Origin of the sequence: Streptomyces sp. NPDC087901 (assembly GCF_044742205.1) — a bacterium.
Classification (GTDB): domain Bacteria; phylum Actinomycetota; class Actinomycetes; order Streptomycetales; family Streptomycetaceae; genus Streptomyces.
In genome coordinates, this window is sequence record NZ_JBIUUC010000006.1 from 113,509 (window position 1) to 344,194 (window position 230,686).

Annotated in this window: 194 protein-coding genes, 5 tRNA genes, 6 pseudogenes and 1 riboswitch (2 of these 206 running past the window's edge); of the genes and pseudogenes, 138 read left to right on the forward strand and 67 right to left on the reverse strand. The window is 70.3% G+C overall.

Annotation, left to right across the window (positions count from 1 at the left end; genetic code table 11):
- Positions 1–373, reverse strand: partial view of an aldo/keto reductase gene (locus ACIOEW_RS20735; RefSeq protein ID WP_362556130.1) — the beginning only. Its footprint begins 620 nt before the window's first position; only the first 373 of its 993 coding nucleotides appear in the window; its start codon is at positions 371–373; the stop codon falls past the left edge of the window.
- A gap of 77 nt (positions 374–450) precedes the next feature.
- Here ACIOEW_RS20735 and ACIOEW_RS20740 point away from each other — a divergent pair, with 77 nt between their 5' ends.
- The 8 genes from ACIOEW_RS20740 (at position 451) to ACIOEW_RS20775 (ending at position 11,501) form a co-directional block, all read left to right on the forward strand.
- On the forward strand, positions 451–1,413 hold the full coding sequence (locus tag ACIOEW_RS20740) for a 2-hydroxyacid dehydrogenase (RefSeq protein WP_401965054.1): 963 nt from the start codon (positions 451–453) through the stop codon (positions 1,411–1,413).
- Positions 1,414–1,695: 282 nt separating this feature from the next.
- Positions 1,696–4,533 (forward strand): putative bifunctional diguanylate cyclase/phosphodiesterase, encoded by a 2,838-nt coding sequence (locus tag ACIOEW_RS20745; protein ID WP_401965056.1) that lies wholly within the window; start codon positions 1,696–1,698, stop codon positions 4,531–4,533.
- A 217-nt stretch (positions 4,534–4,750) separates the two neighbouring features.
- Positions 4,751–6,607 (forward strand): acetolactate synthase large subunit, encoded by a 1,857-nt coding sequence (locus ACIOEW_RS20750; protein WP_362556126.1) that lies wholly within the window; start codon positions 4,751–4,753, stop codon positions 6,605–6,607.
- Between the two features lie 23 nt (positions 6,608–6,630).
- Positions 6,631–7,158, forward strand: coding sequence for an acetolactate synthase small subunit (ilvN, locus tag ACIOEW_RS20755; RefSeq protein WP_350991098.1), 528 nt, complete (start codon positions 6,631–6,633; stop codon positions 7,156–7,158).
- 107 nt (positions 7,159–7,265) lie between these two features.
- Positions 7,266–8,267, forward strand: coding sequence for a ketol-acid reductoisomerase (gene ilvC, locus ACIOEW_RS20760; RefSeq protein ID WP_330829645.1), 1,002 nt, complete (start codon positions 7,266–7,268; stop codon positions 8,265–8,267).
- Positions 8,268–8,540: 273 nt separating this feature from the next.
- Positions 8,541–10,133 (forward strand): phosphoglycerate dehydrogenase, encoded by a 1,593-nt coding sequence (serA, locus tag ACIOEW_RS20765; RefSeq protein ID WP_362556124.1) that lies wholly within the window; start codon positions 8,541–8,543, stop codon positions 10,131–10,133.
- Between the two features lie 93 nt (positions 10,134–10,226).
- Positions 10,227–10,832 (forward strand): TetR/AcrR family transcriptional regulator, encoded by a 606-nt coding sequence (locus tag ACIOEW_RS20770; RefSeq protein ID WP_401965057.1) that lies wholly within the window; start codon positions 10,227–10,229, stop codon positions 10,830–10,832.
- A 108-nt stretch (positions 10,833–10,940) separates the two neighbouring features.
- On the forward strand, positions 10,941–11,501 hold the full coding sequence (locus tag ACIOEW_RS20775; protein ID WP_401965209.1) for a hypothetical protein: 561 nt from the start codon (positions 10,941–10,943) through the stop codon (positions 11,499–11,501).
- 90 nt (positions 11,502–11,591) lie between these two features.
- On the opposite strand, the gene ACIOEW_RS20780 is transcribed toward ACIOEW_RS20775, so the two are convergent.
- Positions 11,592–13,010: a PLP-dependent aminotransferase family protein gene (locus ACIOEW_RS20780; RefSeq protein WP_401965059.1), complete on the reverse strand. Its 1,419-nt coding sequence runs from the start codon at positions 13,008–13,010 to the stop codon at positions 11,592–11,594.
- A 47-nt stretch (positions 13,011–13,057) separates the two neighbouring features.
- Between ACIOEW_RS20780 and ACIOEW_RS20785 the strand changes: the two genes are divergently transcribed.
- Positions 13,058–13,546 carry a carboxymuconolactone decarboxylase family protein gene (locus ACIOEW_RS20785; RefSeq protein ID WP_401965060.1) on the forward strand — a complete coding sequence of 163 codons (489 nt, stop codon included), beginning with the start codon at positions 13,058–13,060 and terminating at the stop codon, positions 13,544–13,546.
- Positions 13,547–14,052: 506 nt separating this feature from the next.
- Here the strand turns inward: ACIOEW_RS20785 and ACIOEW_RS20790 are convergent.
- The gene (locus ACIOEW_RS20790; RefSeq protein ID WP_401965061.1) at positions 14,053–14,223 is read right to left on the reverse strand and encodes a hypothetical protein; all 171 of its coding nucleotides are present in this window, start codon (positions 14,221–14,223) and stop codon (positions 14,053–14,055) included.
- A 252-nt stretch (positions 14,224–14,475) separates the two neighbouring features.
- Here ACIOEW_RS20790 and ACIOEW_RS20795 point away from each other — a divergent pair, with 252 nt between their 5' ends.
- The gene (locus ACIOEW_RS20795; RefSeq protein ID WP_401965062.1) at positions 14,476–16,071 is read left to right on the forward strand and encodes a serine/threonine-protein kinase; all 1,596 of its coding nucleotides are present in this window, start codon (positions 14,476–14,478) and stop codon (positions 16,069–16,071) included.
- 475 nt (positions 16,072–16,546) lie between these two features.
- On the opposite strand, the pseudogene ACIOEW_RS20800 reads toward ACIOEW_RS20795, so the two are convergent.
- The 4 genes and pseudogenes from ACIOEW_RS20800 to ACIOEW_RS20815 all read right to left on the reverse strand — a co-directional run.
- Positions 16,547–16,681 (reverse strand): annotated as a pseudogene (locus ACIOEW_RS20800) (transposase); the annotation flags it as partial.
- Positions 16,682–16,867: 186 nt separating this feature from the next.
- Positions 16,868–17,953, reverse strand: a complete 1,086-nt coding sequence (locus tag ACIOEW_RS20805) for a DUF4037 domain-containing protein (RefSeq protein WP_401965064.1) — start codon at positions 17,951–17,953, stop codon at positions 16,868–16,870.
- A 70-nt stretch (positions 17,954–18,023) separates the two neighbouring features.
- A complete protein-coding gene (locus ACIOEW_RS20810) occupies positions 18,024–18,383 on the reverse strand; it encodes a LysR family transcriptional regulator (protein ID WP_401965065.1) in 360 nt (119 codons plus the stop codon).
- Positions 18,384–18,874: 491 nt separating this feature from the next.
- Positions 18,875–20,017 (reverse strand): PucR family transcriptional regulator, encoded by a 1,143-nt coding sequence (locus ACIOEW_RS20815; protein WP_401965066.1) that lies wholly within the window; start codon positions 20,015–20,017, stop codon positions 18,875–18,877.
- 189 nt (positions 20,018–20,206) lie between these two features.
- Between ACIOEW_RS20815 and ACIOEW_RS20820 the strand changes: the two genes are divergently transcribed.
- The 3 genes from ACIOEW_RS20820 (at position 20,207) to ACIOEW_RS20830 (ending at position 23,525) form a co-directional block, all read left to right on the forward strand.
- On the forward strand, positions 20,207–21,187 hold the full coding sequence (locus ACIOEW_RS20820) for a proline dehydrogenase family protein (RefSeq protein WP_362556111.1): 981 nt from the start codon (positions 20,207–20,209) through the stop codon (positions 21,185–21,187).
- Between the two features lie 38 nt (positions 21,188–21,225).
- Entirely contained in the window at positions 21,226–22,857 is a 1,632-nt protein-coding gene (pruA, locus tag ACIOEW_RS20825; RefSeq protein ID WP_362556109.1) for an L-glutamate gamma-semialdehyde dehydrogenase, read from the forward strand.
- Between the two features lie 128 nt (positions 22,858–22,985).
- Positions 22,986–23,525: a hypothetical protein gene (locus ACIOEW_RS20830; protein WP_401965067.1), complete on the forward strand. Its 540-nt coding sequence runs from the start codon at positions 22,986–22,988 to the stop codon at positions 23,523–23,525.
- On the opposite strand, the gene ACIOEW_RS20835 is transcribed toward ACIOEW_RS20830, so the two are convergent.
- The 4 genes and pseudogenes from ACIOEW_RS20835 to ACIOEW_RS20850 all read right to left on the reverse strand — a co-directional run.
- Entirely contained in the window at positions 23,459–24,664 is a 1,206-nt protein-coding gene (locus ACIOEW_RS20835; RefSeq protein ID WP_401965069.1) for a lysophospholipid acyltransferase family protein, read from the reverse strand. The two genes, ACIOEW_RS20830 and ACIOEW_RS20835, sit on opposite strands and share 67 nt — an antisense overlap.
- Positions 24,664–25,524 (reverse strand): phosphatidate cytidylyltransferase, encoded by an 861-nt coding sequence (locus ACIOEW_RS20840; protein ID WP_362556103.1) that lies wholly within the window; start codon positions 25,522–25,524, stop codon positions 24,664–24,666. Before ACIOEW_RS20840 ends, ACIOEW_RS20835 begins: the two co-directional genes overlap by 1 nt.
- On the reverse strand, positions 25,521–26,093 hold the full coding sequence (locus tag ACIOEW_RS20845; protein ID WP_362556101.1) for a CDP-alcohol phosphatidyltransferase family protein: 573 nt from the start codon (positions 26,091–26,093) through the stop codon (positions 25,521–25,523). The genes ACIOEW_RS20840 and ACIOEW_RS20845 overlap by 4 nt, the downstream gene beginning before the upstream one ends.
- A 44-nt stretch (positions 26,094–26,137) precedes the next feature.
- Positions 26,138–26,332, reverse strand: a pseudogene (locus ACIOEW_RS20850) (hypothetical protein); the annotation flags it as partial.
- Positions 26,333–26,366: 34 nt separating this feature from the next.
- Between ACIOEW_RS20850 and ACIOEW_RS20855 the strand changes: the two are divergent.
- Positions 26,367–26,555: pseudogene (locus ACIOEW_RS20855) on the forward strand (LysR substrate-binding domain-containing protein); the annotation flags it as partial.
- A gap of 4 nt (positions 26,556–26,559) precedes the next feature.
- On the opposite strand, the pseudogene ACIOEW_RS20860 reads toward ACIOEW_RS20855, so the two are convergent.
- The 4 genes and pseudogenes from ACIOEW_RS20860 to ACIOEW_RS20875 all read right to left on the reverse strand — a co-directional run.
- Positions 26,560–27,201, reverse strand: a pseudogene (locus ACIOEW_RS20860) (amidohydrolase family protein); the annotation flags it as partial.
- The gene (gene ureA, locus ACIOEW_RS20865) at positions 27,198–27,878 is read right to left on the reverse strand and encodes an urease subunit gamma (RefSeq protein ID WP_401965070.1); all 681 of its coding nucleotides are present in this window, start codon (positions 27,876–27,878) and stop codon (positions 27,198–27,200) included. The gene ureA and the pseudogene ACIOEW_RS20860, both read right to left, overlap by 4 nt.
- A 150-nt stretch (positions 27,879–28,028) precedes the next feature.
- On the reverse strand, positions 28,029–29,117 hold the full coding sequence (locus tag ACIOEW_RS20870) for a branched-chain amino acid aminotransferase (RefSeq protein WP_362556095.1): 1,089 nt from the start codon (positions 29,115–29,117) through the stop codon (positions 28,029–28,031).
- Between the two features lie 242 nt (positions 29,118–29,359).
- The gene (locus tag ACIOEW_RS20875) at positions 29,360–30,400 is read right to left on the reverse strand and encodes a 3-isopropylmalate dehydrogenase (RefSeq protein ID WP_385284064.1); all 1,041 of its coding nucleotides are present in this window, start codon (positions 30,398–30,400) and stop codon (positions 29,360–29,362) included.
- A gap of 130 nt (positions 30,401–30,530) precedes the next feature.
- On the opposite strand from ACIOEW_RS20875, the gene ACIOEW_RS20880 reads away from it, so the two are divergent.
- Positions 30,531–32,105: a purple acid phosphatase family protein gene (locus ACIOEW_RS20880; protein ID WP_401965072.1), complete on the forward strand. Its 1,575-nt coding sequence runs from the start codon at positions 30,531–30,533 to the stop codon at positions 32,103–32,105.
- A 35-nt stretch (positions 32,106–32,140) separates the two neighbouring features.
- Here the strand turns inward: ACIOEW_RS20880 and ACIOEW_RS20885 are convergent, their stop codons facing one another.
- Positions 32,141–32,272, reverse strand: a complete 132-nt coding sequence (locus ACIOEW_RS20885; protein ID WP_261991728.1) for a hypothetical protein — start codon at positions 32,270–32,272, stop codon at positions 32,141–32,143.
- Positions 32,273–32,520: 248 nt separating this feature from the next.
- Here ACIOEW_RS20885 and ACIOEW_RS20890 point away from each other — a divergent pair.
- The 5 genes and pseudogenes from ACIOEW_RS20890 to cimA form a co-directional block, all read left to right on the forward strand.
- Positions 32,521–33,576: pseudogene (locus ACIOEW_RS20890) on the forward strand (urease subunit alpha); the annotation flags it as partial.
- A gap of 31 nt (positions 33,577–33,607) precedes the next feature.
- Positions 33,608–34,609 carry an agmatine deiminase family protein gene (locus ACIOEW_RS20895; protein WP_362556132.1) on the forward strand — a complete coding sequence of 334 codons (1,002 nt, stop codon included), beginning with the start codon at positions 33,608–33,610 and terminating at the stop codon, positions 34,607–34,609.
- A gap of 3 nt (positions 34,610–34,612) precedes the next feature.
- On the forward strand, positions 34,613–35,221 hold the full coding sequence (locus tag ACIOEW_RS20900) for a TetR/AcrR family transcriptional regulator (protein WP_401965074.1): 609 nt from the start codon (positions 34,613–34,615) through the stop codon (positions 35,219–35,221).
- Between the two features lie 97 nt (positions 35,222–35,318).
- Complete coding sequence (locus tag ACIOEW_RS20905) at positions 35,319–36,650, forward strand: MFS transporter (RefSeq protein ID WP_401965076.1); 1,332 nt, start codon at positions 35,319–35,321, stop codon at positions 36,648–36,650.
- Between the two features lie 278 nt (positions 36,651–36,928).
- The gene (gene cimA, locus ACIOEW_RS20910) at positions 36,929–38,536 is read left to right on the forward strand and encodes a citramalate synthase (RefSeq protein ID WP_362556086.1); all 1,608 of its coding nucleotides are present in this window, start codon (positions 36,929–36,931) and stop codon (positions 38,534–38,536) included.
- 88 nt (positions 38,537–38,624) lie between these two features.
- On the opposite strand, the gene ACIOEW_RS20915 is transcribed toward cimA, so the two are convergent.
- Positions 38,625–40,493: a lectin gene (locus ACIOEW_RS20915; protein WP_401965077.1), complete on the reverse strand. Its 1,869-nt coding sequence runs from the start codon at positions 40,491–40,493 to the stop codon at positions 38,625–38,627.
- A gap of 291 nt (positions 40,494–40,784) precedes the next feature.
- Here ACIOEW_RS20915 and ACIOEW_RS20920 point away from each other — a divergent pair, with 291 nt between their 5' ends.
- The 10 genes from ACIOEW_RS20920 to ACIOEW_RS20965 all read left to right on the forward strand — a co-directional run bounded on the left by ACIOEW_RS20920 (position 40,785) and on the right by ACIOEW_RS20965 (position 55,887).
- Positions 40,785–41,759 carry a LacI family DNA-binding transcriptional regulator gene (locus ACIOEW_RS20920; RefSeq protein WP_401965078.1) on the forward strand — a complete coding sequence of 325 codons (975 nt, stop codon included), beginning with the start codon at positions 40,785–40,787 and terminating at the stop codon, positions 41,757–41,759.
- 133 nt (positions 41,760–41,892) lie between these two features.
- Entirely contained in the window at positions 41,893–43,569 is a 1,677-nt protein-coding gene (locus ACIOEW_RS20925) for an ABC transporter substrate-binding protein (protein WP_401965079.1), read from the forward strand.
- Between the two features lie 23 nt (positions 43,570–43,592).
- On the forward strand, positions 43,593–44,657 hold the full coding sequence (locus tag ACIOEW_RS20930) for an ABC transporter ATP-binding protein (RefSeq protein WP_362556079.1): 1,065 nt from the start codon (positions 43,593–43,595) through the stop codon (positions 44,655–44,657).
- Positions 44,654–45,634: an ABC transporter permease gene (locus ACIOEW_RS20935; protein ID WP_362556078.1), complete on the forward strand. Its 981-nt coding sequence runs from the start codon at positions 44,654–44,656 to the stop codon at positions 45,632–45,634. The genes ACIOEW_RS20930 and ACIOEW_RS20935 overlap by 4 nt, the downstream gene beginning before the upstream one ends.
- A gap of 194 nt (positions 45,635–45,828) precedes the next feature.
- Positions 45,829–46,839 carry an ABC transporter permease gene (locus ACIOEW_RS20940; RefSeq protein WP_362556076.1) on the forward strand — a complete coding sequence of 337 codons (1,011 nt, stop codon included), beginning with the start codon at positions 45,829–45,831 and terminating at the stop codon, positions 46,837–46,839.
- Entirely contained in the window at positions 46,836–47,849 is a 1,014-nt protein-coding gene (locus tag ACIOEW_RS20945) for an ABC transporter ATP-binding protein (RefSeq protein ID WP_362556074.1), read from the forward strand. The genes ACIOEW_RS20940 and ACIOEW_RS20945 overlap by 4 nt, the downstream gene beginning before the upstream one ends.
- A 31-nt stretch (positions 47,850–47,880) precedes the next feature.
- The gene (locus ACIOEW_RS20950; RefSeq protein ID WP_362556072.1) at positions 47,881–49,299 is read left to right on the forward strand and encodes a GH1 family beta-glucosidase; all 1,419 of its coding nucleotides are present in this window, start codon (positions 47,881–47,883) and stop codon (positions 49,297–49,299) included.
- Between the two features lie 55 nt (positions 49,300–49,354).
- Positions 49,355–51,226, forward strand: coding sequence for a discoidin domain-containing protein (locus ACIOEW_RS20955; protein WP_401965080.1), 1,872 nt, complete (start codon positions 49,355–49,357; stop codon positions 51,224–51,226).
- Between the two features lie 122 nt (positions 51,227–51,348).
- Positions 51,349–54,429 (forward strand): glycoside hydrolase family 3 protein, encoded by a 3,081-nt coding sequence (locus tag ACIOEW_RS20960; protein ID WP_401965082.1) that lies wholly within the window; start codon positions 51,349–51,351, stop codon positions 54,427–54,429.
- A 72-nt stretch (positions 54,430–54,501) separates the two neighbouring features.
- Positions 54,502–55,887 carry a hypothetical protein gene (locus ACIOEW_RS20965; protein ID WP_401965083.1) on the forward strand — a complete coding sequence of 462 codons (1,386 nt, stop codon included), beginning with the start codon at positions 54,502–54,504 and terminating at the stop codon, positions 55,885–55,887.
- 151 nt (positions 55,888–56,038) lie between these two features.
- Here the strand turns inward: ACIOEW_RS20965 and ACIOEW_RS20970 are convergent, their stop codons facing one another.
- Positions 56,039–56,836 carry an ALF repeat-containing protein gene (locus ACIOEW_RS20970; RefSeq protein WP_401965084.1) on the reverse strand — a complete coding sequence of 266 codons (798 nt, stop codon included), beginning with the start codon at positions 56,834–56,836 and terminating at the stop codon, positions 56,039–56,041.
- 296 nt (positions 56,837–57,132) lie between these two features.
- Here ACIOEW_RS20970 and ACIOEW_RS20975 point away from each other — a divergent pair, with 296 nt between their 5' ends.
- A complete protein-coding gene (locus ACIOEW_RS20975) occupies positions 57,133–57,729 on the forward strand; it encodes a dihydrofolate reductase family protein (protein ID WP_401965086.1) in 597 nt (198 codons plus the stop codon).
- 47 nt (positions 57,730–57,776) lie between these two features.
- Here the strand turns inward: ACIOEW_RS20975 and ACIOEW_RS20980 are convergent, their stop codons facing one another.
- Positions 57,777–59,399 (reverse strand): adenosine deaminase, encoded by a 1,623-nt coding sequence (locus ACIOEW_RS20980; RefSeq protein WP_401965087.1) that lies wholly within the window; start codon positions 59,397–59,399, stop codon positions 57,777–57,779.
- A 282-nt stretch (positions 59,400–59,681) separates the two neighbouring features.
- On the opposite strand from ACIOEW_RS20980, the gene ACIOEW_RS20985 reads away from it, so the two are divergent.
- The 4 genes from ACIOEW_RS20985 (at position 59,682) to ACIOEW_RS21000 (ending at position 63,349) form a co-directional block, all read left to right on the forward strand.
- Positions 59,682–60,155, forward strand: a complete 474-nt coding sequence (locus ACIOEW_RS20985; RefSeq protein WP_362556626.1) for a carboxymuconolactone decarboxylase family protein — start codon at positions 59,682–59,684, stop codon at positions 60,153–60,155.
- A 67-nt stretch (positions 60,156–60,222) separates the two neighbouring features.
- Entirely contained in the window at positions 60,223–60,918 is a 696-nt protein-coding gene (locus tag ACIOEW_RS20990) for a class I SAM-dependent methyltransferase (RefSeq protein ID WP_401965089.1), read from the forward strand.
- Positions 60,919–61,184: 266 nt separating this feature from the next.
- Positions 61,185–62,063 carry a GH25 family lysozyme gene (locus ACIOEW_RS20995; protein ID WP_401965090.1) on the forward strand — a complete coding sequence of 293 codons (879 nt, stop codon included), beginning with the start codon at positions 61,185–61,187 and terminating at the stop codon, positions 62,061–62,063.
- Positions 62,064–62,212: 149 nt separating this feature from the next.
- Complete coding sequence (locus ACIOEW_RS21000) at positions 62,213–63,349, forward strand: glycoside hydrolase family 3 N-terminal domain-containing protein (protein WP_401965092.1); 1,137 nt, start codon at positions 62,213–62,215, stop codon at positions 63,347–63,349.
- 30 nt (positions 63,350–63,379) lie between these two features.
- On the opposite strand, the gene ACIOEW_RS21005 is transcribed toward ACIOEW_RS21000, so the two are convergent.
- A complete protein-coding gene (locus tag ACIOEW_RS21005) occupies positions 63,380–64,303 on the reverse strand; it encodes an SDR family NAD(P)-dependent oxidoreductase (protein WP_401965094.1) in 924 nt (307 codons plus the stop codon).
- A gap of 149 nt (positions 64,304–64,452) precedes the next feature.
- Here ACIOEW_RS21005 and ACIOEW_RS21010 point away from each other — a divergent pair, with 149 nt between their 5' ends.
- From ACIOEW_RS21010 to ACIOEW_RS21030, 5 genes and pseudogenes are all read left to right on the forward strand, one after another.
- Entirely contained in the window at positions 64,453–65,319 is an 867-nt protein-coding gene (locus ACIOEW_RS21010) for a helix-turn-helix domain-containing protein (RefSeq protein ID WP_401965096.1), read from the forward strand.
- A 369-nt stretch (positions 65,320–65,688) separates the two neighbouring features.
- Positions 65,689–65,865, forward strand: a complete 177-nt coding sequence (locus ACIOEW_RS21015; RefSeq protein ID WP_401965097.1) for a hypothetical protein — start codon at positions 65,689–65,691, stop codon at positions 65,863–65,865.
- Positions 65,866–65,881: 16 nt separating this feature from the next.
- Positions 65,882–66,323 (forward strand): annotated as a pseudogene (locus ACIOEW_RS21020) (ATP-binding protein).
- Positions 66,324–66,338: 15 nt separating this feature from the next.
- On the forward strand, positions 66,339–67,382 hold the full coding sequence (locus ACIOEW_RS21025; protein ID WP_401965098.1) for an NAD(P)/FAD-dependent oxidoreductase: 1,044 nt from the start codon (positions 66,339–66,341) through the stop codon (positions 67,380–67,382).
- Positions 67,379–68,029, forward strand: a complete 651-nt coding sequence (locus tag ACIOEW_RS21030) for a class I SAM-dependent methyltransferase (protein ID WP_401965099.1) — start codon at positions 67,379–67,381, stop codon at positions 68,027–68,029. The genes ACIOEW_RS21025 and ACIOEW_RS21030 overlap by 4 nt, the downstream gene beginning before the upstream one ends.
- 233 nt (positions 68,030–68,262) lie before the next feature.
- Here ACIOEW_RS21030 and ACIOEW_RS21035 read toward each other — a convergent pair whose 3' ends face one another.
- Positions 68,263–68,976 carry an N-acyl homoserine lactonase family protein gene (locus ACIOEW_RS21035; protein WP_401965100.1) on the reverse strand — a complete coding sequence of 238 codons (714 nt, stop codon included), beginning with the start codon at positions 68,974–68,976 and terminating at the stop codon, positions 68,263–68,265.
- A 297-nt stretch (positions 68,977–69,273) separates the two neighbouring features.
- On the opposite strand from ACIOEW_RS21035, the gene ACIOEW_RS21040 reads away from it, so the two are divergent.
- A complete protein-coding gene (locus ACIOEW_RS21040; protein ID WP_401965101.1) occupies positions 69,274–69,831 on the forward strand; it encodes a DinB family protein in 558 nt (185 codons plus the stop codon).
- A gap of 218 nt (positions 69,832–70,049) precedes the next feature.
- Complete coding sequence (locus ACIOEW_RS21045) at positions 70,050–71,078, forward strand: pentapeptide repeat-containing protein (protein WP_401965102.1); 1,029 nt, start codon at positions 70,050–70,052, stop codon at positions 71,076–71,078.
- Between the two features lie 56 nt (positions 71,079–71,134).
- On the opposite strand, the gene ACIOEW_RS21050 is transcribed toward ACIOEW_RS21045, so the two are convergent.
- From ACIOEW_RS21050 to ACIOEW_RS21065, 4 genes are all read right to left on the reverse strand, one after another.
- The gene (locus ACIOEW_RS21050; protein ID WP_401965104.1) at positions 71,135–72,013 is read right to left on the reverse strand and encodes a hypothetical protein; all 879 of its coding nucleotides are present in this window, start codon (positions 72,011–72,013) and stop codon (positions 71,135–71,137) included.
- A gap of 287 nt (positions 72,014–72,300) precedes the next feature.
- Complete coding sequence (locus tag ACIOEW_RS21055; RefSeq protein ID WP_362556648.1) at positions 72,301–72,606, reverse strand: hypothetical protein; 306 nt, start codon at positions 72,604–72,606, stop codon at positions 72,301–72,303.
- An 18-nt stretch (positions 72,607–72,624) separates the two neighbouring features.
- Positions 72,625–74,094, reverse strand: coding sequence for a M6 family metalloprotease domain-containing protein (locus tag ACIOEW_RS21060; protein WP_401965106.1), 1,470 nt, complete (start codon positions 74,092–74,094; stop codon positions 72,625–72,627).
- Positions 74,095–75,369: 1,275 nt separating this feature from the next.
- Entirely contained in the window at positions 75,370–75,987 is a 618-nt protein-coding gene (locus tag ACIOEW_RS21065; RefSeq protein ID WP_362556651.1) for a YceI family protein, read from the reverse strand.
- 247 nt (positions 75,988–76,234) lie between these two features.
- Between ACIOEW_RS21065 and ACIOEW_RS21070 the strand changes: the two genes are divergently transcribed.
- A complete protein-coding gene (locus ACIOEW_RS21070; RefSeq protein WP_401965108.1) occupies positions 76,235–76,756 on the forward strand; it encodes a hypothetical protein in 522 nt (173 codons plus the stop codon).
- Positions 76,757–76,835: 79 nt separating this feature from the next.
- Here the strand turns inward: ACIOEW_RS21070 and ACIOEW_RS21075 are convergent, their stop codons facing one another.
- The 3 genes from ACIOEW_RS21075 to ACIOEW_RS21085 are packed head-to-tail and all read right to left on the reverse strand — an operon-like array spanning position 76,836 to position 80,354.
- Positions 76,836–77,591, reverse strand: coding sequence for a copper homeostasis protein CutC (locus ACIOEW_RS21075; RefSeq protein ID WP_401965110.1), 756 nt, complete (start codon positions 77,589–77,591; stop codon positions 76,836–76,838).
- The gene (locus ACIOEW_RS21080; RefSeq protein ID WP_362556657.1) at positions 77,588–79,111 is read right to left on the reverse strand and encodes a M81 family metallopeptidase; all 1,524 of its coding nucleotides are present in this window, start codon (positions 79,109–79,111) and stop codon (positions 77,588–77,590) included. Before ACIOEW_RS21080 ends, ACIOEW_RS21075 begins: the two co-directional genes overlap by 4 nt.
- Before the next feature lie 22 nt (positions 79,112–79,133).
- A complete protein-coding gene (locus ACIOEW_RS21085) occupies positions 79,134–80,354 on the reverse strand; it encodes an ROK family protein (RefSeq protein ID WP_401965111.1) in 1,221 nt (406 codons plus the stop codon).
- 287 nt (positions 80,355–80,641) lie between these two features.
- Between ACIOEW_RS21085 and ACIOEW_RS21090 the strand changes: the two genes are divergently transcribed.
- The 5 genes from ACIOEW_RS21090 to ACIOEW_RS21110 are packed head-to-tail and all read left to right on the forward strand — an operon-like array spanning position 80,642 to position 86,997.
- Positions 80,642–82,456 (forward strand): peptide ABC transporter substrate-binding protein, encoded by a 1,815-nt coding sequence (locus ACIOEW_RS21090; RefSeq protein ID WP_362556661.1) that lies wholly within the window; start codon positions 80,642–80,644, stop codon positions 82,454–82,456.
- A 50-nt stretch (positions 82,457–82,506) separates the two neighbouring features.
- Positions 82,507–83,466, forward strand: a complete 960-nt coding sequence (locus tag ACIOEW_RS21095; protein WP_362556663.1) for an ABC transporter permease — start codon at positions 82,507–82,509, stop codon at positions 83,464–83,466.
- Entirely contained in the window at positions 83,463–84,359 is an 897-nt protein-coding gene (locus tag ACIOEW_RS21100) for an ABC transporter permease (RefSeq protein ID WP_401965112.1), read from the forward strand. The genes ACIOEW_RS21095 and ACIOEW_RS21100 overlap by 4 nt, the downstream gene beginning before the upstream one ends.
- Positions 84,356–86,065: an ABC transporter ATP-binding protein gene (locus ACIOEW_RS21105; protein WP_362556667.1), complete on the forward strand. Its 1,710-nt coding sequence runs from the start codon at positions 84,356–84,358 to the stop codon at positions 86,063–86,065. Before ACIOEW_RS21100 ends, ACIOEW_RS21105 begins: the two co-directional genes overlap by 4 nt.
- Positions 86,062–86,997, forward strand: a complete 936-nt coding sequence (locus ACIOEW_RS21110) for an ROK family protein (protein ID WP_401965113.1) — start codon at positions 86,062–86,064, stop codon at positions 86,995–86,997. Before ACIOEW_RS21105 ends, ACIOEW_RS21110 begins: the two co-directional genes overlap by 4 nt.
- Positions 86,998–87,136: 139 nt before the next feature.
- On the opposite strand, the gene ACIOEW_RS21115 is transcribed toward ACIOEW_RS21110, so the two are convergent.
- Positions 87,137–88,366 carry a glycoside hydrolase family 64 protein gene (locus ACIOEW_RS21115; RefSeq protein ID WP_362556671.1) on the reverse strand — a complete coding sequence of 410 codons (1,230 nt, stop codon included), beginning with the start codon at positions 88,364–88,366 and terminating at the stop codon, positions 87,137–87,139.
- Between the two features lie 348 nt (positions 88,367–88,714).
- Here ACIOEW_RS21115 and ACIOEW_RS21120 point away from each other — a divergent pair, with 348 nt between their 5' ends.
- The 9 genes from ACIOEW_RS21120 to ACIOEW_RS21160 all read left to right on the forward strand — a co-directional run bounded on the left by ACIOEW_RS21120 (position 88,715) and on the right by ACIOEW_RS21160 (position 104,673).
- On the forward strand, positions 88,715–92,587 hold the full coding sequence (locus tag ACIOEW_RS21120; protein ID WP_401965114.1) for an endo-alpha-N-acetylgalactosaminidase family protein: 3,873 nt from the start codon (positions 88,715–88,717) through the stop codon (positions 92,585–92,587).
- 154 nt (positions 92,588–92,741) lie between these two features.
- Positions 92,742–95,075 (forward strand): polysaccharide lyase 8 family protein, encoded by a 2,334-nt coding sequence (locus tag ACIOEW_RS21125; protein ID WP_401965115.1) that lies wholly within the window; start codon positions 92,742–92,744, stop codon positions 95,073–95,075.
- Between the two features lie 67 nt (positions 95,076–95,142).
- Positions 95,143–96,534, forward strand: a complete 1,392-nt coding sequence (locus ACIOEW_RS21130) for a serine protease (RefSeq protein WP_401965116.1) — start codon at positions 95,143–95,145, stop codon at positions 96,532–96,534.
- Positions 96,531–98,828 (forward strand): tetratricopeptide repeat protein, encoded by a 2,298-nt coding sequence (locus tag ACIOEW_RS21135; protein WP_401965117.1) that lies wholly within the window; start codon positions 96,531–96,533, stop codon positions 98,826–98,828. The genes ACIOEW_RS21130 and ACIOEW_RS21135 overlap by 4 nt, the downstream gene beginning before the upstream one ends.
- Before the next feature lie 150 nt (positions 98,829–98,978).
- A complete protein-coding gene (locus ACIOEW_RS21140) occupies positions 98,979–100,403 on the forward strand; it encodes a hypothetical protein (RefSeq protein WP_401965119.1) in 1,425 nt (474 codons plus the stop codon).
- Entirely contained in the window at positions 100,403–101,434 is a 1,032-nt protein-coding gene (locus ACIOEW_RS21145; protein ID WP_401965120.1) for a hypothetical protein, read from the forward strand. The genes ACIOEW_RS21140 and ACIOEW_RS21145 overlap by 1 nt, the downstream gene beginning before the upstream one ends.
- A complete protein-coding gene (locus tag ACIOEW_RS21150; RefSeq protein ID WP_401965121.1) occupies positions 101,431–102,669 on the forward strand; it encodes a carbohydrate ABC transporter substrate-binding protein in 1,239 nt (412 codons plus the stop codon). Before ACIOEW_RS21145 ends, ACIOEW_RS21150 begins: the two co-directional genes overlap by 4 nt.
- Before the next feature lie 153 nt (positions 102,670–102,822).
- A complete protein-coding gene (locus ACIOEW_RS21155) occupies positions 102,823–104,406 on the forward strand; it encodes an acyl-CoA carboxylase subunit beta (protein WP_362556683.1) in 1,584 nt (527 codons plus the stop codon).
- Between the two features lie 63 nt (positions 104,407–104,469).
- A complete protein-coding gene (locus tag ACIOEW_RS21160; RefSeq protein WP_362556685.1) occupies positions 104,470–104,673 on the forward strand; it encodes an acyl-CoA carboxylase subunit epsilon in 204 nt (67 codons plus the stop codon).
- 81 nt (positions 104,674–104,754) lie between these two features.
- Here ACIOEW_RS21160 and ACIOEW_RS21165 read toward each other — a convergent pair whose 3' ends face one another.
- The 8 genes from ACIOEW_RS21165 to ACIOEW_RS21200 all read right to left on the reverse strand — a co-directional run bounded on the left by ACIOEW_RS21165 (position 104,755) and on the right by ACIOEW_RS21200 (position 115,288).
- Entirely contained in the window at positions 104,755–105,336 is a 582-nt protein-coding gene (locus tag ACIOEW_RS21165; protein ID WP_123461870.1) for an ATP/GTP-binding protein, read from the reverse strand.
- A complete protein-coding gene (locus ACIOEW_RS21170; RefSeq protein WP_401965122.1) occupies positions 105,317–105,931 on the reverse strand; it encodes a DUF742 domain-containing protein in 615 nt (204 codons plus the stop codon). Before ACIOEW_RS21170 ends, ACIOEW_RS21165 begins: the two co-directional genes overlap by 20 nt.
- An 89-nt stretch (positions 105,932–106,020) precedes the next feature.
- Positions 106,021–106,434 (reverse strand): roadblock/LC7 domain-containing protein, encoded by a 414-nt coding sequence (locus tag ACIOEW_RS21175; protein ID WP_018551717.1) that lies wholly within the window; start codon positions 106,432–106,434, stop codon positions 106,021–106,023.
- Positions 106,435–106,444: 10 nt separating this feature from the next.
- On the reverse strand, positions 106,445–109,657 hold the full coding sequence (locus tag ACIOEW_RS21180; RefSeq protein WP_401965123.1) for a nitrate- and nitrite sensing domain-containing protein: 3,213 nt from the start codon (positions 109,655–109,657) through the stop codon (positions 106,445–106,447).
- A gap of 346 nt (positions 109,658–110,003) precedes the next feature.
- Positions 110,004–110,585 (reverse strand): ATP/GTP-binding protein, encoded by a 582-nt coding sequence (locus ACIOEW_RS21185; protein WP_073738725.1) that lies wholly within the window; start codon positions 110,583–110,585, stop codon positions 110,004–110,006.
- Positions 110,566–110,973 (reverse strand): DUF742 domain-containing protein, encoded by a 408-nt coding sequence (locus ACIOEW_RS21190; protein WP_148021032.1) that lies wholly within the window; start codon positions 110,971–110,973, stop codon positions 110,566–110,568. The genes ACIOEW_RS21185 and ACIOEW_RS21190 overlap by 20 nt, the downstream gene beginning before the upstream one ends.
- 133 nt (positions 110,974–111,106) lie before the next feature.
- The gene (locus ACIOEW_RS21195; protein ID WP_024495006.1) at positions 111,107–111,520 is read right to left on the reverse strand and encodes a roadblock/LC7 domain-containing protein; all 414 of its coding nucleotides are present in this window, start codon (positions 111,518–111,520) and stop codon (positions 111,107–111,109) included.
- A 9-nt stretch (positions 111,521–111,529) separates the two neighbouring features.
- The gene (locus ACIOEW_RS21200) at positions 111,530–115,288 is read right to left on the reverse strand and encodes a nitrate- and nitrite sensing domain-containing protein (RefSeq protein WP_401965125.1); all 3,759 of its coding nucleotides are present in this window, start codon (positions 115,286–115,288) and stop codon (positions 111,530–111,532) included.
- A gap of 579 nt (positions 115,289–115,867) precedes the next feature.
- Between ACIOEW_RS21200 and ACIOEW_RS21205 the strand changes: the two genes are divergently transcribed.
- From ACIOEW_RS21205 to ACIOEW_RS21245, 9 genes are all read left to right on the forward strand, one after another.
- Complete coding sequence (locus ACIOEW_RS21205; protein WP_362557700.1) at positions 115,868–116,056, forward strand: hypothetical protein; 189 nt, start codon at positions 115,868–115,870, stop codon at positions 116,054–116,056.
- A 104-nt stretch (positions 116,057–116,160) separates the two neighbouring features.
- Positions 116,161–116,937, forward strand: a complete 777-nt coding sequence (locus ACIOEW_RS21210; protein WP_351003476.1) for a fumarylacetoacetate hydrolase family protein — start codon at positions 116,161–116,163, stop codon at positions 116,935–116,937.
- Positions 116,930–118,402 (forward strand): glutamate--tRNA ligase, encoded by a 1,473-nt coding sequence (gltX, locus tag ACIOEW_RS21215; RefSeq protein ID WP_401965126.1) that lies wholly within the window; start codon positions 116,930–116,932, stop codon positions 118,400–118,402. The genes ACIOEW_RS21210 and gltX overlap by 8 nt, the downstream gene beginning before the upstream one ends.
- A 94-nt stretch (positions 118,403–118,496) precedes the next feature.
- The gene (locus tag ACIOEW_RS21220; RefSeq protein WP_401965127.1) at positions 118,497–119,216 is read left to right on the forward strand and encodes an HAD family hydrolase; all 720 of its coding nucleotides are present in this window, start codon (positions 118,497–118,499) and stop codon (positions 119,214–119,216) included.
- A gap of 86 nt (positions 119,217–119,302) precedes the next feature.
- Positions 119,303–119,374 (forward strand) — tRNA-Gln (locus ACIOEW_RS21225).
- A 35-nt stretch (positions 119,375–119,409) separates the two neighbouring features.
- A tRNA-Glu gene (locus tag ACIOEW_RS21230) sits at positions 119,410–119,482 on the forward strand.
- A gap of 86 nt (positions 119,483–119,568) precedes the next feature.
- Positions 119,569–119,641, forward strand: a tRNA-Glu gene (locus tag ACIOEW_RS21235).
- A gap of 12 nt (positions 119,642–119,653) precedes the next feature.
- Positions 119,654–119,725 (forward strand) — tRNA-Gln (locus ACIOEW_RS21240).
- A gap of 36 nt (positions 119,726–119,761) precedes the next feature.
- Positions 119,762–119,834 (forward strand) — tRNA-Glu (locus ACIOEW_RS21245).
- A 121-nt stretch (positions 119,835–119,955) separates the two neighbouring features.
- Here the strand turns inward: ACIOEW_RS21245 and ACIOEW_RS21250 are convergent.
- Positions 119,956–120,597, reverse strand: a complete 642-nt coding sequence (locus ACIOEW_RS21250) for a MerR family transcriptional regulator (RefSeq protein ID WP_401965128.1) — start codon at positions 120,595–120,597, stop codon at positions 119,956–119,958.
- Positions 120,598–120,685: 88 nt separating this feature from the next.
- Between ACIOEW_RS21250 and ACIOEW_RS21255 the strand changes: the two genes are divergently transcribed.
- Positions 120,686–121,183, forward strand: a complete 498-nt coding sequence (locus ACIOEW_RS21255; protein WP_362550152.1) for a DUF4188 domain-containing protein — start codon at positions 120,686–120,688, stop codon at positions 121,181–121,183.
- A 79-nt stretch (positions 121,184–121,262) separates the two neighbouring features.
- Here ACIOEW_RS21255 and ndgR read toward each other — a convergent pair whose 3' ends face one another.
- A complete protein-coding gene (ndgR, locus tag ACIOEW_RS21260) occupies positions 121,263–121,979 on the reverse strand; it encodes an IclR family transcriptional regulator NdgR (protein ID WP_003966003.1) in 717 nt (238 codons plus the stop codon).
- Positions 121,980–122,153: 174 nt separating this feature from the next.
- Here ndgR and leuC point away from each other — a divergent pair, with 174 nt between their 5' ends.
- The 4 genes from leuC (at position 122,154) to ACIOEW_RS21280 (ending at position 125,327) form a co-directional block, all read left to right on the forward strand.
- Positions 122,154–123,578 carry a 3-isopropylmalate dehydratase large subunit gene (gene leuC / locus ACIOEW_RS21265; protein WP_362550155.1) on the forward strand — a complete coding sequence of 475 codons (1,425 nt, stop codon included), beginning with the start codon at positions 122,154–122,156 and terminating at the stop codon, positions 123,576–123,578.
- A gap of 5 nt (positions 123,579–123,583) precedes the next feature.
- Entirely contained in the window at positions 123,584–124,177 is a 594-nt protein-coding gene (gene leuD / locus ACIOEW_RS21270; RefSeq protein WP_401965129.1) for a 3-isopropylmalate dehydratase small subunit, read from the forward strand.
- A gap of 104 nt (positions 124,178–124,281) precedes the next feature.
- Complete coding sequence (locus tag ACIOEW_RS21275; RefSeq protein WP_136330716.1) at positions 124,282–124,509, forward strand: hypothetical protein; 228 nt, start codon at positions 124,282–124,284, stop codon at positions 124,507–124,509.
- A 143-nt stretch (positions 124,510–124,652) separates the two neighbouring features.
- Positions 124,653–125,327 (forward strand): HU family DNA-binding protein, encoded by a 675-nt coding sequence (locus ACIOEW_RS21280; protein WP_362550160.1) that lies wholly within the window; start codon positions 124,653–124,655, stop codon positions 125,325–125,327.
- Positions 125,328–125,419: 92 nt separating this feature from the next.
- On the opposite strand, the gene ACIOEW_RS21285 is transcribed toward ACIOEW_RS21280, so the two are convergent.
- Positions 125,420–125,623, reverse strand: coding sequence for a hypothetical protein (locus ACIOEW_RS21285; protein ID WP_266802461.1), 204 nt, complete (start codon positions 125,621–125,623; stop codon positions 125,420–125,422).
- 10 nt (positions 125,624–125,633) lie between these two features.
- Entirely contained in the window at positions 125,634–126,317 is a 684-nt protein-coding gene (gene cofC / locus ACIOEW_RS21290) for a 2-phospho-L-lactate guanylyltransferase (RefSeq protein WP_362550166.1), read from the reverse strand.
- A 162-nt stretch (positions 126,318–126,479) separates the two neighbouring features.
- Between cofC and ACIOEW_RS21295 the strand changes: the two genes are divergently transcribed.
- The 3 genes from ACIOEW_RS21295 to ACIOEW_RS21305 all read left to right on the forward strand — a co-directional run bounded on the left by ACIOEW_RS21295 (position 126,480) and on the right by ACIOEW_RS21305 (position 129,467).
- On the forward strand, positions 126,480–127,232 hold the full coding sequence (locus ACIOEW_RS21295) for a lysophospholipid acyltransferase family protein (protein WP_362550168.1): 753 nt from the start codon (positions 126,480–126,482) through the stop codon (positions 127,230–127,232).
- Positions 127,229–128,239: an NAD(P)H-dependent glycerol-3-phosphate dehydrogenase gene (locus ACIOEW_RS21300; RefSeq protein WP_401965130.1), complete on the forward strand. Its 1,011-nt coding sequence runs from the start codon at positions 127,229–127,231 to the stop codon at positions 128,237–128,239. Before ACIOEW_RS21295 ends, ACIOEW_RS21300 begins: the two co-directional genes overlap by 4 nt.
- Positions 128,240–128,309: 70 nt before the next feature.
- Positions 128,310–129,467 carry a D-alanine--D-alanine ligase family protein gene (locus ACIOEW_RS21305; RefSeq protein ID WP_351003001.1) on the forward strand — a complete coding sequence of 386 codons (1,158 nt, stop codon included), beginning with the start codon at positions 128,310–128,312 and terminating at the stop codon, positions 129,465–129,467.
- Positions 129,468–129,515: 48 nt separating this feature from the next.
- On the opposite strand, the gene ACIOEW_RS21310 is transcribed toward ACIOEW_RS21305, so the two are convergent.
- Positions 129,516–130,004, reverse strand: a complete 489-nt coding sequence (locus ACIOEW_RS21310; RefSeq protein WP_401965131.1) for a DUF3515 domain-containing protein — start codon at positions 130,002–130,004, stop codon at positions 129,516–129,518.
- Between the two features lie 20 nt (positions 130,005–130,024).
- On the reverse strand, positions 130,025–130,258 hold the full coding sequence (locus ACIOEW_RS21315) for an Lrp/AsnC family transcriptional regulator (RefSeq protein WP_073726918.1): 234 nt from the start codon (positions 130,256–130,258) through the stop codon (positions 130,025–130,027).
- Positions 130,259–130,584: 326 nt separating this feature from the next.
- On the opposite strand from ACIOEW_RS21315, the gene ACIOEW_RS21320 reads away from it, so the two are divergent.
- On the forward strand, positions 130,585–131,556 hold the full coding sequence (locus tag ACIOEW_RS21320; RefSeq protein ID WP_362550174.1) for a thiamine-phosphate kinase: 972 nt from the start codon (positions 130,585–130,587) through the stop codon (positions 131,554–131,556).
- A 10-nt stretch (positions 131,557–131,566) separates the two neighbouring features.
- Positions 131,567–132,376 (forward strand): bifunctional hydroxymethylpyrimidine kinase/phosphomethylpyrimidine kinase, encoded by an 810-nt coding sequence (thiD, locus tag ACIOEW_RS21325; protein ID WP_362550177.1) that lies wholly within the window; start codon positions 131,567–131,569, stop codon positions 132,374–132,376.
- A gap of 165 nt (positions 132,377–132,541) precedes the next feature.
- Here thiD and rpmB read toward each other — a convergent pair whose 3' ends face one another.
- On the reverse strand, positions 132,542–132,727 hold the full coding sequence (gene rpmB / locus ACIOEW_RS21330; RefSeq protein ID WP_003965989.1) for a 50S ribosomal protein L28: 186 nt from the start codon (positions 132,725–132,727) through the stop codon (positions 132,542–132,544).
- 256 nt (positions 132,728–132,983) lie between these two features.
- On the opposite strand from rpmB, the gene ACIOEW_RS21335 reads away from it, so the two are divergent.
- Positions 132,984–134,624 carry a DAK2 domain-containing protein gene (locus ACIOEW_RS21335; RefSeq protein ID WP_401965134.1) on the forward strand — a complete coding sequence of 547 codons (1,641 nt, stop codon included), beginning with the start codon at positions 132,984–132,986 and terminating at the stop codon, positions 134,622–134,624.
- 78 nt (positions 134,625–134,702) lie between these two features.
- Here ACIOEW_RS21335 and ACIOEW_RS21340 read toward each other — a convergent pair whose 3' ends face one another.
- Together ACIOEW_RS21340 and ACIOEW_RS21345 are read right to left on the reverse strand one after the other, a co-directional pair.
- Positions 134,703–137,639, reverse strand: a complete 2,937-nt coding sequence (locus ACIOEW_RS21340; protein WP_401965135.1) for a tetratricopeptide repeat protein — start codon at positions 137,637–137,639, stop codon at positions 134,703–134,705.
- A complete protein-coding gene (locus tag ACIOEW_RS21345; protein WP_401965136.1) occupies positions 137,636–139,516 on the reverse strand; it encodes an HSP90 family protein in 1,881 nt (626 codons plus the stop codon). The genes ACIOEW_RS21340 and ACIOEW_RS21345 overlap by 4 nt, the downstream gene beginning before the upstream one ends.
- A 172-nt stretch (positions 139,517–139,688) precedes the next feature.
- On the opposite strand from ACIOEW_RS21345, the gene recG reads away from it, so the two are divergent.
- From recG to mutM, 8 genes are all read left to right on the forward strand, one after another.
- Complete coding sequence (recG, locus tag ACIOEW_RS21350) at positions 139,689–141,920, forward strand: ATP-dependent DNA helicase RecG (RefSeq protein WP_362550189.1); 2,232 nt, start codon at positions 139,689–139,691, stop codon at positions 141,918–141,920.
- A gap of 127 nt (positions 141,921–142,047) precedes the next feature.
- Positions 142,048–142,632, forward strand: coding sequence for a 16S rRNA (guanine(966)-N(2))-methyltransferase RsmD (gene rsmD, locus ACIOEW_RS21355; RefSeq protein ID WP_362550192.1), 585 nt, complete (start codon positions 142,048–142,050; stop codon positions 142,630–142,632).
- A 26-nt stretch (positions 142,633–142,658) separates the two neighbouring features.
- Positions 142,659–143,138, forward strand: coding sequence for a pantetheine-phosphate adenylyltransferase (gene coaD / locus ACIOEW_RS21360; protein ID WP_362550404.1), 480 nt, complete (start codon positions 142,659–142,661; stop codon positions 143,136–143,138).
- A gap of 131 nt (positions 143,139–143,269) precedes the next feature.
- Positions 143,270–144,418: a cell division initiation protein gene (locus ACIOEW_RS21365; protein WP_401965138.1), complete on the forward strand. Its 1,149-nt coding sequence runs from the start codon at positions 143,270–143,272 to the stop codon at positions 144,416–144,418.
- Between the two features lie 233 nt (positions 144,419–144,651).
- Positions 144,652–145,260, forward strand: a complete 609-nt coding sequence (locus ACIOEW_RS21370) for a DUF177 domain-containing protein (RefSeq protein ID WP_350995155.1) — start codon at positions 144,652–144,654, stop codon at positions 145,258–145,260.
- A 2-nt stretch (positions 145,261–145,262) separates the two neighbouring features.
- A complete protein-coding gene (gene rpmF / locus ACIOEW_RS21375) occupies positions 145,263–145,436 on the forward strand; it encodes a 50S ribosomal protein L32 (protein WP_003965982.1) in 174 nt (57 codons plus the stop codon).
- Between the two features lie 19 nt (positions 145,437–145,455).
- Positions 145,456–146,277 (forward strand): ribonuclease III, encoded by an 822-nt coding sequence (rnc, locus tag ACIOEW_RS21380; protein WP_350995153.1) that lies wholly within the window; start codon positions 145,456–145,458, stop codon positions 146,275–146,277.
- Between the two features lie 84 nt (positions 146,278–146,361).
- Complete coding sequence (gene mutM / locus ACIOEW_RS21385) at positions 146,362–147,216, forward strand: bifunctional DNA-formamidopyrimidine glycosylase/DNA-(apurinic or apyrimidinic site) lyase (protein ID WP_401965140.1); 855 nt, start codon at positions 146,362–146,364, stop codon at positions 147,214–147,216.
- A gap of 10 nt (positions 147,217–147,226) precedes the next feature.
- On the opposite strand, the gene ACIOEW_RS21390 is transcribed toward mutM, so the two are convergent.
- Together ACIOEW_RS21390 and ACIOEW_RS21395 are read right to left on the reverse strand one after the other, a co-directional pair.
- Positions 147,227–147,661, reverse strand: coding sequence for a helix-turn-helix domain-containing protein (locus ACIOEW_RS21390; protein ID WP_362550203.1), 435 nt, complete (start codon positions 147,659–147,661; stop codon positions 147,227–147,229).
- A gap of 307 nt (positions 147,662–147,968) precedes the next feature.
- Positions 147,969–148,952: a CAP domain-containing protein gene (locus ACIOEW_RS21395; RefSeq protein ID WP_401965142.1), complete on the reverse strand. Its 984-nt coding sequence runs from the start codon at positions 148,950–148,952 to the stop codon at positions 147,969–147,971.
- A gap of 144 nt (positions 148,953–149,096) precedes the next feature.
- On the opposite strand from ACIOEW_RS21395, the gene ACIOEW_RS21400 reads away from it, so the two are divergent.
- The 4 genes from ACIOEW_RS21400 to ACIOEW_RS21415 all read left to right on the forward strand — a co-directional run bounded on the left by ACIOEW_RS21400 (position 149,097) and on the right by ACIOEW_RS21415 (position 155,891).
- Positions 149,097–149,378 carry an acylphosphatase gene (locus ACIOEW_RS21400; protein WP_362550209.1) on the forward strand — a complete coding sequence of 94 codons (282 nt, stop codon included), beginning with the start codon at positions 149,097–149,099 and terminating at the stop codon, positions 149,376–149,378.
- A gap of 439 nt (positions 149,379–149,817) precedes the next feature.
- Positions 149,818–150,030, forward strand: coding sequence for a hypothetical protein (locus ACIOEW_RS21405; RefSeq protein WP_018551753.1), 213 nt, complete (start codon positions 149,818–149,820; stop codon positions 150,028–150,030).
- 327 nt (positions 150,031–150,357) lie between these two features.
- The gene (locus tag ACIOEW_RS21410; protein ID WP_401965143.1) at positions 150,358–154,251 is read left to right on the forward strand and encodes an AAA family ATPase; all 3,894 of its coding nucleotides are present in this window, start codon (positions 150,358–150,360) and stop codon (positions 154,249–154,251) included.
- Positions 154,252–154,472: 221 nt separating this feature from the next.
- Entirely contained in the window at positions 154,473–155,891 is a 1,419-nt protein-coding gene (locus ACIOEW_RS21415) for a sugar porter family MFS transporter (RefSeq protein WP_362550215.1), read from the forward strand.
- A gap of 79 nt (positions 155,892–155,970) precedes the next feature.
- Here the strand turns inward: ACIOEW_RS21415 and ACIOEW_RS21420 are convergent, their stop codons facing one another.
- The gene (locus ACIOEW_RS21420; RefSeq protein WP_362550218.1) at positions 155,971–156,936 is read right to left on the reverse strand and encodes an LLM class flavin-dependent oxidoreductase; all 966 of its coding nucleotides are present in this window, start codon (positions 156,934–156,936) and stop codon (positions 155,971–155,973) included.
- 63 nt (positions 156,937–156,999) lie between these two features.
- The gene (locus ACIOEW_RS21425) at positions 157,000–158,391 is read right to left on the reverse strand and encodes a cytosine permease (RefSeq protein ID WP_401965144.1); all 1,392 of its coding nucleotides are present in this window, start codon (positions 158,389–158,391) and stop codon (positions 157,000–157,002) included.
- A gap of 282 nt (positions 158,392–158,673) precedes the next feature.
- Here ACIOEW_RS21425 and ACIOEW_RS21430 point away from each other — a divergent pair, with 282 nt between their 5' ends.
- The 3 genes from ACIOEW_RS21430 to ftsY all read left to right on the forward strand — a co-directional run bounded on the left by ACIOEW_RS21430 (position 158,674) and on the right by ftsY (position 162,170).
- Positions 158,674–159,330 (forward strand): TetR/AcrR family transcriptional regulator, encoded by a 657-nt coding sequence (locus tag ACIOEW_RS21430; protein ID WP_401965145.1) that lies wholly within the window; start codon positions 158,674–158,676, stop codon positions 159,328–159,330.
- The gene (locus ACIOEW_RS21435; protein WP_401965146.1) at positions 159,327–160,796 is read left to right on the forward strand and encodes an MFS transporter; all 1,470 of its coding nucleotides are present in this window, start codon (positions 159,327–159,329) and stop codon (positions 160,794–160,796) included. The genes ACIOEW_RS21430 and ACIOEW_RS21435 overlap by 4 nt, the downstream gene beginning before the upstream one ends.
- A gap of 165 nt (positions 160,797–160,961) precedes the next feature.
- On the forward strand, positions 160,962–162,170 hold the full coding sequence (gene ftsY, locus ACIOEW_RS21440) for a signal recognition particle-docking protein FtsY (RefSeq protein ID WP_362550230.1): 1,209 nt from the start codon (positions 160,962–160,964) through the stop codon (positions 162,168–162,170).
- A gap of 85 nt (positions 162,171–162,255) precedes the next feature.
- Here ftsY and ACIOEW_RS21445 read toward each other — a convergent pair whose 3' ends face one another.
- Entirely contained in the window at positions 162,256–162,915 is a 660-nt protein-coding gene (locus ACIOEW_RS21445) for a bifunctional DNA primase/polymerase (RefSeq protein ID WP_362550233.1), read from the reverse strand.
- A 422-nt stretch (positions 162,916–163,337) separates the two neighbouring features.
- Between ACIOEW_RS21445 and ACIOEW_RS21450 the strand changes: the two genes are divergently transcribed.
- The 6 genes from ACIOEW_RS21450 (at position 163,338) to ftsH (ending at position 173,137) form a co-directional block, all read left to right on the forward strand.
- Entirely contained in the window at positions 163,338–164,813 is a 1,476-nt protein-coding gene (locus tag ACIOEW_RS21450) for a hypothetical protein (protein ID WP_362550236.1), read from the forward strand.
- Positions 164,814–165,196: 383 nt separating this feature from the next.
- Positions 165,197–166,540 carry an ammonium transporter gene (locus tag ACIOEW_RS21455; protein ID WP_362550239.1) on the forward strand — a complete coding sequence of 448 codons (1,344 nt, stop codon included), beginning with the start codon at positions 165,197–165,199 and terminating at the stop codon, positions 166,538–166,540.
- Positions 166,537–166,875, forward strand: coding sequence for a P-II family nitrogen regulator (locus tag ACIOEW_RS21460; RefSeq protein ID WP_136330688.1), 339 nt, complete (start codon positions 166,537–166,539; stop codon positions 166,873–166,875). The genes ACIOEW_RS21455 and ACIOEW_RS21460 overlap by 4 nt, the downstream gene beginning before the upstream one ends.
- Before the next feature lie 31 nt (positions 166,876–166,906).
- Complete coding sequence (locus ACIOEW_RS21465; protein ID WP_362550242.1) at positions 166,907–169,360, forward strand: [protein-PII] uridylyltransferase; 2,454 nt, start codon at positions 166,907–166,909, stop codon at positions 169,358–169,360.
- A 132-nt stretch (positions 169,361–169,492) separates the two neighbouring features.
- Positions 169,493–171,046, forward strand: coding sequence for a signal recognition particle protein (gene ffh, locus ACIOEW_RS21470; protein ID WP_362550245.1), 1,554 nt, complete (start codon positions 169,493–169,495; stop codon positions 171,044–171,046).
- Positions 171,047–171,220: 174 nt separating this feature from the next.
- Complete coding sequence (ftsH, locus tag ACIOEW_RS21475; RefSeq protein WP_362550248.1) at positions 171,221–173,137, forward strand: ATP-dependent zinc metalloprotease FtsH; 1,917 nt, start codon at positions 171,221–171,223, stop codon at positions 173,135–173,137.
- A 166-nt stretch (positions 173,138–173,303) separates the two neighbouring features.
- Here the strand turns inward: ftsH and ACIOEW_RS21480 are convergent, their stop codons facing one another.
- Positions 173,304–174,155, reverse strand: a complete 852-nt coding sequence (locus ACIOEW_RS21480; RefSeq protein WP_362550251.1) for an SAM-dependent methyltransferase — start codon at positions 174,153–174,155, stop codon at positions 173,304–173,306.
- A 578-nt stretch (positions 174,156–174,733) separates the two neighbouring features.
- Between ACIOEW_RS21480 and ACIOEW_RS21485 the strand changes: the two genes are divergently transcribed.
- The 18 genes from ACIOEW_RS21485 to ACIOEW_RS21570 all read left to right on the forward strand — a co-directional run bounded on the left by ACIOEW_RS21485 (position 174,734) and on the right by ACIOEW_RS21570 (position 188,647).
- On the forward strand, positions 174,734–175,327 hold the full coding sequence (locus ACIOEW_RS21485; RefSeq protein ID WP_350995114.1) for a hypothetical protein: 594 nt from the start codon (positions 174,734–174,736) through the stop codon (positions 175,325–175,327).
- A gap of 157 nt (positions 175,328–175,484) precedes the next feature.
- Positions 175,485–175,928 carry a 30S ribosomal protein S16 gene (gene rpsP, locus ACIOEW_RS21490; protein WP_136329608.1) on the forward strand — a complete coding sequence of 148 codons (444 nt, stop codon included), beginning with the start codon at positions 175,485–175,487 and terminating at the stop codon, positions 175,926–175,928.
- 2 nt (positions 175,929–175,930) lie between these two features.
- Positions 175,931–176,170 carry an RNA-binding protein gene (locus tag ACIOEW_RS21495; RefSeq protein WP_014153811.1) on the forward strand — a complete coding sequence of 80 codons (240 nt, stop codon included), beginning with the start codon at positions 175,931–175,933 and terminating at the stop codon, positions 176,168–176,170.
- Positions 176,171–176,249: 79 nt separating this feature from the next.
- A complete protein-coding gene (rimM, locus tag ACIOEW_RS21500) occupies positions 176,250–176,858 on the forward strand; it encodes a ribosome maturation factor RimM (protein WP_362550255.1) in 609 nt (202 codons plus the stop codon).
- Complete coding sequence (trmD, locus tag ACIOEW_RS21505) at positions 176,858–177,679, forward strand: tRNA (guanosine(37)-N1)-methyltransferase TrmD (RefSeq protein ID WP_362550258.1); 822 nt, start codon at positions 176,858–176,860, stop codon at positions 177,677–177,679. Before rimM ends, trmD begins: the two co-directional genes overlap by 1 nt.
- A gap of 126 nt (positions 177,680–177,805) precedes the next feature.
- Positions 177,806–178,156: a 50S ribosomal protein L19 gene (rplS, locus tag ACIOEW_RS21510; protein ID WP_362550261.1), complete on the forward strand. Its 351-nt coding sequence runs from the start codon at positions 177,806–177,808 to the stop codon at positions 178,154–178,156.
- Between the two features lie 45 nt (positions 178,157–178,201).
- A complete protein-coding gene (lepB, locus tag ACIOEW_RS21515; RefSeq protein ID WP_401965148.1) occupies positions 178,202–178,972 on the forward strand; it encodes a signal peptidase I in 771 nt (256 codons plus the stop codon).
- On the forward strand, positions 178,965–180,044 hold the full coding sequence (gene lepB / locus ACIOEW_RS21520) for a signal peptidase I (protein WP_401965149.1): 1,080 nt from the start codon (positions 178,965–178,967) through the stop codon (positions 180,042–180,044). Before lepB (ACIOEW_RS21515) ends, lepB (ACIOEW_RS21520) begins: the two co-directional genes overlap by 8 nt.
- Positions 179,941–180,840: a signal peptidase I gene (gene lepB, locus ACIOEW_RS21525; protein ID WP_401965211.1), complete on the forward strand. Its 900-nt coding sequence runs from the start codon at positions 179,941–179,943 to the stop codon at positions 180,838–180,840. The genes lepB (ACIOEW_RS21520) and lepB (ACIOEW_RS21525) overlap by 104 nt, the downstream gene beginning before the upstream one ends.
- 51 nt (positions 180,841–180,891) lie before the next feature.
- Complete coding sequence (lepB, locus tag ACIOEW_RS21530) at positions 180,892–181,788, forward strand: signal peptidase I (protein WP_401965150.1); 897 nt, start codon at positions 180,892–180,894, stop codon at positions 181,786–181,788.
- Positions 181,789–181,837: 49 nt separating this feature from the next.
- On the forward strand, positions 181,838–182,587 hold the full coding sequence (gene lepB, locus ACIOEW_RS21535; protein WP_401965152.1) for a signal peptidase I: 750 nt from the start codon (positions 181,838–181,840) through the stop codon (positions 182,585–182,587).
- Positions 182,577–183,065 (forward strand): NUDIX hydrolase, encoded by a 489-nt coding sequence (locus ACIOEW_RS21540; RefSeq protein WP_401965153.1) that lies wholly within the window; start codon positions 182,577–182,579, stop codon positions 183,063–183,065. The genes lepB (ACIOEW_RS21535) and ACIOEW_RS21540 overlap by 11 nt, the downstream gene beginning before the upstream one ends.
- Positions 183,066–183,129: 64 nt before the next feature.
- Entirely contained in the window at positions 183,130–183,438 is a 309-nt protein-coding gene (locus ACIOEW_RS21545) for a DUF2469 domain-containing protein (protein WP_003965949.1), read from the forward strand.
- Positions 183,439–183,522: 84 nt separating this feature from the next.
- Positions 183,523–183,882 carry a YraN family protein gene (locus ACIOEW_RS21550; RefSeq protein ID WP_362550278.1) on the forward strand — a complete coding sequence of 120 codons (360 nt, stop codon included), beginning with the start codon at positions 183,523–183,525 and terminating at the stop codon, positions 183,880–183,882.
- Positions 183,882–185,510 carry a YifB family Mg chelatase-like AAA ATPase gene (locus ACIOEW_RS21555; protein ID WP_362550281.1) on the forward strand — a complete coding sequence of 543 codons (1,629 nt, stop codon included), beginning with the start codon at positions 183,882–183,884 and terminating at the stop codon, positions 185,508–185,510. The genes ACIOEW_RS21550 and ACIOEW_RS21555 overlap by 1 nt, the downstream gene beginning before the upstream one ends.
- A complete protein-coding gene (dprA, locus tag ACIOEW_RS21560) occupies positions 185,507–186,784 on the forward strand; it encodes a DNA-processing protein DprA (protein ID WP_401965155.1) in 1,278 nt (425 codons plus the stop codon). Before ACIOEW_RS21555 ends, dprA begins: the two co-directional genes overlap by 4 nt.
- Positions 186,785–187,074: 290 nt before the next feature.
- Positions 187,075–187,911, forward strand: coding sequence for an RNA polymerase sigma factor WhiG (gene whiG / locus ACIOEW_RS21565; protein WP_362550284.1), 837 nt, complete (start codon positions 187,075–187,077; stop codon positions 187,909–187,911).
- Between the two features lie 160 nt (positions 187,912–188,071).
- Entirely contained in the window at positions 188,072–188,647 is a 576-nt protein-coding gene (locus ACIOEW_RS21570; protein WP_362550413.1) for a helix-turn-helix domain-containing protein, read from the forward strand.
- A gap of 194 nt (positions 188,648–188,841) precedes the next feature.
- Here ACIOEW_RS21570 and ACIOEW_RS21575 read toward each other — a convergent pair whose 3' ends face one another.
- Complete coding sequence (locus tag ACIOEW_RS21575) at positions 188,842–189,612, reverse strand: murein hydrolase activator EnvC family protein (RefSeq protein ID WP_401965156.1); 771 nt, start codon at positions 189,610–189,612, stop codon at positions 188,842–188,844.
- Positions 189,613–189,889: 277 nt separating this feature from the next.
- On the opposite strand from ACIOEW_RS21575, the gene rpsB reads away from it, so the two are divergent.
- From rpsB to ACIOEW_RS21620, 9 genes are all read left to right on the forward strand, one after another.
- Positions 189,890–190,828: a 30S ribosomal protein S2 gene (gene rpsB / locus ACIOEW_RS21580; protein ID WP_401965157.1), complete on the forward strand. Its 939-nt coding sequence runs from the start codon at positions 189,890–189,892 to the stop codon at positions 190,826–190,828.
- 99 nt (positions 190,829–190,927) lie between these two features.
- A complete protein-coding gene (gene tsf, locus ACIOEW_RS21585; protein WP_401965158.1) occupies positions 190,928–191,764 on the forward strand; it encodes a translation elongation factor Ts in 837 nt (278 codons plus the stop codon).
- Between the two features lie 158 nt (positions 191,765–191,922).
- Positions 191,923–192,699, forward strand: coding sequence for a UMP kinase (gene pyrH / locus ACIOEW_RS21590; protein WP_350995085.1), 777 nt, complete (start codon positions 191,923–191,925; stop codon positions 192,697–192,699).
- 169 nt (positions 192,700–192,868) lie between these two features.
- The gene (frr, locus tag ACIOEW_RS21595; protein ID WP_024488459.1) at positions 192,869–193,426 is read left to right on the forward strand and encodes a ribosome recycling factor; all 558 of its coding nucleotides are present in this window, start codon (positions 192,869–192,871) and stop codon (positions 193,424–193,426) included.
- Positions 193,426–194,511 (forward strand): phosphatidate cytidylyltransferase, encoded by a 1,086-nt coding sequence (locus ACIOEW_RS21600; protein ID WP_362550293.1) that lies wholly within the window; start codon positions 193,426–193,428, stop codon positions 194,509–194,511. The genes frr and ACIOEW_RS21600 overlap by 1 nt, the downstream gene beginning before the upstream one ends.
- 104 nt (positions 194,512–194,615) lie before the next feature.
- Complete coding sequence (gene rlmN / locus ACIOEW_RS21605; protein WP_148021189.1) at positions 194,616–195,722, forward strand: 23S rRNA (adenine(2503)-C(2))-methyltransferase RlmN; 1,107 nt, start codon at positions 194,616–194,618, stop codon at positions 195,720–195,722.
- A 41-nt stretch (positions 195,723–195,763) separates the two neighbouring features.
- Positions 195,764–195,880: riboswitch (TPP riboswitch) on the forward strand.
- 80 nt (positions 195,881–195,960) lie between these two features.
- On the forward strand, positions 195,961–197,064 hold the full coding sequence (locus ACIOEW_RS21610) for a thiamine ABC transporter substrate binding subunit (protein ID WP_401965159.1): 1,104 nt from the start codon (positions 195,961–195,963) through the stop codon (positions 197,062–197,064).
- 86 nt (positions 197,065–197,150) lie between these two features.
- Complete coding sequence (locus tag ACIOEW_RS21615; protein ID WP_401965213.1) at positions 197,151–198,764, forward strand: ABC transporter permease; 1,614 nt, start codon at positions 197,151–197,153, stop codon at positions 198,762–198,764.
- 2 nt (positions 198,765–198,766) lie between these two features.
- Complete coding sequence (locus ACIOEW_RS21620) at positions 198,767–199,792, forward strand: ABC transporter ATP-binding protein (RefSeq protein WP_362550299.1); 1,026 nt, start codon at positions 198,767–198,769, stop codon at positions 199,790–199,792.
- A gap of 11 nt (positions 199,793–199,803) precedes the next feature.
- On the opposite strand, the gene ACIOEW_RS21625 is transcribed toward ACIOEW_RS21620, so the two are convergent.
- The 5 genes from ACIOEW_RS21625 to ACIOEW_RS21645 all read right to left on the reverse strand — a co-directional run bounded on the left by ACIOEW_RS21625 (position 199,804) and on the right by ACIOEW_RS21645 (position 205,145).
- On the reverse strand, positions 199,804–200,925 hold the full coding sequence (locus ACIOEW_RS21625; protein WP_362550301.1) for a Rossmann fold nucleotide-binding protein: 1,122 nt from the start codon (positions 200,923–200,925) through the stop codon (positions 199,804–199,806).
- A gap of 213 nt (positions 200,926–201,138) precedes the next feature.
- Positions 201,139–202,323, reverse strand: a complete 1,185-nt coding sequence (locus ACIOEW_RS21630; protein WP_401965160.1) for a hypothetical protein — start codon at positions 202,321–202,323, stop codon at positions 201,139–201,141.
- A complete protein-coding gene (locus ACIOEW_RS21635) occupies positions 202,305–203,042 on the reverse strand; it encodes an ATP-binding cassette domain-containing protein (protein ID WP_362550307.1) in 738 nt (245 codons plus the stop codon). Before ACIOEW_RS21635 ends, ACIOEW_RS21630 begins: the two co-directional genes overlap by 19 nt.
- 247 nt (positions 203,043–203,289) lie before the next feature.
- Complete coding sequence (locus ACIOEW_RS21640; RefSeq protein WP_362550310.1) at positions 203,290–204,669, reverse strand: aspartate aminotransferase family protein; 1,380 nt, start codon at positions 204,667–204,669, stop codon at positions 203,290–203,292.
- Positions 204,654–205,145 carry an Lrp/AsnC family transcriptional regulator gene (locus ACIOEW_RS21645; RefSeq protein WP_326739069.1) on the reverse strand — a complete coding sequence of 164 codons (492 nt, stop codon included), beginning with the start codon at positions 205,143–205,145 and terminating at the stop codon, positions 204,654–204,656. The genes ACIOEW_RS21640 and ACIOEW_RS21645 overlap by 16 nt, the downstream gene beginning before the upstream one ends.
- A gap of 178 nt (positions 205,146–205,323) precedes the next feature.
- Here ACIOEW_RS21645 and ACIOEW_RS21650 point away from each other — a divergent pair, with 178 nt between their 5' ends.
- The 3 genes from ACIOEW_RS21650 (at position 205,324) to ACIOEW_RS21660 (ending at position 208,827) form a co-directional block, all read left to right on the forward strand.
- The gene (locus ACIOEW_RS21650) at positions 205,324–206,763 is read left to right on the forward strand and encodes a gamma-aminobutyraldehyde dehydrogenase (RefSeq protein ID WP_401965161.1); all 1,440 of its coding nucleotides are present in this window, start codon (positions 205,324–205,326) and stop codon (positions 206,761–206,763) included.
- 300 nt (positions 206,764–207,063) lie between these two features.
- Positions 207,064–208,227, forward strand: coding sequence for a PotD/PotF family extracellular solute-binding protein (locus ACIOEW_RS21655; protein ID WP_401965214.1), 1,164 nt, complete (start codon positions 207,064–207,066; stop codon positions 208,225–208,227).
- 54 nt (positions 208,228–208,281) lie between these two features.
- The gene (locus ACIOEW_RS21660; RefSeq protein ID WP_362550317.1) at positions 208,282–208,827 is read left to right on the forward strand and encodes a hypothetical protein; all 546 of its coding nucleotides are present in this window, start codon (positions 208,282–208,284) and stop codon (positions 208,825–208,827) included.
- Position 208,828: 1 nt separating this feature from the next.
- On the opposite strand, the gene ACIOEW_RS21665 is transcribed toward ACIOEW_RS21660, so the two are convergent.
- The 6 genes from ACIOEW_RS21665 to ACIOEW_RS21690 all read right to left on the reverse strand — a co-directional run bounded on the left by ACIOEW_RS21665 (position 208,829) and on the right by ACIOEW_RS21690 (position 214,711).
- Positions 208,829–210,031: a serine hydrolase domain-containing protein gene (locus ACIOEW_RS21665; protein ID WP_401965162.1), complete on the reverse strand. Its 1,203-nt coding sequence runs from the start codon at positions 210,029–210,031 to the stop codon at positions 208,829–208,831.
- Between the two features lie 76 nt (positions 210,032–210,107).
- Positions 210,108–210,836: a response regulator gene (locus ACIOEW_RS21670; RefSeq protein WP_401965163.1), complete on the reverse strand. Its 729-nt coding sequence runs from the start codon at positions 210,834–210,836 to the stop codon at positions 210,108–210,110.
- Positions 210,833–212,038: a sensor histidine kinase gene (locus ACIOEW_RS21675; protein WP_401965164.1), complete on the reverse strand. Its 1,206-nt coding sequence runs from the start codon at positions 212,036–212,038 to the stop codon at positions 210,833–210,835. The genes ACIOEW_RS21670 and ACIOEW_RS21675 overlap by 4 nt, the downstream gene beginning before the upstream one ends.
- A gap of 13 nt (positions 212,039–212,051) precedes the next feature.
- Positions 212,052–212,858 carry an SAM-dependent methyltransferase gene (locus ACIOEW_RS21680; protein ID WP_401965165.1) on the reverse strand — a complete coding sequence of 269 codons (807 nt, stop codon included), beginning with the start codon at positions 212,856–212,858 and terminating at the stop codon, positions 212,052–212,054.
- Between the two features lie 65 nt (positions 212,859–212,923).
- Positions 212,924–213,652 carry a glycerophosphodiester phosphodiesterase gene (locus ACIOEW_RS21685; protein ID WP_401965166.1) on the reverse strand — a complete coding sequence of 243 codons (729 nt, stop codon included), beginning with the start codon at positions 213,650–213,652 and terminating at the stop codon, positions 212,924–212,926.
- A 24-nt stretch (positions 213,653–213,676) separates the two neighbouring features.
- A complete protein-coding gene (locus ACIOEW_RS21690; protein ID WP_362550335.1) occupies positions 213,677–214,711 on the reverse strand; it encodes an adenosine deaminase in 1,035 nt (344 codons plus the stop codon).
- Between the two features lie 123 nt (positions 214,712–214,834).
- Between ACIOEW_RS21690 and ACIOEW_RS21695 the strand changes: the two genes are divergently transcribed.
- Positions 214,835–215,614 (forward strand): DUF4190 domain-containing protein, encoded by a 780-nt coding sequence (locus ACIOEW_RS21695; RefSeq protein ID WP_362550338.1) that lies wholly within the window; start codon positions 214,835–214,837, stop codon positions 215,612–215,614.
- A gap of 107 nt (positions 215,615–215,721) precedes the next feature.
- On the opposite strand, the gene ACIOEW_RS21700 is transcribed toward ACIOEW_RS21695, so the two are convergent.
- The gene (locus tag ACIOEW_RS21700; protein ID WP_401965167.1) at positions 215,722–216,300 is read right to left on the reverse strand and encodes an NADAR family protein; all 579 of its coding nucleotides are present in this window, start codon (positions 216,298–216,300) and stop codon (positions 215,722–215,724) included.
- 205 nt (positions 216,301–216,505) lie between these two features.
- On the opposite strand from ACIOEW_RS21700, the gene ACIOEW_RS21705 reads away from it, so the two are divergent.
- From ACIOEW_RS21705 to ACIOEW_RS21740, 8 genes are all read left to right on the forward strand, one after another.
- Positions 216,506–218,020, forward strand: coding sequence for a gamma-aminobutyraldehyde dehydrogenase (locus tag ACIOEW_RS21705; RefSeq protein ID WP_401965168.1), 1,515 nt, complete (start codon positions 216,506–216,508; stop codon positions 218,018–218,020).
- Positions 218,021–218,063: 43 nt separating this feature from the next.
- The gene (locus ACIOEW_RS21710; RefSeq protein WP_362550347.1) at positions 218,064–219,314 is read left to right on the forward strand and encodes a spermidine/putrescine ABC transporter substrate-binding protein; all 1,251 of its coding nucleotides are present in this window, start codon (positions 218,064–218,066) and stop codon (positions 219,312–219,314) included.
- Positions 219,315–219,368: 54 nt separating this feature from the next.
- Positions 219,369–220,517 carry an ABC transporter ATP-binding protein gene (locus tag ACIOEW_RS21715; RefSeq protein WP_401965170.1) on the forward strand — a complete coding sequence of 383 codons (1,149 nt, stop codon included), beginning with the start codon at positions 219,369–219,371 and terminating at the stop codon, positions 220,515–220,517.
- A complete protein-coding gene (locus tag ACIOEW_RS21720) occupies positions 220,514–221,440 on the forward strand; it encodes an ABC transporter permease (protein WP_362550353.1) in 927 nt (308 codons plus the stop codon). The genes ACIOEW_RS21715 and ACIOEW_RS21720 overlap by 4 nt, the downstream gene beginning before the upstream one ends.
- Positions 221,440–222,240, forward strand: a complete 801-nt coding sequence (locus ACIOEW_RS21725) for an ABC transporter permease (RefSeq protein WP_350995044.1) — start codon at positions 221,440–221,442, stop codon at positions 222,238–222,240. Before ACIOEW_RS21720 ends, ACIOEW_RS21725 begins: the two co-directional genes overlap by 1 nt.
- A gap of 23 nt (positions 222,241–222,263) precedes the next feature.
- Complete coding sequence (locus ACIOEW_RS21730) at positions 222,264–223,679, forward strand: FAD-dependent oxidoreductase (RefSeq protein ID WP_362550355.1); 1,416 nt, start codon at positions 222,264–222,266, stop codon at positions 223,677–223,679.
- A gap of 136 nt (positions 223,680–223,815) precedes the next feature.
- Positions 223,816–224,265 carry a hypothetical protein gene (locus tag ACIOEW_RS21735; RefSeq protein ID WP_401965171.1) on the forward strand — a complete coding sequence of 150 codons (450 nt, stop codon included), beginning with the start codon at positions 223,816–223,818 and terminating at the stop codon, positions 224,263–224,265.
- Positions 224,266–224,379: 114 nt separating this feature from the next.
- Positions 224,380–226,209 (forward strand): chitinase, encoded by a 1,830-nt coding sequence (locus tag ACIOEW_RS21740; protein ID WP_401965172.1) that lies wholly within the window; start codon positions 224,380–224,382, stop codon positions 226,207–226,209.
- On the opposite strand, the gene ACIOEW_RS21745 is transcribed toward ACIOEW_RS21740, so the two are convergent.
- Both ACIOEW_RS21745 and gabT read right to left on the reverse strand, forming a co-directional pair.
- Positions 226,160–226,978: a phosphatase PAP2 family protein gene (locus tag ACIOEW_RS21745; RefSeq protein ID WP_401965173.1), complete on the reverse strand. Its 819-nt coding sequence runs from the start codon at positions 226,976–226,978 to the stop codon at positions 226,160–226,162. The two genes, ACIOEW_RS21740 and ACIOEW_RS21745, sit on opposite strands and share 50 nt — an antisense overlap.
- 148 nt (positions 226,979–227,126) lie before the next feature.
- Positions 227,127–228,467: a 4-aminobutyrate--2-oxoglutarate transaminase gene (gene gabT, locus ACIOEW_RS21750; RefSeq protein ID WP_362550367.1), complete on the reverse strand. Its 1,341-nt coding sequence runs from the start codon at positions 228,465–228,467 to the stop codon at positions 227,127–227,129.
- A gap of 245 nt (positions 228,468–228,712) precedes the next feature.
- On the opposite strand from gabT, the gene ACIOEW_RS21755 reads away from it, so the two are divergent.
- Positions 228,713–230,686: the 5' portion of an ATP/GTP-binding protein gene (locus ACIOEW_RS21755; RefSeq protein WP_401965174.1), read on the forward strand. It continues 498 nt past the right edge of the window; the window shows 1,974 of its 2,472 coding nt (coding positions 1–1,974); the start codon lies at positions 228,713–228,715; its stop codon lies off the right edge, out of view.

The window sequence follows — 230,686 nt, forward strand, 5'->3', positions numbered from 1 at the left end:
GGTGGAGCTGGTACAGATCGATCACATCGGTCTGCAGCCGCCGCAACGAGGCGTCGCAGGCCCGCCGTACGTAGCCGGGCCGGCCGTTGGCCACGATGTGCTGATCGCCCACCAGCAGCCCGCACTTGGTGGAGAGGAAAGCCTGCTCACGGCGCCCCTTCAACGCCCGCCCCACCAGCAGCTCATTGGTGAACGGCCCGTACATGTCGGCGGTGTCGAGCAGTTCGACGCCCGCGTCGAGCGCCGCGTGCACCGCACGCAACGCCTCGTCACCCCGCTGCCGTGAGGCGCTGTACGCCCAGCTCATCGGCATGCAGCCGAGGCCGACCGCGCCCACGGCGAGCGCCGCCGCACCGAGACTTCTGCGCTCCAACTCCCCGAACCCTCCCTCGTACCGCACCCCCCAAGCTAACCTCTGCGTCCTCCGGTGCTTCGCATAGCCTCCTGACCATGACTTCCACCACTTATTCCGCCACCGCCCCCGACGTATGGCTGCCCTTCCCGGCCGACGAGATCGAGGGGCTCCCCGAGGGTCTCAACTACCGCTTCTGGGACGGCGGCCAGGACTTCCCCGCCGACCCCGCGCACTGCGCCTTCTACGTCGTGCCCTACATGAAGGGACCGGTGGTGGCGGTCCGTCCGCTCGGCGGCATGGGCGGGGTCCAGGTCGTGCAGACCCTCTCCGCGGGCATCGACCATGTGGAGCCGGGCCTCGGGCTGTTGCCCGCGGGCGTACGGCTGTGCAACGCCAAGGGGGTCCACGAGGCCTCCACCGCCGAGCTCACCCTCGCCCTGATCCTCGCCTCGCTGCGCGGGTTTCCCGGCTTCGTGCACGGCCAGGACAAGGAGGAGTGGCGGTCCGGCTTCTACCCGGCCCTCGCCGACAAGTCCGTGCTGATCGTGGGGTACGGATCGATCGGCTCCGCCATCGAGGACCGGCTCGCGCCCTTCGAGTGCGCGCGGGTGGCGCGCGTCGCGCGCTCCGCACGGACAACCGCACGCGGGCCCGTACACACACTCGACGATCTGCCCGCACTGTTGCCCGAGGCCGACATCGTCATTCTCTCCACCCCGCTGAACCCGTCCACGCAGGGGCTGGTCGGCGCGGACTTCCTCGCCGCGATGCCGGACGGGGCGCTGCTGGTGAACGTGGCCCGCGGCGGTGTCGTCGACACCTCGGCCCTGTTGTCCGAACTCGAGTCCGGCCGGCTGCACGCCGCCCTCGATGTCACCGACCCGGAACCGCTCCCTTCCGGCCATGCCCTCTGGCATGCTCCGAACGTCCTCATCACTCCGCATGTCGGCGGCAGCACTTCGGCGTTCCTGCCGCGTGCCAAGCGTCTGCTCGCCGGCCAGCTCAGCCGTTTCGCCGCGGGGGAGCCGGTGCACAACGTCGTACGCACCACCGGCTGAACACGCTGCGAGCACGAGCCGTACCACTCCGTGCCGACAACACCGCAGGTCGTCACGGAGAGTAGAGGAACTATGTCCCTCTGTGACGGGTCTGGTGTATCGTCCCGAAAGGGGGGCTGCGCCGTGGAGGGCGGCGCCGGGGAGGAAGCCACACGCGAGGGGGCGACGGGCGATGTACGGCCGAGGGGCGAACGATCCGACACGGCAGGGCGGCCGACGGCTCCCGGCGCTGCGTCCGGTGCGCCGGCGCCGCAGCCGTCCGGCGGCATCGGGGGCACCCCGGTGAGCGCCCCGGCGAGCACCCGTGGGGCATTCCTGGCCAGTCGGCCGGTCGCGGACCGGGCGCCCGCACTGGTCCCGCGGCTCCTCCTCGGCCTCGTCTGCGCGGGATACGCGGTGGGTGGGGCCGTGGGGTGGGGCACGGATCGACTCGCGGTGTTCATGGGGGACTTCGGTCTGAGCGCGGCCGCCCTGGTCGCCGCCGTCTCGTGCTTCCTGTTCGCGCGCGCCGCGGACAACAGATTCCGGCCCGCCTGGCTGCTGTTCTCGCTCTCCTCCCTGATGGCCGCGGCGGGCAACGGGGTGTGGGGCTGGTACGAGTTCGTGCGTGAGGTCCAGGTCCCCAGCCCCTCCCTCGCCGACGTCTTCTTCCTCTGCTTCGCGCCGCCCGCCATCGTCGGACTGCTCGTCCTGGCCAAGCGCCCCGTCACCCGGGCCGGCTGGGTCTGTCTGGTTCTCGACTCCTGGCTGATCGGCGGATCGCTCCTCACGCTCTCCTGGAGCCTCGCTCTCGCCCACACCGCACACGTGGCGGACGTCGAGGGTGCCAGCGTGGCCCGCGCCGCTCTCTCGCTGGCCTATCCGCTGCTCGACATCGTGCTGGTCTCCATGGTGCTCGCGCTGCACTTCCGACGCTCCAGCGTCAACCGCGCCGCGGTGAACACCGCCATCGCCGCGCTGGCCCTCACCGTCCTGTGCGACGCCCTGTTCACCTCGCCGCTGCTGCGCCAGACCTACCGGTCCGGCCAGTTGCTCGACGCCGGCTGGTTCGCCGGATCGCTGCTCCTCGCGTACGCACCCTGGGGCGTCGCCCGGGACGACGACGATGCCGACCGGCAGCGGGCCGCTCCCCGCACCACCAGCCGCCCCATCTCCGGCTCGCTGGCCGCGCTGACGCCGTATCTCGCCGCGGCGGTCTGCACCCTGGGCATCCTCTACAACGTCATCGAGGGCCGCCGCGTGGACCGCGTCGTGGTCTTCACCGGGTGCACGGTGGTGCTCGCGCTGGTCGTCCGGCAGGGCATCATGCTCGTCGACAACATCGCCCTCACCCAGGAACTGGCCCAGAAGGAGAACCACTTCCGCTCCCTGGTGCAGGGCTCCAGTGATGTCATCATGATCGCCGCACCGACCGGCATACTCCGCTATGTCAGCCCCGCCGCCGCCGGAGTCTACGGACGCGAGGCGGACGACCTCATCGGTGCCGAGCTCTCCTCGATCATCCATCCCGAGGACCTCGGCGGGGTGGTCCACGAGGTGCGGCGGTTCCTCGCAGCCCCGCCCGGTGAGGAGCCCGCCACCCGCATCGAGTGCCGCTTCCGCTCCGGCACCGGTGAATGGCTGAACGTCGAGTCCACCGTCAACCGTCACCAGGGCGGCCTGATCCTCAACAGCCGCGATGTGACCGAGCGGGTGCGCCTGCAGGCTCAGTTACAGCACAACGCGGAGCACGACCCGCTCACCGACCTGCCCAACCGGGCACTCTTCACCGACCGGGTCCGCCGGGCCCTCGGCGGCCGCCGGGCGGGCGACGCGGGCACCGCCGTGCTCTTCATCGACCTGGACGGCTTCAAGGCGGCCAACGACCGGCTGGGCCACCAGGCCGGCGACGAGCTGCTCATCCAGGCCGCCCGCCGACTCCAGGAGGCCGTCCGGGCAGGGGACACCGCGGCCCGCCTCGGCGGGGACGAGTTCGCCGCCCTCATCGTCGGCGACGGCGGAAGCGACCAGGCCGCCCGTGAGTACCAGGTCCACGAGATCGCCGACCGGCTGCGCCTCACGCTCTCCCAGCCCTACCGCATCGGCGCCGGCGAGGTCCGGGTCACCGCCTCCATCGGGGTCGCCTTCGCCGAGCCCGGCATCACCCCCAACGACCTCATGCGCAACGCCGACCTGGCCATGTACCGCGCCAAGGCCGGCGGCAAGGACCGCGTCGAGCTGTACGCCCCGCAGATGCAGGCCGAGGTGGTGCGCCGCTCCGAGCTGGCGGCCCGGCTGCGCACCGCGCTGCGCGACGGCGAGTTCGCGCTGCTCCATCAGCCCGTCGTCCATCTGGCCAGCGGCACGGTCGCGGCCGTAGCCGCGCAGGCCCGCTGGCGCTCCGCCCAGGGCATCCTCTTCACGCCCGCCGAGTTCCTCCGCGTGGCCGAGGACAGCGACCGCACCGCGGAGCTGGGCCGCTGGCTCCTCGAAGAGGCCGTCGAGCAGGCCGCCGACCGGGCCAGGGCCGGCCACCAGGTCTCCGTCGCCGTCCGGCTCTCCGCCCGCAGACTCCTCGACAAGGGGACGCCGTTCGGCTCCGTCGAGGCGCTGCTGACGCGGCACGGGCTGCCGTCCGGGGCCCTGATGATCGAGGTCGCCGACAGTGACCCCCGGGTCTCCTTCGACGAGCTCGAACAGCGACTGGTCGCCCTGCGGCGCCTCGGCGTACGGATCGCGCTGGACGGCTTCGGCAGCGGCTACGCGGCGATCAACGCCCTGCGCCGGCTTCCCATCGACGTGCTGAAGCTGGACCGCGGCCTGGTCGAGGGCGTCGTCGAGTCCGCCCGGCTGCACAAGATCACCAGCGGGCTGCTGCGGATCGCGTGTGACCTCGGCATGCAGTCCGTGGCCGACGGCGTCGACGTACCGGAGCAGGTTCTCGCCCTGCGCGCGATGGGGTGTACGCACGGCCAGGGCATGGCCTTCTCCGGCCCGCTGGACGAGTACCGGCTGCGCCGCGCCCTGGTCCGCGGTGAGTTCCCGGTGCCCGGCAATCCGCCCGTCCAGCCGGTCCTCGCGGGCGGCTCCGTCCCCCTCCTCACCGGCTCACATGGTGAGACGCCCGTCCCACCCACTTGACACGTCGAGTGCGTCGGAGAGAGGGTCAGTGCCATGCGCACCCGAATTCTCGTACTTGGAAAGCGCGTCGGCTGAAGCAGAGTTCCTCGGTGACACTCTGCAGACCGCACCGACGCGCTCCCCTCGCTTGCCTCACGGCACGAGGGGTTTTTTGTTGCACCGGCACCACGCAAACCATCGCAAAACACTCGCAAAAACCCTCAGCTTCGAGAAGAGAATGCCGATGACCGAGCAGGCCACCGGGGCCCACCATCCCCAGCCGCGGGCCCGTAACGGCGGATCGTCGTCCGCCACCGTTGAGCACCTCACGGGCGCGCAGTCCCTCATCCGTTCTCTTGAGGAAGTCGGGGCCGACACCGTATTCGGCCTCCCTGGCGGCTGCATCCTGCCGGCGTACGACCCGCTGATGGACTCCACCCGGGTCCGCCACATCCTGGTCCGCCACGAGCAGGGCGCGGGTCACGCGGCCACTGGTTACGCGCAGGCCACCGGCAAGGTCGGCGTCTGCATGGTCACCTCGGGTCCCGGCGCCACCAACCTGGTCACCCCGATCGCCGACGCGGCCATGGACTCCGTGCCCATGGTCGCGATCACCGGCCAGGTGGCCTCGGCCGCCATCGGTACGGATGCCTTCCAGGAAGCCGACATCTGCGGCATCACCATGCCGATCACCAAGCACAACTTCCTGGTCACCCGCGCCGAGGACATCGCGCACACGATCGCGGAGGCCTTCCACATCGCCTCCACCGGCCGTCCGGGCCCCGTCCTCGTCGACATCGCCAAGGACGCCCTCCAGTCAAAGACCACCTTCAGCTGGCCCCCGGCCATGGACCTGCCCGGCTACCGCCCGGTCACCAAGCCGCATGCCAAGCAGATCCGCGAGGCCGCCAAGCTCATCACCCAGGCCAAGCGCCCGGTGCTGTATGTCGGCGGCGGCGTCATGAAGGCCGGGGCCACCGCCGAACTCAAGGTGCTGGCCGAGCTCACCGGAGCGCCCGTCACCACCACCCTGATGGCGCTCGGCTCCTTCCCGGACAGCCACCCGCTGCACGTGGGGATGCCCGGCATGCACGGTTCGGTCACCGCCGTCACCGCGCTGCAGAAGGCCGACCTGATCGTCGCGCTCGGCGCCCGGTTCGACGACCGGGTCACCGGCAAGCTGGACAGCTTCGCCCCGTACGCCAAGATCGTGCACGCGGACATCGACCCGGCGGAGATCGGCAAGAACCGTGCCGCCGACGTGCCGATCGTCGGGGATGCCCGCGAGGTCATCGCCGACCTCGTCCAGGCGGTCCAGGCGGAGCACACCGACGGCCACACCGGCGACTACGCCGCCTGGTGGAAGGACCTCAACCGGTGGCGCGACACCTACCCGGTCGGCTACGACCTGCCGGAGGACGGCAGCCTCTCGCCGCAGCAGGTCATCCAGCGGATCGGTGAACTCGCCCCCGAGGGCACGATCTTCGCGGCGGGCGTCGGCCAGCACCAGATGTGGGCCTCGCACTTCATCAACTACGAGCAGCCCTCCACCTGGCTGAACTCCGGCGGTGCCGGGACGATGGGGTACGCGGTCCCGGCCGCGATGGGCGCCAAGGCCGGCATGCCGGACCGCACGGTCTGGGCGGTCGACGGTGACGGCTGCTTCCAGATGACCAATCAGGAGCTCACCACCTGCGCGCTCAACAACATCCCGATCAAGGTCGCCATCATCAACAACGGCGCACTCGGGATGGTCCGCCAGTGGCAGACCCTGTTCTACAACCAGCGCTACTCCAACACCGTGCTGCACTCCGGCGCCGACACCGACGGCAACGCGGCGAAGGGCACCCGGGTGCCCGACTTCGTCAAGCTGTCCGAGGCCATGGGCTGCTACGCGATCCGCTGCGAGGACCCGGCCGACCTGGACAAGGTCATCGCCGAGGCCAATTCGATCAACGACCGCCCGGTCGTCATCGACTTCATCGTCCACGAGGACGCCATGGTGTGGCCGATGGTCGCCGCCGGCACCTCGAACGACGAGGTCATGGCAGCCCGTGGTGTCCGCCCCGACTTCGGCGACAACGAAGACGACTGAGAGACAGAGAGAGACCGACTTCCATGTCCACCAAGCACACACTCTCCGTCCTGGTCGAGAACAAGCCCGGTGTCCTCGCCCGGATCACCGCCCTGTTCTCCCGCCGCGGCTTCAACATCGACTCGCTCGCGGTCGGTACCACCGAACACCCCGACATCTCCCGCATCACCATCGTCGTGAGTGTCGAGGACCTGCCCCTGGAGCAGGTGACCAAGCAGCTCAACAAGCTGGTCAACGTCCTGAAGATCGTCGAACTCGAGCCGTCCGCTGCGATCCAGCGAGAGCTCGTCCTGGTGAAGGTCCGCGCCGACAACGAGACCCGCTCCCAGATCGTCGAGATCGTCCAGCTGTTCCGCGCCAAGACCGTGGACGTCTCCCCGGAGGCCGTCACGATCGAGGCGACCGGAGGCGCCGACAAGCTGGAGGCGATGCTCAAGATGCTGGAGCAGTTCGGCATCAAGGAGCTCGTCCAGTCCGGCACCATCGCCATAGGACGTGGCGCGCGCTCGATCACCGACCGGTCGCTGCGCGCCCTCGACCGCACGGCATAAATCATTCCGGGTCCGCCACGCCGCTCGTATGGCGAGACCCGAAAACGTAACTGACGCACCCCGCCGTACGGTGGGACGCAACACCTGCACACCAAGGAGAAGACCCAGTGGCCGAGCTGTTCTACGACGACGATGCCGACCTGTCCATCATCCAGGGCCGCAAGGTCGCGGTCCTTGGTTACGGCAGCCAGGGCCACGCCCACGCGCTGTCGCTGCGCGACTCGGGTGTCGACGTCCGTGTCGGTCTGCACGAGGGCTCCAAGTCCAAGGCCAAGGCCGAGGAGCAGGGCCTGCGTGTGGTGACCCCGGCCGAGGCGTCCGCCGAGGCCGACGTCATCATGATCCTCGTTCCGGACCCGATCCAGGCCCAGGTCTACGAGGAGTCCGTCAAGGACAACCTCAAGGACGGCGACGCGCTGTTCTTCGGCCACGGCCTGAACATCCGCTTCGGCTTCATCAAGCCGCCGGCCGGCGTGGACGTCTGCATGGTCGCCCCCAAGGGCCCGGGCCACCTGGTCCGCCGCCAGTACGAGGAGGGCCGCGGCGTTCCCTGCATCGTGGCCGTCGAGCAGGACGCCACGGGCAAGGGCCTCGAGCTCGCCCTCTCGTACGCCAAGGGCATCGGCGGCACCCGCGCCGGCGTCATCAAGACGACCTTCACCGAGGAGACCGAGACCGACCTGTTCGGTGAGCAGGCCGTCCTCTGTGGTGGCACCGCCGCTCTGGTGAAGGCCGGTTTCGAGACGCTGACCGAGGCCGGCTACCAGCCGGAGATCGCGTACTTCGAGTGCCTGCACGAGCTGAAGCTCATCGTCGACCTCATGTACGAGGGCGGCCTGGAGAAGATGCGCTGGTCGATCTCGGAGACCGCCGAGTGGGGCGACTACGTCACCGGCCCGCGGATCATCACGGACGCCACCAAGGCCGAGATGAAGAAGGTCCTCACCGAGATCCAGGACGGCACCTTCGCCAACGCCTGGATGGCCGAGTACCACAACGGTCTGCCCAAGTACAACGAGTACAAGAAGGCCGACAGCGACCACCTGCTGGAGACCACCGGCCGTGAGCTGCGCAAGCTCATGAGCTGGGTCAACGACGACGACGCGTAACACCGATGCCTGAGGGGCGGGTCCCGGACCCGCCCCTCAGGCGTCATCCCCGCTTCACCGCTGGAAGAGGCGGCGCCGTACGTGTGTACAAGTCGTCCAGCCTCATGTGGGTGATCCTTCCAACGGGGCGCAGATTGCGTCCTCGCGCATGACTACACTTCTCCACACATACACGCGTCAGGCCCACAGTGTCGTGCGTCTTCCACGCGGCAAGCCCCTCCACCGCCTGCGGCCGTCGGGACGGCCGTCCGCACTGGATCTGTGAGGACTCACGTGAGCTCGAAACCTGTCGTACTCATCGCTGAAGAGCTGTCGCCTGCCACGGTGGACGCCCTGGGCCCGGACTTCGAGATCCGGCACTGCAACGGCGCGGACCGCGCCGCGCTCCTTCCCGCGATCGTCGATGTCGACGCCATCCTGGTGCGCTCCGCCACCAAGGTCGACGCCGAGGCCATCGCTGCCGCGAAGAAGCTGCGGGTCGTCGCCCGCGCGGGCGTCGGCCTGGACAACGTCGACGTCTCCTCGGCCACCAAGGCCGGCGTGATGGTCGTGAACGCACCGACCTCCAACATCGTCACCGCCGCCGAGCTCGCCTGCGGTCTGCTCGTCGCCACGGCGCGCAACATCCCCCAGGCCAACACCGCCCTCAAGAACGGCGAGTGGAAGCGCTCCAAGTACACCGGCGTCGAGCTGAGCGAGAAGACCCTCGGTGTCGTCGGCCTCGGCCGCATCGGCGTCCTGGTCGCCCAGCGCATGTCGGCCTTCGGCATGAAGATCGTCGCGTACGACCCCTACGTCCAGCCGGCGCGCGCCGCGCAGATGGGCGTCAAGCTCCTCTCGCTGGACGAGCTGCTGGAGGTCTCCGACTTCATCACCGTGCACCTCCCGAAGACCCCGGAGACGCTCGGCCTGATCGGTGACGAGGCGCTGCACAAGGTGAAGCCCTCGGTGCGCATCGTCAATGCCGCGCGCGGCGGCATCGTCGACGAGGAGGCGCTCGCCTCCGCCCTCAAGGAGGGCCGCGTCGCCGGCGCCGGTCTCGACGTGTACACGAAGGAGCCCTGCACGGACTCCCCGCTGTTCCAGTTCGACCAGGTCGTCTGCACTCCGCACCTCGGCGCTTCCACCGACGAGGCCCAGGAGAAGGCGGGCATCGCGGTCGCCAAGTCCGTCCGTCTCGCGCTGGCCGGTGAACTCGTGCCGGACGCGGTCAACGTCCAGGGCGGCGTCATCGCCGAGGACGTCCGTCCCGGACTGCCGCTCGCCGAGAAGCTCGGCCGGATCTTCACCGCGCTCGCGGGCGAGGTCGCGGCCCGCCTCGACGTCGAGGTGTACGGCGAGATCACCCAGCACGACGTGAAGGTGCTCGAACTCTCCGCGCTCAAGGGCGTCTTCGAGGACGTCGTCGACGAGACCGTGTCGTACGTCAACGCCCCGCTGTTCGCGCAGGAGCGCGGTGTCGAGGTCCGCCTCACCACCAGCTCCGAGTCGCCCGACCACCGCAACGTGGTCACCGTCCGCGGCACGCTGTCCAGCGGCGAGGAGATCGCGGTCTCCGGCACGCTGGCCGGGCCCAAGCACCTCCAGAAGATCGTCGCGATCGGCGAGCACGATGTGGACCTGGCGCTCGCCGACCACATGGTCGTGCTGCGCTACGACGACCGCCCCGGCGTCGTCGGCGCGGTCGGCAAGATCCTCGGCGAGGCCGGTCTGAACATCGCGGGCATGCAGGTCTCCCGGGCCGCCGCGGGCGGCGAGGCGCTGGTCGTCCTCACCGTGGACGACGACGTCCCGGCGTCGGTGCTGACCGAGATCTCCTCCGAGATCGGCGCGGCCTCGGCCCGCTCGGTGAACCTCACCGGCTGATTCCTCACCGGCGGGATCGCTCCCGGATCTGCCGTACCCGGCATGTAGACGTGTGTCTTACACGAACGTCCACATGCCGGGTACGCTGCTGTCATGGGACATCGTGAGGATCTGCTCGAAGGCGCCAAGCGCTGCCTGCTGGAGAAGGGGTACGCCCGGACGACGGCACGCGACATCGTGGCCGCCTCCGGTACGAACCTGGCGTCCATCGGCTACCACTACGGATCCAAGGAGGCCCTGCTCAACCTCGCCTTCATCAAGGTGACGGAGGAGTGGGGCGACATGCTGACCAACGAATCCGAGGGGGCCGCCGACGGTGAGGACGGGTCCCGGGTGCCCCTCGACCAGTTCCGCGAGACCTGGGACCGCGTGATCGGCAGCTACGAGCAGACCCGGTCGGTCTGGCAGCTCCAGATGGAGGTCATCTCCAGGATCGACACCGATCCCGAACTGCAGAAGGCCCTGGCCGGCCCGCAGCGCGAGGGCCGGAACGGGCTCGCGGAGAACATGCTGGGCATCGACCCGGAGACCGATCCCGAGAAGGCGCGGGTGGCCGGACTGTTCTGCCAGGCGCTGCTCGCCGGGGTCATGGTCCAGTGGATGATGGACCGTGACTCGGCGCCGTCGGCGCAGGATCTGACGGACGGGCTGAAGGTGGTCCTGGAGGGACGGAACCCGCCCGGTCAAAATGCCGGGTGAAGGCGATCGGCAACTGCGCTGACGGAGGCGGAAGTTGAACTACCCCATGGTGCGACTTCAGGGGCCGTGCGGGAACACCGTCCCGCTGCCGACGGGCCGGGCCGCGCGGTGAGCGCCCGGGCCGGAGAGACGTTCGACATCGCGCGGGCCGTCGCCGACATCGAGGCCCTGCTTGCCGCGCCGCTGCCGGCCGCCGGGCCGACGGTGGCCGAGGGGGAGCCGGGCACGGGGGAGTGGACGGTGACCGTGGGTGAGGGCTTCCGGATCGCCCCGCTCTGGGAGAGCGGCCTCCTCGACGAGGCGGACGGCACCGGGTGGGACGAAGCGGAGGAGGCGGCCGAGGCGCAGCTGGCCTCGCTCGTCAAGGAATTGGAGGGCCGCTGGGGTGCCCACCACCAGGTGGCCGTCCATGTCCTGCTTCTCCGGCAGGAGGACGGCAGTGAGATGTCCTCCCTCCTGCGGCAGCAGGGAGAAGCGGCGCCGCCGCTCTTCGAGGCCCTGCTCGACGAGGACTGCTACGGCGACCTCGCGGTATGGGGACCGGTGTCCGCGCAGGGGCGCTGGGTGGGGGTGAGCGTCGGCCGGAGTGACGGGGACGCACCTCTGGTCATGGCCGCCGTCGTCAGCGACCGGCCGATCGTCGCGCCCGCCCCGCCCTCCTGGATGTAGGCCCTGTCCGACCGGCTGACCGGTTGACCGGCTGCCCCGCTGACCTGCCGGCCCACCGACCCACCGGGCCACCGACCCACCGGCCGGGCGTCAGGCCGGCGGCAGGGCTCGGCAGAGCGCTTCCAGCGCCGCGGCGAACGCGTGGTCCGGAGGGGAGGCGTACCCCACGACCAGGCCGTCCGGGGCCGGCATCGTCGCAGCCGGATGACGGAAGGCGTCGAGCCCGTCGAGGCCGAGCCCCTGCCAGACGGCGGCCTTGACCGTGGACTGCTCGCTGCCGGGCGGCAGTCGCAGGACGGCGTGCAGTCCGGCGGCGATGCCGGTGGGCGTGATGTGCGGCGCATGGGCGTCGAGGGCCGCGACGAGCTGGTCGCGACGGCCGCGGTAGCGCTGGCGCATGCGGCGGACATGGCGGTCGTAGTGGCCCGATTCGATGAGTTCGGCGAGGGCCAGCTGATCCGGCACGCTCGCCCATGCCTCACGTTCGCCCTTCGCCGCCAGTACCCGGTCGACGAGGTGTTCCGGCAGCACCATCCAGCCCAGCCGGACCGCCGGTGACAGGCTCTTGCTGACCGAACCGGCATAGAGGACGCGCTCCGGGTCCAGCCCCTGCACGGCACCCACCGGCTCCCGGTCGTACCGGAACTCCCCGTCGTAGTCGTCCTCCAGGACCAGTCCGCCCCGGCCGCGGGCCCAGTCGATGACGGCCGAACGCCGCTCCGGATGCAGCGGCCCACCGGTGGGGAACTGGTGGGCCGGGGTGAGCAGGACGCCCCGCACACCGGGCAGTCCGGTCAGTTCGTCGACGCACGCGCCGTCCTCGTCGAGCGTCAGCGGGACCGTGCGCACGGAGGCGGCTTCCAGGATCGACCGGTGGAAGGCGAGCCCGTAGGACTCCACGGCCAGCGGGCCGCGCAGGACACCGCCCCCGAACAGCAGCCGCAGCGCATGGGCGAACCCGGAGCAGACCACGATCCGTTCGGGGGCGGTACGGACCCCGCGCGAGCGCCCCAGGTAGTCCGCCAGGGCCCGCCGGAGCTCGATGCGGCCCTGCGGGTCGCCCGGCCCGAAGGCATCGTTCGGTGCGGCGTTCAGGGCACGCCGGGCGGCGCCGAGCCAGGCGGTGCGGGGGAACGAACCGGGGTCCGGCTTGCCCTGGTGCAGGTCGTGGACGGGGCCGGCCGGGCGGTGCGGCGCCTTCTTCGGGACCCGGGCGGGCGCCACGGGTGCGGTGCGCCGGGCGACCCGGGTGCCGGAACCCTGCCGGGCGGTCAGCCAGCCCTCCGCGACCAGCTCGGCGTAGGCGTCGGCGACGGTGTTGCGGGCCAGGCCCAGGTCGGCGGCGAGCGACCGATAGGGCGGCAGCCGGGTGCCGGGGGCCAGCCTCCCCTCCCGTACGGCGTCGCGGAGCGCGCGGATGAGGACGGCCCGGCGACTGCCCGGCCCCGCCAGGTCGAGGAGCAGGTCGCTGCCGATCCGCTCCGCGGAATTGACCCATGAATCCGACATGAAAATGCACCCTACGCGAGGTCTTTGCCGCTCCTAACGTAGAGGACATGACGAACCACGAAGCAGCAGCAGACGCCATCGACGCTCCCCGCATCAACTTCGCCAAGGCCGCCCCGAAGGCGTTCAAGGCCCTCATCGGCTTCGATGCCGCCGCACGTCAGGGCCTGGATCCCGCACTGGTGGAACTGGTGCAGATCCGCTCCTCGCAGCTCAACGGCTGCGCGTACTGCCTGCACATGCACACCACCGACGCCCGCAAGGCGGGGGAGAGCGAGGAGCGGCTGCACATGGTGGCGGTCTGGAGGGAGGCCGCGCACTTCTTCACCACCGAGGAACGGGCCGCGCTGGCGCTCACGGAGGCCGTCACCCTGGTCTCCCACGGCGGCGTGCCGGCCGACGTCTACGCCCGTGCGGCCGCGGTGTTCGAGGAGGCCGAACTCGCCGGACTGCTGGCCCTGATCTTCGCCATCAACACCTGGAACCGCATCGCTCTGTCCACCGCCAAGGTGCCCGGCACGGACGAGCGGGCGGCCTGATCGAGTGAGAATTCCGCTCCCCTGGCCGGCCCTGCGGATTCCGCTCCCTGACTGACCCGAGGAGCCTGTACCGCTCCGGGTTGCTTCGCCGCTGAGTCTGTCTCCCGGGCCCTGGAGACACTGTAGGGAGCGCGACTTCGTGAGCACTGGTTCCTGCGGAAACGACTCAATCCGCGTGATGAGCAACGATCTTGTCGGCGGATCATGAGCAGAATGTTCCGTCGCGCTGTCAATCGACAGTCACCGCTGGCAGCGGGATCCGGATCGGTAGGCCGACGTTCTTCGATCGGCAGTTTGAGTAACCGCCCTTCCCTCTGCTCAAACCCCGCGTCCTCCCCTGGCTGCCCTGTGGGACGGCCGGTCGGTGGGCGGCGCCGAGTTCGATGAACAGGACGCCGACGATGATGAGGCCGATGCCCACCACCATCATCGCGGTCAGCGGGTCAGCGGGTCAGCGGGTCAGCGGGTCAGCGGGTCGCCGGAGATGACGGTTGCCACGATGGCAGTCAGGGTGGCACCACAAGCGCCCCGGATGCCGTAGGCGAGGCGAGGGCCATGCCCGCGCGGAGCACGAAGGACAGGGCGGTGAAGGAGCCGATGTGGCCGACCGCGACGACGACGTACAACGCGGGGTGGTCCAGGGCATACGAGGAAGGCCCCTGTGCCTGAACTCGCACCTTCGCCTATCGTTCCCGTTGACGTAGCCCGCGTGATCTCAGTCACGCAGCCGTGCAGGGGGGTAACTCCTTTGAAGGGACGGGCTGAGCCAGTGCTTTGCCACTTGCGAATCCGCAGGTCTGTGCCGGGCGCGTCCCTTCAGAGGAGCTGCAGCCATCCAGGGCAGCCCCGAGGCCAGTTGACGCGACATCACGACGACTTGTGGAGGAGGTCAGGTGCACGGGGGCTTGGCTATCGGGGATAGGTATCGCGTGCAGCACGTCCTGGGAAGAGGCGGATTGGGGGAAGTCTGGAACGCGCTGGACCTCACGCTCAACCGACGGGTCGCCATCAAGTTCGTGACCGGCGTCATGCAGTACCCGGAAGCAGCCAGACGCTTCGCGCGCGAAGCCCAGACCCTCGCCTCGCTCCACCACGGCAGCATCGTCACCGTTCACGATGCGGGAACGATTGACCATGATGGCCACCCGTTGCCGTACCTGGTGATGGAAGAGCTCAGCGGTGCTACCTGGGAGACGGCACAGGTGGACTCGGTCATCGAGACCGGCGCGTGCCTGGCGGACGCGCTCGCGCACGTTCACGAGGCGAGGGTCGTGCACCGGGACGTCAAGCCCGCCAACATCATGATCTGCGCGGACGGGCGCGTCGTGCTGATGGACTTCGGCATCGCCCGTGACGACGCCTCCCTCACCCGTACCGTCACCGCTACGGGACGGTTCTTCGGCACCCCCGCGTACATGGCTCCCGAACAGATGCAGGGTTACGCTGCCACGCCGGCCTCGGACGTGTACGCCCTCGGCCTGGTCCTGGTCGAGAAGCTCACCGGCCATCGTCTGGCCGCCGCGCAACTCACGGTGCAGGCCCAAGCCGGTGTCCCCGGGCACCTGCTGTCCCTGCTCACCCGCATGACCTCCCCCGGACACGAACAACGGCCCACCGCGGCCGAGTGCGCCGAACTGCTGCGCACGCCGGCAGAGCCGGTGAGACCACCCCAGCCCGTCGGACCGCCCGAGCCGGTCCGGCACGACACCCTGGAACGGTTTCTTCCGCCGGCGACAGCGCTCGCGCTGTGCGGCACCTCCCTGTTCCGGCCCGCCTACGAGTACAGGTCGGACACGTGGACGGTCCTGGAGGCCCTCAGTAACGGTGGCCCCGTGGGTGTCGGTGCGTTTGCCGGGCTGGCGACGACCCTGGTGTTGGCGGCGGTGCTCGTCCCGGCCTCCGGAGTGCGCGCGCGAGTGGCGGGGTACGCGGGCGCGGCGCTCGCCGTGGGCTGCCTCCTGTGGCTGGGCTCGTCCAACCCTCCTTACTACGATCGCGACGACGAACACCAAGATCCAATCCCTGACGGCATGTGGCACCTCTACCTGGCGACGGCACTGACCGTCGCCATGTACGTCTACCGCGACCGCCACACCCGCAGCAGAGCCGCACCGCAGCAGGAGCGCCTCGTCGTCCCGGGGATGCTGCTGACGCTGTTCGCGGTCACGCTGTTCCAGCCCGCCTACCTGGACTCGCAGAAGTCCGGCGGGTTCTGGAGCGTCCTGGAGGCTGTCGGCAACAGCGGCCTCGCGGGCGTCGGTGTCCTCGTCGGGTTGGCGACGACCCTGGCGGCGATGGTGGTGCTCGTCCCGGCCTCCGAAGTTCGCCTGCGGGCGGCGGGGTACGCGGGCGCGGCACTCACCGTGGGCTGCCTCCTTTGGCTGGAGTCATCCGGCGCCCCCTACGGCGTCGGCGACCATCACGTCGACGAGACCCACCTGCCGGTGTGGCTCTTCTACCTGACGACAGCCCTGACCATCGCCACCTACATCTACCGTGACAGCCGTAGGGTGCAGCTCCTCTGAAGGGACGGCCCCCGGCACAGACCTGCGGGTTCACAGGTGGCAAGGCACTGGCTCCGCCCTTCCCTCCGAAGGAGCTGCGCCCAAGCGGCAACATGCCTCGCCGCAACGCGGCACAACGGGGACTCTCGACCCTCGCGTAACGTGACATGACCTGCGTGGGACACGGCGTCTGCCGGCACCGAGGCAGGAGGCCGCCGCTGGCGTCCCGGTCGTACAGGATGCCGAGTTTTCGGTACGTCTCGAGCTCGCCGTCGTCGAAGGCGTAGTGGGCGGCCGGGTCGTCGTAGTAGTTCGCGGGTACGGCCGGCGCTTCCCTCCCACGTCGCGGAACCGGCGGGCTGCGGTGACGACATCGGTGGTGGCGAGCGCGATGTGCTGTGCTCCGCCGTTCTCGTGGTCGCGGGGCGGGCCCTACGCCGAGTGCGAGGCGCACGCTGCCGCCGGTGTTCGTGATGGCACGGCTGCGCAGCAGCCCTCACGGGTCGGCGTGATTCACCACCTGAGCGGCGTCGGCCGCACGTACCCATTTCCGCAGGGACCCGGTGTTGACACCGGGGTCCTTGGCCACTGAGTTGATCGACCGGCCGGTGGAGGCCACCAGCCTGATCGCGTCCTGCTTGAACTACCTCCAGGCACTGTAGGTTCCACCTTCTCGTGCGCACTGACTCCAGCTGAAATACCGGATTCCGCGTGAAGTGAGCACTGCGGGTGTCGGCCCTCCGTGCGCAATCGGCGCCCTGCCGGACGGAGCATGTGTCACAGCCAGTGACGGAGTCCTGTCGGCCGACGCGCTTGCCTACTTGTCGAGTTGTGGCGTGGCCGGTGCCGGGCCAGTGGTGTACTGCCTGCGCCGATTGGCGAAATTGCGGTCGGTCACATCAGTGCTGTCGATGTACTGGTCGATCGCCCCGACGGGAGGCAGCGCCCTGATCTGAGGGTCGTTGATCGTGGTCATCAGGGTGTCGGTGAAGCGGTAGCCGTCGATGACCAAGAACGGCCGGGTGTGGAAGTAGCGGGCCTTTGCTTCCAGCGGTTCGGTCAGTCCCAGGTCATTGTGCATGCCTGCGACGATCTCGTAGGCCGGGGCCAGATGCCGCTCGCGTTCCTCCCAGCTTTGCGCCGCCAGCGCCGCGGAGAGGAGTGGTTTGAGCGCCGCGGCGCACGAGAGCCCTCCGAACGCGGTGCCCAGCCATTTGCTGTAGGGCGGATAAACCCGGTTCATCAGCAGACACAGTTTCATCAGGTCGCGCACCTGTCGGGCGGCCACTACTGCGGAACCCAGGTCGTCACCGACTTCTCCGCAGCGCCCGACGAACGGTTCCTCCTGGGACAGACGCATCCACTGGCAGGCCAGGATGTAGCGCCAGACGTCGTCCGGATACCAGGTCAGTTCCTTGCGGTAAGCATCCAGCAGGCCGAGCCCGTCGTGGAATACGGTGCCTCCGGTCAGCTCGCGCAGCACCTGCGTCGGCGTCGTCAGCCAGCCGGTCACCGACAGGCCGGCGGCTGGGTCCTCGCCGAGGTGCTCGGTGAAGAAGCCCTGGAGGTCACTCACGTGAACCCAGTGCCGGGCCGGTGCGTTGTCGGGAAAGGGGAAGCGGACCGGGTAGCCGTGGAACGTCTGCGGCAGTTCGCGGTCGAGCAGGGCATCCAGTTCGTCCGCGTGGGCGCGGAAGTCGCCACTGCTGAGGAACACCTGCATCCTGGGGCCCCAGGCATGGTCGGTTGAGCGTGTGGTGTCGAAACCCTGTACTTCAGAGCCCCAGCCGATCAGTGCTGCCGAATACGGGACCCTGTCCAACGCCGTGTTCAGGATGGGGGCGACGACCTCTGTGTGAAACAGCCGCGCCAGTTCAAGACCGGGCAGGAAGGCACGTGTCATGGCCGCCACCCTGACAGAGCAGTGCGGCCGGTAGCCAACCAATATCGTGCGACGTGGGCCGCCTTATCGGTCACTTAGAGTGGCTGTCGAGCATGTTCAGCAGTGTCCGGGCCTCCGTGAGGAGGGTTCTGCCGTCAGCGGTGGTGGCGAGGGGCCGGGATCGTTCGATGACGGTGAAGCCAGCTAAGTCTTTGATGTGCTTGAGCTGGTAGTTGAGGGTGCTCCACTTGGTTCCGAGAGCGACGGCGGCGGCGTTGATGTTGTGATGCCCGGGAAGCTGGATCAGGTGGCGGAGTCTCTGGACGCAGTTCTTCGTCCGACTGATGGCGTGCATGGTTGGGGACAGGGTGACGTCGATCGAGGCAAAAGGGTTACTGAAGTCGTTGGCCGGGTGGCGAGGGATGCCCCACTTGGTCATCAGCCGCAGCACGTCTCCTTGTTTGATGTCTAGCTCGCGGGCGATGTCCTGAACTGAACGTCCCCTTTGTTGGTATTGCTCCTCCAGTCAGGCGCGCGAGACGGTCCGTTCGAAATGTCCGGCTGGTAGACGATGGCGGAGCGGGATGCCGGCCTCAAGAAGTGCGTGGCGGACGGTGCTGGTGCTGCTGCCCGCCATCTCGGCGATCTTCCCCTGCCGCAACCGCAGACCCGTGGACGGAGCGAAACCTCCGCCACGGCGCCGGCCATGTGAAATCCGCCAACCGCAGATCCCTGAACGGGATCTCCCGCACCGACGCGTCGTCGTAGCGGACTGAAGCTATCGACTGCTCGTACTTCCTGCGTGCCGAGGCTGGACTCTGAACGGCCATGCGATGGAAGCTAGTTACGGCGCGGAGTCAGTGCGCACAGATCCTTGGAATTGCGCATCGGGTGCGCATCTCATGAGTACAGTGCGCACCGAATCGCGGAACCTACAGGCACTCAGAGCCGGGACGCCTTCAGCGCCATGTGCAGCAGCAGCCGGTCCTCGCCGTCGTTCAGGTCCAGGCCGGTGAGCTGCTGGACCCGGGAGAGGCGGTAGTAGAGCGTCTGGCGGTGGATGCCCAGCTCTGCGGCGGTCCGGGACGCCTGGCCCGCGCAGTCGAGGAACATCTCGGCGGTGCGGGCGAGGTCCCGATGCGACGGGGTGAGCAGCGGGCGGACCGCGTGGTCCGGCAAGGTGTCCGGGGTGAGCGCGGTCAGTAGCCGGTACGGGCCGATGGCCGACCACTCGGTGACCGGGCCGAACCGCGTCTCCGCCGCCGCCGCCCGGGCCGCGGCGGAGGCCTCGCGCCAGGCGTCGGCCAGATCCGCCAGACCGCGGCGGGGCACCGCGATTCCCGCGGTGGCGGCCGTTCCCGCAGTGGTGCGCAGCCGGTCGGCGGCCGTGAGCGCCGGGTCCAGGACGTCGTGCGACCGCAGCCGGACCAGCGCGGCCAGCGCCGGGGTCCCCGTGCCGCCCGGGGAGGGGGCGCCGGAGAGTGCTGCCGCCGACGGCACCGTGCGCACCGACGGCGGGTCGTCCGGCCACGGCGTCACGCACACCACGGTGTGCAGCCCCTCGGCGTCCGGGCCGAGGGCCTCGCTGAACGCGGCCACCGCCATGTCGCGCTGCCAGCCGCGCCCCGCCGTGAGGACCGCGCTGAACTCCCGGGACAGATCGGTGCCCGCCCGTGCCTCGTCGGAGAGCAGCGCCCCGATCCTGGCCGCCACGTCCATCGCCGCGTCGAGCTGCTGGTCGGTCGGCCCCGGGTCGGCGTCCAGCAGCCATACGTAACCGAGCACGACACCCCGATGGCGTACCGGCAGGCAGATCCGGTCCCGGTAGACACCGGCTTCCGGGGCGGCCGGGATGCGGACGGGGCCGGTGGCGCGGGTGATGCCGAAGTTCTCGAACCAGGCCCGGACGGCCGGGGTCGATCGGCGGGTCAGGATCGAACGGGTACGGACCGGGTCCATCGCCGTGTCGTCGTCGCTGTCGTGTGCCCCGAAGGCGACCAGGCCGAAGTCCCGGTTCTCCAGCGTCGCGGGGACGCCGAGCAGCGCGGAGATCTCGTCGACCAGCTCCTGGTAATCGCCCTTCACCCGGCCATTCTCGCACCCCTTCAGACATATGTCTGAGATCCAGGGCACGGATGCGTGACAGCTGTCGATGGCACAGGATCGGAGGGATCCTTAGATTTCACGGTGGTTCTCCGTGCTGTACCGCTTCTGTTCCCTATCAGGCACTTGTGGCGGTTCGGCCTTCGTTCGTACTTTCCGTGGAGGTGCCCCGTGCTGGGTCCCGTGATTCTCGCCGCGTCACGCAGCGACAAGATGCGCCGTTTCATCTCGGCAGCGCCGGGCACGAAGCAGGTCGTCGACCGGTTCATCGCCGGTGAGTCGGTCGAGCAGGTCGTCCCGATCATCGAGGACGCCGCCGGCAAGGGGCTCGAAGTCACGCTCGACGTGGTCGGCGAGGACATCACCACCCCCGAGCAGGCCGCCGCCGCGCGCGACGCCTACCTGGAGCTCGTCGGCCGCCTCAAGGACCTCGGCCTGGGCACGAAGGCGGAGATGTCCGTCAAGCTCTCCATGTTCGGCCAGTCCCTCCCGTCGCCCGCCACCACCCTCAACGGAGAGCCCTCCGGGCTCGCCCCCACATTCCCGGGCGGCCACGAGCTGGCCCTCGCCAACGTCCGCCCGGTCGTCGAGGCCGCCGCCGCGATCGGCACCACGGTCACCCTGGACGCCGAGGACCACACCACCCTCGACTCGATGTTCGCCATCCACGAGGAGCTGCGGAAGGACCACCCGCAGACCGGATGCGTCATCCAGGCCTACCTGTTCCGCACTGAGGACGACGCCCGCCGGCTGGCCGACGCCGGCAGCCGCGTGCGCATCGTGAAGGGCGCCTACAAGGAGCCCGCCTCCGTCGCGTACCAGGACAAGGCCGAGATCGACAAGGCGTACGTCCGCATCCTGAAGACCCTGATGGAGGGCGAGGGCTACCCGATGATCGGGTCCCACGACCCGCGGCTGATCGCCATCGCCCAGGAGCTGGGCCGCAAGGCCGGCCGCAAGCTCGACGAGTACGAGTTCCAGATGCTCTACGGCATCCGCAGCGACGAGCACATCCGGCTCGCGGCCGAGGGCCACCGCATGCGTGTCTACACCGCGTACGGCACCGACTGGTACGGCTACTTCATGCGCCGCCTCGCGGAGAAGCCCGCCAACCTGCTGTTCTTCGGCCGCTCCATCCTCACCAAGGGCTGAGCCCCCTCCAACCCTCTACTGAAGGAGCAACGGAAACCATGGACGCTGTCACCCAGGTCCCCGCGCCGGTCAACGAGCCGGTCCACTCCTACGCCCCGGGCTCCCCGGAGCGCGCCCGCCTGGAGGCCAAGCTCAAGGAGCTCAGCCAGAACCCCATCGACCTGCCGATGACCATCGGCGGGGAGAAGCGGATGGGTGGCGGCGAGCGCTTCGACGTCGTCCAGCCGCACAACCACAAGGCCGTCATCGGCACGTTCGCCGGCGCCACCGAGCAGGACGCGCAGGACGCGATCGACGCCGCCCTCGCCGCCGCCCCGGCCTGGCGCGCGATGGCCTTCGACGACCGCGCCGCCATCATCCTGCGCGCCGCCGAGCTGCTCTCCGGTCCCTGGCGCGAGACGCTGGCCGCCTCCACGATGCTCGGCCAGGGCAAGACCGCCCAGCAGGCCGAGATCGACACCCCCTGCGAGCTCGTCGACTTCTGGCGCTTCAACGTGCACTACGCGCGCCAGATCCTGGCCGAGCAGCCCCCGGCCAACTCCCCGGGCGTGTGGAACCGCATGGACCACCGCCCGCTGGAGGGCTTCGTCTACGCGATCACGCCGTTCAACTTCACGGCCATCGCGGGCAACCTGCCCACCGCCCCCGCCCTCATGGGCAACGTGGTGGTCTGGAAGCCGTCCCCCACGCAGACCCACGCCGCCGTGCTGCTGATGCAGCTCCTGGAGGAGGCCGGTCTGCCCAAGGGCGTCATCAACCTGGTGACGGGCGACGGCATCGCCGTCTCCGAGGTGGCCCTGAACCACCGCGACCTGGCCGGTATCCACTTCACCGGCTCGACCCCCACCTTCCAGCACCTGTGGAAGACGGTCGGCAACAACATCGCGAAGTACCGCACCTACCCGCGCCTCGTCGGTGAGACCGGCGGCAAGGACTTCGTCGTCGCCCACCCCTCGGCCGACCACGCGATCCTGAAGACCGCGCTGACCCGCGGCTCCTTCGAGTTCCAGGGCCAGAAGTGCTCCGCGTCCTCGCGCGCCTACGTCCCGGCCTCCATCTGGAACGCCGGCTTCAAGGAGAAGTTCGCGGCCGAGGTCGACTCCATCACGATGGGCGACGTCACCGACCTGTCGCACTTCATGGGTGCCGTCATCGACGACCGCGCCTTCGCGAAGAACAAGGCCGCCATCGACCGCGCCGCGGCCGACCCGGCGTGCACGATCGTGGCCGGCGGCACGTACGACGACTCGGTGGGCTACTTCGTCCGCCCGACCGTCATCGCGTGCAGCGACCCGGAGAACGAGGTCTTCACGACCGAGTACTTCGGTCCGATCCTCGCGATCCACGTCTACGAGGACGACAAGTTCGACGAGATGCTGGAGCAGATGGAGTCGGTCTCCGACTACGCCCTGACCGGTGCCGTCATCGCGAACGACCGCGCCGCGGCCGCGTACACGATGGAGAAGCTGCGGTACGCCGCGGGCAACTTCTACATCAACGACAAGTCGACCGGTGCTGTCGTCGGCCAGCAGCCCTTCGGTGGCGGCCGCGCCTCGGGTACGAACGACAAGGCGGGCGCCCCGCAGAACCTCCAGCGTTGGACCCTGACCCGGGCCATCAAGGAGACGCTGGTGCCGCCGACCGAGTACACCTACCCCCACCAGGGCTGACAGCCCTCGGGGTGCCGCCCTCCCGGCACCCCGCCACGAACTCCGCCTCCCGACCGGTTCCCCTGCCGGCCGGGAGGCGGTTTCCATTTCGGGTGCGGTGCGCGGAGGGCGCTGCCAGAGTGGGCGCCATGTGTCCGTACCCGCTCCACCCGTACGTCGGTCCTGCGGACATCCTCGCCGCCGTGCGACGGGACAGCCGGGGACGGCCCTTCGAGCCGTCGGCGGTCCGGGAAGGCGAGGTGTACACCTTCGTCGTCACGGTGGAGGGCGTTCTGCGGCTGGCCCCGCGGCGCAGCGAGCACGTGGCATGCGCCGGGGGAGCGCCGGTCCTGGGTGCGGGAGAAATCACGCTGGTGCGCGCGGGCGGCCACTGGGTGGCGGAGGAGATCACCAACCAGTCGACCGGGTACTGCCCGGACGCCGAGATGTCCTGGCCCGCGGTCGCCGCCGCCCTCGAAGCAGCCGCTGTCGTCCACAGCGGCGGTTTCACGTCCGCGTTCACGTTCCGCTGGTGCGACGGGTGCGGTGCGCTCAATGTCGTACGGGAGCAGTACTACGTCTGCGCGATGTGCGACCTGGATCTGCCGAGGCGGCCGGTCGCTCAGCCCCACCCGTGCACGATCAGCGACAGCCCCGCCGCGAACCCGCCGCCCAGCAGCACCAGGTAGCGGCCGTACTGGCGGCGGTGGCGGCGCATCAGGAGGCCGAAGCCGGCGAAAGCGAGGCCCACCGTCAGGGTGCGTGAGCCGCGGGCCGCCGCCGAAGCGGTGAGCCAGTCGAGCGCGGGGACGCCGGCGCGGCCCGCCTCGGCGCCGTACACCTTGAACGGGATGCCGTTCCACGGCTGGTGGCGCACCGCGGACGCACCCTCCAGGGCCAGCTCGTGCCGGACCTCCGCCCGCATCCGGTCCGTCGTCAGCGGCGCGGGCAGGTGAACGCCGGCCGAGGCCAGGTGCAGCGCCAGCAGACCGCCCGCCAGGCTGCCGGCCAGCGCGCCCAGGGACATCCTCAGCGCCGCGCGCGGCACCGCCACGCACACCACGCCCAGCAGCAGCTCCGGCATCAGCGGCCAGCTCAGCGCCTCCGCGAACGCCCAGCAGAACGCCAGCGGCACACTCCAGCGCGAGGTGACGACCGCCGCCACCCGGCGCCGCGTCGCGGAGTCCCTCAGCGGCTCGGCGACCGCACGCGTATGCAGCGCCACCACCGCGTCGCGGGCCTCCTCCGGGGAGACGGCCGACGGCAGCGGCTCACCGATCGTCACCCGGACCAGCGCCGAACGCAGCCGCCCGTGCTTGGGCAGCAGCCGGTCCGTGCCCGCGATCCCCACCGGCACGACCGGCACCCCCGCCTCCTCGGCCAGGACCAGCGCGCCCCGGTGGAAGGTGCCCAGCGAGCCGTCCTCCGCACGGGTTCCCTCGGGGAACAGCACGACCGCCCGGCCCGCCCGCAGTTCACCCGCCATCGTGAGCAGGTCCTCCATCCCGCCGCCGCCCCGCCGCACCGGGAACCCGGCCGCCAGCCTGCGGCAGATCCGCCGCCGCCACGGGGAGGCGAACCAGTAGTCGGCCGCAGCCCCGATCGCCGGGCTGTGCCGGGCGTCCAGCGCCGCGAGGAGCGCCGCGGTGTCCGCGTGCGAGGAGTGGTTGGCGACCACCACACAGCCGCCGCGCGGCAGCCGGCCGCGCCGCTCCACCCCACCGGTGAGGCTCAGCACGCCCCACCACAGTCCGCGCCGCAGTGCGGCGGCGACACGGGAGCGGCGCGGGAGGACGGCTCGGACAGGCGTGCTCAGGAGCGTACTCATCACGTCATCACCGTCGCCAGGAGAAGGGCCACCAACAGGGAGTCGATCCGGTCGAGCAGGCCGCCGAAGCCGGGCAGCCAGCTGCCCGCGTCCTTGACCCCGGACTCGCGCTTGACCATGGACTCGATCAGGTCGCCGAGGACACAGCCGCCGATCACCGCCGCCCACAGGGGGAGGCTGAACTCGCCGAGCACCAGCAGGAGTACGGCGGTTGCGACGGCCGCGCCCAGCACGCCCGCCCAGGTCTTGTTGGGGGAGAGCGGCGACAGCGGCCGGGCGAGCGGGCCGCGCCGGCCCAGCGCCGTGCCGCCGCACCAGGCGCCCACATCGCCGAGCGCCACCGCAAGGCCCACCGCGACACCCGTCTCGCCGAGCGTCACCAGGCCCGTCAGCGCGACGGGGATCCACAGCAGCCCGAACGCGGTCCGGGCGGTCCGGGTGAAGCCCGTCCGGTCGTCCCCGGCCAGCACCGACGGGAGCGCGGCCGCCACCAGCAGCAGCGCCGCCGCCCGCAGGTCCAGGAGGTGCGGGGCCAGCCAGGCCAGTGCCGGGAGGACGACAGCGGCGGCCGCCAGGACCACATGGTCGCCGCGCCGCAGCTCCGCCATCCGGACGAACTCGCTCGCAGCGATCACCCCGAGCCCCGCGGCCAGTGCGTACGTACCGCCGCCGCCCAGGAGGTACGCCCCCAGGAAGACCGGCGCGACCAGCGCCCAGGTCCGCCACCGCCTTCGCAGTTCGGCCCGCATCCGCACCTTCGAGGGGAGGACCGCGACCGCGACCCCGCCCGCCCCCAGCACACCCGCGACCAGCGGCACCGCCCGCGCGGCCGCCTCCTCGGCGATCAGTACGGCGCTCATGCCAGCTCCCTCCACAGCCCGGCCAGCCGGAGCACCGCAGTGAGCAGCGAACCGGCGGCGATCACGATCAGTACCGGGACAGCCCAGCCGCTCGCCGCTGCGACCACGACCAGCAGGCAGCGCTCGGTCTTGCCGACCGGGCCGCCGTTGCGCCGCGGCGCACCGGCCGCGGCGCCGGCCAGCGACACCCAGGACGGCAGCGTCGCCGCGAGTGCGGCGACCGCCACCAGCCAGAGCGGGGCGAGCGCCAGGAAGCCGGCCAGCACGACCAGGTCCGCGACCCGGTCACCGAGCTCGTTGAGCACCGCACCGCGCCGGGTCGTGCGGCCCGTGTCGCGGGCCAGCGCCCCGTCCAGGTTGGCGAAGGCGAGCCGGGCCGCGAGCAGCACGCCGACCGGCAGGGCGGCGAGTCCGGTGGGCAGCCAGGCCAGCGCGGCTGCGCCGCCCGCCGCGGCGACGACGCCGGCGGCGGTGAGGGTGTCGGGCGACACCTCACGGCGGACCAGCGAGGCGCGGACACCGGAGAGCCGGTTCGCGTACCAGGGCTTGAGAGCGTAGAGGCCGTTCATGGGGCCAACTCTCGTGCGACGCACGATTCTTCGACACGGGACAGCTACTCAAATGGCGGCTGAGTACCGGGGAGGTGCGGGGGAGGAGTCTCGCTCGCCCGGGCGCCCGTGCGGATCAGCATCTTGCCGGTGTTCTCGCCGCGCAGCATTCCCAGGAAGCCGTCCACGGTCCGCTCGAAGCCGTCGAGGGCGGTGACGTCCGGAGTGATCCGGCCGCTCTGCGGATGCGGTACGAGGAGACCCGCACGGGGGAGCCGACGTACCGGCCGGCGCGTGTCCCGTGGTCTCGGCATGGCGATCATGCCGGAACTGTCACTCGAACGAGCACCGGACACGGTCGCGATCACCGCTCTCGGGCCGGAGCGCCCGACGCGGTCCGTGGGCTACGTCACCACCCCTGAGCTGGCACGATCACTCGCCGTCCGGGCGCTCATCCGGGAGCTGAGAGTGAGTGGGGCGTGAGCGCGCGTAAACCTCCGGCCCCGCCCTCGGCGAGCGCCTCGACGAGCGGTGCCTCGTGGGAGGAGGAACCGCGGCCCAGGAAGCCGATGTTGACCGGCCAGGCGTCGAAGGCGTTGAAGGCGTGGCGCAGGGCCCACGGCGAGTTCACGCCGACGCCCCAGACCGGGCCGAACTCCTGGCCGATGACCGTGGTGACGCCGGAGGCGAGCGAGGCCTCCATGATCCGCGGCGAGAGCAGATGGACATGGGTGTCGACGGCTCCGGCGGTCGCGATCATGCCCTCGCCGGACACGATGGAGGTCCCCGTGCCGACGACGACGTCAACCCCGTCGAGAGTGTCCGGGTTCCCGGCCCGGCCGATCGCGGAGATCCGTCCCTCGCGGATGCCGATCGACACCTTCCGGATCCCCTGCACGGCGTCGATGACCAGCACGTTGCTGATCACCACGTCGCAGGTCTCCCGGACGGCGGCGGCCTTGAGGTGGAGGCCGTCGCGGGCGGTCTTGCCGAATCCTGCGAGGAACTCGTCGCCGGACTTCTGGGCGTCGGACTCGACCCTGACGGTCAGCCCGGAGTCGCCGAGCCTGACCCGGTCACCGGCGCGCGGGCCGTGCACGGAGGCGTACTCGTACGGGTCGATGCTCATCGCGCGGCCCCCAGGTAGCCGCAGGCGGCTGCCCGCCGCAGCGCTTCCTCGCGGGCTCCGGGTGCGTCGAGGGGCCCGTCGACCAGCCCGGCGAACCCGATCGCGACGCGGTCGCCGCCGATGGGCACCAGGCCCACCTCGACGCGCTCCCCCGGCCCGAAACGGACCGAGGACCCCGCGGGCACGCAGAGCCGCATCCCGTACGCCGTCGCCCGGTCGAAGTCGAGCCGCGGGTTGGCCTCGAAGAAGTGGAAGTGCGAGGTCACGGAGACCGGGACGGTCGCCGTGTTGCGGACGCCCATCCGTACCGCGGGCTCGGGCTCCGGCGTCGCGGGTCCGGGGACGACGGCACCGGGCGCCTCGTCGCCGAGGCCGACACCCAGCGGCCGGGAGACCACGGCGAGCCGTGATCCGTCGTCGAAGACGGCCTCCACATGGACCTCGGTGACGACATCGGCGACCCCGGGCAGCACGTCGTCCGGACCCAGCACCCGGCGGGCGGCCTCGATCGCCTCGGCGAGCCGGCGTCCGTCGCGGGCGGCCTCGCAGACGGTGTCCGCGATCAGGGCGGTGGCCTCGGGGACGTTCAGCCTCAGGCCGCGGGACCGGCGGGCGCGGGCCAGCTCGGCGGCGCCGAAGAGCAGCAGCCGGTCCCGCTCGGTCGGGGTCAGTCGCACGTCGTCGTACCTCCTGTTTAGAGCAGCACTCTAACCATGAGGTGCGGGGAAATGGAACCTCGAGACGTATCGTTTCGAGCAACGCTCCAAGTCTTCCCACACAAAAAGGCCGCGCCCTGCGGACGCGGCCTTCTGCGGGTAAGGGGTCGGCTAGCCGATGGGGTGCATCCAGCCGTGGGTGTCCTCCGCGACACCGCGCTGGATGTCCAGCAGGCGCTCACGCAGCCGCAGGGTGACCGGGCCCGGCGTGCCGTCGCCCTGGACCCACTCGCCGCCCGTGCTCTTCACGGTGCCCACGGGGGTGATGACGGCGGCGGTGCCGCAGGCGAAGACCTCGGTGAGGGTGCCGTTCGCGGTGTCGTCGCGCCACTGGTCGATGGAGACGCGCTTCTCCTCGGGCTCGTAGCCGAGGTCCGCGGCGAGCCTGAGGAGCGAGTCACGGGTGATGCCCGCGAGCAGGGAACCGGTCAGGGCGGGGGTGACGATCTTGTTCCCGTACACGAAGTACAGGTTCATCCCGCCGAGCTCCTCGACCCACTTGTGCTCGACGGCGTCGAGGTAGGCGACCTGGTCACAGCCCTTGGCGGCGGCCTCGGCCTGAGCGAGGAGGGACGCGGCGTAGTTGCCGCCGGTCTTGGCGTCGCCCATGCCGCCGGGGACGGCGCGGACGCGGTCCTCGGAGAGCCAGATGGAGACGGGCTTCACACCGCCGGGGAAGTAGGCGCCGGCCGGCGAGGCGATGATCAGGAAGAGGTACTCGTTGGCGGGCCGGACACCGAGCCCGACCTCGGTCGCGATCATGAACGGGCGCAGGTACAGCGACTCCTCGCCACCGTGGGCCGGCACCCAGGCCGCGTCCTGCTGGACGAGCGCGTCGCAGGCCGCGACGAACGTCTCGACGGGCAGCTCCGGCATGGCGAGGCGGCGGGCGGACGACTGGAAGCGCTCGGCGTTCGCCTCGGGACGGAAGGTGGCGACCGTGCCGTCGGGCTGGCGGTAGGCCTTGAGCCCCTCGAAGATCTCCTGCCCGTAGTGCAGCGTCATGTTGGCGGGGTCGATCGACAGCGGCGCGTACGGGACGAGCTGGGCGTCGTGCCAGCCGCGGCCGTCGGTCCACTTGATCGTCACCATGTGGTCGGTGAAGTAGCGGCCGAATCCGGGCTTGACCAGGATCGCCTCGCGCTCCGCGTCGGACAGCGGGTTCGAGGAGGGCTTGAGCTCGATCGTGGGCGTCGTCATGAGTGCGTGTCCTTCACCGGTTTTGTGTGTGTAGGACCACGCCCACGCCAGCTCCTGTCGGACAGGTGCTAGGACGTCCGAGCTTCGTGGCAGACCACGGTCCCGTTCGATTATCTCTCGTGGGGAGCCGTGCACGAAATGACGTGAATGCGGTCCAGGGTTCGATGGTGACACCCGGGGCCGCACAGGAGAAGCCGCCGGGTGCGTGTGCGACCCGGCGGCTTCGTAAAGGAGTCGTCGGATCAGCCCGCTACGCGTACCGCGAGTGCGTCGCCGATCTCGTCGGTGCTGCGGGCAGTCCCGTCGCGCTCCGCGAGGTCGGCGGAGACGGCGTCCTCGATGCGCACGGCCTCGGCCTCGTAGCCGAGGTGGCGCAGCAGGAGGGCGACGGAGAGGATCGTGGCGGTCGGGTCGGCCTTGCCCTGGCCCGCGATGTCGGGGGCAGAGCCGTGGACCGGCTCGAACATCGACGGGAAGGCACCCGTCGGGTTGATGTTGCCGGAGGCGGCCAGGCCGATGCCGCCGGAGACGGCCGCGGCGAGGTCGGTGAGGATGTCGCCGAAGAGGTTGTCGGTGACGATGACGTCGAAGCGCTCCGGCTGGGTGACGAAGAAGATCGTCGCGGCGTCGACGTGCAGGTAGTCGGTGGTGACCTGGGGGTACTCGGCCGCGACCTTGTCGAAGGTGTTCTTCCACAGGTGGCCGGCGTAGACGAGGACGTTGTTCTTGTGGACCAGCGTCAGCTTCTTGCGCGGGCGGGCGGCGGCGCGCTCGAAGGCGTCCCGGACGACGCGCTCGACACCGAAGGCCGTGTTGAGGCTGACCTCGGTGGCGACCTCGTGCTCCGTGCCGGTCCGCAGCGAACCGCCGTTGCCGGTGTACGGGCCCTCGGTGCCCTCACGGACGACGACGAAGTCGATGTCCGGACGGCCGGCCAGCGGGGTCGCCGTGTTCGGGAACAGCTTCGACGGCCGCAGGTTGATGAAGTGGTCGAAGGCGAACCGCAGCTTCAGCAGCAGCCCGCGCTCCAGCACCCCGGAGGGCACGGACGGGTCACCGATCGCACCGAGCAGGATGGCGTCGTGGCCCTTGAGGGCCTCCAGCTCCGCGTCCGGGAGGGTTTCACCGGTGCGGTGCCAGCGCTGGGCACCAAGGTCGTACTCCTTGGTCTCCAGCTTCACGTCCTGCGGGAGAACAGCGTTGAGGACCTTGAGGCCCTGGGCGACGACCTCCTGGCCGATACCGTCACCGGGGATCACTGCGAGATTGATGCTGGAAGCCATGTCCGGCACGATACTGGGCGTCCCACCCCATGACATTTCACGTCCACTATACGGACACATGGGCAGCTGTACGTGTACCGTTCACCTACCCGACGGAGTGTCGTCAGGAAGCGGGTGGAGGTTGTCGCCCATGGACATCCCCCGTTTCGGCATCCCCGAGAAGCTCGCCGACCGCATGAGCATGGCCGAGCAGCACGACTACCTGCGCACCCGGCTGACGCGACGCGGAGTGCTGCGTACGAGCGTGGCGACCGCGGCCGTCGCCGCCGGTGCCGGGCTCGGCACCTCGCTGACCGCCCCGCCCGCGTACGCCGCACCGACGGTACTCACCTCGCACAGCACCACCCGGGTGGACGGCTCGCTGGTCGCGCCGTTCGGCCGGCACCTGGCCTACGGCGGCGACCCGAAGACGCAGATGGCGGTCTCCTGGCAGGTCCCGTTCGCCGTGCGCCGCCCGTACATCCGGATCGGCCTCAAGCCGTGGGCGCTCAGCCGGAAGATCGACGCCGAGGTGCGCCACCTCACCACGCCGCTGCTGAACGACGGCAAGATCGCCGCCGCCGAGCAGTACTACGTGCACGCGGCCCTGGAGCACCTCAAGCCCGGCACGACGTACTACTACGGCGTCGGCCACGACGGCTTCGACCCGGCCGACACCCGCAACCTGGGCACGCTCGGCACCTTCACCACGGCGCCCTCGCGCGCCGGGACCTTCACCTTCACCGCCTTCGGCGACCAGGGCGTCAGCTACCACGCGCTCGGCAACGACCAGCTGATCCTCGGCCAGAACCCCGCCTTCCACCTGCACGCGGGCGACATCTGCTACGCCGACCCGTCCGGCTCCGGCCAGACCGGCGACACCTATGACGCGCGCACCTGGGATCAGTTCCTGGCGCAGACCGAGACGGTCTCCAAGACCGTGCCGTGGATGGTGACGACCGGCAACCACGACATGGAGGCCTGGTACTCGCCCGACGGCTACGGCGGGCAGAACGCCCGCTGGACACTGCCGGACAACGGCCCGGACCCGGTGAACCAGCCCGGGGCGTACTCCTTCGTGCACGGCAACGTCGGCGTGATCGCGCTCGACGCCAATGACGTGTCGTACGAGATCCCCGCCAACTTCGGCATCAGCGGCGGCAAGCAGACGCGCTGGCTGGACCGGCGCCTGGGCGAGCTGCGGGCCCGTCACGACATCGACTTCCTGGTGGTCTTCTTCCACCACTGCGCCTTCTCCACGACCAACGCGCACGCCTCGGACGGCGGGGTGCGGGACGCCTGGGTGCCGCTCTTCGAGAAGCACCAGGTGGACCTGGTCATCAACGGGCACAACCACGTCTACGAGCGCACCGACGCGATCCTCAAGAACGCGGTCCAGCGCAAGGTGCCGATCGGTGAGCGCACCGACCCGACGCGGGACGGCCTCGTGTACGTCACCGCGGGCGGCGCGGGCAAGGCGCTGTACAACTTCCCGGCGCCCGACAGCTACGAGGGTCACGTCACGGACCTGGAGAGCGTGGACACGTACCACGTGGTCAAGGGCGGCGGTAAGGCCGTCGAGACCGTGGAGTGGTCGCGGGTGCGCTACACGGGCTTCTCGTTCCTCGCGGTGGAGGTGGAGCCCGGGAAGCACGCGCGTATGAAGGTCACCGCACTCGCCGAGTCCGGCGAGCGCATCGACCACTTCGAGATCAGCCGGGGCTGAGCGCGGCCGGGGCCGGCCGGACGGACGGCCCCGGTTCAGTGACCGGTGGAGCCGCCGTTGTCCCTGCGGTCGAGGGCACGCTGCAGGGCGGCGGCGGCATTCTGCCGCTCCGACTCGGTCGGGCGGTGGGTGTGGCGGACGCGGCGGCGGACAGTGGTCTCGGCCATGGTGGATCGACTCCTTGAGATCGCGAGGATTCCGAGATCGAAAATCTTGAACGTGATGTCGAGATCAGGGATTTCGAGGTGCCGGAAGGGGCGGGGAGCAGGCGCCGCAGGGGTTGCCTGCTTCGGGGCGCGCGCTCACGACCGCCAGTCGCTTGATCTAGCGAGACGTTCGGCTTCTACAAAGCTAGGGCAGCCACGCCGGTCTGTCTCCACGATTACTCGGACTTCCTACTATCTGAGACCCCTGCGGCTTCAAGGTCCACGAGGACATGGGGGCACACACCCGCGCCCTGGACACCGCGCTGCGCGTCGCCGAGGAGCACGACGTCCAGGTGGCCCTGCACAGCGACGGGCTGAACGAGTGCCTGTCGGTCGAGGACACCCTGCGCGTCCTGGAGGGGCGCACCATCCACGCCTTCCACATCGAGGGCTGCGGCGGCGGGCACGTCCCCAACGTCCTGAAGATGGCCGGCGTGCCGAACGTCATCGGCTCCTCCACCAACCCCACGCTCCCCTTCGGGCGGGACGCGGTCGCCGAGCACTACGGGATGATCGTCTCCGTTCACGACCTGAAGACGGACCTGCCCGGTGACGCCGCCATGGCCCGCGACCGGATCAGGGCCGGCACGATGGGCGCCGAGGACGTGCTGCACGACCTGGGAGCCATCGGGATCACCTCGTCCGACGCCCAGGGCATGGGCCGGGCCGGCGAGACCGTTCGCCGCACCTTCGCCATGGCCGGGAAGATGAGGGCCGAGCTCGGCCCGATGGAGGGCGACGGACCGGGCGACGACAACGCCCGGGTGCTGCGCTACATGGCCAAGCTCACCATCAACCCGGCCATCGCCCACGGCCTCGCGCACGAGATCGGCTCCATCGAGACGGGAAAGCTCGCCGACATCGTGCTGTGGCGGCCCGAGTTCTTCGGCGCGAAGCCGCAACTGGTACTGAAGTCCGGCTTTCCCGCCTATGGCGTCACCGGCGACCCCAACGCCGCCACCGACACCTGCGAACCCCTCGTCCTCGGGCCGCAGTTCGGCGCGTACGGGGCCACCGCCGCCGATCTCTCCGTCGCCTTCGTCTCGCAGGCCGCCACGCAGCTGGGGGCCGACGCCATGCCGACCCGCAGACGCCGCGTCGGTGTCCGGGGCACCCGGGGCATCGGCCCCGCCGACCTCCGCCTCAACTCCCGTACCGGAACCGTCGACGTGGACGCGCGCAGCGGCCTCGTCACCCTGGACGGTGACCCGCTCAGTTCCGAACCCGCCGAATCGGTCTCCCTCAACCGGCTCTACTTCCTCTGAACGAGTCCAAGGACCCACAGTGACCTTCCGCATGCCGCCCGAATGGGCCCCGCACGAACGCACCTGGATGGCCTGGCCCGGCCCCAACCCCACGTTCGGCACCGCGGCCGAACTCGACGAGGCCCGCCGCGCCTGGGCCGCGGTCGCCCACGCCGTCCGCCGCTTCGAACCCGTCACGATGGTCGTCGGCCCCGGCCAGGAGGACGGCGCCCGCGCACTGCTCGGCCCGGACGTCGAGCTCGCGGTGCGCCCGCTCGACGACGCGTGGATGCGTGACATCGGCCCCACGTTCGTCACCGACGGAAGCGAACTGGCCGCCGTCGACTGGACGTTCAACGGCTGGGGCGCCCAGGGGTGGGCCCGCTGGGAGCGCGACCGCCACATCGCCCGCTCCGTCGCCGAGCTCGCCGGTGTCCCCGTGCACAGCTCGCCGCTGGTCAACGAGGGCGGCGCGATCCATGTCGACGGCGAGGGCACCGTACTGCTCACGGAGACCGTCCAGCTCGGCAAGGAACGCAACCCCGCCTGGACCCGTGAGGAGGTCGAGGCCGAGGTCCACGCGCGCCTGGGCACCGAGAAGGCGATCTGGCTGCCCCGTGGCCTGTCCGGCGACTACGGCACGTACGGCACGCTCGGCCATGTCGACATCGTCGCCGCCTTCGTCCGCCCCGGCACCGTCGTCGCCCACGTCCAGCCGGACCCGGTCCATCCGGACCACGAGATCACCCGGGAGACCGTCCGCATCCTGCGCGCCGCCACCGACGCGAAGGGGCGGCCGCTGGAGGTCGTGGAGGTCCTCGCGCCCACCGTGCTGCGAGCCGGCGACGAGTGGGTCGACTACTCCTACATCAACCACTACCTCTGCAACGGCGGTGTCGTCCTGTGCGCGTTCGGCGACCCGCGCGACGAACTCGCCGCCGGGATTTTCCGCCGGCTCTTCCCCGGCCGTACGGTGACACTCGTCGACGCCCGCGCGATCTTCGCCGGGGGCGGCGGCATCCACTGCATCACCCAGCAGCAGCCGAAGGTCTGAACCGTGCCCACCGCCCCGCGCCGCCGCAACACCGCCCCGCCCCGCGAGGACGTGCTCGCCGCCGTCATGGCCACCGTCGCCGAACGCGGCCTCGACGGCCTCACGATGGCCGGGCTCGGCCGCGAGGTCGGCATGAGCAGCGGCCACCTCCTCTACTACTTCCGTACCAAGGACGAACTGCTGCTCCAGACCCTGGAGTGGAGCGAGAACCGGCTCGGGGCCGAGCGGCGCCGGCTGCTGTCCTGGCCCGGGACGGCCCGCGAACGGCTCGACGCGTACATCGCCCTCTACCTCCCCGCCGGCCACCGCGACCCGCACTGGACGCTCTGGCTGGAGGTCTGGAACCGCTCGCGCGACGCCGACGAGGACGCGCGCGCCCGGCAGGCCGCGATCGAGGGCGCCTGGCACCGCGACCTGGTGGCGCTGCTCGCCGAGGGCGGCTCGCGCGGGGAGTTCCGCCGGGTCGACGCCGAGCACGTCGCCACCCGGCTGCGCGCCCTGCTCGACGGTTTCAGTGTCCATGTGGCGGTCGGTGTCCCCGGCACCGGCCGGGACCAGGCCCTGGCCCGCGTGGCGGAGTTCGTCGACGAATCGCTGACCGCCACCGGCTGACGTCACCCGCCCGTGAACGAAACGCACGTAAGTACGCGCGATCGTTGCGCCCTGCACCCTTGTTGGACTTCCGGCGGTTCGGGCACGGTGGCCAACCATGGGACGAGAGCAGTGGAAGAAAATCTGGGTCGGTTCGGCCGGCAACATGGTCGAGTGGTTCGACTGGTTCGTGTACGCGACCTTCGCGGTCTACTTCGCGGATTCGTTCTTCCCCGAAGGCAACGAGACCGCCAACCTCATGAACACCATGGGCATTTTCGCCGTCGGCTTCTTCATGCGGCCGGTCGGCGGCTGGCTGCTCGGCCGGATCGGTGACCGCAAGGGCCGTAAGGCCGCGCTCACCCTGACCGTCACCCTCATGTCGGCCTCCGCGGTCCTCATCGCGATCGCGCCGACCTACGACGTCGCCGGGTACGGAGGCGTCGCCGTACTGATGGTGGCCCGGCTGCTCCAGGGGCTGTCCGTCGGCGGTGAGTACGCGGCCAGTGCCACCTACCTCACCGAGGCCTCCGCACCCGAGAAGCGCGGCTTCGCCTCCAGCTTCCAGTACGTGTCCATGACCGCCGGACAGCTCGTGGGCCTCGGCCTCCAGATCGTCCTGCAGCGCAACATGTCCGAGGCGGCGCTGCACAGCTGGGGCTGGCGCATCCCGTTCGTCGTCGGCGCACTCGGCGCGGGCATCGTCTTCTACCTGCGCCGCTCCATGCTGGAGACGGAGGTGTACGCCGACTCCGGAGCGGCCGAGCAGCAGGACCGCGGCACGCTGAAGGTGCTGTGGCAGCACCGGCGCGAGGCGTTCCTCGTGATGGCCCTGACCATGGGCGGCACCGTCGCCTACTACACGTACACGACCTACCTCACGAAGTTCCTCTCCAAGAGCGCCGGCATGGAGAAGTCCACCGCCTCGCTCGTCAGCTTCTGCGCGCTGTTCGTCTTCATGTGCATCCAGCCGCTGGCCGGAATGCTGTCCGACCGGATCGGCCGCCGCCCGCTGCTGATCACCTTCGCCGTCGGTTCGACCTTCCTGACCGTGCCGATCATGACGATGCTCAAGCACGCCGACACGTTCTGGCCGGCGCTCGGCCTCGCCCTGCTCGCGCTGCTCGTGATCACCGGCTACACCTCGATCAACGCCTGTGTGAAGGCCGAGCTCTTCCCGACGGGCATCCGGGCCCTGGGCGTCGGTCTCTCGTACGCCGTCGCCAACGCGCTCTTCGGCGGCACCGCGGAGTACGTGGCGCTGTGGTTCAAGAACGCCGGCGCCGAGTCCGGCTTCTACTGGTACGTGGCCGGTTGCGCCGCGGTCTCCCTCGTCGTCTACCTGACCATGCGTGAGACCCGCGACATCGACCTGAACCGGGTCGTCGCCGGGCAGGCGGGGGAGAAGGCGCAGCCCGCCGGAGCGACGAGCGTCACGCCCGCATCCTGAGACAGCGCGGGGTACGGAGGCGGTCCTGTGCCAGACTGCTTCCGTGTCCTCGTTCGTCATGATTATTGGCAACAGGCGCGCCGGTCCGCAGTGATCGTCCCGTACCACCATGTACGGCACGGCCACCGTGCCCCAGACCCGCGCGCAGACCTCTCGCACCCGCGAGGGGTTTTTTGTTTTCCGGCCCTCACCACCGGCCGGGACGAGGCACGCGGGATGATGGGGGCAAGTGGAGTCAGATCGTCCGGATCCACTCATCCGACAGGAGTCAGATCAGCATGACCACCAAGGCCAAGCCCACCGACGACAGTTTCCATGTCTTCGACACCACGCTGCGCGACGGTGCCCAGCGTGAAGGCATCAACCTGACGGTCGCGGACAAGCTGACCATCGCCCGGCACCTGGACGATTTCGGCGTCGGTTTCATCGAGGGCGGCTGGCCGGGAGCCAATCCCCGCGACACCGAGTTCTTCGCCCGCGCGCGCCAGGAGATCGAGTTCAAGAACGCCGAACTGGTCGCCTTCGGCGCGACCCGCAGGGCCGGCGGCAAGGCGGCGGAGGACCCGCAGGTCAAGGCGCTGCTGGAGTCGGGCGCCTCGGTGATCACCCTGGTCGCCAAGGCGCACGACCGCCATGTGGAACTCGCCCTGCGCACCACGCTGGAGGAGAACCTGGAGATGGTGCGTGACACCGTCTCCTATCTGACCGGCCAGGGCCGCCGGGTGTTCCTCGACTGTGAGCACTTCTTCGACGGCTACCGCGCCAACGCCGAGTACGCCAAGGACGTCGTCCGGACCGCGTCCGAGGCAGGGGCCGACGTCGTCATCCTCTGCGACACCAACGGCGGGATGCTCCCGGCTCAGATCCAGGCCGTCGTCGCCACCGTCCTGGCCGACACCGGCGCCCGCCTCGGCATCCACACCCAGGACGACACCGGCTGCGCCGTCGCCAACACCCTGGCCGCCGTCGACGCGGGCGCCACCCACGTCCAGTGCACCGCCAACGGTTACGGCGAGCGGGTCGGCAACGCCAACCTCTTCCCCGTCGTCGCCGCGCTGGAGCTCAAGTACGGCATGTCCGTCCTCCCCGAGGGCGCGCTCGCCGACATGACCCGCGTCTCGCACGCCATCGCCGAGGTCGTCAACCTCACGCCCTCCACCCACCAGCCCTACGTCGGCGTCTCGGCCTTCGCGCACAAGGCCGGGCTGCACGCCTCCGCGATCAAGGTCGACCCGGACCTGTACCAGCACATCGACCCCGCGCTGGTCGGCAACACCATGCGGATGCTCGTCTCCGACATGGCGGGCCGCGCCTCCATCGAGCTCAAGAGCCAGGAACTCGGCATCGACCTCGGCGGCGACCGCGAGCTCATCGGCCGGGTCGTCGAGCGGGTCAAGGAGCGCGAACTCCAGGGCTACACCTACGAGGCGGCCGACGCCTCCTTCGAGCTGCTGCTGCGGGCCGAGGCCGAGGGCCGGCCCCGCCGCTACTTCCGCGTGGAGTCCTGGCGGGCGATCGTCGAGGACCGTCCCGACGGCACCCACGCCAACGAGGCGACCGTGAAGCTCTGGGCCAAGGGCGAGCGCATCGTCGCCACCGCCGAGGGCAACGGCCCCGTCAACGCGCTCGACCGGGCGCTGCGGGTCGCCCTGGAGCGGATCTACCCGCAGCTGGCCAAGCTGGAGCTGGTGGACTACAAGGTCCGCATCCTGGAGGGTCGCACCGGCACCGAGTCCACCACCCGCGTCCTGATCACCACGGGCGACGGCCAGGGCGACTGGGCGACCGTGGGGGTCGCAGAGAACGTCATCGCGGCGTCCTGGCAGGCCCTGGAGGACGCGTACACCTTCGGGCTGCTGCGCGCGGGGATCGAACCGACGGAGTAAGAGGGTCCGGCGCGGACGCGCCCGGACCACGGGCCGGCTGTCCGGCCCGCGGTCCGGGCGTGTGGCCCGTGGTCCGGGCGGGTGGCTTCTACTGGAGATGCCACTTCTGGTTGGCCGTCCCCGTGCACGTCCAGATCTGGGTGCGGGCCCCGTTCGCCGTGGACTGATCGGTCACGTCGAGGCACTTGTCCGCGGCCGTGTTGACGATGTCGCCCGTCGAAGCGTTGTACGTCCAGCGCTGCGCCGAGGTGCCGTTGCAGGTGTACAGCTGGACCTTCGCGCCGTTCGCCGTCGAGCCCGCGGTCACGTCCAGGCAGGCGCCGAGCGCACGGATCGAGCCGTCGCCCTGCACTGTCCAGCGCTGGTTGGTGCCGCCCGTGCAGTCCCAGAGCTGGACGGGCGTGCCGTCCGCGCCGGTGTTGCCCGTCGCGTCGAGGCACTTGCCGCCGGGGCCGGACAGGGTCCCCGAGGCGGCCTCCGCCCCGGACTGTGTCCCCGACCAGGTGAACGTCGCCGATGTGCGGGCGGGGAGCGAGTAGGAGAACTTCTGGCCGCCCCAGTTGACCGTCACCTGCTGGGCCGAGCCGCCGCCGTTGTACGCGATCAGCGCCTTCGAGCCGTCCGGGTTGCGCCAGGCGACGTTGGGCACGGTGGAACTGGCGGTGGAGGAGATCCGGGAGGCGCCCGGGCGGACGAACTTGGTCAGGTGGCCCATCGTGTAGTACTCGATGTTGTAGTCGACCTGTCCGCTCCTGCTGTCCCCGTTGTGCACGGTGATCAGCCCGTCGCAGGTACCGCAACCACCGTTGTGCGGGCCGCGGTTCTGGTCCACCGCCAGGGACCACTTGGTCACCGACTTCGCCCAGTTGCGGGTGTAATCGATGATGTTCAGCATGTCCTCGCGCTGCTGGTCGGCGATCCAGGTTCCGCCCGAGTGCTCGGTCTGGAACGCGTCCATCGACGGGTACTGGTTGTGCACCGCCGTCTGCTTGGCGATGTCACCGCCGTACCCGTGCCAGGCCACCCCGCCGAAGTTGGGGTGGTTGCGCACGGCCGCGTCGTCCACGGTGGCAGCGGCGTACGCGTCGTAGGTGTCCCAGTTCCAGTCGTGGGCGAGCACCTTGGTGGCCAGACCCGCGGAGGCCAGCTTCGGCAGCAGCTCGCTCTTGGTGAAGTAGGCCAGTCCGGAGCCGTTCCAGCTCATCGAGGGATAGCCCCCGCAGCACGTCGGCTCGTTCTGCGCGGTGACGTAGTCGACCGGAACGCCCTGGTCCCGGTAGGCCTGGAGGTACTTCACGAAGTAGTCGGCGTAGGCGCCGTAGTTCTCCGCCTTCAGCCAGCCTCCGTTGAGCTGCCCGTTGTCCTTCATCCAGGCCGGGGCGGTCCAGGGCGATGCCACCGTCGTCAGCGCCGGGTTGAGCTGCCTGGCCTGTTTCGTCAGCGGCAGCACATCCTCCAGATCGTGTGCGATCGAGAAGTTCGACAGCGACGGGTCGCTCTGCCCGGCGGGCATGTCGTCGTACGTGTAGCCGTACCGCGCCAGGTCCGAACCGCCCATCGGATTGCGTACGAACGACAGCCCGATGCCCTCCGTGGGGGAGAAGAGCTTCTTCATCGTGGCGTCGCGAGTCGCCTGGCTCAGCGCCCCGCTGCTCTTCATCAGATACGCGGCGGTGTCGGTGAACGAGGCGCCGCCGCCGGTGAAGGTCTGGTACCGGGTGTTCTCGTCGACCGCGATGTTCGTACCGCCGCCCCCGTTCCCGGCTCCGAACGCGACCGGGGTCTGCGCCTCCAGGCCCCGGGTCACATGACGGCCGCCGGAGTCGTCGGTGGTGGTCAGGGCGATGTTCACCGTCTCGCCCGCGGCCTGCGCGGTGCCGGACGAGAGTCCGGTGAGGCCGGCGGTCGCGAGCACTGCTGCGAGCAGCGCCCTGGCCGCCCTTCCTGAACGGATCATGGCTGATGCCTTCCTCGGCGGGAGCGTGGGGGACGTGCCGTCGGACGAGACGGGAGTGAACTGCTCTTGCGTGCCCACGTCAAGAGCCTGTGCGTTCAGGACTTGAAGGCAACCGCCTTTTTCCGCTGCTCGGAAGATGGGTACGGACCAATCTCGACGTGAAGTATTGACGGCCCTGTTCCAGCGGGGTTAACTCACGCCACCAACGCCGGTACCGGTTCCGGAACCGGTTGCGGTACCGGTTCCACGGCCGGCCGTTCGCTCTGTCCCGTTGTGTCCTGGAGGCCCCCGATGCGTGTCACCATCGCTGATGTCGCCCGTGAGGCCGGCGTCAGCAAGACGACCGTGTCCCGGGTCATCAACACCAAGGGCGAAGTGGACGGTTCGACGGCCGCCCGTGTTCGTGAAGTGATCGCACAGCTCGGCTATGTACCCAGTTCGGGCGCCGTCGGTCTGGCCCGCGGCAGCAGCCGTACGGTCGGCATGCTGGTGCCCTCGCTGACCTGGCCGTGGATGGGCGAGGTGCTCCAGGGCGTCGTCGACACCGTCGAGGCCGCCGACTACGGGCTGCTGCTCTTCACCTGCAACCGCGGGGCCGAGTCCGTGGAGCGCTTCACCAGCCAGGTGTCGGCGCGCGCTTTCGACGGACTGGTCGTCGTCGAACCCGAGAACACCATGGACCACCTCACCGCACTGCACCGCGGCGGCCTGCCGATCGTGCTGATCGACGATCGCGGCCACCACCCCGAGTTCCCCTCCGTCGTGACCACCAACCACGAAGGAGGCGCGTCGGCCGCCCGCCATCTGCGGGCTGCCGGCCGCACCAGGCCCCTGGTCATCACAGGCCCCCAGGACTTCGGCTGCGTACGCGACCGGCTGGAGGGATTCGTCTCGGTCCTGCCCACCGACCTCGTCGTCCGCGGAGACTTCACCGAGATCTGCGGCCGGCAGGCCGTGGAGCAACTCCTCGCCTCCGGCGTCGAGTTCGACTCGGTCTTCGCGCACAACGACATCACCGCAGCAGGCGTGCTGCGGGCGCTGCGCGCCGCGGGACGCTCCGTGCCCGGTGACATCGCAGTGGTCGGTTTCGACGACATCCCGATGGCCGAGCACACCGAACCGCCCCTGACCACCGTGCGCCAGCCCACCCGGCAGATGGGTGAGACGGCCGCACGGATGCTGCTCTCCCACCTCGGCGGCACGCCCGTACCCGACGCACCGGTCGTGCTGCCCACCGAACTGGTCGTGCGCCACTCGGCGCCCTAGCGCTGCGGGCCCGGCCCCGCACGCACCCGTACCGCCCGTACCGCCTGTACGCACCCGCACCTCCCGTACCCGGCGCGCCGAGCTCTGCCCGTTTCCGGATCTCCCAGACCCGCCAGTCCCTCCTGGAGTCGTTATGTCCGCACGCCGTCACACGCTCAGAGCCGCCGCGCTCGCCACCGCGGTGGTCGCGCTCGCCGCCGGCTGTTCGTCCGCCAACTCGAACCACAACAAGGGCGGCGGCTCGGCCGCCTCGGGCGTGCTGAACCTGGGCAAGCCCGACGGGCCGCAGACGAACAACAGCAACCCGTTCCTGAACACCTCGGCGGGCGCCACCCTCGGCTATCGCTGGATGATCTACGAGCCGCTGGCGATGACGAGCCAGATCCGGCCCTCGGTGAAGGCCGACCCGTGGCTGGCGACGGACTGGAAGTGGGACCTCAACTTCACCAAGGTCACCTTCACCCTCGACCCCCGGGCCAAGTGGGCCGACGGCAAGCCGCTGACCGCCGACGACGTCGCGTTCACCTTCAACCTGCTGAAGAAGCACCCGGCGCTCAACGCCGACGGCATCGCGTGGGGCGGGGTCGAGGTACAGGGCAAGAAGGTCGTCCTGACCTTCGACGACTCGCAGTACGTCAACCAGAACAAGATCATCCAGCAGTACATCGTGCCCAAGCACATCTGGGAAGGCGTCAAGAACCCGGAGACCTGGCCCAACCGCACACCGGTCGGCTCGGGCCCGTACAAGCTGAAGACGTTCACCCCGCAGACCACCACGCTGACCGCCACGCCCACCTACTGGAAGGGCGCGACGAAGGTCAAGGAGCTGCGCTACAGCACCTACAACGACAACAGTGCCGCCACCACCGCACTGGCCAGCGGCAAGCTGGAGTGGTCGTTCGTCTTCATGCCGAACTACAAGCAGCTGTTCATCTCCAAGGACCCGGAGAACCACAAGCTGTGGTTCCCCTCCGGGCTCGGCATCCACGGCCTGTGGTTCAACACCGCCCGCGCGCCGTTCGACAACCCGGCGCTGCGCAAGGCCATGGCGATGGTCGTCGACCGCAACGCGATCTACACCCAGGCCGAGGCGACCCTCTACCCCGAGATCACCAACCCGACCGGCATCCCGCTGCCCGCCGGCAAGTCCTTCCTCGCCCCCGAGTACCGGAACGCCACCACCAAGCCGGACGTCGAGGGCGCCAAGAAGGTCCTGGAGAAGGCCGGCTTCACCCTCAGCGGCGGTGTCCTCAAGGACCCGAGCGGCAAGCCGGTGAAGCTGACCTTCACCGACCCGGCCGGCTGGAACGACTACATCACCGGTCTCGCGATCATCAAGGACAACATCAAGAAGATCGGCATCGAGGCCAAGGTCAAGACGCAGACCGCCGAGGCGTGGGGCGCGGACGTCGCCAACGGCAACTTCGACGCCACCCTGCACTGGACCAACAGCGGCGCCACCCCGTACGACATGTACCAGAACATCATGGACGGCGCGCTGCTCCAGCCCATCGGCAAGCCCTCCCAGCAGGGCAACTTCGGCCGCTTCAAGAGCACCGAAGCGACCGAGGCGCTGAAGGACTTCGCCAGTGCCACGACCGACACCGCCCGTACCGCGGCGATGAACTCCCTGCAGAAGATCATGGTCGAGCAGGCGCCGATGATCCCGACGGCTGCCGCGCCCATCGGGGCCGAGTACTCCACCAAGAACTGGGTGGGCTGGCCCACCGAGGCCGACCCGTACGCCGACCCGCAGCACACCCAGCGCTCGTCGCTGGAGATCGTGCTGAAGCTCAAGCCGTCCAAGTAGGACCAGGGATCCAGGTACCGGCCATGTCTGAAAAGCTCGAAAAGAACCACGTCGTGCTCGAAGCACGCGGAGTCACGAAACACTTCGCCGTGCGGCGCACCGGCCGCGATCTCCTCGCGGGCAAGCGCCGTACCGTCCACGCCGTCGATGACGTCTCGCTGCAGCTGCGGCGCGGCACCGTCACGGCGCTGGTGGGGGAGTCAGGCTCCGGGAAGTCGACCGTCGCCAGACTGCTCGCCCAGCTGTATCCGCTCACCGAGGGCGAGATCCACCTGGGCGGCCAGAAGGTGAAGGCCGGACGTGGCCGGTCCTTCCGCAGCTACGTACGCCGGGTCCAGCTCATCTTCCAGGACCCGTTCGCCTCGCTGAACCCCGTGCACACCGTGCGCTACCACCTCACCCGCGCCCTGAAGATCCACGGCAGGGCGGGCAGCGGCGACGCGGAACTGGAACAGAACCTGACCGCTCTGCTGAACCGTGTCCAGCTGACTCCTCCTCATCAGTATCTGGACAAGTTCCCGCACGAGCTGTCGGGAGGTCAGCGCCAGCGCGTGGCCATCGCCCGCGCGCTCGGCGCCGACCCCCAGGTCCTCCTCGCCGACGAGCCCGTCTCGATGCTGGACGTTTCCATCCGGCTCGGGGTGCTCAACCTGCTCAAGGACCTCAAGGACCGCATGCACCTCGCGATCCTCTACATCACCCACGACATCGCGTCCGCCCGCTACTTCGCGGACTCCACGCTCGTGATGTACGCGGGCCGGATCGTCGAGGGCGGTGACAGCGAGACCGTCACCCAGCGCCCCGCCCACCCCTACACCCAGCTGCTGATCGCCTCGGCGCCCGACCCGGACCGGGTCGTCGACGAGGAGGAGCAGGAGGAGACCGGCAGCGGCGAGCCCCCCTCGCTCATCGACCCCCCTGCCGGCTGCCGTTTCCACCCCCGCTGCCCCAAGGCGATGGAGCGCTGCCGCACCGAACTGCCGCCCCGCTTCGACCTGGCCGACGGCCAGTGGGCCGCCTGCTGGCTGTACGACGGCTCCGCCGTCGCGGCCCCCACCGACGGCCACGAGAAGGAGGCTGCGAAGTGAAGTACCTGCTCCAACGGCTCGCCTTCTACCTGGTTACCGCCTGGGCCGCCATCACCATCAACTTCCTCATCCCGCGCCTGATGCCCGGCGACCCGGTGCAGGCACTCATAGCCCGCTTCCAGGGCCAGCTGGACACCAGCGCCATCGCCTCGCTCAAGGCCCTGTTCGGCCTCGACAAGAAGCAGTCGATCTGGCAGCAGTACACCGACTACTGGTCACACCTGTTCCACGGTGACCTCGGGCTCTCCTTCACCTTCTTCCCCACCCCGGTGAGCGAGGTCATCGCCCAGTCGCTGCCGTGGACGCTCGCGCTCGTCGGCATCACCACGCTGATCAGCTTCGTGCTCGGCACCGGCATCGGCGTCTTCACCGGCTGGCGGCGCGGCTCCTGGATGGACAGCCTGCTGCCCGTCACCACGTTCATCTCGGCGATCCCGTACTTCTGGCTCGGCCTCATCGCCATCTCGCTGTTCGCCGTGAAGTGGCCGCTCTTCCCGGCCGCCGGCGGCTACGACAACTCGCTGGTGCCCGCCTTCGACTGGCCGTTCATCTCCAGCGCGCTCTACCACGGGGTGCTGCCCGGCCTCACGATCGTGCTCAGCGCGGTGGCCGGCTGGATCCTCGGCATGCGCAACATGATGGTGACGGTGTCGAGCGAGGACTACGTCATGGTCGCCCAGGCCAAGGGGCTCTCGGAGCGCCGGGTGATGTTCGGATACGCCGCCCGCAACGCGATCCTCCCCAACATCTCCGGCTTCGCCCTCTCGCTCGGCTTCATCGTCGGCGGCACGCTCCTGGTGGAGATGGTCTTCTCCTACCCGGGCATCGGCTACCAGCTCTTCCAGGGCGTGGGAGCCAAGGACTACCCCCTCATGCAGGGCGTCTTCCTGATCATCACGCTCTCCGTCCTCGCGGCGAACCTCCTCGCCGACGTGCTCTACATGCTCCTCGACCCCCGTACCCGAAGGGAGGCCTAGTGCCTCTCGTCCAGAGCATGCCGGGCTCGCGGGGTCTGGCACGCACACCTGCGGTGTTGTCGTCAGTCACCAACTCCCCCATGGCCGAGGCCATGGGGGGACCCCCTTCGCGTTGGCTCGATCCTCCGCCTTGCGGCTGCACGCACCAGACCTCGCTCCCTGTCCGGCCTGCTCCGAACGAGAGGCACTAGCTCATGGCCGTCACCGCCACCGAGGTCGCCGTACTCGACGCGACCGAGACCCCCGCAGCGAGCAAGCGCAAATTCCGCTTCCTGCGCGGCCGCAAGACCGTCGTCGGACTCTGCATCCTGCTCTTCTTCGTACTGATCGCCGTCATCGGCCCGTGGATCGCTCCGTACGACCCCGACACGATGAGCAACGCCCTGCTCCAGCCGCCGTCCGGGTCCCACTGGTTCGGCACCACGCAGACCGGTCAGGACGTCCTCTCGCAGATCCTCGTCGGCACCCGCGGCGTCCTCGTCGTCGGATTCATCGCCGGGATCATCGCCACGATCCTGTCCGTGCTGATCGGCGTCAGCGCCGGCTTCCTCGGCGGCACCGCCGACGAGGTGCTCTCGCTGCTGTCCAACGTCTTCCTGGTCATCCCCGGACTGCCGCTGATCATCATCATCGCGAGCTTCGTCTCCGACACCGGCGACCTGCTGATCGCCTTCGTCATCGCCCTGACCTCCTGGGCCTGGGGCGCCAGGGTGCTGCGCGCCCAGACACTGTCGCTGCGCCGCCGCGACTACGTCGAGGCGGCCCGCGCCACTGGTGAGTCGACGTGGCGGATCATCTTCTTCGAGGTGCTCCCCAACCTGACGGCCGTCATCGCCTCCGGCTTCGTCGGCACGGTCATCTTCGCGATCCTCTCCGAGATCACCCTCGCGTTCATCGGCGTCGCCGACATCTCCAACTGGAACTGGGGGACCGTCCTGTTCTGGGCGCAGTCCAACCAGGCCCTCGCCCAGGGCGCGTGGTGGTGGTTCGTCCCGGCCGGGCTCTGCATCGCCCTGCTCGGCATGTCGCTCGCCCTCATCAACTTCGGCATCGACGAATTCGTCAATCCGCGCCTGCGCACCGAGACCGGCGGCTCCCGGAAGGTCCGGATGCGCGTCGGCTTCACCCCCGTGGCCCGTACCGCCGCGGCCCCGCCCGAGCGCGGCCGGCGCCACCGCACGCACGACAAGGAGTCCCGCTCATGAGCGAGCCCGTCCTCACCATCAGCGGCCTCAACGTGGACTACGGGACCGGCGCGGACGCCGTACACGCGCTGCGCGACATCGACCTCACCCTGCACCGCGGCGAAGTCCTCGGCCTCGCGGGGGAGTCGGGCTCCGGCAAGTCCACCCTGGCCTACGCCGTCACCCGGCTGCTCTCCCCGCCCGGCGTCATCACCGGCGGCGAGGTCCACTACCACCAGCGCGACGGCGAAGCGCTCGACCTGCTGACACTGTCGGCACCCGAACTGCGCGCCTTCCGCTGGCAGGAGCTGTCGATCGTCTTCCAGGGCGCGATGAACTCCCTGAACCCGGTCCACACGGTCCACAGCCAGCTCACCGACGTACTCCAGGCGCACCGCCCGGACATGAAGAAGAGCGAACGGACCGCGCGGGCCAAGGAACTGCTGAACCTCGTCGGCATCTCCGCCGACCGGCTCGGCGCCTACCCGCACCAGCTCTCCGGCGGCATGCGCCAACGCGTGATGATCGCGATGGCCCTCGCCCTGGAGCCCGAGATCGTCATCATGGACGAGCCCACGACGGCGCTCGACGTCGTCATGCAGCGCCAGATCCTGCGCCAGCTCGTCAGACTCCGTGAGGAACTCGGCTTCTCCGTCGTCTTCATCACGCACGACATCTCCCTCCTCATCGAGTTCTCCGACCGGATCGCGATCATGTACGGCGGCCGGATTGTCGAGGAGGCCGGCGCGTCCGACATCTACCGCGACCCCCGCCACCCGTACAGCGACGGGCTGCTGCACTCCTTCCCCGCGCTGCACGGCCCCCGCCGCGAGCTCAGCGGCATCCCCGGCTCGCCCCCGCACCTGTCCGCGATGCCGGCCGGCTGCGCCTTCCATCCCCGCTGCGCCAAGAAGGTCGACGGCTGCGACACCCACGTCCCGGTACTCGCCGCACCGGACGGGGACGGCTCCCGCTCGGTGGCCTGCTGGCTCCACAAGGAAGCCCCGGCCCCCGCAGTCGCCCGCCCGTAGCGACGTACGCACCGCACACCACAGGAGAACCATGAACCTCGTCACCCCCCAGGCCTACGCCCGCGAGATCGCAGCCCGGGCCGTACCCGGTCTGCCCGCCGACTTCCGCTGGGGCGTCGCCACAGCCGCCTACCAGATCGAGGGTGCGGCGGCCGAGGACGGCAGAACGCCGTCCATCTGGGACACGTACTGCAGGGTGCCGGGCATGGTCGTCCGCGGCGAGAACGGCGACGTGGCCTGCGACCACTACCACCGGATGCCCGACGACGTGCAGCTGATCGCGGACCTGGGCGTCGACACGTACCGCTTCTCGCTGGCCTGGCCCCGCATCCAGCCCGGCGGCCGCGGACCCGTCAACGCCAAGGGCCTGGACTTCTACAAGCGCCTGGTCGACGAGCTGGACTCCAAGGGCGTCACCCCGTGGATCACCCTCTACCACTGGGACCTGCCGCAGGAGCTGGAGGACGAGGGCGGCTGGCCGGCCCGCGACACCGCCTACCGCTTCGCCGAGTACGCCGCCCTCGCCTACGACGCCCTGGGTGACCGGGTGAAGCACTGGACCACGCTGAACGAGCCGTGGTGCTCGGCGATGCTCGGTTACGCGTACGGAAACCAGGCCCCCGGCCGGAAGGACTTCGGCGAGGCGATCCACGCCGTCCACCACCTGCTGCTGGGCCACGGCCTCGCCTCGCAGTACATGCGGGAGCAGGCCGCCGCCCGCGGCAACGAGCTCGAGCTCGGCATCACCCTCAACCTCGGTACCGCGACGCCCGCGACCGACAGCCACGAGGACGCCGAGGCAGCCCGCCGCGCCGACGGGCTCGGCGCCCGCCTCTACCTGGACCCGGTCGTCAAGGGCGCCTACCCCGCGGACATCGTCGCCGACCTCGCCGCCCAGGGCGTCGAACTCCCGGTCCAGGACGGTGACCTGGAGATCATCTCCACCCCGCTGGACGTCCTCGGCGTCAACTTCTACCGCGGCTCCCTCTTCTCCGGCGTGACCGAGGACGGCGCGACGACCGACGCCGACGGCCTGCCCGTCACCCGCGTCGTCGAGCGCGACCTGCCCCGTACCGCCATGGACTGGGAGATCACCCCCACCGCCCTCACCGACCTGCTCGTCCGTCTGGAGAAGGACTACGGCCTCCCGACGGTCATCACCGAGAACGGTGCCGCCTTCGACGACACCGTCTCCGCGGACGGCGCGATCCACGACGCCGACCGCACCACCTATCTCGCCGACCACATCGCCGCCGTCGCCGACGCCCGTGCTCAAGGGGCAGACGTCCGGGGGTACTTCGCCTGGTCGCTGATGGACAACTTCGAGTGGTCCTACGGCTACGACAAGCGATTCGGCATCGTCCGCGTCGACTACGACACGCAGGTGCGGACGCTCAAGGACAGCGCCAAGTGGTACCGCGACACCATCCACCTCACCCGCAACGCGTAGCCGCGCCCGCGCGCGTGGTCGCGCAGCCCCCATGCATACGAACGGGAGCCCCACCGTGCCCTCTCGTACGACTCTGGCAGCCGCCACCGCCGCTCTGATCGCCCTCGCCGCCCCCATGGCCTTCGCCGCCCCGGCCCCCCGGCCGGCGGCGCAGGCCGCGGCATGGGACACCGACCGGGCGGCCGCCGCCCACGCGGCCGACCCCGGCGCCGTCACCGCGTCCGGCAGTGAGAACGACGCCACCGGACCGGGGGCCGCCGCGGACGGCGACGGAGCCACCCGCTGGTCCAGCAACGCAGCCGACGACGCCTGGATCCGGGTGGATCTCGGCTCCACCCTCCGCATCAGCCAGGTCACCCTGGACTGGGAGGCCGCCTACGGCAAGAAGTACGTCCTGGAGGTGTCGAGGAACGGCACCGACTGGACCACCTTCTACACCGAGGACGACGGCACCGGCGGCACCGTCACCGCGCACACCTACCCGCAGGAGGTCACCGGCCGCTACGTCCGGATGCGCGGCATCCAGCGCGCCACCGCCTGGGGCTACTCCCTCTACTCCTTCAAGGTGTACGGAGGGGAGAAGGCCCCCGCCTCCACGACCCGTACCAACCTCGCCCTGAACCACCCCGCGTACGGCAACCTCTACCAGCACGCGGGCAATTCACCGGCCTTCGTCACCGACGGCGGGTGGCCGTCCGACCTCAGGGCGGACCAGTCGCGCTGGTCCAGCGACTGGAACGCGGACCGCTGGGTCGGCGTCGACCTGGGAGCCACCTCCACGATCGACACCGTCGACCTGTACTGGGAGGCGGCGTACGCCGTCGACTACCGGATCCAGGTCTCCGACGACAACCGCACCTGGCGCACCGTCTTCCAGCCGTCCGCCGCCGACGTCGCCGCCCGCCGCGCCGATGTGAAAGCGCCGGGGGAGGCCGCCGGACGCCACGACACCGTCACCCTGCCCACCCCGGCGACCGGCCGCTACGTCCGGATGCTCGGCACCGAACGCCGCTCCTTCTACAACCCCGCGCCCGCCACCGCCCAGTTCGGCTACTCCCTCTACGAGTTCCAGGTCTGGGGCACCGGAGGCAGCGCGGACGCCGCCTACCCGGCCCTGCCCAAGAACCCCGGCGGCGCGTACAGCACCACGTTCTTCGACGACTTCACCGGCTCGGGCCTGGACCGCTCCAAGTGGCGGGTGGTGCGCACCGGTACGGAGATGGGCCCCGTCAACGGCGAATCGCAGGCGTACGTCGACTCGACGGACAACATCCGCACCGAGAACGGCGCCCTCGTCCTGGAGTCGAAGTACTGCAAGGGCTGCACCCCGACGCCCAACGGCACCTTCGACTTCACCTCCGGCCGGGTCGACACCAACACCAGGTTCGACTTCACCTACGGCAAGGTCAGCGCCCGTATGAAGCTGCCGGTCGGCGACGGCTTCTGGCCCGCCTTCTGGATGCTCGGCAGCAATGTCGACGACCCGTCCGTCTCCTGGCCCGGCTCGGGCGAGACGGACATCATGGAGAACATCGGCTACGGCGACTGGACCAGCTCCGCGCTGCACGGCCCCGGCTACTCGGCCGACGGCAACATCGGCAAGCAGCAGACCTACCCGAACGGCGGCCGCGCCGACGAATGGCACACCTACGGAGTCGAGTGGACGCCCGAAGGCATGACGTTCACCGTGGACGACCGCGTCGTCCAGACGACCTCCCGCCAGAAGCTGGAGTCCACCCGCGGCCAGTGGGTCTACGACCACAACCAGTACGTGATCCTCAACCTGGCCCTCGGCGGCGCGTATCCCGCCGGCTGGAACAAGGTCACCACGCCCTACTGGGGCCTTCCGCAGTCCAGCGTCGACCGCATCGCCCAGGGCGGCGTCAGGGCCGAGATCGACTGGGTCCGCGTCGAGCAGAAGAAGTAACCGGCCCCCCCCCGCACCCCCGCACCACCCCCCGCACCTCCACGTCACACCCGCACCCCGCGCGCGGCACAGCATCCGCACCCCGCTGTGCCGCGCGCGGTCACCGCACCGAGGAGCCGCACATGCCACCACGCACCCGTCACCGGGCGAGACCCGCGACAGCCGCACTGGCCGCCGCCACCGTCCTCGCCGGCCTGCTCGCCGGGGCCGTTCCCAGCGCGGCGGCGCCCGCCGCTGCCGACGAGCCGGCACCCGTCGCCATCGACCGCTTCGAGGGCGAGGTCCCCTTCGCGAACCAGCCCGCCGAGGGCATCTTCACCTGGGGCGGCGACGCCGACGACCCGCCCACCCTGTCCCTCAAGGAGCGCGCGGACGCCCCCGAGGGCACCAAGGTCCTCGAAGGCACCTTCGACATCAGTGGCTACGGCGGCCTCAGCCACGACTACGCCGCGGACCAGCCCGCCCACGACTGGTCCGCCCACAAGGGCATCCGCTTCTGGTGGTACGGCCAGAACACCGCGCCCCTGCCGCCCGGTTCGGGCAAGAAGATCAGCTTCGAGATCAAGGACGGCGGCGCCCACGGCGAGGCCTCCGAGCTCTGGACCACCTCCTTCACCGACGACTGGGAGGGCTGGCACCAGGTCGAGATCCCGTTCGCCGACTTCACCTACCGCGGCGACTACCAGCCCGTCGGCGGCATCGACCAGGTGCTCGGCCTCGACGAGATGTGGGGCTACGCCCTCACCCTGCCGCCCGGCGCCCCCGGCAAGTTCGCCATCGACGGCATGGAGCTGTACGGGAAGGCGGACGCCGCACTGAAGGCGAGCGTCGTCACCGACGCGGCCGTGCACCCCGTCAAGCAGGGCGCCACCGCCGACATCGGCCTCTCCGTCGCCACCACCGGCTCCCTCCCGCTGGACGAGCCCGTCACCGTCGCGTACGAGACCAAGGGCGGCACCGGGGAATCCGGCACCGACTACGCCCCGGTCAGCGGCACGTACACCTTCCCTGCGGGCACCGCGTCCGGCACCACGCACCGCGTCTCCGTCACCACGCGGAAGATCTCGGGTGCCGCGTCCGCGAAGACGGTCCCGCTCGAACTCACCGTCACCGGCGCCAAGCCGCCGAAGGAGACCCCGCAGGTCGTCATCGACGCCCACGGGCTGCCCTACCAGAACTCGAAGCTGCCGGTGAAGCAGCGGGTCGCCGACCTGCTCGCCCGGATGTCGCCCGCCGAGAAGGCCGGCCAGATGACGCAGGCGGAGCGCAACGCGCTCGCCTCGCAGGGCGACATCGCCACGTACGACCTCGGCTCGCTGCTCTCCGGCGGCGGCTCCGTACCCACGCCCAACACGGCCGCGGCCTGGGCGAAGATGGTCGACGGCTACCAGCTGCGCGCCCAGGCGACCCGCTTCCAGATCCCGCTGATCTACGGCGTGGACGCGGTGCACGGCCACAACAACGTGATCGGCTCGACGATCATGCCGCACAACGTCGGCCTCGGCGCGACCCGCGACCCGAAGACCGTCGAGAAGACCGGCGCCGTCACCGCGAACGAGGTGCGCGCCACCGGCATCCCGTGGGACTTCGCCCCCTGCCTCTGCGTCTCGCGCGACGACCGCTGGGGCCGCGCCTACGAGGCGTACGGGGAGGACCCGGCACTCGTCGAGTCCCTGGAGACCGTGATCCAGGGCATGCAGGGCGCCGCGTCCGGCAAGGACCTGGACCGCAACGACAAGGTGCTGGCCACCGCCAAGCACTACGTCGGCGACGGCGGTACGGAGTACGGCTCCTCGACCACCGGTTCCTACCCCATCGACCAGGGCGTCACCAAGGTCACCCGGCAGGAGCTCGAAGCCGTCCACCTCGCCCCGTTCGACGACGCCGTCAAGCGCGGGGTCGGCACGGTCATGCCGTCGTACTCCTCGCTCGACATCCTCGGGGACGACGAGGGCCCGGTGAAGATGCACGCCAACGCCGAGATGATCAACGGTGTGCTGAAGGACCGGATGGGCTTCGAGGGCTTCGTCATCAGCGACTGGCAGGCGATCGACCAGATCCCCGGCGACTACGCGAGCGACGTCCGCACCTCCGTCAACGCCGGACTCGACATGATCATGGTGCCGACGGCGTACAAGGACTTCACGAAGACGCTTCAGGACGAGGTCACCGCGGGCCGCATCACCCAGGCCCGGATCGATGACGCGGTGTCCCGCATCCTGACGCAGAAGTTCAAGCTGGGCCTCTTCGAGAAGCCGTACGCCGACACGTCCAACCTCGACAAGGTCGGCTCGGCCGAGCACCGCGCCGTGGCCCGCGAGGCCGCCGCGAAGTCCCAGGTGCTGCTGAAGAACGACGGCGGCGTGCTGCCGCTGAAGTCCACGCAGAAGGTGTACGTCGCCGGCTCCAACGCCGACGACATCGGCAACCAGGCCGGCGGCTGGACCGTCAGTTGGCAGGGCTCGTCCGGCAACATCACCCCGGGCACCACGATCCTGTCGGCCATGAAGAAGGACGCGGCCTCGGTCACGTACTCCAAGGACGCATCGGCCGCCACGGACGGTTACGACGTCGGCGTCGTGGTCGTCGGAGAGACCCCGTACGCGGAGGGCATAGGCGACGTCGGCAACGGCCACGACCTGGAGCTGTCCGCCGCCGACAAGGCAGCGGTCGACAAGGTCTGCGCCGCGATGAAGTGCGCCGTCCTGATCGTCTCGGGCCGCCCGCAGCTCATCGGCGACCGGCTCGACGGCATCGACGCCCTGGTGGCCTCCTGGCTGCCTGGCACCGAGGGCGACGGCGTGGCCGACGTGCTCTTCGGCAAGCGCGCCTTCACCGGTCAGCTGCCGGTGACCTGGCCGAAGGCCGAGTCGCAGCTGCCGATCAACGTGGGCGACGCGGCGTACGACCCGCAGTTCCCGTACGGCTGGGGCCTCACCACGCTGAAGAAGCCCCCGGCCGGCGGCGAGCTCACGCTCGGCGCACTCGCGCTGGCCGCCCAGGTCGCGGAGAAGACCGGCCTCGGCCGGACGGACGTGGGCCGCACCATCGTCGGCCAGGCCCGGCTACTGGTCCAGCAGAAGATCAACGGAAAGCTGACGGAAGCGGTGTCCAAGCCGTTCGCCGACGCCGACCACCTGCTGCTCACCGGTGACCTGACCGGCGCGGTGGCGAAGCTGAGGGCGGCATACCGGGCCGCCTGAGACGTCGCGGGCGGGCGGCGGCGGCCGCCCGCCCGCAACGCATTTCTCACCCATGTGGGTTAGCGTCGAAGTATGCGGAACAGACCGTTCCCGAACTTCCTGGTCCCGGCCCTCCTGGCGGGGCTTCTCCTCCTGCTGTCGGCGGCCGCCCTGCTCCTGGCCCCCGCCGCACCGGCCGCGACCGGCGCCTCCACCGTCGACGACGTCGCCCAGGCACTCCGCAAGAGTCCGGTGTACGTCGATCCGGCAGCGGCAGGCCAGCTCTCCCGGAGCCAGGCCGACGCCCTGACGAAGAAGATCAAGGACGCGGACAAGCCGGTCTTCGTGGCCGTGCTGCCGCAGAGCTCCGCCTTTCCTGCGGACAGCGTGCTGCGCACCCTGCGTACGGACACCGGTATCACCGGCGTCTACGCGGTCCGCCTCGGCGACGGTTTCAACGCGGGCGCCGACCCGCGGGTGATGTCGCAGCAGGCGGTCCAGAACCTCACCGCGGCCGTGAAGACCCCCGGCGCGGACACATCCGCCGCGACCCAGCTGAACGCGTTCGTCGACCGGGCCGTCGAACAGGCCCGGGGCAACGCCCCGAGCTCCTGGGGCGGGGACGCGTCCCCCGGCCGCAGCTCGGCCACCGCGGGCCTGATCGCGGTCGGCGCGGTGGTGGTCCTCGGCGGCGCGGGCGCCTACACGATCGTGCGCCGTAACCGCAAGCGCAAGGAGGCCGAGGAACAGGCCGCCCTGGACAAGCTCCGGGTCGTCGTCGACGAGGACATCACGGCATACGGGGAAACCCTGGAGCGGCTCGACTTCCACCCTGCGGAGCCGGGCGCCGACGACACGATGCGCGCCGACTACGAGGGCGCCCTCGACTCCTACGAGAGCGCGAAATCCCGGATGGAGCACGCCAGGCACCCCTCGGACGTGCGCGGGGTGACGCAGGCGCTGGAGGACGGGCGCTACTCGCTCGCCGTCCTGGACGCCCGCCGCACCGGCGGCGAACTCCCGGCCCGCCGCCCGCCCTGCTTCTTCGATCCGCGCCACGGCCCCTCGGTCGCCGACGCCAGCTGGACCCCGTCGGGCGGTACGGCCCGCGAGGTCCCGGTCTGCGGCGCCGACGAGATACGGCTCCGGAGCGGCGAGGACCCGATGAGCCGCACCGTCGACATGGGCGACGGCAGCAGGCGCCCCTACTGGGAGGCCGGCCCGGCCTACGGCCCCTGGGCGGGAGGCTACTTCGGCGGCGGGCTGCTCCCGGGCCTGCTGGTCGGCACGATGCTCGGCTCGATGCTCTCCACCCCGGCGTACGCGGCGGAGTACGGCGGCGGCGACTTCGGCGGGGGTGACTACTCCGGCGGTGACTTCTCCGGTTCCGACTTCGACTCGTCCGGCTTCGGTGGCGGCGGATTCGGCGACGGCGGCGGCTTCGGAGGCGGCGGGGACTTCGGGGGCGGCGGCTTCTGAGTACGCGTGGGGGCTTCCGAGCATGCGTGACGGCTTCTGAGCACTCGGGGAAGTGCCGCAAGGACGGCCCGGCCGAGGCCCCACGATCCGTCGGACCGGCGTGGGCCGCCTTCCGGCGTCGGCCTCGGCGGGCCGCTCCTCGCGGCTGCGATCAGCTGTCGATCTCGTACTGGCCGACCGTCCGGAAGTGCCGCAGGGCCTCCGGGCTGCCGTCGTCGAGGACAGCCTGGATCGCGGCGTACATGGCGTCGCTGATGTCCGGGTCCGTGAGCATGCGGACGATGTACACCGAGTCGTCCTCGGCCTGGGCGAGCCGGTACCCCGTCCACCGGAAGGAGCTCAGGGCTTCGGGGGTGTAGGCGTCGAGGGCGTCGTTGGCCGCTCGTATCACCGCCTTGTCACCGTTCTGCGTGGCCACGCCGAGGATGCGGAGCACAGCGACGGAGTCGTCCTCGGCCTGGGCCAGGGCGTACCCCGTCTCCAGGAAGGCACGCAGGGCTTCGGGGGTTCGGGCGTCGAGGAGATCGTTGACCTCGCGTATCACCCTCTTGTCGCCGTTCTGCGTGGCCACGCCGAGGATGCGGACGACGGAGACGGTGTCGTCCTCGGCCTGGGCGGTGCGACAGCCCGTCTCCAGGAAGGCGCGCATGGCGTCCACTGTGCCGCCCAGAGCCTCGTTCGCCTCGCGCAGAACACCCCGCCCGGCGTTTTCGTCCGCGAGGATGTCCTGGATCGCGGCCCGGAGTTCATCCTCCGTCATCTCGTCGACAGGAGTGCCGGGGTCGGACGATGTGGCCGGGCAGGCCGTCGCCGGCGTGGGGGTGACGGGCGTGGTGGACGCAGCGGGGGTGGCCGACGCGGACGTGGCGGCGAAGGCCGGTGCGGTGAAGAGGAGGGCGGGCGTCAGAGCGGTTGCGGCGATCAGCAGCGCGGCGCGGGTCGATCTCATGGATGTGCCTCCAGGCGATGTATGTACGTCACATGAAGGATCCACGTGTTGCGTGGCTGGATCAAAGCGTTAGGCAGGCAAGGAACCGTCAACAACTGTTGCCGGGCCCGCCCCTGTTGCCGAACGCCGGTAGCGGCGGCCGGGACCGGTGACGAGGTTGGGTCCGTCCGGCGCCCGGTCGGGCGGTTCCCGCGCAACCACCGCGTGATCGCCGCGATGGTTTGCGATGAGTTCCGGGCGGCGTGGCAGTCTCACTTCCCGTACACCTGATCCGCGGTCCACGAGGAGAGAGTCACATGCGCATCGTTATCAGCGAGTTCATCAGCCTGGACGGCGTCGTGCAGGCGCCGGGCGGTGCCGAGGAGGACACGGACGGCGGCTTCGCCCACGGCGGCTGGTCGCACCCCTTCTTCGACCCGGAGGTGGTGGGCGGCGCGTTCGACAGCGCGATGAGTTCGGCCGAGGCGCTGCTCTTCGGCCGCCGCACCTGGCAGACGATGGCCGGGGCATGGCCCGAGCGGGCCGGGGACCCCTTCGCCGACCGGATGAATGCCATCGAAAAGTACGTCGTGACCGACACCCTGGGCGACGGCGACCTCACGTGGAACAACACCGAGCGCATCCCCGGTGAGAAGTTCGTGGTCCGCATCCAGGAGCTGCGCGAGAAGGACGGCGGCAACCTGTTGGTCATGGGCAGCCCCACCCTTGTACGCAGCCTGCTGAGCGAGGGCCTCGTCGACGAACTCCAGCTCGTGATCATGCCGGTGCTGCTCGGCGGCGGTAAGTCGATCTTCCCCGAGGACGGCGGGCTGCGCACCCTCGAACTGGTCTCGACCGTCATCAACGGCACGGGCGTGCAGGTCTGTACGTACCGGCCGGTCGCGGACGCGTAGGGGTGCGGGGCCACGGCCCCGCACCCCCTGTTCCGGTCGGTGCCGGGTCAGCGGCGACCGGCGTGGTCGCGCTCGAAGGCGGCGAAGGCCGTCTCCTGACGCCACTGGGTCGCGGCCTTCGGGTTGTCGGCGAGGTAGCGGCCGCAGCGCGCGCTCGGGCGGTCGGCGCCGGGCCGGCTGCCGGCGCAGGCGGGGACCAGCCGATATCCGGAGGGGGCGGAACCGGTGGCCCACAGGCTGCGGCCGTCGCGGAAGGCGTACTCCAGCGAGGCGCGGGCCAGGTCCTTCAGGGTGGTGTAGCCGAGTTCGTACGTCTTGGCGGCGTACTGGTACTCGTGACTGATGTCGATCCGCGAGACGCCCGGGTCGTCGGTGGACAGGACCACCGGGACGCCGTAGCGGCGGTAGGCGTTGAACGGGTGGTCGGCGCCCGAGATGCCGAGGATCTGCTTGTTGCTGGAGAACGGGACCTCGACCGCGACCTGGCGCCGTGCCATGGTCCGGGCGAGCTGCCGCCAGTCGTCCTCGTGAACCAGGTCGACGCCGTGGCCGATGCGTTCGGCACCGGCGACGAGGACGGCCTCACGGATGTGGAAGGTCAGGTCCTCGGGCTTGACCAGACCGGGGGCCAGCTCACCGGCGTGCAGGGTGAGGTGGGCGTCCGGGTACTGGCCGCGCAGGTACTGCAGCATCCGCATCTGGAGGCTGTAGTTGCTCAGCGAGCTGTCCCAGTCCTCCGGCTGCACGAGGTTGACCGCGACGAACCTCGGGTCACGCTCGGCCAACCGCAGGCCGAGCGCCATCTGCGTGAACACCCGTTCCGGGGAACTGCCCCGGGAAACCTGGGAGATCCAGCGGACGGGCAGCCGGCAGCCCGGGTCGGGACGGTTCGTGTCGCAGTGCGCGGTCGCCCGGAACTGCGCGTTGGCGTCGTCAGCCTCCTGGACCGCCTCGTTCACGACCTGGTCGAGCTGACCGCCGGCCAGGAGCTTGCGGTGGAAGGCGGCCAGGTCGGCGTCGTAACCCACCGCGTCGGCAAGCTTCTTGGCACTGTCCGAGGCGGGAGTGACCATGGTCTCCAGGTAGAACTGGTTCTGCTCCACGACGGTGTTGGCCACATTGGCCAGCAGCTTGCCCCGGTCCCACGTCGCCAGACCGAACTTGCCGAACGTGTCGAAGAAGTGGTCGTGCCCGGACTCATCGGCGGGGAAGTCCTGCATGGACCAGGCCCGGATGATCTGCTGCCGGAAGGCGGCGTCCGTACGCGCGTCGGCGGCGGGCCGCGTGCCCGTACCGCAGGGCGGCGCGACGGCTGTCATCGTCGCGTCGATGCACAGGCCCCGCTCGATCGCGAGCTTGATCAGATACTCCGTCGAGGCGGCACCCGACAGGTGGTTGTGGAGGTCGCCGCCCTTCGGCAGCGCCTTGAAGAAGGCCTTCAGCCGCTCGGGCCTGCCCTGCGACGCATCGAGGTACGCGGCGGTCCTGCGCTCGGCCGCGGTCACCTCGCGGGGTGAGACGAACCCGGTGGCCTGCGGCGACGCGTCGGCGGAAGGTGCGGCGGCGGCCTCGGCCGGGATCGCCGGGAGCAGCGTCAGCACGGCGAGCGAGCCGAGCCCGGCCAGGAACGGGTACTTGGGACGGCGTGCCGTCCGGAAGGTTGAGATCACCGCCGAATGATCGCGTCCGGGAGGGCGTTTATCCCGCGAACCGCCTCCAAGGTGCGGAACGTCCACTCGATCGAGTGCGGGCCCGGGGCGCGTCCGCGCACCGCGACCGGGGCCGCGACCGCCCTGCTGCCGTCCTGGCCGATCCCCCGCCCGTACTGACCGCGCGTCGGCCGGTCCCGGTGCCGCAGGTGAGGGCCGCCGTCACATCGGTGCGTGTCACGTCCTGCCGGTCCGCTCCGTCAGGGAGGTGTAGTCACCCACCACGGCACAGGAGCTCACCCGATGGATGCTCGATTGAACGTTTTCACCAACACCGTCGCCTCCAAGGCGCTGAAGCACATCATCTCCGCCGGCAAGGTGCTCGCGGACTCGACGCTGCCGCTTGCGACCCAGGAGCTGGTGAGGCTCCGCGCCAGTCAGATCAACGGCTGCGGCTTCTGCACCGACATGCACACCAAGGACGCCGCGCACGCGGGAGAGACCGCGGTCCGCCTCAACCTCGTTGCCGCGTGGCGAGAGGCCACAGTGTTCACCGAGGCCGAGCGCGCCGCCCTGGAGCTGACGGAGCAGGGCACGCGCATCGCGGACGCGGCCGGTGGTGTCACGGACGAAGCCTGGGCGAACGCCGCCAAGTACTACGACGAGGACCAGCTCGCCGCCCTGGTGTGCGGGATCGCCCTCATCAACACCTTCAACCGCGTGAACGTCATCGTCCGGCAGCCCGCCGGCGACTACACGCCCGGCCAGTTCGGCTGACCAGCAGAACCTGCCCGCCACCGCCGGTGCCGTCGGGCACCGGCGGTGGCGGCACTACATTGGGGCGATGGCTGACATGCCCCTGTCTCCGCCGGAGCCCGGCAGTGCCGACGACGTCGTCCGTTCGTGGGACGCGCGCGCGGACCACTATCTCCGGTTGTTCCGCCACGAGTTGGACGGCAAGTCCTTCGACGTGGATGCCCTGAACGCGTTCGCGGGGCGAGTCGTCGAGGGCGGCAGGGTGTACGACGCAGGCTGTGGACCCTGCGGCCATGTCACGGAGCTGCTGACCGCCCGCGGTCTCGACGTGCTGGGCATCGACCTCTCGCCGCGCTGCGTCGCCCTCGCGCGGCAGGAGAGGCCCGGGTGCCGGTTCGCGGTCATGGACCAGCGGGACATCGCGGGGGAGCGGCTGGACGGGCTGGTCTCGTACTACTCGCTGCACGACCGGCCCAAGAAGGAACTGGCCGGCACGCTGACGTCATGGGCTGCGGCCGTCCGGCCGGGAGGGCAGCTGCTGATCGTGGCGAAGGAGGGGACGCGCGACGGTGTCATCGACGATCCGCTCGGCGGCGATCTGCAGGTGTACTGGGCGGAGTTCACGGAGTGCGAGCTCCGGACGGCGGCCGGTGGCGCGGCCTTCCGCGTCGACGACTGCACGGTGCGCGAGGCGTACGACAACGAGATCCCGACCCGCCGCATCTACCTCGCTGCCACCCGCGTGGGCCTCGCGCCGCCACCGTGCCGATCCCGGCGTCCGTGATTGCGGGCAAAGCGCCTTCGGGGATCGGAAGACCTTGGGTGGCGCCTTGAAGGAGACCTTCCGGCGGACCCGTCAGTTCGAGAAACTTCCGTCCGGCGCCGGCCGTTCGTACAGCTCAGTGGAGCGGGGATTGGTCTAGACCACTAACGAAGAGGAAAACTATTTACCTCGCGCCTGCTCCTGTGGCTGACTATGACGTGTTCGCGACAACTCGACGCGCGTAGAACGTCGCCGAACGCCAGTCCCCCCACAAGCAGGAGGCCGCCATGTTCCCCCGGAGTATTTCCCTCAAGCGCACCCAGAAGAGACTCACCGTGGCCGGTGTCGTCGGTACGAGCGCCGCACTGCTGCTCGGCCTGATGTCCGGCACCGCGTCGTCGGCTCCTCTGTCGGACAACGGCGTGCCCTACGGCAAGGGGTACATGGGCGTCGGCTACGTCCAGGACAGCAAGGACTTCAAGCCGGACACCCGCCAACTGCACCTCGGCGCACGGGCGGACGCCAACCTCAAGGCGAACCCCGAGGGCGTCGACGTCTCCAGCTGGCAGGGAGGCATCAACTGGAGCTCGGTCCGCGGCGCGGGCATCGAGTTCGCCTGGATGAAGGCGACCGAGGGCCTGACCTACAAGGACCCGACGTTCAGCGCCAACTACCTGAACGCCTACAACGCGGGCGTGATCCGGGGCGCGTACCACTACGCGCGGCCGGACGTCTCCGGTGGCGCGGTCCAGGCCGACTTCTTCGCGAGCAACGGCGGCGCATGGTCCCGCGACAACCTCACGCTCCCCGGGGTGCTGGACATCGAGGGCACCTGCTACGGCTACTCCCAGGCCGGCATGCAGCAGTGGGTCCTCGACTTCTACAACAAGTACAAGGCCCGCACGGGCCGTGACGTCGTGATCTACACCAGCCCGAGCTGGTGGAACACCTGCACCGGCGGCTGGAGCGGCATGTCCGCCCGCAGCCCGCTGTGGGTCGCGAACTGGACCACCGGCACCCCCAGCATCCCGGCGGGCTTCCCCTACTACACGGTCTGGCAGTACTCCTCCACCGGTGCGGTGAACGGCGTCTCGGGCAACGTCGACCGCGACCGCTTCAGCGGTGACCGCTCCCGCCTGCTGGCTCTGGCCAACAACACCCCGTGACGGTGGACGCCGGAACACGTTGCCCCGTCCCGGGCGTGGCCTCTGCGTGAGGGGTACGGGGGCCGGAGCGGCCGCACCCGGTCGCTCCGGCCCCGCGTTCCCTCCCGAGGTTCTGCCCGGCTCCACGACAGTTCGCGAAGGAGTACGTCATGCGCTCGACACCACCCCTCAGCAGGCGCGCCGCGCTGATCGCCGGAACCGCGGCCCTGGCCGCGGGGCTGGGGCCGGCGACCGGTTCCGAAGCGGCCGTACGGATGCCCGAGGGCTCAAGTCCCCGCGTCGCCGCGCTGTCCCCGCAACAGCGCGCCGGGCAGTGCGTCATCCACTCCTACCCAGGCCTCACGCCCCCCGCCTCCCTGATGAACGCCATCAAGGAAGGCCGCACGGCCGGTGTGATCTTCTTCGGGGAGAACATCCAGAACCTGACCCAGATCGAGAGCGTCATCCGGTCGATGAACGCGGCGCACGCCTCGTCCCCCGTGCAGACCCCGCTGCTCCTGATGACCGACCAGGAAGGCGGCATGATCCGCCGCCTGCCCGGTGAGCCCGTCATGTCCGCCAAGGACGTCGGCGCCTCCGCCGACCCGCACCAGTGGGCCGACTTCACCGGCAGCGGCGCGGGGATGAACCTCGCCGGCATCGGCATGAACGTCAACCTCGCCCCGGTCCTCGACGTCTACCGCCAGGCCGGCGACTTCACCGACCAGTACGAGCGCTCGTACAGCAAGTCCGCTGCTGCCGTCGCCAGTTGCGGTTCGACCTTCATCACCGCTCAGCAGGGCGTCGGTGTCGCCGCCACCGCCAAGCACTTCCCCGGTCTCGGTCCCGCGTCCGCGAGCCAGAACACGGACCTCCGCCCCGTCACCATCACCACCTCCGCGGCCACCCTGCGCAGCGTGGACGAGGCACCGTACCGGGACGCCATCGCCGCCGGCACCAAGCTCGTCATGCTGTCCTGGGCCATCTACACCGCCCTGGATCCCAGCCGTCCCGCCGGTCTGTCCCCGACCGTCGTCGGTGAACTGCGCAACCGGCTCGGCTACACGGGCGTCACGATCACCGACGCCCTGGAGGCCGGTGCGCTCCAGCCCTTCGGCAGTACGTCGCAGCGCGCCGTCACGGCCGCGTCCGCGGGCATGGACCTGTTGCTCTGCTCGTCGCGCAGCGTCTCCCAGGGCGACGAGGCGGTGACCGCCCTGAGCGACGCTCTGGCGTCCGGCGAGCTCGACGGCACGGCTTTCGACGCCGCCGCCGCGCGTGTCGCCGCTCTCCGCACCGGGCTGTGACGAGCGGGCGCTCCCGTCGCTGCGACCGTCTCAGGCGGCGCACGTCGCGGTGAACCGTTCGACGGTGTCCCAGAGCTCGCCTTCGCGCCGGGGATCGTAGGACTCCAGCGACGACCGGGCCGCACGGGTGCGGTCCACGTAGGACCCGGTCGGTGCCGTGGTCGCGCCGAGGACGACGTCGGCCAGGTAGCGCCCTGCGGCGTTGCGGCCGGTCGCGAACGGGGTGAGGGCCATGACCGGCAGGATGCGGCGCATCGCGAACCGGGAGACGGGTCCCGCGTTCCGGGCGAGGCCGGTGCCGGGGACGAACCCCGGGTTGTAGGCCACGGCGTCGACCCCGGCCGGCAGCCGGCGCGCGTACTCGTGCACCAGATAGATCGCGGCCAGCTTGCTCGTGGAGTACGCGGTACGCCCGCCGGCTGCGGTGTCAGGCTTCGGGAAGGCGCCCGGACGGGCGAGGACGTCCGGGGACTTCCACACCGGGCCGGGGACCATGCCCATGTTGTGCTTGAAGTCCCCGAAGTGGGTGTCGCTGGAGGTGATCACGATGCGGGCGGGCGCCACGAACCGGTCCTGGAGCAGCCGGACGAACAGGTGGTTGGCAAGCACGTTGATCGCGAAGGTCGACTCGAACCCGTCGGGCCCCTCGGTCAGCGCGTTCGTGTACTGCATGCCCGCGTTGCCCACGAAGCCGCGCAGCGGCGGAAGCTCACCACGCTCCAGCCGCTCGCGGATCTCGACGGCGGCCGACCGGACGCTGTCCAGCGAGCCGAGGTCGGCCGAGACGTACGAGACCGCGTGCCCGCCCGCGCTCAGCTCTGCGGCCAGGCGTACGCCGGAGGATCCGCGGCCGACGACGAGGAGGTGCGCGTCGGGCGACCGTCGCAGGATGTGCTCCGCGGCGATGCGGCCGATGCCGCGACTCGCGCCCGTCATCACGATGGTGTGCTGCATGGGAGGCCTCTTCCGCTGCTCAGCCGGTGCGTGCCCGGCTGAGCACATCACCACGTTCGCGGCTTGTGCCGCCGTCAACCAGTGCCGTCCCCGTGCCCAGGACCGGCAGTACCCAGGCTCGTCGGGTGCCGAGCGGCGAGAATGGATCCATGGCTGCCTCCCGCCCCACCTTCGGTGCACTCCTGCGCGCCTGGCGTGACCGCCTCTCCCCGGTCGACGCCGGCCTCACCGCGACGGCCGGCCGCCGCGCCCCGGGACTGCGCCGCGAGGAGCTCGCGCAGCTGGCCGGGCTCTCGGTCGACTACGTCCTGCGCCTGGAGCAGTCACGCGCGAGGAATCCCTCGGCCCAGGTCGTCGGCGCCCTCTCCCGGGCCCTCCAGCTCTCCCGGCCCGAGCGCGACCAGCTGTACCGCAGCGCCGGGCTTCTGCCCCCGCAGGACGGCACGGTCAGCACCCATGTGCCCCCGGGCATCCAGCGGCTGGCGGCGCGCCTGGGTGACGTCCCGATCGGGGTGTTCGCCGCCGACTGGACCCTGGTGTGGTGGAACACCATGTGGAGTGCCCTGCACGGCGAGCCCTCCGCTCTCCCCCCGGCCGAACGGAACCTCGCCCGCGCCTTCTTCGGTACCGGCGCCGCTCGCGCCTCGCTCTATCCCATCCGGTCCGAGCGCGGACAGGACGCCTCCCAGGCGTCGATCGTCGCCGACCTCAAGGACGCCGTCTCCCGCTACCCGGCGGACGGACGGCTCGATCGTCTCGTACAGGACCTACGGGAGGAGTCCGAGGTCTTCGCCCGGCACTGGGCCACGCAGACAGCAGCCGCCCAGCACGTCAGCGACCGCAAGACGGTCCGGCATCCGGAGATCGGCGACATCCTGCTCGACTGTGACGTCCTGATCGTTCCGGGCGCGGACCTGCGCATGGTCACCTACACGGCAGCGTCCGGAAGCAGCGACGAGGGCAAGCTCGACCTGCTGCGTGTCACGGGAGGCCGCACCGCCGCCGCGCGGCCCTGACGTCCTTACTGTCTTGGCTTCGTTCTGGTCGGATTCGTTCCGTCCCCTTGGGAGGCCAGGGTGGGTCTGACGAGGCCGTGTGAGCAACGCTCCGTGACACGCAGCTGTCGCCAGTCGGTATGCGGTCTTGCGTTTGGGTATGCCCGCTGGACAGCAACGGTCGTGAAGGGCGATGCGTCTGTGCATGCGCGCCAATCCTTCGTAGGGACAGATCTGTTGAGGGGGCCTTCATGGACAAGGACACTGAGCGGGAGCGCAGCGCGGAGACAGAACCGAACGCGTATGAGCGGGTCCTCGCAGAGGACCGGCGGGTAGTCCGGGAGGCACTGCGCTCAAGCCGGGGCACACGGCGGTCTGGTGGTGACGGCCGTGGCACTCGGCGCGGTCGGGGCTTTGGATGGCCCGAAGTGGCCGCTGATCATTGGCGGCGTATTCGCAGCCTGGTTTGCGCTGGCCTCGGCCGTTGTCCGCCGACGCGGCGGACGGGGCTGGAAGGCGATCGAGCGCGCGTACATCGCGACCTTCGGCTGGGCCCAGTGGTTCTGACCTGACCTGACCTGACCTGACCGGTGTTCCGCTGCGGGCAGCGACGCCCGGAGCGCGCCCACCGAGGCGGAGGTTCGCGCGCGAGGCGCTGGTCGACTGGGCGTGCGGGGTGGATGTCGACGACGTGCTGCTCTGCGTGAGCGAGCTCGCCACCAACGCGCCCGTGCACGGGGTGCCGCCGGGGCGCGGGTTCCGTCTCCACCTCTGCTGGGAGACGGGGCGGAGGCGGCAGGCTCCGTGTCGAGATGCATGACAGTGGCGCGGGCGAGGTCCCTACCGACCATCACTCCGAGCCGGGCCCCGGTGCCGAAGGCGGGCGCGGGCTGCTGCTGGTCTCGGCGCTCGCCGACGCGTGGGGTGTGGGGGAGCGGAGTCCCGGCAAGGTCGTCTGGTGCGAGTTTGCCGCTTCGGCAAGGATGTTTGCCGGATCGGAGCCCGGCGCGCACCATCTTCCGTAGATGGAGGTGTTTCGCATGAGCGACATGACGCAGACGTACGACGTGGTGGTCATCGGCGGTGGGGCCGCAGGCCTGAGCGGGGCGCTGGCCCTGTCCCGGGCCCGGCGTTCGGTGCTGGTGATCGACGCGGGCAGCCCGCGCAACGCACCCGCGTCCCACGTGCACAACTACCTCGGCCGCGAGGGCACCCCGCCCTCGGAGCTGGTGGCCGCGGGCCGCAAGGAGGCGGCCCAGTACGGGGCCGAGATCGTCGAGGGTGAGGTCACGGCGGCGGAGAGGCTGCCTGGCGGGGCCGGGTTCCGCGTCGTGCGGGGGGACGGGGCCGTTGTCACCGCGCGGCGCCTCCTTGTCACCACCGGGCTCATCGACGAGCTGCCGTCGATCCCGGGCCTGGCCGAGCGCTGGGGGGAGGACGTCCTGCACTGCCCGTACTGCCACGGCTGGGAGGTCCGGGACGCGGCGATCGGCATCGTGGCGCTGACGCCGATGGCCGTGCACCAGGCGCTGCTCTGGCGACAGTGGAGCGCCGACATCACTCTCTTCCTCCACAACGGGACCGAGCCGAGCGACGAGGAGTACGAGCAGCTGGCCGCGCGAGGCATCGCCGTGGTGGACGGAGAGGTGACCGGGCTGGAGGTGAGCGACGACCGTCTCACCGGGGTGCGGCTGGCCGGTGGCCGGGTCGTGCCGCGCGAGGCCGTCGTGGTCCAGCCGCGCTTCACGGCGCGTTCCGGGGTGCTCGACGGCCTCGGTCTGCACGCCACGCCGCTGGAGATGGGCGGTCACACCCTCGGTACGTACATCGCGGCCGACCCGACCGGAGCGACGGAGGTGCCCGGGGTCTGGGTGGCCGGTAACGTCGCGAGTCTGATGGAGCAGGTCATCGGTTCCGCCGCGGCGGGGCTGAAGGCCGGCTCGGCCATCAACGCCGACCTCGTCGGCGAGGACACCCGTCGCGCGGTCGAGGCCCGCCGCGCACCCTTCTCGGCCGAGGCCGAGCGGCAGGTCTGCGAGAAGACACTCGGAAACCGCCGTCACGGACTGCAGGAGACACGATGACAACCGACAGCACCGCCTCCGACGCGGCCAAGGTGTCCGACGCCGAACTCTGGGACGAGCGCTACCGGGAGAGCCACCGTATCTGGAGCGGCAACCCCAACACCGCGCTCGTCCGTGAGGTGGAGGGCCTGAAGCCGGGGCGTGCCCTGGACCTCGGGTGCGGCGAGGGGGTCGACGCGGTGTGGCTCGCCCGCCAGGGCTGGCAGGTCACCGCCACCGACATCTCGCGCGTCGCCCTGGACCGGGCCGCCGAACACGGGGCCGATGCGGAGGTCGCCGACCGGATCGACTGGCAGTTCCACGACCTCGGGGTCTCCTTCCCCGAGGGGGAGTACGACCTGGTCTCCGCGCAGTTCCTGCACTCGATGGGCGACCTGCCGCGCGAGCAGATCCTCCGCCGGGCCGCGGCGGCGGTCGCACCCGGCGGCGTGCTCCTGATCGTCGGCCACGCAGGCTTCCCGGCCTGGGAGCACGACCACGCGGACATGCAGCTCCCCACCACGGACGAGGTGCTCGCCTCCCTCGAACTCCCCGAGGAACAGTGGGACGTGCTGGTCAGCGCGGAGCACGAGCGCGTGCAGAACGACCCGGACGGGAACCCCACCACCCGTACCGACAACGCGCTGAAGGTCCGCAGGCGGCGCTGACGACGGGCGCCCCACCCCGATGGTTCGTGGCCGGCCCGCTCCGATCGTGGTGCTGGCCGGCCCGTCCGCGCGATGTCGACTGCGTCGGCTCGGGTGTCCTGCTACCGGCTGGGTGTGAGTAGTGCGAGGCCGTGACCTGAGGTGCTTGGTCCTGTGTGGGACACGCCGGCCGAGGTTGTTGTCCCGCTTACGTGTGGGCAGTTCGACGCGTGGCATGTACCGGAGAGCCGGGTTCAGCGGCCTTCGGATTGCGGCGGTTCCCAGACCGAGCAGTCGTGGGCGAAGAGCACGCGCCGTGGGTCGAAGTCGGCGAGCCGATCCAGCCAGTGCTGATAAGGAGGGAGTGGCTGCTCAATGCCGTCAAGTGCCGCGTGGCGGGCCAGCTGCTCGGACGCGAAGTGGGAAGCGAAGTCGTGTGCCTGGCCGGCGAGGACCACGGTGCCGTCGCCTTGCCGGACGACCAGCGACTGGTGCCCCGGGGTGTGCCCAGGCGTCGGAATGATCCAGATCCCCGGCCGGACTTCGGTTTCGCCGGCGACTTCCTCGTAGGTTGCGCCAGGGAAGTCGATGAGTTCCTCGAAGGTGTAGTTGCCCTGACGAGCAGTGGCCAGTTCGACGTCCTGAACCAGGATGGGCTTGCCGCCCAGAAGGGGGTTCCCGCCGCAGTGGTCGAAGTGCAGGTGGCAGTTCACGACCATGGAGATGTCGTCAAGGGCGACTCCGGACGCTGACAGGGCGTCCTGCAACGAGCGGCGTCGGGGTCGGTAGTGGGCTTCCGTCCCGGGGTCCGCATCGCCGATGCCGGTATCGAAGAGGATCAGCCCCTGGTCGTGTTGCACCAGGTAGGCAAGGACAGGTTCGACCCGCGGTTGTGAGCTGTCCGTCTCCGAGGCGGGCCGGACGAAGTACCCGAGATCGAGCCTGCGCACCGGCCTGTTCTTCCCCATGTGGCCATCCTGGCAGGTCGTGGTCGGACATCCAGAGGTTCTGCCGGCAGGAGGATGCGGATCGGGTCATGGTTTTTCGACATTCAGACCGGGACGCCGAGCCGGAACACTCCGGAGCTTGCTCACACATGACCGGTACCCAGCCGTGCGTGCCTGCAGAACAGCGGGACTTCGTACACATGGCAGAGAGACAGGGCATCGGGCATCTGCTCCGCCATTCAGGTCGGGACCTGACCTATACGGCTTCTAGCGTGTTCCTTGACGGCGAAACAGGAACGACGACAGAAGGCAGCGATCATGACCGCCAGCGAGACGACCATCCCCGACGCGGCCGAGGCCCCGGCCCTCACCGGCGAGCGCTCCGATCTGCTGGAGATGCTGGCCAAGCACCGGCACTTCCTCCGCTTCACCACCCGCGACCTCACCGACGAGCAGGCCGGTTTGCGCACCACGGTGAGCGAGCTGTGTCTGGGCGGCCTCATCAAGCACGTCACCGGGGCCGAGCGGAGCTGGGCGAACTTCATCGTGATCGGCCCGTCGGCCATGCCGGACTTCACCGCGATGACCGAGGCCGACTGGACGCGGCGGGCCGACGAAATGCGCATGCTGCCCGGCGAGACACTGGCCGGCGTCCTCGCCGACTACACCGAGGCGGCCAGCCGGACCGATGAGCTGATCGCCACCCTCCCCGACCTGGACGCCACCCAGCCACTGCCCAAGGCCCCGTGGTTCGAGGGCACCGCGCACTGGTCGGCGCGCCGGGTGCTGATGCACATCATGACCGAGACCGCTCAGCACGCCGGCCACGCCGACATCATCCGTGAGTCGATCGACGGCGCGAAGAGCATGGGCTGACGGCTGGCCGTCGACTCACAGGCTTGTGCGCGCCCGTTCGTGTGCCCCTGCGGTGTGGCTTCATAGGTGCTTCGGCTCGATAGCGTGCCATGGGGATGGTGACCAGAGACCTTGGCATTGGACAGCTCCGCCGAATTGCACACCGGCGCGCCGTGGGGAGACGCCGTCGGCAAGGAAGACGCGCATCAAAGGCGAGCAGTCCCAAGGTCCGCAGTCAGATGGATTGGTTCGGACTGGTGGTGGTCAGCTTGCCGGGACTAGCTGCGCTGGCTGCACTGCTGTTTACCTGGATGCAGGTAGGGCAGGCCAGCAAGGAACTGCGAATCAGTGAGCAGGGACAGATCACCAACCGGTTCAACGCTGCGATCACCAACCTGGGATCGGATTCCATGGATGTGCGCCTGGGGGGGATTTACGGTCTGGAGCGCATCATGCAGGACTCCGTCCGAGACCGCCCCACGGTCGTCTCCGTCCTGACCGCGTACGTACGGCGGCATGCCCCCCTTTCCGGAGACGGCGCCAGAAGTCAGCAAACCACGACACCAGCGGTTTCCCCGCCAACTGATGTCGCGGCTGTGTTGGACGTTTTGGCCAGACGGCCGCTCGACATTGACGAGGCGTTCAGCATTGATGTGAGCCGTACCGACTTGAGGGGTCTGAGATCGGGCCAAGGCGGCAGCAAGTTCGCTGCGGTGGATTTTCACGAGGCAGATCTGACTGGCGCAGATCTGAACGGCGCGAACCTGACGGGCGCGAACCTGACCCACACCATCCTCCGTACCTCAAGTCTGACCGGGGCACGCCTGTTCGGCGCTTTTCTGACTGGCGCGGACCTGGGCGACGCAAACCTGAACAAGGCGGAGTTGAACAGCGCGGACCTGACCGCCGCGCGGCTCACAGGAGCGAAGTTGAACGGAGCCCTCCTGACGAGCGCAATCCTGAGCCGCACCACCCTTCGCACCGCGGACTTGACCGGCGCGACTCTGTTCGAGGCGGCCCTGAACGGCGCGGACCTGGTTGACGCAGACCTGTCCTACGCGAAACTTTTCAGCGCAGACCTCACCGACGCAGACCTGACCGGGGCTGACTTGACCAAGACGGACCTGAGCGGCGCGAACTTGACCGGGGCTGACCTGACCAGGGCAGACCTGACTGGTGCGGACCTGACTGGTGCGGACCTGACCAACGCGCGTCTCACAGGCGCGCGTCTGAAGGGAGTCCGTGGGTTGTCGCCATTGCGGCGCTGAGTCCACGGTCGTCCGGATTCGAGCTGCGATGGGTGCCGCAGGGCAACTCGCCCCTGTCAATCCTCGGGTATGTATTCCGCACACGAAGAGAACGGGTTTCGTTGCACGCACACCAATAGTCCATGCCACGTCGAGCTCTCCTGGCTGGCACCTTCAGCCACCGACGCAACGCACGACGGACTGGAAAGACCCCAGAGAGATCCGTCTGACCAACCGACCTGACGCGTTCGGTTTTCGACCGTCTCGACACATGCTGCCCACGGCTTGTAATGCTTGATCTCCCTGATCAATTTTAGGTATTGGGAGTCCTTGAGCCCTTCGATCCGCTGCTTCACCTTCTTGAGCGCTTCTTTCCGATCTTCCGGTGATGCCTTCGGATCTTGGGCCGTCCGAAGGGCGTTGCAGGCTTCCTCGAAGATCTTCTGGATTCTCTTTCGGTCCTTCGAATTATCCGGCGCCGACTGTGAGTCGTGGGATGCCACCAGCCCCGCGCCGATATTCCCCAGGGATTTCACCATCTGATTGGGCGTCTGTGGCGCATGTGATGGTGACGTCGGGGCCAGAGCCTCTATCGTCGCTGCGCTCATCGCCTTCACGGTCCCTATGTACGTGGCCCGATCCTCCGGCGTCACATCCGGATCCCGGATCGCTTTCAGTGTTGAAGTGACCCCTCCCGCGATATTCATGTAGGTGGCCTGATCCTCCGGCGTCACGTTCGGGTCCTCGATGAGGTCCAGCACTGTGGCCAGCGCCTTCTTCACCTCACCCTTTACTTCCTCCGGCGCTTGCGCTGTCCGCTCCTCCACCTCCGCCTTCAGCTCCCCGGGCTCTTTTGGATGAGGCGACGAGTCCGGGGGTGGCGATTCCGACGACGTCGACGTGTCGGCTGATGGTGGGGTGTCGGAAGACGGCGGTGTAGCCGGCTGCGTGTCCACGGGTGGTGGCGTCTCGGGCGATGACGGGTTCGGCGTCGGGGGTGTGGTCCGAGCCGGTCCCGCGGTCGTGACACGAGTGGCTGCATCAGGCGCTGCGCCAGCAGTGATCACACCCGGCAGGGCGAAGGTGGCAGCCAGGCAGGACACGCCAACGATGCGGGAGATTTGTCGCCGGGAGGTTTTGGCCATGATGGCTCCAGTTGCTCTCGGGACGTGCGGTTCTACCCCGACAGGCCGCTGGGAGCCACGGGGAGGCTCCCCCTACGGGGTGGACGCCGACCAGGTGCTTACCCGGGTTCGACGACGAGGTCTCCGGGCTCCGGACGGCTCTCGGCGGCCACTTGTCCCGGTCCCGTCACCCGGGCTCGCATCCGGATGGTGTCGCCTGGTTCCGCGTCCGCCAGCAGTTCAGTGCGAACGGCCACCTCCAGGCGCTGCCCGACATGGCGGGACAGCAGGTCGGTGAAGCCGGGTATCGCCCTGGCATCGAGGACCTGAACCCCCACCTGGTCCCAGCCGGCCAGGCGGGGGTGGGCTTCCTTGGAGAGCAGCCGTACTTTCAGGGCGGTACGGTTCTCGATCACCTGGACCATGACGTAGCGCCCTGTCAGTCAGTTGTACGGGGTGTCGAAACGGGACATGTGGCCGGGCGCGGCACTGCTCTTCGCGCTGCTGATCGGGGCGGAGTGGTTGGCCTCCCTCAGATGGCCCTCGACGCTCTCCCACGGATACCGCCGTACCGTCCGCTCCAGGTCGGCAATACGTTGCCGCAGGTCGTCGAGGTTCCGGGACGTTCCGGGCAGTTCGAGTTCCGCTTTTCGGGCGCGGGCGCCGACGGGGACTCCCGGGTCCTGGACCGCAGGCGCCGCACTCACCGAGACGGACGCGGTAATGAGGGTGCGAGACTCCGAAATGTCCGTGATCGACACCTCTGTGGGCACGCCGTCATACGACACGGAGCTGGGCCGGCTGGCCGGGGTGAGGGAAGTGTTGGCGCTGCTCCCGGGATACGCGTCGCCGGTGTCACCGCGGTTCCGGCCCCACTCCAGGTCCTGCTTGCCATCCGCCTGGACGAGACCCACCATGTAGTGCGGTTCGGCGGTGTTGTCCGGCTGGCCCTCGTCGATGTGCCAGGCGAGCAGGCCGTGGCTGGGCAACGAAACGTCGTAGCCCATCTGTTGACGGTTCTCGAGCAGGAAATACTCCTTGTCCGGCAGTCCGTCGGTCCACACCCGGTGCACCTGGTGGCTGGCCTGCACGTTGGGCAGCGTGAGGCTGCCGTCCTCGGTGACGTCGACCTGGTCGACCCAGCCCTGCTGCAGCTTGCACCAAGCAGACGGATGGGTCGGAATGTCTCCTCCACCGCCCCACGAGCCGCCGCCCATAAGGCACCAGTTGCCGACACCCTCGGAGCTTCCGTCTGTGTCGTACAGGTCGGGCAGACCGAAGAGCAGGTGCCCCAGCTCGTGGGCGCAGACGCCGATCTTCGCGTCCTCGGGGATGGTGAGGTACGCGAAGATGTTGGAGCCGTCGGCATGGAAGGTGTTGGGCAGGACCCACTTGTGGGACCAGATGTCGCCCGGGTTGAGGGTGGCCTCACCGCCGGATCCGGAGTGGAGCACCATGAAGGCGTCGACGAATCCGTTGCCGTCGTTGTCGTAGGGCGCGTAGTTGACCAACGGGTCGGCGAGTATCGCGGCATCCCGCGCCATGAGCTGCGCGCGGGGCTCTCCGGTCGGTTTGCCGATGCCAAAGTTGTCGTTTGCGTACCAGGAGAGTTCGTGTGGCAACCGTACGGGACCGATAACCTCGCCGACGATTTCGACCAGACCGTGAGTGACCTCGCGATAGTAGTCGCGCACACTGCCGTGCGGAAGCTCGCCCTCTGAAAAGAAGAGCTTCTCGTAGTGCTCCTTGCTCGCGGTCATCTCCTTGTCCGGAAAGTCCACCAGCACGGCAACCACCCGGACGGCACCCCTGAGCGGGGCACGTTCGGCAGCCGCTCTGCGGAGGGCCCCGGAGGGGGTGCCGGCCGTGAACACCTCGGGGGGGAGCATGATGTTGTCGTCGAATCCGCGCATCCGTGGATGCCCGCTCGGCACGAACTGCCGGGCAATCGGAGACTCACCTCGGAGCCTCTGCAGCTCAGCGTTCATCCTGTCCCGTGCCTCCGGACTGGGGCAGACGGCACAGAAGTCCGACCACACAGCGCCTGCGGCACCTCTGAGAACAGGGTTTTCAGTCATGATTTCCCTCCTGCCGCGCGTTCTTTTTCCTCTCTTCTCAAGTAGGCGCGCAGCGGAGGGGCCTGTCAAAGCGATCTCTGTTTATTTGAAGCACAAATTTTTGAAGCGATGACAAAATCCGCGACGGCCCCCGTGCGGGACTCTGAAGTCGCGTGTCCCGCAGTCCGCCGCAAAATCGCCCTGGGAAGTTCATGGCGCCTGAAACGTGTGGGTGTGGTTGGCGCCGGCAGCGAGGAACTCGCGCATGAGGATCGTCCGGGAACTCGTGTCCGCGATATTCGAGGCGGCGGCTGCCTCCGCTCTTTCGTGGAACAGGGTGCGGTCCAGCGCCTATTCGTCCGTGTCGGTGGCGGCGGGATTTTCCTGACTCATGGCCCGCTCCAATTACCGTGGAATTCCTGGCCACCTTCCCTCGCAGGAAGAAAGGCGAAACGCTGGAACGATAAGGTGACCCAATCGGCGCGCAGCACCCTTGCAGAGTGAATAGGGCCGGGCGAGTGGTCTTTTGGTGAGTTCGTTTCCCTCGTGCACCCGTACCGCCCTCCTGTGCCTCATATGTGTCCGCACTTCCCCTCAGCCTCAACGAAAGGAGCGAGTGGGGAAGACGCGCTGCCGTCGGGTGACCTGGGGAGCAACGGCCACATCATCGGCACGACCAGATTGCGCGACCGGCGACCACTCGGTGGCACTGCCCCTGTGCGAGCGCGAGCGCGTCCGATGGCGCATCGCGCACTGAGGACGACGTCGTTGCGGTCGGCGAGGCTTACGAGGCGAAGGCCGCACCGATCACGGGCGCTCGGGCACACCTGCCGGGCAGGCCCGTTGAGTATGGACCGTTGGATTCGAGCGGTCCTCGGACACGGCTTTCCGCGATTGCGGCAGCTTCAGCCGTACTTCAAAGCCCGACTGGACTCCGACGCCGCGTTGCCGGCCACGGCACCGGACCGCACGGAAGCGGCCGTTGTCCGGCATCCCCTGGCCAGGCTCGGCGAGTTGGGGCAGAGCGCGCTCACCCGCGCGCGGCGCCTCGCCACAGCACGCCGAGCGCCCGCCGTCCTCCCCGGCGGGGGCGGAAGGCGGGCGCGCTCGGTTCGGGGATTCCCCCGGGGATCAGGCCTGCGGTGCGGCGGCCTTGATCGCGGAGATGTCGAAGTTCAGCTTGACCTTGTCGCTGACCATCACACCGCCGGTCTCCAGCGCCGCGTTCCACGTCAGGCCCCAGTCGGAGCGCAGGATGTCCGCGCTGCCCTCGAAGCCGACGCGCTCGTTGCCGTACACATCGGTCGCGGAGCCGTTGAACTCCAGGTCGATGGCGAGCGGGCGGGTGACGTCCTTGATGGTGAGGTCGCCGGTGACGCGGTACTTGTCGCCGCCGAGCTGCTCGGCGGACGTCGAGCGGAACGTCATGAGGGGGAACTTCTCGGCGTCGAAGAAGTCGCCGCTGACCAGGTGGCCGTCGCGGTCGGCGATGCCGGTGTCCACGCTGGCGATCTTGACGTCGATCGAGGCGGCGGAGTCGGCCGGGTTGCCGCCGTCCAGCTTCAGGCTGCCCTCGTGCTCGCCGAAGGAGCCGCGCACATTGGTGACCATCGCGTGACGAACGGTGAAGCCGATGCTGCTGTGGGCCGGGTCGATCGCGTAGTCGCCGGTGAGGGCGGCCAGGGCCGGGTCGACGGCGACGGTGGTGGCGGCGGGGGCGTCGTTGTTCTTGCGGTTGAACAGAGCCATGGCTCCTCCTCGGGGACGTGATCGAGCGGGGCTCGAAGTAGTTGTTTAACCTTCAACGAGATTCACTGTAGACCTATCTTGTTCAAAGTTCAACATCTGTGGTCACGACTGTTACGGAAGGGAGCGCGGCGGGGGCCGGGTGTGGCGCGTGTTCACGCGACCGTCACCGCCGGCCCTCTGGCGGACGCGCGTAGAACTCGGGCAATATCCTTCATGCCCCATTGTCATGCACAGGAGGAGTCCCCCCATGGTGTCCCGTATGACGCTGCGCCCCGCCCTGACCGCCCTCGCCCTTGTCCTCGGTGTCCTCTTCGCCCCCGGAATCGGTGTCGTCACCGGTACGACGGACGCCTACGCCGTCACCAAGCTCACCCACAGCCAGGCGACCGCCAGATTCAGTTCGTCCGGCGTCACCTGGTCGTCGTCCGGCGGCTGCTCCAACCGGAACGTCGCCACCTGCACCTCCTTCGACCAGCTCAACCTGCCGACCGCCCAGGGCGCCCAGACCCTCAAGAGCGCCACGGGCTGCGCGCTCAACATCACCGGCGGTACCGAGACCGGGCACGCCGGCGGCACGTACTCGCACTGGAACGGCTACAAGCTCGACTTCGGCAAGACCACCTGTCTCACCAACTACGTGCACGGCGTGTTCAGTTACATCGGCCTGCGTGGTGACGGCGCACCCCAGTACCAGTCCGGCTCCGGCAACGTCTACGCGGACGAGGGCAACCACTGGGACGTGACGTACTACAACTGCGGCGGCTGCTGACAGCTTTCGCACCCCGCGCACGACGGCGCCCCCGCCCGTGAAGTAAAGGGCGGGGGCGCCGTCATGCGCGGGGCGGCGGTCAGCCCACCGCATCCAGTGCCCGTCGCGCCTGAGCGACGACCTCGGGGTCGGTGACGAAGTGGGTGTCCTGCTCGGCCGACGCTCCGCCCGCGCCGAGCGGTATCCAGGTGCCGTCGAGCCGGCGAGGCGCGCGGGCCTTGGCGGAGAGGTGGACGGAGGCGACACCGGCCGAGGCCAGCGCCGGGATATCGGCGGGGCGCATGCCGCCGCCGGCCATCACCTGCACTCCCGGCGCGGCGGTGACCATCGCGGCGATCGCCGCCCGCCCGTCGGCCGCGACGGGAGCGCCGCCCGAGGTGAGGACCCGGGTCAGGCCGAGGGAGGGCAGGAGGGCGGCGGTGGCCACCGGGTCGGCGGACTGGTCGATGGCTCGGTGCAGGGTGACATCCACCGGGCGGCCCGCGGCACGGGCCGCCTCGGCGAGGCGGGCGACCGCGACGGTGTCCAGGGCGCCGTCGGCGGTGAGCGCGCCGATGACCACCCCGGCGGCGCCGGAGGCGATGGCGGACCGCACTTCGGCGACCATGAGTGCGATCTCCTCCGCGTCATGGACGAAGTCGCCGGGCCGGCATCTGACGAGCACGTGGACCGGCAGCCCTTCCGCGGCGACCGCCTCGACGAGCGCGGCCGAAGGGGTCAGGCCGCCCAGTTCGAGCGCGGTGCAGAGCTCGACCCGGTCGGCGCCGTTCTCCCTGGCGGTGCGGGCGCCCGCCGGTGAGGTGACGGCGATCTCCAGGGCGGGGCGGGCGGTCACTCGTCCTCCCCGGTCAGCGGCTGGTCGGAGGCGGGGATGACGCGGGCCGACAGGTCAGGGTCGGCCATCTCGCGGTCGAACGGGAACATCGGGCGGCGGATGCGGTGGTGGCCCAGACGTACCAGGTCCTGGTCCACACCGCCGGGGGTGAGCGCCATCTTCCAGCCGACCGACATGTCGAAGAGTTCGGGCTCCAGGTAGCCGATCTTCACGATCACGACGTCGGCGCCCCGCGGGTCGAGGCCGAGGTCGGTGAAGTCGTGTTCGTGGTGGTAGGGCTTGCGGAGCTCCGTGAGGATCGCGTACACACTGCCCACCCGGATCACGACCTCGGTCCGGGCGTCGCGGTCGCCGTGCCGGACGGAGTGCACCGTGCCGGTCAGGGTGACCGGGCCCGCGTGCCGGTCGTCCACCTCCGCCCCGGCGGTGACCGTGACGGTGGCGCCGACACCGGCGGCGACGGCCGTCGCGACGGCGGCCGGTCCCGGCACCGAGGCGTAGATGACGGTCGGGCCGTCGTCCTCCCGGAACTCCGGGCGGGCCAGCAGCCGGGTCAGGCCCCAGGTCATGTCACCGGAACCTCCCGCGGTCGGGTTGTCCCCGGTGTCGCTGATGAAGTACGGGCGCTGGTCGGATCCCAGGGCCTCGTCCAGGATGCCGTCGAAGGTGCCGGTCGGGGCGACGAAGGCGAAGTCGTCGCGGGCCTTCCAGAAGCCCTGGGCCAGGCGCTCCGCACCGGCGGACACGGCGGCCCGATCGGTGCCGGTGACCACCACCGCGGCGCGGTTGCGGGGTTCGTCGGCCCAGGCGTAGCCGACCCAGATGGCTGCGTCGGTCACGCCGTCCATGGCCTCGACGTCGTCCACCGCCGCGTACACGCTCCTGGCGGGCTCGATCCGGGTGGAGGTCTGCTCGCCTGCCAGCAGCACCGGTACCGGCACCCAGGCCTTGACCGGCCGGGGTCCCCCGGAGGCCAGCAGCTCCACCAGGTTGCGGACGGCCCGCTCCTTGGTCTCCATGTGGTCCTCGTGCGGGGCCATCCGGTAACAGGTGATCAGGTCGCTGCCGTGGACGAGTTCGCGGGAGACGTTGCCGTGCAGGTCCATCGAGGTGGAGACGATGACGTCGGGGCCGACGGTGGCGCGGATGCGTTCCAGCAGGACCGCCTCGGCGTCGTCGATGCCCTCCACGGTCATCGCGCCGTGAATGTCGTACCAGAGGCCGTCCGGGCGAGGCAGCGCGGCGAGCCGTTCGATCAGCTCGTCGGTCAGCTCGGTCCAGGCGGCGGCGGTGACGGTGCCTCCCGGCAGCGACTTGCCGACCAGGGCGCCGTGCCAGTCGGCCGCCTCGCGCAGTTCCTCACCGGGGGCCAGGAAGGGGTAGCGGTCCAGCACCTCGGCGCCGCGCGAGGGATGGAAGGCGGCGGCCCGGGTCCGGGCGGGGGAGAAGGTGGAGGACTCGATGCCGAGCCCTGCGATGGCGATGACCGGGCGGGATGCTGCGGTGCGGGATTGCGACATGGCTCCTCGTAGGGGTCGGGCGTCAGAGGTGACGGGGGGCGAGAGTGCCGAACCGGTCGGTTCCGCCCACCTCGTGCAGGGCGTGGGCCAGGGCGCGCTGGAGGGCGAACTGCCCGGCGCCGACCAGTCCGGCGTCGGCGCCGAGCCTGGTCCGCTCGATGGTGAGGTGCTCGGTGACGAGCGGGTGGCAGCTCTCGTAGAGCCGGCTGCGCACAGCGGCGACGAACTGTTCCAGGGTGGAGAAAATGCCGCCGAGGTAGACGGCGTCCGGGTTGAAGAAGTTGACGTTGGCGGCCAGCACCTGGCCCAGGTAGTCGCCGGCCCTGCGGACCGTGCGGGTGGCCAGCGGATCGCCGTCGAGGGCCAGCCGGGCCACGTCCTCGGTGCTGTTCACATCCGCCCCCCGCTCGCGCAGGATGCGGACCAGAGCGGCACCGGACGCCACGGTTTCCAGGCAGCCGGTGTTGCCGCAGGAACAGGGGATACCGGCACCGGCGTCGATCCGGATATGGGTGATGTCCCCGGCGGCGCCGGTCGCGCCGCGGTAGAGGCGCCCCTCGGCGATCACGCCCGCTCCGATCGCGGATCCGATCTTCACCATGATCGTCTGGGCGTGCCCGTCGAGCCGAACGGTGTGTTCGCCGACCGCCATGCAGTTGGCGTCGTTGTCCACGGCCGCCGGGACGCCGAAGCGCTCCTCCAGCCAGGCGGTGACCGGGAAGCGGTTCCACCCGGGCATCCGCGACGGGCGGACGACCGATCCCGACACGATGTCCACGGGTCCGGGCAGCGAGAGCCCGACCCCGCGCAGGCGGCCGGGTCCGCGCTGTTCGACCAGTGCTTCCAGGGCCTCGGCCAGCCGTGGCAAGGCCGCCTCGGGCCCGTCGGCGATCTGGAAGGGGACGGTCGAGACGTCGCTCAGGCCGCCGCCCGGAAGCACCACGCCGATCCTGGCGTGCCGGCCGCCGAGGTCGGCGGCGACGGCGAACTCGTCACGGCTCCCGATCCTCAACGCCTTGCGGGGACGCCCGCCAGTGGAGGACTGGGTGCCCTCCTCGGCGACCAGTCCGCGCTCCACCAGGTGTCCCACGGCGAGGGAGATGGTGGAGGCGGCCGCCCCGAGGCGTTCGGCGAGTTCGGCGCGTGACGTCGCCTGGCCCGATGCGATGAGTTCCAGGACGCGCACGGCGAGGGAGGGGGTCCCTTTCGTGGCCTTGCGGTCCCACGCACTTATTCCAGTCATGTACAAAGTTACTTCCGCAACGGGGTATGTGGCGCAGACGATACGCCCGCACTTCGCACAGGGGAACAGTGTCATGAAGGAAGTGCGTCACCCGTAAAATCCCCTATATCCCCCCTAACTACCCCAAGTGGTCGGGAGAAATGGGGCGAGAGGACTTTCGTCGAAAGTGCAGTAACTTACTTGTTATTAATTCTTGTTTGTTTCTTCGACAACAGCGGCGTTAGCTGTCGTGAACGCAGCGCCGACCCCCCTGAGCGGCTGCGGGCCCTTTCAATCCGAGGAGAGTCATGATCCTTACCCGCACGGCGACCAGCCGCCGCTGGGCCCTCGCCGCGGGCGTCGCCACCACGGCGGCCGTTCTGCTGTCCGGCTGTTCCGGCGGTGGCACGACCTCGTCCGGCTCCAGCTCGTCGGACAGCATCAACTACGCGCTGCCGGCGAACTTCACGCCGAACTGGATCCTCCCGGTCGGCACTGCCGCTCACCTGAACACCAACAACTCCTCGATTTCCCAGTCCCTCTGGGAGCCGCTGATCGCGTACGACGGCTCCACCGGCAAGGTCGGCTGGAACAAGGACAACTCGCTGGCCACCGGCGCCGAGTTCGCCAAGGACAGCAAGAGCGTCACGATCACCCTCGGTGACCGGCACTGGAGCGACGGCAAGCAGATCACCTCGCGCGACGTGCAGTTCTGGTTCAACCTGGTCAAGGCGAACAAGGAGGACTGGGCCAGCTACAGCCCGGGCAAGGCGCCGGACAACTGGACCTCGCTGAAGATCGTGGACGACACGCACTTCACCATCACGTTCGACAAGGCGTACAACACGCAGTGGATGCTCGCCAACGAGCTGAGCATGATCCGCCCGATGCCGCAGCACGTCTGGGACAAGACCAGTGACGCGGGCAAGATATCGGACCTCGACCTCACCCCCGCGGGCGCCAAGAAGGTCTGGACGTACCTCAACACGGCCGCCAAGAAGATCTCCGGTTACGCCACCGACCCGCTCTGGAAGACGGTCAGCGGCCCGTACACCATCAAGTCGTTCTCGACCGCGGGCAAGGTGCAGTTGTCGGCCAACGCCAAGTACGACGGCGGCGGCAAGGCCAACATCAAGACGGTGAACCTGCTCCCGTTCACCACCGCGGACGCCGAGGAGAACGCACTCCGGGCAGGCACGGTCGACTACGGCTACATCAACGCCACGAACCTCAGCCAGGAAGCGTCCTTCACCGCCAAGGGCTACACCCTCAAGCCGTGGGCCGGCTGGGCGATCACGTACATGCCCTACAACTTCAACAACCCCACCATGGGCCCCGTCTTCAAGCAGCTCTACGCCCGCCAGGCGATCCAGATGTCGGTGGACCAGGCGACCCTCTCCAAGGTGATCTTCAACGGCACCGCCGTCTCCACCTACGGGCCCGTCCCGCAGGGCCAGACCTCCTCATTCGTCTCCTCGGAGCAGAAGAACAACCCGTACCCCTTCTCCACCGCCAAGGCGAAGAAGCTGCTCACCGACCACGGCTGGACCGAGCAGGGCGGCACCATGGTCTGCACCGGGCCGGGCAGCGGCGACGACCAGTGCGGCGCCGGGGTGGACAAGGGCACGAAGTTCCAGATGCAGGTGCTGTCGCAGTCCGGCTCGACCGTGACCGACAACCTGATGAGCGCGCTCCAGTCGTCCTTCGCCAAGTCCGGCATCGGCTTCGGCATCAAGACCGCTCCGGTCAACTCGGTTCTCTCGCAGGCCGGTCAGTGCACCGCCGGCGAGTCCGGCTGCAAGTGGCAGCTGTCCTTCTTCGGCAGCGCCGGCAGCTGGTACTTCCCGGCCTACCCGAGCGGTGACGCGCTCTTCGCCACCGGCGGCGGCTCCAACTTCGGCAGCTACTCCAACGCCGCCGTGGACAAGCTGATCAGCGAGACCACCACCGACTCCTCCGACGCCGCCATGCAGAAGTACAGCGCCGCACTGGCCAAGGACCTCCCCGTGATCTGGCTGCCGGAACCCGACTACCAGGTCTCCGTGGTCAGGAGCGGCCTCGGCGGCTTCGCCCAGGACTCGCTCGCCAACTTCCACCCCGCCATGTGGAAGTGGACCAAGTGAGACCGGTCGCCGACCACGCGCATCACTGAGCCGAAGCGACCGGAAAACACATGAGCACTTCCTCGTACCTCATCAGGCGGGTCCTCCAGGCCGTCGTGGTGATCGTCATCGTGACGATCGTGGTCTTCGGTCTGCTGCACGCCCTGCCCGGGGGTCCCGCACGCGGGATCCTCGGCCCGCAGGCCACCGCGCAGCAGATCGCGTCCTTCAACCACGAACAGGGCCTCGACAAGCCGCTGCCTGTTCAGTACCTCTACTACCTGAACCAGCTGGTGCACGGCGACCTCGGGACCTCGTACACCCTCAACGAGCCGGTGTCCCAGCTCATCACCGAACGGCTGCCGAAGACCCTGCTGCTCACCATCCTGTCGGCGATCGTCGGCCTGGTACTGGCGATCCCGCTGGGCATGTGGCAGGCCATGCGTCGCAACAAGCCGGCGGACTACGTCATCACCACGCTGAGCTTCATCGCCTACTCCACGCCCGTGTACTTCCTCGGGCTGATTCTGGTGCTGGTGTTCAGCCAGGTGCTGCCGTGGTTCCCCTCCCAGGCACCCCAGGGCGACACGCTCGCCCAGGTGTTCTCCGAACCGCAGGCACTGGTCCTGCCGGTGGTCGCGGGCGCCGCATCGATGATCGCGGTGTTCAGCCGCTACATGCGGGCGGCCACCCTGGAGAACCTCTCCGAGGACTACGTCAGGACGGCGCGGGCCGGCGGTTCCCGCTCCCGCGCCATCCTGTGGCGGCATGTGTTCCGCAACTCGCTGACGCCGGTGGTCGCCATGCTCGGGTACTACGTGCCGGTGCTGTTCGGCGGTGCGCTGGTGGTCGAGCAGCTCTTCAACTACCCCGGTATGGGCCTGCTCTTCTGGACCGCCGCACAGTCCTCCGACTACCCGGTGCTCCTGGGCTGCGTGCTCGTCATCGCGGTCGCCACGGTGACCGGCACGCTCCTCGCCGACATCGTCCAGCGTGTCATCGACCCCCGAGTGAAGGCAGGCCGGGCATGAGTGCCGTCATCCAGCCGGTCCAGGCGCCCGGAACGGCCACCGCCCCCGCGGCGTCCGGCTCCCGCCTCGCCGTCCGGCGCTTCCGACGCAACAGGCTCGCCGTCGTCGGGCTCTGCGTCGTGGCCGTCTTCTTCCTGTTCTGCTTCGTCGGTCCGCTGGTGTACTCCACCGACCAGACCCACACGATGCTCCAGCAGGTCAACCTCGCGCCCAGCGGCTCGCACTGGCTGGGCACCGACGCGGTCGGCCACGACGTACTGGGCCGGCTCATGTACGGCGGCAAGGTGTCGCTGATCGTCGGTCTCGCCGCAGGTGTCCTGGCCACCGTCATCGGCACCCTGTGGGGCGCCGTCGCCGGTTACGCGGGCGGCTGGGTCGACGCGGTCATGATGCGGGTGGTGGACGCGGGGATCGCCATCCCGGCGCTCTTCATCCTGCTGGTGGTCTCGGCCATCACCACCCCGGACCTGACGGGCCTGATCGTCATCCTGGGCTTCGTCTCCTGGCTGGTGCCGTCACGGCTGATCAGGGCGGAGACGCTGAGTCTGAAGAACCGCGACTACGTGCTGACGCTCCGGGCGATCGGCGGGACGCACAGCCGGGCGATCATCCGGCACATCCTGCCGAACTCGGTCTCGACCATCATCGTCGCGGCCACCTTCCAGATCGCCGACGCCATCCTGCTCGTCGCCTACGTCTCCTACCTGGGCCTGGGCGTCCAGCCGCCGGCCACCGACTGGGGCGGCATGCTGTCGGCCGGTCTCACCGCCGCCTACTCCGGCTACTGGTGGCTCATCATTCCGCCCGGCCTGGCCATCATCCTGGTGGTGTGGGCGTTCAACGCGATCGGGGACGGGCTCCGCGACGCATTCGACGTGAGGGGACGCGGATGACCGTCACCAAGAGCCCCGCCGCACCGCAGGCCGGGCCGATCCTCGAACTCGACGACCTCGGCGTCGTCTTCACCACCGAGACCGGTGAGGTGCCGGCCGTGCGGGGTGTCTCCCTGCACGTCGAACCCGGCGAGACCCTTGCCCTCGTCGGCGAGTCGGGCTCCGGGAAGTCCACCATCGCGCTGGCCGCGATGGGCCTGCTGACCGGCAACGCCCGGGCCACCGGCAGCGCCGTCATCGCGGGCACCCAGGTCGTCGGCGCCCGTGAGAGCGACCTCGCGTCGCTGCGCGGCCGGACCGCCTCCATGGTGTTCCAGGAGCCCGCCACCGCGCTGGACCCGCTGACCCGGGTCGGCAGGCAGATCGCCGAGGTGATCCGCAACCACCGCGAGGTGTCCGCCAAGGACGCGGCCGCCGAGGCCGTCGGACTCCTCCGCAAGGTCGGCATACCCGAACCGGAGCGGCGGGCCACGGCCTATCCCTTCCAGCTCTCCGGCGGGCAGCGCCAGCGAGTGGTCATCGCCATGGCCATCGCCAACAACCCGGCCCTGCTGATCGCCGACGAGCCGACCACCGCGCTGGACGTCACGGTGCAGGCCGAGATCCTCGACCTGCTGCGCCGGCTCGCCGCCGAGACCGGTACCGGTGTCCTGCTGGTCACCCACAACATGGGCGTCGTCGCCGACTTCGCCGACCGGGTCGCCGTGATGTACCGCGGCGAGATCGTGGAGACCGGACCGGTCGAGGACGTGCTCCTGCGCCCGTCCCACGAGTACACCCGCCGCCTGCTGGCCGCCGTGCCCCGGCTGTCGGTGGCCGAGGCGGGCCAGGCGGCCCCGGCCGCCCCGGCCGTGGACCCGGGCACCGAGCCGGTGGCCGAACTCCGCGACGTCTCCGTGGTCTTCGGCCGCGGCAAGAACGCCGTGCGGGCTCTGGACGGTGTCTCCCTCGCCGTGTACGCCGGCCAGACCCTGGGGCTTGTGGGCGAGTCGGGTTCCGGCAAGTCCACCGCGTCCCGGGTCGCGCTCGGTCTGATCGCGCCGAGCTCCGGCACGGTCTCCCTGTTCGGCACCGACCTGGGGCGCTCCCGATCCCGGGCCCGCCGGGCACTGCGGGCCGGCATCGGCGTGGTCCTCCAGGACCCGGTCGCGTCGCTGGACGCCCGGATGACGGTCGGCGAGTGCGTCGCCGAGCCGCTCAGGGTCCACAGCCGAGGCCTCTCCGCCAAGGACCGCCGGAGCAAGGTGGCCGCCATCCTCGACCGCGTCCGGCTGCCGCGCGAACTCGCCGACCGGGCACCCCGGGAGCTGTCCGGCGGTCAGCGCCAGCGGGTGAGCCTGGCCCGTGCACTGGTCCTGGAGCCCCGGCTGCTGGTCGCCGACGAACCCACCAGCGCGCTCGACGTGAGCGTGCAGCAGGCGGTACTGGAAGTGATCTCCGAGCTCCAGGAGGAGTTGGGCTTCGCCTGCCTCTTCGTCTCCCACGACCTGGCCGTCGTCCAGCACTTCGCGCAGCGCGTCGTGGTCCTGCGGGGCGGCCGGATCCAGGAGCAGGGCCCCACCGGGGCGACCCTCCTGCACCCGGAGACCGACTACACGCGCGGCCTGCTGGCCGCAGTACCGGTGCCGGACCCGGTGATCCAGCGCGGCCGCAGGGCCGAGCGCCTGGCCGCCCTCTCGGCCGGCCGGACGGAGGTCCAGGCATGAACCCGTACGACCGCAGGCTCTTCGCCGGCGTGGACATCGGCGGCACCACCACACAGGTGGTCCTGTGCGACGACGACCTGACCGTCCTGGACCGGGCCGATACGGTCACCCCGGCGGCTCACGGCGGCCCGGCCATGATCCGCGCGGCCCTGGGCGTGCTGACCCCGCTGCTGGAGCGCACCCCCGGCCGGCTCGCCGGGTGCGGGGTCGGCGCCGCCGGCGTCGTGGACTCCGGCACCGGTCACATCCTGGTGGCCAGCGACTCCTTCACCGGCTGGGCCGGGTTCGGGGTGACGGAGGCCGTCGAGGACGCGCTGGGAGTCCCGGCCTTCCTGGACAACGACGTCAACGCCTTCCTGTACGGGGAGACGTCGGGCGGCGCGGTCCGGGACGAGCCGGACGTACTCGGGATCACCCTCGGCACCGGTGTCGGTGGCGCGTTGTGGAGCGGTGGCACGCTGTTCACCGGACCCCACGGCGCGGCCGGCGAGATCGGGCACATCCCCGGCTTCGGTGACCTGCTCTGCTCGTGCGGCGGGCGGGGGCATCTGGAGACCCTGGCCTCCGGCCGCTCCATCGGTGCCCGCTACGCGGAACGCACCGGCCGGCGGCTGAGCGCCCGCGAGGTCGCGGGAGCGGCGGACCGCGGTGACGCGGACGCCCTCGCGGTGTACCGGGCCGCCGGTGCCGGCATCGCACGGGCGATCGTGATGACGGCGGGCGTCGTCGACATCACGACGGTGGTCGTGGGCGGCGGGGTCAGCCGCGCGTGGTCGCTGCTGAGCCCGATCATCCTCGCATCGCTGGCCGCCGAACCGCCGGTGAGCGGTCACTCCGTCCGGCTGGTCAGGTCCGGCCTGGGTGCCGACGCCGTACCGGTCGGCGGCGCGGCAAGGGCGCGGCAGGAACTCGGGGTGTGTTCCCCGGCCTGATGCCTCTCGGCGCAGTGGAGAGGCATCGGACCCCCGCCCCGGTACCGGGAAACCGGTTGCCGGGCCGTCCGGGCCCCGGCCTGTGTGTGCCCCCGTCGTGGAATCCACCGACGGGGGCACACGCGTACCCGGAAGGGGGTCAGGACCCCACGGTCACCGTGAATCGCCGCGGGTTGCCGTCGTTCGCGGCGCCCGAGACGTCCGGCTGCCCTTCGGGGCGTACGTCGTCGTACGGGAAGGCGTAGCCGATCGGGCTGTTGGCGTGGACGATGCGCGACCAGTGGTTGGTCACCGCACCCTGGTAGTAGTCGGCCACCGTGGTGCCGTTCGGCTGGTCGGGGTGGCTGAGCATGATCGAGCGGTTGAAGCCGGCCGCGAGCCGGGCCAGCAGGCCCTTCTTGTCGTCGGAGTCCGCCGGGTTGTTGGTGAACGGCCCGTGGTTGCAGGTGAAGATGTCCTTGGAGACGGGCTTGGTGAAGGTGTGCCCGCCGTTGAAGGTCAGGGTGTCGCCGCTGACCCGCCCGGTGAAGACGCCGCGCCCGCCCTGGAGGTCGATCCGCAGATCGGTCGAGCGGTACTTCTCCCAGACCTCGTCGATCTGCGCGGTGAACAGATCGCGGAACGGCATCTGGTCCGGGCGGTCGAAGAACGGGGCCATCAGGTTCTGCGGCGAGATGACCCGCAGCACGCTGCCGTCCGCGCCACGCGTGACCAGCTTGTCCCACGGCTGCCCGTCGGCGGCTGCCTGGGCCGTGAGGCCGTCGGCGATCTTCTGCACGGCGCCGTCGGGGAGCGGGGCCACCGTGTGCGTGGTGTCGCCCTCCAGCTTCAGGCCGATCGGCAGCGCCGTCACCAGGTCGACGTAGCTGATGTTCGCGTACAGCTGCTGCGGGTTGAAGGTGAACTCGCAGAACGACCAGGTGCGCCCGTAATTCGCGTCCGTGGACGTGGCGAAGGCCGGCTCGACCAAGGACGGGCCCGGGTTCAGGTAGAAGTCCAGGGTGTCGTCGCGGACGAAGTAGACCCGGGCGCCGTACATCTGCGGGAGCGTCAGGACGACCGGGGCGCCGCCCGCCGCGTTCAGCGGGATCGCGCAGTCGACCGGCAGCGGAGTCTGAGGGGCGGCGGGGGAGTCGGGGCGGTAGACGCTGCCGTCCGGCCGCAGCAGCACCCAGCGGTCGGTGCCCTGCTCGTGGCCGGTGACGTAGGCGTTGACCCGGCCGGGCAGGGACTTGTTCTCCAGGGCCAGTTCGCAGGTCGCGGCGGACGCCGACGCGCTCGGGCTCAGCGCGCTTCCCCAGAGGGGATAGGTGAGCGCGGTGGCGGAAGCGGCGACGCCGCCGGAGAGGAACATTCTGCGCGAAATCATGGGGCGACTCCGGGGTGTGTGGGGGGCCGCGGACGGGGTGGTCGTGCGGGGAGGTGGAACGGGGGCGTCCGCGGTGCGCACTACTCTCGCGACGGCCGGCACGGGCGTCAAGACTTGCGACTGAGAGCGCTCTCAAAAGAAGGAAGTCTTCACAACTCGACGCAGGTCGCCGGTATTTGGTGGGGTGGCGCTGAACTGGCCGCGTTGCAGTGATCAGGAACTGAACACGGCGGGCGCCATGACCTGCGCACACGGACTTGGACTTACGCGGCACGGTTGTTGGACTGGAGAGGCCCTCGGGGCCGTACGTCGTTGACGGTGTCACGACACGGCGACTACGCAGAGCACATGTCGCCAAGATTTACTTCGGTGGGCGCCGCAGCCGCCGCCTCAGCAGCCGTCCTGGCTCTGGTGGGGACCGCCCTCCCCGCCTCAGCCGCCGCCCCCGCCTCCGCCGCGGCCGAGTCCGCCGTCCCGGCGGACGCGCCCGTCATCGGATCGGCGCAGCTCGCCGTCGCCGTCGCCGACGACTTCCCGCGCGTCCTCACGTACACCGACCGCGCCACCGGGGCTCAGCTGTCCGGCAGCACCCGGCCGGTCACCGCCGTCACCCTCAACGGCACCGCACACCCGGTGCAGCTCAAGGGCGCGCCCGGGATCACGGCATCGGCCGCCCGCTACACACTCGTCTTCGCCGGTCTGCCGGGCGTCGAGATCGACGCCTCGCTCTCCGTCTCCGGGCGCGCCACCACCTTCAAGGTGACGGCCGTCCGCGACACCGAGGCGTTCCGGGTCGGCACGATCGACATCCCCGGCCACGACCTCGTCTCCGTCGCGAGCACCGACACCGGGGCCGCCACCGCCTTCACCAGGCTCGACCCCGACTCGACGAAGACGGCTGACGTCTTCGCGAAGGTCACCGACGCCACCAAGGCCGACGCGGCACCGGTCGGCGGCACCTACGCGATCGTCAACACCGGCTCGCTCGCGGCCGCCGTCGAGTCCAACTCCTCGTACGACAAGCCCGCCGGCGCCACCGGCGGCGACGACGCCCGCTTCTGGCACCAGGCCCGCAAGGACGACGACGGCTCCACCCGGGTCGGCGTCTGGTCCGGCCAGTGGACCTACCGCGGCGAGGGTGCGCCCAAGCCCGAGAGCGGCGACAACCTGCCCTGGGCCAAGGTCGTCGTCACCCCCGACGCCAACGGCGACGAGACCGTCGACTGGCAGGACGGCGCCATCGCCTTCCGTTCCATCGGCGTGGTCGCCCCGGGCAGCAAGGACACCGCGGACCGGGTCGTCACCCACATCCCGTTCAACTTCGCCAGCCAGGCCACCCATCCCTTCCTGCGCACGCTCGACGACGTCAAGCGGATCTCCCTCTCCACGGACGGCCTCGGCCAGCTCGCGCTGCTCAAGGGGTACGCGTCCGAGGGGCACGACTCCGCCCACCCCGACTACGGCGGCAACTACAACAAGCGCGCAGGCGGGCTGAAGGACCTCAACGAGCTCCTGAAGGACGGCAAGAAGTGGGGCGCGACCTTCGGCGTCCACGTCAACGCCACCGAGGCCTACCCCGAGGCGAAGGCGTTCGACGAGAACCTCGTCGACAAGTCGAAGCCCGGCTGGAACTGGCTCAACCAGAGCTACTACATCGACCAGCGCCGCGACATCAACAGCGGTGACCTGGCCAAGCGCTTCCAGCAACTGCGGGACGAGACCGGCAGCAACCTCAGCATGCTGTACATCGACGTCTACTACACGCACGGCTGGATCGCCGACAAGACCCTCCAGTCCCTCCAGACGCAGGGCTGGAACGTCTCCAGCGAATGGGCCGACAAGTTCGAACGCGGCTCACTCTGGTCGCACTGGGCCAACGACCTCGACTACGGCGGCGCCACCAACAAGGGCCTCAACTCGCAGATCATCCGGTTCATCCGCAACGACGAGAAGGACGTCTGGAACAACGACCCGGTACTCGGCCAGACCGCCATCGACGAGTTCGAGGGCTGGACCGGTGAGACCGACTGGAACGCCTTCTACGACAACATCTGGCAGCGCAACCTGCCCGCCAAGTACCTCCAGCAGCAGAAGATCACCCGCTGGGACGGCAACGACATCACCTTCACAGGCGGGGTGAGCGGCACGGTCGAGGACGGCAAACGGACCTTCTACGACCACGGCCGCAAGGTGCTCAGCGGCACCGACTACCTGCTGCCGTGGGACGGCGGAAAGAAGCTGTACCACTACAGCAAGTCCGGCGGTACGAGCAGCTGGGCGGTGCCCTCCAAGGGCACGTACACCGTTTACGAGCTCACCGACAACGGCCGGGTCAAGACCGGCACGGTCCGTCCCGCCGACGGGAAGATCACGCTGACGGCCGAGGCCGGACAGCCTTACGTCCTCTACCCGGACAAGGCGCCGAAGGCCGCCGACGCGAAGTGGGGCGAGGGCACCCTCGTCGACGACCCCGGCTTCAACGACAGCAGGCTGTCCGCCTGGTCGAAGACCGGCACCGCCGCCCGCGACACCGACAGCCAGGGCCGCAACAGCGCGAAGCTCTCCGGCACCGGCACGGCCGCGCTCGCCCAGACCATCGGTGGACTGAAGCCCGGCACGCGCTACACCGCGTCCGCCCTCATCGAGGTCCAGCCCGGGAAGACCCGGCACACCACGCTGTCGGCCGGCGGGAAGTCCGTCGCCGTGGACCGCTCCACCGCGAAGGACTACGTCGCCGCTTCCGACTGGCACGGCACGTACTTCCAGCGCGCCAAGGTGAACTTCACCGCCCCGGCGAACGGGCGCACCACCCTGCGCATCGAGGCAGCCGGCGGCAGCGACGCGACCGTCCGTGCCGATGACGTACGCATCGTCGCCAACGCCCCGGTGACCAAGAAGAACACCGTCGTGTACGAGGACTTCGAGGACGTCGACCAGGGCTGGGGACCCTTCCTCAAGGGTGACGCGGGCGGCGCCACCGACCCCCGCACCAGCGTCTCCCAGCTGCACGCCCCGTACACGCAGGCCGGCTGGAACGGGAAGCTCATCGACGACGTGCTCGGTGGCAAGGAGTCCCTCAAGGCCCACGAGGAGAACACCGGACTCGTCTACCGGACCGCCCCCTGGACCGTCCCGATGACCGACGGCCACCGCTACAAGGTCGAGTACGACTACCAGTCCAGCCACGCCGGCGCCTACGAATGGGTCGACGGCTACGACCGGATCACCGCGGCCGGCGCACCCGACGCGGTCGAGACCCGGACCACCGCGATCGGTGCGCAGCACACCACCGCTCACTTCAGCGAGACCGTCACGGCGGGCTGCGGTGACGCCTGGACCGGGCTGCGCAAGCGCGGCGACGCCCCCGACGGCGCCGACTTCGCCCTCGACGGCTTCACCGTGACCGACCTGGGCGCCGCCCCGGCCGGTGAGCAGGCCGCCTGCGGCACGCTCAGCCTCGACCCGGCCGCCGAGACCCTGGAGCCGGGCACGGCCAACACCGTGAAGGCGAGCTTCACCAACTACGAGGCCACCGCCGCCACCGCGGTCTCGGTGAAGCTCACCCTCCCCGAGGGCTGGAAGGCCGAGCCCGCGGGCGCCGTCACCTTCGACTCGGTCGCGGCCGGTGCGAAGGCCACCGCGAGCTGGCAGGTCACCCCGCCGGTGGATGCCAAGTACCAGACGTACCCGCTGAGTTCCGAGGCCACGTACACGGTCGGCGGCGCGCAGCGGACGCTCGGCGCGCAGACCTCCGTACGGACCCTGCCGCCGCCGCCCACCACGGACAGCTGGGCCAGTGACCTGGACTGGACGGCCACCGAGAACGGCTGGGGACCGGTCGAGCGCGACCTCTCCAACGGCGAGACCGGCACCGGCGACGGCACCGCGCTGACCATCGGTGGCACGGTGTACGAGAAGGGCCTCGGCAGCCACGCCCCGGCGAAGGTCCGCTACTACCTGGGCGGCAAGTGCACCTCGTTCACCGCAGAGGTGGGCGTGGACGACGTGCAGAAGAGCGCGGGCAGTGTGCAGTTCTCCGTGACGGCCGACGGCACCGAGAAGGTGAAGTCGCCGGTCCTCAAGGCCGCCGACTCCGCCTGGTCGCTGACGGCGGACGTCACCGGCGCGAAGTACGTCGAGCTGATCGCCGGTGACGGCGGCGACGGCAACGGCAACGACCACGCCGACTGGGGCAGCGCCCGCTTCCACTGCGGAAGCTGAACGGCTCCATGAGGGGAAGGGGGCGGGCCGTCATCGGGCCGCCCCTTCCCCGTCGGGGCGGGCCGTCATCGCCTGCCCCCTTCCCCGTCGTAGTAAGCGCGTGCTAGACCAACCACCGACCGGTCTAAACCACTTGCCCACCGGAGGTAGCCCCGTGTCACTCCTGCCCGCATGGTCCCGCCGTGCCTTTCTCGCCACCGGCAGTGCCACCGCACTCGGTCTGGCGCTCGCCCCGACGGCCCGTGCGGCGCAGGACGAGTTCGAGACGCTCCGGCTGCGGTGGAACGATCTGTCGCTCGGTACCGGCTACGACCCCGCCACCGAGCCCTACGCCGCCAAGCTGGCCGAGACCGGTGAACTCGCCGCGGGATTCCGCTCGACGATGGCCCCCGCCGCCGACTCCCTCTGGGCCGGGCACACCTTCGACCCGCCGTCCGGCATCACCTGGAGCTACAGCCGGCTGTGGACGATGACCCAGGCGTACGCCCAGCAGGGCACCGGCCACACCGGTGACGAGGGCCTCCTCGCCGACATCGTCCGCGGCCTGGACCACCTCTCCACGACCGTCTACAACCCGGCCACGGCCCGGTACGGCAACTGGTGGGAATGGCAGATCGGCAGCCCGCGCCTGCTCATGGACATCGTCGCGGTCCTGCGCCCCCACCTCGGCGAGGAGCGCGTCGCGGCCGCCTGCGCCGCCGTCGACCACTTCATCCCCGACACCATGCTCACGGACTACAGCGGCACCTCGACCGGCGCCAACCGGGTCGACCTGTGCCGCTCGGTCGCCCTGCGCGGCATCCTCGGCCGGGACGCGGCCAGGACCGCGCTCGCGCGCGACGCGCTGTCGCCCGTCTTCCCCTACGTGACGAAGGGCGACGGCCTCTACGCCGACGGCTCGTTCGTCCAGCACACCTGGGTCGCCTACTCGGGCACATACGGCCAGGTCATGCTCGACGGCCTGGGCCGGCTCTTCGCGCTGCTGGCCGGATCCACCTGGGCGGTCACCGACCCCGGCCGGCAGATCATCCTCGACAGCGTCGAGCACGCCTACGCCCCGCTCATCCACGACGGCCTGATGATGGACAGCGTCAACGGCCGTGCCATCAGCCGGGGCCTCCTCAAGAGCGACGAGCTCCGGATCATGCGCAGCGACCACTTCCACGGCCAGGGCCTGATCGCCGCCGTCGCGCTGCTCGCGGGCGGTGCGTCCGCCGCCGAACGCGACCGGTGGAACGGCATGGTCAAGGGCTGGATCGAACGGGACACCGTCAGCCCCGTCCTCGCCGCCCCGCAGTTCGGCGTAGCCGACCTGTCCCGGCTGCACGCGGCGGTGGCCGCGCCCGTCCCCGCGGCGCCCGAACCCGTCGGCCACACCCTGTTCGCCGCCATGGACCGGGCCGTGCACCGCCGCCCGGGCTGGGTCGCGAACCTGTCCATGGCGTCGGAGCGGATCAGCGCGTACGAATGCGGGAACGGCGAGAATCCGCGGGGCTGGCACACCGGGGCCGGAATGCTCTACTGGTGGCAGGGCCGGGACGGCGGCGGTCAGTACACCGACTGGTTCTGGCCCACCGTCGACTGGTACCGGCTGCCCGGCACCACCGTCTCCACCAAGCGGCTGGCCGACCGGGCCGGCGGCGAATGGGGCGAACCCCGCCCGGCCGTGCAGTGGGTCGGCGGGGCGCACGACGGCGAGTTCGCGGCGGTAGGACAGCATGTGAAGGGCCTCGGCTCCACCCTGGAGGCCCGCAAGTCCTGGTTCTGCGCCGCGGACGCGGTCATCTGCCTCGGTGCGGGCATCAGCGCCGCCGACGGGGTCCCCGTCGAGACGGTCGTCGACAACCGCAACCTGGGGCCGGACGGGCGGCAGGCCCTCACCGTCGACGACGGTGACCGCCCCCGCTGGGCCCATCTGGAGGGACACGGCGGCTGGGTGCTGCCCGGTGGCGCGGCCCTGCGCACCCTGCGCGAGGCCAGGACCGGCGCCTGGTCCGACATCAACACCACCAGTTCCACCGAGCGGCAGACCCGTCACTGGCAGACCCTCTGGCTCGACCACGGCACCGACCCGGCCGACGCCACCTACCTCTACCTCCTGATGCCCGGCGCCTCCCGGCGCACCGTCGCCGCCCGCGCGGCCGACAGGCACTGGCTGACGGTGCTCGCCAACACCGCGGCCGTGCAGGCCGTCGCCGTGCGCTCGCTCGGGCTGACCGCCGCCAACTTCTGGCAGCCGGGCACCGCCGGACGGCTCTCCTCGACCGGGCCGGCGAGTGTCCTCGTACGCGAGGGCCGGAGCGCGACAGCCGTCCGGGTCAGCGGGCCCGACCGGAGCGGTGCGCCGTTCGAAGTGGTCTGGGACCGGCCGGTGCGCGAGGTCGTCTCGGCGGACCCGGGCATCGAGGTCCGTGCCACCGGCCGGCGGCTCGTGATCGGCGTGGACCCGGGGACGGCGGGAGCCACCCTGCGGTGCGACGTCCGGTAACCCGTTGGGGCCGGAGTATGCGCGGAGTCTGGGAACCATGGCTGTTGCACGCGTACTCTCAAGCGGTATGGGGGAGTTGAGAGCGGACTGGCGGCTCCGGTTACGCCGCGGCGGTGCGGAGGGGCTCGTGTGCGGGGCCGGGGTGCTCCTCACGCAGGACCGGCTGCTGACCTGTGCCCATGTCGTCGGGGAGCCGGACGCCCGGATGTGGGTGGAGTTCGCCGAGAGCCCAGGCATCCCGCCCGTCGGCGCGCGGGTCGCGCCGGACGGCTGGCTGCCGGGACCGGAGGGGGCAGGCGGTGAGGACGTCGCCGTGCTCGCCCTGGACAGCCCCCGCCCGCAGGCGGCGCCCGCGCCGCTCGGAAGAGGGCTGGAGCGGGGCCGCGAGGTGTGGATCGGCGGGTACTCCCAGAGCTTCGACGACGGGATGTGGCTGAGCGGCCGGATCAGCGGGCTGCACGGGGACTGGGTGCAGCTCGACGCCGGGACCAACGCCGAGGTGGTGCGCCCCGGGTTCAGCGGCGCCGCCGTCCAGACCCGGGGCGAGCGGCCGGGGACGGAGGAGGTCGTCGGCCTGGTCGTCAGCTGGCGCGGCGATCTGGAACTGGCACCGCCCACCGAGAACGACCTGGCGTTCTCGTACATGATCCCCGTCGACCGCATCGCCGCCCTCGTGCCGCTGGTCGCCGAGCTGAGCGGGCCGGACGGCTGGGACCGGGGGCTGGAACAGCGGCTGCGGCAGTGGTTCGCAGGCGGTGAGGAGCCCGCCGTGCGCTTCGGTGTCGTCGCACACGGCAGCGGCCGCGACCGCGTCCTGCAACACCAGCTCCACCGGGCCCACCTCGTCTGCCGGGGCGGGAGCACGACGCCCGCCGAGCTCGTCGAGACCCTCGTGGCGCAGCTGCGGCCGCCCCGGTACCAGCACAACGCCTACCGGGACTGGCTGTTGGAGGGCGGCACCGCCCCGGACCGCACGGAAGGCGGCCGGCCCGCCGGATCGGGACCGGTGCTCGCCGTGATCGGCCTGGACGAGGACCCGGACCCGGTGGCTCTCGTGCTGCTGCTGGCACGCGTCAGGACGCTCGGGTTCAGGCTGCTTGTCGTGTTCCGCCGAGCCGACGGCGCGGGACTGGCCGAGGTGGCGCGGCACCTGCTGGTGCCCGCCCTGGAGGAGCGGGCCGAGACGCTGGTCCGCCGGGTCGAGCGCATCGAGCGGGAGTGGGCCGGACTGCGGGGCATGGTGGAATCGGCCTCCCTGGTCCCGCGCCCCACGGTCGGGGCGGCGGCCCGCCGCCACCGGTTGCGGAAGCTGGGAATGCTGGCCGATCCGCAGGACCAGCTGACCCAACTCAAGCTGCTGTTACGGGAGTTACGTGACGACCTCGGCCGGGCGCACGGAACGGGCGCAGCGGATCTGCCCGGCCCGCGGACCGGGCGCGGGCCCGCGGAGCACCGATGAGGATTCCGTGCCCGCACCGGCGCTTCACCGGCGCCCCCTGCGGCGGGGCGGTCCAGCCGACGGGCTACTGCGACACCTGCGGCCGTGACGAAGCGGCCCCCGGACTGCCGCCACTGCCCACCGCCCCCGAGCGGCACGGCCCCGCCGGACTGCTCGAACTGCCGCTGCTGGACCCGGGCAGCCCGGCCGAGCGCCTCGCCGCCGCCGAGCAGCCGGTGCGCATCGTGATGACGTGCTCGGCCGAGGCGTGCCGCACCTCGTTCGTCCCGCCGCACACGGCGGCCCCGCCGCCGGACGAGGGGTACTGCCCCCAGTGCGGCGCCCCGTACTCCTACCGTCCCGAGCTGACGAAGGACGGGCCGCCGCTCCAGGACCAGTACCGCATCCGTGGTCCCATCGCCCACGGCGGCCAGGGCTGGGTCTACCTGGCGGAGGACACCCACCTGGAGGACTTCGTCGCAGTCAAGGGCCTCCTCAACCGGTACGCGGAGCGCGGCGCCGCCCAGGCCGGTGAGGAGCGCCGCAGCCTGGTCGCCATCCGGCACGAACGCATCGTCCAGATCCGGGACTTCGTCAGCACCCGCAACGCGGACGGCACCGTGTCCGGCGGCTACATCGTGATGGAGGACGTCGGCGACCGGACCCTGACGGCCGTCGTCGAATCGACCCGTCAGGGCGCCTTCGTCCTCGACATCGAGCACGTCATCACCTACGGCTGCCAGATCCTGGAGGCCCTCGCCCATCTGCACGGCATGGGCTTCCTGTACGGCGACATGAAGCCGTCCAACGTCATCCACCACCTCGACGGCATCAAGGTCATCGACCTCGGAGGGGTCCGCAAGGCGGGCGCCACCGATCCGCCGCCCGTCATCACCCCGTGGTTCGCCGCACCCGAGATGGACGGCACGGGCCCGCTCACCGTCGCCCACGACGTGCACACGGTCGGGGTCACCCTGGCCGAGCTGGCCGGCTGGGCCGTAGGTGACGATGTGCCGGGGCTCGGCATCAGCTCGTTCCGGCTGGTCGTGGAGCGGGCGACGGCCCACGACCCGGACCGCAGGTTCGGCTCCGCCGAGGACATGGCCGGCCAGCTGCGCGGGGTACTGCGCGAGATCCGGGCCCTGCGCGGCAAGCGCGACCAGCCCGAACCCTCCGCCTACTTCACCCCGTCCACCGAACTGCTGGGCGCCCGCCTGGGCTCGGTGCCCGACTACGCGCACTGGCTGCGCCGCCCGCTGTACGGCCGTCGGGAGACGCCGCAGGCGCCCGCGCTCGACTCGGGGCTGCCCACCGCGACCGAGATCGCCCGCCGGCTGCCGGTGCCCCGGCCCTATCCGAGAGACCCGCAGGCCGCCCGGTTCGGGGTCAGCAGCTACGACCCGGGGCAGCCGCTGGCCCAGCCGGACCACGGGGAACGGTCGGTGGAGATCTGCCTGCACAACGCCCGGTTGCTGATCGGCAAGGACGGCGACGAGGCACTTGCCGCGGCCCGGGAGCAGGTACAGGCCGCGGCAGCGATACCGGGCCCGGGGCCGGTCCGGCAGTGGCGGCTCAGCTGGCACTGGGGACTCGTCGCGCTGCGCAGCGCCGATGTACTGGACGACCGGCAGCCGATGCTCGAAGCGGCCCTGGAGCACTTCTCGGCCGTGCACCGGGCCCTGCCCGGCGAGTACGCGGCCAAGCTGGCGCTGGCGTACTGCGCGGAACAGCTCGGCGACCGCCGGCCGGCCGCGGCGGGCCCCTCGGCGTACGAACTCTTCCGGGCCGTGCACGCCCGTAACCCCTCGCACGTCGGGGCGGCCCTAGGACTGGCCAGGCTCGCCCTGGCACGCGGCGACCGGGCCGCGGCGACCGAGGTCCTCGGCCTGGTGCCCGACGAGTCGCGGGACCACACCGTCGCCCGGATCGCCGCCCTGCGCATCCGGGCGGCCCGGCTCGCGACGGGGGAGCGGCCGCTGCCCGATGAGGCGGAGATCGACGCCTGTCTCACCGCCCTCGCGCCGGGGCCGGGCACGTCGTCCCCGGTGGTCGCGGGCGACGAGGCGGCCTGGCTGCTGCGGACCGAACTGTACGAGTGGAAGCTCGACGCCGTCCGGGCCGCGGGCCGGGCCGCACGGCCCCGGGGCGGCCTGCTGCGGATCGGGCTGCCGCCCCCGGTCGTGCCCGGGGAGCGGGACGTACGGGAGGAGCTGGAGCAGTGCTACCGCTGGCTGGCCCGGCAACGGCAGGGACCGGCCGAGTACGAGCGGATGATCGACCTCTCCCACGCGGTCCGCCCGCAGACCCCCTTCTGACAGCCGGTGCCCGCGGACCCGCGTCCGACAGCCGCTGTCCGCGGACCGCGTCCGACAGCCGGTGCCGGCGGACCCGCGTCCGAATGCCGCTGTCCGCAGTCCCGCTCACGTCCGCCGCAACCCCGTTCCGTAACCGCTGGAGGCAGTCCCATGGGCGCTGACGCCCCGTCGTCCGGGCTGGAGTTCATGGTGTCCCTGGACGTCCGGCGCGATCAGCAGCCGCACCACGACGCCCGGATCGGCGCCCATCTGCGGGTCGAGGCGGTCGGCATCGGCCCCCGTGACGAGGTGCCCGGCATCGAACTCGCCGTGGTCATCGCGCTGGACGTCGCCGCCGGGCGCCGGGAGGCCGCGGCGGCCGCCCTCGCCGCCACGCTGCGCGCCCTGCCCGACGGTGTCTCCTTCGCCGTCCTGGGCGGCGCCGACGCGAGCGGGGAGCCGACCCGCTGCTACCCGCTGAGCGGCCGGTGGGCGCTGGCCGACACCATGGAGAAGCGCCGCGCCGCGTTCAGCGCGGGCCGGATCGTCCCGGCCTCGGGCGACCGGCCGCCGCCCGGGTATCCGGCCTGGCTCGCCGCCGCCCGCGCGCTGTTCGCCGAGCGCCGGCTGCCGCTGCGGCACCTGTTGCTGATCACCGACGGCAGTGGCCGGGACCCGGCGGACGACGCCGGACCGGACGGCGGTGGTGGCGCACTGCGGGCGGAACTCGACGCCTGCCAGGGCGCGTTCACCGCGGATGTGCTGGCGGTCGGCGGGGACTGGGATCCCGCGCCGCTGCTCGCCCTCGTCGAGAGCCTGCACGGCACGGCCGAACACACCCCCGACCGGTTCGGCCCCGCCGCCACCGGCGCGCTGCGCCGGCTGCGCCGGGTCCGCAGCCCCGAACTGCCCGTCGTGGTGACCGCGCGTCCGGCGGTGCGCGCGGTGGCACTGACCGAGACCGCCCCCCGGCCGCAAGGGATCGGACCCGTCCTGCGGCAGGAGGAGCCGTACCGGGTCGACTTCCCCACCCACCAGTGGGAGCCGGGCACCCGCGACTACCTCCTCACCGTGCTCGCCGACGCGAGCACCGACCCGCTCGGCGTGCTGCTGCAACTGGCCACCGTCTCCGTCGGGGACGCCACCGCCGCGCTGCTGGTGCGCTGGCTGCCGCCCGGAGTCGCCGTGGGCGCGGGAGCGACCGGCGGCGGGGGCGGCACGCTGCAGGCGATGAACGCGGCCACCCAGATGCGGACCGCCCTCAACCGCGGATACGCCGCACTCGACCCGATGAGCCGCGACGAGGCCGAGCAGCAGTTCGGCCTCGCGGTCCGGCTCGCCACGGAGATCGGTGCCGCCTGGGTCCTCCAGGACGTGCGCAAGGTGGCCGACATCGTCGACGGTCCGCGCGGACTGGTCCGGGTCGGCCCGACCGTGGACCGGGGCACCGTGCGCCGGGGGCGGCTGCACATCGCCTCCGGCCACCGGCTGGAACTGCCCGGCCACACCACCGGGAAGCCGGTGAAGTGCCCGCACTGCCGTCATCTCGCCGGGCCCCACGCCCGGTTCTGCATCGCCTGCGGAAGGAGCCTGTGATGCCGATGCCCTCGCCGGTCCGCCGGGTGCGCGCCTTTCGGACCCGCCGCTCGCGCCGTTCACGTACCAGGCGGCTGCTGGAGCGGCATCTGGTCGTCATGGTGGTGACCGCGCTCGTCTCGATGACCGCCCTGCTCGTCTCGTACCGGGAGGTGCAGAACGCCGCCGGCGAGATGCGCACCCACGGGGCCCCCGCCGTACAGGGTGTGGCGGCCACTCAGCTGGCGCTGCTGCGCGCCCACGAGGAGGCGCAGAAGTCGGTGACCCAGAGGACCGACACGGTGGTCGGCGCCGGTGCGCGGTACGAGACCCAGCTGTCCGCCGCCGGGCAGGGCCTGTCCCGGCTCTCCGATGTGCAGCTCGACGGGGAACGCGGCCGCGGCGTCCTCGAAACGGTCAACGGCGTGATGACCTCGTACAGCAGCTCCCTCACGCTCGGCGCCGTCAAGTACGTCGGGGACACGGACGACCTGATGCAGCAGGAGAAGTTCCAGGAGGCGCAGACGCTCCTGCGCCGCCCCGGCACCGGGGTCGTGCCGCGCCTGGACGTCCTCCAGGAGCATCAGATGCGGCGCGTGGACCGGGTCAGCTCCCTGGGCACCCTTCAGCAGACCGGCTGGGCGGCCGCCGAGCTCGGCCTGCTGGTCCTGGCCCTGACCGCCATCAGCGCCCTGTGGGTCCTGCGCGGCCGCTGCGGCCGCAGCGGCGATCCCTGGCTGCTGGCGGCGCTGCTGGTGATCGTCGCCCTGGCGGTCGTCCCGCTGCGGGCGACCGTCAGCACCCAGCGGCAGCTGGACAGCGCCCGCCTGCAGCTGGTCGGGATCGAGCAACAGGCCAACAACCACGAGAGCCTGGCGAAGTCCCAGCGCTTCGTCACCGACAAGTCCACGGACCTGCGCGGCCGGCTGGCCGCCCAGAACTGGCAGAGCTGGACGTACTACGGGGCGCTGGGCGGCGGCGCGCTGATCGTCCTGCTGCCGGCCGTCGGCATCGTCCGGCGCCTCAACGCCGACTACTGGAGGGCCGGATGACCCGCTGCACCCGTGCGCTCCTGCTCGTCCTGGCCCTGTTCATGACAGCGGCCGGCTGCGGTCTCGCGGCCCCCGGCGGCAGTGACGCCGAACCGAAGGTGACGATCCTCGGCCCGTGGACCGACGAGCAGGAGCTCCAGTTCAAGGACGTCCTGAACGGTTTCGGGATCCCCTACACCTACCAGGGCACCGCCGCGACCCGCGAGGTGCTGCTCGCCGAGGTCCAGGCGGGCAACCCGCCCGACATCGCGATCCTGCCGGGCATCGGCGAACTCGTCGAGTACGCGGCCGAGGGCCGGCTGCGCTCGCTGCGCGGCCTGTACGAGCCCACGGAGTACGGGAAGCCCTGGCGGCCCGGAGCGGAGGGCGTCGCCGACCATCTGTGGATGCCGCTCAAGGCCGACCTCAAGTCCATCGTCTGGTACCGCAAGGGCGAGGCGCCGCAGCCCCACCCGGCACCGCTGACCTCCTGGTGCATGGGCATGGGCGACGACGGTGCGTCCGGCTGGCCGGGCAGTGACTGGATCGAGGACCTCATCCTCCAGCGCATGGGCCCGGTGCTGTACGAGCGCTGGGCGACCGGGGACCTGGACTGGACCGACGACCGTGTGATCGCCGCCTGGACCACCTGGGCCGGGATGCTCGCCCAGGATCCGGACGTGGCCCACCGGATGCTGCTGGCCGACCACCGCGGTCCGGTCGGGGGGCACGGGCTGCTCCTGGGCGGCGGCTGTGATCTGGAGCACCAGGGGTCCTTCGCCCGCGCCTTCTACGGGGACCGCAGCGGCGAGGCGATGTTCGACGACTCGGCGCCGCTGCTGCCAGGCGGCGGCTATACGGTGAGGGCCCACGAGGTGTCGGCCGATTTCGCCGCGCTCTTCGGCGAGGGCGGTCAGGCGCGCGAGCTGATCCGGCGGCTCGCGTCGCGGGACGCGCAGGAGGAGTGGGGCCGCAAGGGCGGGGTGTTCTCGCCGAACGCCGCGGTCCCGCCCAAGAAGGGCGCGGTCGACAAAGAGGTGAGCCGCCGCTTCACGGACCCGCGGGTGCCGTTGTGCCTGGACGCGTCGGACGTCATGCCGGCGGCGGTGCGGGACGCGTTCTACGAGGCCGTGCTGCTCACGATGGCGCACCCCGCGGAGCCGGTACGGCCGAGGCTGACGGACATCCAGAAGGTCCAGAATGCCCAGGCCGAGAACACCCACCGGCTGACCGGGGTGTGTGGCAGACCACAGTGAACCTTTGTGGAACATCCACAAAAATGCAGGGGTATGGCATGGTACTTCGCCTGCATTGGTCACGAGTTCTGTCAGGCTCCACCAGGAAACCGGGCAGGAGACTGTGCGGAGTCGACGGCAGGTTTCTCTAGGTCGAGTTCGTAGGGTCGATGCATGACCGTTGTGGACGAAACCCAGGGCGAGCCGAGCGACACCCGTGGCCGTGTGGCGGAACTGCTGGCACTGCGCGAGCAGGCCCGGCGCGGACCGAGTGAGCGGGCGACCGAGGCGCAGCACGCCAAGGGCAAGCTGACGGCGCGTGAGCGCATCGAGCTGCTCGTGGACCCGGGTTCCTTCAAGGAGGTCGAGCAGCTGCGCCGCCACCGGGCGACCGGCTTCGGCCTGGAGGAGAAGAAGCCGTACACCGACGGTGTCATCACCGGCTGGGGCACGGTCGACGGCCGCACGGTCTTCGTCTACGCACACGACTTCCGGATCTTCGGCGGCGCGCTGGGCGAGGCCCACGCCACGAAGATCCACAAGATCATGGACATGGCCATCTCGGCCGGTGCCCCGCTGGTCTCGCTCAACGACGGCGCCGGCGCCCGTATCCAGGAGGGCGTCTCGGCGCTCGCCGGCTACGGCGGCATCTTCCAGCGCAACACCCGGGCCTCCGGTGTCATCCCGCAGATCAGTGTGATGCTCGGCCCGTGCGCGGGCGGCGCGGCCTACAGCCCGGCGCTCACGGACTTCGTCTTCATGGTCCGCGAGACCTCGCAGATGTTCATCACCGGACCGGACGTCGTCAAGGCGGTCACCGGCGAGGAGATCACGCAGAACGGCCTCGGTGGCGCCGATGTGCACGCCGAGACCTCGGGCGTCGCGCACTTCGCGTACGACGACGAGGAGACCTGCATCGCCGAGGTCCGCTACCTGATCGGGATGCTGCCCTCGAACAACCGGGAGAACCCGCCCACCGTGGCGAGCGACGACCCGGCCGACCGGCGCGGCGATGTCCTGCTGGACCTCGTCCCGGCCGACGGCAACCGCCCGTACGACATGCACAAGGTCATCGAGGAGCTCGTCGACGACGGCGACTACCTGGAGATCCACGAGCGCTGGGCCCGCAACATCATCTGCGCGCTGGCCCGCCTGGACGGCCAGGTCGTCGGCATCGTCGCCAACCAGCCGCAGGCCCTGGCGGGTGTCCTGGACATCGAGGCGAGCGAGAAGGCCGCCCGGTTCGTCCAGATGTGCGATGCATTCAACATCCCCATCATCACTCTTCTGGACGTGCCCGGCTTCCTGCCCGGCGTGGATCAGGAGCACGGTGGAATCATCCGGCACGGAGCGAAGCTGCTCTATGCGTACTGCAACGCGACAGTGCCGAGGATCTCGCTGATCCTGCGCAAGGCCTACGGCGGCGCCTACATCGTCATGGACAGCCAGTCCATCGGTGCGGACCTCACCTACGCCTGGCCGACCAACGAGATCGCGGTGATGGGCGCCGAAGGTGCCGCCAACGTCATCTTCCGTCGGCAGATCGCCGACGCCGAGGACCCGGAAGCCATGCGGACCCGCATGGTCAAGGAGTACAAGGCCGAACTGATGCACCCGTACTACGCCGCCGAGCGCGGCCTGGTCGACGACGTCATCGACCCTGCCGAGACCCGCGAGGTCCTGATCGCCTCGCTGGCGATGCTCCGCTCCAAGCACGCCGACCTGCCGTCCCGCAAGCACGGCAACCCCCCGCAGTAGTCCGCGGCCCCGCAGCAACCCTGCAAGGCCCCGCGAAGACCTGCCGAGAAGACGGAGACATTCATGAGCACTGCCACCGCGTCCGTGCTGCGCGTCGAGAAGGGTCTGGCCGACCCCGAGGAGCTGGCCGCCATAACGGCGGTCCTGCTCGCCCGCGCCGCGGCGCAGCCCGCCGACGCCCCCGCCCGCCACGGCCGCGACACCGCGGGCTGGCGCCGCCTGGAGCGCACCCCCGGCTTCCGCGCCCCCCACAGCTGGCAGGGCTGATCCGCAAGCCCGCACACGCCGAAGGGCCCCGCACTCCTCACGGAGTGCGGGGCCCTTCGTACATCCGGACCCGGGAGGGACCTACCGCAGGCGCGCCATCAAAGCGTGCTCCACCAGAGTGATCAGCGCACTCTTCGCATCCGCCCGATGCCGCGCGTCCGTCACGAGAATCGGGGTGTCGGGTCCGATCTGGAGGGCTTCGCGGACTTCGTCGGGGGTGTAGGGCTGGTGTCCGTCGAAGCCGTTGAGGGCGATGACGAAGGGGAGGCCGCTGTTCTCGAAGTAGTCGACGGCGGGGAAGCAGTCGGCGAGGCGGCGGGTGTCGACCAGGACGACGGCGCCGATGGCGCCGCGTACGAGGTCGTCCCACATGAACCAGAAGCGGTCCTGTCCGGGTGTACCGAAGAGGTACAGGATCAGGTCCTGGTCCAGGGTGATGCGGCCGAAGTCCATGGCCACCGTCGTGGTGGTCTTGTCCCCGGTGTGCGTCAGGTCGTCGATGCCCGCGGAGGCGGACGTCATCACGGCTTCGGTACGCAGCGGATTGATCTCCGAAACGGCACCGACAAACGTGGTCTTACCCACGCCGAAGCCCCCTGCCACCACGATCTTCGCCGAGGTAGTGGAGCGGGCTGCTCCGCCGCTAGAGCTTGCGAAGTCCACTGAGCACCCTTTCGAGCAGTGTCACATCTGGCTGGCCGCCGGCGGACTCGTCGCCGCCGGGCTGGTGGATAGCGACGAGTCCGGCCTCAGCCAGGTCGGCTACGAGGATCCGGGCAACGCCGAGAGGGATCGAGAGCAAGGCCGAAATCTCGGCCACCGACTTGATCTCGATGCACAGCCGGCAGATCCGCTGGTGCTCGGGCAACTGCCCTTGCAGCCGGGACGGATCGGCCGTCGTACTGACCAACGCCTCAATGGCGAGTTGGTAGCGCGGTCGGGTCCGGCCACCGGTCATGGCGTACGGACGAACCAGCGGATTGTGCGCCGCGGGCGCGGCCGGCTCCGGGGCCCGACGCGGCTGCACCGGCTGAATCCGGGGCTGCTGCGGAGAGTCGTACCGGTGCGGGCGCTGCGGCCGGTGGGGCTGCTGCGGCCACTCCGAGCCCTGAACATGCTGCGGCTGCAGGTACGGCTGATAAGGCTGCTGTGCGCCCTGTCTGCCGGGTGTGGAGGGGAAACCGAAACCATTGTCCCCGTGCTCACCCGGTGTGTGCCGGCCACCGTCGAACTGGTGCCCGCCTGGGGGTGTACCCACGATTCCTCCTCCGCCTGCCGGTCCCGATCCCAGTGGGCCCGCGCCACCGCACCTTATGGCGCGGTGACGCGAAACGCACTGCCTGATTACTAGTTAAGAAGACTTCCCTGAAGCTCCGCACGGAGGTCCGGAGTGAGGACACTGCCCGCTCGGTCGACCAGAAGGGCCATTTCGTACCCAACCAGACCGATATCGGCGTCCGGGTGTGCAAGAACGGCCAACGAAGATCCATCGGAAACGGACATGATGAAGAGGAACCCTCGCTCCATCTCCACAACTGTCTGATTGACCGCGCCGCCTTCGAAGATCCGGGAGGCACCCGCGGTCAGCGACGTCAGACCGGAGGCGACAGCCGCCAGCTGGTCCGCACGGTCGCGCGGAAATCCCTCGGACATCGCCAGCAGGAGTCCGTCCGCGGAGACCACCACCGTGTGCGACACCCCAGGGGTGTTGTCCACGAAGTTGGTGATCAACCAGTTCAGATTCTGCGCCGCCTGGCTCATCGGGCTCACACTAACGCTCCTGGTTGTAGGTATTACTGGTGTCCGAACCCTCGTTACGTCCCCGCAGCACGCCACGTCGCAGGTTGCTCAACCTGCCACGTATGTCCTCCGGGGCGCGGGAGACCTGGGGGCCGCCCTGCTGGGTCTGTTCGGCCGTGCCCTCGACCAGATTGGCCTTGGGTACGCGCCGGGGAAGTCCGGACGGGGTGACCCCGCCCGCCTTCGGCTCCCGGAGCTTCTCGGCCCGCTCCCAGCGCTCGTCGTTCGCCGAGCGCCAGTCCTCGGAACCGGCTCCGTCCGCCTGCGCGGGCGAAGGCTGCTGCTGTGGCAGTTCCTCCTGCTGCTGCGGTGCCTCCTGCGCGGCGACGGGCTGGTCGTTGCCGCGGCCGGTGGGCTGCCAGTGCTGCTGGCCGCCGCGGCGCGGCAGACCGGCGTCGGTCAGCTCGTGGCCGGAGTTCGGGACGGGTCCCGAACGGTCGAAGCCTACGCTTTCCTGCGAGGCCGTGGGAGCGCTCGCAACAGATTCCGCCTCGGCCTGCGCCACCGGCTCGTACGCGCCCTGGTACGTGCTCTGATCAGCCCACTCCTCCTGCCGGGGCTGGGCGGAGTACTGCTCGTCGTAGGCGGGCTGAGGTGCCTGCGGAGCCGGGTACGCCGTCTCCTGGTAGCCGGCCTGACCGCTGTAACCGGGCTGCTCGGCATAGCCGGTGCCACCCCGGTACGGGTCGTAGGTGCCTTCGTACGAGGCCTGCTCGTACTGCTGCTCCTGCAAGCCGCCGGCCTGCGGCTCCTGGGCGTACTGGTCCGCGGCGTAGGGCGCCTCGCCGTACGGGGCCTCGGAGTACTGCTGCTGCGGCTCCTGCTGCTGCGGGAACGGCGGACTCTCGTTGCCGGTCTGCGCCTCCAGCGCCGCGCGGCGCTCCTCCCGCATGAGCGAGCGGCCCACCGGGTCGAGCTGAGCGGAGTCCGCGGAGGGCTCCTCGTAGCGCGAGTCGTCGAAGCCGAGCTCCGCCGCCGTACGCAACTGGGGCTGCTGCGGCAGCGCGTCGAAGGCCTGCTGCTGCGGAATGATCGAGGAGACCGTGAAGTCGTCCTGCGCGGGGGCGCCGTCGCCGCCGCCGCCGTGGGTGATCGCGTCCGGCAGCATGACCAGCGAGGTCGTACCGGCCTGCTCGCCCGAGGGGCGCAGCTGGACCCGGATGCCGTGCCGGTCGGAGAGGCGGCCGACCACGAACAGACCCATGCGCTGGGAGACCGCGGCGTCCACGGTCGGCGGGTTGGCCAGCTTGTGGTTGATGTCGGCGAAGTCCTCGGCGGTGAGGCCGATGCCCTTGTCGTGGATCTCGATCATCACGCGGCTGTCGGGCAGCCGGGTCGCGGTGACCCGCACCTTGGTCTGCGGCGAGGAGAACGTGGTGGCGTTCTCCAGCAGCTCGGCCAGCAGGTGCACGAGGTCGGTGACGGACTGGCCGTGGATCTCGGTCTCCGGCACGCCGGAGAGCTCGATGCGCTCGTAGGACTCCACCTCGGAGGAGGCGGCCCGCAGGACGTCCACCAGCGGCACCGGCTGGTTCCAGCGGCGGCCGGGCTCCTCGCCGGCGAGGACGAGGAGGTTCTCGCCGTTGCGGCGCATACGGGTCGCCAGGTGGTCCAGCCGGAAGAGGCTCTCCAGCTGGTCCGGGTCGGCCTCGTTGTTCTCCAGGTCGGTGATGAGGGTCAGCTGGCCCTCGATGAGCGACTGGTTGCGGCGCGAGAGGTTGGTGAAGATCGCGTTGACGTTGCCCCGCAGCATGGCCTGCTCGGCCGCCAGCCGGACCGCCTCGCGGTGCACCTGGTCGAAGGCGCGGGCGACCTCGCCGATCTCGTCCTGGCTGTTGATCGGGATCGGCTGGACGCGGGTGTCCACCCGGCCCGGATCGGTCCGGGAGAGCTGGTCGACGAGCGAGGGCAGCCGCTGCTCGGCGATGCTGAAGGCGGCCGTACGCAGCTGGCGCATCGAGCGGCTCATCTGGCGGGCCATGAGCCCGGCCAGGAGGAAGGCGGCCAGCAGGGCGATGATCACGATCGCGGCGTTGACGATGGCGTCGGTCCGGGCGCTGGACGAGATCTCGGCGGCCTCGGTCACCGCCTTGTCGACGAGCTCGTCCTCGACCGTGGTGTAACCGTCGAACTTCGCCGTGGCCGCGGCCATCCAGGTCTCGGGGGTGATCCCCTTGGCCTTGAGCTGCTTGGGATCCTTGCCCAGGCCGATCTCCTGGGCCATGCCGTCGTAGACCGAGCCGTCGATGGTGGGCGGCGTCACGAACGGCACACCCGCCGCGTCGGCCTGCTCCTTCGCGGACTTGAGCTTGGCGGCACCCTCCACGGCCTTGCCGGCCATGACCGCCTTCAGCCGGGCGGCGTCGGCCTCCGTACCACCGGAGACGAATTCACCGAGGGCGATCTGCTCCAGGTAGTTGTACGAACCGAAGGCCTTGACCTGGTCGTTGAACTTGCCGCTCTCCTGGCTGGGCCGCACCAGAAGGTGCATTCCGATGGAGCGCTGAAGCGATTCTGCAGCCTTGGCCAGCTCGATTGCGTACACGGTACGGCCGTAGCTGGTGATGTTTCCGGTGCCGAGGCCGAGCTCGTTGCAGAACTCCATGAGGGAGTGCTGGACCTGGGTATATCCCTCTTCGGTCTTCACCGGGTCCATGGCGGCGGTGTACGCGGCCTTGCGCAGTTCCGGGAGCTTGGGCTCCTCCAGCTTGAACAGCTTGAGGCGACGCTCCAGACCCTGCTTGCCCGGCATGTCCTTCACGGCCGTGTCGAACTTGTCCGCGGCCGCGTCGGTGGTGATCAGAGCCTGGGTGACGACCTCGGAGTCGCGCTTGTTGGACAGCAGCGGCTGAGCGGTGAGGTCACGCTCGTTGAGCAGCGCCTGACCGTACTCGGCGGCCGCGCGCACGATCAGCGCGGTCTTCTCGGCGTCCTGGGCCTCCTGCCAGGTGTCGACCGAACTCTTCACCTGGAAGCCGCCCATGATCAGGCCGACCAGTACCGGGATCAGGAGGATCGCGTTCAGCCGGGTGGGCACCCGCCAGTTGCGCGGGGACAGCCGACTGGTGCTGCCACCGGCCGGTATCCCTTCGGACACATCGGCGGACGGCGCCACGGTGCGCGACGGCGGGGTGAAGTTTCCCCGCTCCGCCTGCGCCGTTGCGCCCTCGCTGTTACGCCTCACTCGACCAACAACCTCTCGGCGTCGGCACCTACGTTGTGCCGTGTTTGTTCAGGGCTGTACTACTCGGGAGTTCATCGAATTGCAGCACGGCCACCGGTCGCGTTCCAAACAGTCGGAATGTGCGATTCCGAGTGGCCCAGGCCTCAGATAAAACGGGCATAAAGAACGAGCCCCGTCAAAAGGCGGGGCTCGTGTGAGCGCAGTGGTACCGGCCGTGCGCATCGGGTGCCGACCGTGGCTTAATTCTCTTTCGAAACGTTATGAACACGGGGGTGGATCGTGTCAAAGGACACACTCCGCCCCCGTGTGGCTACTGTAATTGCCGTACGGCAATACCGACTTGTGCCTACTTGAGCCGTGCCATCAAAGCGTGCTCCACCAGAGTGATCAGACCGCTCTTGGCGTCACCGCGGTGCCGCGCGTCCGTCGTGATGATCGGGGTGTCGGGTCCGATCTGGAGGGCTTCGCGGACTTCGTCGGGGGTGTAGGGCTGGTGTCCGTCGAAGCCGTTGAGGGCGATGACGAAGGGGAGGCCGCTGTTCTCGAAGTAGTCGACGGCGGGGAAGCAGTCGGCGAGGCGGCGGGTGTCGACCAGGACGACGGCGCCGATGGCGCCGCGTACGAGGTCGTCCCACATGAACCAGAAGCGGTCCTGTCCGGGTGTACCGAAGAGGTACAGGATCAGGTCCTGGTCCAGGGTGATGCGGCCGAAGTCCATGGCCACCGTCGTGGTGGTCTTGCCGCCGGTGTGCGTGAGGTCGTCGATGCCCGCGGAGGCGGACGTCATCACGGCTTCGGTACGCAGCGGATTGATCTCCGAAACGGCACCGACAAACGTGGTCTTACCCACGCCGAATCCGCCCGCCACCACGATCTTCGCCGAGGTGGTGGCCCGGGCTGCACCGCCACTAGAGCTTGCGAAGTCCACTGAGCACCCTTTCGAGCAGTGTCACATCCGGCGCGCCGCCGGCCTCTCCGTTGCCCGGCTGGTGGATGGCCACCATGCCGGCTTCCGCCAGGTCCGCGACGAGGATCCGGGCCACACCGAGCGGCATCGACAACAGGGCCGACACCTCTGCCACCGACTTGACCTCACGGCACAGGTGGCAGATCCGCTGGTGCTCGGGGAGCAGGGTCCCCAGGTGCGCCGGGTCGGCCGTGGTGCTGACCAGTGCCTCTATCGCGAGTTGGTAGCGCGGTCGGGTCCGGCCACCGGTCATGGCGTACGGACGAACCAGCGGCTGGTCGCCTTCACCTTCGTACGACGCGCGGTTCAACGCGCCGTACGGATCGGGTGAGGCGGGTGGCGGGGTCATGAATCCTCCGGGCGTGACAGCAGGGCGTCGACTTGCCGTCTGAAGGGGCCGGTGGGGGGCTGTAAGCGGCCGGACGGGCGAGAGATGAGGGCGGTACCTGGGCTAATCGTCTGTGTCACCGGTTCACGGCCGCCTAGTGGAGCAGGCTGCCCTGGAGCTCGGCGCGGAGGTCCGGGGTCAGGACAGTGCCCGCCCGGTCCACCAGCAGGGCCATTTCGTAGCCGACCAGACCGATGTCGGCGTCCGGATGGGCCAGCACGGCCAGTGAGGAGCCGTCCGAGACGGACATCAGGAAGAGGAATCCGCGTTCCATCTCCACCACGGTCTGGCTGACGGCGCCGCCTTCGAAGATCCGGGAGGCACCCGCGGTCAGCGACGTCAGACCGGAGGCGACAGCCGCCAGCTGGTCCGCACGGTCACGCGGGAAACCTTCGGACATCGCCAGCAGCAGGCCGTCTGCGGAGACCACCACCGTGTGCGACACCCCAGGGGTGTTGTCCACGAAGTTGGTGATCAACCAGTTCAGATTCTGCGCGGCCTGACTCATCGGGCTCAACTAACGCTCCTGCTGGTGAGTGGGGCCGAGTGGGAAACTGCCGGTCGACGGGCCGTTGTTGGCCTGACGTCCCTGCTGGATGCCCCGGCGGAGATTGGTCAGCCGCCCGCGCACATCATCGGGCGCACGCGACACCTGGGGACCGGACTGATGGTTCTGCTGCTGGGCGGTACCCGGCACCAGATTGGCACGCGGGACCCGGCGCGGCAGACCGGACGTGGTAATTCCGCCTGCTGCGGGCTTCTTCACCCGCTCCGCCTGCCGGACGAGTTCGTCGTTCGGTGAGGCGCGCCAGGTGCTTGTGGGGCCGCTGGTGTCACCGGCACCGCGGAGCGGTGCGGCGGGAGCGGGACGCTCCTCGGCGGGCTGCTGGGGGAATCCGGGTGCCTGCGGCGCGGCGGGCGGCTGCTGGCCACCCTGCTGCGGACCGTGGAACCAGTTCGTCTCCAGCGTGTCGTACAGCGGGGTACGGCCGTCGCCGGGACCGGCCGGCGGCAGTGCCTCGGGCTGCGGCTGCTGCGGCAGGACCGGCCGGTACTCCCCACCCGGAGCCGGCGCGACGGGCGGACGCGGGGCACCGAAGTCCCCGTTGTCGCGGTCACGCTGGCGCGGCGCGGGCTGACCCTGGGCCTGTGCGGGCTGGCCGAAGTCCGGGCGGGCGAACTGCGCGGTGCTCGCCGGGTCCGGCGTCTGCGGCACGGGCCGCTGCTGCGGAGCCGGTGCCGAGAAGTCCGGACGGGCGAACTCGGCGGTCGAGCCGGGACCCTGCTGGTTGTTCATCGGCGGACGCGGGCTGAGCGGAGGCGGGTTCAGCGGCCGCTGGAACTGGCCGGTGGACTCGGGCTCCTCATGACCGCGGGGCGCGTCGAGCGGGGAGTGCCGCGGTGCGGCCGCGTCCTCGTTGCTGCCCCAGCTGGTGGTCTGCGGGCGCTGCGGCTGGGGGTTGCCACCCGGCAGCTCCGCGCGCGGACCGCCGACGGGGGGCAGCTGGCGGTCGTTCTGACCGGGCCCACCGGGCCCACCGGGCTGCTGGAAGCCGCCGCCCTGATTCTGCCAGGACTGTGGGGCCTGCCGGCCGGGACCGTTCTGCTCGGGACGCTTCTGGTCGAACAGACTGGGCTGGCCCGAGTCGGTACGGCCGTCGCCCTGGCCGCGGGCGCCCAGCCGGGCACCGCCGCCGAAGGCACCGGAGAGCCCGCCGCCCTGACGCGGCGGCTCCTGGCGCGAGGAGTCCGGCTGCCGGCCCTGCGGACCGGTGCCGGAGAGCCCGGAGTTCTGGAAGCCGGAGTTCTGGAAGCCGGGGTTCTGCTGGCCGCCGGGCTGACCGGGCTGGCCCGGACCCTGCTGGTTCTGGGGACGGCCCGAGCTGCCGTCGCGGGCAGGCAGCGCCGCCCGCGGCCCGGAGCCCGCACCGACCTGGCCTCGCGTGGCACCGGGACCTGCGGGGAGCCGGCCGCCCGGGGCCGAGGGAGCGGCGTCGAGACCCGTACGGGGCGCGTTGCCGCCGGCCAGGAGCCCGCCGGGGGCGCCGCCGTTGCCGCCGGCGAGCAGACCGCCCGGAGCGGGGGACTGCTGACCCTGGGCCTGCTTCGGAACCGGCTGCTTACCGCCGTGCGCGACGTCGACCGGGAGCATGACCAGTGCGGTCGTACCACCCGAGTCGGAGGGGCGCAGCTGGATGCGGATGCCGTGACGCAGCGACAGCCGGCCGACCACGAACAGACCCATGCGGCGGGAGACCGAGACGTCCACGGTGGGCGGCGAGGCGAGCCGCTCGTTGATCGCCGCGAGGTCCTCGGGGGAGAGGCCGATGCCCGTGTCGTGGATCTCGACGAGCACCCGGCCGTCGGGCAGCGCGTGACCGGTGACCCGGACCTTCGTCTGCGGCGAGGAGAACGACGTGGCGTTCTCCAGCAGCTCGGCGAGGAGGTGCACGAGGTCGTTGACGACCCGGCCGGCGACCTCGGTGGCGGGCACCGCGGCCAGTTCGATGCGCTCGTACTGCTCCACCTCGGAGGCGGCGGCACGGAGCACGTCGACCAGCGGCACGGGACGGGTCCACCGGCGGCCCGGCTCCTCGCCCGCGAGGACGAGGAGGTTCTCACCGTTACGACGCATACGGGTCGCGAGGTGGTCGAGCTTGAAGAGGGAGGACAGCTGGTCCGGGTCGGCCTCGCGCGACTCCAGCTCGGAGATGAGCGAGAGCTGACGCTGGATGAGGCCCTGCGAACGACGCGAGAGGTTGGTGAACATCGCGTTGACGTTGCCCCGGAGGAGGGCCTGCTCGGCGGCGAGGCGGACGGCCTCGCGGTGCACGTCGTCGAAGGCCGCGGCGACCTTGCCGATCTCGTCGCGGGAGTGCACACCGACCGATTCGACCGAGGTGTCGACATCCTGCGGGTCGGCCTCGGAGAGCTGCTTGACGAGCTCGGGCAGCCGGTCCTGGGCGACGCGCGTCGCGGTGTCCTGCAGCCGGCGCAGCGAGCGGATCATGGACCGGGCGACGACGAAGGCGCCGACGAGCGAGACACCGAGCACGAGCAGGATGAGCGCACCGGAGATGATCGCCTCGCGCTGGGACTCGTCGCGCAGTTCGCGCGCCTTGCCCTCCATGTCGCTGAGGAGCGTCTCCTCGATCTGCTTCATGGCCTGGATCTTGGTGGAGTCCTGGTCGTACCAGTCCATGTAGGAGCGGCGCACGCCCGGACCGCTCATGCCGTTGGCGTTGTCGAGCACCCTCTTGGCGTAGGTGTCGGCGGCCTTGATCTCGGGCTGGCCCTCGTCGAGCGTGGAGGTCAGCTCGTCGGCGCTCTTGCCCGTGGTCGTGTAGATGGCCTCGAAGGAGTTGCGGGCCGCGGCCTCCTTGCGCTGAGCCGCAAGTCCGAACTGCTGGTCGTTGCGGTCGAGGTGCGGCTGCTTGTCGTTTCCGCCCGGCAGCGCGGCGGCGATGATCGCGCGCTGGACCGACGCGTACTCCTTGGCGGAGGAGAAGGCCGCCAGGGCGCGGGTCCGCTTGATCATCTCGGGGCTGCTGGTCGCCTGCGCCATGTCCTGCGAGAGGCTCAGCAGCGAGGTGATCAGCTGGCTGTAGGCGTCGACGGTCTGGAGACTCGGACTGTCCTTGGCGTACGCCTGCTTGCGGATGTCGCGGATGGAGCCGAGCTGCGACGCGATCTGCTGGACGCTGGAGTGGATGCTCTCCAGGGCCTCGTCGCCGGTGGTGTCACCGATGTCGTTCGTCGCCGTGAAGAAGGCCTTCTTCGCGCGGTCGGTCTTCTTCCGCGGCTCCGTGACCTTGAAGTCGTCCGCCGGTACTCCGTTGGACAGCGGTCCTGCCGACCGGTCGCGCTCCTCCTGGAGCGCCTGGGCCAGCGAGGTCGCCTGCTTCGTCATCTTGGTCAGCAGCTGCATGTGCTCCAGCTGCTGGATGTCGTTCATGGAGTCGTTGATACGAAGACCACCCAGCGTGGTCGCGGCGACCACGGGGAGGGCGAGCAGGGAGACCAGACGCGTGCTGATGCGCCAGTTGCGAAGGGCTACGCGTGATCCCGTGTTGACCGGGCCGCGCGGCTTGAGCGCGGAGACCGGATCGGACCCACCGCCCGCCGCCGCGCCGGGGCGCTGGGAGCGGTCGTTGCTGTCGCCGGCCGCGGCCGGTCCGGGGTTCTGGGCGTGCTGGGGCGAGGAACCGCGGTCGGTCCCGCCGCGCGGCTCCTGTTCCGCCGCAGCGCTGCCATCCCTCTTGAAACGTCCCTGCACTAGCGTCGCAACCTCTGGACCAGGCGCTCTCTCCCGTCATGGACGGAAGGAACGGTGTCGGCGTCGTGGGGCGTTGTTCCGCCCCATGGTGGTCGTGAGTGACCGGCGCTCTTCCCCTTCCCGCCGCCACTCGGCGCTGCGTTGCGCCCCTGCGCGCCGGCTTGAAACCGCGGCGGTGCGTGGAATTCCAGCACAGTGGCGGATCTCCAACAAGGGCCAGGTACCGGGCTGTGACCTGGGTGACACGTTGTGATGGCGGGGTAACAAGCCGTGGAGACCGTTCAGTGACATAACGGACGATTGCGGGTGAAGCAGGTGAGGGTGACGGGTGTCCCAGTCGACATGATCAGGAGCGGAATGGTTCATTCAGTGGTGCAATGTCCGTTTCTTCCGGCCGCATCCGTAGCCCGAATTGGTGGAATTGTCGGCCACTTCGTGAGCAAACTCACAGGATGATCGCCGTCTCATCCGGGCTCGCGCAGGGAATCGGATGTTTAGCCTGGCGCTTTACAGGGATGGCAAAACCGACAACCGGCGCCCCTGCGGGTGGCGCCCCTACCGACAGGGTCCGTACGGCAGATGAAGACGACGATGATGTTCCACAACATTGCCAACCCCCGGCGCACCACGCTGGCGCACCTCAAGGACGCCGAAGCACTGCAGACGCCGGAGCGGCCGGAGCACGCAGTCGACCTGCCGACGCAGACGGCCAACCCGCGCCGCACGATCCTGATGGTCGCCCCCGCGGCCACCGCCGCCGCGGAGTAATACCGCGCAGCACGGGCCCCTCACCCGCGCCGGGGCCTCGCCCGGGGCGATAGCCTGGAGCGTCAGTCTTCAGCTACCCAGCAAGTGAGGGGCGACAGCTTCCCGTGCGCATCGCCAGGTTCTCCATCGACGGCAATGTCGCCTTCGGCGCCGTCGAGGGCGACGGGCCCGATGGTCTCGTCCTCGACATCATCAAGGGCATCCCGTACGCCGACTTCGAGCTCTCCGGGACCAAGGTCCCGCTGAGCAAGGTCCGGCTGCTGCCGCCCGTGCTCCCGAACAAGGTCGTGGCCATCGGCCGCAACTACGCGGAGCACGCAGCGGAACTCGGCAACGAGGTCCCCGACGTCCCCGTCGCCTTCTTCAAGCCCACCACCTCGGTGATCGGCTCCGGCGACGCCATCGAGTACCCCTCCTTCTCCAACGAGCTGCACCACGAGGCCGAGCTGGCCGTGGTCATCGGCCGGATGTGCCGCGAGGTGCCCCGGGAGCGGGTCAAGGACGTCATCTTCGGCTACACCTGCGCCAACGACGTGACCGCCCGCGACGCCCAGAAGCGCGAGAAGCAGTGGGCCAGGGCCAAGGGCTTCGACACCTCCTGCCCGCTGGGTCCCTGGGTGGAGACCGACCTCGACCCCAGCGACATCGCCATCCAGGCCACGGTCAACGGCGAGCAACGCCAGCTGGGCCGGACGAGCGAGATGATCCGCTCCATCGAGGACCTGGTCGTCCACATCACGGAAGCGATGACGCTGCTCCCGGGCGATGTGATCCTCACCGGGACTCCCGCAGGGGTCGGACCCCTCCATGTCGGCGACGAGGTCGCCGTCACCATCGAAGGCATCGGCACTCTCACCAACAAGGTGATCAAGCGTGGTTAACGCACCAGTCCGCGTACGTTTCTGTCCCTCCCCGACCGGCAACCCCCACGTGGGCCTGGTCCGGACAGCTCTCTTCAACTGGGCCTTCGCCCGGCACCACCAGGGCACCCTGGTCTTCCGCATCGAGGACACCGACGCGGCGCGCGACTCCGAGGAGTCGTACGACCAGCTCCTCGACGCGATGCGCTGGCTCGGCCTCGACTGGGACGAGGGCCCCGAGGTCGGCGGCCCGCACGCCCCGTACCGCCAGTCGCAGCGCATGGACATCTACAAGGACGTCGCCGAGAAGCTCCTCGCCGCCGGCCACGCGTACCACTGCTACTGCACCACCGAGGAGCTCGACGCCCGCCGCGACGCCGCCCGCGCCGCCGGCAAGCCGTCCGGCTACGACGGTCACTGCCGCGACCTGAGCGCGGAGCAGAAGGCCGCGTACGAGGACGGGGGCCGCACGTCCATCGTCCGCTTCCGGATGCCCGACGAGGCCCTCACCTTCACCGACCTGGTCCGCGGCGACATCACCGTCCAGCCGGAGAACGTGCCGGACTACGGCATCGTCCGCGCCAACGGCGCCCCTCTCTACACGCTGGTCAACCCGGTCGACGACGCACTGATGGAGATCACCCACGTCCTGCGCGGCGAGGACCTGCTCTCCTCCACCCCGCGCCAGATCGCGCTGTACGCGGCGCTCACCGAGCTGGGCATCGCCAAGCAGACCCCGGCGTTCGGCCACCTGCCGTACGTCATGGGCGAGGGCAACAAGAAGCTCTCCAAGCGCGACCCGCAGGCCTCGCTCAACCTCTACCGCGAGCGCGGCTTCCTGCGCGAGGGGCTGCTCAACTACCTCTCGCTGCTCGGCTGGTCGATCGCCGAGGACCGGGACATCTTCGACATCGACGAGATGGTCGCCGCGTTCGACATCAAGGACGTCAACGCCAACCCGGCCCGCTTCGACCTCAAGAAGTGCGAGCACATCAACGCCGAGCACATCCGTCGGCTCGATGTGAAGACCTTCACCGAGGCCTGCGGTCCCTGGCTGACGGCCCCGTTCGCCCCCTGGGCCCCGGAGGCCTTCGACGCGGACGTGTTCGCGTCGATCGCCCCGCACGCCCAGACCCGGGTCACGGTCCTCTCCGAGATCACGGCCAACGTCGACTTCCTCTTCCTCGACGAGCCGGCGACCGACGAGGCGTCCTGGGCCAAGGCGATGAAGGAGGGCTCCGACGCCCTCCTCGTGACGGCCCGCGCCAAGCTGATCGCCGCCGAGTGGAACGCGGAGGCGCTGAAGGCCGCCATCCTCGCCGCCGGTGAGGAGCACGGCCTGAAGCTCGGCAAGGCGCAGGCCCCGGTCCGCGTCGCCGTCACCGGCCGCACGGTCGGTCTGCCGCTCTTCGAGTCCCTGGAGATCCTGGGCCGGGAGAAGACGATCGCCCGCATCGACGCGGCGCTGGCGAAGCTGGCCGCGTAACGACGGCAGACGGACGGGCCCGGCAACCGCTGACAGCGGTTGCCGGGCCCGTCCGTCTGCCGCCAGGTGCGCCGGACGCCCTAGAGTCGGCTTCATGCCGATCAGAGCCGTCCTGTGGGACGTTGACGACACACTCTTCGACTACACGACGGCCGCCGCCACCGGCATGTCCCGGCACCTTGCGGCCGAGGGGCTGCCGGCGGGCTACGCCACGGCCGATGAGGCGGGCGACGCCTGGCAGCGGCTCACCCGGCACCACTGGCAGCGGTTCGCCGACGGGGAGACCGACTGGCAGGGCCAGCGCCGCGACCGGGCCAGGGACTTCCTCGCACGCCCGCTGGGCGACACCGAGGCCGATGCCTGGTTCGAGCGGCACATCGCCCACTACGAGGCCGCCTGGGCGCTCTTCCCGGACACCGTGCCCGCGCTCGACGCCCTGGCCGGGGCGTACCGGCACGCCGTGCTGTCGAACTCCGCCCTGGAACAGCAGCACCACAAGCTCACCGTGCTCGGTGTGCGCGACCGCTTCGAGTCCGTCCTGTGCGCGGCGGAGCTGGGTATCGCCAAGCCCGCCCCCGGGGCGTTCCTCGCCGCCTGTGAGGCGCTGGCGCTGCCGCCGGCGGAGGTCGCCTACGTGGGCGACGAACCCGACATCGACGCCCGCGGCGCGGTCGCCGCCGGACTGACCGGCATCTGGCTGGACCGCCGCGGACGGGGCGGACGGCCCGAACTCGTCCGGATCACGGCTCTCGACCAGCTCCCTGGCCTGCTGGCGGGCGATACCCGTTTTGGAGCGCCGGACACCTTCAGGTAATGTTCTTCCTGCGCCGCCCAAGCGGAACGAAAGATCCGCACGGGAAGCGCAGACAGAAACAACACCCTCCAGGGGTTGCGTTTCAGTGGGCTATGGTGTAATTGGCAACACTACGGTTTCTGGTACCGTCATTCTAGGTTCGAGTCCTGGTAGCCCAGCGCAAGACCGCAAGACAAGCAAGTTGCAGGAACAAGCCCCCGTTGTGTAGCGGCCTAGCACGCTGCCCTCTCACGGCAGTAGCGCCGGTTCAAATCCGGTCGGGGGTACAGATCCTTCCCGCGAGAACATCTGGGTCGCACCCACGTTCTTGCGGTGAAAATATCCGGCTACCGCCGGGTGGAGGATCGCTAGGGCCCCCGTTGTGTAGCGGCCTAGCACGCTGCCCTCTCACGGCAGTAGCGCCGGTTCGAATCCGGTCGGGGGTACTTGTAACACCATGGGCTATGGTGTAATTGGCAACACTACGGTTTCTGGTACCGTCATTCTAGGTTCGAGTCCTGGTAGCCCAGCGCAAGACCGCAAGACAAGCAAGTCGCAGTATCCAAGCCCCCGTTGTGTAGCGGCCTAGCACGCTGCCCTCTCACGGCAGTAGCGCCGGTTCAAATCCGGTCGGGGGTACAACAGAGCAGCAGGCGAAGGCCCTTCACTCCGGTGAGGGGCCTTCTGCTTGTGTATGCGGGCGGGTTGGTTGTGCGGGCCGTTCGGCCCGCACGCGTTCCGGAGTCCGTACGGGCCGAACTCACAGCCCGTACCGCCGGGCCGACTCCTCCTCCTGGGCCAGGCGTCGCAGCGCCGCCATCAGTGGTTCGTACAGCACCGCGGAGGCGACCGCCATCTCCACCTGCTCCGACTGCGTGGGATACGTCTCCATCATGTCCAGGTCACGGACCGCCGCTTCGTGCATGAGGCGTGCGTGGTCCGCCAGATAGTCGCCCCCGCACGGGTAACCGAGACGGATCAGGGTGGCCAGGGACGCCACCAGTGACCGGTGGGAGGGGGAGAGGGCGCCGACCTCCCGGGCGGTCGACCAGCCCAGCTGGTCCAGGAGCCGCTCGACCTCCGCGGCGGCGATCGCCGTCTCGGGCGCCTCCTCGTCGGGCTCGGGGCCGTGCGGCAGTGACCAGAGGGCCGCACCCAGCCGGATCGTCCGGCCCAGGGACTCGTCGTCGGCGTGGTTCAGCACCTCGCGAGCCGTGGCCACGGGGAGGCGGCCCACCTGGAGGAGGGCCCGGACCAGCCGCAGCCGGCGCACATGGCTGTCGTCGTACGCGGCCTGCGTCGCGCTCACCCGCTGTCCCGGCGGCAACAGCCCCTCGCGCAGGTAGTACTTGATCGTCGCCGTGCTGACGCCGCTCTGCTCGCTCAGTTCCGAGAGCCGCATTCCGTCCCCTCCCTTGCGCCGCCGTTCGGGCGGTGCCACGATCCAACCATTGGATAGTTCAACTCTCCAACGAATCCAGGGGGCCCGCATGTTCGTGAAACCGATACCGGGACGGATGACCGCGGCAGCCGAGGGGGATGTGGTGATCCTGCTGATCGGCATGCGCATCAACCACTTCTGGGGAGTGCACCACTGGCTCCCGGTCTTCCTCGCGATGCCGCGCCTGCTGCGGGAGTTGAGCCGGGACAAGAGCAGGGGACTGCTCGGATACAACCTGCTGTCCGGCTCGCCCAGGACGTACTACGTCGTCCAGTACTGGGAGTCGAAGGAGAAGCTCTACGAGTACGCCGTGGCGCCGGACATGCTGCACCGCAAGGCGTGGGCGATGATCAACCGCAAGGAGAAGAAGTCCCGGCAGCACGTGGGGCTGTGGCACGAGACCTACGTCGTGCCCGAGGGCGGGTACGAGTCCATCTACGCGGATATGCCGGCGTACGGACTGGCCGCGGCGACCGGGTCGCTGCCGATCGAGGGGCGGGGCCGCCGTGGGGCGGATCGTTTCGCACACCGCTCGCCGGCGAAGTGAGGCGTTGAGCCGAAGCTGAGCTGGAAGGGGGCCGCCACGACACTGGGGCGGCCTCTGGTGAAGGGGGAGGGGTGGCGGTTCAGCCCGTGCGGCGCAGCGCCTCGCTCAGCCGGGCGGCCGAGTCGATGACGGCCTGGGCGTGCATCCGTCCCGGGTGCCGGGTCAGCCGCTCGATCGGTCCGGAGACCGAGACCGCAGCGACCACCCGGTTCGAGGGGCCGCGCACCGGGGCGGAGACCGAGGCGACGCCCGGCTCGCGCTCACCGATCGACTGGGCCCAGCCCCGGCGCCGGACGCCGGAGAGCGCCGTCGCCGTGAATCGGGCGCCCTGGAGGCCGCGGTGCAGGCGCTCGGGCTCCTCCCAGGCCATGAGGATCTGGGCGGAGGATCCCGCCTTCATGGTGAGCGTGGAGCCGACCGGCACGGTGTCCCGCAGACCGGACAGCCGCTCCGCCGCTGCCACGCAGATCCGCATGTCACCCTGCCGGCGATAGAGCTGGGCGCTCTCGCCGGTGATGTCGCGGAGGTGGGTGAGTACCGGTCCCGCCGTGGCGAGCAGCCGGTCCTCGCCCGCCGCTGCGGCGAGCTCGGAGAGGCGGGGGCCGAGAATGAAACGGCCCTGCATGTCCCTCGCCACCATGCGGTGGTGTTCCAGTGCCACGGCCAGTCGGTGAGCCGTGGGTCGTGCGAGCCCGGTCGCCGCGACCAGCCCGGCGAGGGTGGCCGGCCCGGACTCCAGGGCGCTCAATACCAGAGCTGCCTTGTCGAGAACGCCGACGCCGCTAGAGTTGTCCATACGACGATACTCGCGTCTCACTCTGTGAAACGCAAGTTCAATTTTCCAGCGAAGTTGCGAACCTGTACGGGCGGCCCCACAACGGCCCGTAGCCACCGCCCCGTACGGGGGTCCGGACGGGGGCGCACCGAATCTCTAGTTGGGCCGGCGACGACGCCGGCCGGAGGGAAAGCGATGGGTAGGACACTCGCGGAGAAGGTTTGGGACGACCATGTCGTCCGGCGCGCCGAAGGTGAGCCCGACCTCCTCTACATCGATCTGCACCTGCTGCACGAGGTGACCAGCCCGCAGGCCTTCGACGGTCTGCGGCAGGCCGGACGCCCGGTGCGGCGCCTCGACCTCACCATCGCCACCGAGGACCACAACACCCCGACCCTCGACATCGACAAGCCGATCGCCGACCCGGTCTCCCGCGCACAGCTGGAGACCCTGCGCAAGAACTGCGCGGAGTTCGGCGTCCGGCTGCACCCGCTGGGCGACGTCGAGCAGGGCGTCGTCCACGTGGTCGGCCCGCAGCTGGGTCTGACCCAGCCCGGCACCACGGTCGTATGTGGTGATTCCCACACCTCTACGCACGGCGCGTTCGGCGCGCTGGCGTTCGGTATCGGCACCAGCCAGGTCGAGCACGTCCTGGCCACGCAGACGCTGCCGCTGGCCCGTCCGAAGACGATGGCGATCACCATCGACGGCGAACTGCCCGAGAGCGTCACCGCCAAGGACCTGATCCTCGCGATCATCGCGCGGATCGGCACCGGCGGCGGCCAGGGCTACATCCTCGAATACCGTGGCTCCGCCATCGAGAAGCTCTCGATGGAGGCCCGGATGACCATCTGCAACATGTCGATCGAGGCCGGTGCGCGGGCGGGCATGATCGCCCCCGACCGCACCACCTTCGACTATCTGCAGGGCCGGGACCACGCCCCGCAGGGCGCGGACTGGGACGCGGCCGTCGCGTACTGGAAGACGCTGCGCACGGACGACGACGCGGTCTTCGACGCCGAGGTGGTCATCGAGGCCGCCGCGCTGGCGCCGTTCGTCACCTGGGGCACCAACCCCGGCCAGGGCGCACCCCTGTCGGCCAACGTCCCCGATCCTGCTTCGTACGAGGACGCCTCGGAGCGCAACGCCGCCGAAAAGGCCCTGGAGTACATGGGGTTGACCGCCGGCCAGCCGCTGCGCGAGATCAACGTCGACACCGTCTTCGTAGGTTCCTGCACCAACGGCCGGATCGAGGACCTGCGCAACGCGGCCGCGATCCTGGACGGACGCAAAGTCGCCGACGGCGTACGGATGCTGGTCGTCCCGGGCTCCGTCCGGGTCGCCCTGCAGGCTGTGGAGGAGGGCCTGGACAAGGTCTTCACCGCCGCCGGCGCCGAATGGCGGCACGCGGGTTGCTCGATGTGCCTCGGCATGAACCCCGACCAGCTGGCCCCCGGCGAGCGCTCCGCCTCGACCTCGAACCGTAACTTCGAGGGCCGGCAGGGCAAGGGCGGCCGTACGCACCTGGTCTCCCCGCAGGTTGCCGCCGCGACCGCCGTGCTGGGCCATCTGGCCTCGCCGGCCGACCTGTCCGACGCCCGTACGCCCGCCGGAGTCTGAGAATCATGGAAGCTTTCACCGCACACACCGGCCGGGCCGTCCCGCTGCGCCGCAGCAACGTCGACACCGACCAGATCATCCCCGCCCACTGGCTGAAGAAGGTCACCCGGGACGGCTTCGAGGACGGGCTCTTCGAGGCCTGGCGCAAGGACGAGAACTTCGTCCTCAACCGCCCGGAGCGCAAGGGTGCCTCGGTCCTGGTGGCAGGCCCCGACTTCGGCACCGGCTCGTCCCGCGAGCACGCCGTCTGGGCGCTCCAGAACTACGGCTTCAAGACCGTCATCTCCTCCCGGTTCGCCGACATCTTCCGCGGTAACTCGCTGAAGAACGGGCTGTTGACCGTGGTCCTGGACCAGAAGGTCGTCGACGCCCTCTGGGAGCTGACCGAGGCCGACCCGACGGCCGAGATCACCGTCGACCTGGAGAAGCGGCAGGTCCTCGCCGAGGGCATCACCGCCGACTTCGAGCTCGATGAGAACGCCCGCTGGCGGTTGCTGAACGGGCTGGACGACATCAGCCTCACCCTTCAGAACGAAGCGGACATCGCGGCCTACGAGGCGGTCAGGCCTGCCCACAAGCCCCGTACAATTAACGCCTGAGCAGCGCGTTTCCAGTACTGCGCCCCCTGCCTTCTGGTAGGGGGCGCAGTCGCTTGTTGAGCCCCCGTCGGGCGACAACTCGCCCCAGATGGCACAATCGGTGCATGGAACGCGACAGCCAACTCAAGCTTTACGGCCAAGTCGCCGACCAATTGAAGGAAGCGCACTCGCGAGTGCGTGCACTGCAAGTCCCGGAGGGCGTACGGATGGCGCTGAACCGGAAGCTGTTGGTCGTCACGGCCGCGGCAAAGCACGATCTCCCAGATGCAGCAAGGCGTCTGGACCGGTTGATGAAGGACCTCGATGAGGGCCGATTCCCCGAAGGTGACTGACTCTGCGGAACTGCGCAGCGGTCGACTTCGTTGCGGCACTAGGGTGATTAGCCCGTTTCGTGTTTGATTTGCGGTATATATCTGCCTAACGTGCGAAAAAGCCTGAACAGTTTCGTTCGGGCAATGTCTCCGAAGGGGAAGACGTGAACAAGGCGCAGCTCGTAGAAGCGATTGCCGACAAGGTCGGCGGCCGTCAGCAGGCCGCGGACGCCGTCGATGCGGTGCTCGACGCGATCGTTCGTGCGGTTGTCGCAGGTGACCGCGTTTCGGTCACCGGCTTCGGCTCGTTCGAGAAGGTCGACCGCCCCGCCCGTTACGCCCGCAACCCGCAGACGGGTGAGCGCGTACGGGTCAAGAAGACCTCGGTGCCCCGCTTCCGTGCGGGACAGGGCTTCAAGGACCTGGTGAGCGGCTCGAAGAAGCTCCCCAAGAACGACGTGGCCGTGAAGAAGGCCCCCAAGGGCAGCCTCTCGGGCGGTTCTTCCACCCGTACGACGGCCAAGGCCGCCGCCAAGAAGGCGACCGCCAAGAAGGCCGTGGCGAAGAAGGCCACCGCCAAGAAGACCGTGGCAGCGGCGAAGACGACTGCTGCAGCCGCCAAGAAGACCACCGCGAAGAAGACGTCCGCGGCGGCGAAGAAGACCACGACGGCCGCGAAGAAGGCGACCCCGGCGGCGAAGAAGACCACGACGGCAGCCAAGAAGGCCGTCGCCAGCAAGACCGCGCCCGCCAAGAAGACCACGGCGAAGAAGGCGCCCGCGAAGAAGACCACCGCGCGCAAGACCACGGCCAAGAAGGCCACTGCACGCAAGAAGTAAGGACCGGCACCACAAGGCTCCTCACACGCGCCGGGCCGGGCTCCCCTCGGGGAGCCCGGCCCGCGGGCTGTCCGGGGTGGCCGGGCCCGGTTTCAGAAGGTCTGCAGCGTCACCAGGGTGATCCGCAGCGCCGCGCCTTCGCCCTCGCCCTCGATCCGCACCCGTTGCCCCGGACGCAGCAGCCGCAGGCCGCCGGCGTCGAAGGCCGGAGCGTCGAAGTCCACCGGGGTGCCGTCGTCGAGCAGCACGCTGCCGGTGCGGGTCTCGGAGTCGTACGTGTACGAGGTCGCCTGCATGGGCGGCAGCCTATCGGTCCGCCGCAGGGACCCCTGCGGCCCAGCGTCCCGCCGTGTACGGGCCGACGCCCAGGGCCAGCGCCGCTCGCAGATCGTCGCCCGTGTCCACGTCCTGGCGCACGGAGTCGATACCCGACAGCGTGACCTCCACCGCCCCCGACGCGAGATGCCGCGCCCTGGACGGGCCGCCGAAGGCGGGGCGCAATTCCACTCCCGGCCCAGCGGAGAGAAAAGTCGTTCCGATTCCCGCGACATCGGTCACAAAGGCCCGGGGAAAGGCGGCAGAGAATTCGAGAACGCGGGCCAATTCCGCCGGGCGCAACGCGGGAAGATCGGCGTTGAGCGCCGCGAGGGCGCCGCGGGGCCGGGCGGACCGCGCCGCTCGCTCACCGTGTGCGAGGGCGGCGTTGAGCCCGGCGGCAGGGGTGTCGGCCACGATTCGGGCCCCGAGCGCCGCCAGCGCGGCCCCGGCCGCCGTGTCGTCCGTGACGACCACCACATCGGCGACTCCCGGACAGGACAGGGCGGCGGACACGGTGTCCCGGGCGAAGGCCAGCGCGAGCCGTGGCCGCAGCAGGGCGCCGGAAGCGGGCGCCAGCCTGCTCTTGGCCCGCGCCAGAGGCTTCAGCGGGACGACCAGCGACCAGGGGCCGGTCGGGTCGGTGTTCGTGGCGGTCTCCCCCTCGATGTGCATGGCCGCCTATTCTCGCCTGCCGGTACGACAACCCGGAGGGTCGGTCCCCGAGGCGAGGCGTACGGTGTTCTCGACAGAGCAGGGGCCTGGGGCGAGACTTGACCGTCGGTAGTCGGTCAGCAGGCAGCTCCACAGTCAGGTCATATAGAGGAAGGTGTCCGAGTGTCCCGCCGCAGAATCGGCTTCTGGTACCGCCTGGCGGCGGTCATCGCGAAACCGCCGCTGGTGATTCTGTTCAAGCGCGACTGGCGGGGAATGGAACACATTCCGGCCGACGGCGGATTCATCACCGCGGTCAATCACAACTCGTACCTGGACCCTCTTTCGTACGGGCATTTCCAGTACAACACCGGACGGGTGCCGCGGCTCCTCGCCAAGGCGGGCCTCTTCAAGACCCCCTTCGTCGGAATGATGCTGCGCGGCACCGGCCAGATTCCCGTGTACCGCGAGACCACGAACGCGCTGGACGCCTTCAGGGCCGCCGTCGACGCCATCGAGCGCGGTGAGTGCGTCGCCTTCTACCCCGAGGGCACCCTCACCCGTGACCCCGAGATGTGGCCGATGGCCGGCAAGACCGGCGCCGCCCGCGTCGCGTTGATGACCAGGGCCCCGGTCATCCCCGTCGCGCAGTGGGGCGCCAACCTGGCGGTGCCGCCCTACGCCACGGAGAAGAAGGTGCGGCTCTTCCCCCGCAAGACCCTCCAGGTCCAGGCCGGTCCGCCCGTCGACCTCTCCCGGTTCTACGACCGGGAGCCGACGCCCGACGTGCTGCGCGAGGCGACCGAGGTCATCATGCTCGCGGTCACCGCGCAGCTGGAGGAGGTACGCGGCCAGCAGGCACCCGCCGAGCTCTACGATCACCGCAAGGCCCGGGCACAACAACGGCGCAAGGCCGAAGGAGAGGGACCCAAGTGACGCACCCCGTAAAGGCAGCCGTCTTCGGAACCGGCTCATGGGGTACGGCCTTCGCCATGGTCCTCGCGGACGCGGGCTGCGAGGTCACCCTCTGGGGGCGCCGGGCCGAGGTCGCCGAGGCCGTCAACACGACCCGTACCAACCCCGAGTACCTGCCGGGGATCGAACTCCCCGCATCGGTCAGGGCCACCACGGACGCGGCCGAAGCGCTGCGCGGCGCCGACTTCGCGGTGCTCGTCGTGCCGTCCCAGACGCTGCGCGCCAACCTCGCCGACTGGGCCCCGCACCTGGAGCCGCAGACCGTCCTGGTCTCACTGATGAAGGGTGTCGAACTCGGCACCGCGAAGCGGATGAGCGAGGTCATCGAGGACGTCACGAAGGTCTCCGCCGACCGTATCGCCGTCGTCACCGGACCCAACCTCGCCAAGGAGATCGCCGAACGCCGCCCCGCGGCAGCGGTCGTCGCCTGCCAGGACGAGTCCGTCGCACGCCGGCTCCAGGCGGCATGCCACACCCCGTACTTCCGCCCCTACACCAGCACCGACGTGGTCGGCTGCGAACTCGGGGGCGCCGTCAAGAACGTCATCGGGCTGGCCGTGGGCATCGCCGACGGCATGGGGCTCGGCGACAACACCAAGGGCTCGCTCATCACCCGCGGCCTCGCCGAGACCATCCGCCTCGGCGTGGCCATGGGAGCCGACCCGCTGACCTTCTCCGGGCTCGCGGGCCTCGGCGACCTGGTGGCGACCTGCTCGTCGCCGCTCTCGCGCAACCACACCTTCGGCGTCAACCTCGGCCGCGGCATGACGCTCCAGGAGACCATCGCGGTCACCAGGCAGACCGCCGAGGGCGTCAAGTCGTGCGAATCCGTGCTCGACCTGGCCCGACGGCACGGAGTCGAGATGCCCCTCACCGAGACGGTCGTCGGCATCGTCCACGAGGGCAAGCCGCCGATGGTCGCGCTCAAGGAACTGATGTCGCGCAGCGCCAAGGCCGAGCGGCACTGAGCCGGTTCACCCACCGGGCGGTACCGGCCGCGCTGACGCGACCCCTACCAGAAGGTACGCTCATCGCGATATGAGCAGCGAGAACCTCCCCCAGAGCACGGAGCAGCAGCTCCGCAAGCCGCGTGTAGCCGTCGTGTTCGGCGGCCGCAGCTCCGAACACGGCATTTCGGTGGTCACGGCCGGTGCGGTCCTGAACGCGATCGACCGGACGAAGTACGACGTCCTGCCGATCGGCATCACGACGGACGGCCGCTGGGCGCTCACCGCCGACGAACCCGAACGCATGGCGATCACGGACCGGAAGATGCCCGACGTGGCACAACTAGCCGAGTCCGACGAGGGCGGCGTGGTGCTGTCCGTCGATCCCGGCAGCCGCGAAGTGGTCTACAGCGAGCCCGGATCCGTCCCCAAGGCGCTCGGCGAGGTCGACGTCGTCTTCCCCGTCCTGCACGGCCCCTACGGTGAGGACGGCACGCTCCAGGGCCTCCTGGAGCTCTCCGGCGTGCCGTATGTCGGCGCCGGTGTCCTCGCCTCGGCGGTCGGCCAGGACAAGGAGTACATGAAGCGCGTCTTCACCTCCTTCGGGCTCCCCGTCGGGCCGTACCTGGTCGTACGCCCCCGCGAGTGGGACAACGACGCCCAGGGCGCCCGCAAGCGCATCACGGACTTCGCCGGCGAGCACGGCTGGCCACTCTTCATCAAGCCCGCCCGGGCCGGCTCGTCCATCGGCATCACCAAGGTCGACGACCCCTCCGGCCTCGACGAGGCGATCGAGGAGGCCCGCCGTCACGACCCCAAGTTCCTTGTGGAATCGCTGCTGCGAGGCCGCGAGATCGAGTGCGGTGTGCTGGAGTTCGAGGACGGTCCGCGCGCCAGCGTGCCCGCCGAGATCCCGCCGGTCACCTCGCACGACTTCTACGACTTCGAGGCCAAGTACATCGACGCGGCGTCCGGGATCGTGCCCGCCCCGCTGACCGACGAGGAGACCGCCGAGGTCCAGCGGCTCGCGGTCGAGGCTTTCGAGGCCACCTCCTGCGAGGGCCTCGTGCGCGCCGACTTCTTCCTCACCGAGGACGGCGGCTTCGTCATCAACGAGATCAACACCCTGCCGGGCTTCACCCCGATCTCCATGTACCCGCGCATGTGGCAGGAGAGCGGTGTCAGCTACCAGCAGCTCGTCGACCGGCTCATCCAGGCGGCGCTGGACCGGCCGACCGGCCTGCGCTGAGAGCCGCCCGCACAGCACAGGGAGTGCGCTCCGGCCGGGGCGCACTCCCTACAGGCTGCTGGGAACCGTCTTCTTGACCGCCGACGCGAAGGCCGCCAACGGGGTCGCGTCATGCGCGTACGCCGCCGAGAGCGTGACCTCGACGTACGCCTTGCGCAGGGTGGTCGTGAAGCGCGGCCCGTCGTCCTCCCGTTGCTCCAGCAGCCAGTTGACGCCGTTGGCCTCCGCGGCCTTCGACTGGGCGTCGTCCATCTTCGCGGGGCGCGGGACACCACAGCGCAGTACGATCGCCCCGTCCCCCCACCCGGCGGTCAGATCCGAACGGGGCGCGGGATCACTGCGCTCCAGACCGGCGACGGAACTCGGCAGCTCCTTGTGCAGCGCACGGCAGTAGGCTGCGGCTTCCGAGGACGGGGTGGGCACCGTGACCGATGCCGACGGGTCCGTGGAAGTGCAGCCCGCCGCAGCCATGAGGACCAGGGCGGCGGACGGACCGAGGAGCACGGGGTGGGGGAGCCGGCGGCAGAAAGATGTCACCGGCCCAGCGTAGACGGGGGCTACAGGTGAACGACCGGACAGGTCAGGGTTCGGGTGATGCCGTCCACCTGCTGGACCTTGGCGACCACCATGCGTCCGAGTTCATCGACCGTGTCGGACTGGGCCCGCACGATCACGTCGTAGGGGCCGGTGACGTCCTCTGCCTGGATCACTCCCGGAATCTTGGCGATGGTCTCGGCGACGGTCGACGCCTTGCCCACCTCGGTCTGGATAAGGATGTACGCCTGTACCACGGAACCTCCAGGGCGGCCACGAGGATCATGTGGGGGAAAGGGACGCCACGTTATCGCGTCGCCGCGGGCCGCGGGGAGACCTGCGGGCCGGATGACGCCCACAGCGTGGCGTACAGAACACACAAGTTGACGTATCTCTTGACAGTACCGACAGCAGTGAACGCCCGCGACCGCAAGCTCAGCGGCGCGGACGGGGGAAACGCATGCCCGTGACCAGCAGGACGGACCGTCCCCTCCGGCGGACACGCTCCACGGCCGGTCCGGGCATCCGGCCGCTGAAGCAGGCCGGACGCCCGTCCGGCCCCATAGATGAGAGGTGAGACTCGGTGAAGGGAACCGTGGGCGAGTTGGGGGAGTTCGGGCTCATCAGGGAACTGACCTCCCGGCTCACCACCACTCCGGCGGTACGGCTGGGACCCGGCGACGACGCCGCGGTCATCACCGCCCCCGACCGCAGGGTCGTGGCCAGCACGGACATTCTGCTGGAGGGACGGCACTTCCGGCGTGACTGGTCGACGGCGTACGACGTCGGCCGCAAGGCGGCCGCACAGAACCTCGCCGACATCGCCGCCATGGGCGCCGTGCCCACCGCGCTGCTCCTCGGCCTCGTCGTCCCCGCCGAACTCCCGGTCACCTGGGCAGGGGAGCTGATGGACGGCATCCGCGACGAGTGCCAGGTCGCGGGGGCGGCCGTGGTCGGCGGCGATGTGGTGCGCGGCGACACCATCACCGTCGCGATCACCGCGCTCGGCGATCTGCGCAACCACGAACCCGTCACCAGGGCGGGCGCCCAGCCCGGCGACGTCGTCGCCGTCACCGGCTGGCTCGGCTGGTCCGCCGCCGGGTACGCCGTCCTCTCGCGGGGCTTCCGCTCACCCCGTGCGTTCGTGGAGGCACACCGCCGCCCCGAACCGCCGTATCACGCGGGCCCCGCGGCGGCCGGGCTCGGCGCCACCGCGATGACGGACGTCAGCGACGGGCTCGTCGCCGACCTCGGGCACATCGCCGAGGCCAGCAAGGTCCGCATCGACCTGCGCTCCGGGCTCATCGACATCCCGTCGCAGATGTCCGACATCGGGCAGGCCGTCGGCGTGGACCCGCTCCAGTGGGTGCTCACCGGCGGCGAGGACCACGCGATCGTCGCCACGTTCCCGTCCGACGTGAAGCTGCCGGCCCGCTGGAAGGTGATCGGCGAGGTCCTCAACCCGTCGGCGCTGCCGCAGGTGACGGTCGACGGGGCGCCCTGGACGGCCAAGGGCGGATGGGACCACTTCGGCGACATCGAGGACGCCCAGTAGATTGCGGCGTATGCCCATACCTTCCGCCGTACCGCCCCGAGTGCTCACCGTCGCCGGATCCGACTCCGGCGGCGGTGCGGGCATCCAGGCCGACCTGAAGACGATGCTGGCGCTCGGTGTGCACGGCATGAGCGTGCTGACCGCCGTCACCGCACAGAACTCCCTGGGCGTGCAGGGCGCCTGGGAGCTGCCCGCGGAGGCCGTACGCGCCCAGTACCGCAGCGTCGTCGACGACATCGGCGTGAACGCGGTCAAGACCGGCATGCTGGCGTCTGCGCTGCTCGTCGAGACCGTCGCCGCACTCCTCGCCGGAACGGACGCCCCCGTCGTCGTCGACCCGGTCGGCGTCTCCAAGCACGGAGACCCGCTCCTGGCCGCCGAGGCGCTCGACTCGGTCCGCACGAAGCTGCTGCCCGTCGCGACCGTGGCGACCCCGAACCTCGACGAGGTGGCACAGCTCACCGGCATCGTGGTCACCGACGAGGCCGGAATGCGGCAGGCCGCGGCAGAACTGCTCGGATACGGGCCCCGCTGGGTGGTCGTCAAGGGCGGACACCTGCCGGGCGAACCCGTCGACCTGCTCACGGACGGCAGCGAGGAACACTGGCTGCGCGCCCCCCGCCACGACAACCGCCATACCCACGGCACGGGCTGCACCCTCGCCTCCGCCATCGCCTGCGGACTGGCCCTGGGCCAGGACGTACCCACGGCGGTACGGGCAGCGAAGGCCTACGTCACCGGGGCGATCGCGGCGGGCTTCCCGCTGGGATCGGGGATCGGCCCGGTCGGCCACGGATGGCGGCTGCGCAGCGCCCGCTGAGCGGCCCCTGCCGTCGCTCTCGCCGACGGAGCGCAGCTTCGACGGCGGAGGTGCCTTTCGATGACGGAGCGCAGCGAAAGGGCCGACGGAGCACAGCAAAAAGCCGGTCCACCGAGGTGGACCGGCTTTTTGGGCAACCGGTAAGGCTGCGCTACGACGGGAACGTCAGCGCGCGACCTTGCCGGCCTTGATGCACGAGGTGCAGACGTTGAGCCGCTTCGGCGTCCGCCCGACCACGGCACGCACGCGCTGGATGTTGGGATTCCAGCGACGGGACGTACGGCGGTGCGAGTGCGAAATGCTGTTGCCGAAGCTCGGCCCCTTGCCGCAAACGTCGCAGTTGGCAGCCACGGGTCACTCCAAAACTTCAGATGCACTTACAGTGAATTCCGGCACGCCGGATTCATTGACTGAAGTGGCGGTACCGGGGGATGTTCCCGACTCTCGTCGGGCAACCGAAGCAGCATACAACGGCTGCGTCGGAGATACGAAACTACCATGGGTCCACAGCCGCCCGCCCCGCCCCTGGACCTGTCCCCGCCGCCGGCCGGGGCTACTCTGCGGTGCAGCCCGCCGCCCCGGTACGCGTTTCGAGGAGGACCATCAGGTGCCGCAGACCGCCGACGCCCTGGACACCGTCGCGGTGCGTACCTGGTGCTCCCTGGCGCTGGACGCGCTGGGCCGGGAGCGCGAGGCCATCGACGCGATCAACGTGTATCCCGTCGCCGACGGCGACACCGGAACCAATCTCTACCTGACCGTGGAATCCGCGGCAGCCGCCGTCGAGGCCGTCTTCGCCGCCCACGAGACCGGCACCTCGGTCCCCTCCACCGCCGACGCGGTACGTGCCATGGCGCACGGGGCGCTGATCGGGGCCCGCGGGAACTCCGGCACGATCCTGGCCCAGCTGCTGCGCGGCATGGCCGGGGTGCTGGCCGAAGGAGAGGGCACCGGCTCGCTGCGCGCGGCGCTGGCCCGCGCCGCGACGTCGGCCCGCGAGGCGGTCGCCCACCCCGTCGAGGGCACGGTCCTGACCGTGGCCTCCGTGGCCGCCGAGGCCGCGGGGCGGGCACCGGACGGCGCCGGAGCGTCCGCGGTGGCGCAGGCGGCGTACGAAGGGGCGCGGAAGGCCCTGGACGCGACCCCGGGACAGCTTGCCGTCCTCGGCCGCGCCGGGGTCGTCGACGCAGGCGGACGGGGACTGGTGGCAGTGCTCGGCGCCCTGGTCGAGGCGGTCTCGGGCCGGGCCCCGGAGCCGGGGCCCCTCTCGTCCACCGCACCGGCCGTCGTTCCCGCTCCGGCCGCCGTCGCGGACTGCCCGGCGGGCGAGGACCCGCAGGACGGACCGGCCTTCGAGGTCATCTACCTGCTGGAGGCCGGTGACGAGGCCGTGGAGCGGCTGCGGACCCGGCTCGACGGCCTGGGCGACTCCCTCGTGGTGGTCGGCGGCGACGGGCTGTGGAACGTCCATGTGCACGTCGACGACGCGGGAGCGGCGGTGGAAGCCGGGGTCGAGGCCGGGCGGCCCTACCGCATCCGGATCACCCACTTCGCCGCGGACCGCGTGCACGCCCGCCCCGAACCGGCCCAGCGCGCGGTCGTCGTGGTCGTCCCGGGCGACGGGCTCGGCGGCCTGTGCGCGGAGGCCGGGGCGACGACGGTGCTCGCGCGGCCCGGGGAGCCCCCCGCCAGCGGCGAACTCGTCGACGCCATCCGGCGCGCGCACGCCCGCGAGGTGGTGCTCCTGCCCAACGACGGCGACCTGCGGCACACCGCCGCGGCCGCCGCCGAACAGGCCCGGGCCGAGGGCATCCGGGTCGCCCTCATCCCCACCAGGGCCGCGGTCCAGGGCATCGCGGCCCTGGCCGTCCACGAACCGGACCGCAGCTTCGACGAGGACGTCGTCGCGATGACCGCGGCGGCCGGCGCCACCCGGTACGCCGAACTGGCCGTCGCCGAACGGCAGTCCTGGACCATGGCGGGCATCTGCCAGGCCGGCGACATCCTCGGCCTGATCGACGGCGATGTGGCCGTCATCGGCGAGGACGTCCCCGGAACGGCCCGCAAGGTGCTGGACCGGATGCTGGCGGCGGGCGGCGAACTCGTCACCCTGGTCCTCGGTGAGGACGTCCCCGGCACCCTGGCCGACGCACTGGAGGAACACGTCCGCGAGGGCTACCTGGCGGTGGACACGGTGGTCTACCGCGGCGGCCACCAGTGCGCCCCGCTGCTGATCGGGGTGGAGTAGCGCCGCCGCCGTGACCGGGCCGGAAAACCAGCCCGTCCGGCGATCGAGACGGAGACACCCCGCCGGACGGTCCCGGCGCTATGCCCCCTCAGCCGCCCCCGCCGCATACCCCCGCACCGACTCCGCCGCCGACCGGCGCGCGTCCACTGTCTCGTCCGTGCCCGCCGGCACGCCCTCGTACGCCGCGAGCACCTCCGCAGCCCGCCTCAGCGCCGCGTCCGCGCGGCCCAGGCCCGCCTCCAGCCAGGCGGCCGTCAGGTCGGCGGCCGTGCGCCGGTCGAGGTGGCCGGGGCCGGCCTCGTGGAAGGCCGCCGACGCCCGGCCGGCGTACCCGAGCGCCTCCTCGTACGCGACCCTCGCCGGATCGTCCGCGGCCTCGCCGGGCTCGCCCTCGTACGCGTGGGCGAGCAGTTCGGCGGTCTGGTGGTAAGTGTCCGCGAGCTCCACCCGCAGCTGCGGGCCCTCGCACTCCCGTTCCGCCGCGGCCATGAACGCCCGCGCCGCGTCGAGTCCCGGCTGCCCCTCCCTGGCCGCGTTCCAGGCCCGGACCCGCAACGTCCGTACCAGCGCGGGAACGTCACCCAGCGCCCGCCACAACTCCCCGGCCCGCTCGTACGCCCGCTCCGCCTCCGGGGTCAGCTCGGCCCGGTACAGCGCCTGCCCGGCGAGCTGGGCGAGCATCGCGTGGTCGTGCTGTTCCGGCCAGCCGCGCGCGACGTCCGCCGCCCGCAGCCAGTACTCCGCCGCAGCCCGCGGCTCACCGAGTGCGGACAGTCCGTCGCCGAGCCACCACAGCGTCTGGACGACCATGCCTTCCCCGTGGTCCTCGGCCGAGACATCGGGCAGTACGGCCTCCAGGACGGCCGCCGCCTCCGCCGCGCGCCCCAGCCGAAGGAGCCAGCCGCCGAGCTGGTGCCGGGCGTAGACCCCCAGCGATTCGCTCTCGCCCGCCTCGTCCGCCCAGTGCGCGGCGTCGAGGGCGTGCTCCGTCGCCTCCGCGAACTGCCCCTTAGCCGCGAGCACTTCGGCCAGCTGGAGATGGAGCCGGGCCCGTCCGGGGGCCGCAAGCGACGTCCCGCCGTGCTCCAGCGCCGCCCGTGCGGCCCCTTCCGCCGTCTCGTGGTCGTCGAGCTGCGCGGCGAGCCGTGCGGTCCGGGACTCGTACTCGACGGCGTACCAGGGAAGTTCCGCCGCGTGGACCTCGGCGGCCGCTCGCGCGTACAGCTCCGCCGCCCCCGGACCGTCGCCCCGGTAGGCCGCGACGTCCGCGAGGAATCCCAGCGCCTCGGATATGCGGGTGGCCACCTTGTCCCGCGCACGCAGGGGTTCGGCGAACGCGAGCACCTCGTGTGCGGCCTGCCCGAGAGCGGCGACCGCCGCGTCCGTGGCCTCCTCGTCCGCAGCCCGGAACATCCGCTGCTGGAGGATCCGGGCCCGGCAGACCAGCACCCCGCTCGCCTGCCGGCCCGTGGCCCCGCCCTCCGTGTGCAGGGCGAGAGCCAGGTCCACGAGCGGCTCGATCTCCGTCAGTGCCTCGTCCGTGGCGCCGTCCTCCATCGAGTGGAGAAAGACGCGCCTGGCATCCGCCGCGACCGCCTCGCCCCGGTCGCCGGCCGCCTCGTACAGCCGGGCGGCCGTCCGGAACGCCTCCACCGCCTCGGCGGGCGGCAGCGAACCGTCCATCGCGCGATGGTCCTCCACGTTCGCCCGGTCGTGGGCGGTCAGTGCGTCCGCCTCCCCGGACTTCTCGGCCCGCTCCGCGACCGCCCGCCAGGCGGACCCGGCGTCCGGATGCTGGGCGTCCGAGAGCCGGTGGGCCTCGGCCAGCAGCCCGGCCAGGTCCTGCGCGGCTTCCGCCGCGGCGGGCGCCACCGCGGAAGCCGGCGGAGCGGACGGCGCCGCGAGCCGCACGGCCCGTACGCCCAGAGGCAGCCGGTCCAGCAGCGGCCGGCGCGCCAGACGTTCCCGTACCTGCTCACCCACGTAGCCGTTGCCGTTGCGTGCGTCGAAGCGGGCCGCGAGGGCGAGCGCCTGGGTCCTGGCCTCGACGCCCAGCGACGCGGCGGTCCAGCCCGTGCCTGCCGGGCCCGGTACGGACTGCGCGCCGTGCCCCAGCTCGGTCAACCGGTCCATCAGCACGGCGGTGACGGCCAGGAAGTCCATCAGGCTGCCGGGGTTGCCGCTGTCGGTGAAGTACGCGGGCCGGTCCGCCAGGATCTCCAGCGCGCGCGGCTCGTTGCCGGTCAGCGCACAGAACTCGAGGTGCAGCGCGACCGAGTACCGCATGCTCTCCATCGGCCGGACCATCCGGTACCCGCGCAGATGGTTGGCGCGGGCCTGCTCCTCACAGCCCGTCCGCAGAAGCGGCAGGAGCGAGGCGGCCAGCACGGCGTGCGGCTCGTGCGCGCACGTGTGCTCACCCTCCAGCACCGGCGCCCAGGCCGTCAGCGCCTCCTCGTCCAGCCCGCGCAGCGCCTGCCAGCTCCCCTGCTCGTGCAGCTCACAGGCGTGGCAGTTGGCCATCCGGTCCCGGTCCGCCGCCTGCCAGGCGGTGTACGCCCGCCCGGCCCGCTCCAGATCGCCCAGATGCCGGGCGATCTCCAGCTCGCCCTGGCGTACCGCCCGCTCGGAATGCCCCGCCAGCCGGTAGCGGTGCTCCATCTCGCCCTGCCACTTCTCGATGGAGGCGAGCGGGATGTGCGGCTGGTCGACCATGGAACTGGAGACCCACTTGAACATCCAGAAGAGATGGTGGGTCATGAACGGGTCGAAGTCCCCCGGCCGTTCGTCCCACAGCCGCAGCAGCCGCGCGAACGGGACGAACATCTTGTCCTTCTCGGAGCTGTAGTTGTAGACCTGCAGCTGATGGACGAGCGCCTCGACCAGCAGGGCCGCGTCCCCGCTCTGCTCCGCCTCGGTCAGCAGCCGCTCCGCACGGGCGTTGCGCGCGGGCCCCTCCGGCTCCTCCTGGTTGTCCCGCAGGGCCTGGCGGATCGTCGCGGCATCGGCGCTCATCGGCCGTCCTCCTGAGGGTTCGCGGGGGAGTGCCCCGGGACGGCGGGATGCGTGGCCCACTCCAGCAGGCCGAGGAACGCCCGGTTCAGCAGCGCCGAGTCGGCCGGCCGCAGCGGCCGCTGCGCCATCAGCAGCGCCTGTCCGTACAGCGACTCCGTCGCGGTCACCGCGAGCTCCGGGCTGTCCAGCGAACTGATCCGGCGGATCAGCGGATTGAGATGGTTCAGCACGAGCCGGGCCCGCGGCGCACTGCCGCGCAGCGAGCCCAGAATGCCCGCCCACAGATCGTCCGCCTGCTCCTCGGCGTCGGCGCGCGCCTGCTCGTGGCGGGCCGCACGGTCGTCCAGGTGCAGCGCCGGCACCGTCAGCGGGTGGAAGGCGCGCAGCACCACATCGCAGCCCAGCGGGTCCAGCCTGGCGCGCGCCGCCGTGAGGAACGCGCCGAGCGCCAGCTCCTCCTCCGGGGCGACGGAGTCCAGGTGCGCGGTGACCGTGTCGGCGTCCAGCTCCGCGACCACCGCCCCCGGCCGGGCCGAGGGCAGCCGCTCGACCAGCTCGGTGTCGTACGTGTAGCCGCCGTTGACCACCCCGATGCCCTGCGCGGAGGCGATCGGCGCGACCTGGCGGAACTCCTCCACGGTCCGGGTGAAGTGCACCACCGGATGACGCCGGGCGAACTCCTCCAGCGAAAGCCGGCCGTCCGTCGTCTCGAACGGCAGCCATGGCAGCATCGTGCGCAGCATGGCGCTGTCGTGCCGGGCGAGCGACTTCACCCCCAGGTGGTGCACGGACAGGAACTCCGCCAGCCGCTCCGGTTCGCCTGCCGCCAGCCCCGTGAGCCAGTCCCTGATCCGCTCGCCCAGCGCGTCCCGGACCGCGGAAAGGGTCTCGTCCGCGTACAGCGCCTCCCGCGATGCCGTGGGCCGCAGACTGTCCGTGTCGATGACGCACCGCACGAAGAACGCCCACTCGGGCAGCAGCTCGTCCGCCCGGTCCGTCAGCAGCATGCCCTTCAGATGGACCCGGTGACCCGCGCGCTGCGCCGGACTGACGGCGGACGGCAGGACATGGGCCACCCCACGGATCCCGGCGAGCGGCAGATCGAGATCGATCGTGTCGAGCGGTGTGAAGCCGAACTGCTCGTGACAGTGGCGCGCCAGTGCCACCCGCCGCCCCGCCGGACTCGCGTACGCGCGGTCCCACGGCGCCGGCAGATCGGTGACGGCCGCCTCGCCGACCCGTACGTCGTAGGGCAGCAGCGAGCCGAAATCCCGGGCCAGCGCGAGCACCCGCTCCTCGGACAGCCACTGAGCACTGCCCGGGCGGGCCGTCAGATACACGGTGGTGCCGGGCTCGGGGCGCGCGCTGTCGGGGAGCGTACGGACGGTGTACGAACCGTCGTCACGGGCGCACCACTCCACCGGCGGGGCGCCGGGCGTCCGCGCGGAGCGGCTCACCACCCGGATCTCGGCCGCGACCACGAAGCAGGCCAGCAGCCCGATGCCGAACTGGCCGAGGAAGTCCGCACGCGCCGAGGCGAGCCCCTCCGCCCCGTCGCGCTTGGAGCTGCGGCCGATCGTGGCGAGCAGGCTGTGCACATCCGCCTCGGTCAGACCGATGCCGCTGTCCTCGACGCGCAGCCGGCCGCCCTCGGCGTACAGCCGCACCAGAGCCGGCGCGTCCACCTGCTCGGCACGTCGTGCCGTGATGGCGTCCACGGCGTTCTGCAGCAGTTCCCGCAGATAGACGCGGGGAGAGGAGTACAGATGATGGGAGAGAAGGTCGACCAGACCGCGCAGATCCACCTGGAAGGTGTGCGGCTGCTGGGCGGTGGCGGACTCGGTGGACGCGGAATTCGCTGAGGTCTCAGATGTCATCGTCGCAGCGCCGGTGGGGGGACTTGCGACAGCGCGGGTCGGGCGATCCCCCGCGGGGCGATCGCGAACGAGAAGCGTGGGAGCCGATCCTAGAGTTGCGGGCACGATTCTGACCAGGAGTTTCGGAGGCCCGGTGGTGCCCCTCGGACAACTGTCAGTGGCGTGGTGTGCAATGGATCGCGTGTCTGCGTTCGACGAACCCCTCAAGAAGCTGCTCGGTGGCGCCACCGCGAAGGTGATGGCCGAGCACCTCGACCTGCACACGGTCGGTGATCTCCTTCATCACTACCCGCGGCGGTACGAGGAGCGCGGCCGGCTCACGGCGCTGACCGAGCTCCCGCTCGACGAGCATGTGACGGTCGTCGCCCAGGTCGCCGACGCCCGCGTGATGATGTTCAACGGCGGACGGGGCAAGCGCCTCGAAGTGACGCTCACCGACGGCCACGGCCGGCTTCAGCTGGTCTTCTTCGGCCACGGTGTCCACAAGCCGCACAAGGAGCTGCTGCCGGGCCGGCGCGCCATGTTCGCCGGCAAGGTCTCCGTCTTCAACCGGAAGATGCAGCTTGCCCACCCCACGTACCAGCTCCTCGACGCGGAATCCGATGACGAGGCCGGTGCCACCGAGGCCGTGGACGCCTTCGCCGGCCGGCTGCTGCCGATCTATCCCGCCTGCAAACAGCTCGACTCCTGGCGCATCGCCAAGGCGGTCGACGCGGTGCTGCCCAGCGCCCAGGAGGCCGTGGACCCGCTGCCGCCCGCGCTGCGCGACGGCCGGGGGTTCACCTCGCTGCCCGAGGCGCTGCTGAAGATCCACCGCCCGCAGACCAAGGCGGATGTCGCCGCGGCCAGGGACCGGCTCAAGTGGGACGAGGCCTTCGTCCTCCAGGTCGCCCTGGCCCGCCGCCGGTACGCCGACACCCAGCTGCCGGCCGTCGCCCGCCGCCCCGTCCCGGGCGGACTCCTCGACGCCTTCGACGCCAGACTGCCGTTCACCCTCACCGACGGCCAGGTCAAGGTCTCCAAAGAGATCTTCGACGACCTGGCGACCGAGCACCCGATGCACCGCCTGCTCCAGGGCGAGGTCGGATCGGGAAAGACCATGGTGGCCCTGCGCGCCATGCTGGGCACCGTCGACGCCGGCGGACAGGCCGCCATGCTCGCGCCCACCGAGGTCCTCGCCCAGCAGCACCACCGGTCCATCACCGAGATGATGGGCGAGCTCGCCGAGGGAGGCATGCTCGGAGGCTCGGACCAGGGCACCAAGGTCGTCCTGCTCACCGGTTCGATGGGCATGGCCGCCCGCCGTCAGGCGCTCCTCGACCTGGTCACCGGCGAGGCCGGGATCGTCATCGGGACGCATGCGCTGATCGAGGACAAGGTGCAGTTCCACGACCTGGGGCTGGTCGTCGTCGACGAGCAGCACCGCTTCGGGGTGGAACAGCGCGACGCCCTGCGCTCCAAGGGGAAGCAGCCACCGCATCTGCTCGTCATGACCGCCACGCCCATTCCCCGTACCGTCGCCATGACCGTCTTCGGGGACCTGGAGACGTCCGTCCTGGACCAGCTCCCGGCCGGCCGCTCGCCGATCGCCAGTCATGTCGTCCCCGCCAAGGACAAACCCCACTTCCTCAGCCGCGCCTGGGAACGGGTCCGTGAAGAAGTGGAGAACGGCCACCAGGCGTATGTGGTCTGCCCCCGCATCGGTGACGACGAGGACGACGCGGCAAAGAAGAAGGGGAAGAAGAAGGCCGCCGAGGAGAAGGCCGAGGAGAAGGAGGAGGGGGACAAACGCCCTCCGCTCGCTGTCCTGGAGATCGCCGAGCAGCTCGCCAAGGGCCCGCTGACCGGTCTGCGCATCGAGGTGCTGCACGGCAGGATGCACCCCGACGACAAGGACGACGTGATGCGCCGCTTCGCCGCGGGCCAGCTCGACGTCCTGGTCGCCACCACCGTCATCGAGGTCGGGGTCAACGTCCCCAACGCCACCGCGATGGTGATCATGGACGCAGACCGGTTCGGCGTCTCCCAGCTCCATCAGCTCCGCGGCCGGGTGGGCCGTGGATCCGCCCCCGGTCTCTGCCTGCTGGTCAGCGAGGCCCACGAGGCGAGCCCCGCCCGCGCCCGGCTCTCCGCCGTCGCCGCCACCCTGGACGGCTTCGAGCTCTCCCGGATCGACCTGGAACAGCGGCGCGAGGGCGACGTCCTCGGACAGGCCCAGTCAGGGGTCCGCTCCTCGCTCCGGGTCCTGAGCGTCATCGACGACGAGGAGGTCATCGCCGCCGCCCGCCAGGAGGCGGTCACCGTCGTGGCCGCCGACCCGGAGCTGGAGCACCTGCCCGAGCTGCGCATCGCCCTGGACGCCCTGCTGGACAAGGACCGCGAGGAGTACCTCGACAAGGGGTGACTCCCAGGGGCTCGGGACGGCGAGGGGCGGGCGGCCGGGGGAGCCCCGGCAGCCCCGACGCCATATCGTGGGTGACACGGCGCCCGCAGCACCCTGCGCGCCGCCCCGACCCGAGGACCAGACACCCATGACCCGCGTGATCGCCGGCTCGGCCGGCGGACGCCGCCTGGCCGTCCCGCCCGGCACCGGCACCCGCCCCACCTCCGACCGCGCGCGCGAGGGCCTGTTCTCCACCTGGCAGGCGCTCCTCGGCACGCTCGACGGCATCAGGATCGCCGACCTCTACGCGGGCTCGGGAGCCGTCGGCCTCGAAGCACTCTCCCGCGGAGCGGTCCACGCCCTGCTCGTCGAGGCCGACGCCGCAGCCGTCCGTACCGTCCGCGACAACGTCCGCACCCTGGGCCTGCCCGGCGCCGAGGTCCGGGCAGGCAAAGCCGAACAGATCGTGACAGGACCGGCGCCCACGGACCCGTACGACGTGGTCTTCCTCGACCCTCCGTACGCCGTCACCGACGGCGATCTTGGCGAGATACTGCTCACACTCCGTTCCCAGGGGTGGCTCACAGCCGATGCGATCGTCACGGTAGAGCGAAGCACCAGAGGCGGAGAATTCAGCTGGCCCAAGGGATTCGAGCCATTGCGGGCCCGTCGCTACGGCGAGGGAACGCTTTGGTACGGTCGCGCCGCCGCTACGTGCGAAGACGCACGATGACCGGACCGGAGAGCGAGGGAATCAAGTTGCGCCGCGCCGTCTGCCCGGGGTCGTTCGACCCCATCACCAACGGACATCTCGACATCATCGGCCGCGCGTCGAAGCTGTACGACGTCGTGCATGTCGCGGTGATGATCAACCAGTCCAAGAAGGGTCTGTTCACGATCGACGAGCGGATCGAAATGATCCGCCAGGTCACCGGGGACTTCGGCAACGTCCAGGTCGAGGCCTTCCACGGGCTGCTGGTCGACTTCTGCAAGCAGCGCGACATCCCGGCGATCGTGAAGGGCCTGCGGGCCGTCAGCGACTTCGACTACGAGCTCCAGATGGCCCAGATGAACAACGGGCTCTCGGGCGTCGAAACGCTCTTCGTGCCGACCAATCCCACATACAGTTTCCTGTCGTCCTCCCTGGTCAAGGAGGTGGCGACCTGGGGCGGAGACGTCTCGCACCTGCTGCCGCCACTGGTCCACGATGCACTGACCGAGCGCCTCTCTCAGCAGTGAGGTGCTGACAGTCCGTCACCAGGGCCTTGCGCTGATCCGGCGGAAGGCCCTGCAGGTGTCGGGCGGGCGCCGACTGGCCGTACAGTCGTCCCGTCCGTCTCCAATCGGCAGTAGAGAGTGGCGAGCACACGGTGGACGTGCAGAAGAAGCTCGACGAGATCGTCGAAGCGGTCGGGAACGCCCGGTCCATGCCCATGTCGGCATCCTGCGTGGTCAACCGCGCCGAACTGCTCTCGATGCTCGAAGAGGTGCGCCAGGCCCTGCCCGGCTCGCTCGCGCAGGCCGCGGAGGTCATCGGCGGCCACGAGCAGCTCGTCGAGCAGGCCCGTCAGGAGGCCGGCCGGATCATCGAGACCGCCCGCGCCGAGCGCGGCTCGCTCATCTCCGGCACGGAGATCGCCCGGCAGTCCCAGACCGAGGCGGACCGGATCCTCGGCGAGGCCCGCAAGGACGCCGAGGAGGTCCGCGCCGAGGCCGACGAGTACGTCGACAGCAAGCTCGCCAACTTCGAGGTCGTCCTCACCAAGACGATCGGTTCCGTCGACCGGGGCCGCGAGAAGCTCCTCGGCCGCGGCCAGGGGTTCGACGAGCAGGGCTACGAGGACCCGGACTTCGCCGAGGCCCCCGAGCGCAGCGCCGACCCGGCCACGCTCCAGCGCCGGGCCGACGAGTACGTGGACACCAAGCTCGGCGCCTTCGAGGCGGTGCTCGCCAAGACCCTGGAGGCGGTCGGCCGCGGCCGGCAGAAGCTGCACGGCCGGGTCGCCACCGACGACCTGGGCGCGCACATGGCCGCCCAGGACGCCGCAGGCGCTCAGGGGCACACCAGCGACGAGGACCACTGGGCGGGTCTGGCCGAGATCGCCACCCCGGAACCGCTCCAGGCCCCCCAGCAGTACCCGGCACAGCCGGAACCGCAGTACGCACAGACGTACGCGTACCAGGAGCAGCAGGACGCGTACCAGGTGCAGTCGCAGCAGCCCGACCCGTACGCCGGCTACCAGCAGCAGCCCGACCCCTACGCGGGATACCAGCAGCAGGGCTACGACCCGAACCAGGCTCAGGTCCCGGCGCAGGGTTATGACCCGAACCAGGTCCCGGCGCAGGGCTATGACCCGAACCAGGTCCCGGCGCAGGGCTACGACGCCTGGCAGCAGCCGGTGCAGGCCCAGCAGCAGCCCCTCCAGCAGCATGGCGAGGGCGCCCTGGACGAGACCAGCCTGTTCGACACCAGCATGATCGACCTCGAACAGCTCCGCCGGTACGAACAGGAGCGCTGACCGCCGGGGGAACCCGCTCCGGTTCCGGAGAGGGGCCCCGGGGGTCGGATCAGGGCCGGATTGGGCGCTGGGCGGTGTGTCCAGTATCCTGGCTCTTCGGTCGCGCGTATGTCCGCGATCCCGGCTGCCCGCTTCGACTCCGAACCGGACGGCCCACCCCCACCAAGCGTGATGCGCACGATTCGAAAGCAGGAAAAGCCCTGAACGGCCACCTCGACCACCGAAACCCTCTCGTGTTCGATACGCACGAGCTGGGCCGGCGTCCGGGTGCCCTCAAGCGGCTGACCCGCTCGGCGGACGCCCCCAAGGACCTCGGTATCGACGGGGTCATCGGTGTGCCTGAGGGTGCACCTGTGAAGCTGGACATCCGCCTCGAATCGGTCATGGAAGGTGTGCTCGTCACAGGCACCGCCCGTGCATCCGCCGAGGGGGAGTGCGTAAGGTGTCTGGAGCCGCTGAGCCTTGAGGTCAAGGCGGACTTCCAGGAAATGTTCTCGTACCCTGACGCCGATGACCGGAACCGCAGCAAGACCGCGGACCCGGTCGACGACGCCGAGGACGACGAGGACAGGTACTTCCTCGAGGACGGCCTGTTCGACCTCGAGTCGGTGCTGCGTGATGCGGTAGTGCTCGCACTGCCGATGCAGCCGGTGTGCAAGGAGACCTGTGCCGGTCTGTGTTCCGAATGCGGAATCAGGCTGGACGAGAATCCGGACCATCATCACGATGCCGTCGACATTCGTTGGGCGGCACTGCAAGGACTCGCCGAGACCGTTCAGGACGGCGAGAAGGACAACATGGGCGGCGCCGAACCTGGCGTCGACGAGAAGCAGGAGAAGTAGCCGTGGCTGTTCCGAAGCGGAAGATGTCGCGCAGCAACACGCGCCACCGCCGGTCGCAGTGGAAGGCTGCGGTCCCCACCCTGGTTTCGTGCGAGCGTTGCCAGGAGCCGAAGCTGCAGCACATTGCGTGCCCCAGCTGCGGCACGTACAACAAGCGCCAGGTCCTCGAGGTCTGAGCGGCTGGTGAGAGGCCCGATGTCTGAGTTGTCCCACGCCAAGAAGCAGGCAGACAACGTCAACACAGCCTCGTCCCACACGCTTCTGGAAGGGCGGCTCGGGTACCACCTCGAGTCCGCCCTTCTGGTGCGTGCGCTGACCCACCGTTCGTACGCGTACGAGAACGGCGGTCTGCCCACCAACGAGCGGCTCGAATTCCTCGGGGATTCGGTGCTCGGCCTGGTGGTCACGGACACGCTGTACCGCACTCACCCCGACCTGCCTGAAGGCCAGCTGGCCAAATTGCGGGCCGCGGTAGTCAACTCGCGTGCGCTTGCGGAAGTGGGCCGCGGCCTTGAACTCGGCTCCTTCATCCGGCTCGGCCGCGGTGAAGAGGGCACGGGTGGCCGGGACAAGGCGTCCATCCTCGCCGACACCCTTGAAGCGGTGATCGGTGCGGTCTATCTCGATCAGGGCCTCGACGTGGCCTCGGAGCTGGTTCACCGGCTCTTCGACCCGTTGATCGACAGGTCCTCGAACCTCGGTGCCGGCCTGGACTGGAAGACCAGTCTCCAGGAGCTCACCGCGAGCGAGAGCCTCGGAGTCCCCGAGTACCTCGTCTCGGAGACCGGCCCGGACCACGAGAAGACCTTTACTGCTGCTGCTCGCGTCGGTGGTGTCTCGTACGGCACCGGCACCGGCCGTAGCAAGAAGGAAGCGGAGCAGCAGGCGGCCGAGTCCGCCTGGCGTGAGATCAGCGCCGCCGCGGAAGCACGGGAGGCTGCGGGGAAGTCCGCAGCCGACGGAGGGGCCGCCGACACCCCTGCCGACCCGGCGTCCACGGACGTTGCTCCTGCCTGACCCCGAGATCCCCCCGGTGCCCTGCGCACCGGGGGGATCTCTCTGTCCGCAACAAGATCCCGCCACACATTCAGGAGCGACGCCGTGCCCGAGCTGCCCGAGGTCGAAGTCGTCCGGCGCGGTCTCGAGCGGTGGGTCGCCGGGCGGACGGTCGGCGAGGTCGAGGTCCTGCATCCGCGTGCCGTCCGCCGGCACCTTGCGGGCGGTGCCGACTTCGCGGCCCGGCTCGCCCATGTCCGCCTGGGCACGGCGATGCGCCGCGGCAAGTATCTGTGGGTGCCGCTCGATGACGCGGCCACCTCGCTCCTCGGCCACCTGGGCATGAGCGGTCAGCTGCTCGTACAGCCCGAGGGCGCACCCGACGAGAAGCATCTGCGCGTCAGGATCCGCTTCGACGACGCCGTCGGTACGGAGCTGCGCTTCGTCGACCAGCGAACCTTCGGCGGCCTCTCCCTCCACGAGAACACCGCCGATGGGCTGCCCGACACCATCGCCCACATCGCGCGCGACCCGCTGGACCCGGCCTTCGACGACGACGCCTTCCACACCGCGCTGCGGCTCCGCCGCACGACCGTCAAGCGCGCCCTGCTCGACCAGTCGCTGATCAGTGGCGTCGGCAACATCTACGCGGACGAGGCGCTCTGGCGGGCCAAGCTGCACTACGACCGGCCGACCGCGACCCTGACCCGGCCCAAGTCGGCCGAGCTGCTGGGCCACGTCCGCGACGTGATGAACGCGGCGCTGGCGCAGGGCGGCACGAGTTTCGACAGCCTCTACGTGAACGTGAACGGCGAGTCGGGTTACTTCGACCGTTCGCTCGATGCCTACGGGCGCGAGGACGAGCCCTGCCACCGCTGCGGCACGCCGATGCGGCGCCGCGCCTGGATGAACCGGTCAAGCTACTTCTGCCCCCGCTGCCAGCGTCCGCCGCGACCGTAGGGTTGTGTCGTCAGCTGCGGCTCGTGTGGGCCTCGTCGTACCGGCCGCGCGCCACCAGGACCTCGGACATCCGGCCCTCGACCAGCTGGATGAGGCCGAGCAACTGGTCGGCGACCTGCCGCCCCAGGGGAGTGAGCTCGTAGTCGACGCGGGGCGGATTGGTCGGCTGGGCCTCACGGTGCACCAGCCCGTCGCGCTCCAGCGCGTGCAGTGTCTGGGAGAGCATCTTCTCGCTCACCCCGTCGACCCGGCGCCGCAGCGCGTTGAACCGGAGGCTGCCCTCGTACAGCGCGCCGAGCGTCAGACTGCCCCAGCGGCCGGTGACGTGCTCCAGGGTGGCGCGGGAGGGGCACTGCTTGGAGTACACGTCGAAGGGCAGCCGGCCGTCATGGCAGCCGTTCGATTCGCTGCTGCTGCGGTGTTCGTCGCTGCCGGTCTCATCCATGAGAATCAGCGTACGCCCGCACAGCGCTGTCCAGTAGATCGCGCATTCTCCGAGTGAGCGCCATTGGTGAGGCCCTGGCAGCCCGGTCGAGGACAGTGCCGGGATCGCGCGCAACACCGCGCGAATCCGCGGTGGCCTTGCCAACGGTGTGCCCGCCGCCGCAGGTGGCACCTCCACGGTGACCCCCAGCAACATCGACCTTTGAGGCCTGGATGTGGGGCTGCGCAGAAACAGTCGGGGCCGCCTCGGGGCCGATATCGGCCCCGAGGCGGCCCGGGAAAGCTGACAGGTCGCTGACCTGTGGAACTCAGAAGCCGAAGTCCTGCGTCCACCAGGGGCCGCCGGAACCGAAGTGGACACCCACGCCGAGTGTCTTGTAGTCGCAATTGAGAATGTTTGCGCGGTGGCCGTCACTGTTCATCCAGGACTCCATCACGGCCTCGGCGTCGGCCTGGCCGCGGGCGATGTTCTCGCCGCCGAGACCCGAGACGCCGGCCTCGGCGGCACGGTCCCAGGGGGACTGCCCGTCGGGGTCGGTGTGGTCGAAGAAGCCTCGGGCGGCCATGTCGTCGCTGAAGTTCTGGGCGAGCGAGGCCAGTGAGGAACTGGCGGTCACCGGGCTGCAGCCGACCTTGGAGCGCTCCTGGTTGACCAGGGCGAGCACGGCGGCCTGGGCCGAGGTGGCGGCGGCCGGCGCGGTGGTCGTGCGGGCGGCCGGCGTGGAGGCAGAGGTCTTGGGCGCGGCCGGGCTCGAAGCGGCGGCCGGTGCCGAGCTCTTCGTGGTTGCGGTGGCGGGGGCCTTCGAGGCGGTGGAGCGGTTCGCCGTCTCCTTCGCGGCCGTCTCCTTCGCCTCCTTGGTCTCCTTCGTCTTCGTCGGTACGGAGGTCTTGGAGGGCGACGCGGACGGCGTGCCGGCCTCGGGGGAGCCCGTTTTCGTGGGGGCCTTGGCACGTTCGGCACCGCGGCTGGCGGCGGCCGACGCGGTGCCGCGATCGGCCGGCGCGGTCGTGGAGCCGCCCTGTGTCAGGAGGTCGGGGGCCGCGTCGGAGCGCACCTGGTCGGCGGCTGTGCCGCCCCCCACGTTGTAGTTGTCACCACCGGGCAGCAGGCCGGAGGCCACCGCCACGGCCCCGACGGCGAGGGCCGCTGAGACGCCGAGCAGTCCCGTACGTACCGGTATGCCGGACCGCTTCCTGCGGCGCGTGCTCCGGTTCTGGCCTGCGGTTCCTGCGGTTCCCTCCGCGTGCTGTTCAGCGGCGGGAGCTGCGGCGGAGCGTCGATGGCGTCCCATCTGCTGTGCCCTTCTGACGATCTTGACGCCGTTGTCGGCGCACCTTGGCTCACCCGATCGAGTGAAGCTATTGCGAGGGGACTGTACGCCATGGCGATTCGGCGAGAAGTGCTCCGAGAGCAATTGTCCGGTTAGCGTTCGGGCATGAACGAAGATGTGCGACTCACCGCTTGGGTACGCGGCCGAGTACAACAAGTAGGGTTCCGCTGGTTCACCAGGGCAAACGCTTTGGAGATCAGCGGCCTCACCGGATTCGCCCTCAATCTCGATGACGGCAGAGTGCAGGTTGTGGCCGAGGGGCCGCGTGAGAATTGCCACCGTCTGCTGGATTGGCTGCGCTCGGACGACACACCCGGCCGCGTTGACGGAGTCACTGAGATCTGGGACACGCCGCGGGGTGGATATGAGGGATTCGCCATCCGCTGATCCGGTCCCCGGGTGGGGGAGGAGCGAGGCCCGTGTTCGGGCCGTGTTCGAGGTGCGGCGGGGGGTGACGGCGAAGGCTGCGGTCATGCGTACACATGAAATGACCTGCGGAATGACCCGGTGGTTGCCAAGATTCGGTTGCCGTGCCAGGCTGCGGCAGTAAGGATGATCTCCGTGCCCCTGAGGGCCCCGTTGGAGAGTCGCGCCGCATGATCGTCAAGCCGCGCGCCCCCGGGACGCCCGCCTTTACAGGGTGTGATCGTGTTGACCGTCAAACTTTTTGGTGAGACGCTGAAAACCCCGCGCACCTTAGCTGTTCGGTAGAGCTGTTTGGCAGCAGAACAGCAGTGAACACAGAGCACTGCCGAGCACCGCGGGTGCGATTCCCTCACGACCCACACCGCATCGGTCGGTCACTCAGTGTGGAGGACCATCCATCATGGCAAAGGCGCTTCTCGGTTACGTCGGCGGTTCCGATCCGCGACTCCTCGCCGAGATGCGACGGCTTCAGCAACGCGTCCAGGATCTTGAGTCCGAGCTTGTACGGATTCAGGACGAGAATGACGCGCTCAACGCCGCCGCCCAGCACCAAGAGTCGCTGCTCGACAGCATCGACATCGACGTACCTCAGGCAGAGCCGGCGCTGACCTGACCCATGGCCCTCAGGGGCCGGTCGGGCTGCATGCGTCAGCCGCACGGGATCATCGCCGGATCGTCACCGGATCATTGAAGATCAATCGCTCTTGATCTGCTTCTTCATATGCCTCGTCACTGATCCGGGCAAGCACGCCTTCATGAAGGCGGGGGTCCGTCGGCGCAGCATTGCACAAGATTTGCAGGGGACGCTTCGGCGTCCCTTCTTTCTTTTCCCCTCCGGCCCGCGCCCGTCCCGCCCCGGACGTACACCCCTTCCCTTACCGTCTGATGTGCCCTGCACCTTCATCAGCGAAACCGAGAGCGAAAGGTAGAGTCCGGCGGCGTGCACCTCAAGGCCCTGACCCTGCGTGGTTTCAAATCGTTCGCCTCCGCCACCACCCTGCGGTTCGAACCCGGGATCACCTGCGTGGTCGGTCCCAATGGTTCCGGCAAGTCCAATGTGGTGGACGCGCTCTCCTGGGTCATGGGGGAGCAGGGCGCGAAATCCCTGCGCGGCGGCAAGATGGAAGATGTGATCTTCGCCGGCACCACCGGGCGGCCGCCGCTCGGCCGGGCGGAAGTATCGCTGACGATCGACAATTCCGACGGCGCACTGCCCATCGAGTACGCCGAAGTGACGATCACTCGGATCATGTTCCGCAACGGCGGCAGCGAATACCAGATCAATGGCGACACCTGCCGGCTGCTGGACATCCAGGAACTCCTCTCCGACTCCGGTATCGGCCGGGAGATGCATGTCATCGTCGGCCAGGGCCAGCTGGACTCCGTGCTCCACGCGGACCCGATGGGGCGCCGCGCGTTCATCGAGGAGGCCGCGGGCGTCCTCAAGCACCGCAAGCGCAAGGAGAAGGCGCTGCGGAAGCTGGACGCGATGGGGGCGAACCTGGCCCGTGTGCAGGACCTCACCGACGAACTGCGGCGGCAGCTGAAACCGCTCGGCCGGCAGGCGGCGGTGGCCCGCCGGGCGGCCGTCATCCAGGCCGATCTGCGCGATGCCCGGCTCCGCCTCCTCGCCGATGACCTGGTGCGCCTGCACACCGCGCTGCGCGGCGAGATCGCCGACGAGGCGGCTCTGAAGCAGCGCCGCGAGGCAGCCGAGACGGAACTGAAGGCGGCCCTCGCGCGCGAGGCCGAACTGGAGGGCGAGGTACGGCGGCTGACGCCGCGGCTCCAGCGTGCCCAGCAGACCTGGTACGAACTGTCGCAGCTGGCCGAACGGGTGCGCGGCACCGTCTCACTCGCCGACGCCCGGGTGAAGAGCGCCACCGCGCCGGCCGAGGAGGAGCGGCGGGGGCGCGATCCGGAGGACATGGAGCGCGAGGCGGCCCGGATCCGCGAGCAGGAGGCGGAACTGACCGCCGCGCTGGAGGCGGCGGAGCACGCGCTGGAGGACACCGCGTCCCACCGGGCCGAACTGGAACGGGACCTGGCGGCCGAGGAACGCAGGCTCAAGGACGCCGCCCGTGCCCTGGCGGACCGCCGCGAAGGGCTCGCCCGGTTGAACGGCCAGGTCAACGCGGCCCGCAGCCGGGCCGGTTCGGCGCAGTCGGAGATCGACCGGCTGGCCGCCTCGCGCGACGAGGCACAGGAACGGGCCGTCGCCGCCCAGGGGGAGTACGAGCAGCTGAAGGCCGAAGTCGACGGCCTGGACGCCGGGGACACGGAACTCGGCGAGCGGTACGAGGCCGCCCGGCGCGAGCTGAAGGAGGCGGAGGGGGCGCTCTCCACGGCCCGGGAGGACCTCACCACCGCCGAACGCAAGCGCGCGGCGGTCGCGGCCCGTCATGACGCGCTGGCCCTCGGGCTGCGCAGGAAGGACGGCACCGGTGTGCTGCTCGGCGCCCGGGACCGGTTGGCGGGTCTGCTCGGACCGGCCGCGGAACTGCTCACGGTGGCCCCGGGGCACGAGATCGCGGTGGCAGCGGCGCTGGGCGCGGCGGCTGACGCGGTCGCCGTGACGGATCCGGCCACGGCGGCGGAGGCGATCCGGCTGCTGCGCAAGCAGGACGCGGGACGCGCGTCCCTCCTGCTCGGCGGCGGAGGCGGCAGAGGCGGCAGAGGCGGCAGAGGCGGCGACGGAGGTGGCGACGGCAGCGGCGGTGCGAGCACGGGCGGAGCCGTCCCCGGCGGATCCGGTGCCGTGGGGCACGTGCCCGGCGGATCCGATGCCGTGGGGCACGTGCCCGGTCAGGGGTCGGAGGCCCACCCCGCGCCGCACACGGGTGTCGCGCATGTCCCGGGGCAGGGTGTGGAGCCCGCCCCACGGGCACCGGAGGCCACGTCGCTCACCCACCGCGGACCGGCCGAAGCCGTCACCGAGGCAGCCGCAACCGAAGCCGAGGCAGCCGAAGCCCGAACCGGGGCTGCCGGACACCTGACTGCCCTGGCCCTCGCCGGCGGCCGGGGCACCCCCGCCGTCGCCGATCTCGTCAGCGGTCCCGTCGGACTGATGGCCGCGGTCCGCAGGCTGGTGCGGGACATGGTGGTCGTCGGGACGCTGGAGGACGCCGAGGACCTGGTCGCCGCCCACCCGGAGCTGACGGCGGTGACCGGCGAGGGCGACGTCCTCTCCGCACACTTCGCGCACGGAGGTTCGGCGGGGGCGCCCAGCCTGCTCGAAGTCCGGGCTTCCGTGGACGAGGCGGCGGCCGAACTGGCCGAGCTGGGCGTGCGGTGCACGGAGCTGGCCGGGACCCAGCGGCGCGCGGCGGAGCGGCGGGGGAACTGCGCCGCGCTCGTCGAGGAGCTGGGGGAGCGCCGCCGGGCCGCCGAGCGGGAGAAGTCCGGGGTGGCCCAGCAGCTCGGCCGGCTGGCCGGTCAGGCGCGCGGCGCCGCGGGCGAGGCCGAGCGGATGGCCGCGTCCGCCGCCCGCGCCCAGGAGGCGCTGGAGCGCGCGACCCAGGAGGCGGAAGAGCTGGCCGAGCGGCTGCTGGTGGCCGAGGAGGCGGCACAGGACGGCGCGGACGAGGAGCCGGACACCGCCGTGCGCGACCGGCTGGCCGCCGACGGTGCCAACGCCCGCCAGACCGAGATGGAGGCCCGGCTCCAGGTCCGTACCCACGAGGAACGGGTCAAGGCTCTGGCCGGCCGAGCCGACTCCCTGGACCGGGGCGCCCGCGCCGAGCGCGAGGCCCGCGCCCGCGTCGAGCAGCGCCGCGCCCGGCTGCGTCACGAGGCCGAGGTGGCCTCGGCCGTCGCGTCCGGGGCCCGTCAGCTGCTCGCCCACGTCGAGGTGTCCGTCGTACGGGCGGAGGAGGAGCGGGCCGCCGCCGAGGCGTCGAAGGCTGAGCGGGAGCGGGAGCTGGCGGCCGAACGGCACCGGGGCCGCGAGCTCAAGGGCGAGCTCGACAAGCTGACGGACTCGGTCCACCGGGGCGAGGTGCTCGGCGCCGAGAAGCGGCTGCGGATAGAGCAGCTGGAGGCGAAGGCCCTGGAGGAGCTGGGTGTGGAGCCGGCGGGTCTGGCCGCGGAGTACGGACCCGACCAGCTCGTCCCGCCGTCTCCCGCGGCGGAGGGGGAGGAGCTGCCGGAGGACCCGGAGCACCCGCGGAACCAGCCGAAGCCGTTCGTCCGGGCCGAGCAGGAGAAGCGGCTGAAGTCGGCCGAACGGGCGTATCAGCAACTCGGGAAGGTGAATCCGCTCGCCCTTGAGGAGTTCTCGGCGCTGGAGGAGCGGCACAAGTTCCTCTCCGAGCAGCTGGAGGACCTGAAGAAGACCCGGGCCGATCTGATGCAGGTCATCAAGGAGGTCGACGAGCGGGTCGAGCAGGTCTTCACCGAGGCGTACCGGGACACGGCCCGGGAGTTCGAGGGTGTCTTCTCGCGCCTCTTCCCGGGCGGTGAGGGGCGGCTCATCCTGACCGATCCGGACAACATGCTGGCGACCGGTGTGGACGTCGAGGCCAGGCCGCCGGGCAAGAAGGTCAAGCGGCTCTCCCTGCTGTCGGGCGGCGAAAGGTCGCTCACGGCAGTGGCGTTGCTGGTCTCGATCTTCAAGGCGAGGCCGAGCCCCTTCTATGTGATGGACGAGGTCGAGGCGGCGCTCGACGACACCAATCTGCAGCGGCTGATCCGGATCATGGAGGAGCTCCAGGAGAGCTCCCAGCTCATCGTGATCACGCACCAGAAGCGGACGATGGAGGTCGCCGACGCGCTGTACGGCGTCTCGATGCAGGGCGACGGCGTCTCCAAGGTGATCAGCCAGCGGCTGCGCTGAGCCTTTACCTAATCTTCAAGGCTTCAACGTACCGATTTGAGTGCTCCTGGGAGGATGTTGGGTGAAACCTCGCCGACACCCCGATGTTGACTTCATAACTTGAACGCATAGTCTCTGCAACGTCGTTTTTACCTTCAAGTGGTGGCAAGGCTGATGTTGTGCCCCACTGGAAGAGCTCACCCCCCACCGCCTGACGTTGCGGCCAGGCCCCAGGAGTTCATGTGACCAGCACATCGCAGGGACCAGAGTCCGGAGCCCGGGCGGCTCATCCGGACCACATCGGCCATGTCATCTTCATCACCGCCGCGGCAGCTATGGGTGGCTTCCTCTTCGGCTACGACAGCTCCGTGATCAACGGTGCGGTCGAAGCGATCCGCAGCAGGTACGACATCGGCTCCGGCACTCTCGCCCAGGTCATCGCCATCGCTCTGATCGGCTGTGCGATCGGCGCCGCCACGGCGGGCCGGATCGCCGACCGAATCGGCCGTATCCGCTGCATGCAGATCGCCTCGGTGCTCTTCACGATCAGCGCCGTGGGCTCCGCGCTTCCCTTCGCGCTCTGGGACCTGGCGATGTGGCGCATCATCGGCGGCTTCGCCATCGGCATGGCGTCGGTGATCGGCCCGGCATACATCGCCGAGGTCTCGCCGCCCGCCTACCGTGGCCGGCTCGGCTCCTTCCAGCAGGCGGCGATCGTCATCGGCATCGCCATCTCCCAGCTGGTCAACTACGGCATCCTGCAGATCGCCGACGGTGACCAGCGCGGCAAGATCGGGGGGCTGGAAGCCTGGCAGTGGATGCTCGGTGTGATGGTCGTGCCCGCGATCCTCTACGGACTGCTCTCGTTCGCGATCCCCGAGTCGCCGCGCTTCCTGATCTCCGTCGGCAAGAAGGAACGGGCCCGGCAGATCCTCTCGGAGGTCGAGGGCGAGAACATCGACCTCGACGCCCGGGTCGCCGAGATCGAGACCGCGATGCACCGCGAGCACAAGTCGAGCTTCAAGGACCTGCTCGGCAGCCGCTTCGGCTTCCTGCCCATCGTCTGGGTCGGTATCGGCCTGTCGGTGTTCCAGCAGCTAGTCGGCATCAACGTGGCGTTCTACTACTCGGCGACGCTGTGGCAGTCGGTCGGCATCGACCCGACCGACTCGTTCTTCTACTCGTTCACGACCTCGATCATCAACATCATCGGTACGGTGATCGCGATGGTCCTGGTCGACCGGGTGGGCCGTCGGCCGCTGGCCCTCGTCGGCTCCTGCGGTATGGCCGTCGCCCTCGCCTTCGAGGCCTGGGCCTTCTCCGCCGACCTGGTGGACGGCAAGCTCCCCAACACCCAGGGCGTGGTCGCGCTCGTCGCCGCCCATGTCTTCGTGCTCTTCTTCGCCCTCTCATGGGGCGTCGTGGTCTGGGTCTTCCTCGGCGAGATGTTCCCGAACCGGATCCGTGCCGCCGCACTCGGCGTCGCCGCCTCCGCGCAGTGGATCGCCAACTGGGCGATCACCGCGAGCTTCCCGAGCCTCGCCGACTGGAACCTGTCCGGCACGTACATCATCTACGCCTGCTTCGCCACGCTCTCGATCCCCTTCGTCATCAAGTTCGTCAAGGAGACCAAGGGCAAGGCGCTGGAGGAGATGGGCTAACCCCCCGCTGCCCCTCTCCTCGAAAACCGTACGGCCCCGCCCGCGTCCGCGAGCGGGGCCGTACGCGTCCCACTCCTCCTCACCCTCCGATCGCCCCGCAGAACAACCGCAGGCTGCGCCACCCCTCCTCGACCGGCATCCCGCCGCACAGCGGATGCAGCACCAGGCTGTCCAGCTCACCGGCCAGTCCCGCACACGCCTCCGGCGTGACGACCCGGTAGACGCCCTCGTCCCGGAGTTCGGACACTGTCGTCGCCGCCGAGCGGACGGCCGAGCGGATGTCCTTGGACTGCCAGGAGGCGTACGTACGCGCCTCGTGCAGGAAGTGCTCCCCGTACTCGTCCCAGGTCCGGTCCGGGTCCTCGGACACGTGCAGCAGCGGTGTCTCGGCCGAGGGCATCATGCAGAAGCCCTCCGTGCCGTGCTCCGCGCGCCGCTCGTGGTAGTACGCCTCCAGCTCCGGCAGGTGCGCGCTCGGGAACAGCGGCAGCCCCAGCCGGGCCGCCCGCCGCGCCGCCGCCCGCGAGCTGCCGCCCACCAGCAGCAGCGGATGCGGGCGGGTGTACGGGCGCGGGGTGACCGTGACCGTACGGCCGCGGAACTCGAACGGCTCCCCGGTCCACGCCTTCAACAGCGTCTCCAGCACCTCGTCCTGGAGGCGGCCGCGCCTGCCCCACTCGACGCCGGCCCGCTCGTACTCCTCGGGCCGGTAGCCGATCCCCGCGACCGTGACCAGCCGGCCCGCACTCAGCAGATCGAGCACCGCGATGTCCTCGGCCAGCCGCAACGGGTCGTGCAGCGGCCCGATGACCGCGGAGACGGTGACCGCGATCCGGCGGGTGGCCCCGAAGACGGCACCGGCGAGGACGAAGGGGGACGGCAGCCAGGAGTTGGCGGCCCCGTGGTGTTCCTCGGTCTGTACCGTGTCGACGCCGTTCTCGTCGGCGTACGTTGCCATGTCCAGCGCCGCGCGGTAGCGGGCCGAGAGGGACCCCGGGGTGGCATCGGGGTCGACGAGGTTGAACCGGACGACTGTGAAGGCCATGACGCTGTCCCCCTGGGTCCTGTCTGGCGAACCGGGCGAGGCCGGACCTTAGCTGACAGAGCGTCAGAAGTGTAGGGGCGCGGCCCGCTGCCGCACCCCGGGCCGCGGCAGCATCGCGTACAGACCGCCCGAGACGGCGATCGTGACCGCCCAGCCCAGCCCGTTGCGTCCCGCCCAGGTCGCCGCGAGCGGGCCGGTGAACCACTCCACGCCGGTGAACAGCAGCCCCACCGACAGGCCCGCCGCCCAGGCCGCCACCGCGGTCCATGCGAAGCCGCCCGTGTACCAGTAGGCGCTGGTCGGGGTGGTGTTCATGAGCGCCACCGGGTCGTATGCGCGCCCGCGCAGCAGATCCACGCCGAAGACGCCGATCCATGCCGAGAACGTCACCGCGAGCAGATTCAGAAAGGAGACGAACGAATCGAGGAAACTGCTCGCCACGAGCATCAGCAGCGACCCCAGAAACAGACTGATCGCGGCATTCACGCCGACGGCCCACGCACGCGGAACCGTGAATCCCAGGGTCTGTGCGGTGAATCCGGCCGAATACATCGACATCGCGTTGATCAGCACCATGCCGAGAACGGCGACGGCCAGATACGGAACCGAGATCCAGTCGGGCAGCAGCACTCCGATGAACGAGACGGGATCACGGGTGAGGGCCAGTTCCGGCGTGCCCACCGCCATCACCGCGCCCATCAGGACCATCGGCAGAAACACGATTCCCGCGCCGCCCACGGTCGCCGCGACCATCGCGCACCCGGACGCGCTGCGCGGCAGATAGCGGGTGAAGTCGGGGCCCGAGGGCGCCCAGCTGATGCCGCCGGCGGCCAGGGTGCCGATCCCGGCGATCATCGCCGATGCCGGTCCGGCCGGCCGGTCCAGCACCGTCCGCCAGGCCGTCGCCCCGGCCAGGTGCACCAGAACCAGGACGCTGAACCCGCCGAAGAGGTACGCGGACCAGACGCAGCACACCCGCAGCGCCCGTGCGCCCAGCCCCGACAGCAGAAAGCTGCCTGCCACGAAGGCGAGCAGCGTCACCATGACCAGCGTCGTGGTGCTTCGGACGCCGAAGAGCAGGTCGAGCACGGCCAGCAGGGCGTACGTGCCGGTGACCGCGTTCGCCGTCTCCCACCCCCAGCGGGCCACCCAGATCAGCGCACCGGGAGCCAGGTTGCCCCGCTGGCCGAAAACGGCCCGAGAGAGCGCCATGCCCGGGGCGCCGCCACTGCGCCCCGCGACCGAGATCAGGCCGACCATGCCGAACGAGACGGCAGGAGCCGCGACCGCGATGACCAGTACCTGCCAGAAGCTCAGCCCGTCGAAGACGACGAGCCCGGCGCCGATGGTGAGCAGCAGTACGGTCATATTGGCTGCCGCCCAGGTGGGGAAGAGGCCCCGTGCCCGCCCGGTGCGCTCGCTGTCGGGCACGGGGTCCAGCCCACGGGTCTCCACGGCCAGGATCGTACCTTTACCGGCATTCGGGGCGAAACACCCAGGAGGCGTCGGCGACGCGGGGCGTCAACCGCCCGGCGCCCAAGGTGGGGCGCGCGTGGCCGGGTGTGCCGTTCTCGCGGCTCGGGGCCGTTGCGCGCACTCGACCCCATGCGTAACCGCGCATCCCCGCGCCGCGCCGCCGACTGGCGACGTCGATCGCTTGGTGACACCCGGAGCGGCGGGGCCACATGATTTCCCGGACCGTAGACAGTGTCTAAAGGATCATGGTAGACACTGTCTATGGAACGCGAGAGCTCTCTCAGGGAACGGTTGATCGACGTCGGAGTGGACCTCGTGATGACCGACGGAACCGCCTCGCTGGGGCTGCGTGAGATCGCCCGCCGGGCGGGGGTGTCACACGGGGCTCCGCGTCGGTACTTTCCCACTCATCACGCCCTGCTCTCTGCCATCGCCCGCCGCGGCTTCGCGGATCTCGAAGTCCGGTTCGCGGCCGCGACCAACGGCACGACGTCGCCGCGCGGTCAGTTGCAGGAGATCGGGAGAACACACGTCGGGTACGCGCTGGAGCACCGCGGCATGTTCGAGCTGATGTTCCGGCACGACCTGCTCGACAGCGGGGAACACCCATCGGGCCGGTCACAGCTCCGGGAATCGACCCTGCCACTGTTCAGGCTCGTCGTCGAGCTCATCGTCCGCCTGCGGCAGGAACAGGCTGCCGCGCGCCGGCCCGGTGCGCCGAGCGGGCCCGAGCCGCTGCCGGCCGTGACAGCCGCCGCTCTCTGGTCGAACCTTCACGGCCTCGCCGAACTGTGGGCCTGGGGGAGCCTCCAGCTCGCCCTTGATGCCCCGCCGCCGGGCGAAGCCTCCGGCAGCGGCCACCTCGACCGGCTCGTCGCGGCGGTGCTGGACGCTCATCTCGGTCCGGTGAACTTATGACCGCAGCAATACGGCGGCGCCTCGCACTCCTGGTCAGTGTGGCCGGTGCGATGATCGTCGCGTTGGACGGCACGGTGCTGATGGTGGCGCAGCCCAGCCTGCAACGCGACTTCGACGCGAGCGTGGCGCAGGTCCAGTGGACCAGTACCGCCTACCTGCTCGCGGTGGCCGCGCTTCTCGTCGTCGCCGGGCGCTTGGGCGACCGGTACGGACACTCGCGGATGTTGTTCGTCGGTGTGCTCGGCTTCGCTGCGGCCTCGGCCGGTATCGCGCTTGCTCCCGGGGTCGGCTGGGTCATGGCTCTGCGTGCCGTACAAGGCGTGTTCGGCGCGCTCCTCCAGCCGGCGACACTCGCGCTGCTGAGGCTGGCGTACCCGGCGGATCGGCTCGGTACGCCGGTCGCCATCCGTACCAGCGCGATCGGGGTGGCTGCGGCGGCCGGTCCGGTACTCGGAGGTGTTCTCGTCGCGCACCTGGGCTGGCGTGCCGTGTTCTGGATCAACGTCCCCGTCGCGCTCGCGATCGCCGCCCTCACTCTCGGTGTGAGAGTGCCGGTGCCCTCACGTACGGGGACTCAGCGGCTCAACCTCGCCGGCGCGGCGTTGCTCGCCACTGTGCTCGCGGTCCTGGTGCACACCTTGTCCGGCATACCGGCGCACGGATGGACCACCTCGCCCACATGGCTCGGCCTCGTGGCCGTGGCGGGCGTCGCGGTGGTGTTTGTCGGGCACGAACGCCGCACCGCGCACCCGATCGTGGCGCCGACGGTGGCGAGGTCCGTGCCGGTGATGGCATCGGCGGCGGTCCTGCTGGTCACCACCGCAGGCATGTTCGGCGCGCTGTTCGTGGCCACCTTCTTCTTCCAGGACGTACTCGGGCTCGGCCCTCTTGCCAGTGGTCTGAGGGCGCTCCCGCTGACCGCACTCATGGTCCTCGGCGCGCCCGTCGCCGGCGCCGCGCTGAGCCGGTACGGTCCACGCCGCACCGCGATCTTCGGTACGGTCCTCGTCGTCCTCGGCACAGGGGGTCTGTCCCAGCTCGGCTCGGCAGGCTCGTGGGCTGTCACCGGCGTGGCCTTTGCCGTCCTGGGAGCGGGATTCGCCACCGTCATGGTCACTGCCACCGCAACCGTCGTGGGCGAGGCGCCGCCCGGATACGCCGGGGTCATCGGTGGACTCAAGCAGACCGCCATGAACGTCGGCCCGGCCCTCGGAATCGCCGTCGGCGCCGGCATGATGCTGCTGAGACCTTCGGCTGCCGAGGCCCGGACCGCCGGTATCACCCCGGCAATGTCGTCCTCGGCGACGGCCCCCACCCTGATGGTCCTCGCCGGACTCGCAGCCCTCGCCCTGCTGCCGGCATCGCTGCTGCCGACACAGCCGGTCCACCGTGTCCGGCGCGACACGGCCGCCCCGGACGATCACGACATCCACACCGTTGACCAACCGGAGGGAAGCGCCGGCTGACACCGGGCCCGCTCGGTCTCCGGTAGAGGCTCCTCGGTGGCGTAAAGGTGTAGGCGGAGTTCTTGCGAGGGCCCGACGGCAGCCGCCGTGATTGCTCGTACGCGCATCGTCACGGGTCGCACCTTCTGCGATTCCCCACCTTTCGTGACTGATACTGGGTGGGTTATGGAATTCGTCATCCTTGCTGTAGTCATCGCCCTGGTCGCGGTCGGCGTGATCAGCGGGCTCGTGGTCAGCAGCCGCAAGAAGAAGCAGCTGCCCCCGGCACCGTCGAGCACGCCGACCATCACTCCTCCCGCCGAGCCCCATGTCGGCGAGGAGGCCGAAACGCCGCGCGACGCATCGCGCCGCACCATCGAGGAGGTCGGCCTTCCGCCCGAGGAGGCCGCCGGGGAAGCCCCGGAATCCGCCGAGCCGGAGGCTCCCGCAGCCCCCGTGCTGGACGTTCCCGAGCCCACCGCCGGCCGTCTCGTACGGCTGCGGGCCCGTCTCGCCCGCTCTCAGAACTCCCTCGGCAAGGGGCTGCTCACGCTCCTGTCCCGGGACAACCTCGACGAGGACACCTGGGAGGAGATCGAGGACACCCTCCTCACCGCCGACGTCGGCGTCGCTCCCACCCAGGAACTGGTCGAACGGCTCCGGGAGCGCGTCCGTGTCCTCGGTACCCGTACCCCCGAGGAGCTGCGCAAGCTGCTGCGCGAGGAGCTCCTCGCCCTCCTCGGCACCGACTTCGACCGTGCGGTCAAGACGGAGGGCGGCGCCGAAACCCCGGGCGTCGTGATGGTCGTCGGTGTCAACGGCACCGGCAAGACCACCACCACCGGCAAGCTGGCCCGGGTGCTGGTGGCCGACGGCCGCAGCGTCGTACTCGGTGCGGCCGACACCTTCCGTGCCGCCGCCGCCGATCAGCTCCAGACCTGGGGCGAGCGCGTCGGCGCCCGCACCGTGCGCGGACCCGAGGGCGGCGACCCGGCGTCGATCGCCTTCGACGCCGTGAAGGAAGGCATCGCCGAGGGCGCCGACGTCGTCCTCATCGACACGGCGGGCCGGCTGCACACCAAGACCGGTCTGATGGACGAGCTCGGCAAGGTCAAGCGGGTCGTCGAGAAGCACGGACCGCTCGACGAGATCCTGCTCGTCCTCGACGCCACCACCGGGCAGAACGGCCTGGTGCAGGCGCGGGTGTTCGCCGAGGTCGTCGACATCACCGGCATCGTCCTCACCAAGCTCGACGGCACCGCCAAGGGCGGCATCGTCATCGCCGTCCAGCGCGAGCTGGGTGTACCGGTGAAGCTGGTCGGGCTCGGTGAGGGGCCGGACGATCTGGCTCCGTTCGAGCCGGAGGCGTTCGTGGACGCCCTGATCGGGGACTGAACTCGCCTGTCCCGTACAGCGAGGAGCCCGGCCACACGCACCGTGTGGCCGGGCTCCTCGCTGTACGGGGGAGCCGAACGGGCGCTCAGGCGCGGGGAGCCAGCCGGTGACAGATGTACGCCAGCGTGCCCAGCAGTAGCCGGGCCTCAGGGGGCGCCGCCGCGGTGTCCAGGGACGGCGGGCGCAGCCAGCGGGCCGGGCCCAGACCCCCTTGGTCCGACGGCGGCGCGGTGATGTGGGAGCCGGTGCCGAACGCCCGCAGGTCCAGGCCCGTGTCGTCCCAGCCCATCCGGTACAGCAGCCGGGGTAGTCCGGCTGCCGCTCCGGGCGCGACGAAGAACTGCGCCCGCCCGGCCGGGGTCACCGCCACCGGGCCCAGCGGCAGCCCCATCCGCTCCATCCGCACGAGCGCCCGGCGCCCCGCCTGCTCCGCGACATCGAGCACATCGAAGCTGCGGCCCACCGGCAGCAGCATCGCGGCACCGGGCACCTCGGCCCACGCGCGCGCCGCCGTGTCGAGCGTCGCCCCGGCGGGCACCTCCTGCGCGAAGTCCAGCGGATGCGCGCCGGGGGAGGGGCAACCCGCCGCCCCGCAGGAGCAGTTGCCGTCCGCGGCCCGCGCGCCGGGCACGACCGCCCAGCCCCAAAGTCCCGTGTACTCGGCCACCGCGGTGCTCTCGGTCGCACGGCCGCGGCGCCGTGCGCCGGACCGCATCTCACGGATGCCGCCGATCGTGAAGCCCATGCCCCCTCCAACGGGTCCGACGCACCGGTGGTTACGAGCGGGAGTGCCGTCGTGACACTCCGTCGTCCCTGGCGATCGGCGTGAGCGCGGGGTGCGCCCCGGGGGTGCGGGACCCCGCGTGCGCCCTTGAGTGCGCTCTGCGCCTGCCGCTGATCGCTGTCTGTCAAGTGAATCGCGCCCGGCGACGGTGGCGTTCATTCGAAGGGGTGGCGAATGGTGGCGTTTCTGCGAACACCCTCGCCGGGCGGGTGATCGTAGGATTACCGTCGGTACACGAAGCATGGAAGTATGTGCGCTCATGGGTATGCCGGGGGCAACTCGATTTTCTGTTCGATGGTGGGCAACCTGCATACGGGCAGCATCGGTTCGCGGCATTCTGATAGAGGTTCGCGCGACAGTATTCGGCGGATGGGGGCGTTCCAGTGAGTGGCAGCGGCGCAGGCGATTCGAATGCCGGCAAGCGCCCCAACGGGCAATTGGGATCATGGTTCGTGCGCAGCGGCTGGTCGAAGGGCGAGCTTGCCCGGCAGGTGAACCGCAGAGCGCGGCAGATGGGCGCCCACCACATCAGCACCGACACCTCCCGGGTGCGGCGCTGGCTCGACGGTGAGCAGCCGCGCGAACCGATCCCGCGCATCCTGTCCGAGCTGTTCTCCGAGCGCTTCGGTTCCGTCGTCGCCGTCGAGGACCTGGGGCTGCGCGCCGCCCACCAGGCGCCCTCCGTGGCCGGCGTCGATCTGCCCTGGGCCGGCCCCCAGACCGTCGCCCTGCTCAGCGAGTTCTCCCGCAGCGACCTGATGCTCGCCCGCCGCGGGTTCCTCGGCAGCTCGCTCGCGCTCGCCGCCGGACCCGCCCTCATCGAACCCATGCAGCGCTGGCTGGTGCCCGTCGCGTCCGGCGGATCCGTCGAGCCGGAGTCGGCCGCCGCCGCCCGTCGCCCCTCCCGGCTCTCCGGACCCGAGCTCGACCTGCTGGAATCCACCACCGCGATGTTCCGCCAGTGGGATGCCCAGTGCGGCGGCGGACTGCGCCGCAAGGCCGTCGTCGGCCAGCTCCACGAGGTCACCGACCTGCTCCAGGAGCCGCAGCCGGCCGCCACCGCGAAGCGCCTCTTCCGCTGCGCTGCCGAACTGGCCGAACTGGCGGGCTGGATGAGTTACGACGTCGGCCTCCAGCCCACCGCCCAGAAGTACTTCGTGCTCGCCCTGCACGCGTCCAAGGAGGCCGGCGACAAGCCGCTGGGCTCGTACGTCCTGTCCAGCATGAGCCGCCAGATGATCCACCTCGGCCGCCCCGACGACGCCCTCGAGCTCATCCACCTCGCGCAGTACGGCAGCCGCGACTGCGCCACCGCGCGGACCCAGGCCATGCTGTATGCGATGGAGGCCCGCGCCTACGCCAACATGGGCCAGCCCAGCAAGTGCAAGCGGGCCGTCCGGATGGCCGAGGACACCTTCCTCGACGCGGGGATCGACGGCGAGCCCGAGCCCGACTGGATCCGCTTCTTCTCCGAGGCCGAGCTCAACGGCGAGAACTCCCACTCCTACCGTGACCTGGCCTATGTGGCCGGGCGCAGCCCCACGTACGCCTCGCTCGCCGAACCCGTCATGCGCAGGGCGGTCGAGCTCTTCGGCGAGGACGACGAGCACCAGCGGTCGTACGCACTCAACCTGGTCGGCCTCGCCACCGTCCATCTCCTCAAGCGCGAGCCCGAGGAGTCCACCGTGCTGGCCGAGCAGGCGCTGCGCGTCGCCAAGAAGGTCCGCTCGGAGCGCGTCAACACCCGGCTGCGCAAGACCGTCGACACCGCGGCCAGGGACTTCGGGGACATTCCCGAGGTCGCCCGGCTCACCGACCTTCTCAGTGCACAGTTGCCCGAGACCGCCGAAGCGGTCTGAGGCGTGTTCTGAAGGTCCCACCTGCCCCGGCCACGGCGGCCACCCCGCACCGACCGACTTCGGCTCCCCCGATTGCCTGGTCAGTGGGTGGTCGCCGTGGCCGGTTCGTGTGGTCGTTCCCCTGCCGGAGCGTCGTAACCGCACCGTATGCGGCTCCGGCCGCAGAGTAGGCCCGAGCGCGGGTACGGCACGGGTGGTTCATGGGGACGTAACACGTCGGTCCCCTTCGTCACTGAGGCGAAACATCGTGTGGCATCGGCGGAAACGGCGCTGGGCGAATCTCATGGCGCATAACCGGCCCGCACCTTTTCCCCAGTGGTCCCGCACGTGGTTACGTCCCCACCGCCCCCGCACGCGGCCGCACCGACGACGAGGAGACGCCGATGCCCCCAGGCATCACGACGCTTGCAGCAGACGCCCCGACGCTCTCTGCCGCCAACACCGGGTTCATGCTCATCTGTTCGGCCCTGGTGATGCTCATGACCCCGGCCCTCGCCTTCTTCTACGGAGGCATGGTCCGCGTCAAGAGCACCCTCAACATGCTGATGATGAGCTTCATCAGCCTCGGGATCGTCACGATCCTGTGGGTGCTCTACGGATTCAGCCTGGCCTTCGGCACCGACGCCGGCTCGATCATCGGATGGAGCCAGGACTTCGTCGGCCTCAGCGGGATCGGCGTCACGGAACTCTGGGACGGCTACACCATCCCGGTGTACGTCTTCGCCGTGTTCCAGCTGATGTTCGCCGTGCTCACCCCGGCCCTCATAAGCGGTGCCCTCGCCGACCGGGTCAAGTTCACCTCGTGGGCGCTCTTCATCACCCTCTGGGTCACCGTCGTCTACTTCCCGGTCGCGCACTGGGTCTGGGGCGCGGGCGGCTGGCTCTTCGAGCTGGGCGTCATCGACTTCGCCGGTGGAACGGCCGTCCACATCAACGCGGGTGCCGCGGCCCTCGGCGTGATCCTCGTCATCGGCAAGCGCGTCGGCTTCAAGAAGGACCCGATGCGGCCGCACAGCCTGCCGCTCGTCATGCTCGGCGCCGGTCTCCTCTGGTTCGGCTGGTTCGGCTTCAACGCCGGCTCGTGGCTCGGCAACGACGACGGTGTCGGCGCGGTCATGTTCGTCAACACGCAGGTCGCCACCGCCGCCGCGATGCTCGCCTGGCTCGGCTACGAGAAGCTCCGCCACGGCTCCTTCACCACGCTCGGTGCCGCCTCCGGCGCCGTCGCCGGACTCGTCGCCATCACCCCGGCGGGCGGTGCGGTCAGCCCGCTCGGTGCCATCGCCGTCGGCGCCATCGCCGGTGTGCTGTGCGCCATGGCGGTCGGTCTCAAGTACAAGCTCGGCTACGACGACTCCCTGGACGTCGTCGGCGTCCACCTCGTCGGCGGTGTCGTCGGGTCCCTGCTCATCGGCTTCTTCGCCACCGGCGGAGTCCAGTCCGACGCCAAGGGCCTCTTCTACGGCGGCGGTCTCGACCAGCTCGGCAAGCAGGCCGTCGGTGTCTTCGCGGTCCTCGCGTACTCTCTGATCGTCTCCGCGCTCCTCGCCTTCCTGCTCGACAAGACGATCGGGATGCGGGTCGAGGAGGACGACGAGGTCTCCGGTATCGACCAGGTCGAGCACGCCGAGACGGCGTACGACTTCAGCGGCGCCGGCGGCGGTGCGGCCCCGCGCACCACGCCCGGCACCACGGCAGCCCCGACGAACAAGAAGGTGGACGCATGAAGCTCATCACCGCAGTCGTGAAGCCCCACCGGCTTGACGAGATCAAGGAGGCCCTCCAGGCCTTCGGCGTCCAGGGCCTCACGGTCACGGAAGCCAGCGGCTACGGGCGTCAGCGCGGCCACACCGAGGTCTACCGGGGCGCCGAGTACACCGTCGACCTCGTCCCGAAGATCCGCATCGAGGTCCTCGTCGAGGACGAGGACTCCGAACAGCTCATCGACGTCGTCGTGAAGGCCGCCCGGACCGGCAAGATCGGTGACGGCAAGGTCTGGAGCGTCCCGGTCGAGACCGCGATCCGGGTACGCACCGGGGAACGCGGCCCGGACGCACTCTGACCGACTGTTCCGCATACGGAAAGGCAGCTGGGTGACGAGCACCGAAGTGACCACCGAATCCGAGGACTCGGGACCCAGCGGCTACGCGGCGGCCCGGCTGCGCCTTCTCCAGGAGAAGGCGCAGTCCGGGCCGCCGCGCCGTGCGGCCCTTGCCTCGCTCACCGACGAGTGGCTGACCGCCCTCTTCACCGCCGCTGCCGAACACGCCGGTGTCCGGGGCGCCGCCCTCGTCGCCGTCGGTGGCTACGGCCGCGGCGAGCTCTCCCCGCGCAGCGACCTCGACCTCCTCCTCCTGCACGACGGCAGCGCCGACGCCGGAGCGGTCGCGGCCCTCGCCGACCGCGTCTGGTACCCCGTCTGGGACCTGGGCCTCGCCCTCGACCACTCCGTACGCACCCCCGCCGAGGCCCGCAAGACGGCAGGCGAGGACCTCAAGGTCCAGCTCGGCCTGCTCGACGCCCGGCCCGTCGCCGGGGACCTCGGACTCGTCGCCTCCCTGCGCACCGCGATCCTCGCCGACTGGCGCAACCAGGCCCCCAGGCGTCTGCCCGCCCTCGACGAGCTCTGCCGCGAACGGGCCGAACGCCAGGGCGAGCTCCAGTTCCTCCTGGAGCCCGACCTCAAGGAGGCCCGCGGCGGACTGCGCGACGCCACCGCCCTGCGCGCCGTAGCCGCCTCCTGGGTCGCCGACGCCCCCCGCGAAGGCCTCGCCGAGGCCCGCCGTGTCCTCCTCGACGCACGCGACGCCCTCCACCTCACGACCGGCCGCGCCACCGACCGCCTGGCCCTCCAGGAACAGGACCAGGTCGCCGCGTCCCTCGGCCTTCTCGACGCCGACGCGCTGCTGCGCCAGGTGTACGAGGCCGCACGCACCGTCTCGTACGCCACCGACGTCACCTGGCGCGAGGTCAACCGGGTGCTGCGGGCCCGTTCGGTCCGCCCCCGGCTGCGCGCCATGCTCGGCGGCGGCAGGGCCCCGGCCACCGACCGCACCCCGCTCGCCGACGGTGTCGTCGAGGCCGACGGCGAGGTCGTCCTCGCCCGCACGGCCCGGCCCGAACGCGACCCGGTCCTCGTCCTGCGCGCCGCCGCGGCCGCGGCCCAGTCCGAGCTGCCGCTCTCCCGCCATGTCGTACGCCACCTCGCCACCGCGGCCAAGCCGCTGCCGGTGCCCTGGCCGGCCGAGGCCCGGGAGGAACTCGTCACGCTCCTCGGCGCGGGCGAGGCGACCGTCCCCGTCTGGGAGGCCCTGGAAGCCGAGGGGCTCATCACCCGGCTCCTGCCCGACTGGGAACGGGTCCACTGCCGGCCCCAGCGCAACCCCGTCCACACCTGGACCGTCGACCGCCACCTCGTCGAGGCGGCCGTCCGCGCCTCCTCCCTCACCCGCCGCGTCGGCCGCCCCGACCTCCTGCTCGTCGCCGCGCTGCTCCACGACATCGGAAAGGGCTGGCCCGGCGACCACTCCGTCGCCGGTGAGGTCATCGCCCGCGACATGGCCGCCCGGATCGGCTTCGACCAGCACGACGTGGGCGTCATCGCGACCCTCGTACGTCACCATCTGCTGCTCATCGAGACCGCCACCCGACGCGACCTCGACGACCCGGCCACCGTCCGCTCCGTCGCCACCGCCGTGGGGAGCGCCGCCACCCTGGAGCTCCTGCACGCACTCACCGAGGCCGACGCTCTCGCCACCGGGCCCGCCGCCTGGTCCACCTGGCGCGCCTCCCTCGTCGCCGACCTCGTCAAACGCGTCGCGGCGGTCCTGGCCGGCGAGGCGCCCGAGGAACCCGAGCCCGCGGCGCCCAGCGCCGAGCAGGAGCGCCTGGCCATCGAGGCCCTGCGCACCGGTGAACCGGTCCTCGCCCTGCACGCCCAGGCCGAGACCCCGCAGGAGGACGGCGGCCCCGAACCCGTCGGCGTCGAACTCCTCATCGCCCTTCCCGACCGGCCCGGCGTCCTCCCCGCCGCCGCCGGGGTCCTCGCCCTGCACCGCCTCACCGTCCGCGCCGCGGACCTGCGGGCCGTGGAGCTCCCCACCGAACTCGGCGAGACCGCGGACCTGCTGCTGCTCAGCTGGCGCGTCGCTGCCGAGTACGGCTCCCTGCCCCAGGCCGCCCGGCTGCGCGCCGACCTCGTACGCGCCCTGGACGGCTCTCTGGACATCCGGGCCCGCCTGGCCGAGCGGGAGGCCGCCTACCCGCGGCGCCGCGGGGTGAAGGCCCCGCCGCCGAGGGTGACGGTCGCGGCCGCCGGTTCGCAGCTGGCCACGGTGATCGAGGTACGCGCCCAGGACGCCCCTGGCCTGCTGCACCGGATCGGCCGGGCGCTGGAGCAGAGCGCGGTACGGGTGCGCAGCGCGCACGTGTCGACGCTGGGGGCGAACGCGGTGGACACGGTCTACGTCACGGACGCGGAGGGCGAGCCGCTGTCCGCGGAGCGGGCCGCTGAGCTGGCCCGGGAGATCGAGAAGGCGCTCGGCTGAGCCGGACGCCGGGGAGCACAGAGCCCGGGTCCCGCACGTAAACCGGGCGAGGGCTTTGCGTTCCCCGGCGTCCGGATACCCTGGGGGACGACTACCTGCCCCCGCCCCCGACCCTGAGGACCGACGAGCGCCGTGTTCGATACTCTCTCCGACCGCCTTGCCGCGACTTTCAAGAACCTCAGGGGCAAGGGCCGCTTGTCCGAGGCGGACATCGACGCCACGGCTCGCGAGATCCGTATCGCCCTGCTGGAAGCCGATGTCGCGCTGCCCGTCGTCCGGTCCTTCATCGCCAAGGTCAAGGAGCGGGCGCGTGGCGTCGAGGTCTCCCAGGCGCTGAATCCGGCGCAGCAGATGATCAAGATCGTCAACGAGGAGCTCGTCTCCATCCTCGGTGGCGAGACCCGGCGGCTGCGGTTCGCGAAGACCGCGCCGACCGTGATCATGCTCGCGGGTCTCCAGGGCGCCGGTAAGACGACCCTCGCCGGAAAGCTCGGTGTCTGGCTCAAGGGCCAGGGCCACTCCCCGCTGCTCGTCGCCTGTGACCTCCAGCGTCCCAACGCCGTGAACCAGCTGAGCGTCGTCGCCGAACGCGCCGGTGTCGCGGTGTACGCGCCGGAGCCGGGCAACGGCGTCGGTGACCCGGTCAAGGTCGCCAAGGACTCGATCGAGTTCGCCCGGTCCAAGCAGTTCGACATCGTCGTCGTCGACACCGCCGGGCGCCTCGGTATCGACCAGGAGCTGATGCAGCAGGCCGCGGACATCCGCGACGCCGTCAACCCTGACGAGATCCTCTTCGTCGTCGACGCGATGATCGGCCAGGACGCGGTCAACACCGCGGAGGCCTTCCGTGACGGCGTCGGCTTCGACGGCGTGGTGCTCTCCAAGCTCGACGGCGACGCCCGCGGTGGTGCGGCCCTGTCGATCGCCCACGTCACGGGCAAGCAGATCATGTTCGCGTCGAACGGTGAGAAGCTCGAGGACTTCGACGCCTTCCACCCCGACCGCATGGCGTCCCGCATCCTCGACATGGGTGACCTGCTCACCCTGATCGAGCAGGCGGAGAAGACCTTCAGCCAGGAAGAGGCCGCTCAAATGGCCTCCAAGCTGGCGTCGAGCAAGGGCGGCAAGGACTTCACGCTCGACGACTTCCTTGCTCAGATGGAGCAGGTCCGGAAGATGGGCTCCATCTCCAAGCTGCTCGGGATGCTGCCTGGCATGGGGCAGATCAAGGACCAGATCAACAACATCGACGAGCGCGATGTCGACCGCACCGCCGCGATCATCAAGTCGATGACCCCGAAGGAGCGCGCCGAGCCGACGATCATCAACGGCTCGCGGCGTGCCCGTATCGCCAAGGGTTCCGGTGTCGAGGTCAGCGCCGTGAAGAACCTGGTCGAGCGGTTCTTCGAGGCCCGCAAGATGATGTCGAAGATGGCGCAGGGCGGCGGCATGCCGGGGATGCCCGGGATGCCGGGCATGGGTGGCGGCCCCGGCCGGCAGAAGAAGCAGGTCAAGCAGGCCAAGGGCAAGCGCAAGAGCGGTAACCCGATGAAGCGCAAGGCCGAGGAGCAGGCCGAGGCTGCCCGCCGTGAACAGGCGGCCCAGGGCGGCGCGCTCGGTCTGCCGGCCGGTCAGGAAGACAAGAACTTCGAGCTGCCGGACGAGTTCAAGAAGTTCATGGGCTGAGCAGCCTGCCGAGTCACGTCCCCGAGGGGGCGCCCGCTTCACGGCGGGCGCCCCCTCGGGCGTGTACGCGAGGTGGTGAGGTCCCTCCATGGGCCCAGCGGACCGCCGCTCCGAGGGCTTCGCCCGTACATCTCCCTTAATGTCGGCTCAATGGCTGTCGGCAGAGGAGACCGAGTGACCAATCCCGTACCTCCCCGCGACCGCACCGACCAGCCCTGGCGCTCCGAGGGTGCGCCGAAGCCCCAGCCACCGGGCCGGAAGATGCCGGGAGGCTGGGGCGGACTCCTGATGGCCGCGCTGGCCGTGTATCTGATCGCCAATCTGGTGCTGTCGTTCTTCAACGGCAAGAACGAGCCGACGATCGCCTACACGGAGTTCAGCAAGCAGGTCACCTCCGGCAACGTCTCCAAGATCTACTCCAAGGGCGATGCCATCCAGGGGCAGCTGAAGAAGGAGGCGAAGGTCCCGGGCGGCGACGAGAAGTACACCAAGTTCGTCACCCAGCGGCCTGCCTTCGCCGATGACAACCTCTGGGGGGAGCTGGTCAAGGACAACGTCACGGTCACCGCCGAACCGGTCGTCCAGGAGCGCAGCTTCCTCGCCAACCTGCTGATCTCGCTGGCACCGATGCTGCTGCTCGTCCTGCTGTGGGTGTTCATCGCCCGGCGGATGTCGCGCGGTGGGATGGGCGGCGGAATGGGCGGCTTCGGCCGCAAGGCCCCGCCCAAACCGGTCGAGCTGGAGGGGGACCGGCGTACGACGTTCAAGGACGTGGCGGGCATCGACGAGGTCGAGGGGGAGCTCAACGATGTCGTCGACTTCCTGAAGAACCCGGACGCCTACCGCAGGATGGGCGCCAGGATGCCCGGGGGAGTGCTGCTCGCGGGCCTTCCCGGCACCGGCAAGACACTGCTGGCGAGGGCGGTTGCGGGAGAGGCGGGGGTGCCGTTCTTCTCGGCCTCGGCCTCCGAGTTCATCGAGATGATCGTGGGCGTCGGCGCGGGCCGGGTCCGAGAGCTGTTCGCCGAGGCGCGCAAGGTCGCCCCCGCCATCGTGTTCATCGACGAGATCGACACCATCGGACGGGCCCGCGGCGGCGGCTCGGGCATGGGCGGACACGACGAGCGCGAGCAGACGCTCAACCAGATCCTCACGGAGATGGACGGCTTCTCGGGCTCCGAGGGCGTGGTGGTGCTCGCGGCGACCAATCGCGCCGACGTACTCGACCCCGCGCTCACCCGGCCCGGCCGCTTCGACCGGATCGTCCAGGTCAGCCCGCCGGACAAGAACGGCCGGGAGGCGATTCTGGAGATCCACACCCGGAAGATCCCGATGGCCGGGGACGTGGACCTGGCCCAGGTGGCCCGCACGACCCCGGGAATGACCGGCGCCGATCTCGCCAACCTCGCCAACGAGGCCGCGCTCCTCGCCGTGAAGCGGGGGCAGCCGGAGGTGAGCGGTGCCGACTTCTCGGACGCGCTGGAGAAGGTCCAGCTCGGGGCGGAGCGCTCGCTCGTCATGTCGGACGAGGACCGCCGTCGGACGGCGTTCCACGAAAGCGGCCACGCGCTGCTGGGGATGCTCCAGCCGGGCTCGGACCCGGTCCGCAAGGTCACCATCGTGCCGCGCGGCCGGGCGCTGGGCGTCACCCTCTCGACGCCGGACGCCGACAAGTACGCGTACACCGAGGAGTACCTGCGCGGCCGGATCATCGGCGCTCTCGGAGGCATGGCGGCCGAGCAGGTGGTGTTCGGCGTCATCACCACCGGTGCGGAGAGCGATCTGGAGCAGGTGACCAGTCTGGCCAGGGGCATGGTGGGCCGCTGGGGCATGAGCCACAAGGTGGGCCGGCTGACGGCGATCCCGGGTGATGCCCAGCAGGCGTACGGACTCTCGGCGGCACCGGCGACGCTGGACGCGGTGGACGGTGAGATGCGGCGCATCGTCGACGAGTGCTACGAGGAGGCCTGCCGGCTGCTGCGCGAGAACCGGGACCGGCTGGACTCCCTGGCCACGGCGCTGCTGGCGAACGAGACCCTGGACGAAGCGGACGCCTACCGGGCGGCCGGGATCACCCGGCTGGTGAAGTAACCGCTTCGAGGGGCGGGTATGGAGTGGCTCCCGGGGCCGGCCCGGCATGACTCCGGAGGGCCGGCCCGCACGGACCGGCCCTCCGGAGGCATGCGGCGTGAATTTCTGCGGCGTGAGGTTCCGGAGAACGCGGGGTTCTGCGTCGTGAAGCCCGCGCCGTGAGCTCCTACGTCGTGCAGACGAGATAGCGGAACACGTTGGGCATCCAGACCGTGCCGTCCCGGCGCAGGTGCGGATGCAGCGCCTCGGCCACTTCCTTCTCCACCTGGGACCGGTCCGTCGCCTCCACAGCGGCGTCGAAGAGCCGCGTCGACAGCAGGCCCCGTACCGCGCTGTCCACGTCCGCGTAGCCGAACGGGCACGCCACTCGCCCCGAGCCGTCCGGCTTCAGCCCTGCCCGGAACGCCACGTTCTCCAGATCGTCCCGCCGCGCTCCGCGCCGGCTCGTGGTCCGCGGTGTTCCCGAGCCCTCCGCCAGCCGGGTCGCCACGCGCAGTACGGCGTCGGTGGCGCACCGCTCGGGCGGCCCCCAGCCGGTCAGGACGACCGTGCTGTGCCGTCCGGCCGAGGGCACCGCGGTGCCGAGCGTCCGCACCAGTTCCTCCCCGTCGTCGGGGGAGCAGCCGATCGGGGTGAACGCGGTGATCAGGCTGTAGGGCTGGTGGCCGGCCGTGGCCGGAAGGGACTCCAGGAGCTGCGGGCCGGTGGACCGGGACACGCGCTCGTCCTCCGGGCCGGCCAGCAGCCGGATCCGGGCGAGCGCCAGACGTTCGAGGTCGGGGTCGACGCCGGTGACGCGTGCCCCGCGGCCGGCCGCGATCAGCAGTGCGAGTCCGGAGCCGCAGCCGAGCGAGAGCATGTGCGTGGCGGGTCCGACTTCGAGCCGCGTGTACACCGCCTCGTAGAGCGGTGAGAGCATCCGCTCCTGGATCTCGGCCCAGTCACGGGCGCGGGAGCCGGTGTCCACGGACGCGGACGGCTTCGCCTGCGTGTGGTGCCGGACGAGCGTTGGTGTCATGGAATGGGCCCCAATCCGCCGAGATGCCGGTCATGCCGATGGGTCGTGCCTGATGGACGATCTCCCCGTGGCCGTACGTCCGCGCGTCCCCCGTATGCCAGAGAACTGCGCATCGGCCGCCGCGTCCAGGGTTCTACGGGTCATGGTTGCCCGCGGCGGTGGCCGGCGATGCTCCCGGACCGGAACGCCTGCAGGGCGTGGCGGCCCAGGGGTTGTGCTTCCCGTGCTGCGGTCCCAGTCTCACCCGGCGCGCGGGGGTGGGCACGTCGAGCGCTCCGGGCCCGGCCCCGCGGCGGCTGCGGCGCTGCTCGGGGGAGGGGCGGGAGGGTGGGCGGTGCGCCGGGTACTGTCGGTTACCGCGCCCGGCACCCGCATCATCAGCGGGGGGCGTACGCGCCGTCTACGCGCTCGGGCGTACGCGGCGCTACGTACCACCTTGGTGCGAGCTGTGAGTCTTCTCCGCAGATCAGCGCACCCGCCCTCGTCAGGACGCATGAATGGCAACTGACTGGTACGTGCAAAATATTTGGGATGGCCCGGAATCGGAACACCGGGGCACTCGCGCTCGTTGTCACGACGTGAGCACGACACCACCTGTACTTGCCGCAGAGCTGGCACAGGCGTGGGCCGACATTCAGCGGTACCACTCCGAGCTGCCCGATCTAGCCGCGCCCGAGTCCCTGATCGGAGAGTCCTCGTCCGCCTGTGGCGCCGAACTCTCCTTCGAGCGACTGCTCCATGAGGCAGTCCATGGCATTGCCGCCGCCCGAGGTGTCCGCGACACCTCGCGCGCCGGCCGATACCACAACCGTCGATTCCTCGCGATCGCCGAGGAGCTGGGCCTCGATCACGCCGAGGAGCCCCACCCCAGCAGTGGCTTCTCGCTGGTCACGCTCAACCCCGAAGCCAAGCGCCGGTACCGGCCGACGATGGAACGGCTGCAGCGCGCCCTCAAGGCGCACAGCGTCGCCACCGCCGCCGACACCAAGCGCTCCTTCCGCGGGCCCGCGGCCCGGCACGGCTCCTCCGGAGGAGGCGTGCGGGTCAAGGCCGTCTGCGACTGCGGTCGCAATGTGCGCGTCGTCCCGTCGGTCCTCGCGCAGGCCCCGATCGTCTGCGGCGGCTGCGGAAAGCCGTTCCGGATCCCGGAAGCAGTGGTCGCGGTGGGGTGAGGCGATGTGGTGTGGCACAATGGCTAGCTGTACTCGACAGTCGCATAGGACCCCTCTCTCCTCCGGCTGACGCGTCCATCGGGCACTCCGAGTACCGCAACCCCACGTGGCATCTTGTTGTGCCCAACCACGTCATAGACCAGGAGACACCACTTCCGTGGCAGTCAAGATCAAGCTGAAGCGTCTGGGCAAGATCCGTTCGCCTCACTACCGCATCGTCGTCGCCGACTCCCGTACCCGCCGTGATGGCCGGGCCATCGAGGAGATCGGCCTGTACCACCCGGTGCAGAACCCCTCGCGCATCGAGGTCAACGCAGAGCGCGCGCAGTACTGGCTTTCCGTCGGCGCCCAGCCGACCGAGCCGGTTCTCGCCATCCTGAAGCTCACCGGTGACTGGCAGGCGCACAAGGGCCTCCCGGCCCCCGCGCCGCTGCTGCAGCCGGAGCCCAAGCCTGACAAGCGCGCCCTGTTCGAGGCCCTCACCAAGGACGCCGGCGAGGAGTCCAAGGGCGAGGCCATCACGCAGAAGGCGAAGAAGGCCGACAAGAAGGCGGACGAGGCTGCTGACGCAGCTGCGCCCGCCGAGTCGACCGAGGCCTGAGCATGCTCGAGGAGGCTCTCGAGCACCTCGTGAAAGGCATCGTTGACAACCCCGACGACGTGCAGGTCGCCTCGCGTGATCTGCGTCGCGGACGTGTGCTCGAGGTTCGGGTTCATCCCGATGACCTCGGGAAGGTGATCGGCCGCAACGGCCGCACCGCACGCGCGCTGCGTACCGTCGTGGGCGCCATCGGCGGCCGTGGTATCCGCGTCGACCTCGTCGATGTGGATCAGGTTCGCTGACAGAGTTGAACACCGGCACGGGCCGGGGAGGGCCATGCGCCCACCCCGGCCCGTCGTCGTACGACAGGAGAGACACAAGGTGCAGTTGGTAGTCGCGCGGATCGGTCGCGCCCACGGCATCAAGGGCGAGGTCACCGTCGAGGTGCGCACGGACGAGCCGGAGCTCCGGCTCGGGCCCGGCGCCGTACTGGCCACCGAGCCGGCCTCGACGGGGCCGCTGACGATCGAGACCGGCCGGGTGCACAGCGGCAGGCTGCTGCTGCGTTTCGAGGGCGTACGGGACCGTACGGGCGCCGAGGCGCTGCGTAACACGCTGCTGATCGCCGATGTGGATCCGGAGGAGCTTCCGGAGGATCCGGAGGAGTTCTACGACCATCAGCTGATGGACCTGGACGTGGTCCTCGTCGACGGTACCGAGATCGGCCGGATCACCGAGATCACGCACCTGCCGTCCCAGGACCTCTTCATCGTGGAGCGTCCCGACGGCACCGAGGTCATGATCCCGTTCGTCGAGGAGATCGTCGCCGAGATCGACCTGGAGGAGCAGCGCGCGGTGATCACGCCGCCGCCGGGTCTGATCGACGAGAGCCAGGCGATCGTGGTGTCCACGCGTGACGAGGAGGCGGCGGACGAGTCCGGATCCGGGCCTTCCGAAGAGGGTTCCACCGAACCCGGGAAAGACGTCTGATGCGGCTCGACGTCGTCACGATCTTCCCTGAGTACCTGGAACCGCTGAACGTCTCGCTCGTCGGCAAGGCCCGTGCCCGCGGGCGCCTCGGTGTGCATGTGCACGATCTGCGGGAGTGGACGTACGACCGCCACAACACGGTCGACGACACCCCCTACGGCGGCGGTCCCGGCATGGTCATGAAGACCGAGCCGTGGGGCGCCGCGCTGGACGAGGTCCTGGCGGACGGATACGAGTCCGGGGCGCACTCCCCGGTGCTCGTGGTGCCCACGCCGAGCGGCCGGCCCTTCGGCCAGGAGCTGGCCGTCGAGCTTTCCGAGCGGCCCTGGCTGATCTTCACCCCGGCCCGCTACGAGGGCATCGACCGGCGGGTGACGGAGGAGTACGCCACCAGGATGCCGGTCGTCGAGGTGTCCATCGGCGACTACGTGCTGGCCGGCGGTGAAGCCGCGGTGCTGGTGATCACGGAGGCGGTGGCCCGGCTGCTGCCCGGCGTACTCGGCAACGCCGAGTCGCACCGGGACGACTCCTTCGCGCCCGGGGCGATGGCCAACCTGCTGGAGGGCCCCGTCTACACCAAGCCGCCCGAGTGGCGTGGCCGGGGGATCCCGGACGTGCTGCTCAGCGGTCACCACGGGCGGATCGCGCGCTGGCGCCGGGACGAGGCCTTCCGTCGTACGGCACTCAACCGGCCCGATCTGATCGAGCGCTGCGAGGCGACGGCCTTCGACAAGAAGGACCGCGAGATGCTCTCCATCCTCGGCTGGTCACCGGAGCCCGGCGGCCGATTTTGGCGCAGGCCCCAAGCCGTGGAAGAATAGGCGACTGCTGTACGTCCGCGTGCGCCCCTGCCACAGGGGGAAAGACGCCCGTCCGACGCGATCAGCACCCCGAACTCATCACTCTCCCGTCGATGACCTGTGGCATCGGCGAAGAAAGCAGACACCATGGCTTCCCTGCTCGATGACGTCAATGCCGCTTCGGTGCGCACCGACGTCCCGGCGTTCCGCTCCGGCGACACCGTCAACGTCCACGTCCGCGTGATCGAGGGCAACCGCTCCCGTATCCAGCAGTTCAAGGGCATTGTCATCCGCCGCCAGGGCGCGGGCGTCAGCGAGACCTTCACGGTCCGCAAGGTCTCCTTCAGCGTCGGCGTCGAGCGCACCTTCCCGGTGCACAGCCCGATCTTCGAGAAGATCGAGCTCATCTCGCGCGGTGACGTCCGTCGCGCCAAGCTGTACTTCCTCCGTGAGCTGCGCGGCAAGGCCGCGAAGATCAAGGAGAAGCGCGACCGCTGAGCTGACTCCCTCGTCCACAGGACGGCCGGATAAGCTCTGGCCCCGATGGACACGGAAGCAAAGCCCCAGGAGCGCGACCGCTCCTCCGCACCCGCTACGGGATCGGAGGAGGGGTCGCGCTTCTCGCGTATCCCGGGCCGGTGGGCCGCCCCGATGTCATGGCGCCGCACCCTTGCGCTCGGTGCCGTCTGCTCGGTCGGTGTGCTGCTCTTCAGTAGCTTCGTTGTGCAGCCCTTCCTGATCCCCAGTGGCTCGATGGAGTCCACGCTGCAGGTCGGGGACCGAGTGCTCGTCAACAAATTGGCGTACCGTTTCGGCTCCGTACCTCAGCGCGGCGACGTGGTGGTGTTCGACGGCACCGGCTCCTTCGTCCAGGAGACGCCGCCGGAGAACCCCGTGACCGGGTTGCTGCACGGCGCGGCGGCTTCGCTCGGGCTCGTGGAGCCCGCCGAGACCGACTTCGTGAAGCGAGTGGTGGGTGTGGGGGGTGACCGGGTGGTCTGCTGCGACAAGCGCGGAAGGGTCGAGGTGAACGGCCGGGCCGTGGACGAGGACTACCTGTTCGCGGGGGACACGGCGTCCCGGGTGCCCTTCGACATCGTCGTGCCCGACGGCACGCTGTGGATGATGGGCGACCACCGGAGCAATTCCCGTGACTCCCGCGATCACCTGGGTGAGCCGGGCGGCGGCATGGTGCCCGTCGACAAGGTGATCGGCCGGGCCGACTGGTTCGGCTGGCCGCTGGGCAGGCTGGGGTCCGTTCCGGACACCGCTGCCTTCGACGGAATACCGGCGCCCGGTTCGGCGCATGGGTAACCGCGGGCGGAGACACGTCGCCGCGGATCCGGAGATTCCGCTGCCCACCGGCACCCGGCCGACGGCCGCGCGCTCGCTGCCCACGCGCGCGGAGCGGCGCAAGCTGGCCCGCAAGGTGAAACGGAAGCGGCGCAGGTCCGCGGTGAAGGAGATACCCCTTCTCATCACCGTCGCACTGGTGATCGCGCTCGTTCTCAAGACCTTTCTGGTCCAGGCTTTCGTGATCCCGTCGGGGTCGATGGAACAGACCATCCGGATCGGTGACCGGGTGCTCGTCGACAAGCTGACGCCCTGGTTCGGGTCCAAGCCGCAGCGCGGCGACGTCGTCGTGTTCAAGAACCCCTCGGACTGGCCGCCGCCGAACCCGGTGGGGGAGTCCAAGGAGTCACCTGTCGTCATCAAGCAGGTGAAGGAGCTGCTGACCTTCATCGGGCTGCTCCCCTCCGACGACGAGCAGGATCTGATCAAGCGGGTGGTCGCCGTCGGTGGCGACACGGTGAGGTGCTGCGAGAAGGCCGGCAGGCTCACCGTCAACGGGGTGGCGGTCGACGAGCCCTACGTCTTTCCCGGCGATTCGCCCTCCACGATCAAATTCGAGGTAAAGGTTCCAGCCGGAAGAATCTTCGTGATGGGGGACCATCGCTCCAATTCGGCCGATTCGCGATTCCACCTGGACAAGACGGGTAACGGCACGGTTTCCGAGGATGCGGTCGTGGGACGGGCCGTGGTGATCGCCTGGCCCTTCGGGCACTGGCATCAACTGGAGGAGCGTTCGACGTTCTCCTCGGTCCCGGACGCGCGCGCCGGGACGGCGGCTGCCCCCGCACCGTCGAATAGTGTGTCCCCGGATCCCAACGGAATGATCCGGCTCCCGACCCCTGCGGAACTCCCGCTCGTTATGGGAGTGGTGGGCCTGCACCGGCTAGGGCGCAGGCGGTGGCACGAAATAGGGAGTGGATGTGGGGGATTTGGCGGTCGGCGCACGATCCGGACACGACGAACCCGAGGACCGGCCGGACAATCCGGGGAATGTCGAGCCCTCCGGGACGACGGCGGACTCGACGGACAGTGACGTCGGCTCCTCGGGCAACGGCAGCACGGCGCAGAAGAAGCCCCGCTCCTTCTGGAAGGAGCTGCCCCTCCTCATCGGTATCGCGCTCATTCTCGCGTTGCTGATTAAGACATTCCTGGTGCAGGCGTTCTCGATCCCCTCGGACTCGATGCAGAACACGCTTCAGCGGGGCGACCGGGTGCTGGTCGACAAGCTGACGCCGTGGTTCGGCTCGGAGCCCGAGCGCGGCGAAGTCGTCGTCTTCCACGACCCGGGCGGCTGGCTGGAGGACACCGCGGCACCCGACCCGAACGTGGTGCAGAAGTTCCTGAGCTTCATCGGTCTGATGCCGTCGGCCGAGGAGAAGGACCTGATCAAGCGCGTCATCGCGATCGGCGGTGACACGGTGGAGTGCAAGAAGAACGGGCCGGTCACTGTCAACGGCAAGGCGTTGGACGACAAGTCGTTCATCTTCGAGGGCAACACTGCCTGCAACGACGAGCCGTTCGGGCCGATCAAGATTCCCAAGGACCGTATCTGGGTGATGGGTGACCACCGCCAGAACTCCCTCGACTCCCGCTATCACCAGGCGCTGCCGGGTGGCGGCACCGTCTCCACCGACGAGGTGGTCGGCCGGGCCGTGGTCATCGCGTGGCCGGTCAGCCGCTGGGCGACCCTGCCGATCCCGAAGACCTTCGACCAGCCGGGGCTGAACGCCGCGATGGCCGCGGCGCCCGGTGCGATCGGTATCGCCGGGGCTGTGCCGCTCGTGCTCTGGCGACGCCGGCGGGCCGCGCTCGATTCCGGCCGTCAGTAGTCGATGGCGGCTCGATGCGGGCCGCGGAGTGAGGACTGGAACGTGAGTGACATGGCTGCCAGCGCACCACCTGGGCATGAAGAGCCCGCGAAGTGGCCCGCCGACCCTGCCTCCGGTCCGCCGGAGGGGTCACCGGGTTCGGACGCGTCCGCGGATACGCAGTCCGCGGACGGGGGCGGCAAGAAGGCAAGGAAGCAGCGTCCCCTCTGGAAGGAGCTGCCGCTGCTGATCGTCGTCGCACTGGTTCTCGCGTTGCTGATCAAGACGTTCCTGGTGCAGGCGTTCTCGATCCCCTCGGACTCGATGCAGAACACGCTTCAGCGGGGCGACCGGGTGCTGGTCGACAAGCTGACGCCGTGGTTCGGCTCGGAGCCCGAGCGCGGTGAGGTGGTGGTGTTCCACGATCCGGACAACTGGCTGGCCGGGGAGCCGACCCCCGAGTCGAACGTGGTGCAGGACGTGCTGAGCTTCATCGGTCTGATGCCGTCGGCCAAGGAGAAGGACCTGATCAAGCGGACGATCGCGGTCGGCGGCGACACCGTGGAGTGCGCGAAGGGCGGTCCTGTCGAGGTCAACGGGAAGGCGCTCGACGAGCCGTACGTCTTCCCGGGCAACTCGGCCTGCGACGACAAGCCCTTCGGGCCCTTCACCGTGCCCGAGGGGAAGATCTGGGTCATGGGCGACCACCGGCAGGCTTCCTCCGACTCGCGCTATCACACCGAGGAAGCGACCAAGGGCTTCGTGCCCGTCAAGGACGTGGTGGGGCGGGCCGTGGTGGTGGCGTGGCCGGTCAATCGCTGGGCGATGCTGTCCGTACCGGACACCTTCGATCAGCCGGGGATCGAGGCGGCGGCAGGTCTGGCCCCTGGCGTGTTCGGTGCCGCGGGTGCGCTGCCTCTCGTGCTGTGGCGCCGCAGGAGGCTGACCAGCAGGCGTACCGCCGGGTAGGGTGCCGACTCGGATCAGCGATTGTCGATCTCCGATGGGGGACGCTGCGATGAGTGGAACAGGACGTACGGGTGACGGCCACGGCCGGCTCGGCAGCAAGCTGTCGGGGCTGGCCGTGGCCATCGGCTGTGTGCTCTTCCTCGGCGGCTTCGCCTGGGCAGCCGTGGTGTACCGGCCCTACACGGTGCCGACCGAGTCGATGACCCCGACGGTGAACGCGGGCGACCGGGTCCTCGCGCAGCGGGTGGACGGCGGCGAGGTGCGCCGGGGCGATGTGGTGGTCTTCACCGACGAGGCGTGGGGTGACATGCCGATGGTGAAGCGGGTCGTCGGCATCGGCGGCGACAAGATCGCCTGCTGCGAGAAGGACGGCCGGCTCACGGTCAATGGCATACCCGTCGCGGAATCGTATCTCCAGGCGGGGGACCCGGCCTCGGCGACCGATTTCACGACCGAGGTGCCGAAGGACAAGCTCTTCCTCCTGGGTGACGACCGCAGGTCCTCGCTGGACTCCCGGGCCCACCTGGAGGAGACCGGGCACGGCGCGGTGCCGCGCAGCGCCGTACAGGCCCGGGTGGACGCCGTCGCCTGGCCGCTGGGCGGCATGATCGGACGGCCGCGGGCCTTCGCCGCGCTGCCCGGCGGGGTGTCGTCCCAGGGGCCGCTGAAGCTTCAGCTCGGTGCCATGGCCGGGGGCGTGGTGCTCATCCTGGGCGGTGCCATGTACGGACCGGTGGCGGCGCGGTCCGCCCGGTCGAAGCGGAACAAGCAGGAGAAGGCGACCGCCGGTGCCCGGTGAGCCGCGAAAGGTCGCCCGTCTGGTGCTCCTCGATCCGGACGACCGCATTCTGCTGATGCACGGGTTCGAACCGGAGGACCCGGCGAGCACCTGGTGGTTCACCCCCGGCGGTGGTCTTGAGGGCGACGAGACCCGGGAGCAGGCCGCTCTGCGGGAGCTGGCCGAGGAAACCGGAATCACGGACGTCGAGCTGGGCCCGCTGCTCTGGCAGCGGATGTGCTCCTTTCCGTTCGACGGGCGGCGCTGGGACCAGGACGAGTGGTACTTCCTGGCCCGCACGGCGCAGACCGCGACGGACACCAGCGGGCAGACCGGGCTGGAACGCCGCAGTGTCGCGGGGCTGAGGTGGTGGACCTCCGCCGAACTGTCGGCGGCGCGTGAGACGGTGTACCCGACCAGACTCGCCGAGCTGCTGCGCACGCTGCTCGACGAGGGTCCTCCGCGTACGCCGCTGGTTCTCGCCCCCGAAATCGCCTGAGCGACCGGGGGAGCCGGGCCCTGGCGCACAATGGGGGAACGCACGGCTGAAGGGGAACATGCCAATGAGCGCCGAGGACCTCGAGAAGTACGAGACCGAGATGGAGCTGAAGCTCTACCGGGAGTACCGCGATGTCGTCGGTCTGTTCAAATATGTGATCGAGACCGAACGGCGCTTCTACCTCACCAACGACTACGAGATGCAGGTGCACTCGGTCCAGGGCGAGGTGTTTTTCGAGGTGTCCATGGCGGACGCCTGGGTCTGGGACATGTACCGGCCCGCACGGTTCGTCAAGCAGGTACGGGTTCTGACGTTCAAGGACGTCAACATCGAGGAGCTCAACAAGAGCGATCTCGAGCTTCCGGGTGGCTGAGTTGTCCACAACGGAAGAGTTGTCCACCAAGATCCACTAGTTGGGGGCGGACGCGTCACAGTCGGTGCCGGAGGTGGTGCCGATATGAACGCACGGGGGGCACTCGGGCGGTACGGCGAGGATCTGGCGGTACGACTGCTGACCGACGTCGGCATGTCCGTACTCGAACGGAACTGGCGCTGTCGCGCCGGCGAGATCGACATCGTCGCGAAGGACGGTGACGCTCTCGTCATCTGCGAGGTGAAGACCCGCAGGGCTGGGGCTTTCGAGCACCCGATGGCCGGGGTCACCCCGGCCAAGGCGGATCGTCTGCGGCGGCTGGCCGAGCTCTGGCTGGCCAGGTACGGCGGTCCGCCGCCCGGCGGGGTGCGGATCGACCTGGTCGGTGTGGTGCTGCCCAGGCGTGGTGCGCCCCTGGCCGAGCATGCGCGGGGGGTGGCCTGATGGGATTCGCGCGTGCCTGCTCGGTGGCCCTGGTCGGTGTCGAGGGCGTGGTGGTGGAGGTCCAGGCGGACCTGGAGGCCGGGGTCGCGGCGTTCACCCTGGTGGGACTGCCCGACAAGAGCCTGGTGGAGAGCCGGGACCGGGTCAGGGCCGCCGTGGTCAACTCCGGGGCGGAGTGGCCGCAGAAGAAGCTCACGGTCGGACTGTCACCTGCTTCGGTGCCCAAGGGGGGTTCGGGCTTCGATCTCGCCGTCGCGTGCGCCGTGCTCGGCGCCGCGGAGCGGATCGACCCCGCGTTGATCGCTGATGTCGTGATGATCGGGGAGCTGGGGCTGGACGGCAGGGTGCGCCCCGTGCGCGGGGTACTGCCCGCCGTCCTGGCCGCGGCGGAGGCCGGGTACCGGCAGGTGGTCGTTCCCGAGCAGACCGCCGGTGAGGCGGCCCTGGTGCCCGGGGTCTCCGTGCTCGGGGTCCGGAGCCTGCGGCAGCTGATCGCCGTGCTCTGCGACGAGCCGGTGCCCGACGAGGCGGAGGCCCACGACCAGGGGCGTCCCGACACCATGCTGGCCGGGCTGATGGTGCCCGGCGCAGGCATGGGCACCGGGATCGCCCGGGGGGCGGCACACGGCGAGGGCCACCGGCCGGATCTGGCGGACGTCGCAGGTCAGGCACGGCCGCGCAAGGCCTTGGAGATCGCCGCCGCAGGCGGACACCACCTCCTGCTGTCGGGGCCGCCCGGCGCGGGCAAGACCATGCTGGCCGAACGGCTGCCCGCCATCCTGCCGCCGTTGACCAGGCAGGAAGCCCTGGAAGTGACCGCGGTGCACTCGGTGGCGGGCATCCTGCCGCCGGGCGAGCCCCTGGTCTCCCGCCCGCCCTACTGCGCACCCCACCACTCCGCGACCATGCAGTCGCTGGTCGGCGGGGGCAACGGGCTGCCGCGGCCCGGCGCGGTCTCGCTGGCGCATCGCGGAATTCTCTTTCTGGACGAGGCTCCGGAATTCTCCGTACGGGCGCTGGACGCGCTGCGTCAGCCGCTGGAGTCGGGGCATGTGGTGGTGGCGCGCAGCGCCGGGGTGGTGCGGCTGCCGGCCCGCTTCCTGATGGTGCTCGCCGCCAACCCCTGCCCGTGCGGGCGGCACACCCTGAGCGGGGCGGGGTGCGACTGCCCGCCCTCGGCGGTCCGCCGGTACCAGGCCAGGCTCTCCGGGCCGCTGCTGGACCGGGTGGACCTGCGGGTGACGGTGGACCCCGTCAGGCGCGAGGACCTGATGGGGCAGGGCGGTCCGGGTGAGTCGACCGCGACGGTCGCCGCCCGGGTGATCCGGGCCCGGGAGCGGGCCGCGGAGCGGCTGGCGGGCACCCCGTGGACCACGAACAGCGAGGTCCCGGGGCACGAGCTGCGGACCCGGCTGGTCGCGGCACCCGGTGCGCTGATGGTGGCCGAGCGGGACATGGAACGGGGCATGCTCACGGCGCGCGGTCTGGACCGGGTGCTGCGGGTGGCGTGGACCGTGGCCGATCTGCGCGGTGCTGAGCGCCCGGACGCCTCGGACATCGGGGTGGCCCTGGAGCTGCGGACCGGAATCCCGCGCGGGGTCCCTATGACTACTGCGGGGGCGTCATGACCGGACAGCGGACCGAGGGCTGCGCGGAAGCTGCCGGGGGAGCGGGGTGGACGGGCGAGCCGGGCGGGCAGACGGCAGGTGAGCAGCGGATGCCCGGCCGGGCGGGCTCTTCCGACGGGGCGAGCGACCGGGAGCGGCTGGCGCGGGCCGCACTGACCCGGGTCATGGAGCCCGGGGACGTGCCAGGCGGGCGCTGGCTGCGCGAACACGGCGGCGCGGAGCTGATGCGGCGCATCACCACCCGGGACGGATCGGCCGAGCAGCTGAGCGGGATGACCGCCAGGCGGTTGGCCGGCTACCGGCTGCGGGCCCAAGCGGTCGAGCCCGAGCGGGACCTGGCGGCGGTGGCCTCGGTGGGCGGGCGCTTCATCTGCCCCGGTGACCGGGAGTGGCCGAGTCAGCTCGACGACCTGGGCGACGCCAGGCCGACAGGGCTCTGGGTACGGGGGAGGCCCGATCTGCGGCTCTGGGCACTGCGCTCGGTCGCCGTGGTGGGAGCCCGTGCCTGCACACCGTACGGGGCCCACATGGCGACGACGCTCGGGGCAGGCCTCGCGGAGCGGGGGTGGGTGGTCGTCTCGGGCGCGGCCTTCGGGGTCGACGGGGCGGCTCACCGCGGCGCCCTGGCCGCCGGTGGCGCGACGATGGCGGTACTGGCCTGCGGGGTGGACATCGCCTACCCGCGCGGCCATGCCGAACTGATCGGACGTGTGGTCGAACAGGGGATCGTCCTCGGTGAACTGCCGCCGGCCGAGCATCCCACCCGCGGCAGATTCATTCTCCGGAACAGGGTGATCGCCGCGTTGACGCGTGGAACCGTCGTCGTCGAGGCCGAGTACCGCAGCGGTTCACTGGTCACGGCGCGCAGCGCGCAGCGGCTCGGCCGCTACACCATGGGCGTACCGGGCCCCGCCACGAGCGGTCTGTCGGCAGGCGTCCACGAACTCCTGCGGGGTGAGGGCGTGCTGGTGACAGACGCCGCGGAAGTCGCCGAACTGGTGGGGGACATCGGGGATCTGGCTCCGTCGAGGAGCGGCCCGATGCTGCCCCGTGATCACCTGGATCCCGTCTGCGCCAGGGTGCTTGACGCCCTGCCGGCCCACGGTTTCGTCAACGGGCGGGAGGTCGCGCGCGCTGCGGCCACGGGTGCGGACGAGGCGCTCGGCAGGCTGTACGAACTGCACTCACTGGGGTTCGTCGAACGCGAAGGCGATGGATGGAGGTTGACGAAGCGGCCGACATGCAATGGCGACGCGCGGCGAGGCGGTTCTTGACCTGGGGCATTCGGGTGAAAAGGTGATGCCGATGACCTCGGTGGATCCTTCAGTGACGCCTCCGGGGCCGGCGCGTCAGGCGACGGCCCCGGAGGCCCGTCATGTCCTTGCCCAAGTGCGCAGTCGTGGCCGCCGCCGCGTCACGCTCCATGTCCGGTCGCCGGGAAGCGCACAGCACCGATCGCCTATCCTGCGCGGACCGCTACACATCAGTCACGCTACGCTCACGAGGATTCCGGCCCAGACGCAAGTCCCCCAGCACTTCACGGCAGAACGGCTCAAGGCACCACATGCCCCAGCACACCTCCGGGTCTGACCGCGCGGCAGTACCACCGGCTGCGCGTGGCACTGTGCGCCCGCCCGCCCCCTCCTCGCTCGACGAGTTGTGGCGTTCGTACAAGACCACGGGCGACGGGCGGCTGCGGGAACAGCTGATCCTGCACTACTCGCCCCTGGTGAAGTACGTCGCCGGCCGGGTGAGCGTGGGCCTTCCGTCCAACGTCGAGCAGGCGGACTTCGTCTCCTCCGGGGTCTTCGGGCTGATCGACGCGATCGAGAAGTTCGACATCGAGCGCGCGATCAAGTTCGAGACCTATGCGATCACCCGCATCCGGGGGGCGATGATCGACGAACTGCGGGCGCTGGACTGGATCCCGCGCTCCGTGCGTCAGAAGGCGCGGGCGGTGGAGCGCGCCTACGCCACCCTGGAGGCGCAACTGCGACGCACCCCCTCGGAGACGGAGGTCGCCGCCGAGATGGGCATCGCGCTGGAGGAACTGCACGCGGTTTTCAGCCAGTTGTCGCTCGCCAACGTCGTCGCGCTGGAGGAGCTGCTCCACGTGGGTGGTGAGGGCGGCGACCGGCTGAGCCTGATGGACACGCTGGAGGACACCGCCGCCGACAACCCGGTGGAGGTGGCCGAGGGCCATGAGCTCAGAAGGCTCCTCGCCCGCGCGATCAACACCCTCCCGGACCGCGAGAAGACGGTCGTCACGCTCTACTACTACGAGGGCCTCACCCTCGCCGAGATCGGCAACGTCCTCGGGGTCACCGAGAGCCGGGTCAGTCAGATCCACACCAAGTCGGTGCTCCAGCTGCGCGCGAAGCTGGCCGACGCCGGGCGCTGAGACCGCCCGACGGGCCCCGGGCAGGCCCTCGCCGAGCCCCAGGCGGCCTCGCGGCAGCCTCCCGGCAGAAGCACTTCGGTCAACGATCGGGGCCGCCCGCCCCCCTCGTGAACACCGGCCACCGTAGAGTGGTGGTGTGCCCAGGATTCGAGCGGCCTCCGTGGCCGAGCACCGGACCATGCAGCGCGGCGCCCTCCTGGACGCAGCGCGCTCCCTGCTGTCCGAGGGGGGCACGGAGGCGTTGACCTTCCCCGCCCTCGCTGAACGCACGGGCCTCGCCCGGTCCTCCGTCTACGAGTACTTCCGCTCCCGCGCCGCCGTCGTCGAGGAGCTCTGCGCCGTCGACTTCCCGGTGTGGGCGGGCGAGGTCGAGAGTGCGATGGAGCGGGCGGCGACGCCCGAGGACAAGATCGAGGCGTACGTCCGGCGGCAGCTCGATCTTGTCGGCGACCGTCGCCACCGGGCCGTTGTCGCCATCTCGGCGAGCGAGCTGGATGCGGGCGCCCGCGAGAAGATCCGGGCGGCGCACGGCGGGCTGATCGCCATGATCGTGGAGGCGCTCGGCGACCTAGGACACGATCAGCCCCGGCTGGCGGCCATGCTGCTCCAGGGCTCCGTGGACGCAGCGGTCCGTCGTATCGAGCTGAGCGTGGCGGAGGAACCCGGCGTGATCGCGGACACCGCCGTAGCCATGGTCCTGAACGGCGTCCGGGGCTTCCGCGGCGAAGAGGCCTGACGCCCTCCGTCGGAACCCCGGCAGCGCGGGTGTGCGACCAGGTCTGACGCCCTCGTCGGACATCCCGGGAGCGTGGGTGTGCGACCAGGCCTGACGCCCTCGTCGGACACCCCGGCAGCCCTGGTGTGCGACCGGGTCTGACGCCCTCCGCCGGTCACCCCGGCAGCGTGGGTGCCCACTGCTGTCAGCAGAACCTACGAGGGGCCGGGGACAGGTACACCCGACACCGGCAGCAGCCGGGACGGTCCGCGTCGCAGTAGTGCCGGCGGCAGCAGAGACAGCGGGTCCAGATAAGCATCCGCGCGCCGCAGGCCCCAGTGCAGACAGCCGGACGCGCAGTGGGACGGCCCGTCCGCCATGACCGCCACCACCTGGCCCGCCGTGACCTCGTCGCCCTTCGTGACCAGCGGGCGTACCGGCTCGTAGGTGGTCCGCAGCGGCGGATCGCCCGTCCCCGCAAGCTCGATCACGACCACTCCGCGCCCCGCCACGTCACCGGCGAAGGACACCCGGCCCGTAGCGGCCGCGAGCACCTGCGTACCGGGTCCGGCGCCGAGGTCCACCCCGCGATGGCCCCGCCCGTACTCCGTGGCGGGCGGCTCCCACCCCCGCAGGACCGGGGGCCGCCCCTCCAGAGGCCAGACCCGTCCATCGACCGGGTCCACCGGGGCGGGCGCACGGCCATCCCCCGCACCGGGTGAAGCGCCGTCCGAAGTCCTCAACCCGCCCGCAGTTTCCTCCATGCTCGGAGGCGGCCGCTCTGCCGCCAGGGCGTACAGCCCGCCGCACCCCATCGCGAGCAGCCCCACGAGCAGCAGCCCCGATGCGGCCGCCACCGCCCTGCCGGCCCGCCACCCGGTCCCGCCGGCCGGCGCACCGCGGCGAGCGGCAGGGCGGCCGGACCTTCCACCGGACCAGCTGCCGGACCGGACCCAGGAACAACCCAGTTCAGATGTGAATCGCATGCCGCTACCGTCCCCCGCCCCGCGGATCCGTGGGGATCATGGACCGGATCTGTGGACTACCGACCGGTTGTGGACAGCGCCGTCACCCGGCACCCGGCGGGTCCCGTACACTTCTTTTGGCGATCCGGGTCACCGGGTCGACTTCGCACGCCCCGCCATCTCCCTCTCTGCGGAAGGTGGCCGCGCTCCTCGGTCCTTCGTGGCACGGCGCGTCGGGGCGTCAGGCGCGACAGCAATCCTGCGGTCGCGATAACCGAGTACCTCAAGGAGTACGGCCATGGCCGTCGTCACGATGCGGGAGCTGCTGGAAAGCGGCGTCCACTTCGGTCACCAGACCCGTCGCTGGAACCCGAAGATGAAGCGCTTCATCTTCACCGAGCGCAACGGCATCTACATCATCGACCTGCTCCAGTCGCTGTCGTACATCGACCGCGCCTACGAGTTCGTCAAGGAGACCGTCGCCCACGGCGGCTCCATCATGTTCGTGGGTACGAAGAAGCAGGCCCAGGAGGCCATCGCCGAGCAGGCGACGCGCGTCGGCATGCCGTACGTCAACCAGCGTTGGCTCGGTGGCATGCTCACCAACTTCTCCACCGTCTACAAGCGCCTTCAGCGTCTGAAGGAGCTCGAGCTCGTCGACTTCGAGGACGTGGCCGCCTCCGGCCTCACCAAGAAGGAGCTCCTGGTTCTCTCCCGCGAGAAGGCCAAGCTGGAGAAGACCCTCGGTGGTATCCGCGAGATGCAGAAGGTGCCGAGCGCCGTCTGGATCGTCGACACCAAGAAGGAGCACATCGCCGTCGGTGAGGCGCGCAAGCTCCACATCCCGGTCGTCGCGATCCTCGACACCAACTGCGACCCCGACGAGGTCGACTACAAGATTCCGGGCAACGACGACGCGATCCGCTCCGTCACCCTGCTCACCCGCGTGATCGCCGACGCCGTCGCCGAGGGCCTCATCGCCCGCTCCGGCGCTGCGACCGGCGACTCGAAGCCGGGCGAGAAGGCCGCCGGCGAGCCGCTCGCCGAGTGGGAGCGTGACCTGCTCGAGGGCGACAAGAAGGCCGACGCCGAGGTCCAGACCTCCGCCGAGACCGAGAAGGTCGCGGACGCCGAGGCTGCCGACGCCCCCGCCGCCGAGGCTGCTGCCGAGGCCCCCGTTGCCGAGGCACCCGCCGCCGAGGCCGAGGCTCCGGCCGCGGACGCCGAGCAGGCCTGACACCCGTCACGGCTGAAGACGGCGGGGGCCGGTGCCACAGGCACCGCCCCCGCCGTTCACCCGTAGATCTTTCAGACTTCGAGAGAGAAATACAGACTCATGGCGAACTACACCGCCGCTGACGTCAAGAAGCTCCGTGAGCTCACCGGCGCCGGCATGATGGACTGCAAGAAGGCACTCGACGAGGCCGACGGCAACGTCGACGGAGCCGTCGAAGCCCTCCGTATCAAGGGCCAGAAGGGCGTCGCCAAGCGCGAAGGCCGTTCTGCCGAGAACGGCGCGGTCGTCTCCGTCGTCTCCGAGGACAAGACGTCCGGCGTCCTGCTCGAGCTGAAGTGCGAGACGGACTTCGTCGCCAAGGGTGACAAGTTCCAGGCCGTCGCCAACACGCTCGCCGCTCACGTCGCCGCGACCTCCCCGGCCGACATCGAGGCGCTTCTCGCCTCCGAGATCGAGCCCGGCAAGACCGTCCAGGCGTACGTGGACGAGGCCAACGCCAACCTCGGCGAGAAGATCGTCCTGGACCGCTTCGCGCAGTTCAACGGCGCCTTCGTCTCCGTGTACATGCACCGCACCATGCCCGACCTGCCGCCGCAGATCGGTGTCCTGGTCGAGCTGGACAAGGCCGACGCCGACCTGGCCAAGGGTCTTGCCCAGCACATCGCCGCTTTCGCGCCGAAGTACCTGTCCCGCGAGGACGTCCCGGCCGAGATCGTCGAGGCCGAGCGCCGCGTCGCCGAGGAGACCACGCGCGCCGAGGGCAAGCCCGAGGCCGCGCTCCCGAAGATCGTCGAGGGTCGCGTCAACGGCTTCTTCAAGGAGGCCACACTCCTTGGCCAGCCGTACGCGCTGGACAACAAGAAGTCCGTCCAGAAGGTCCTGGACGAGGCCGGTGTCACCCTGAAGCGCTTCACGCGCATCAAGGTCGGCATCTGAGTCCGTCCGCGAAAAACGGTGGACCCCGATAGGGTCTGGTGCAGTCGACGGCCGCACACCGCCGTACGACCGCAGATCTGACGAGGAGGCCATTGCCGCTGAGGGACATCAGACCCACCGGCAATGGCCTTCTTCGTATGTGCACGAGGAGAATCTCCATGAACAAGGGCGCGGACGCCGCAACAGGTGACCACAAGCGCGACGACGGCAAGGTGCGCGGACGCTTCATGCTGAAGCTGTCCGGTGAGGCGTTCGCCGGCGGCGGGGGTCTCGGTGTCGACCCCGACGTCGTGCACGCCATCGCTCGCGAGATCGCGGCAGTCGTCCGCGGCGGCGCGGAAATCGCGATCGTCATCGGTGGCGGCAACTTCTTCCGCGGTGCCGAGCTCCAGCAGCGCGGCATGGACCGGGCCCGGTCCGACTACATGGGCATGCTCGGCACCGTCATGAACTGCCTCGCGCTCCAGGACTTCCTGGAGAAGGAGGGCATCGACTCCCGTGTCCAGACGGCCATCACCATGGGCCAGGTCGCGGAGCCGTACATTCCGCTGCGCGCCGTACGGCACCTGGAGAAGGGCCGCGTCGTCATCTTCGGCGCCGGCATGGGCATGCCGTACTTCTCCACCGACACCACCGCGGCACAGCGCGCCCTGGAGATCGACGCCGAGGCACTGCTGATGGGGAAGAACGGCGTGGACGGGGTCTACGACTCCGACCCGAAGACCAACCCCGGCGCGGTGAAGTTCGACGCGCTGGAGTACAGCGAGGTGCTCGCCCGCGATCTCAAGGTCGCCGACGCCACCGCCATCACGCTCTGCCGTGACAACCAGCTGCCGATTCTCGTCTTCGAGCTGACGACCGCGGGCAATATCGCCCGCGCCGTCAGGAGTGAGAAGATCGGCACGCTCGTGAGTGACCAGGGCACCCGGAGCTGACAACCGGGGGACTCCACCGGGGCGACCCGGTGAGGTTCCGGGGGCCCACGGGACGGCCCCGAAAGATGGACAACGGCCTGCCGGTCGGACACCGTGCAGGTGAGGACGCGACGCAGGACCCGCCGGGCCCGAGCACGCCGGGCCCACTCAAGACACGCAGGAGCACGTGGTGATCGAAGAAACCCTCCTCGAGGCCGAGGAGAAGATGGAGAAGGCCGTCGTCGTCGCGAAAGAGGACTTCGCCGCGATCCGTACCGGCCGTGCGCACCCGGCGATGTTCAACAAGATCGTCGCCGACTACTACGGTGCGCTGACCCCGATCAACCAGCTGGCCTCGTTCTCGGTGCCCGAGCCTCGTATGGCCGTTGTGACGCCGTTCGACAAGACCGCGCTGCGCAACATCGAGCAGGCCATCCGCGACTCGGACCTCGGCGTCAACCCGAGCAACGACGGCAATATCATCCGGGTGAACTTCCCCGACCTCACCGAAGAGCGCCGTCGCGACTACATCAAGGTCGCGAAGACCAAGGCCGAGGACTCCAAGATCTCGATCCGGGCCGTCCGCCGCAAGGCCAAGGAGACGCTCGACAAGCTGGTCAAGGACAAGGAGTCCGGCGAGGACGAGGTGCGCCGCGCCGAGAAGGAGCTCGACGACACCACCGCGAAGTACGTCGCGCAGGTGGACGAGCTGCTGAAGCACAAGGAAGCCGAGCTGCTCGAAGTCTGATGAACGACTCTTCCTGGGGCGCCCCGCAGGGCGCCGGCCACCGGGCTGCGCCCGAGATGCGGGCCGCTCCGGCGGGTCCTGCATACGATGTGCATGACGCCCAGCAGACTCGGCCCATGCCCATCGTGCCGGACGTTCCCGACGCAGGTAGAGACGCTGACGACCGTGATGACCGGGACCAGGGGGCCGGGCGCCTGAGCGGCGGCCCCCTGTTCCGCGACGAGAAGCCGCAGGAGCCCATGTCCACCGCGCCACCACCCCCGCAGAAGAAGCGTGCGGGCCGTGATCTGGGAGCCGCCATAGGGGTCGGCCTGGGGCTCGGGGCCGTCGTCGCTGCGTCGCTCTTCATCGTCAAGGCCGTCTTCGTCGGCGTGGTCGTGGTCGCCGTCGTCGTGGGCCTCTGGGAGCTCACTTCCCGGCTGGAGGAGCGCAAGGGCATCAAGGCGCCGCTCGTGCCACTCGCGATCGGTGGCGCGGCCATGGTCGTGGCCGGTTACGCGCGGGGCGCCGAGGGCGCCTGGATCGCCATGGCGCTGACCGCCCTGGCGGTGCTCGTCTGGCGGATGACCGAGCCGCCGGAGGGCTACCTCAGGGACGTCACGGCCGGAGTCTTCGCCGCGTTCTACGTGCCGTTCCTGGCGACCTTCGTGGCCATGCTCCTGACCGCCGACGACGGACCCCAGCGGGTTCTGACCTTCCTGCTGCTGACCGTGGTCAGCGACACGGGTGCGTACGCCGTCGGCTGGCGGTTCGGCAAGAACAAGCTGGCACCGCGCATCAGCCCCGGAAAGACCCGCGAGGGCCTGTTCGGAGCCGTGGCCTTCGCGATGGTGGCCGGAGCGCTGTGCATGCAGTTCATGATCGACGACGGCACCTGGTGGCAGGGGCTGCTGCTCGGCCTCGCGGTCGCTGCCAGCGCCACCCTGGGCGACCTGGGCGAGTCCATGATCAAGAGAGATCTCGGGATCAAGGACATGGGCACGCTGCTGCCCGGGCACGGCGGCATCATGGACCGGCTCGACTCGCTCCTGCCGACCGCGCCGGTGGTCTGGCTGCTCCTGGTGATTTTCGTCGGCTCCGGCTGACAAGCGAGCGGGTCACCGCTTCTGACCTGCTGTTTTACGAGTGAGGGTCCGTTGTCCACAGGGCGGCGGGCCCTCACTGTTCTGTCTGCGACACTGGATGAACCATGCCTAAGCCCGGAGAACTCACTTTCGTCGCGCCCCGCGGAGCCAAGAAGCCGCCGCGGCACCTCGCCGACCTCACGCCCGCCGAGCGCAAGGAAGCCGTCGCCGCGACCGGCGAGAAGCCCTTCCGCGCCCAGCAGCTCTCGCAGCACTACTTCGCGCGGTACGCGCACGACCCGTCGGAGTGGACCAACATCCCGGCCGGATCGCGGGACAAGCTCGCCGAGGCGTTGTTCCCCGATCTGATGTCCGTGGTCCGGCACATCAGCTGCGACGACGACACCACCCGCAAGACGCTGTGGAAGCTGCACGACGGGACGCTGGTCGAGTCCGTCCTGATGCGCTACCCCGAGCGCGTCACGATGTGCATCTCCTCGCAGGCCGGCTGCGGCATGAACTGCCCGTTCTGCGCCACCGGACAGGCAGGTCTCGACCGCAACCTGTCGACCGCCGAGATCGTCCACCAGATCGTGGACGGCATGCGCGCGCTGCGCGACGGAGAGGTCCCCGGCGGCCCGGCCCGGCTCTCCAACATCGTCTTCATGGGCATGGGTGAGCCGCTCGCCAACTACAACCGTGTGGTCGGCGCGATCCGCCGGCTGACCGACCCCGAGCCCGACGGGCTGGGTCTCTCGCAGCGCGGGATCACGGTCTCCACCGTCGGTCTCGTCCCCGCGATGCTCCGTTTCGCCGACGAGGGCTTCAAGTGCCGCCTCGCCGTCTCGCTGCACGCCCCGGACGACGAGCTGCGCGACACCCTTGTGCCGGTGAACACCCGGTGGAAGGTGCGCGAGGTACTGGACGCCGCGTGGGAGTACGCGGAGAAGTCCGGCCGCCGCATCTCCATCGAGTACGCGCTGATCCGCGACATCAACGACCAGGCTTGGCGGGGCGACCGGCTGGGCCGGCTCCTCAAGGGCAAGCGGGTCCACGTCAACCTGATCCCGCTGAATCCGACGCCCGGCTCGAAGTGGACCGCCTCGCGGCCCGAGGACGAGAAGGCCTTCGTCGAGGCGATCGCCGCCCACGGGGTGCCGGTGACCGTCCGGGACACCCGCGGCCAGGAGATCGACGGGGCCTGCGGACAGCTGGCGGCATCCGAGCGCTGAGGCCGGAACCGGGCGTGTAGCCTGGGCTCGAAATCAACTTCATATTCCGACAGGGGAGCGCCACAGCGCTGAGAGTGCGGCACCAGGAACAGGTTGGCCGCAGACCCTCTGAACCTCGCCCGGGTCATTCCGGGTAGGAAGTTCGGACCTTACTCAAGCTGTTGCGCCCTGCCCGCTTCCGGTTTTCGCCGGTGCGGGCAGGGCCGCGTCTCTTCCTGGTCATCCCAGGAGGAATCACATGAACACCACCAAGAAGATCGCGGTGACGGCCGTCGCCGCCGCGCTCGGCGCGACCGCGCTCGCCGGATGCGGAAGCTCCGACGACTCGGCCGCCGGCACCGGCGGTACCAAGGGCACCGGCTCCAAGACCGTCACCCTCGTCAGCCACGATTCCTTCAACGCCTCCAAGGACGTGCTGAAGGAGTTCACCCGGGAGACCGGCTACACCGTCAAGGTGCTGAAGAGCGGGGACGCGGGCGCCGCCCTCAACCAGGAGATCCTGACCAAGGGATCGCCCCGAGGCGATGTGTTCTTCGGCGTCGACAACACCCTGCTCTCGCGCGCCCTCGACAACGGCCTGTTCACCTCGTACAAGGCGAAGGGGGTCGACCAGGTCGCGGCCGACGTTCAGCTGGACGCTTCGAAGCACCGGGTCACCCCGATCGACACCGGCGACATCTGCGTCAACTACGACAAGAAGTACTTCGCCGACAGGAAGCTCGCGCCGCCGCAGTCCTTCGACGACCTGGCGAAGCCCGCGTACAAGAACCTCCTCGTCACCGAGAACGCCGCGACCTCCTCGCCGGGCCTCGGCTTCCTCCTCGGCACCGTCGCCACCTATGGCGAGGACGGCTACCAGGACTACTGGAAGAAGCTGAAGGACAACGGCGTCAAGGTCGTCGACGGCTGGGAGCAGGCGTACAACGAGGAGTTCTCCGGCTCCGCCGGCGGCAAGAAGGCCAAGGCCGACCGGCCGCTCGTCGTCAGCTACGCCTCCAGCCCGCCCGTCGAGGTGCTGTACGCGGACCCGCAGCCGAAGACCGCCCCGACCGGGGTCGCCACCGCGACGTGCTTCCGCCAGATCGAGTTCGCCGGCCTGCTCGACGGCGCGAAGAACGAGGCGGGCGGCAAGGCCCTGCTGGACTTCCTGATCGGCAAGAAGTTCCAGGAGGACATGCCGCTCAACATGTTCGTCAGCCCGGTCACCAAGGGCGCGAAGGTGCCGGACCTCTTCACGGAGTTCGGCGCCACGGTCGACAAGCCGACGACCGTCGCCCCGGACGAGATCGCCAAGAACCGCGAGCAGTGGGTCCAGTCATGGTCCTCGCTCGTAGTGAAGTAGCGAAGACTCCCGTACGCGGACCGGGCGCGCGCGGGAAGGCCGCGCGCGCCCGGTCGCTGCGCGGGGGCGCGGTGCGGCTCGGCCTGATGGCCGTGCCCGTCGCGTTCTTCGCGCTGTTCTTCGCCTACCCCGTCGTCGCGATCGTCGGACGCGGACTCAAGGACGGTGGGGTGTGGCAGTTCGGACGGTTCGGCGAGGTGCTGAGCCGGCCGGACATCCAGGACGTCCTCTGGTTCACCCTCTGGCAGGCGCTCGCCTCGACCGCCCTGACCCTGCTGATCGCCCTGCCGGGCGCCTATGTGTTCGCCCGGTTCGACTTCCCGGGCAAGCAGCTGCTGCGGGCGATCGTGACCGTGCCGTTCGTCCTGCCGACCGTTGTCGTCGGCACCGCGTTCCTCGCGCTGCTGGGCCGCGGCGGGTTCCTCGACGAGCTGTGGGGCGTACGGCTCGACACCACGGTGTGGGCGATCCTGCTGGCCCATGTCTTCTTCAACTACGCCGTCGTCGTCCGCACCGTCGGCGGACTGTGGTCGCAGCTCGACCCGCGGCAGGAGGAGGCCGCACGGGTTCTCGGTGCGGGGCGTTTCGCCGCTTGGCGCCGTGTCACCCTTCCGGCGCTCGCCCCTGCGGTGGCCGCTGCCGCGCTGATGGTCTTCCTTTTCACCTTCACCTCCTTCGGCGTCGTCCAGATCCTCGGCGGCCCCGGGTTCTCCACGCTGGAGGTGGAGATCTACCGGCAGACCGCGCAGCTGCTGGCCCTGCCCACGGCCGCCGTCCTGACCCTGGTGCAGTTCGCCGCGGTCGGCGCCATCCTCGCCGTGCACGCCTGGACCGTACGGCGCAGGGAGACCGCGCTGAAGCTGGTCGACCCGGCGCAGACCGCCCGCAGGCCGCGCGGCGCGGGACAGTGGGCGCTTCTCGGCGGCGTGCTGCTGACCGTACTGGTACTGATTCTGCTGCCGCTCGCCGTCCTGGTGGAGCGCTCGCTCGACGTGTCCGGCGGCCACGGATTCGCGTACTACCGCGCCCTCGGATCGGCGGAGGCCAACAGCGGTACCTTCCTGGTCGCGCCGATCGAAGCGATCTGGAACTCGATGCGGTACGCCCTGGTCGCGACAGCAATCGCGCTGGTCGTCGGCGGACTGGCCGCGGCTGCCCTGACCCGGAAGGCGGGCCGGCTCGTCCGGGGCTTCGACGCGCTGCTGATGCTGCCGCTCGGGGTCTCCGCCGTCACCGTCGGCTTCGGCTTCCTGATCACCCTCGACGAACCGCCGCTGGACCTGCGGACCTCCTGGATCCTGGTGCCGCTCGCCCAGGCGCTGGTCGGAGTGCCGTTCGTCGTACGCACGATGCTGCCGGTCCTGAGAGCGGTGGACGGCCGGCTGCGCGAGGCCGCCGCGGTGCTGGGCGCCTCGCCCTTGCGGGCCTGGCGCGAGGTGGACCTGCCGCTGGTGCGCCGGGCGCTGCTGGTCGCCGCCGGCTTCGCGTTCGCCGTGTCGCTCGGTGAGTTCGGGGCCACCGTGTTCATCGCGCGGCCGGACAACCCGACGCTGCCGGTGGCCGTCGCCCGGCTCCTGGGGCGGTCCGGGGAGCTCAACTACGGACAGGCGATGGCCCTCAGCACCATTCTGATGCTCGTGTGCGCGGTGTCGCTGCTGCTCCTCGAACGTATCCGCACCGACCGATCCGGGGAGTTCTAGAGATGCTGACACTCGAATCGGCCACAGTGCGATTCGGCGAGCGGACGGCGCTGGAGGCGGTGGACCTGGAGGTCGCAGACCACGAGATCGTCTGTGTGCTGGGGCCGAGCGGCAGCGGGAAGTCGACGCTGCTGCGGGTGGTCGCCGGACTTCAGAGCCTGGACGGCGGCCGGGTGCTGCTCGACGGAGCGGACCAGGACGGGGTGCCGGTGCACCGGCGGGGGCTCGGCCTGATGTTCCAGGATCACCAGCTGTTCCCGCACCGGGACGTCGGCGCCAACGTCGCCTTCGGGCTGCGGATGCATGGCGTGAGCCGGGGTGAGCAGGAGCGCAAGGTCACCGGACTGCTCGACCTGGTGGGGCTCCCCGGCGCCGAGCGCCGCGCCGTGGCCGCGCTCTCGGGCGGCGAGCAGCAGCGCGTCGCCCTCGCCCGGGCACTCGCGCCCCGGCCGAAGCTGCTGATGCTGGACGAACCGCTCGGCCAGCTGGACCGCAGCCTGCGTGAACGCCTCGTCGTCGAACTGCGCACGCTCTTCGCCCGGTTGGGCACGACGGTGCTCGCCGTCACGCACGACCAGGGCGAGGCCTTCGCGCTGGCCGACCGGGTCGTCGTGATGCGCGACGGACGCATCGCCCAGGTGGGCACCCCCCTGGAGGTCTGGCAGCGCCCGGCCTCCGCCTTCGTCGCCCGCTTCCTCGGCTTCGACAACGTGGTGGAGGCGACGGTCACCGGCGAGGCGGCGGACACGGACTGGGGCAAGGTGCCGGTGCCGGCCGGTTCACCGCAGGGGGCCTGCGATCTGCTGGTGCGTCCGGCCGGCGTCCTGATCGGCGGCCCGCAGGACGGGCTGCGCTGCACCGTGGGCGCCCGCACCTTCCGCGGCAACCACGTCGCGGTGAAGCTGCGCCCCGAGCACGGCCCGGTCCTGGACGCGGAGTGTCCGCTGAACAGCACTCCGGACGAGGGCGCGCAGGTCGGCGTGACCTTTGCCGCGGCGGAGAGCGTCGTGCTGCCGGCCGTCTTCTGACCGGCCGCGTCCTACGTCGACGACAGTCGCGCGAGCGCCTCGGGCGCTTCCTCCACCGTGTCGACGAGTGCGATGCGCGACTCCATCGGCCGGCCCGCCGCGAGGGCCCGGAGCAGCGGCCACGCGGGTAGCTCCCGCGTCCAGTGATCACGGCCGACCAGCACCATCGGGGACGGCTCACCGCGTGACCCGTAGTAGTTCGGAGTGGTGCTGTCGAAGATCTCCTGGACGGTGCCGGCCGCGCCCGGCAGGAAGATCACGCCCGCGGTCGAGCGGGCCAGCAGACCGTCCTCGCGCAGGGCGTTGGCGAAGTACTTGGCGATGCGGTCGGCGAACGGGTTCGGCGGCTCGTGGCCGTAGAACCAGGTGGGGATCGACACGGAGCCGCCGCCGTCCGGCCAGCGCTCCCGCACGCCGAACGCCGCCAGCGCCCAGTCGGTGACCGACGGGGTGAACGAAGGCGCCGTGCCGAGGAGTTCGCAGGCCTTGTCCAGCATGGCGTCGGGATGCGCCGCCGCGTAGGCGCCGAGGTTCGCCGCCTCCATCGCGCCCGGCCCGCCGCCGGTGGCAACCGTCAGCCCGCTGCGGGCCAGTGTCCTGCCGAGGCGGGCCGCTGCCGCGTACGGGGCGCTGCCGCGGGGCGTCGCGTGGCCGCCCATCACGCCGACGACCCGGGCGCCGGCGAGGAGTTCGTCCAGCGCGTCGGAGACCGCGTCGTCGTGGAGCGCGCGCAGCATCGACGCGAACGCGTCACCGTTCGACCGCGTGCGCTGGAACCAGCGGTAGGCGCGGGCGTCGGGCGTCGCCTCGTAACCGCCCTTCGTCAGCCCGGCGTAGAGCGCGTCGGGGGAGTAGAGCAGACCGCGGTACGGGTCGAAGGGGAGCCCCGGCACCGGGGGGAAGACGACCGCGCCGTCGGCCCGCACCTTCTCGGCCGCGCCGGGTTCCATCCGGCAGCCGAGGAAGACGGTGCCGGAGGTGTCGGCGGCCAGCAGCGCCGCGCTGCGGCCCGTCAGGTCGACGGACTGGACGCGGTGGCCCGCCAGCGAACCAGCGGCGACCGCCGCGTCGAACTCTGCGAGCGACTCGATCTCGGTGCCGGGTACGGGCGGGCTGTCCTGCGGGGTCTCCACTCCCTCATGCTAGGTCCTGTCCAGGGTGGTGATCCGGATCAGGGAGCGGGTGTGATGCGGGCGATCGCGAGGTGCCGGCAGGCCCCCCGTACCCGAGCTGCGAGGGTGCCCCGGCAACGCGGCGAGCGCACATGCCACGTCCCGTGAGCCCGGGGCATCGCCACCCCGGACAGGACCTGAGGACCGGCCGGTCCGCGCCCCGCCGGAGTCCGTTCAGGCGGTCAGCGGCAGTGCGGCCAGCTCGGCGATCGCCCAGGTCAGCGGGGCGAACACGAGCAGCAGGGCGGCTGCGCGCAGCGCCGTCGCGGCGCGAAGCGCCGAGGCCGGTGCGCCGAGCCGCAGCAGGGCCCGTGCCGTCTCGGCGCGGGCCTGCTTCGCCTCCAGTGCGGAGGTCAGCAGCGTTGCGGTGGTGCAGCCGATGACGAGCACCGCGCCGAGTGCGGTGAGCGGGCCGAAGGGCCGCGGCCCCGTCCCGTACAGCGCGAACACGGCGATGACCGCGGACAGGACCGCGCAGACGACCCCCAGCGGCCGGCCGATCCGGTGCGCCTCGTCCATCAGGACCCGGCCCGCCAGCAGGCGTACGGCTCCGGGGCGCATCGTCTGCAGCAGGCGCCCGCACAGGTAGGTCAGCCCCGGGCCCGCCGTGGCCAGACCGATCGCTGTCAGGGTCCATCCCACCAGTACCCAGGCGGGTGTGGAGTCGAGCTTTCCGGGGAGCGGAAAGGGGCTGCCGGGCGCGCCGAGGTTCGCGTACGCCTCGACGGCGAGTCCGGCGGACGTCAGGGCCACGCCCCACGGCAGCCCGGCAGGCGGCGCCGCAGGGGCGGGGATCCGCTCCTCGGGCACCAGGTCCTCGGTGTCCTCCGGCGCGCCCGCGGACCGCACCGGCCTGGTGCGCAGCGCCAGCGCGCTCGCCGTCGCGGCGGCCGCGGGCACCAGGGTCAGGAGTACGAGGACAGCGGCCAGGGGCAGGGGTGCCTCGGCGCCGAGCAGCCCGGCCGCCGCACCGTCGAACGGCAGGCCGGACAGGTCGCCGCGCAGGTGGAGGAAGAAGAGCAGCGCCACCATCGAGCCGAGGGTGCACGAGACGGCGGTGGAGACCGCGGCGAGCATGCTGAGCCGCACCGGGCCGAGGCCGACGGCGGACAGCCCGGCGCGCGGGCGGGTGCTCGGGTCCGTACGTGCCACCGCGACCGCGAACTGCACCGTGGCGGCGAGCGGTACGAAGCACCACAGCAGCCGCAGCACGGAGCCGGCGGAGTGTGCCGGGTGCCCCGAGGCGTAACCGAGCGTGCACAGCAGGAGGAAGCCGACCCCGGCGGAGGCGGCCGCGACGAGCAGTCGCCGCATCAGGACCAGTGGATGGGAACCGCGGGCTAGACGGAGAGCGAGCACGCCGCGCGGCCCTCCGTGTCGGTCACGGCGGGCAGGGCGACCGTGGCGACCCGGCGTCCGTCCAGCAGCGGAACCACGCGGTCGGCGAGTGCGGCGATCTCCGCGTCGTGCGTGGCGAGCACCACCGTGATGCCGTGCGAACGGGCCGCGCTGGTGAGGGTGCGCAGGACGTGAGCACGGTCGGTGCGGTGCAGCGTGGCGGTCGGTTCGTCGGCGAAGATCACCGAGGGCGCGGCGGCCAGTGCGCGGGCCACCGCGATCCGCTGCCGTTGGGCCTGCTGGAGGGTGTGCGGCCGCTTCCGTGCGCACATGCCGATGTCGAGGCGCTCCAGCCACTCCATGGCGGCCTTCTTGGCCTCCCGATGCCCGGTGCCGCGCAGCATCAGCGGCAGGGCGGTGTTCTCCCACGTGTTCAGTTCCGGCACGAGCTGGGGTTCGGGGGCGATCCAGCCGAACTTGTCGCGGCGCAGCCGCTCGCGCAGCCGTGGGCCCATGGTGTGGACGGGGACGCTGTTGAACCACACCTCGCCCTGCTGGGGCACGAGTTGGCCGGAGAGGCAGTGCAACAGAGTTGTCTTGCCGCTGCCGCGCGGGCCGGTGACCGCGAGGATCTCGCCGTCGCGGATGCCCAGGGAGACCCCGCCGAGTGCGGGTGAGCCGTTGTGGGAGTGCTGCAGGGAACGCGCCCAGATCACGTCGTTGTCCGGCGGGGCCACCATGGCGTACACCTCGGTTCAGATCAGATATCCCGTTCCCCCGTACGGGGGAACGAAGGCGGGGCCGATCGGTCACTCGGCACCGTAAGGACTCGGATCACGGCGTGCGCACGGCACGCGGCCCGGGTGCGCTTCTTCCCACTCGAATGGGCGCATCCGGGCCGCGTGGACCGTATGAAATGACCGCTGGAGGGTCCCTCGCGGGACGGTCAAGCGGTGGTCAAGCCTGAGCCGAACGAGGGGCTCCGGGTCAGAGCTTCGTCCAGGCCTCCGTCAGGACGGACCGGAGGATGCCCTCGATCTCGTCGAAGGTGGACTGGTCGGAGATGAGCGGCGGGGCGAGCTGGACGACCGGGTCGCCGCGGTCGTCGGCCCGGCAGTACAGGCCGTTGTCGTACAGCGCCTTGGAGAGGAAGCCGTACAGGACGCGCTCTGTCTCCTCGTCGGTGAACGTCTCCTTGGTGACCTTGTCCTTCACCAGCTCGATGCCGTAGAAGAAGCCGTTGCCGCGGACGTCGCCGACGATCGGCAGGTCGTGCAGCTTCTGCAGCGTGGTGAAGAAGGCGTTCTCGTTGTCGAGGACGTGCTGGTTGAGGCCCTCGCGCTCGAAGATGTCCAGGTTGGCGAGGCCGACCGCCGCGGAGACCGGGTGGCCGCCGAAGGTGTAGCCGTGCAGGAAGGTGTTGTCGCCCTCGTAGAACGGCTCGGCGAGCTTGTCCGAGATGATGCAGGCACCGATCGGCGAGTAACCCGAGGTCATGCCCTTGGCGCAGGTGATCATGTCCGGCACGTAGCCGAACTTGTCGCACGCGAACATCGTGCCGAGGCGGCCGAAGGCGCAGATGACCTCGTCGGAGACGAGCAGCACGTCGTGCCGGTCGCAGATCTCGCGGACGCGCTGGAAGTAGCCGGGCGGGGGCGGGAAGCAGCCGCCCGCGTTCTGTACGGGCTCCAGGAAGACGGCCGCGACGGTGTCCGCGCCTTCGAAGAGGATCTCCTGCTCGATCTGGTCGGCGGCCCAGCGGCCGAAGGCCTCCGGGTCGTCGCCGAAGAGCGGGGCGCGGTAGATGTTGGTGTTCGGGACCTTGTGCGCGCCGGGGACCAGCGGCTCGAAGGGGGCCTTGAGGGCCGGCAGACCGGTGATGGACAGGGCGCCCTGCGGGGTGCCGTGGTAGGCGACCGCACGCGAGATGACCTTGTACTTGGTCGGCTTGCCCTTGAGCTTGAAGTACTGCTTGGCCAGCTTCCAGGCGGTCTCGACGGCCTCGCCGCCACCGGTGGTGAAGAAGACCTTGTTGAGGTCGCCCGGGGCGTAGTCCGCGAGGCGCTCGGCCAGTTCGACGGCCTTCGGGTGGGCGTAGGACCACACCGGGAAGAAGGCCAGTTCCTGCGCCTGCTTGTACGCGGCCTCGGCAAGCTCGTGACGGCCGTGACCGGCGTTGACCACGAACAGGCCGGACAGCCCGTCGAGGTAGCGCTTGCCCTGGTCGTCGTAGATGTAGGTGCCCTCGCCACGCACGATGGTGGGAACGGGCGCGTTCTCGTAGTCCGACATGCGGGTGAAGTGCATCCACAGGTGGTCGTACGCGGTCCGGCTGAGGTCCTTGCTCACGGCTATCGGGTTCCCCACATATAGGTCTGCTTCTTGAGCTTGAGGTAGACGAAGCTCTCGGTGGAGCGCACACCGGGTATCGCCCGGATGCGTTTGTTGATCGTCTCCAGCAGGTGGTCGTCGTCCTCGCAGACGATCTCCACCATCAGGTCGAAGGAGCCCGCGGTCATCACCACGTACTCGCATTCGGTCATGGCCGACAGGGCCTCCGCGACGGGGTCGAGGTCGCCCTCGACATTGATCCCGACCATCGCCTGTCGCCGGAATCCCACGGTGAGCGGGTCGGTGACGGCGACGATCTGCATCACGCCCTGGTCGAGCAGCTTCTGCACGCGCTGGCGCACGGCCGCCTCGGACAGGCCCACGGCCTTGCCGATCGCGGCGTACGGGCGACGCCCGTCCTCCTGGAGCTGCTCGATGATTGCGAGGGACACGGCATCGACCGCTGGGGACGATCCGTTCCCGGTCCTGGAGTCTGCGCTGCGACTGGCCACAGAGCCACTCTGCACCGGGACTCGTCTGTCTCGCAACCCCAGATCGATGAAATTCGTTGTTGAAGGGCTCAGATCTCACTGAATCCGAAGTTGGCGGCGGTTGGGTATGTCGAAACCGTTACCCATGCGACTAGGCTGGGTGTCTCACCCATTGGACGTGTCGACAGGAGGGGTGGTTGTGACCACCGAGGTGCGCCGTCTGCGCAACTACATCAACGGAGAGTTCCGGGACGCCGCCGACGGGCGGACCATCGATGTGGTCAACCCGGTGACGGAGGAGGTCTACGCGACCTCCCCGCTGTCCGGCGAGGCCGATGTCGACGCCGCCATGGACGCCGCCGCCGCTGCCTTCCCCGCGTGGCGCGACGCCACCCCCGCCGAACGCCAGCGCGCCCTGCTGAAGATCGCGGACGCCTTCGAGGAGCGCGCCGAGGACCTCATCGCGGCCGAGTCCGAGAACACCGGCAAGCCGCTCGGGCTGACCCGTACCGAAGAGATCCCGCCGATGGTGGACCAGATCCGCTTCTTCGCGGGTGCCGCCCGGCTGTTGGAGGGCCGTTCGGCCGGCGAGTACATGGAGGGGCTGACCTCCATCGTCCGCCGCGAGCCGGTCGGTGTCTGCGCGCAGGTCGCGCCGTGGAACTACCCGATGATGATGGCCGTCTGGAAGTTCGCCCCGGCGCTCGCCGCGGGCAACACCGTCGTCATCAAGCCGTCCGACACCACGCCGGCGTCCACCGTGCTGATCGCCGAGATCATCGGGCAGATCCTGCCGAAGGGCGTCTTCAACGTCATCTGCGGCGACCGTGACACCGGCCGCGCGATGGTCGAGCACCGGACCCCGGCCATGGCCTCCATCACCGGTTCGGTCCGGGCCGGCATGCAGGTCGCCGAGTCCGCCGCCAAGGACGTCAAGCGCGTTCACCTGGAGCTCGGCGGCAAGGCTCCCGTCGTCGTCTTCGAGGACACCGACATCGCCAAGGCCGTGGAGGACATCTCGGTCGCGGGCTACTTCAACGCCGGTCAGGACTGCACGGCCGCGACCCGCGTCCTGGTCCACGAGTCCATCCACGACGAGTTCGTCACCGCACTGGCCAAGGCCGCCGCCGACACGAAGACCGGGCAACCGGACGACGAGGACGTGCTCTACGGCCCGCTCAACAACGCCAACCAGCTGGCCCAGGTCAGCGGCTTCATCGAGCGCCTCCCCGCCCACGCCAAGGTCGAGGCCGGCGGCCACCGGGTCGGCGAGAAGGGCTACTTCTACGCCCCGACCGTCGTCTCCGGGCTCAAGCAGGACGACGAGATCATCCAGAACGAGGTCTTCGGCCCCGTCATCACCGTCCAGTCCTTCGCGGACGAGGCACAGGCCCTGGAGTGGGCGAACGGCGTCGAGTACGCGCTGGCCTCCTCGGTGTGGACCAAGGACCACTCCCGCGCCATGCGGATGTCCAAGAACCTCGACTTCGGCTGCGTGTGGATCAACACCCACATCCCGCTGGTCGCCGAGATGCCGCACGGCGGATTCAAGAAGTCCGGCTACGGCAAGGACCTCTCCGCCTACGGCTTCGAGGACTACACCCGCATCAAGCACGTCATGACCTCGCTCGACGGCTGACGGCTGACGGCTGACGGCTGACGGCTTACGCCTGAAGCCCGTCGCCTGAAGCCGTCGACCGACCGTCGCGGCCATCGGTACGGATACGGCCCCCGGGCGCACTGTGCGAGTGCCCGGGGGCCGTATCCGTGCTCCCGGGGCCCGTATCCGGGTCTCCAGGGCCCGTACCCCCGTTTCCGGGTCCCGTCCGCCCTCGACAGGGTGTGCGCGGGGGGCGCGTGCCGCTGGACGGTTGGTCCATTGCCCGCCGGACCGGCGGACCGGCATCCTGCGCAGGTGCGAGCGATCCCGAACCACCCCATGTCCCGCCGGTCCCTGCTCCGCGCCTTCGGGGCGGGAGCGGCCGGCGTCACGCTGGCCGGCTGCGGAGTGCCCGCCGCCTATGTGGAGCCGGGTGACCGTGCCGGACGCGACTACTCCGCAGGCGACCACGCCCTGCACTTCGCCAACTGGCCGCTCTACATCGACACCGACGACGAGAACGAGTCGAAGCGGCCCACCCTCGACGCGTTCAGCAAGCGCACCGGGATCTCCGTCACGTACACCGAGGAGATCAACGACAACGACGAGTTCTTCGGCAAGATCAGCCCGGCCCTGATGAACCACCAGCAGACCGGCCGCGACCTGATCGTCATCAGCGACTGGATGGCCGCACGCTTCGTCCGGCTCGGCTGGGTCCAGGAGATGGACAGGGCCGCGCAGCCCAACGTGACGAAGTACCTCGACCCGCAACTGCGTTCGCCCGCCTTCGACAAGGGCCGGATGCACAGCGTGCCCTGGCAGTCCGGGATCACCGGCATCGCGTACAACCGCAAGAAGCTGGGCCGGGAGATCAAGCACACGAGCGACCTGTGGGCGGACGACCTGCGCGGCAGGATGACGCTGCTGTCCGGGCTCGACGAGTCCTTCGCGCTGCTGATGCAGGGCAACGGCGTCGACATCACCCGCTGGAAGCGCGACGACTTCTACGAGATCTGCGACCAGGTGGAGAAGCTGGTGAAGTCGAAGCACATCCGCCGTTTCACCGGCAACGACTACATCAAGGACCTCTCCACCGGGGACGTGCTCGCCTGCCAGGCCTACTCCGGCGACGTCATCCAGCTCCAGGCGGACAATCCCGAGATCGAGTTCGTGGTGCCCGAGGAAGGGGCGGAACTCTGGGCGGAATCGCTCATGATCCCCAACCTCGCCCGCCACAAGCGCAATGCCGAGAAGCTCATCGACTACTACTACGAGCCCGAGGTCGCCGCCGAGCTCGCCACCTGGGTCAACTACGTCTGCCCGGTGCCGGCCGCACGCGAGGTGCTCGCCTCCTCCAAGGACGAGGAGACCGCCGCGCTCGCCGAGGACCCGCTGATCTTCCCCGACGACGCCATGCGCAAGCGGCTCGCCATCGCCCGGGACATCACCTCCGAGGAGCGCACCGAGTTCGCCAAGAAATGGAACTCCATCGTCGGCTTGTGAAGCCCTGCCAGGGGTGGCGTAAAGGGCCGGTAAACCCGGGCGTACGCTGCGGACATGAGCGAGCGAAGCGCCCTGCGGAGGCGTATACGCGTGTGGTTGGCCGTCTTCATCGTCTGTCTGGTACTGAGCGGGCTGACCGCCTTCCCGCTCGTCCACGAACTGCGCTGGGCCGAGGATCTGCTGAGCTCCTCGGCCTCGCCCGTCCCCGGACACTTCCCCGCCCTGATGGAGTGGATCACCCGCGTCCGGACCGGGCTCGACACGGCCGACGCCGAGTACCCGTTCGTGCTCTACGGCACCGACTGGCTGGCCTTCGCCCACCTCGTGATCGCGGTCGCCTTCTACGGCCCCTACCGCGATCCGGTCCGCAACATCTGGGTCATCGAGTTCGGCATGATCGCCTGCGCCGGGATCATCCCGCTCGCGCTGATCTGCGGACCGATTCGCGGCATTCCCTTCTGGTGGTCGGTCATCGACATGTCGTTCGGCGTCATCGGGGTGATCCCACTCCTGATCGTGCACCGCATGATCAAGCGGCTGGAGACCATCGAGCGGACACCGGAGCCGATCCCCGCGCAGGACGCCGCTCCGGCGGTCTGAGTCACCCGGCCGACGGGGCACCGAACGCGGCCACCACGATGCCCAGCGCCGTGCGATTCATGTCCGACCCCTTGGCATCCGTCGAGTTGACGCTGTAGACGAGAGTCCGGGAGAGATCTGGGGTGGCCGCGATGGCCGTGTTGTAGCCCCAGCGGCCACCCGTCTTCCCCCAGACCTGACGGCCGCCCAGCGTCATCACGGAGAGACCCGCGCCGAACGCCGCGGGCCCGCCCGTGCCGTACTCGCGCACCGACGAATCGGGCAGCGTGAACATCGCCCGGAGCAGCGGCCCGCGCACCACCCGGCCGCCGAACAGTGCCCGGGTGAAGTGCTCCAGATCGGCGGTGGTCGAGATCAGGTCCCCCGCCGCCCAGGCGTCGCTCGTCCCCCACACCGTCACATCGCGCAGCTCACCTGTCGTGCCGAAGAGCTGGTAGCCGAGGTTGTGCGGTCCGCGGATCGACGGATCGGTGCCGGGGAAATAGGTGTCCTTCAGGTGCAGGGGCTCCAGGATGCGGTGGGATACCTGCGAGGCGTACGCGTCACCGGTGACCTTCTCGATCAGCAGCCCCGCCACGGTGTAGCCGATGTTGGCGTAGTGCTGCTGGGTACCGGGCGCGAAGTCCGGCTCGTGCGACGTGGCTTCGCGTACGACGTCCGCCGGGTCGATCAGGTCGAAGCGGTGCGCGTAGACGTCCTCCAGCGTGTCGCCCCAGCCCGGGGCCACGGACGGGATGCCGCTGGTGTGGTTCAGGAGCTGGCGCACCGTGACCTTCCCGTACGCCGCCGGGATCAGCTCCGGCAGATACTGCCGGACCGGGCGGTCCAGGCCGAGCCGGCCCTCACCGGCCAGTTGCAGTACGACGGCTGCCGTGAAGACCTTGGTCACCGAACCCACGCGGAAGCGTCCGTCCGGGTCCGCCGGGCGCCCGGAGGCCAGGTCGTGGACGCCGGCGCTGCCCCGCCAGGTCCCCTCGGTGCCCCCGACCCGCACCAGCGCGGCCGTGGTGTCGGCGCTCGGGAGCCCGGAGACCGCGGCCCGCAGGGCGTCGGCGTCCGGAGCCTCACGGGCGGCTTCCCGCTGCACGGCGTGAGCGGCGGCCGCCGGGGTGCCGGCCGCCGCCAGGGCGGGTGAGGCGGTGCCTGCGGCCATACCGAGGACCAGTGCGGCTGCGATGACGGTGCGGGTCGAGCGGGTGTTCATGTCCGGTGCCTCCTGGGCGGGGATTCGGCTCAACTGGTGACGGAATCCATCCTGTTGAACCGGGCGCCCGGGCGGATCACCCGACCGAGGGGTTCCCGGAGGGAGGCTTCCTCCCCTGCGCGAGGGAGTCGGCCCCCGTCCCTCCCTCCGGAGAGGGAGCGACGACACCGCACTCGTACGCGCAGATCACCGCCTGGATCCGGTCACGCAGGCCCAGCTTGGACAGCACGTTGCCGACGTGCGTCTTCACCGTGTGCTCGCTGACGACCAGTGCCGCCGCGATCTCCGCGTTCGACAGCCCGCGTGCCAGGTGCAGCAGCGTCTCGCGCTCCCGGGCGGTCAGCGCGTCCAGGCGCGCCGACGGTGGCACGGCCGAGGATGCCGGGCGCGAGGTGTATTCGGCGATCAGCCGGCGCGCCACCGACGGCGCCAGCAGCGAGTCCCCGGCGGCCACCACCCGTACCGCATGCACCAGGTCGTCGCGGCGGACGTCCTTGAGCAGGAAGCCGCTCGCTCCCGCGTGCAGTGCCTCGTAGACGTACTCGTCGGAGTCGAAGGTGGTCAGCATGACCGTCCGGCAGCCGGTCTCGGAGCTGATGGTCCGGCAGGCCTCGATGCCGTCCGTGCCCGGCATCCGGATGTCGAGCAGCGCCACCTCGGGCGCCAGCCGCCGCACCGCCTCGATCGCTGCGGCACCGTCGCCGGCCTCGGCCACCACCTCGATGTCCGGCTGCGCGTCCAGGATCATCGCGAAGCCGCTGCGCACCAGTTCCTGGTCGTCGGCCACCACCACACGGATCGTCACTTCTTCACTCCAGTCGGTTGATCCGGTTCGGGCTCCGGCCAGGCCCGCGGGTGCGGGAACGAAACGGCGACGAGGAACCCCCGGCCGTCCGGACCCGGGCCGGTGCGGGCCGTGCCGCCGTGAGCGGCGGCGCGTTCCCGGATGCCGGTCAGACCCAGCCCTGCTCCGCCCCCGGGGCCGCGTCCGTCGTCGGCGACGGTGAGGTTCAGCGCCTCGGGCCCGTGGTCCAGCCGCACGCGGACCGCGGCCGCGTCCGCGTGCCTGACCACGTTCGTCAGGGCCTCCTGCACGATCCGGTAGACGGTGGCCTCGACCGCGAGTCCCGGCGGCCGGGGACGGCCCGTGACCTCGTAGGAGACCGCCGGACCGGTGGCGCGCACCCGGTCCACGAGACCGGGCAGTCCGGCCAGTGCGGGCTGCGGCTCACGGGGAGCGTCCGGTGCGCCTTCGTTCTCGCGCAGCACGCCGAGCATCCCGCGCAGCTGCGCCATCGCGTCCCGGCCGGCCTCCGAGATCGCGTCGAAGGCGGCCTCGGCACGCTCAGGTGCCGTACGCACCGCCACCGGTCCGGCCTCCGCCTGCACGATCATCAGGCTCACCGCATGGGAAAGGATGTCGTGCATCTCCCGGGCGATCCGGGCCCGTTCACGGGCCGCCGCCTGTTCCGCCTCGATGCGGTGCGTCAGCTCCAGCTGACGGGCCCGGTCCTCCACGGCCCGCAGATAGGCCTTGCGCGTCACGGCGAGCCGGCCGAAGGCGTAGGCCGCGGCGAACACGAACAGGGAGAAGAGCAGTTCCCTGAGCGCGTCGCTGTCGACCCCGACCGAGACCAGCACCCCCAGCGCCGTGAGCACCGCGATCCCGGTCCGCTTCGGCGGCGAGGAGAGTTCGGCCACCGTGTAGAAGGCCACGAGGCCGGTGTACGGGAGCGGCTGGCCAGGTCCGTCGATGGCGAACCGGTACACGGCGCCCGCCGCGAGTACGGCGATGAGGACCGCGACCGGTGCCCGGCGGCGGACGACCAGAGGCAGCACCATCAGGGTGGTCAGCCCGTACGCCGTCCACGTCGCGGCCGGCAGTTCCGGGGCGCGCGGAACGACGAACGGCATGGTCACGGCGGCCTGGACCAGCAGAGCGATGAGGAGGTCGACGGTGCGGGGGCCGGCCCGCCCCGCCCACGCCGTGACGTCTCGTATGCGCATCGGGGCGACGCCGTCAGGGCTTCCGCGCGACCACACCGAACTGGGCGACCTCGGGCGCCCGGGTGCCCGGGGCGGGGCGCCAGCGCGCACACGAGACGATGCCCGGATCGACGAGGTCCAGCCCGTCCAGGAACGCGGCGACCTCGAACCGTCCGCGAGCGGTGATCGGGGGAGTGGCGTTCTCGTTCCAGAAGCGCATCGCCGCCTCGTTGCCCTCGCCGCCCAGCTCCAGGGTGGGGTGGGTGAGGGTCAGGTAGCTGCCGGAGGGCACCGCGTCCATCAGCTGCCGGACGATGCGCAGCGCCTCGTCCGTGTCGAGGACGAAGTTCAGGATGCCCAGCAGCATGACCGCCACCGGGCGCTCCAGGTCGAGGGTCGGCTGCGCCGCCCGCAGGATCTGCTCCGGGTTCCGGGCGTCCGCCTCGATGTACTCGGTCGCGCCCTCCGGCGAGCTGGTGAGCAGCGAGCGGGCGTGCGCCAGGACGATCGGGTCGTTGTCCACGTACACGACGCGGGCGTCGGGCGCGGTGTGCTGGGCGACCTCATGGGTGTTGTCCGCCGTCGGCAGGCCGGTGCCTATGTCCAGGAACTGGCCGATGCCCGCGTCACCGGCCAGATACCGCACCACCCGCCCGAGGAACGCCCGGTCGGCCCGCGCCACTTCGCCGATGCTCGGATACATGCCGGTGACCCGGTCGCCGACCGTCCGGTCCACCGGGAAGTGGTCCTTGCCGCCGAGCCAGTAGTTCCAGACCCGGGCGTTGTGGGCGACGTCGGAACGGACGCGGGCGGGAAGGGAACTGCTGCGGGGGGCGGTCACTGCTGATCTCCTTGGCGCCGGCCTGGCATCGGGACGATGAGGTCCCGTCCATGATGCCGGACCGGTCAGGATCCGTCGCGGGACGCGGAGTTGGCGATCACCTTGTGCAGGACGTCGATCCGGTTGGTCGTGATGGAGTCCACGCCCTGCCCGATCAGCCGGCGCATCGTCCGTCCGGTGTCCGCCGTCCACGCCGACACCAGCAGCCCGTCCCGGTGGTTGCGGTCCGTCAGCTCCCGGCTCACCAGGCCGAAGCGGTAGTTCAGCCAGCGCGGCCGCACCGCCTCCAGCAGCCCGGCCCGGGGCGGGGCGAGCGTCGTCCAGGTCATCGCGATCTCGGCAGACGGATCGGCGGCCCGCACCCGCAGCATCGCCTCGGGCCCCGCGCAGTAGTAGGCGCGCTCACCGGCCCCGCACTCCCGGACCACGCCGACGGTCTTCCGTACGGACGCGTCGGTGGAGCCGGGCAGATCGATCATGACGCGATGCGCCCCGGCGGCGAGCAGGGCCTCGCGCAGGGTCGGCACCCCGCCCGCCGTCAGCTCGGTCAGCTCCTGGTGGGTGAGCCGGTCCAGCCGCAGGTCATGACCCCACAGCCGCTCCAGCGTGGCGTCGTGCAGCAGGACCGGCACGCCGTCGCGGGTGACCCGGACATCGATCTCGACCGCGTCCGCCCCCCGTTCGAGGGCGGAGCGGACCGAGGGGAGGGTGTTCTCCCGGACGCGGTACGGATCGCCGCGGTGTGCGACGGCGGTGACACGGGTGACAGGGGTGACATGGGTGACAGTGGCCATGGGGCCATTGTCACCACCGAGCGGTCACCGACCGGTGTGCTCCAGCCAGTCCGTCGTGTACGTGTCGATCTCGGCGGACAGCGTGCGCTTGCCGGCCGCGTCGAGGAAGGACGCCTCGACGGCGTTCTTCGCGAGCGCGGCGAGACCCCGCTCGTCGAGGCCGAGGAGGCGGGCCGCCACCCCGTACTCGTTGTTGAGGTCGGTGCCGAACATGGGCGGGTCGTCGCTGTTGATGGTGACCAGGACACCGGCCCGGACCATCTCCCTGACGGGGTGCTGCTCGATGTCCGTCACCGCCCGGGTCGCGATGTTGGAGGTGGGGCACACCTCGAGCGGGATGCGGTGCTCGGCGAGGTGCTCCAGGAGCCTCGGGTCGCGCACCGAGCTGGTGCCGTGGCCGATGCGCTCGGCGCGCAGCGAGGTCAGCGCGTCCCAGATCGTCTGCGGTCCCGTGGTCTCCCCGGCGTGCGGCACGGAGTGCAGGCCCTCGGCGATCGCCCGGTCGAAGTAGGGCTTGAACTGCGGCCGCTCCACCCCGATCTCGGGGCCGCCGAGACCGAAGGAGACAAGCCCCTCCGGCCGCAGGTCGACGGCGAGCCGGGTGGTCTCCTCGGCGGCTTCGAGGCCGGCCTCGCCCGGAATGTCGAAGCACCAGCGCAGGACGACCCCGAGCTCGGACTCGGCGGCCTTGCGGGCATCCTCTATGGCCTCCATGAACGCCTGATCGGGAATGCCGCGGCGGGTGGAGGAGAAGGGGGTGACGGTCAGTTCCGCGTAACGGATGTTCTGCCGCGCCATGTCGCGGGCGACCTCGAACGTCAGGAGCCGGACGTCCTCCGGGGTGCGGATCAGATCCACGACCGAGAGGTACACGTCGATGAAGTGGCCGAAGTCGGTGAAGGAGAAGTAGTCGGCCAGTGCCTCGGGGTCGGTGGGGACCTTCGAGTCGGGGTGGTGCGCGGCCAGCTCGGCGACGATGCGGGGCGAGGCGGAACCGACATGGTGGACATGGAGTTCGGCCTTGGGCAGCCCTGCGATGAAGGGGTGCAGATCGGTCATCGGATCCTCCGGGGGCAGGGGTGGTGCGGAGCCCGGGTACGTCGCGGAACCGGGCGGGGGACGGGAGTCATCGTAGGACGGGGGAGGCCCGTAGCATGACGGGCATCACGATGGGGGAGGCCCATGTCAGACAACACAGAACGGCCCGCGGACGGGGCCGCGCCGCGCGATCCATGGGCTCCGCCGGACAACCGGGTGCCGTTGGACAAGAACACCGGGGACACCAGCCCGCAGACGGACGGCGGCACGGGGACCCCTGGCTCGCCGCGCGTGCACGACCAGCAGACGGTCACGTCGATGCCGGGCGTCGGAACGGGCCCGATACCGACGGCCGGCTTCGGACCGCCCGACCAGGGACAGCCGGCCGGCCCCGGCGGCTGGCAGGGCCCGGGCCCCGGGTCGGTGCCGCCCCCGCCGGTCGGACCGAACGGTCCCGGGCAGGGGACACCGCCGCCGGCGGGGCAGTACGGCTACCCGGCCCCGCCGCAGCCGCAGTACGGCTATCCCGCACCGCCGGTTCCGCAGTACGGCGACTACGCGGGCTACGGCGGCCAGCCGGTATGGGGCGCCACCGGGCCCGCGAACGGCATGGGCACGGCGGCGATGGTGCTGGGGATCCTGGCCATCTGCCTCTTCTGTGTGTACGGCATCCCGAGTCTCATCCTGGGCATCCTCGCGTTGATCTTCGGCATCATCGGCCGCAAGCGGGTCGGACGCGGCGAGGCGGACAACGCGGGCCAGGCGCTGGCCGGGATCATCATGGGGTCCATAGGCATAGCCATCGGCGTCATCATCATCGGGTCCGTCATCTGGCTCTTCGCCGCGCACGCGGACGAGTTCGACGACGACACCACCTACGACGACACCTACGGGACGTCCCTGATCGTCGAGGACGCGCGATGACGTCCCTGGCCCCGGGTACTGCCCGATAATCGGCCAGGACCGCAGCGGCCAGGACGACAGCGGCCCGCGGGGCGGTGGGAGATCATCCCGCCGGCCCGCGGGCCGTTTCATATGCCGCTCGCCTCGCCCCGCAGCGCGGATCGTGCCTCCATCAGCGCGAACCCCAGCAGATTCAGGCCCTGCCACGTCGACGGATTCTCCGCACGCGGATCGTCCGCCGCCAGCCCGATGCCCCAGATCCGGTCCTTCGGGCTCGCCTCGACCAGCATCCGGTCGCCCGTGCCCAGCAGGAACTTCCGCAGTGCCGGGTCCTGGCCGAATTTATGGATGCTGCCCGCCACCACCAGCCCGAACCGCTCGCGCTGCCAGACGGTCTCGTCGAAATCGCGGACCAGCCGGCCCTCCTTCTTCGCCTGGGCCGGACTCTTCGCCGCCACCGCGCGCTGCGCTGCCTCCGCGTCACCGAACAGCCTCGCCTTGCCGGCCATCATCCAGTGCTCGGCCGACGCGTATGTCACCCCGTCGACGGTGAACGGCGACGGCCACCACTGGCTGAGGCAGCTCGCACCGATCTGGCCGTCCGGGCGCGGCCGGTGTCCCCAGAACAGCAGGTACTTCACCCTCTTGCCGAGAACGGGCCGATCCGTGGGCGCGCCGACATGCCGGACATCCCCGATGTGTTCCATGACACGCGATTCTGGCATTCGCCACTGACACTACGTACGTGGATTTCCGCACCGACGCGACACATGGTCGACAGATTCCGTCGCGTAACCAAAAGGCAACAACGGAATCACTTGTTGGGTGCGGTCCGCTCTGTCAGGATCGGCAGTCAAATCGAGCAGAAGCTACGCCGCCCCCGGTCTGCGGGGCAGCGGCGGAGGAGATGTGATGGGCAACAGCTTCCAGGTGCAGGACCGCTTCGCGGACGGCGCGCAGTACATCGGCGGAAGGCTGCGGTCCGGCACATCAGGACGCAGGCACGAGGTGGTGAACCCGGCGACGGGCGAGACCGTCTACAGCTACGAGCTGGCGGGCACCGCCGATGTCGACGCGGCCGTCGCCGCGGCGCGCGACGCCTTCCCCGGCTGGTCGGGAGCGACCCCGGCCGAGCGCTCCGAGGCCATGCACCGCTTCGCCGCCGTCCTCGCCGAGCAGGCGGACGACTTCGCGTACGCGGAGTCCCTCCAGTGCGGCAAGCCGGTCAAGCTCTCCACCGAGTTCGACGTCCCCGGCACGGTCGACAACACCTCCTTCTTCGCCGGCGCCGCCCGCCACCTGGAGGGAAAGTCCGCCGCCGAGTACGACGGCGACCACACCTCGTACGTACGGCGTGAGGCGATCGGCGTCGTCGGCTCCATCGCCCCCTGGAACTACCCGCTCCAGATGGCTGCCTGGAAGGTCCTCCCGGCCATCGCCGCGGGCAACACCATCGTGCTCAAGCCCGCCGAGATCACCCCGCTGACCTCGCTGATGTTCGCGCAGGCGGCCACCGAGGCCGGCATCCCGGACGGCGTGATCAACATCGTCACCGGCGCCGGCAAGGACGCCGGTGAACACCTCGTCGGCCACCCGGACGTCGTGATGACCTCCTTCACCGGCTCCACCGCCGTCGGCAAGCGCGTCGCGGAGATCGCCACCTCCACCGTCAAGCGCCTCCACCTCGAACTCGGCGGCAAGGCCCCCTTCCTGGTCTTCGACGACGCCGATCTGGAGGCCGCGGTCAACGGAGCCGTCGCCGGCTCCCTCATCAACACCGGCCAGGACTGCACGGCAGCCACCCGGGCCTATGTCCAGCGCCCGCTCCACGACGCCTTCGTCCAGGGTGTCGCCGCGCTGATGGAGACCGTCCGGCTCGGCGACCCGTTCGACCCGAAGACCGACCTCGGCCCGCTGATCAGCCACGCGCAGCGCGACCGGGTCGCCGGCTTCGTCGAGCGCGCCCGCGCCTACGCCACCGTCGTCACCGGCGGCGAGGTCCCGGGCGGCGACCTCGCCGACGGCGCGTACTACCGGCCGACCCTGGTCGCCGGGGCCGCCCAGGACAGCGAGATCGTCCAGTCCGAGATCTTCGGCCCCGTCCTGGTCGTCCTGCCCTTCGACACCGACGACGAAGGCATCGCCCTGGCCAACGACACCCCCTACGGACTCGCTGCCTCCGCCTGGACCCGCGACCTGTACCGCGCGGGCCGCGCCACCCGCGAGATCAAGGCGGGCTGCGTCTGGATCAACGACCACATCCCGATCATCAGCGAGATGCCGCACGGCGGATACAAGGCCAGCGGCTTCGGCAAGGACATGTCGTCGTACTCCTTCGAGGAGTACACGCAGGTCAAGCACGTGATGTACGACAACACCGCGGTCGCCCGGAAGGACTGGCACCGCACGATCTTCGGGGACCGATAACCCGGCCGTTCCGGCCGCACACCCACCCGAAAGGGCAACGCGTATGGAGCAGTACGAGCCCGAGCGTCTCTCCGCGGCCCAGCTGGCCGCGATGCGCCGGAGTCTGACCAACGGCAGGGGAGCCCTCACCCGCCGATCGATGTTGCGCGCCTCAGGCCTCGGCGCGCTCGCGATCGGCGGACTGGGGACGCTGAGCGCGTGCGGCATCCCGCCCGCCAAGAGGGAGGGCGACGCGGCGGCGGCCTCGGACGACCACTCGGCCAAGGAGAAGCAGGTCAACTTCTCCAACTGGACCGAGTACATGGACGTCAGCGAGGACGAGAAGCACCGGCCCACCCTGGACGCGTTCACCGAACGCACCGGGATCAAGGTCAAGTACACCGAGGACATCAACGACAACGTCGAGTTCTTCGGGAAGATCAAACCGCAGCTCGCGGCCGGCCAGGAAACCGGCCGCGACCTGATCATCGTCACCGACTGGCTGGCAGCCCGCATCATCCGGCTCGGCTGGGCCCAGAAGCTCGACCCGGCGAACCTGCCGCACGCCTTCGCCAACCTCTCGCCCCAGTTCCGTACCCCCGACTGGGACCCCGGCCGCGCCTACTCCTACCCCTGGACCGGCATCCCGACGGTCATCGCCTACAACTCCAAGGCGACCGGCGGGCGCAAGGTCGACTCCGTGACACAGCTGCTCGACGACCCCACGCTCAAGGGCCGGGTCGGTTTCCTCTCCGAGATGCGCGACTCCGTCGGCATGACCCTGCTCGACATGGGCAAGGACCCGGGGAAGTTCACCGACGCCGACTACGACGCGGCGATAGGCCGCCTCCAGAAGGGCGTCGACAAGAACCAGATACGCCGCTTCACCGGCAACGACTACACCGCCGACCTCGACAAGGGCGACATCGCCGCCTGCGTCGCCTGGGCCGGCGACATCATCCAGCTCCAGGCCGGAAACCCGGACATCAAGTTCGCCATCCCGGCCGCCGGATACATCACCTCCAGCGACAACATGCTGGTCCCGGCCAAGGCACGGCACAAGACCAACGCCGAGAAGCTCATGGACTACTACTACGAGCCCCCGGTCGCCGCCCAGCTTGCCGCGTACATCAACTACGTCTGCCCGGTCGACGGGGTCCGTGACGAACTCGCCAGGATCGACAAGGCGATGGCCGCCAACACGCTGATCCTCCCGGACAAGGCGATGGCCGCCAGGTCGCACGCCTTCCGCTCCCTCACCTCCAAGGAAGAGACGGCGTACGAGGAGAAGTTCGCCAAGCTCATCGGCGCCTGACGCCACGCACCTCCTCCCCCTGATCTCCCTCTGACACCACTGGGACTGCGATCCATGACACAGCAGCAGACAGGCGGCGACGTCCGCCTCACCGGGATCAGCAAGGCGTACGGCTCCTTCGCCGCCGTCCAACCGCTCGATCTGACCGTCCCGCAGGGCTCCTTCTTCGCGCTGCTCGGCGCGTCCGGCTGCGGCAAGACCACCACCCTGCGGATGATCGCCGGCCTGGAGGATGCCACTACCGGCACCGTCACCCTCGGCGGCCGCGACATCACCGCCCTGCCCCCGTACAAGCGCCCCGTCAACACGGTCTTCCAGAGCTATGCGCTCTTCCCGCACCTCGACATCACGGAGAACGTCGCCTTCGGTCTGCGCCGGCGCGGCATCAAGTCGGTGAAGAAGCAGGTCGACGACATGCTGGAGCTCGTCCAGCTCGGCGACTTCGCGAAGCGCAAGCCCCATCAGCTCTCCGGCGGCCAGCAGCAGCGCGTCGCCGTCGCCCGCGCCCTGATCAACCACCCCCAGGTGCTGCTGCTCGACGAACCGCTCGGCGCCCTCGACCTCAAGCTGCGCCGCCAGATGCAGCTCGAACTCAAGCGCATCCAGACCGAGGTCGGCATCACGTTCATCCACGTCACCCACGACCAGGAGGAGGCCATGACCATGGCCGACACCGTCGCGGTGATGAACGCCGGCCGGGTCGAACAGCTCGGCGCCCCCGCCGATCTGTACGAGAACCCGCGGACCACCTTCGTCGCCAACTTCCTGGGCACCTCGAACCTGATCGAGGGCGAAGTCGTCTCCGCGGCCACGGACATAGTCGTGGCAGCCGGCGGCGGGAAGCTGCGGCTGCCCGCCGACCGGTGCGCCGGGCCCTCCGAGAACGGCGGCAAGCTGCTGCTCGGCATCCGCCCGGAGAAGATCTCGCTCGCGCACGCCACCGAGGCCGACGCGATAGCCGAGGGCCGCAACCGGGTCACCGGCCGGATCGTCGACTCCAGTTTCATCGGTGTCTCCACGCAGTACGTGGTCGAGAGCCCCGCGGGCAAGACGCTGCACGTGTACGAGCAGAACATCGAATCCCGCACCGGCCTCATCCCCGGGGCCGAGGTCGTCCTGCACTGGAACCCGGCGCACACCTTCGGCCTGGACGCAGCCCAGGACATCGACGCCGGTGTGGAGACGGTGGAGGACGCGGCGTGAGCCTCACCAAGGAGGCGCCACCGGCCCCCGCCACCGAGCCGGAAGTGCGCAAGCCCTCCACCCGCAAGCGCCTCGTCCCCTACTGGCTGCTGCTCCCCGGCATCCTGTGGCTCGTCGTCTTCTTCGCGCTGCCGCTGGTCTACCAGGCCTCCACCTCCGTACAGACGGGATCCCTGGAGAAGGGGTTCGAGGTCACCTGGCACTTCCAGACGTACTGGGACGCGCTGGCCGACTACTACCCGCAGTTCATCCGGTCCCTGCTGTACGCGGGCACCGCGACGATCCTGTGCCTGCTCCTGGGCTACCCGCTCGCCTACCTCATCGCGTTCAAGGCCGGCCGCTGGCGCAACCTGGTGCTGGTGCTGGTCATCGCCCCGTTCTTCACCAGCTTCCTGATCCGTACGCTCGCCTGGAAGACGATCCTCGCGGACGGCGGCGCGGTCGTCGACGTACTGAACACGCTGCACGTCCTGGACGTCACCAGCTGGCTCGGCTGGACCGAGAACAACCGCGTCCTGGCCACACCGATGGCGGTGGTCTGCGGTCTCACGTACAACTTCCTGCCGTTCATGATCCTGCCGCTCTACACCTCGCTGGAACGCATCGACGGCCGGCTGCACGAGGCCGCCGGGGACCTGTACGCCACGCCCGCCACCACGTTCCGCAAGGTGACGTTCCCGCTGTCCATGCCGGGTGTCGTCTCCGGGACGCTGCTGACCTTCATCCCGGCCAGCGGTGACTACGTCAACGCGGAACTCCTGGGCTCCACCGACACCAAGATGGTCGGCAGCGTCATCCAGAGCCAGTTCCTGCGCGTCCTCGACTATCCGACGGCGGCCGCGCTCTCCTTCATCCTCATGGCGGTCGTCCTGGTCATGGTCACCGTCTACATCCGCCGCTCCGGGACGGAGGACCTGGTCTGATGCCCGTACTGCGCTGGCTGCGACGCCATCTGATCGTCATCGCGGGTCTGCTGACCCTCGCCTACATGATCCTGCCGAACATCGTCGTGATGGTGTTCTCCTTCAACAAGCCCAACGGGCGCTTCAACTACTCCTGGCAGCGTTTCTCGACCGACGCCTGGAAGGACCCCTGCGGCGTCGCCGACATGTGCGGCTCGCTCTCGCTCTCCCTCCAGATCGCCGTCTGGGCCACGGTCGGCGCGACCGTGCTCGGCACGATGATCGCGTTCGCCCTGGTCCGCTACCGCTTCCGGGCGCGTGGCGCGATCAACTCGCTGATCTTCCTGCCGATGGCGATGCCCGAGGTCGTCATGGCCGCGTCGCTGCTCACGCTGTTCCTCAACATGGGTGCGCAGCTGGGCTTCTGGACGATCCTCATCGCCCACATCATGTTCTGCCTCAGCTTCGTCGTGACGGCCGTCAAGGCGCGCGTCATGTCGATGGACCCGAGGCTGGAGGAGGCGGCCCGCGATCTGTACGCCGGACCGGTGCAGACCTTCGTGCGGGTGACCCTGCCGATAGCCGCCCCCGGAATCGCCGCGGGAGCGCTTCTCGCCTTCGCGCTCTCCTTCGACGATTTCATCATCACCAATTTCAACGCGGGTTCCACCGTGACCTTCCCCATGTTCGTCTGGGGCTCGGCACAGCGCGGCACTCCCGTGCAGATCAACGTCATCGGTACAGCGATGTTCATCATTGCGGTACTGGTGGTTCTCGTCGGCCAGCTGATCGCGAACCGGCGGAAGAACGCACGACCCTGAAAGTCCCGAAGGAGTTGGAAACCATGGCCCCAGCTGCCATGCGTACTGCCGCACAATCACTCTCCGACGCCAAGCCGGTGTCCTTCTGGCTCGACGACCCCGGCAGGCCCGAGGCGCTCGGCGCGCTCACCGGCGACGAGCAATGCGATCTCCTGGTCATCGGCGGCGGCTACAGCGGACTGTGGACCGCACTGCTCGCCAAGGAACGTGAACCGGAACGTGATGTCGTACTGATCGAGGGGCACGAGACGGGCTGGGCCGCCTCGGGCCGCAACGGCGGATTCTGCGCCGCCTCACTCACCCACGGCCTGCCCAACGGACTGGAGCGCTGGCCGGGCGAGATCGCGAAACTGGAGGAGCTGGGCGCGCGCAACCTCGACGCCATCGAGGCGGCCGTCGCCCGCTACTCCATCGACTGCGAGTTCGAGCGCACCGGCGAGATCGATGTCGCCACCCAGCCCCACCAGCTCGAAGAGCTGCGGGAATGGCACCAGGAGGCCGAACGGCACGGCTTCGGCGGAGTCGAGTTCCTCGACCGCGACGCGCTGCGCGCAGAAGTCGACTCACCGACATTCCTGGGCGGGCTCTGGGACCGGAGCGGCGTCGCGATGCTGCATCCGGCCAAGCTGGTCTGGGGTCTGAAGCAGGCCTGCCTCGACCTGGGTGTGCGGATCTACGAGCACACCCGCGGGCTGGAACTGGCCAGAACCGGAACCGGAATGGCGGTCCGGACGCCGTACGGAAAGGTCCTCGCCCGGCACGTCGCCCTGGGCACGAACATCTTCCCCTCACTCGTGAAGCGGGTCCGCCCGTACACCGTCCCGGTCTACGACTACGCGCTGATGACCGAGCCGCTGACGGAGGACCAGCTTGCCGCCATCGGCTGGAAGAACCGCCAGGGGCTCGGCGACAGCGCCAATCAGTTCCACTACTTCCGGCTTTCCGCGGACAACCGGATTCTGTGGGGCGGCTACGACGCGATCTATCCGTACGGAGGCCGGCTCAGCGCCGCTCTCGACCAGCGGCCCGAGACGTTCCTGAAGCTCGCCGGGCAGTTCTTCGAGTGTTTCCCGCAATTGACTGGCCTGCGTTTCAGTCATGCCTGGGGCGGTGCGATCGACACCTGTTCCCGCTTCTCCGCATTCTTCGGAACGGCCCATCAGGGCCGGGTCGCCTATGCCGCCGGATTCACCGGACTCGGCGTCGGGGCCACCCGGTTCGGAGCCGATGTCATGCTCGACCTCCTCGCGGGGACACGGACCGAGCGCACCGCGCTGGAGATGGTGCGGACCAAGCCGATGCCGTTCCCGCCGGAGCCCCTCGCCTGGGCCGGGATCGAGTTGACGAAGCGGTCGCTGGCCAGGGCGGACGACAACGGCGGCCACCGCAATCTGTGGCTGCGGACGATGGACCGCGTGGGCCTCGGTTTCGACAGCTGAGCCACGGAGCGCCGCCTCGTGACCCAGATCACTACTGATTGGTAGCCGAACCCGCGTAATGGATCGGCCCGACCCCTCTCTCCCGGGTGAACGCACCGGCAACTCCTGCCGGTGCGACACGGAACGGAGGACGGCCATGACGGGCACGGGGGTCAATGCAGCGGTGGAGTGGCTTGCGTCGGTGGCGCCGGATCCGGACGCCTGCAGGTGGGAATGGGAGCGCAATCCGCGAGGGATCGCGCTCCTTCCCGCCGGCCGGCGCTGGGACGTGCTGATTCTCCCGGGGGAGCTGGGCTATCCGACGCTCGACGTGCTCACCCGCCTCATCGACCGGCCGGGACCGGTCCTCTCCGACTTCGGTGACGCCCGCATGGGCTTCTTCGTGCCGCCGGGCACGGTCGCCCGCTGGGTGGGCACAGGGGTGCGGGGTGCGGGCCAGGGCACCTGGATTGTGGTCCCCCACCCGGGACGGGCCGCCGTCGGCGGGGTGCGCTGGCTGATCCCGCCGGACGGGTCCGGCACACTCACCGACGCCACGCTGCTGGAACTGGCGATGCACGAGGCCGCAGCGGGAAGCAGGGAATAGCCGGCCGCGACGGGAAGCAGGGAACAAGGGGCTGGGTGCCAGAGGTCTTGACAACCTGATTGGTCTGGACCATGTTGTGCGCCACACCCAATTCCCCCCTGCACGGAGGCCGTTGTGGAACGCACGGGACCCCCCGCCCGCATGACCGGACTTCTGGCCGCCTTCTCGGCGGCCCTTCTGGCCGTCGGCGGACTGGCCGCCACGGCACCGGGCGCCGCCGCGGCCGACGCGGATCTGGCGCGCAACGGAACCTTCGAGGCCGGCCTGAGCGGCTGGAACTGTACGGGCGGCAGCGGAGCCGCCGTCAGCACGCCCGTACACGGCGGCACCTCGGCGCTGAAGGCGACCCCGGCCGGCAGCGACAACGCCAAGTGCTCCCAGGCGGTGACGGTCAAGCCCGGCTCCACGTACACGCTGAGCGCCTGGGTGCAGGGCAGCTACGTCTACCTGGGTGCGGAGGGCACCGGCACGACGGACGTGTCCACCTGGACGCAGTCCGCCGGTGACTGGAAGCAGCTCACCACCACCTTCAAGACGGGCGCGTCGACCACCTCGGTCACCGTGTACACGCACGGCTGGTACGGAACCCCCGCCTACTACGCCGACGACCTCACCCTCGTCGGCCCCGGCGGCGACCCGGTCGCGCTCCCGGCGGTCCCCGCAGGCCTCAAGGCCGGCACGCCCACCTCGTCCTCGGTCCCCCTGTCCTGGACCGCCGCCACGGGCGCCACCGGCTACAACGTCTACCAGGGCGGTACGAAGGTCCTCTCCGCCACCGGCACCTCGGCGACCGTGACGGGACTGGCCGCCTCGACCGCGTACAACTTCCAGGTCAGCGCCACCAACGCCGCGGGCGAGTCCGCGAAGTCCGCCGCGGTCTCCGCCACCACGACGTCCGGCAGCAGCGGGGGAGGAGGCGGCGCGGAGCTGCCCGCCCACGCGCTCGTCGGCTATCTGCACTCCAGCTTCGCCAACGGCTCCGGCTACACCCGGATGGCGGACGTGCCTGACTCCTGGGACGTCATCGACCTGGCCTTCGGCGAGCCGACCTCCGTCACCTCCGGCGATATCCGCTTCTCGCTCTGCCCGGTCACCGAGTGCCCGAACGTCGAGTCCGTGGCCGAGTTCAAGGCGGCCATCAAGGCCAAGCAGGCCGCAGGCAAGAAGGTGCTGATCTCCATCGGCGGCGCCAACGGCCAGGTGCAGCTCGCCACCACCGCCGCACGTGACACGTTCGTCTCCTCGGTCAGCAAGATCATCGACGAGTACGGGCTGGACGGCCTGGACATCGACTTCGAGGGCCACTCGCTCTCGCTGAACACCGGCGACACCGACTTCCGCAGCCCCACCACCCCGGTCGTCGTCAACCTGATCTCCGCGGTGAAGACCCTCAAGGCCAAGTACGGCGCGAAGTTCGTCCTCACCATGGCTCCCGAGACCTTCTTCGTGCAGCTCGGATACCAGTACTACGGCTCCGGGCCGTGGGGCGGTCAGGACCCGCGTGCCGGGGCCTATCTGCCGGTGATCCACGCGCTGCGCGACGACCTCACCCTGCTGCACGTCCAGGACTACAACTCGGGCTCCATCATGGGTCTGGACAACCAGTACCACTCCATGGGCGGCGCCGACTTCCACATCGCGATGACCGACATGCTGCTGACCGGGTTCCCCGTCGCCGGGGACCAGACGAAGATCTTCCCCGGTCTCCGACCCGACCAGGTCGCGATCGGCCTGCCGGCCTCCACCCAGGCGGGCAACGGACACACCTCGCCGGCCGAGGTCACCAAGGCGCTGAACTGCCTGACGAAGAAGACGGACTGCGGCTCGTACGCCACGCACGGGACGTGGTCGGGGCTGCGCGGGCTGATGACGTGGTCGGTCAACTGGGACCGCTTCAACAACTGGGAGTTCTCCAAGAACTTCGACGCCTACTTCGGCGGCTGAGCACCCACAGCGCCACCAGCAGCACTCCGCACAGACACCAGCTGCCGCTCACGTCCAGCGGCCAGTGGTAGCCGCGGAGCACCAGACCGATGCCCGTCGCCGCCGTCATCAGGACGGCGGCGACGGGCATCATCCATGTGCGCGCCACGTACGGGGCCAGCAGCAGCGCCGCGGCGCCGTACGCCACCGCGGCGGTGGCCGCATGACCCGACGGGTAGTAGCCGGTGGCATCCGTGAGCGGCCCCGGACGGGCGATCCAGCCCTTGAGCGGGACGACGAGCAGCGGCACGGCTGCCATGGCCAGGGCGGCAGCAAGGGGAGCCCGGCGCTCTCCGCGCACCAGGGTCCAGACGATCGCGCAGCCGAGGACCGGGAGCGCGACCTGCATGTTGCCGAGATCGGCGAGGAATTCCGTGAGTTGCTGCGGGCCGTGTCCGACGAGGGCCCGGCCGGCGCGCTCGTCCAGAAGGCGCAGCGGGCCGTCGGCCGCGATCTGCCAGGTGGTGAGTGCGAACAGGGCCAGCAAGCCCGACACCACGGAGAAGAAAAGGGCCGTCCGGCCCGGAACAGGGGGGGTTGTTCCGGGCCGGACGGTGGGACCGGTTTGCCGCGCGCCCCGGGGGGTGTGGGGCGGGCGGCCATCCGATCGGTGAGGAGTTCCGGAGCCAGAGGCCCCAGGGGTGTGCGCGAAGGCACAACCAGGACGGCGCTGGGGAAGCTCCGACCCGGTATCGCCCGCAGTCCCCTGCGGGCGGGGTGCATCTCTCATCTGCGGAAACCGTACGTCAGGTGATGGGGGACCGACAGGTCGAACGGTATCCCGCCATCGCCCCCGCACACGTTCTTCACAGGCCCTCACGCGGGCACCGGGCAACCCCGGAGAAAACGCCGTGCGCTGCTCCCCGGGGCCCAGCGGATCAGACCCCGGCGAACGCCTGCTCGATGACGTCGAGGCCCTCGTTCAGCAGGTCCTCGCCGATCACCAGCGGCGGCAGGAAGCGCAGGACGTTGCCGTACGTGCCACAGGTGAGGACGAGGACACCCTCGGCGTGGCAGGCCTTCGCGAGCTGTGCGGCGACCTCCGGGTTGGGGTCCTTCGTGCCCGCCTTCACCAGCTCGATCGCGATCATCGCGCCGCGGCCGCGGATGTCACCGATGAGGTCGCCGTTGGGCAGCTTCGACTGCATCTCGGCGAGCCGGCCCTTCATGACCTCCTCGATGCGCTTCGCCTTCCCGTTCAGGTCCAGCTCGCGCATCGTCTCGATGGCACCGAGCGCCCCCGCGCAGGCGACAGGGTTTCCGCCGTACGTACCGCCGAGGCCGCCGGAGTGCGCGGCGTCCATGATCTCGGCGCGGCCGGTCACGGCGGAGAGCGGCAGACCGCCCGCGATGCCCTTGGCGGTCGTGATCAGGTCGGGGACGATGCCCTCGTCCTCGCAGGCGAACCACTGGCCGGTGCGGCAGAAGCCGGACTGGATCTCGTCGGCGACGAAGACGATGCCGTTGTCCTTGGCGAACTGTGCGATCGCCGGCAGGAAGCCCTTCGCCGGCTCGATGAAGCCGCCCTCGCCGAGGACCGGCTCGATGATGATCGCGGCGACGTTGTCCGCGCCGATCTGCTTGGTGATCTGGTCGATGGCCTGGGCGGAGGCCTCGGCGCCCGCGTTCTCGGCACCGGTCGGCCAGCGGTAGCCGTACGCCACCGGAACCCGGTAGACCTCGGGCGCGAACGGACCGAAGCCCTGCTTGTACGGCATGTTCTTCGCCGTCAGCGCCATCGTGAGGTTGGTCCGGCCGTGGTAACCGTGGTCGAAGACGACGACGGCGGTGCGCTTGGTGTACGCGCGGGCGATCTTCACCGCGTTCTCGACGGCCTCGGCGCCCGAGTTGAACAGCGCGGACTTCTTCGCGTGGTCGCCCGGGGTGAGCTCGGCGAGCTGCTCGCAGACCTCTACGTAGCCTTCGTACGGCGTGACCATGAAGCAGGTGTGGGTGAAGTCGGCGAGCTGGGCGGAGGCGCGGCGCACGACAGCCTCGGCAGAGGCGCCGACGGACGTCACGGCGATGCCGGAACCGAAGTCGATCAGACGGTTCCCGTCCACGTCCTCGATGATCCCGCCGCCGGCACGGGCGGTGAACACCGGCAGGGTGGAGCCCACACCTGCGGCGACCGTCGCGAGCCGGCGGGCCTGCAGCTCCACGGACTTCGGGCCGGGAATGGCAGTGACGACGCGGCGCTCCTGCGGAATTGCGGTCATGCGGGGCTCCTGGGGGGTGTTTCGGACGCTTCTCTTTCTGCAGGCTAGGGGTGGGGGCGGGGGTCCGGCATGCTCCGATCGGGAGTGGTGGGGGCGTGTCCTTGTCCGTGACGGACAGATGCCCGCACGGGGCCGGCCCGGCAGCGCACCTCCTCACTATCCGGGCGCCTTGCTGTACTCACCGTGTCCGCGCACTAGATTGAGCGGGCAGCGGTCGGACCTGGCTGGTCAGGGGGCAACGGTTCATGGACTACGAAGGCACGCACGGCACCCGGGGCGCGCGGGGTGCGCAGCCGCCCGACGGGCGGCCCGGGCGCTCCGTGCCGCACCCGGCCGGCCCGCCGCCCGCGCTGCCGCCCGGCCCACCGCCCGTCGCCCCGCCCGCTTTCCCCCCGACGGTTCCGCCGCCCTCCGCGCCGCCCGCCGTCCCGAAGCGCCCCGTGACTTCCTCCGGGCAGCACCGGCCGGCGGGCGCGCGCTCGGCCACGGCGGAATGGCTGAACGCGCCCCGCCCCGAGACCGAGCCGGGCGTGTGGCGGTACGCGTACGTGCCACGGGCCGCCGAGCGGCCTCCGCGCCCCTCGCTGGTGGGGCCGGCGGCCACGATGGCTCTGTGGCTCCTGCTGTGGCTGCTGCTCACGGAGCGCGCGGTCCCCTACGTGTCCAAGCCGATCGAGATCATCACCGGGCCCGAATGGTGGTCCTTCGGCGGCCTCAAGAAGGATGCGCCCGCGCTGGTGGTCAACTCCACCACGCTCTACTACCAGGTCCTGGTCCTCGGCCTGGGCTTCTGGGCCGCCCGGGTCGGCGGCTGGGCCCACGTGTTCCGCTACTTCGCAGGCCCCCGGCTGGGCCGGGCCAGGCTGGTGGTCTCGGCGTCCGGTGCGGCAGTGGCCGTCTGGCTCGTCTGGACGCGGCGGGTACCCCTCGCCGACGTCATCCTGCCCGCGGTTCCGACCAGCTGGATGCAGGGCGGCGGCAACCAGTACGCGGCGCTTCTCGTCTCGATCGTTCTCTACGCCCTGATCGGTACCGCGATCGTGTGGCCCTTCGCCAGAACCGGCCGGTGGTCGGTTGAACTCGGCTCTCCTACGGGGCGCGCCGAACCCGGTCCGGAGCAGCTCCGGACCGTTCCCGCCCAGGCCGGCCCGGGCCTCGCCCGCTGGCCCGAGCTGCGGGCTGCCGGAGGCACGGAAGCCGCGGAGGCACTCACCGCGGCCGTGCATGCCGGCCGGCTGAACGACATCGACTGCGTACGGCTGCGCCACGCCTGGGGCGCCGCCCGGACCCGCCCCGACCGGAGCGCCTCCTTCACCGAGACCGTGCTGCGCAAGGGGGCCGACGCCTACCTCCACCCTTCCGGCCGCCGGGACCTGCCCCTGCGCACCGCCGTGCATGACCCGCTCACCGGCCAGGTCCGGATCGGCGACTGCGCCGACGACCCGCGCAACCCCTATCCGCGTCGCGGCGTGGGGATGGCACTGGAACCCGCGTCGCTGGGCACCTCCCTGCTGGTCGTCGGGCCGCCCGGATCGGGGAAGACGGAACGGCTGGTCCGGCCCGTCGTCGAATCGCTCGCCCTGCGGGCGCTCACCGGACAGGCGGCGGTGCTCGCCGTCGGCGGTGCCGGCGACCGGCTCGGCCCGGACGGGGCCTACGACGTCGTCGTCAGGATCGGTGACCCCGCGTCCGTACACGACTTCGACCTGTACGGCGGTACGAGCGACCCCGACGAGGCGGCGGCCGCCCTCGCGGAGGGCCTGGCCGGAGACCTCCCCGCCCTGGACACCCGGCGTGCGGCCACCGCGCTCGGCCAGTTGCTGGGCCCGTACCGTGCCGTTCACGGCACGTTCCCCGCCGTGCCCGAACTCCGCGAACTCCTCGAAGGCTCCGCCGTCGTGCTGGGCGGCCTGCGGCAGGCCCTGGAGTCGGCCGGCGACCACGCGATGCTGCGCGAACTGGATGCCCGGCAACGGCAGTCGGGGAGCTCCGGCGATCCGGCCGCCGTCCTCGCCGACCGGATCGCCGTGCTCGACCGGCCTGCCTTCGCCGGGTTCTTCGCCACCGGGGCCGAGGCCCGACCGTTCTCGTTGCGCTCTCTGGAACAGCACCCGCTGCGGGTGCGCATCGATCTGCCGGAACGCGCCCACGCCGAGGCGTCCCGGGTGCTGGCCCGGATCGTCCTCGCCCAGTTCAACGCGATCACCGCGGCCCGCGCC

Bases quoted from the DNA above. Each gene is read 5' to 3' on its own strand.
- ACIOEW_RS20740 (WP_401965054.1), top strand. From the start codon at position 451: ATGACTTCCACCACTTATTCCGCCACCGCCCCCGACGTATGGCTGCCC.
- ACIOEW_RS20750 (WP_362556126.1), top strand. From the start codon at position 4,751: ATGCCGATGACCGAGCAGGCCACCGGGGCCCACCATCCCCAGCCGCGG.
- ilvN (WP_350991098.1), top strand. From the start codon at position 6,631: ATGTCCACCAAGCACACACTCTCCGTCCTGGTCGAGAACAAGCCCGGT.
- ACIOEW_RS20770 (WP_401965057.1), top strand. From the start codon at position 10,227: ATGGGACATCGTGAGGATCTGCTCGAAGGCGCCAAGCGCTGCCTGCTG.
- ACIOEW_RS20780 (WP_401965059.1), bottom strand. From the start codon at position 13,010: ATGTCGGATTCATGGGTCAATTCCGCGGAGCGGATCGGCAGCGACCTG.
- ACIOEW_RS20785 (WP_401965060.1), top strand. From the start codon at position 13,058: ATGACGAACCACGAAGCAGCAGCAGACGCCATCGACGCTCCCCGCATC.
- ACIOEW_RS20805 (WP_401965064.1), bottom strand. From the start codon at position 17,953: ATGACACGTGCCTTCCTGCCCGGTCTTGAACTGGCGCGGCTGTTTCAC.
- pruA (WP_362556109.1), top strand. From the start codon at position 21,226: ATGGACGCTGTCACCCAGGTCCCCGCGCCGGTCAACGAGCCGGTCCAC.
- ACIOEW_RS20830 (WP_401965067.1), top strand. From the start codon at position 22,986: ATGTGTCCGTACCCGCTCCACCCGTACGTCGGTCCTGCGGACATCCTC.
- ACIOEW_RS20835 (WP_401965069.1), bottom strand. From the start codon at position 24,664: ATGAGTACGCTCCTGAGCACGCCTGTCCGAGCCGTCCTCCCGCGCCGC.
- ACIOEW_RS20840 (WP_362556103.1), bottom strand. From the start codon at position 25,524: ATGAGCGCCGTACTGATCGCCGAGGAGGCGGCCGCGCGGGCGGTGCCG.
- ACIOEW_RS20845 (WP_362556101.1), bottom strand. From the start codon at position 26,093: ATGAACGGCCTCTACGCTCTCAAGCCCTGGTACGCGAACCGGCTCTCC.
- ACIOEW_RS20870 (WP_362556095.1), bottom strand. From the start codon at position 29,117: ATGACGACGCCCACGATCGAGCTCAAGCCCTCCTCGAACCCGCTGTCC.
- ACIOEW_RS20875 (WP_385284064.1), bottom strand. From the start codon at position 30,400: ATGGCTTCCAGCATCAATCTCGCAGTGATCCCCGGTGACGGTATCGGC.
- ACIOEW_RS20880 (WP_401965072.1), top strand. From the start codon at position 30,531: ATGGACATCCCCCGTTTCGGCATCCCCGAGAAGCTCGCCGACCGCATG.
- ACIOEW_RS20885 (WP_261991728.1), bottom strand. From the start codon at position 32,272: ATGGCCGAGACCACTGTCCGCCGCCGCGTCCGCCACACCCACCGCCCG.
- ACIOEW_RS20895 (WP_362556132.1), top strand. From the start codon at position 33,608: ATGCCGCCCGAATGGGCCCCGCACGAACGCACCTGGATGGCCTGGCCC.
- ACIOEW_RS20905 (WP_401965076.1), top strand. From the start codon at position 35,319: ATGGGACGAGAGCAGTGGAAGAAAATCTGGGTCGGTTCGGCCGGCAAC.
- cimA (WP_362556086.1), top strand. From the start codon at position 36,929: ATGACCACCAAGGCCAAGCCCACCGACGACAGTTTCCATGTCTTCGAC.
- ACIOEW_RS20915 (WP_401965077.1), bottom strand. From the start codon at position 40,493: ATGATCCGTTCAGGAAGGGCGGCCAGGGCGCTGCTCGCAGCAGTGCTC.
- ACIOEW_RS20920 (WP_401965078.1), top strand. From the start codon at position 40,785: ATGCGTGTCACCATCGCTGATGTCGCCCGTGAGGCCGGCGTCAGCAAG.
- ACIOEW_RS20925 (WP_401965079.1), top strand. From the start codon at position 41,893: ATGTCCGCACGCCGTCACACGCTCAGAGCCGCCGCGCTCGCCACCGCG.
- ACIOEW_RS20930 (WP_362556079.1), top strand. From the start codon at position 43,593: ATGTCTGAAAAGCTCGAAAAGAACCACGTCGTGCTCGAAGCACGCGGA.
- ACIOEW_RS20940 (WP_362556076.1), top strand. From the start codon at position 45,829: ATGGCCGTCACCGCCACCGAGGTCGCCGTACTCGACGCGACCGAGACC.
- ACIOEW_RS20945 (WP_362556074.1), top strand. From the start codon at position 46,836: ATGAGCGAGCCCGTCCTCACCATCAGCGGCCTCAACGTGGACTACGGG.
- ACIOEW_RS20950 (WP_362556072.1), top strand. From the start codon at position 47,881: ATGAACCTCGTCACCCCCCAGGCCTACGCCCGCGAGATCGCAGCCCGG.
- ACIOEW_RS20960 (WP_401965082.1), top strand. From the start codon at position 51,349: ATGCCACCACGCACCCGTCACCGGGCGAGACCCGCGACAGCCGCACTG.
- ACIOEW_RS20965 (WP_401965083.1), top strand. From the start codon at position 54,502: ATGCGGAACAGACCGTTCCCGAACTTCCTGGTCCCGGCCCTCCTGGCG.
- ACIOEW_RS20970 (WP_401965084.1), bottom strand. From the start codon at position 56,836: ATGAGATCGACCCGCGCCGCGCTGCTGATCGCCGCAACCGCTCTGACG.
- ACIOEW_RS20975 (WP_401965086.1), top strand. From the start codon at position 57,133: ATGCGCATCGTTATCAGCGAGTTCATCAGCCTGGACGGCGTCGTGCAG.
- ACIOEW_RS20985 (WP_362556626.1), top strand. From the start codon at position 59,682: ATGGATGCTCGATTGAACGTTTTCACCAACACCGTCGCCTCCAAGGCG.
- ACIOEW_RS20990 (WP_401965089.1), top strand. From the start codon at position 60,223: ATGGCTGACATGCCCCTGTCTCCGCCGGAGCCCGGCAGTGCCGACGAC.
- ACIOEW_RS20995 (WP_401965090.1), top strand. From the start codon at position 61,185: ATGTTCCCCCGGAGTATTTCCCTCAAGCGCACCCAGAAGAGACTCACC.
- ACIOEW_RS21000 (WP_401965092.1), top strand. From the start codon at position 62,213: ATGCGCTCGACACCACCCCTCAGCAGGCGCGCCGCGCTGATCGCCGGA.
- ACIOEW_RS21005 (WP_401965094.1), bottom strand. From the start codon at position 64,303: ATGCAGCACACCATCGTGATGACGGGCGCGAGTCGCGGCATCGGCCGC.
- ACIOEW_RS21010 (WP_401965096.1), top strand. From the start codon at position 64,453: ATGGCTGCCTCCCGCCCCACCTTCGGTGCACTCCTGCGCGCCTGGCGT.
- ACIOEW_RS21025 (WP_401965098.1), top strand. From the start codon at position 66,339: ATGAGCGACATGACGCAGACGTACGACGTGGTGGTCATCGGCGGTGGG.
- ACIOEW_RS21030 (WP_401965099.1), top strand. From the start codon at position 67,379: ATGACAACCGACAGCACCGCCTCCGACGCGGCCAAGGTGTCCGACGCC.
- ACIOEW_RS21035 (WP_401965100.1), bottom strand. From the start codon at position 68,976: ATGGGGAAGAACAGGCCGGTGCGCAGGCTCGATCTCGGGTACTTCGTC.
- ACIOEW_RS21040 (WP_401965101.1), top strand. From the start codon at position 69,274: ATGACCGCCAGCGAGACGACCATCCCCGACGCGGCCGAGGCCCCGGCC.
- ACIOEW_RS21045 (WP_401965102.1), top strand. From the start codon at position 70,050: ATGGATTGGTTCGGACTGGTGGTGGTCAGCTTGCCGGGACTAGCTGCG.
- ACIOEW_RS21055 (WP_362556648.1), bottom strand. From the start codon at position 72,606: ATGGTCCAGGTGATCGAGAACCGTACCGCCCTGAAAGTACGGCTGCTC.
- ACIOEW_RS21060 (WP_401965106.1), bottom strand. From the start codon at position 74,094: ATGCGCGGATTCGACGACAACATCATGCTCCCCCCCGAGGTGTTCACG.
- ACIOEW_RS21065 (WP_362556651.1), bottom strand. From the start codon at position 75,987: ATGGCTCTGTTCAACCGCAAGAACAACGACGCCCCCGCCGCCACCACC.
- ACIOEW_RS21070 (WP_401965108.1), top strand. From the start codon at position 76,235: ATGGTGTCCCGTATGACGCTGCGCCCCGCCCTGACCGCCCTCGCCCTT.
- ACIOEW_RS21080 (WP_362556657.1), bottom strand. From the start codon at position 79,111: ATGTCGCAATCCCGCACCGCAGCATCCCGCCCGGTCATCGCCATCGCA.
- ACIOEW_RS21085 (WP_401965111.1), bottom strand. From the start codon at position 80,354: ATGACTGGAATAAGTGCGTGGGACCGCAAGGCCACGAAAGGGACCCCC.
- ACIOEW_RS21090 (WP_362556661.1), top strand. From the start codon at position 80,642: ATGATCCTTACCCGCACGGCGACCAGCCGCCGCTGGGCCCTCGCCGCG.
- ACIOEW_RS21095 (WP_362556663.1), top strand. From the start codon at position 82,507: ATGAGCACTTCCTCGTACCTCATCAGGCGGGTCCTCCAGGCCGTCGTG.
- ACIOEW_RS21100 (WP_401965112.1), top strand. From the start codon at position 83,463: ATGAGTGCCGTCATCCAGCCGGTCCAGGCGCCCGGAACGGCCACCGCC.
- ACIOEW_RS21105 (WP_362556667.1), top strand. From the start codon at position 84,356: ATGACCGTCACCAAGAGCCCCGCCGCACCGCAGGCCGGGCCGATCCTC.
- ACIOEW_RS21110 (WP_401965113.1), top strand. From the start codon at position 86,062: ATGAACCCGTACGACCGCAGGCTCTTCGCCGGCGTGGACATCGGCGGC.
- ACIOEW_RS21115 (WP_362556671.1), bottom strand. From the start codon at position 88,366: ATGATTTCGCGCAGAATGTTCCTCTCCGGCGGCGTCGCCGCTTCCGCC.
- ACIOEW_RS21120 (WP_401965114.1), top strand. From the start codon at position 88,715: ATGTCGCCAAGATTTACTTCGGTGGGCGCCGCAGCCGCCGCCTCAGCA.
- ACIOEW_RS21130 (WP_401965116.1), top strand. From the start codon at position 95,143: ATGGGGGAGTTGAGAGCGGACTGGCGGCTCCGGTTACGCCGCGGCGGT.
- ACIOEW_RS21135 (WP_401965117.1), top strand. From the start codon at position 96,531: ATGAGGATTCCGTGCCCGCACCGGCGCTTCACCGGCGCCCCCTGCGGC.
- ACIOEW_RS21140 (WP_401965119.1), top strand. From the start codon at position 98,979: ATGGGCGCTGACGCCCCGTCGTCCGGGCTGGAGTTCATGGTGTCCCTG.
- ACIOEW_RS21145 (WP_401965120.1), top strand. From the start codon at position 100,403: ATGCCGATGCCCTCGCCGGTCCGCCGGGTGCGCGCCTTTCGGACCCGC.
- ACIOEW_RS21150 (WP_401965121.1), top strand. From the start codon at position 101,431: ATGACCCGCTGCACCCGTGCGCTCCTGCTCGTCCTGGCCCTGTTCATG.
- ACIOEW_RS21155 (WP_362556683.1), top strand. From the start codon at position 102,823: ATGACCGTTGTGGACGAAACCCAGGGCGAGCCGAGCGACACCCGTGGC.
- ACIOEW_RS21160 (WP_362556685.1), top strand. From the start codon at position 104,470: ATGAGCACTGCCACCGCGTCCGTGCTGCGCGTCGAGAAGGGTCTGGCC.
- ACIOEW_RS21175 (WP_018551717.1), bottom strand. From the start codon at position 106,434: ATGAGCCAGGCGGCGCAGAATCTGAACTGGTTGATCACCAACTTCGTG.
- ACIOEW_RS21190 (WP_148021032.1), bottom strand. From the start codon at position 110,973: ATGACCCCGCCACCCGCCTCACCCGATCCGTACGGCGCGTTGAACCGC.
- ACIOEW_RS21195 (WP_024495006.1), bottom strand. From the start codon at position 111,520: ATGAGTCAGGCCGCGCAGAATCTGAACTGGTTGATCACCAACTTCGTG.
- ACIOEW_RS21205 (WP_362557700.1), top strand. From the start codon at position 115,868: ATGAAGACGACGATGATGTTCCACAACATTGCCAACCCCCGGCGCACC.
- ACIOEW_RS21220 (WP_401965127.1), top strand. From the start codon at position 118,497: ATGCCGATCAGAGCCGTCCTGTGGGACGTTGACGACACACTCTTCGAC.
- ACIOEW_RS21250 (WP_401965128.1), bottom strand. From the start codon at position 120,597: ATGCGGCTCTCGGAACTGAGCGAGCAGAGCGGCGTCAGCACGGCGACG.
- ACIOEW_RS21255 (WP_362550152.1), top strand. From the start codon at position 120,686: ATGTTCGTGAAACCGATACCGGGACGGATGACCGCGGCAGCCGAGGGG.
- ndgR (WP_003966003.1), bottom strand. From the start codon at position 121,979: ATGGACAACTCTAGCGGCGTCGGCGTTCTCGACAAGGCAGCTCTGGTA.
- leuC (WP_362550155.1), top strand. From the start codon at position 122,154: ATGGGTAGGACACTCGCGGAGAAGGTTTGGGACGACCATGTCGTCCGG.
- leuD (WP_401965129.1), top strand. From the start codon at position 123,584: ATGGAAGCTTTCACCGCACACACCGGCCGGGCCGTCCCGCTGCGCCGC.
- ACIOEW_RS21275 (WP_136330716.1), top strand. From the start codon at position 124,282: ATGGAACGCGACAGCCAACTCAAGCTTTACGGCCAAGTCGCCGACCAA.
- ACIOEW_RS21285 (WP_266802461.1), bottom strand. From the start codon at position 125,623: ATGCAGGCGACCTCGTACACGTACGACTCCGAGACCCGCACCGGCAGC.
- cofC (WP_362550166.1), bottom strand. From the start codon at position 126,317: ATGCACATCGAGGGGGAGACCGCCACGAACACCGACCCGACCGGCCCC.
- ACIOEW_RS21305 (WP_351003001.1), top strand. From the start codon at position 128,310: ATGAGCAGCGAGAACCTCCCCCAGAGCACGGAGCAGCAGCTCCGCAAG.
- thiD (WP_362550177.1), top strand. From the start codon at position 131,567: ATGCCCATACCTTCCGCCGTACCGCCCCGAGTGCTCACCGTCGCCGGA.
- ACIOEW_RS21340 (WP_401965135.1), bottom strand. From the start codon at position 137,639: ATGAGCGCCGATGCCGCGACGATCCGCCAGGCCCTGCGGGACAACCAG.
- ACIOEW_RS21345 (WP_401965136.1), bottom strand. From the start codon at position 139,516: ATGACATCTGAGACCTCAGCGAATTCCGCGTCCACCGAGTCCGCCACC.
- recG (WP_362550189.1), top strand. From the start codon at position 139,689: ATGGATCGCGTGTCTGCGTTCGACGAACCCCTCAAGAAGCTGCTCGGT.
- rsmD (WP_362550192.1), top strand. From the start codon at position 142,048: ATGACCCGCGTGATCGCCGGCTCGGCCGGCGGACGCCGCCTGGCCGTC.
- rnc (WP_350995153.1), top strand. From the start codon at position 145,456: ATGTCTGAGTTGTCCCACGCCAAGAAGCAGGCAGACAACGTCAACACA.
- ACIOEW_RS21390 (WP_362550203.1), bottom strand. From the start codon at position 147,661: ATGGATGAGACCGGCAGCGACGAACACCGCAGCAGCAGCGAATCGAAC.
- ACIOEW_RS21395 (WP_401965142.1), bottom strand. From the start codon at position 148,952: ATGGGACGCCATCGACGCTCCGCCGCAGCTCCCGCCGCTGAACAGCAC.
- ACIOEW_RS21400 (WP_362550209.1), top strand. From the start codon at position 149,097: ATGAACGAAGATGTGCGACTCACCGCTTGGGTACGCGGCCGAGTACAA.
- ACIOEW_RS21405 (WP_018551753.1), top strand. From the start codon at position 149,818: ATGGCAAAGGCGCTTCTCGGTTACGTCGGCGGTTCCGATCCGCGACTC.
- ACIOEW_RS21420 (WP_362550218.1), bottom strand. From the start codon at position 156,936: ATGGCCTTCACAGTCGTCCGGTTCAACCTCGTCGACCCCGATGCCACC.
- ACIOEW_RS21430 (WP_401965145.1), top strand. From the start codon at position 158,674: ATGGAACGCGAGAGCTCTCTCAGGGAACGGTTGATCGACGTCGGAGTG.
- ACIOEW_RS21435 (WP_401965146.1), top strand. From the start codon at position 159,327: ATGACCGCAGCAATACGGCGGCGCCTCGCACTCCTGGTCAGTGTGGCC.
- ftsY (WP_362550230.1), top strand. From the start codon at position 160,962: ATGGAATTCGTCATCCTTGCTGTAGTCATCGCCCTGGTCGCGGTCGGC.
- ACIOEW_RS21445 (WP_362550233.1), bottom strand. From the start codon at position 162,915: ATGGGCTTCACGATCGGCGGCATCCGTGAGATGCGGTCCGGCGCACGG.
- ACIOEW_RS21455 (WP_362550239.1), top strand. From the start codon at position 165,197: ATGCCCCCAGGCATCACGACGCTTGCAGCAGACGCCCCGACGCTCTCT.
- ACIOEW_RS21460 (WP_136330688.1), top strand. From the start codon at position 166,537: ATGAAGCTCATCACCGCAGTCGTGAAGCCCCACCGGCTTGACGAGATC.
- ACIOEW_RS21480 (WP_362550251.1), bottom strand. From the start codon at position 174,155: ATGACACCAACGCTCGTCCGGCACCACACGCAGGCGAAGCCGTCCGCG.
- ACIOEW_RS21495 (WP_014153811.1), top strand. From the start codon at position 175,931: ATGCTCGAGGAGGCTCTCGAGCACCTCGTGAAAGGCATCGTTGACAAC.
- trmD (WP_362550258.1), top strand. From the start codon at position 176,858: ATGCGGCTCGACGTCGTCACGATCTTCCCTGAGTACCTGGAACCGCTG.
- rplS (WP_362550261.1), top strand. From the start codon at position 177,806: ATGGCTTCCCTGCTCGATGACGTCAATGCCGCTTCGGTGCGCACCGAC.
- lepB (WP_401965148.1), top strand. From the start codon at position 178,202: ATGGACACGGAAGCAAAGCCCCAGGAGCGCGACCGCTCCTCCGCACCC.
- lepB (WP_401965149.1), top strand. From the start codon at position 178,965: ATGGGTAACCGCGGGCGGAGACACGTCGCCGCGGATCCGGAGATTCCG.
- lepB (WP_401965150.1), top strand. From the start codon at position 180,892: ATGGCTGCCAGCGCACCACCTGGGCATGAAGAGCCCGCGAAGTGGCCC.
- lepB (WP_401965152.1), top strand. From the start codon at position 181,838: ATGAGTGGAACAGGACGTACGGGTGACGGCCACGGCCGGCTCGGCAGC.
- ACIOEW_RS21545 (WP_003965949.1), top strand. From the start codon at position 183,130: ATGAGCGCCGAGGACCTCGAGAAGTACGAGACCGAGATGGAGCTGAAG.
- ACIOEW_RS21550 (WP_362550278.1), top strand. From the start codon at position 183,523: ATGAACGCACGGGGGGCACTCGGGCGGTACGGCGAGGATCTGGCGGTA.
- ACIOEW_RS21555 (WP_362550281.1), top strand. From the start codon at position 183,882: ATGGGATTCGCGCGTGCCTGCTCGGTGGCCCTGGTCGGTGTCGAGGGC.
- dprA (WP_401965155.1), top strand. From the start codon at position 185,507: ATGACCGGACAGCGGACCGAGGGCTGCGCGGAAGCTGCCGGGGGAGCG.
- whiG (WP_362550284.1), top strand. From the start codon at position 187,075: ATGCCCCAGCACACCTCCGGGTCTGACCGCGCGGCAGTACCACCGGCT.
- ACIOEW_RS21575 (WP_401965156.1), bottom strand. From the start codon at position 189,612: ATGCGATTCACATCTGAACTGGGTTGTTCCTGGGTCCGGTCCGGCAGC.
- rpsB (WP_401965157.1), top strand. From the start codon at position 189,890: ATGGCCGTCGTCACGATGCGGGAGCTGCTGGAAAGCGGCGTCCACTTC.
- tsf (WP_401965158.1), top strand. From the start codon at position 190,928: ATGGCGAACTACACCGCCGCTGACGTCAAGAAGCTCCGTGAGCTCACC.
- pyrH (WP_350995085.1), top strand. From the start codon at position 191,923: ATGAACAAGGGCGCGGACGCCGCAACAGGTGACCACAAGCGCGACGAC.
- ACIOEW_RS21600 (WP_362550293.1), top strand. From the start codon at position 193,426: ATGAACGACTCTTCCTGGGGCGCCCCGCAGGGCGCCGGCCACCGGGCT.
- rlmN (WP_148021189.1), top strand. From the start codon at position 194,616: ATGCCTAAGCCCGGAGAACTCACTTTCGTCGCGCCCCGCGGAGCCAAG.
- ACIOEW_RS21610 (WP_401965159.1), top strand. From the start codon at position 195,961: ATGAACACCACCAAGAAGATCGCGGTGACGGCCGTCGCCGCCGCGCTC.
- ACIOEW_RS21615 (WP_401965213.1), top strand. From the start codon at position 197,151: ATGGCCGTGCCCGTCGCGTTCTTCGCGCTGTTCTTCGCCTACCCCGTC.
- ACIOEW_RS21620 (WP_362550299.1), top strand. From the start codon at position 198,767: ATGCTGACACTCGAATCGGCCACAGTGCGATTCGGCGAGCGGACGGCG.
- ACIOEW_RS21635 (WP_362550307.1), bottom strand. From the start codon at position 203,042: ATGGTGGCCCCGCCGGACAACGACGTGATCTGGGCGCGTTCCCTGCAG.
- ACIOEW_RS21655 (WP_401965214.1), top strand. From the start codon at position 207,064: ATGTCCCGCCGGTCCCTGCTCCGCGCCTTCGGGGCGGGAGCGGCCGGC.
- ACIOEW_RS21660 (WP_362550317.1), top strand. From the start codon at position 208,282: ATGAGCGAGCGAAGCGCCCTGCGGAGGCGTATACGCGTGTGGTTGGCC.
- ACIOEW_RS21665 (WP_401965162.1), bottom strand. From the start codon at position 210,031: ATGAACACCCGCTCGACCCGCACCGTCATCGCAGCCGCACTGGTCCTC.
- ACIOEW_RS21675 (WP_401965164.1), bottom strand. From the start codon at position 212,038: ATGCGCATACGAGACGTCACGGCGTGGGCGGGGCGGGCCGGCCCCCGC.
- ACIOEW_RS21685 (WP_401965166.1), bottom strand. From the start codon at position 213,652: ATGGCCACTGTCACCCATGTCACCCCTGTCACCCGTGTCACCGCCGTC.
- ACIOEW_RS21690 (WP_362550335.1), bottom strand. From the start codon at position 214,711: ATGACCGATCTGCACCCCTTCATCGCAGGGCTGCCCAAGGCCGAACTC.
- ACIOEW_RS21695 (WP_362550338.1), top strand. From the start codon at position 214,835: ATGTCAGACAACACAGAACGGCCCGCGGACGGGGCCGCGCCGCGCGAT.
- ACIOEW_RS21700 (WP_401965167.1), bottom strand. From the start codon at position 216,300: ATGGAACACATCGGGGATGTCCGGCATGTCGGCGCGCCCACGGATCGG.
- ACIOEW_RS21705 (WP_401965168.1), top strand. From the start codon at position 216,506: ATGGGCAACAGCTTCCAGGTGCAGGACCGCTTCGCGGACGGCGCGCAG.
- ACIOEW_RS21710 (WP_362550347.1), top strand. From the start codon at position 218,064: ATGGAGCAGTACGAGCCCGAGCGTCTCTCCGCGGCCCAGCTGGCCGCG.
- ACIOEW_RS21715 (WP_401965170.1), top strand. From the start codon at position 219,369: ATGACACAGCAGCAGACAGGCGGCGACGTCCGCCTCACCGGGATCAGC.
- ACIOEW_RS21725 (WP_350995044.1), top strand. From the start codon at position 221,440: ATGCCCGTACTGCGCTGGCTGCGACGCCATCTGATCGTCATCGCGGGT.
- ACIOEW_RS21730 (WP_362550355.1), top strand. From the start codon at position 222,264: ATGGCCCCAGCTGCCATGCGTACTGCCGCACAATCACTCTCCGACGCC.
- ACIOEW_RS21735 (WP_401965171.1), top strand. From the start codon at position 223,816: ATGACGGGCACGGGGGTCAATGCAGCGGTGGAGTGGCTTGCGTCGGTG.
- ACIOEW_RS21745 (WP_401965173.1), bottom strand. From the start codon at position 226,978: ATGAGAGATGCACCCCGCCCGCAGGGGACTGCGGGCGATACCGGGTCG.
- gabT (WP_362550367.1), bottom strand. From the start codon at position 228,467: ATGACCGCAATTCCGCAGGAGCGCCGCGTCGTCACTGCCATTCCCGGC.